203 protein-coding genes, 2 tRNA genes, 3 rRNA genes and 7 pseudogenes (1 of these 215 only partly in view) are annotated in these 230686 nt (G+C 64.5%); 126 read left to right on the top strand and 89 right to left on the bottom strand.

Annotation, left to right across the window (positions count from 1 at the left end; genetic code table 11):
• Positions 1–197 precede the first annotated feature (197 nt).
• From sigE to tatB, 4 genes are all read left to right on the top strand, one after another.
• Entirely contained in the window at positions 198–962 is a 765-nt protein-coding gene (sigE, locus tag G6N15_RS02420) for an RNA polymerase sigma factor SigE (RefSeq protein WP_083084885.1), read from the top strand.
• Between the two features lie 106 nt (positions 963–1068).
• Positions 1069–1488 carry an anti-sigma E factor RseA gene (gene rseA / locus G6N15_RS02415; protein ID WP_083084887.1) on the top strand — a complete coding sequence of 140 codons (420 nt, stop codon included), beginning with the start codon at positions 1069–1071 and terminating at the stop codon, positions 1486–1488.
• 74 nt (positions 1489–1562) lie between these two features.
• Positions 1563–3065 (top strand): serine protease HtrA, encoded by a 1503-nt coding sequence (gene htrA, locus G6N15_RS02410; protein WP_083084890.1) that lies wholly within the window; start codon positions 1563–1565, stop codon positions 3063–3065.
• Positions 3066–3488: a Sec-independent protein translocase protein TatB gene (tatB, locus tag G6N15_RS02405; RefSeq protein ID WP_083084892.1), complete on the top strand. Its 423-nt coding sequence runs from the start codon at positions 3066–3068 to the stop codon at positions 3486–3488.
• Positions 3489–3494: 6 nt separating this feature from the next.
• On the opposite strand, the gene G6N15_RS02400 is transcribed toward tatB, so the two are convergent.
• The 4 genes from G6N15_RS02400 to G6N15_RS02385 form a co-directional block, all read right to left on the bottom strand.
• A complete protein-coding gene (locus tag G6N15_RS02400) occupies positions 3495–4673 on the bottom strand; it encodes an Mrp/NBP35 family ATP-binding protein (RefSeq protein WP_139797686.1) in 1179 nt (392 codons plus the stop codon).
• A gap of 64 nt (positions 4674–4737) precedes the next feature.
• Positions 4738–6069 carry a lytic transglycosylase domain-containing protein gene (locus G6N15_RS02395; RefSeq protein ID WP_083085186.1) on the bottom strand — a complete coding sequence of 444 codons (1332 nt, stop codon included), beginning with the start codon at positions 6067–6069 and terminating at the stop codon, positions 4738–4740.
• Between the two features lie 412 nt (positions 6070–6481).
• Complete coding sequence (locus G6N15_RS02390; protein ID WP_083084897.1) at positions 6482–7015, bottom strand: DUF1003 domain-containing protein; 534 nt, start codon at positions 7013–7015, stop codon at positions 6482–6484.
• Entirely contained in the window at positions 7012–8307 is a 1296-nt protein-coding gene (locus G6N15_RS02385) for a magnesium transporter MgtE N-terminal domain-containing protein (protein ID WP_083084900.1), read from the bottom strand. Before G6N15_RS02385 ends, G6N15_RS02390 begins: the two co-directional genes overlap by 4 nt.
• A 23-nt stretch (positions 8308–8330) precedes the next feature.
• Between G6N15_RS02385 and G6N15_RS02380 the strand changes: the two genes are divergently transcribed.
• Entirely contained in the window at positions 8331–9302 is a 972-nt protein-coding gene (locus G6N15_RS02380; RefSeq protein WP_083084902.1) for an HpcH/HpaI aldolase/citrate lyase family protein, read from the top strand.
• 1 nt (position 9303) lies between these two features.
• Here G6N15_RS02380 and G6N15_RS02375 read toward each other — a convergent pair whose 3' ends face one another.
• The gene (locus G6N15_RS02375) at positions 9304–9783 is read right to left on the bottom strand and encodes a DUF4190 domain-containing protein (protein ID WP_083084904.1); all 480 of its coding nucleotides are present in this window, start codon (positions 9781–9783) and stop codon (positions 9304–9306) included.
• The gene (locus tag G6N15_RS02370) at positions 9780–10430 is read right to left on the bottom strand and encodes a DUF4190 domain-containing protein (RefSeq protein ID WP_083084907.1); all 651 of its coding nucleotides are present in this window, start codon (positions 10428–10430) and stop codon (positions 9780–9782) included. The genes G6N15_RS02375 and G6N15_RS02370 overlap by 4 nt, the downstream gene beginning before the upstream one ends.
• Before the next feature lie 133 nt (positions 10431–10563).
• Between G6N15_RS02370 and G6N15_RS02365 the strand changes: the two genes are divergently transcribed.
• The 5 genes from G6N15_RS02365 (at position 10564) to G6N15_RS02345 (ending at position 15581) form a co-directional block, all read left to right on the top strand.
• Entirely contained in the window at positions 10564–11091 is a 528-nt protein-coding gene (locus tag G6N15_RS02365) for a general stress protein (RefSeq protein WP_083084909.1), read from the top strand.
• 125 nt (positions 11092–11216) lie between these two features.
• Positions 11217–12629 carry an ABC transporter substrate-binding protein gene (locus G6N15_RS02360; protein WP_179961775.1) on the top strand — a complete coding sequence of 471 codons (1413 nt, stop codon included), beginning with the start codon at positions 11217–11219 and terminating at the stop codon, positions 12627–12629.
• On the top strand, positions 12626–13555 hold the full coding sequence (locus G6N15_RS02355; RefSeq protein ID WP_083084915.1) for a carbohydrate ABC transporter permease: 930 nt from the start codon (positions 12626–12628) through the stop codon (positions 13553–13555). Before G6N15_RS02360 ends, G6N15_RS02355 begins: the two co-directional genes overlap by 4 nt.
• 9 nt (positions 13556–13564) lie before the next feature.
• Positions 13565–14401: a carbohydrate ABC transporter permease gene (locus G6N15_RS02350; RefSeq protein WP_083084917.1), complete on the top strand. Its 837-nt coding sequence runs from the start codon at positions 13565–13567 to the stop codon at positions 14399–14401.
• A 4-nt stretch (positions 14402–14405) separates the two neighbouring features.
• Positions 14406–15581, top strand: coding sequence for an ABC transporter ATP-binding protein (locus G6N15_RS02345; RefSeq protein WP_083084919.1), 1176 nt, complete (start codon positions 14406–14408; stop codon positions 15579–15581).
• An 11-nt stretch (positions 15582–15592) separates the two neighbouring features.
• Here the strand turns inward: G6N15_RS02345 and corA are convergent, their stop codons facing one another.
• The gene (corA, locus tag G6N15_RS02340; protein WP_083084922.1) at positions 15593–16687 is read right to left on the bottom strand and encodes a magnesium/cobalt transporter CorA; all 1095 of its coding nucleotides are present in this window, start codon (positions 16685–16687) and stop codon (positions 15593–15595) included.
• A gap of 207 nt (positions 16688–16894) precedes the next feature.
• Between corA and G6N15_RS02335 the strand changes: the two genes are divergently transcribed.
• From G6N15_RS02335 to G6N15_RS02325, 3 genes are read left to right on the top strand one after another with little or no spacing between them, the layout of a single operon-like run.
• Positions 16895–17884, top strand: coding sequence for a malate dehydrogenase (locus G6N15_RS02335; protein ID WP_083084925.1), 990 nt, complete (start codon positions 16895–16897; stop codon positions 17882–17884).
• A gap of 29 nt (positions 17885–17913) precedes the next feature.
• Positions 17914–19107 carry an NAD(P)-dependent malic enzyme gene (locus G6N15_RS02330; protein WP_372506464.1) on the top strand — a complete coding sequence of 398 codons (1194 nt, stop codon included), beginning with the start codon at positions 17914–17916 and terminating at the stop codon, positions 19105–19107.
• Entirely contained in the window at positions 19104–19964 is an 861-nt protein-coding gene (locus G6N15_RS02325; RefSeq protein WP_083084930.1) for a glycine betaine ABC transporter substrate-binding protein, read from the top strand. Before G6N15_RS02330 ends, G6N15_RS02325 begins: the two co-directional genes overlap by 4 nt.
• 17 nt (positions 19965–19981) lie before the next feature.
• Here the strand turns inward: G6N15_RS02325 and G6N15_RS02320 are convergent, their stop codons facing one another.
• From G6N15_RS02320 to G6N15_RS02310, 3 genes are all read right to left on the bottom strand, one after another.
• Positions 19982–20806 carry an SDR family NAD(P)-dependent oxidoreductase gene (locus G6N15_RS02320; RefSeq protein WP_083084932.1) on the bottom strand — a complete coding sequence of 275 codons (825 nt, stop codon included), beginning with the start codon at positions 20804–20806 and terminating at the stop codon, positions 19982–19984.
• Between the two features lie 118 nt (positions 20807–20924).
• Complete coding sequence (locus G6N15_RS02315; RefSeq protein ID WP_083084935.1) at positions 20925–24635, bottom strand: multifunctional oxoglutarate decarboxylase/oxoglutarate dehydrogenase thiamine pyrophosphate-binding subunit/dihydrolipoyllysine-residue succinyltransferase subunit; 3711 nt, start codon at positions 24633–24635, stop codon at positions 20925–20927.
• 191 nt (positions 24636–24826) lie between these two features.
• The gene (locus tag G6N15_RS02310; protein WP_083084937.1) at positions 24827–25582 is read right to left on the bottom strand and encodes a hypothetical protein; all 756 of its coding nucleotides are present in this window, start codon (positions 25580–25582) and stop codon (positions 24827–24829) included.
• 292 nt (positions 25583–25874) lie between these two features.
• Between G6N15_RS02310 and G6N15_RS02305 the strand changes: the two genes are divergently transcribed.
• Both G6N15_RS02305 and G6N15_RS02300 read left to right on the top strand, forming a co-directional pair.
• Positions 25875–26477 (top strand): PadR family transcriptional regulator, encoded by a 603-nt coding sequence (locus tag G6N15_RS02305; RefSeq protein WP_083084939.1) that lies wholly within the window; start codon positions 25875–25877, stop codon positions 26475–26477.
• Complete coding sequence (locus G6N15_RS02300; RefSeq protein ID WP_083084941.1) at positions 26474–28693, top strand: MFS transporter; 2220 nt, start codon at positions 26474–26476, stop codon at positions 28691–28693. Before G6N15_RS02305 ends, G6N15_RS02300 begins: the two co-directional genes overlap by 4 nt.
• Here G6N15_RS02300 and G6N15_RS02295 read toward each other — a convergent pair.
• The gene (locus G6N15_RS02295) at positions 28690–32157 is read right to left on the bottom strand and encodes a TM0106 family RecB-like putative nuclease (RefSeq protein ID WP_083084943.1); all 3468 of its coding nucleotides are present in this window, start codon (positions 32155–32157) and stop codon (positions 28690–28692) included. The two genes, G6N15_RS02300 and G6N15_RS02295, sit on opposite strands and share 4 nt — an antisense overlap.
• Positions 32158–32285: 128 nt before the next feature.
• The gene (locus G6N15_RS02290; RefSeq protein ID WP_372506460.1) at positions 32286–32879 is read right to left on the bottom strand and encodes an LppP/LprE family lipoprotein; all 594 of its coding nucleotides are present in this window, start codon (positions 32877–32879) and stop codon (positions 32286–32288) included.
• 90 nt (positions 32880–32969) lie between these two features.
• Between G6N15_RS02290 and G6N15_RS02285 the strand changes: the two genes are divergently transcribed.
• From G6N15_RS02285 to G6N15_RS02275, 3 genes are all read left to right on the top strand, one after another.
• Positions 32970–34682 carry a DEAD/DEAH box helicase gene (locus tag G6N15_RS02285; RefSeq protein ID WP_083085189.1) on the top strand — a complete coding sequence of 571 codons (1713 nt, stop codon included), beginning with the start codon at positions 32970–32972 and terminating at the stop codon, positions 34680–34682.
• The gene (locus tag G6N15_RS02280; RefSeq protein WP_083084947.1) at positions 34679–35818 is read left to right on the top strand and encodes an acyltransferase family protein; all 1140 of its coding nucleotides are present in this window, start codon (positions 34679–34681) and stop codon (positions 35816–35818) included. The genes G6N15_RS02285 and G6N15_RS02280 overlap by 4 nt, the downstream gene beginning before the upstream one ends.
• A 64-nt stretch (positions 35819–35882) precedes the next feature.
• A complete protein-coding gene (locus tag G6N15_RS02275; RefSeq protein WP_083084949.1) occupies positions 35883–36614 on the top strand; it encodes a siderophore-interacting protein in 732 nt (243 codons plus the stop codon).
• Here G6N15_RS02275 and G6N15_RS02270 read toward each other — a convergent pair.
• From G6N15_RS02270 to G6N15_RS02245, 6 genes are all read right to left on the bottom strand, one after another.
• On the bottom strand, positions 36584–37195 hold the full coding sequence (locus tag G6N15_RS02270) for a TetR/AcrR family transcriptional regulator (RefSeq protein ID WP_083084951.1): 612 nt from the start codon (positions 37193–37195) through the stop codon (positions 36584–36586). The genes G6N15_RS02275 and G6N15_RS02270 overlap by 31 nt on opposite strands.
• Positions 37195–38412 (bottom strand): cytochrome P450, encoded by a 1218-nt coding sequence (locus G6N15_RS02265; RefSeq protein WP_083084954.1) that lies wholly within the window; start codon positions 38410–38412, stop codon positions 37195–37197. The genes G6N15_RS02270 and G6N15_RS02265 overlap by 1 nt, the downstream gene beginning before the upstream one ends.
• A 109-nt stretch (positions 38413–38521) precedes the next feature.
• On the bottom strand, positions 38522–38998 hold the full coding sequence (locus G6N15_RS02260; RefSeq protein WP_083084956.1) for an SRPBCC family protein: 477 nt from the start codon (positions 38996–38998) through the stop codon (positions 38522–38524).
• A 4-nt stretch (positions 38999–39002) separates the two neighbouring features.
• A complete protein-coding gene (locus tag G6N15_RS02255; protein WP_083084958.1) occupies positions 39003–39812 on the bottom strand; it encodes a lysophospholipid acyltransferase family protein in 810 nt (269 codons plus the stop codon).
• 49 nt (positions 39813–39861) lie between these two features.
• Entirely contained in the window at positions 39862–41229 is a 1368-nt protein-coding gene (locus G6N15_RS02250) for an FAD-binding oxidoreductase (RefSeq protein WP_083084961.1), read from the bottom strand.
• 9 nt (positions 41230–41238) lie between these two features.
• Entirely contained in the window at positions 41239–42480 is a 1242-nt protein-coding gene (locus tag G6N15_RS02245; RefSeq protein WP_083084964.1) for an MFS transporter, read from the bottom strand.
• 82 nt (positions 42481–42562) lie between these two features.
• Between G6N15_RS02245 and G6N15_RS02240 the strand changes: the two genes are divergently transcribed.
• Complete coding sequence (locus G6N15_RS02240; RefSeq protein ID WP_211282061.1) at positions 42563–43402, top strand: uracil-DNA glycosylase; 840 nt, start codon at positions 42563–42565, stop codon at positions 43400–43402.
• Positions 43403–43422: 20 nt separating this feature from the next.
• Positions 43423–44460 (top strand): LLM class flavin-dependent oxidoreductase, encoded by a 1038-nt coding sequence (locus tag G6N15_RS02235; RefSeq protein WP_083085192.1) that lies wholly within the window; start codon positions 43423–43425, stop codon positions 44458–44460.
• On the opposite strand, the gene G6N15_RS02230 is transcribed toward G6N15_RS02235, so the two are convergent.
• The 3 genes from G6N15_RS02230 to G6N15_RS02220 are packed head-to-tail and all read right to left on the bottom strand — an operon-like array spanning position 44457 to position 46533.
• Positions 44457–44912 (bottom strand): nitroreductase family deazaflavin-dependent oxidoreductase, encoded by a 456-nt coding sequence (locus G6N15_RS02230; RefSeq protein ID WP_083084968.1) that lies wholly within the window; start codon positions 44910–44912, stop codon positions 44457–44459. The genes G6N15_RS02235 and G6N15_RS02230 overlap by 4 nt on opposite strands.
• Before the next feature lie 9 nt (positions 44913–44921).
• On the bottom strand, positions 44922–45350 hold the full coding sequence (locus G6N15_RS02225; RefSeq protein WP_083085195.1) for an HIT family protein: 429 nt from the start codon (positions 45348–45350) through the stop codon (positions 44922–44924).
• A 4-nt stretch (positions 45351–45354) separates the two neighbouring features.
• Positions 45355–46533: a MalY/PatB family protein gene (locus G6N15_RS02220; RefSeq protein WP_083084971.1), complete on the bottom strand. Its 1179-nt coding sequence runs from the start codon at positions 46531–46533 to the stop codon at positions 45355–45357.
• Between the two features lie 38 nt (positions 46534–46571).
• Here G6N15_RS02220 and G6N15_RS02215 point away from each other — a divergent pair, with 38 nt between their 5' ends.
• On the top strand, positions 46572–47963 hold the full coding sequence (locus tag G6N15_RS02215; RefSeq protein ID WP_083084973.1) for an amidase: 1392 nt from the start codon (positions 46572–46574) through the stop codon (positions 47961–47963).
• On the opposite strand, the gene G6N15_RS02210 is transcribed toward G6N15_RS02215, so the two are convergent.
• Positions 47958–48452: a DNA-deoxyinosine glycosylase gene (locus tag G6N15_RS02210; protein ID WP_083084974.1), complete on the bottom strand. Its 495-nt coding sequence runs from the start codon at positions 48450–48452 to the stop codon at positions 47958–47960. The two genes, G6N15_RS02215 and G6N15_RS02210, sit on opposite strands and share 6 nt — an antisense overlap.
• 59 nt (positions 48453–48511) lie before the next feature.
• On the opposite strand from G6N15_RS02210, the gene G6N15_RS23045 reads away from it, so the two are divergent.
• The 4 genes from G6N15_RS23045 (at position 48512) to G6N15_RS02195 (ending at position 51685) form a co-directional block, all read left to right on the top strand.
• Positions 48512–49228: an RNA-guided endonuclease InsQ/TnpB family protein gene (locus G6N15_RS23045; protein WP_232070329.1), complete on the top strand. Its 717-nt coding sequence runs from the start codon at positions 48512–48514 to the stop codon at positions 49226–49228.
• Positions 49225–49599 carry a transposase gene (locus G6N15_RS23040; RefSeq protein ID WP_332107678.1) on the top strand — a complete coding sequence of 125 codons (375 nt, stop codon included), beginning with the start codon at positions 49225–49227 and terminating at the stop codon, positions 49597–49599. The genes G6N15_RS23045 and G6N15_RS23040 overlap by 4 nt, the downstream gene beginning before the upstream one ends.
• A gap of 92 nt (positions 49600–49691) precedes the next feature.
• Positions 49692–50831 (top strand): adenylate/guanylate cyclase domain-containing protein, encoded by a 1140-nt coding sequence (locus G6N15_RS02200; protein WP_083084975.1) that lies wholly within the window; start codon positions 49692–49694, stop codon positions 50829–50831.
• 293 nt (positions 50832–51124) lie between these two features.
• Complete coding sequence (locus G6N15_RS02195; protein ID WP_083084976.1) at positions 51125–51685, top strand: hypothetical protein; 561 nt, start codon at positions 51125–51127, stop codon at positions 51683–51685.
• Here G6N15_RS02195 and G6N15_RS02190 read toward each other — a convergent pair.
• Positions 51682–53592 (bottom strand): ABC transporter ATP-binding protein, encoded by a 1911-nt coding sequence (locus tag G6N15_RS02190; protein WP_083084977.1) that lies wholly within the window; start codon positions 53590–53592, stop codon positions 51682–51684. The genes G6N15_RS02195 and G6N15_RS02190 overlap by 4 nt on opposite strands.
• The gene (locus G6N15_RS02185; RefSeq protein ID WP_083084978.1) at positions 53589–55334 is read right to left on the bottom strand and encodes an ABC transporter ATP-binding protein; all 1746 of its coding nucleotides are present in this window, start codon (positions 55332–55334) and stop codon (positions 53589–53591) included. Before G6N15_RS02185 ends, G6N15_RS02190 begins: the two co-directional genes overlap by 4 nt.
• A 225-nt stretch (positions 55335–55559) precedes the next feature.
• Between G6N15_RS02185 and G6N15_RS02180 the strand changes: the two genes are divergently transcribed.
• Positions 55560–56054, top strand: a complete 495-nt coding sequence (locus G6N15_RS02180; protein ID WP_275998040.1) for a DUF3558 domain-containing protein — start codon at positions 55560–55562, stop codon at positions 56052–56054.
• Positions 56055–56062: 8 nt separating this feature from the next.
• Positions 56063–56608 carry a DUF3558 domain-containing protein gene (locus G6N15_RS02175; RefSeq protein WP_139797688.1) on the top strand — a complete coding sequence of 182 codons (546 nt, stop codon included), beginning with the start codon at positions 56063–56065 and terminating at the stop codon, positions 56606–56608.
• A 203-nt stretch (positions 56609–56811) separates the two neighbouring features.
• Here the strand turns inward: G6N15_RS02175 and G6N15_RS23035 are convergent, their stop codons facing one another.
• The 3 genes from G6N15_RS23035 to G6N15_RS02160 all read right to left on the bottom strand — a co-directional run bounded on the left by G6N15_RS23035 (position 56812) and on the right by G6N15_RS02160 (position 58247).
• Entirely contained in the window at positions 56812–56991 is a 180-nt protein-coding gene (locus G6N15_RS23035) for a hypothetical protein (RefSeq protein ID WP_232070327.1), read from the bottom strand.
• Complete coding sequence (locus tag G6N15_RS02165) at positions 56988–57623, bottom strand: nucleotidyltransferase domain-containing protein (RefSeq protein WP_083085012.1); 636 nt, start codon at positions 57621–57623, stop codon at positions 56988–56990. Before G6N15_RS02165 ends, G6N15_RS23035 begins: the two co-directional genes overlap by 4 nt.
• A 120-nt stretch (positions 57624–57743) precedes the next feature.
• A complete protein-coding gene (locus G6N15_RS02160) occupies positions 57744–58247 on the bottom strand; it encodes a SixA phosphatase family protein (RefSeq protein WP_169922490.1) in 504 nt (167 codons plus the stop codon).
• A 116-nt stretch (positions 58248–58363) separates the two neighbouring features.
• Between G6N15_RS02160 and G6N15_RS02155 the strand changes: the two genes are divergently transcribed.
• From G6N15_RS02155 to G6N15_RS02145, 3 genes are all read left to right on the top strand, one after another.
• On the top strand, positions 58364–59521 hold the full coding sequence (locus G6N15_RS02155; RefSeq protein WP_083085014.1) for a metallophosphoesterase family protein: 1158 nt from the start codon (positions 58364–58366) through the stop codon (positions 59519–59521).
• Positions 59518–62139 carry an AAA family ATPase gene (locus G6N15_RS02150; RefSeq protein WP_083085017.1) on the top strand — a complete coding sequence of 874 codons (2622 nt, stop codon included), beginning with the start codon at positions 59518–59520 and terminating at the stop codon, positions 62137–62139. The genes G6N15_RS02155 and G6N15_RS02150 overlap by 4 nt, the downstream gene beginning before the upstream one ends.
• A gap of 70 nt (positions 62140–62209) precedes the next feature.
• Positions 62210–63478, top strand: coding sequence for an alpha/beta fold hydrolase (locus G6N15_RS02145; RefSeq protein ID WP_083085020.1), 1269 nt, complete (start codon positions 62210–62212; stop codon positions 63476–63478).
• Between the two features lie 353 nt (positions 63479–63831).
• Here the strand turns inward: G6N15_RS02145 and G6N15_RS02140 are convergent, their stop codons facing one another.
• From G6N15_RS02140 to G6N15_RS02125, 4 genes are read right to left on the bottom strand one after another with little or no spacing between them, the layout of a single operon-like run.
• On the bottom strand, positions 63832–64416 hold the full coding sequence (locus G6N15_RS02140) for a carboxymuconolactone decarboxylase family protein (protein WP_083085023.1): 585 nt from the start codon (positions 64414–64416) through the stop codon (positions 63832–63834).
• Between the two features lies 1 nt (position 64417).
• Entirely contained in the window at positions 64418–65068 is a 651-nt protein-coding gene (leuD, locus tag G6N15_RS02135; protein ID WP_083085026.1) for a 3-isopropylmalate dehydratase small subunit, read from the bottom strand.
• On the bottom strand, positions 65065–66468 hold the full coding sequence (locus G6N15_RS02130; protein ID WP_083085028.1) for a 3-isopropylmalate dehydratase large subunit: 1404 nt from the start codon (positions 66466–66468) through the stop codon (positions 65065–65067). The genes leuD and G6N15_RS02130 overlap by 4 nt, the downstream gene beginning before the upstream one ends.
• Positions 66468–67373: an isocitrate lyase/PEP mutase family protein gene (locus G6N15_RS02125; protein WP_232070326.1), complete on the bottom strand. Its 906-nt coding sequence runs from the start codon at positions 67371–67373 to the stop codon at positions 66468–66470. Before G6N15_RS02125 ends, G6N15_RS02130 begins: the two co-directional genes overlap by 1 nt.
• A 98-nt stretch (positions 67374–67471) precedes the next feature.
• Between G6N15_RS02125 and G6N15_RS02120 the strand changes: the two genes are divergently transcribed.
• Complete coding sequence (locus G6N15_RS02120; RefSeq protein WP_083085034.1) at positions 67472–67942, top strand: MarR family winged helix-turn-helix transcriptional regulator; 471 nt, start codon at positions 67472–67474, stop codon at positions 67940–67942.
• A 306-nt stretch (positions 67943–68248) separates the two neighbouring features.
• On the opposite strand, the gene G6N15_RS02115 is transcribed toward G6N15_RS02120, so the two are convergent.
• The 5 genes from G6N15_RS02115 to G6N15_RS02095 form a co-directional block, all read right to left on the bottom strand.
• Complete coding sequence (locus G6N15_RS02115) at positions 68249–69256, bottom strand: zinc-dependent alcohol dehydrogenase family protein (protein ID WP_269473719.1); 1008 nt, start codon at positions 69254–69256, stop codon at positions 68249–68251.
• Positions 69257–69343: 87 nt separating this feature from the next.
• Positions 69344–70126, bottom strand: coding sequence for an alpha/beta fold hydrolase (locus tag G6N15_RS02110; RefSeq protein WP_083085039.1), 783 nt, complete (start codon positions 70124–70126; stop codon positions 69344–69346).
• The gene (locus G6N15_RS02105; protein WP_083085199.1) at positions 70123–71106 is read right to left on the bottom strand and encodes a hypothetical protein; all 984 of its coding nucleotides are present in this window, start codon (positions 71104–71106) and stop codon (positions 70123–70125) included. Before G6N15_RS02105 ends, G6N15_RS02110 begins: the two co-directional genes overlap by 4 nt.
• Before the next feature lie 39 nt (positions 71107–71145).
• Positions 71146–71736, bottom strand: a complete 591-nt coding sequence (locus G6N15_RS02100; protein WP_083085042.1) for a carboxymuconolactone decarboxylase family protein — start codon at positions 71734–71736, stop codon at positions 71146–71148.
• Positions 71733–72302: a carboxymuconolactone decarboxylase family protein gene (locus tag G6N15_RS02095; RefSeq protein WP_083085045.1), complete on the bottom strand. Its 570-nt coding sequence runs from the start codon at positions 72300–72302 to the stop codon at positions 71733–71735. The genes G6N15_RS02100 and G6N15_RS02095 overlap by 4 nt, the downstream gene beginning before the upstream one ends.
• 141 nt (positions 72303–72443) lie before the next feature.
• Here G6N15_RS02095 and G6N15_RS02090 point away from each other — a divergent pair, with 141 nt between their 5' ends.
• Positions 72444–73049, top strand: a complete 606-nt coding sequence (locus tag G6N15_RS02090; RefSeq protein ID WP_083085047.1) for a TetR/AcrR family transcriptional regulator — start codon at positions 72444–72446, stop codon at positions 73047–73049.
• Positions 73050–73490: 441 nt separating this feature from the next.
• On the opposite strand, the gene G6N15_RS02085 is transcribed toward G6N15_RS02090, so the two are convergent.
• From G6N15_RS02085 to G6N15_RS02070, 4 genes are read right to left on the bottom strand one after another with little or no spacing between them, the layout of a single operon-like run.
• Positions 73491–75149, bottom strand: coding sequence for an ABC transporter family substrate-binding protein (locus G6N15_RS02085; RefSeq protein ID WP_083085050.1), 1659 nt, complete (start codon positions 75147–75149; stop codon positions 73491–73493).
• A 25-nt stretch (positions 75150–75174) separates the two neighbouring features.
• Entirely contained in the window at positions 75175–77022 is a 1848-nt protein-coding gene (locus G6N15_RS02080) for a dipeptide ABC transporter ATP-binding protein (protein WP_083085052.1), read from the bottom strand.
• Positions 77019–77954 carry an ABC transporter permease gene (locus G6N15_RS02075; protein WP_083085055.1) on the bottom strand — a complete coding sequence of 312 codons (936 nt, stop codon included), beginning with the start codon at positions 77952–77954 and terminating at the stop codon, positions 77019–77021. Before G6N15_RS02075 ends, G6N15_RS02080 begins: the two co-directional genes overlap by 4 nt.
• On the bottom strand, positions 77951–78928 hold the full coding sequence (locus tag G6N15_RS02070) for an ABC transporter permease (protein WP_083085202.1): 978 nt from the start codon (positions 78926–78928) through the stop codon (positions 77951–77953). The genes G6N15_RS02075 and G6N15_RS02070 overlap by 4 nt, the downstream gene beginning before the upstream one ends.
• Positions 78929–79139: 211 nt before the next feature.
• On the opposite strand from G6N15_RS02070, the gene G6N15_RS02065 reads away from it, so the two are divergent.
• A complete protein-coding gene (locus tag G6N15_RS02065) occupies positions 79140–79631 on the top strand; it encodes a beta-class carbonic anhydrase (RefSeq protein WP_083085057.1) in 492 nt (163 codons plus the stop codon).
• A gap of 71 nt (positions 79632–79702) precedes the next feature.
• Here the strand turns inward: G6N15_RS02065 and G6N15_RS02060 are convergent, their stop codons facing one another.
• Positions 79703–80128, bottom strand: a complete 426-nt coding sequence (locus tag G6N15_RS02060; protein WP_083085060.1) for a PaaI family thioesterase — start codon at positions 80126–80128, stop codon at positions 79703–79705.
• 141 nt (positions 80129–80269) lie between these two features.
• On the opposite strand from G6N15_RS02060, the gene cysD reads away from it, so the two are divergent.
• Genes cysD through G6N15_RS02040 form a run of 4 tightly spaced genes read left to right on the top strand, consistent with a single transcriptional unit; the run spans position 80270 to position 84292 of the window.
• On the top strand, positions 80270–81199 hold the full coding sequence (gene cysD, locus G6N15_RS02055; protein WP_083085062.1) for a sulfate adenylyltransferase subunit CysD: 930 nt from the start codon (positions 80270–80272) through the stop codon (positions 81197–81199).
• On the top strand, positions 81199–83055 hold the full coding sequence (gene cysC / locus G6N15_RS02050; RefSeq protein WP_083085065.1) for an adenylyl-sulfate kinase: 1857 nt from the start codon (positions 81199–81201) through the stop codon (positions 83053–83055). Before cysD ends, cysC begins: the two co-directional genes overlap by 1 nt.
• Positions 83052–83780 carry a 3'(2'),5'-bisphosphate nucleotidase CysQ gene (locus G6N15_RS02045; RefSeq protein WP_083085068.1) on the top strand — a complete coding sequence of 243 codons (729 nt, stop codon included), beginning with the start codon at positions 83052–83054 and terminating at the stop codon, positions 83778–83780. The genes cysC and G6N15_RS02045 overlap by 4 nt, the downstream gene beginning before the upstream one ends.
• A gap of 29 nt (positions 83781–83809) precedes the next feature.
• Entirely contained in the window at positions 83810–84292 is a 483-nt protein-coding gene (locus G6N15_RS02040; protein ID WP_083085070.1) for an Rrf2 family transcriptional regulator, read from the top strand.
• Here G6N15_RS02040 and G6N15_RS02035 read toward each other — a convergent pair whose 3' ends face one another.
• On the bottom strand, positions 84293–84682 hold the full coding sequence (locus G6N15_RS02035) for a VOC family protein (RefSeq protein WP_083085072.1): 390 nt from the start codon (positions 84680–84682) through the stop codon (positions 84293–84295).
• 111 nt (positions 84683–84793) lie between these two features.
• Positions 84794–85207, bottom strand: a complete 414-nt coding sequence (locus G6N15_RS02030; RefSeq protein ID WP_139797689.1) for a VOC family protein — start codon at positions 85205–85207, stop codon at positions 84794–84796.
• Between the two features lie 62 nt (positions 85208–85269).
• Between G6N15_RS02030 and G6N15_RS02025 the strand changes: the two are divergent.
• Positions 85270–85511: pseudogene (locus G6N15_RS02025) on the top strand (LLM class flavin-dependent oxidoreductase); the annotation flags it as partial.
• Between the two features lie 490 nt (positions 85512–86001).
• Here the strand turns inward: G6N15_RS02025 and G6N15_RS02020 are convergent.
• Complete coding sequence (locus G6N15_RS02020) at positions 86002–86547, bottom strand: hypothetical protein (RefSeq protein WP_083085074.1); 546 nt, start codon at positions 86545–86547, stop codon at positions 86002–86004.
• A gap of 54 nt (positions 86548–86601) precedes the next feature.
• On the opposite strand from G6N15_RS02020, the gene G6N15_RS02015 reads away from it, so the two are divergent.
• A complete protein-coding gene (locus tag G6N15_RS02015; RefSeq protein ID WP_083085076.1) occupies positions 86602–86829 on the top strand; it encodes a hypothetical protein in 228 nt (75 codons plus the stop codon).
• Positions 86830–86861: 32 nt separating this feature from the next.
• Positions 86862–87890: an HNH endonuclease family protein gene (locus G6N15_RS02010; protein WP_083085078.1), complete on the top strand. Its 1029-nt coding sequence runs from the start codon at positions 86862–86864 to the stop codon at positions 87888–87890.
• A 54-nt stretch (positions 87891–87944) separates the two neighbouring features.
• On the opposite strand, the pseudogene G6N15_RS23720 reads toward G6N15_RS02010, so the two are convergent.
• Together G6N15_RS23720 and G6N15_RS02000 are read right to left on the bottom strand one after the other, a co-directional pair.
• Positions 87945–88022 (bottom strand): annotated as a pseudogene (locus G6N15_RS23720) (DUF1508 domain-containing protein); the annotation flags it as partial.
• Between the two features lie 16 nt (positions 88023–88038).
• A complete protein-coding gene (locus G6N15_RS02000; protein WP_083085081.1) occupies positions 88039–88692 on the bottom strand; it encodes an AAA family ATPase in 654 nt (217 codons plus the stop codon).
• Positions 88693–88829: 137 nt separating this feature from the next.
• On the opposite strand from G6N15_RS02000, the gene G6N15_RS01995 reads away from it, so the two are divergent.
• The 3 genes and pseudogenes from G6N15_RS01995 to G6N15_RS23715 all read left to right on the top strand — a co-directional run.
• Positions 88830–89939, top strand: a complete 1110-nt coding sequence (locus G6N15_RS01995; protein ID WP_083085084.1) for a sulfite oxidase — start codon at positions 88830–88832, stop codon at positions 89937–89939.
• Between the two features lie 95 nt (positions 89940–90034).
• Positions 90035–90244 (top strand): hypothetical protein, encoded by a 210-nt coding sequence (locus G6N15_RS01990; RefSeq protein ID WP_083085086.1) that lies wholly within the window; start codon positions 90035–90037, stop codon positions 90242–90244.
• A gap of 172 nt (positions 90245–90416) precedes the next feature.
• Positions 90417–90788: pseudogene (locus G6N15_RS23715) on the top strand (hypothetical protein); the annotation flags it as partial.
• 80 nt (positions 90789–90868) lie between these two features.
• On the opposite strand, the gene G6N15_RS01980 reads toward G6N15_RS23715, so the two are convergent.
• Positions 90869–90944: transfer RNA gene (locus G6N15_RS01980), tRNA-Arg, on the bottom strand.
• A 112-nt stretch (positions 90945–91056) separates the two neighbouring features.
• Between G6N15_RS01980 and argS the strand changes: the two genes are divergently transcribed.
• The 22 genes from argS (at position 91057) to G6N15_RS01870 (ending at position 114391) form a co-directional block, all read left to right on the top strand.
• Complete coding sequence (gene argS / locus G6N15_RS01975; protein WP_083085089.1) at positions 91057–92709, top strand: arginine--tRNA ligase; 1653 nt, start codon at positions 91057–91059, stop codon at positions 92707–92709.
• Between the two features lie 35 nt (positions 92710–92744).
• On the top strand, positions 92745–94124 hold the full coding sequence (gene lysA, locus G6N15_RS01970) for a diaminopimelate decarboxylase (protein ID WP_232070397.1): 1380 nt from the start codon (positions 92745–92747) through the stop codon (positions 94122–94124).
• Between the two features lie 3 nt (positions 94125–94127).
• A complete protein-coding gene (locus tag G6N15_RS01965) occupies positions 94128–95453 on the top strand; it encodes a homoserine dehydrogenase (RefSeq protein ID WP_083085094.1) in 1326 nt (441 codons plus the stop codon).
• On the top strand, positions 95450–96535 hold the full coding sequence (thrC, locus tag G6N15_RS01960) for a threonine synthase (RefSeq protein ID WP_083085096.1): 1086 nt from the start codon (positions 95450–95452) through the stop codon (positions 96533–96535). Before G6N15_RS01965 ends, thrC begins: the two co-directional genes overlap by 4 nt.
• Positions 96536–96608: 73 nt before the next feature.
• Positions 96609–97544 (top strand): homoserine kinase, encoded by a 936-nt coding sequence (gene thrB / locus G6N15_RS01955; RefSeq protein WP_083085098.1) that lies wholly within the window; start codon positions 96609–96611, stop codon positions 97542–97544.
• 332 nt (positions 97545–97876) lie between these two features.
• Positions 97877–99610 (top strand): transcription termination factor Rho, encoded by a 1734-nt coding sequence (gene rho / locus G6N15_RS01950; protein WP_372506465.1) that lies wholly within the window; start codon positions 97877–97879, stop codon positions 99608–99610.
• Positions 99611–99670: 60 nt separating this feature from the next.
• Positions 99671–101284, top strand: coding sequence for a fatty-acid--CoA ligase FadD1 (gene fadD1 / locus G6N15_RS01945; RefSeq protein WP_083085103.1), 1614 nt, complete (start codon positions 99671–99673; stop codon positions 101282–101284).
• 173 nt (positions 101285–101457) lie between these two features.
• Complete coding sequence (gene rpmE, locus G6N15_RS01940; protein ID WP_083085209.1) at positions 101458–101700, top strand: 50S ribosomal protein L31; 243 nt, start codon at positions 101458–101460, stop codon at positions 101698–101700.
• A gap of 96 nt (positions 101701–101796) precedes the next feature.
• Entirely contained in the window at positions 101797–102870 is a 1074-nt protein-coding gene (gene prfA, locus G6N15_RS01935; protein WP_083085105.1) for a peptide chain release factor 1, read from the top strand.
• A complete protein-coding gene (gene prmC / locus G6N15_RS01930; RefSeq protein WP_083085108.1) occupies positions 102867–103712 on the top strand; it encodes a peptide chain release factor N(5)-glutamine methyltransferase in 846 nt (281 codons plus the stop codon). The genes prfA and prmC overlap by 4 nt, the downstream gene beginning before the upstream one ends.
• Positions 103709–104362 carry an L-threonylcarbamoyladenylate synthase gene (locus G6N15_RS01925; RefSeq protein ID WP_083085110.1) on the top strand — a complete coding sequence of 218 codons (654 nt, stop codon included), beginning with the start codon at positions 103709–103711 and terminating at the stop codon, positions 104360–104362. The genes prmC and G6N15_RS01925 overlap by 4 nt, the downstream gene beginning before the upstream one ends.
• A 24-nt stretch (positions 104363–104386) precedes the next feature.
• Entirely contained in the window at positions 104387–105595 is a 1209-nt protein-coding gene (locus G6N15_RS01920; protein ID WP_139797690.1) for a glycosyltransferase family 4 protein, read from the top strand.
• A gap of 225 nt (positions 105596–105820) precedes the next feature.
• Complete coding sequence (locus G6N15_RS01915) at positions 105821–106288, top strand: ATP synthase subunit I (protein WP_083085113.1); 468 nt, start codon at positions 105821–105823, stop codon at positions 106286–106288.
• Complete coding sequence (gene atpB, locus G6N15_RS01910; RefSeq protein ID WP_083085116.1) at positions 106281–107033, top strand: F0F1 ATP synthase subunit A; 753 nt, start codon at positions 106281–106283, stop codon at positions 107031–107033. Before G6N15_RS01915 ends, atpB begins: the two co-directional genes overlap by 8 nt.
• An 80-nt stretch (positions 107034–107113) precedes the next feature.
• On the top strand, positions 107114–107368 hold the full coding sequence (locus G6N15_RS01905; RefSeq protein WP_083085118.1) for a F0F1 ATP synthase subunit C: 255 nt from the start codon (positions 107114–107116) through the stop codon (positions 107366–107368).
• A 9-nt stretch (positions 107369–107377) separates the two neighbouring features.
• Positions 107378–107896, top strand: a complete 519-nt coding sequence (locus tag G6N15_RS01900; protein WP_083085121.1) for a F0F1 ATP synthase subunit B — start codon at positions 107378–107380, stop codon at positions 107894–107896.
• Between the two features lie 6 nt (positions 107897–107902).
• On the top strand, positions 107903–109243 hold the full coding sequence (locus G6N15_RS01895; protein WP_083085123.1) for a F0F1 ATP synthase subunit B/delta: 1341 nt from the start codon (positions 107903–107905) through the stop codon (positions 109241–109243).
• Between the two features lie 35 nt (positions 109244–109278).
• The gene (gene atpA / locus G6N15_RS01890) at positions 109279–110934 is read left to right on the top strand and encodes a F0F1 ATP synthase subunit alpha (RefSeq protein ID WP_083085125.1); all 1656 of its coding nucleotides are present in this window, start codon (positions 109279–109281) and stop codon (positions 110932–110934) included.
• 6 nt (positions 110935–110940) lie between these two features.
• Positions 110941–111858: a F0F1 ATP synthase subunit gamma gene (locus tag G6N15_RS01885; protein WP_083085126.1), complete on the top strand. Its 918-nt coding sequence runs from the start codon at positions 110941–110943 to the stop codon at positions 111856–111858.
• 23 nt (positions 111859–111881) lie between these two features.
• Positions 111882–113507, top strand: a complete 1626-nt coding sequence (gene atpD / locus G6N15_RS01880) for a F0F1 ATP synthase subunit beta (RefSeq protein WP_083085127.1) — start codon at positions 111882–111884, stop codon at positions 113505–113507.
• 59 nt (positions 113508–113566) lie between these two features.
• Complete coding sequence (locus G6N15_RS01875; protein WP_083085128.1) at positions 113567–113935, top strand: F0F1 ATP synthase subunit epsilon; 369 nt, start codon at positions 113567–113569, stop codon at positions 113933–113935.
• 12 nt (positions 113936–113947) lie between these two features.
• The gene (locus tag G6N15_RS01870; RefSeq protein ID WP_083085129.1) at positions 113948–114391 is read left to right on the top strand and encodes a DUF2550 domain-containing protein; all 444 of its coding nucleotides are present in this window, start codon (positions 113948–113950) and stop codon (positions 114389–114391) included.
• Positions 114392–114416: 25 nt separating this feature from the next.
• On the opposite strand, the gene G6N15_RS01865 is transcribed toward G6N15_RS01870, so the two are convergent.
• Positions 114417–115007 (bottom strand): cob(I)yrinic acid a,c-diamide adenosyltransferase, encoded by a 591-nt coding sequence (locus tag G6N15_RS01865; RefSeq protein WP_083085130.1) that lies wholly within the window; start codon positions 115005–115007, stop codon positions 114417–114419.
• Between the two features lie 71 nt (positions 115008–115078).
• Between G6N15_RS01865 and murA the strand changes: the two genes are divergently transcribed.
• The 4 genes from murA (at position 115079) to rrf (ending at position 121693) form a co-directional block, all read left to right on the top strand.
• The gene (gene murA / locus G6N15_RS01860) at positions 115079–116332 is read left to right on the top strand and encodes a UDP-N-acetylglucosamine 1-carboxyvinyltransferase (protein ID WP_083085132.1); all 1254 of its coding nucleotides are present in this window, start codon (positions 115079–115081) and stop codon (positions 116330–116332) included.
• 224 nt (positions 116333–116556) lie between these two features.
• A 16S ribosomal RNA gene (locus tag G6N15_RS01855) occupies positions 116557–118097 on the top strand.
• A gap of 257 nt (positions 118098–118354) precedes the next feature.
• A 23S ribosomal RNA gene (locus G6N15_RS01850) occupies positions 118355–121467 on the top strand.
• Between the two features lie 111 nt (positions 121468–121578).
• Positions 121579–121693 (top strand): 5S ribosomal RNA (gene rrf, locus G6N15_RS01845).
• Together the 16S, 23S and 5S rRNA genes form the textbook arrangement of a ribosomal RNA operon.
• 41 nt (positions 121694–121734) lie before the next feature.
• Here rrf and G6N15_RS01840 read toward each other — a convergent pair.
• The 3 genes from G6N15_RS01840 to G6N15_RS01830 all read right to left on the bottom strand — a co-directional run bounded on the left by G6N15_RS01840 (position 121735) and on the right by G6N15_RS01830 (position 125410).
• Positions 121735–122232 (bottom strand): methylated-DNA--[protein]-cysteine S-methyltransferase, encoded by a 498-nt coding sequence (locus G6N15_RS01840; protein ID WP_083089392.1) that lies wholly within the window; start codon positions 122230–122232, stop codon positions 121735–121737.
• Positions 122229–123716 (bottom strand): DNA-3-methyladenine glycosylase 2 family protein, encoded by a 1488-nt coding sequence (locus G6N15_RS01835; RefSeq protein WP_083089390.1) that lies wholly within the window; start codon positions 123714–123716, stop codon positions 122229–122231. Before G6N15_RS01835 ends, G6N15_RS01840 begins: the two co-directional genes overlap by 4 nt.
• 89 nt (positions 123717–123805) lie before the next feature.
• On the bottom strand, positions 123806–125410 hold the full coding sequence (locus G6N15_RS01830) for an adenylate/guanylate cyclase domain-containing protein (RefSeq protein WP_083089388.1): 1605 nt from the start codon (positions 125408–125410) through the stop codon (positions 123806–123808).
• Between the two features lie 49 nt (positions 125411–125459).
• Here G6N15_RS01830 and nucS point away from each other — a divergent pair, with 49 nt between their 5' ends.
• Positions 125460–126131 (top strand): endonuclease NucS, encoded by a 672-nt coding sequence (gene nucS / locus G6N15_RS01825; protein ID WP_083089403.1) that lies wholly within the window; start codon positions 125460–125462, stop codon positions 126129–126131.
• 21 nt (positions 126132–126152) lie between these two features.
• A complete protein-coding gene (locus G6N15_RS01820; RefSeq protein WP_083089386.1) occupies positions 126153–126449 on the top strand; it encodes a hypothetical protein in 297 nt (98 codons plus the stop codon).
• Positions 126450–126502: 53 nt separating this feature from the next.
• Here the strand turns inward: G6N15_RS01820 and mce are convergent, their stop codons facing one another.
• Positions 126503–126979, bottom strand: a complete 477-nt coding sequence (mce, locus tag G6N15_RS01815; RefSeq protein ID WP_083089384.1) for a methylmalonyl-CoA epimerase — start codon at positions 126977–126979, stop codon at positions 126503–126505.
• A gap of 80 nt (positions 126980–127059) precedes the next feature.
• Here mce and G6N15_RS01810 point away from each other — a divergent pair, with 80 nt between their 5' ends.
• A complete protein-coding gene (locus tag G6N15_RS01810; protein WP_083089383.1) occupies positions 127060–128241 on the top strand; it encodes an acetyl-CoA C-acetyltransferase in 1182 nt (393 codons plus the stop codon).
• A gap of 189 nt (positions 128242–128430) precedes the next feature.
• Positions 128431–129336 (top strand): tetratricopeptide repeat protein, encoded by a 906-nt coding sequence (locus G6N15_RS01805; protein WP_083089400.1) that lies wholly within the window; start codon positions 128431–128433, stop codon positions 129334–129336.
• Positions 129337–129358: 22 nt separating this feature from the next.
• Here the strand turns inward: G6N15_RS01805 and glgB are convergent, their stop codons facing one another.
• Together glgB and G6N15_RS01795 are read right to left on the bottom strand one after the other, a co-directional pair.
• Complete coding sequence (gene glgB / locus G6N15_RS01800) at positions 129359–131566, bottom strand: 1,4-alpha-glucan branching protein GlgB (RefSeq protein WP_083089381.1); 2208 nt, start codon at positions 131564–131566, stop codon at positions 129359–129361.
• Positions 131567–131573: 7 nt separating this feature from the next.
• Entirely contained in the window at positions 131574–133676 is a 2103-nt protein-coding gene (locus tag G6N15_RS01795) for an alpha-1,4-glucan--maltose-1-phosphate maltosyltransferase (RefSeq protein WP_083089380.1), read from the bottom strand.
• A 1423-nt stretch (positions 133677–135099) separates the two neighbouring features.
• On the opposite strand from G6N15_RS01795, the gene glgP reads away from it, so the two are divergent.
• Entirely contained in the window at positions 135100–137721 is a 2622-nt protein-coding gene (gene glgP / locus G6N15_RS01790; RefSeq protein ID WP_083089379.1) for an alpha-glucan family phosphorylase, read from the top strand.
• A gap of 78 nt (positions 137722–137799) precedes the next feature.
• On the opposite strand, the gene G6N15_RS01785 is transcribed toward glgP, so the two are convergent.
• The 4 genes and pseudogenes from G6N15_RS01785 to G6N15_RS23705 form a co-directional block, all read right to left on the bottom strand.
• Positions 137800–138501 (bottom strand): DUF2510 domain-containing protein, encoded by a 702-nt coding sequence (locus G6N15_RS01785; protein WP_083089398.1) that lies wholly within the window; start codon positions 138499–138501, stop codon positions 137800–137802.
• 315 nt (positions 138502–138816) lie between these two features.
• Positions 138817–139221 (bottom strand): hypothetical protein, encoded by a 405-nt coding sequence (locus G6N15_RS23710; RefSeq protein ID WP_456299210.1) that lies wholly within the window; start codon positions 139219–139221, stop codon positions 138817–138819.
• Between the two features lie 24 nt (positions 139222–139245).
• A pseudogene (locus tag G6N15_RS23910) lies at positions 139246–139308 on the bottom strand (hypothetical protein); the annotation flags it as partial.
• Positions 139309–139395: 87 nt separating this feature from the next.
• Positions 139396–139617: pseudogene (locus tag G6N15_RS23705) on the bottom strand (serine/threonine protein kinase); the annotation flags it as partial.
• 858 nt (positions 139618–140475) lie between these two features.
• On the opposite strand from G6N15_RS23705, the gene G6N15_RS23700 reads away from it, so the two are divergent.
• Together G6N15_RS23700 and G6N15_RS01770 are read left to right on the top strand one after the other, a co-directional pair.
• Entirely contained in the window at positions 140476–141309 is an 834-nt protein-coding gene (locus tag G6N15_RS23700) for a DUF2510 domain-containing protein (RefSeq protein ID WP_083089375.1), read from the top strand.
• A 296-nt stretch (positions 141310–141605) separates the two neighbouring features.
• The gene (locus tag G6N15_RS01770; protein WP_372506461.1) at positions 141606–144704 is read left to right on the top strand and encodes an MFS transporter; all 3099 of its coding nucleotides are present in this window, start codon (positions 141606–141608) and stop codon (positions 144702–144704) included.
• 21 nt (positions 144705–144725) lie between these two features.
• Here G6N15_RS01770 and G6N15_RS01765 read toward each other — a convergent pair whose 3' ends face one another.
• The 3 genes from G6N15_RS01765 to G6N15_RS01755 all read right to left on the bottom strand — a co-directional run bounded on the left by G6N15_RS01765 (position 144726) and on the right by G6N15_RS01755 (position 146885).
• Complete coding sequence (locus tag G6N15_RS01765; RefSeq protein ID WP_232070324.1) at positions 144726–145814, bottom strand: adenylate/guanylate cyclase domain-containing protein; 1089 nt, start codon at positions 145812–145814, stop codon at positions 144726–144728.
• A 245-nt stretch (positions 145815–146059) separates the two neighbouring features.
• Positions 146060–146485, bottom strand: a complete 426-nt coding sequence (locus tag G6N15_RS01760; RefSeq protein WP_083089371.1) for a DUF2059 domain-containing protein — start codon at positions 146483–146485, stop codon at positions 146060–146062.
• Positions 146486–146543: 58 nt separating this feature from the next.
• Entirely contained in the window at positions 146544–146885 is a 342-nt protein-coding gene (locus tag G6N15_RS01755) for a hypothetical protein (RefSeq protein WP_083089368.1), read from the bottom strand.
• Between the two features lie 792 nt (positions 146886–147677).
• On the opposite strand from G6N15_RS01755, the gene G6N15_RS01750 reads away from it, so the two are divergent.
• From G6N15_RS01750 to G6N15_RS01705, 10 genes are all read left to right on the top strand, one after another.
• Positions 147678–148421, top strand: coding sequence for an LppX_LprAFG lipoprotein (locus G6N15_RS01750; protein WP_083089394.1), 744 nt, complete (start codon positions 147678–147680; stop codon positions 148419–148421).
• A 23-nt stretch (positions 148422–148444) separates the two neighbouring features.
• Positions 148445–148813, top strand: coding sequence for a DUF4189 domain-containing protein (locus G6N15_RS01745; RefSeq protein WP_083089367.1), 369 nt, complete (start codon positions 148445–148447; stop codon positions 148811–148813).
• Between the two features lie 165 nt (positions 148814–148978).
• Positions 148979–151342 (top strand): FHA domain-containing protein, encoded by a 2364-nt coding sequence (locus tag G6N15_RS01740; protein WP_083089364.1) that lies wholly within the window; start codon positions 148979–148981, stop codon positions 151340–151342.
• Between the two features lie 93 nt (positions 151343–151435).
• Positions 151436–152041, top strand: coding sequence for a DUF2510 domain-containing protein (locus G6N15_RS01735; protein WP_083089362.1), 606 nt, complete (start codon positions 151436–151438; stop codon positions 152039–152041).
• A 112-nt stretch (positions 152042–152153) separates the two neighbouring features.
• Positions 152154–153653 carry a serine/threonine-protein kinase gene (locus G6N15_RS01730; RefSeq protein WP_163747899.1) on the top strand — a complete coding sequence of 500 codons (1500 nt, stop codon included), beginning with the start codon at positions 152154–152156 and terminating at the stop codon, positions 153651–153653.
• Positions 153646–154758 carry a hypothetical protein gene (locus G6N15_RS01725; RefSeq protein ID WP_163747896.1) on the top strand — a complete coding sequence of 371 codons (1113 nt, stop codon included), beginning with the start codon at positions 153646–153648 and terminating at the stop codon, positions 154756–154758. Before G6N15_RS01730 ends, G6N15_RS01725 begins: the two co-directional genes overlap by 8 nt.
• 182 nt (positions 154759–154940) lie before the next feature.
• Positions 154941–155744: an Rv3717 family N-acetylmuramoyl-L-alanine amidase gene (locus tag G6N15_RS01720; protein WP_083090129.1), complete on the top strand. Its 804-nt coding sequence runs from the start codon at positions 154941–154943 to the stop codon at positions 155742–155744.
• A 523-nt stretch (positions 155745–156267) separates the two neighbouring features.
• The gene (locus G6N15_RS01715) at positions 156268–156957 is read left to right on the top strand and encodes a serine hydrolase (protein ID WP_139798077.1); all 690 of its coding nucleotides are present in this window, start codon (positions 156268–156270) and stop codon (positions 156955–156957) included.
• 270 nt (positions 156958–157227) lie between these two features.
• On the top strand, positions 157228–159876 hold the full coding sequence (locus tag G6N15_RS23025; protein WP_232070323.1) for a protein kinase domain-containing protein: 2649 nt from the start codon (positions 157228–157230) through the stop codon (positions 159874–159876).
• 285 nt (positions 159877–160161) lie between these two features.
• Positions 160162–161322: a glycoside hydrolase family 3 N-terminal domain-containing protein gene (locus G6N15_RS01705; protein ID WP_372506473.1), complete on the top strand. Its 1161-nt coding sequence runs from the start codon at positions 160162–160164 to the stop codon at positions 161320–161322.
• Positions 161323–161383: 61 nt separating this feature from the next.
• Here the strand turns inward: G6N15_RS01705 and G6N15_RS01700 are convergent, their stop codons facing one another.
• Positions 161384–162490: a protein phosphatase 2C domain-containing protein gene (locus G6N15_RS01700; RefSeq protein WP_083090043.1), complete on the bottom strand. Its 1107-nt coding sequence runs from the start codon at positions 162488–162490 to the stop codon at positions 161384–161386.
• Between the two features lie 21 nt (positions 162491–162511).
• A complete protein-coding gene (locus G6N15_RS01695) occupies positions 162512–163180 on the bottom strand; it encodes a vWA domain-containing protein (RefSeq protein ID WP_083090044.1) in 669 nt (222 codons plus the stop codon).
• 404 nt (positions 163181–163584) lie between these two features.
• Here G6N15_RS01695 and G6N15_RS23695 point away from each other — a divergent pair.
• A pseudogene (locus G6N15_RS23695) lies at positions 163585–163755 on the top strand (DUF2510 domain-containing protein); the annotation flags it as partial.
• Positions 163756–163992: 237 nt separating this feature from the next.
• Positions 163993–164454 carry a hypothetical protein gene (locus G6N15_RS23020; protein WP_232070322.1) on the top strand — a complete coding sequence of 154 codons (462 nt, stop codon included), beginning with the start codon at positions 163993–163995 and terminating at the stop codon, positions 164452–164454.
• 181 nt (positions 164455–164635) lie between these two features.
• Here the strand turns inward: G6N15_RS23020 and G6N15_RS01685 are convergent, their stop codons facing one another.
• Entirely contained in the window at positions 164636–165319 is a 684-nt protein-coding gene (locus tag G6N15_RS01685) for a chymotrypsin family serine protease (RefSeq protein WP_139798066.1), read from the bottom strand.
• Positions 165320–166143: 824 nt separating this feature from the next.
• On the opposite strand from G6N15_RS01685, the gene G6N15_RS01680 reads away from it, so the two are divergent.
• Both G6N15_RS01680 and G6N15_RS01675 read left to right on the top strand, forming a co-directional pair.
• A complete protein-coding gene (locus G6N15_RS01680) occupies positions 166144–166608 on the top strand; it encodes a DUF2510 domain-containing protein (RefSeq protein WP_083090046.1) in 465 nt (154 codons plus the stop codon).
• A gap of 299 nt (positions 166609–166907) precedes the next feature.
• Complete coding sequence (locus G6N15_RS01675) at positions 166908–168032, top strand: BTAD domain-containing putative transcriptional regulator (RefSeq protein ID WP_083090047.1); 1125 nt, start codon at positions 166908–166910, stop codon at positions 168030–168032.
• A 580-nt stretch (positions 168033–168612) separates the two neighbouring features.
• Here the strand turns inward: G6N15_RS01675 and G6N15_RS01670 are convergent.
• The 3 genes from G6N15_RS01670 to G6N15_RS01660 form a co-directional block, all read right to left on the bottom strand.
• On the bottom strand, positions 168613–170442 hold the full coding sequence (locus tag G6N15_RS01670; protein ID WP_083090049.1) for a S9 family peptidase: 1830 nt from the start codon (positions 170440–170442) through the stop codon (positions 168613–168615).
• A 153-nt stretch (positions 170443–170595) separates the two neighbouring features.
• Positions 170596–172566 carry an ATP-dependent DNA helicase gene (locus G6N15_RS01665; RefSeq protein WP_163747892.1) on the bottom strand — a complete coding sequence of 657 codons (1971 nt, stop codon included), beginning with the start codon at positions 172564–172566 and terminating at the stop codon, positions 170596–170598.
• Between the two features lie 31 nt (positions 172567–172597).
• Positions 172598–173911: a nicotinate phosphoribosyltransferase gene (locus G6N15_RS01660; RefSeq protein ID WP_083084009.1), complete on the bottom strand. Its 1314-nt coding sequence runs from the start codon at positions 173909–173911 to the stop codon at positions 172598–172600.
• Between the two features lie 47 nt (positions 173912–173958).
• Between G6N15_RS01660 and clpS the strand changes: the two genes are divergently transcribed.
• The 11 genes from clpS (at position 173959) to rdgB (ending at position 181344) form a co-directional block, all read left to right on the top strand.
• Entirely contained in the window at positions 173959–174261 is a 303-nt protein-coding gene (clpS, locus tag G6N15_RS01655) for an ATP-dependent Clp protease adapter ClpS (RefSeq protein WP_083084012.1), read from the top strand.
• 23 nt (positions 174262–174284) lie between these two features.
• Positions 174285–174857, top strand: coding sequence for an oxidative stress transcriptional regulator AosR (gene aosR / locus G6N15_RS01650; protein WP_083084015.1), 573 nt, complete (start codon positions 174285–174287; stop codon positions 174855–174857).
• A 16-nt stretch (positions 174858–174873) separates the two neighbouring features.
• Positions 174874–175905: a P1 family peptidase gene (locus G6N15_RS01645; RefSeq protein ID WP_083084018.1), complete on the top strand. Its 1032-nt coding sequence runs from the start codon at positions 174874–174876 to the stop codon at positions 175903–175905.
• Between the two features lie 18 nt (positions 175906–175923).
• Positions 175924–176379, top strand: coding sequence for a Mov34/MPN/PAD-1 family protein (locus G6N15_RS01640; RefSeq protein ID WP_179961773.1), 456 nt, complete (start codon positions 175924–175926; stop codon positions 176377–176379).
• 19 nt (positions 176380–176398) lie between these two features.
• Entirely contained in the window at positions 176399–176671 is a 273-nt protein-coding gene (locus tag G6N15_RS01635) for a MoaD/ThiS family protein (protein WP_083084024.1), read from the top strand.
• A 2-nt stretch (positions 176672–176673) separates the two neighbouring features.
• The gene (locus G6N15_RS01630; RefSeq protein WP_083084027.1) at positions 176674–177636 is read left to right on the top strand and encodes a cysteine synthase; all 963 of its coding nucleotides are present in this window, start codon (positions 176674–176676) and stop codon (positions 177634–177636) included.
• Positions 177633–178289: a rhomboid family intramembrane serine protease gene (locus G6N15_RS01625; RefSeq protein WP_083084546.1), complete on the top strand. Its 657-nt coding sequence runs from the start codon at positions 177633–177635 to the stop codon at positions 178287–178289. Before G6N15_RS01630 ends, G6N15_RS01625 begins: the two co-directional genes overlap by 4 nt.
• Positions 178286–179104, top strand: a complete 819-nt coding sequence (murI, locus tag G6N15_RS01620) for a glutamate racemase (protein WP_083084030.1) — start codon at positions 178286–178288, stop codon at positions 179102–179104. Before G6N15_RS01625 ends, murI begins: the two co-directional genes overlap by 4 nt.
• 73 nt (positions 179105–179177) lie before the next feature.
• Positions 179178–179951 (top strand): cyclic nucleotide-degrading phosphodiesterase, encoded by a 774-nt coding sequence (locus tag G6N15_RS01615; RefSeq protein ID WP_083084033.1) that lies wholly within the window; start codon positions 179178–179180, stop codon positions 179949–179951.
• Positions 179952–179968: 17 nt separating this feature from the next.
• On the top strand, positions 179969–180748 hold the full coding sequence (gene rph / locus G6N15_RS01610; protein WP_083084035.1) for a ribonuclease PH: 780 nt from the start codon (positions 179969–179971) through the stop codon (positions 180746–180748).
• Entirely contained in the window at positions 180745–181344 is a 600-nt protein-coding gene (rdgB, locus tag G6N15_RS01605; protein WP_083084037.1) for an RdgB/HAM1 family non-canonical purine NTP pyrophosphatase, read from the top strand. Before rph ends, rdgB begins: the two co-directional genes overlap by 4 nt.
• Before the next feature lie 67 nt (positions 181345–181411).
• Here the strand turns inward: rdgB and G6N15_RS01600 are convergent, their stop codons facing one another.
• A complete protein-coding gene (locus G6N15_RS01600) occupies positions 181412–181768 on the bottom strand; it encodes a DUF3817 domain-containing protein (RefSeq protein ID WP_083084039.1) in 357 nt (118 codons plus the stop codon).
• Entirely contained in the window at positions 181765–182145 is a 381-nt protein-coding gene (locus G6N15_RS01595) for a hypothetical protein (RefSeq protein ID WP_083084041.1), read from the bottom strand. Before G6N15_RS01595 ends, G6N15_RS01600 begins: the two co-directional genes overlap by 4 nt.
• Before the next feature lie 376 nt (positions 182146–182521).
• Between G6N15_RS01595 and G6N15_RS01590 the strand changes: the two genes are divergently transcribed.
• Together G6N15_RS01590 and G6N15_RS01585 are read left to right on the top strand one after the other, a co-directional pair.
• Positions 182522–182605 (top strand) — tRNA-Leu (locus G6N15_RS01590).
• A 588-nt stretch (positions 182606–183193) separates the two neighbouring features.
• Complete coding sequence (locus G6N15_RS01585; RefSeq protein WP_139797662.1) at positions 183194–184192, top strand: hypothetical protein; 999 nt, start codon at positions 183194–183196, stop codon at positions 184190–184192.
• Positions 184193–184385: 193 nt separating this feature from the next.
• On the opposite strand, the pseudogene G6N15_RS01580 reads toward G6N15_RS01585, so the two are convergent.
• Positions 184386–185230, bottom strand: a pseudogene (locus tag G6N15_RS01580) (alpha/beta fold hydrolase).
• Between the two features lie 111 nt (positions 185231–185341).
• Complete coding sequence (locus tag G6N15_RS23015; RefSeq protein WP_232070520.1) at positions 185342–185716, bottom strand: lipoprotein LpqH; 375 nt, start codon at positions 185714–185716, stop codon at positions 185342–185344.
• Positions 185717–185976: 260 nt separating this feature from the next.
• Between G6N15_RS23015 and G6N15_RS01570 the strand changes: the two genes are divergently transcribed.
• A complete protein-coding gene (locus tag G6N15_RS01570) occupies positions 185977–187053 on the top strand; it encodes a phosphotransferase family protein (RefSeq protein WP_083084050.1) in 1077 nt (358 codons plus the stop codon).
• A 9-nt stretch (positions 187054–187062) separates the two neighbouring features.
• On the opposite strand, the gene G6N15_RS01565 is transcribed toward G6N15_RS01570, so the two are convergent.
• The 3 genes from G6N15_RS01565 to G6N15_RS01555 are packed head-to-tail and all read right to left on the bottom strand — an operon-like array spanning position 187063 to position 189564.
• The gene (locus G6N15_RS01565; RefSeq protein ID WP_083084053.1) at positions 187063–187491 is read right to left on the bottom strand and encodes a TIGR03618 family F420-dependent PPOX class oxidoreductase; all 429 of its coding nucleotides are present in this window, start codon (positions 187489–187491) and stop codon (positions 187063–187065) included.
• 56 nt (positions 187492–187547) lie between these two features.
• The gene (locus G6N15_RS01560; protein WP_083084056.1) at positions 187548–188369 is read right to left on the bottom strand and encodes a mycofactocin-coupled SDR family oxidoreductase; all 822 of its coding nucleotides are present in this window, start codon (positions 188367–188369) and stop codon (positions 187548–187550) included.
• A gap of 31 nt (positions 188370–188400) precedes the next feature.
• The gene (locus G6N15_RS01555; RefSeq protein ID WP_083084058.1) at positions 188401–189564 is read right to left on the bottom strand and encodes an acyl-CoA dehydrogenase family protein; all 1164 of its coding nucleotides are present in this window, start codon (positions 189562–189564) and stop codon (positions 188401–188403) included.
• A gap of 133 nt (positions 189565–189697) precedes the next feature.
• On the opposite strand from G6N15_RS01555, the gene fabG reads away from it, so the two are divergent.
• From fabG to G6N15_RS01530, 5 genes are all read left to right on the top strand, one after another.
• Positions 189698–190438: a 3-oxoacyl-ACP reductase FabG gene (fabG, locus tag G6N15_RS01550; RefSeq protein ID WP_083084061.1), complete on the top strand. Its 741-nt coding sequence runs from the start codon at positions 189698–189700 to the stop codon at positions 190436–190438.
• Positions 190439–190515: 77 nt separating this feature from the next.
• Positions 190516–191721 (top strand): acetyl-CoA C-acetyltransferase, encoded by a 1206-nt coding sequence (locus G6N15_RS01545; RefSeq protein ID WP_083084064.1) that lies wholly within the window; start codon positions 190516–190518, stop codon positions 191719–191721.
• Complete coding sequence (locus tag G6N15_RS01540) at positions 191718–192911, top strand: CoA transferase (RefSeq protein ID WP_083084066.1); 1194 nt, start codon at positions 191718–191720, stop codon at positions 192909–192911. Before G6N15_RS01545 ends, G6N15_RS01540 begins: the two co-directional genes overlap by 4 nt.
• A gap of 25 nt (positions 192912–192936) precedes the next feature.
• Positions 192937–194130: an acyl-CoA dehydrogenase family protein gene (locus G6N15_RS01535; protein WP_083084068.1), complete on the top strand. Its 1194-nt coding sequence runs from the start codon at positions 192937–192939 to the stop codon at positions 194128–194130.
• Positions 194131–194133: 3 nt separating this feature from the next.
• Positions 194134–194847, top strand: a complete 714-nt coding sequence (locus G6N15_RS01530; RefSeq protein ID WP_083084071.1) for a GntR family transcriptional regulator — start codon at positions 194134–194136, stop codon at positions 194845–194847.
• Between the two features lie 15 nt (positions 194848–194862).
• Here the strand turns inward: G6N15_RS01530 and G6N15_RS01525 are convergent, their stop codons facing one another.
• Genes G6N15_RS01525 through G6N15_RS01500 form a run of 6 tightly spaced genes read right to left on the bottom strand, consistent with a single transcriptional unit; the run spans position 194863 to position 201939 of the window.
• A complete protein-coding gene (locus G6N15_RS01525; protein ID WP_083084074.1) occupies positions 194863–196431 on the bottom strand; it encodes a class I adenylate-forming enzyme family protein in 1569 nt (522 codons plus the stop codon).
• A complete protein-coding gene (locus tag G6N15_RS01520) occupies positions 196412–198031 on the bottom strand; it encodes a class I adenylate-forming enzyme family protein (RefSeq protein WP_083084076.1) in 1620 nt (539 codons plus the stop codon). Before G6N15_RS01520 ends, G6N15_RS01525 begins: the two co-directional genes overlap by 20 nt.
• Positions 198021–199505 carry a class I adenylate-forming enzyme family protein gene (locus G6N15_RS01515; protein WP_083084079.1) on the bottom strand — a complete coding sequence of 495 codons (1485 nt, stop codon included), beginning with the start codon at positions 199503–199505 and terminating at the stop codon, positions 198021–198023. The genes G6N15_RS01520 and G6N15_RS01515 overlap by 11 nt, the downstream gene beginning before the upstream one ends.
• Positions 199505–200293 (bottom strand): enoyl-CoA hydratase/isomerase family protein, encoded by a 789-nt coding sequence (locus tag G6N15_RS01510; protein ID WP_083084081.1) that lies wholly within the window; start codon positions 200291–200293, stop codon positions 199505–199507. Before G6N15_RS01510 ends, G6N15_RS01515 begins: the two co-directional genes overlap by 1 nt.
• The gene (locus G6N15_RS01505) at positions 200284–201087 is read right to left on the bottom strand and encodes an enoyl-CoA hydratase/isomerase family protein (protein WP_083084084.1); all 804 of its coding nucleotides are present in this window, start codon (positions 201085–201087) and stop codon (positions 200284–200286) included. The genes G6N15_RS01510 and G6N15_RS01505 overlap by 10 nt, the downstream gene beginning before the upstream one ends.
• A gap of 30 nt (positions 201088–201117) precedes the next feature.
• Positions 201118–201939 (bottom strand): enoyl-CoA hydratase/isomerase family protein, encoded by an 822-nt coding sequence (locus G6N15_RS01500; protein WP_083084086.1) that lies wholly within the window; start codon positions 201937–201939, stop codon positions 201118–201120.
• Positions 201940–202058: 119 nt separating this feature from the next.
• Here G6N15_RS01500 and G6N15_RS01495 point away from each other — a divergent pair, with 119 nt between their 5' ends.
• Genes G6N15_RS01495 through G6N15_RS01485 form a run of 3 tightly spaced genes read left to right on the top strand, consistent with a single transcriptional unit; the run spans position 202059 to position 204461 of the window.
• Positions 202059–202754, top strand: a complete 696-nt coding sequence (locus G6N15_RS01495; RefSeq protein ID WP_083084088.1) for a hotdog family protein — start codon at positions 202059–202061, stop codon at positions 202752–202754.
• A 1-nt stretch (position 202755) separates the two neighbouring features.
• A complete protein-coding gene (locus G6N15_RS01490) occupies positions 202756–203583 on the top strand; it encodes a FadR/GntR family transcriptional regulator (protein WP_083084090.1) in 828 nt (275 codons plus the stop codon).
• Entirely contained in the window at positions 203580–204461 is an 882-nt protein-coding gene (locus G6N15_RS01485) for an enoyl-CoA hydratase/isomerase family protein (RefSeq protein WP_083084093.1), read from the top strand. The genes G6N15_RS01490 and G6N15_RS01485 overlap by 4 nt, the downstream gene beginning before the upstream one ends.
• Positions 204462–204478: 17 nt before the next feature.
• Here the strand turns inward: G6N15_RS01485 and G6N15_RS01480 are convergent, their stop codons facing one another.
• On the bottom strand, positions 204479–205288 hold the full coding sequence (locus G6N15_RS01480) for a TetR/AcrR family transcriptional regulator C-terminal domain-containing protein (RefSeq protein ID WP_275998121.1): 810 nt from the start codon (positions 205286–205288) through the stop codon (positions 204479–204481).
• A gap of 173 nt (positions 205289–205461) precedes the next feature.
• Here G6N15_RS01480 and G6N15_RS01475 point away from each other — a divergent pair, with 173 nt between their 5' ends.
• From G6N15_RS01475 to G6N15_RS01440, 8 genes are all read left to right on the top strand, one after another.
• A complete protein-coding gene (locus tag G6N15_RS01475) occupies positions 205462–206259 on the top strand; it encodes an SDR family NAD(P)-dependent oxidoreductase (RefSeq protein WP_083084095.1) in 798 nt (265 codons plus the stop codon).
• 11 nt (positions 206260–206270) lie between these two features.
• Positions 206271–207278 carry a dihydrodipicolinate synthase family protein gene (locus tag G6N15_RS01470; RefSeq protein WP_083084097.1) on the top strand — a complete coding sequence of 336 codons (1008 nt, stop codon included), beginning with the start codon at positions 206271–206273 and terminating at the stop codon, positions 207276–207278.
• A 133-nt stretch (positions 207279–207411) separates the two neighbouring features.
• A complete protein-coding gene (locus tag G6N15_RS01465; protein WP_083084099.1) occupies positions 207412–208269 on the top strand; it encodes an enoyl-CoA hydratase in 858 nt (285 codons plus the stop codon).
• 35 nt (positions 208270–208304) lie between these two features.
• Positions 208305–209510, top strand: coding sequence for an amidohydrolase family protein (locus G6N15_RS01460; RefSeq protein WP_083084551.1), 1206 nt, complete (start codon positions 208305–208307; stop codon positions 209508–209510).
• Between the two features lie 4 nt (positions 209511–209514).
• On the top strand, positions 209515–211140 hold the full coding sequence (locus G6N15_RS01455) for an acyl-CoA synthetase (protein WP_083084101.1): 1626 nt from the start codon (positions 209515–209517) through the stop codon (positions 211138–211140).
• Positions 211137–211973, top strand: a complete 837-nt coding sequence (locus G6N15_RS01450) for an amidohydrolase family protein (protein WP_083084103.1) — start codon at positions 211137–211139, stop codon at positions 211971–211973. Before G6N15_RS01455 ends, G6N15_RS01450 begins: the two co-directional genes overlap by 4 nt.
• Positions 211974–211975: 2 nt before the next feature.
• Positions 211976–213016: an acyl-CoA dehydrogenase family protein gene (locus tag G6N15_RS01445; protein ID WP_083084106.1), complete on the top strand. Its 1041-nt coding sequence runs from the start codon at positions 211976–211978 to the stop codon at positions 213014–213016.
• A 2-nt stretch (positions 213017–213018) separates the two neighbouring features.
• Complete coding sequence (locus G6N15_RS01440; RefSeq protein WP_083084108.1) at positions 213019–214212, top strand: acyl-CoA dehydrogenase family protein; 1194 nt, start codon at positions 213019–213021, stop codon at positions 214210–214212.
• 66 nt (positions 214213–214278) lie between these two features.
• Here G6N15_RS01440 and G6N15_RS01435 read toward each other — a convergent pair whose 3' ends face one another.
• Genes G6N15_RS01435 through G6N15_RS01425 form a run of 3 tightly spaced genes read right to left on the bottom strand, consistent with a single transcriptional unit; the run spans position 214279 to position 217904 of the window.
• A complete protein-coding gene (locus tag G6N15_RS01435) occupies positions 214279–215424 on the bottom strand; it encodes a thiolase family protein (protein ID WP_083084110.1) in 1146 nt (381 codons plus the stop codon).
• Positions 215425–215452: 28 nt separating this feature from the next.
• Positions 215453–216667: a CaiB/BaiF CoA transferase family protein gene (locus G6N15_RS01430; protein ID WP_083084113.1), complete on the bottom strand. Its 1215-nt coding sequence runs from the start codon at positions 216665–216667 to the stop codon at positions 215453–215455.
• Positions 216668–216689: 22 nt separating this feature from the next.
• Positions 216690–217904, bottom strand: coding sequence for a cytochrome P450 (locus tag G6N15_RS01425; RefSeq protein ID WP_083084114.1), 1215 nt, complete (start codon positions 217902–217904; stop codon positions 216690–216692).
• 141 nt (positions 217905–218045) lie between these two features.
• Here G6N15_RS01425 and G6N15_RS01420 point away from each other — a divergent pair, with 141 nt between their 5' ends.
• Entirely contained in the window at positions 218046–219491 is a 1446-nt protein-coding gene (locus G6N15_RS01420) for an aldehyde dehydrogenase family protein (protein ID WP_232070518.1), read from the top strand.
• Here the strand turns inward: G6N15_RS01420 and G6N15_RS01415 are convergent.
• Positions 219478–221133 (bottom strand): acyl-CoA synthetase, encoded by a 1656-nt coding sequence (locus G6N15_RS01415; protein WP_083084118.1) that lies wholly within the window; start codon positions 221131–221133, stop codon positions 219478–219480. The two genes, G6N15_RS01420 and G6N15_RS01415, sit on opposite strands and share 14 nt — an antisense overlap.
• A 70-nt stretch (positions 221134–221203) precedes the next feature.
• Positions 221204–221818 carry a cysteine hydrolase gene (locus G6N15_RS01410; RefSeq protein ID WP_083084120.1) on the bottom strand — a complete coding sequence of 205 codons (615 nt, stop codon included), beginning with the start codon at positions 221816–221818 and terminating at the stop codon, positions 221204–221206.
• Between the two features lie 225 nt (positions 221819–222043).
• Between G6N15_RS01410 and G6N15_RS01405 the strand changes: the two genes are divergently transcribed.
• Positions 222044–223177, top strand: a complete 1134-nt coding sequence (locus G6N15_RS01405) for an alpha/beta fold hydrolase (protein ID WP_083084122.1) — start codon at positions 222044–222046, stop codon at positions 223175–223177.
• Positions 223174–224226: a TIGR03857 family LLM class F420-dependent oxidoreductase gene (locus G6N15_RS01400; RefSeq protein ID WP_083084124.1), complete on the top strand. Its 1053-nt coding sequence runs from the start codon at positions 223174–223176 to the stop codon at positions 224224–224226. Before G6N15_RS01405 ends, G6N15_RS01400 begins: the two co-directional genes overlap by 4 nt.
• Here G6N15_RS01400 and G6N15_RS01395 read toward each other — a convergent pair.
• The gene (locus G6N15_RS01395; RefSeq protein WP_083084126.1) at positions 224216–225712 is read right to left on the bottom strand and encodes an acyl-CoA carboxylase subunit beta; all 1497 of its coding nucleotides are present in this window, start codon (positions 225710–225712) and stop codon (positions 224216–224218) included. The two genes, G6N15_RS01400 and G6N15_RS01395, sit on opposite strands and share 11 nt — an antisense overlap.
• A 166-nt stretch (positions 225713–225878) precedes the next feature.
• Between G6N15_RS01395 and G6N15_RS01390 the strand changes: the two genes are divergently transcribed.
• From G6N15_RS01390 to G6N15_RS01380, 3 genes are read left to right on the top strand one after another with little or no spacing between them, the layout of a single operon-like run.
• Entirely contained in the window at positions 225879–226922 is a 1044-nt protein-coding gene (locus G6N15_RS01390) for an LLM class F420-dependent oxidoreductase (protein WP_083084129.1), read from the top strand.
• A gap of 25 nt (positions 226923–226947) precedes the next feature.
• On the top strand, positions 226948–228168 hold the full coding sequence (locus G6N15_RS01385) for a cytochrome P450 (protein ID WP_083084131.1): 1221 nt from the start codon (positions 226948–226950) through the stop codon (positions 228166–228168).
• Between the two features lie 14 nt (positions 228169–228182).
• Positions 228183–228935, top strand: coding sequence for an SDR family NAD(P)-dependent oxidoreductase (locus tag G6N15_RS01380; RefSeq protein WP_083084133.1), 753 nt, complete (start codon positions 228183–228185; stop codon positions 228933–228935).
• Here G6N15_RS01380 and G6N15_RS01375 read toward each other — a convergent pair.
• On the bottom strand, positions 228932–230089 hold the full coding sequence (locus tag G6N15_RS01375) for a Zn-dependent alcohol dehydrogenase (protein WP_083084135.1): 1158 nt from the start codon (positions 230087–230089) through the stop codon (positions 228932–228934). The genes G6N15_RS01380 and G6N15_RS01375 overlap by 4 nt on opposite strands.
• Positions 230086–230686: the final stretch of a cytochrome P450 gene (locus G6N15_RS01370; protein WP_083084138.1), read on the bottom strand. It continues 614 nt past the right edge of the window; the window shows 601 of its 1215 coding nt (coding positions 615–1215); its start codon lies off the right edge, out of view — the gene reads right to left on this strand; it ends in the stop codon at positions 230086–230088. The genes G6N15_RS01375 and G6N15_RS01370 overlap by 4 nt, the downstream gene beginning before the upstream one ends.

The following is a 230686-nucleotide window of genomic DNA, read 5'->3' as shown; positions in this document are numbered from 1 at the left end:
CCGCAGCGTAAATGCAATCGCGGCCGCTCTGGGGCAGGCGCGCCCAGCGCCCGCGCAGCGACACGCCCGGGGGCGGCGAGTGGTCAACGTCACACGGCCGCGAATAACCGCAGCACGGCAGGTGAGCGGCGCCGTTTCTCAGTGAAAGCTCAGTTTGCTCATATACCTGCCACACCCCCATAGGCGACGGTATCTGCATGGAACGCCGGGAACGCTGGTTGGGGAATAGGCCTGAGGTCCCGAGCGTTGGCGGCGATGACGAACTGCCGACGCTTGGTGGCAGTCTCAATCCGGAGGATTTCATCATCACCACGTTGATCAGCCCGGCGAGCATGTCGCATCCCGAGCGGTATCGCGACGCCGACTGGGTGGAAGTGTCCGACGAGCCCTACGGCACCGCGGTTTTCGACGCGACCGGGGACAAGTCGGCGATGCCGTCGTGGGAAGAGCTGGTGCGCCAGCATGCCGACCGGGTGTACCGGCTGGCCTACCGGTTGTCGGGTAACCAGCACGATGCGGAAGACCTCACCCAGGAGACCTTTATCCGCGTCTTCCGTTCGGTGCAGAACTATCAGCCCGGCACGTTCGAAGGCTGGCTGCACCGCATCACCACGAACCTGTTCTTGGACATGGTGCGTCGCCGCGGCCGCATCCGGATGGAAGCTCTTCCTGAGGATTACGACCGGGTGCCCGCCGACGAACCCAACCCCGAGCAGGTCTACCACGACGCCCGGCTGGCGCCTGACCTGCAGGCTGCGCTGGATTCGCTGCCGCCGGAGTTTCGCGCCGCGGTGGTGTTGTGTGACATCGAAGGTCTGTCCTACGAGGAGATCGGCGCCACTCTCGGCGTCAAACTCGGCACCGTGCGTAGCCGCATCCACCGGGGTCGCCAGGCGCTGCGTGATTACCTCGCGGCCCATCCGGAGCATGGAAGGCAGGACACCGCCCAACAGTCGGCGTAGTGCGCACCGGCGGTTCATCGGCTGTTCACGGATGTCCTGCAGAAGGTCGCGCGCTACATTCAAAGTAGTGCCGTGCAGGTCAATGCAGCGTCGAGAGGAGCCGGTGATGGCCGATCGGGGACAGGTGTTCCGCCGAGCGTTCTCCTGGCTGCCCTCGCAGTTCGCCTCCCAAAGCAACGCACCCGTCGGTGCGCCGCGCCAGTTCGGCTCCACCGAGCACCTGTCCACCGAGGCCATCGCGGCGTTTGTCGACGGCGAATTGCGGATGACTGCGCACCTGCGCGCCGCACATCACCTGTCGCTGTGTCCGCAGTGCGCCGCTGAAGTGGAGGATCAAAGCCGTGCACGCGCCGCGCTGCGCGACTCCCATCCGATCCAGATCCCCAGCACGCTGCTCGGAATGCTGTCGCAGATCCCATACTCGCGGCTGGACAATGCCGCCTGGCCTGACGACGACGCCGGAGCACCCGACATGTCCGGCCACCTGGCCGACGGCGGCGCGCATGACCGGCGCAAACGCCGGTAGGGTGGACAAGCCGGCGCGCAACGCCGTGCACGTGCCGACGCGCGCGTTCTCCCGAGCGCCAAGAAGAGGTTGACGTGAGCTCCGACCAGGACTACCACGGCGCCCATCGGCTGGCGCCCCGCCCCATTTCCCGGCCACCGGTCGATCCGGCCTCGCGCCAGGCGTTCGGCCGCCCCGATGGAGTGCAAGGTTCGTTCGTGGCAGAAGGGGTGCGCCCGCAGAAGTACCGGAACCAAACCGAGTTCGTCCCGCATGACCAGCCGGCCGACCCGGTGCTGGCCGAAGCCTTCGGCCGCCCGTTTCCCGGGGCCGAGCCGCTGCAGCGGCATCCGGCCGATGCCGGCGCCCTCGATGGCGATAAAGGCAAGGAATCAGCGGACCAAGCCGAAGATCCCTGGCGCGACCCGGCCGCGGCCGCCGCGTTGGGCACGCCGGCGCTGGCGCCACCGGCGCCCAAGGCGCGTTTTGCTTACGGCGACAAGCTCGGCGTCCGCGATGTGCTGTTCGGCGGAAAGGTGTCCTACCGGGCGCTGATCGTGCTGGGCGTGGTCGCGCTGCTGATCGGACTGGTCGGCGGATGGGTCGGCCGCAAGACGGCTGAAGTGGCCGAGGCGTTCACCACCTCCAAGGTGACGCTGTCCACCAACGGCAACGCCCAAGAGCCGGCCGGGCGGTTCGCCAAGGTGGCCGCCTCGACTGCCGACTCGGTCGTGACCGTGCAGTCGGTCAGTGACCAGGAGGGCACCCAAGGCTCCGGTGTCGTCATCGACGGCCGCGGCTACATCGTCACCAACAACCACGTCATCTCCGACGCGGCGAACAATCCGAGCCAGTACAAGACCACGGTGGTTTTCAACGACGGCAAGGAAGTGCCGGCCAATCTGGTGGGCCGTGACCCCAAGACCGACCTGGCCGTGCTCAAGGTGGACAACGTCAACAACCTGACCGTGGCCCGCCTGGGGGATTCGGATAAGGTCCGTGTCGGCGACGAGGTGCTGGCAGCGGGCGCGCCGCTGGGTCTGCGCAGCACCGTCACGCACGGGATCGTCAGCGCCGTACACCGCCCGGTTCCGTTGTCGGGCGAGGGCTCGGACACCGATACAGTGATCGACGCCGTGCAGACCGACGCCTCGATCAACCACGGCAACTCCGGTGGGCCGCTGATCGATATGGACTCCCAAGTCATCGGCATCAACACCGCGGGCAAGTCGCTGTCGGACAGCGCCAGCGGGCTGGGCTTCGCGATCCCGGTCAACGAGACCAAGCTGGTCGCGCAGGCCCTGATCCGAGACGGCAAGATCGTGCACCCGACGCTGGGGGTCAGTGCCCGCTCAGTGAGCAACGCGATCGCCAAGGGCGCCCAGGTGGCCAACGTGAAGGCCGGCAGCCCCGCCGAAAAGGGCGGCATCCTGGAAAACGATGTGGTGGTCAAGGTGGGCAACCGCACCGTCGCCGATGCCGACGAGTTCGTGGTCGCCGTGCGTCAGCTGACGATCGGGCAGGACGCGCCGATCGAGGTGGTCCGCGACGGCCGGCACGTCACCCTCACCGTTAAGCCCGGCCCGGACACCAGTTAGGTGTTCGCCAACGTCGGCTGGGGGGAAATGCTCGTCCTGGTGGTGGTCGGGCTGGTGATCCTTGGGCCCGAACGGCTTCCGGGTGCGATCCGCTGGACGGCCAACGCGCTGCGCCAGGCGCGTGACTACCTCACCGATATGAGCAACCAGCTGCGCCAGGACATTGGCCCGGAGTTCGACGATCTACGCGAGCCGCTGAGCGAATTGCAGAAACTTCGCGGTATGACGCCGCGCGCAGCGTTGACCAAACATCTGCTCGACGGCGACGACTCATTCCTCAGTGTGTTCGATCGGCCGCTGACTAATCGGGACAGTCAAGGCGGCGTGCCGTCGGAGCCGACACTGCCCACCCCGGCGCCGTCGCCCCGGCTATCGGATTCCGATGCCGGACGGCCTACCCCGTTCGACAGCGACGCGACCTGATCCCTGCTAGTGCCGAGTCGGGTCCAGTCCCAGTGACATACCGGCCAGGCCGCGGCGTCGGCTCGACAAAGCGTCGGCGACGCTGCGCAGCTCTTTGCCCACCGCTGAGTCAGGCGAGCTGAGCACGATCGGCACGCCCGAATCGCCGGCGGCGACCAGCGCAGGATCGAGCGGAACCTGTCCTAACAGCGGCACGTCGGCGCCGACCGCGCGGGAGAGTCGCTCGGCGACCTGCGGGCCGCCGCCCTCGCCGAACACCTGCAGTTTGGAGCCGTCGGGCAACACCAGCCATGACATGTTCTCCACCACACCGACGACGCGCTGGCGGGTCTGCAACGCAATGCTGCCGGCCCGCTCGGCCACTTCGGCGGCGGCCAGCTGCGGCGTGGTGACGACCAGAATCTCGGCGTTGGGAATCAACTGCGCGACCGAGATGGCGACGTCGCCGGTGCCTGGTGGCAGGTCGAGCAGCAGCACGTCCAGGTCGCCCCAGTACACGTCGGCCAGGAACTGCTGCAACGCTCGGTGCAGCATCGGGCCGCGCCACGCCACCGGGGCGTTGCCCTGGGTGAACATCGCGATGGAGATCACCCTGACGTCGTGGGCGATGGGCGGCAGAATCATCGACTCGACCTGAGTGGGCCGGTCGGTGGTGCCCATCATCCGCGGAATCGAGTGGCCGTGGATATCGGCGTCGAGCACCCCGACTGACAACCCGCGTGCAGCCATCGCGGCGGCCAAGTTGACCGTCACGGTGGATTTGCCCACCCCGCCCTTTCCGGACGCGACGGCGTACACCCTGGTCAGTGAGCCGGGCTGGGCGAAGGGGATCACCGGTTCTCGGGCGTCGCCGCGCAGTTGCTTGCGCAGCTCGGTGCGTTGCTCGTCACTCATCACATCGAGGCTGACCTTCACCGCGCCGGTGCCGGGAACATCGGCGACGGCGTGGGCGACGCGCTCGCTGATTTCGGTCTTCTTCGGGCAGGCCGCCGTCGTCAGGTAGATCTCGACGTGCACCGAACGATCCGGTTGGACCTCGACGCTTTTGACCATCCCGAGTTCGGTGATGGGGCGCCGCAATTCGGGGTCGATTACGTTGGCCAGCGCCGCACGGATAGCGGCGGTCAGGTCGGCGGTGTCGTCGTGGGTTGGGGACATCACCGCCGAGTGTAGTTCGGCGACGATGCGGGCCGATGCGGCCCGAGGAGGAGCCGAACCATCGGCGCAGGCGGCTCGCGATGTCGGCTGGTCAGTTGGCCGGAGCGGGTCCCGGCGGAGGGCTGGGCGCGCTCGGTGGCGGTCCTGCCGGCGCCGGGCCGGGCTGGGCCTGGGACGCGGACGCCGTCGACGACGCTGTGCCCTGGTGCTGGACGGCGGCGGGTGGTCCTGCTGGCGCCGGGCCTGGCTGCTGCGGCCCGGGGCCCGGTCTAGTGGGTTGCGGACCGGCAGCCGGAGCCACGGCCGGACCGGGTTGGGGGCCAGCCGCTGGAGCGGCCGGCGGCGCTGCTGGCGTCCCGGGCGACATCGCGTCAGCCGGCGGCGGAGCCATCCACGGCGGTATGCCCGCCGCCTGCTGCGGAGCGGTGTCTTGGCCGATGCAGATGACGGTGCAGGACGGCGCTCGGGTTGTCGGCGACTGCCACGGCCACATCGGTTGCTGCCCGGACATCGTGGGCTGGCCGCTCAGGTCGATCAACGGCATCTGAGCCAGCGGGTCCATCGACGGCAGGCCGTGGATGTTGACCGGCAAGCCGGGACCGAGCCCTTCCGGGTTGTTCTCCAGATGGATGTCGGCGATCGGCGGCGGAGCGCCGACAAGCGGCGGCAGGTCAACCGGCACCACGCCGGTGGCGTACGCCGCTGCCCAACCCAGCACGTTCTGGGCGTACGGCATCGAGTTGTTGTAGCGCAGGATCGCGCTCATCACCTGCGACGGATCCCGCAAGTTGAGCCCACCGCTGCACAGGTATCGGGCGGCCGCCAGCGTGGAGTCGTACAGGTTCTGCGGGTCGGCCACGCCGTCGCCGTCGCCGTCGGAGGCGTAGTGGGCCCAAGTCCCGGGCAGGAACTGCATCGGCCCCATCGCACGGGCGTAGGTCACCCGGCCCGCGACGCTGCTCTGGACGATGACCGCGTTGCCCGGCAGGGTGCCGTCGAGCGACGGGCCGTAGATGGGCCGAACCGCCGTCCCGTGGGCGTCGGTGGCGCCCCCACCGGCATGCATGGACTCGATGCGTCCGATGCCGGCCAACAGGTTCCAGCTGACACCGCAGCCGGGATCCGAGGCGGCCATGATCTGTTCGGCGTTGCGGTAGGCCGACAGCGCGATCTTCGGAATACCCAGCACGCCAGGCGTATTCACCACGAACGCCGGCGGCGGAGCCGAGAGGGTGGCCGCGGCGATGTGGAATCTGCTGGGGGGATGCGCGACGGCGATGACGGTCGGGCGGGATAGATCGCCCGGCGCGGGGGCGACTGCCGCCACGGGGGTGATGGCGGCGCCCCGCACCGCAGGTGCTGGCCCCGGGAAACGGGGGGCCGCGGCGCCGACTGCTCCGGCGAACATCAGCGGGGCGATCATCGCCACGCCGAACGCCGGCGTCCGCGTTATCCGGGCGAGTTGCTCCGGCAGCGACGTCACAGCACTGGCCGTGATCGCCGGTGTATCCGCGAGATGCTCGCGCAGGAAGGTGACGGCCGCTGCGCCCGCCGCCGGTGTCCGCGACAGCCGGTCACGCAGGGAAGCAATGGGGGCTCTGCCAAAAGCTGGTGTGCGCGCCAGACGCACTACTCGTTGCCGCATGGCCATGAAGGTCGGGCGTGCACCCGAACGTCCCCCTATGCGCACTCGACCGTCCTCAGTTGTGACTCAAACGTCCGTCAAAACCCAAAGGCATCGTGAACTAGGTCACCATACATAACTCTGGTGACTGCAGTGGCAACAATGGCGGACTTGCCTGACGAGGATGCGGCGCCCGGGAAACGAGCTGCTTTCAGCTGTGCCTCTTGGCGCGAACGTCGGCGCCGTCCGGCGCGTGGACCGGCTTTTCCGGCTGCCGCTCCTCCAGAAGCTCGCGCAGGTTCTCCAATTGGTGGCGCAGGTATTCGCGGGTCTTTTGGACCTCGCCGATGGACAGCCGCAGCGCCGCCAGCTCGCGCGCCAGGTATTCGGTGTCGGCTTTGGTCTGTGCGGCGCGGCGACGATCCTCTTCCAGCGCGATGCGGTCGCGGTTCTCTTGCCGATTCTGGGCCAGCAGGATCAGCGGCGCCGCATACGCCGCCTGCGTCGAGAAGGCCAGGTTGAGCAGGATGAACGGGTAGGGATCAAAGCGCACACTGGCCGCATACACGTTCACCACAATCCACGCGATCACCAAGAGGGTCTGCAACAGCAGGTAACGGCCGGTGCCGAAGAAGCGGGCGATCGATTCGGTGATCTGGCCGACTGCTTCGGGGTCGACCCGCGGGGCGAGCGCCCGCGAGGTGCGCGGAGTGTAGAGGCGCTGCCGTGGCGAGGACTTGCTCACAATGCTCTCCCGACGCCGTCGAGCTCCGGTTCTTCGAGGGCTTCGCGCCAGTCGGGGGGTAAGAGGTGGTCGAGCAGGTCGTCGACGGTCACCGCTCCCAGGAGATGATTCTGGTGGTCGACCACCGGCCCGCACAGCAGGTTGTAGGCGGCGAAATAGCGCGTCAAGGGGGCCAGCGGCAGCTCCGGGGTGACGGAAGGCAGGTCAGCATCGACGATGCCGCCGACGAGGGCGGCCGGTGGTTCACGCAGCAGCCGCTGCAGATGCACACAACCCAGGTAACGACCGGTCGGCGTGGCCGTTGGCGGGCGCGTGACGAAGACCAGGGAAGCCAACGCGGGAGTCAGGTCGGGGTCGCGCACCCGGGCCAGTGCTTCGGCCACGGGTGTATCGGGTGTCAGCACAATCGGATTGGATGTCATCAAACCGCCCGCGGTGTTGGGGGAGTGCTTCAGCAGCCGTCGCACCGGGTCGGATTCGCCCGGATCCATTTCGCCCAGCAGCATCTCGGCCTCAGCCGGGTTCATGGTGCCGAGCACGTCCGCCGCGTCGTCGGGGTCCATTGCCTCCAGCACGTCGGCCGCGCGTTCGGTGCCGAGGTGCTTCAACAGGTCCGCTTGGTCGTCCTCTGGCAGCTCTTGCAAAATGTCGGCCAGCCGGTCGTCGTCGAGGGCGTTGACCACCTCATAGCGCCGCTTGGGTGGCAGTTCGCGGATGGCGTCGGCCACCTCGACCGGCCGCAGTCCCTCGAACTGTTGTAGCAGCTGCGCCACCGCCTGTCCCGGCATCGCCAGCGCCGACGGTGTCAGACCGACCACGTTGTGCCAGTCGACGACGTGGACCGCGCCGCGCCGGCCCAGCCGCCGGGGGATCCGCACAGCGACCCGGCTGACCATCCAGTCGCGGGTTCGGATCTGCTCGATTCCGAGATCGGTGATAACGACGTCGACGTCGGCCAACTGGGGTAGGTCAGGATCGTTGACCCGTACCCGGGTGTCGAGCACCTGGCCCAGCACCAGCACCTCGCCGGGCCGCTGCTGGAAGCGGCGCAGCGACACGTTGGCGGTGTTGAGGGTGACCGCGTGTGGCTCGATCGCCGCGACCCGCAGGATCGGCACGAAAATCCGGCGCCGCGTCACCAGTTCGACCACCAGCCCGAGGACGCGGGGTTGCTGGCGGACGATGCTGATACTGATCACGACGTCGCGGACCCGCCCGAGAGATTCGCCGAGCGGGCCCAGGACCAGCATTCGCGCCAGCCGTGCCACGTAGACCCTGTTGACCGACGTCATGGTGGAAAGGGTAGGAGTGGAGCGTGAACATCGCCTATCGACCCCGCCGGACCTGCCTGTCGGTGCCGGGCAGCAGCCCGAAAATGATCGAGAAGGCCAAGGGTTTGCCCGCCGACGAGGTTTTCCTCGACCTCGAAGATGCCGTCGCACCGGACGCGAAGGCCTCCGCGCGCACACGGGTGGCCGCCGCGCTCGCCGAGCCGGGATGGGCCGAGCAGCTGCGCGGCGTCCGGGTCAACGACTGGACGACGCCATGGACCCACGCCGACCTCATCGAGGTGGTCTCGGCCGTCGGCGCCACACCCGGCGCCCGGCTGGACGTGGTGGTGTTGCCCAAGGTTTCCGACGCCTCGCATGTGCAGGCGCTCGATCTTCTGCTGACCCAGCTGGAAACGGTCCACGGACTGCCCGTCGGCGGCATCGGAATCGACGCGCAGATCGAGGACGCCCGGGGCCTGACGAACATCAATGCGATCGCGGCCGTGCCGCGGGTCCAGGCGCTGGTGCTCGGCCCGGCCGACTTGATGGCCAGCCTGAACATGCGCACCCGGGTTGTCGGCGAACAACCCGAGGGCTACGACGTCGGAGACGCCTACCACCATGCCCTGATGACGATTCTGGTCGCCGCTCGCGCCCACGGCATTGCCGCGATCGACGGGCCTTACCTCAAAGTGCGCGACATCGAAGCGTTCCGCCGGGTCGCGGGCCGCTCGGCGGCGCTCGGTTACGACGGGAAATGGGTGTTGCACCCGGACCAGATCGCTGCGGGCAACGAGATTTTCAGCCCCCGCCAGGACGAATACGACCACGCCGAGTTGGTGCTGGAGGCTTACGAATGGCACACCTCGGCCGCCGGGGGTGCGCGCGGCGCGGTGATGCTCGGCGACGAGATGATCGACGAAGCGAGCCGCAAGATGGCGCTGGTTGTCGCGGCGAAAGGCCGCGCGGCGGGAATGCGGCGCCAGTCCGGGCCTTTCGTGCGGCCGAGCGCCTGACCTAAGGCGAGGCTGTGGCGGCGATGAATGGGATGACTACGAAAATGGCGGCGAGCACCACCAGCGCGGTCATTGTTCCGCCGACGATGACTCCGGCCACGGCGAGACCATGCCCCTCCTGACCGGTTCGTTTGGTCTGCTGCATCGCGATGATTCCGAGGATCAGTCCCACGATCGACGGAATCCCGCAAAAGACCACCCCAACCAGCGACGTGACCAGTGATGCGATCGCCAAGCCATTGGTGCCCGGTGGCGGCGCGATCCGGTATGGGCCGTATGGGACTGCTTGTCCGGGATATACCGGGTATCCGGGCGCTTCGACTGGATGCGGGGGCGGGTAGCCGGGGGCCGGAAGGGAAGGTGGCAGCGGGTACTCGGAATAGTCGACGGGTCGCTGGGCGTCGGCCGAGGGCGGTGGGTTCTGTGGCCTTGGTTGCTCATCCCCCCAAGGGGTGCTCGGTGGTTGTTGAGGATCGGTCACGTCTTGTTACTGCCAAAGTCGTGGCAGAGCAAAGATAGTAAAATCAGACCGACCAGCAGGGTCGTGGTGCCAACCACGATGCCGGCGACGGCGAGGCCGTAACCTTGCTGGCCAGTTTGCTTGATTTGTTTGACTGCAATCGTGCCCAGGACGATACCGGCGATGGACAATAGGCCGCCGCAGTACGGAATGAGACCGATGACTGACGTCACGAGTGACGCGATCGCCAGGTTGTTCGTCCCCGACTGCGGTGGCGCTCCGTAGCCGCCGGGGTATTCCGGGCCCGGGTAACCACCCGGATACGGCTGGCCGTAGCCACCTGCCGAAGAGCCGTATTGCGGCGGTACCGGTGGGTACGACGGGCCGCCGTAGCCGGAGGCGTCCTGATACCCGGGAGGCGGACCGCCCGCAGAGGGATGACCGCCCGGCGGTGGATAACCGGCCTGCGGGTAGCCGGGCGGCGGATAAGCCGGCGGTGGATACCCCGACGGCGGCGAGGGCGGCTCGAACCCGGATGGTGGGGGCTCGTAACCCGAGTACGCTGGCTCGCCGGAAGCGCCCCGATCGGGCGGTGTCTGCTCGGCCGAGTGCGGCCTGTTGGCGTCGTCGTGCGCGTTCTCGCCGGAACCGCCGCCGGGAGTTGTCATGCGTCTCAACCTAGCCTATGAACTGGTGGCATGTGCGGTCATAACCCCGGGCACCAACAGCCGATTCGGCACGTTGGGGAAGATAACAACGCGCCGAAAATCACGGCCCGCGCGCAAAGGAGAATGAGGATCGATGACCAGCCCCTTCCAGCCCGGACAGGTTCCCGGCGCGACATCCGGCGGACCCGCTGCGAGCCGCCGTGGCGTGCCTGCTCTGCCGACTCCGCCGAAAGGCTGGCCGGTGGGCTCCTATCCCACGTATGCCGAGGCGCAGCGAGCCGTGGATTACCTGTCTGAGCAGGAATTCCCGGTCGAGCAGGTGACCATCGTTGGGGTCGACTTGATGCAAGTCGAACGGGTCACCGGCCGGCTGACCTGGCCCAAAGTGCTTGGCGGCGGCATGCTGACCGGCGCATGGCTGGGCTTGTTCATCGGCCTGGTGCTTGGGTTCTTCAGCCCCAACCCGTGGGCGGCGTTGGGCACCGGTCTGGTCGCCGGTGTCTTCTTCGGGTTGATCACCTCGGCTGTTCCCTACGCGATGGCCCGCGGGACAAGGGATTTCAGCTCGACGATGCAATTGGTGGCGGGCCGCTACGACGTGCTGTGCGATCCGCAGAACGCCGAGCGGGCGCGGGATTTGCTGGCCCGCCTGGCGATCTGACTCCTGACTGCGCCCTATTGCCGCAGCGCGCGACGGCACCGCAAGTGTTGCAAATGGCGCGTAGCTGGCACTACGGTTCTGGCGCGGGATAGCGGGACAGTCCCTGATGAAGAGAGGCCGGTGTGGTGGCGAGTCGTCGCGTGCGCGCACGGCGGCTGTGCGCAGTTGCGTCGGCGGCGCTGACCACGGCGTCACTGCTGTTGGCCTGTGGGCGGGTCGGCGGGGGACTGGTGATCAGCCTCTACACGCCAGCCGACGACAGCGGGACCTATACCGCGATCGCCAAGCGCTGCACCGAGCAGGTCCAGGGACGCTTCGCCATCCAGCAGATGAGTTTGCCCAGAACGGCCGACGACCAGCGGCTGCAATTGGCCCGCAGAATTACCGGCAAGGACCGCACGCTGGATGTGATGGGCCTCGACGTGGTGTGGACGGCGGAATTCGCCGAGGCGGGCTGGGCGCTGCCGCTCTCGGACGACCCGGCCAAACTAGCCGAATCCGACGCCACCGCCGACACGTTGCCCGGCCCGCTTGCCACGGCCCGATGGCAGCACAGGCTCTACGCCGCACCGATCGCCACGAACACGCAATTGCTTTGGTACCGAGCCGATTCGATGGACCAGCCACCGACGACGTGGGACGGCATGGTGGCCGAGGCGGTACGGCTGCACGCGACGGGAAAGCCCAGCTGGATCGCGGTGCAGGCCAAGCAGTACGAGGGACTTGTCGTGTGGTTCAACACCTTGCTGACCAGCGCCGGTGGTCAGGTGCTCTCCGACGACGGCAAGACCGTCACGCTGACCGACACGCCAGCGCACCGGGCCGCCACCGTCAAGGCGCTGCAGATCATGAAGGCGGTGGCGACCGCACCCGGTGCCGACCCGTCGATCACGCAGACCGACGAGGGCACCGCTCGGTTGGCGCTCGAAGCCGGCAGAGCCGCTTTGGAAGTCAACTGGCCGTTCGTGTTGCCGTCGATGCTGGAGAACGCCGTGAAGGGCGGGGTGTCGTTCCTGCCGCTCAACCACGACCCCGACCTGGCCGGAAGCATCAACGGCATCGGCATGTTCACGCCCACCGATCAGCAATTCCGTGCGGCGTATGAAGCCAGCAAAAAGGTGTTCGGGTTCGCGCCGTATCCCGGTGTGCAGCCGGGCCAGCCGGCCAAGGTAACGATCGGCGGGCTCAACCTGGCGGTGGCCAAGACGACCCGGCACAAGGCCGAGGCATTCGAAGCGGTTCGCTGCCTGCGCAGCCTGCAGAACCAGAAGTATCTGTCGATCCGGGGCGGTCTGCCGGCGGTGCGTACCTCGCTGTATGCCGATCCGCAGTTCCAGGCGAAATACCCGCAGTACGACATCATCCGGCAGCAACTCACCAGCGCGGCGGTTCGGCCCGCCACCCCGCTGTATCAGGCGGTTTCCACGCGGATCTCGTCGACGCTGGCTCCAATCACCGGTATCGACCCAGAGCGCACCGCCGATGCGCTCACCGCGCAGGTGCAGAAGGCCATCGACGGCAAGGGGCTCATCCCATGACTGCGGCTGTCGGCGAACGGTCGGCCGCCGCGCTCGGCAGAGCTCCGACCGAATCCCGCAAATCCGAACGGCGCCTGGCATTCCTGCTCATCACGCCCGCGGTGATCCTCATGCTGGCGGTGACGGCTTATCCGGTCGGCTACGCCGTGTGGTTGAGTTTGCAGCGCTACAACTTCGCTACTCCTGCGTCCACCCGGTTCATCGGCCTGGCCAACTACCAAACCGTGCTGACCGACCGGCTGTGGTGGACCGCATTTGTTGTGACGCTGGCGATCACGGTGATTTCGGTGGCAATCGAGTTCGTAGTGGGCCTGGCGTTGGCGCTGGCGATGCACCGCACCATCTTCGGCAAGGGCGTGGTACGCACCGCCGTTCTGGTTCCCTACGGCATCGTCACAGTAGCGGCGTCGTACAGCTGGTATTACGCCTGGACACCGGGCACCGGGTATCTGGCGAACCTGTTGCCGCAAGCCAGCGCGCCGCTGACCCAGCAGATTCCCTCGCTCGGCATCGTGATCCTGGCCGAGGTGTGGAAGACCACCCCGTTCATGGCGTTGCTGCTGCTGGCCGGACTGGCGTTGGTGCCTGAGGATCTGCTGAAGGCGGCTCAGGTCGACGGCGCCGGCGCGTGGCGGCGGCTCACCAAGGTCATCTTGCCGTTGATGAAACCGGCGATTCTGGTGGCGCTGCTGTTCCGTACGTTGGACGCGTTTCGGATCTTCGACAACATCTATGTGCTGACCGGCGGCTCCAACAACACCGAATCGGTGTCAATCCTGGGCTACGACAACCTGTTCAGGGGCTTCAACCTGGGTCTGGGCTCGGCGATATCGGTGCTGATTTTCTGCTGCGTGGCCATCATCGCATTCCTCTTCGTCAAGGTGTTCGGCGCTTCGGCGCCGGGAGCTGGCGGCGAGCGGGCATGAGAGCAAGCCATGGCTGAGCGGGTAGGTGCCCGACGTGCGATCAGCTGGGCGGTCATCGACACCCTGGTGGTGCTTTACGCGCTGTTGCCGGTGCTGTGGATCCTGTCGCTGTCGCTGAAGCCGTCGTCAACGGTCAAGGATGGCAAGCTGATTCCGTCGGCGGTGACCTTGGACAACTATCTCGGCATCTTCCGGGGCAATTTTTTCACCTCCGCGTTGATCAACTCGATCGGAATCGGTTTGATCACCACTGCGATCGCGGTCGTTATCGGCGCTATGGCGGCCTACGCGGTGGCACGGCTGGCATTCCCCGGCAAAGGGCTCCTTATCGGTGCCGCTCTCTTGATTGCCATGTTTCCCCAAATCTCGCTCGTCACACCGATTTTCAATATCGAGCGGAAATTAGGGCTGTTCAACACGTGGCCGGGGCTGATCATCCCGTACATCACGTTCGCATTGCCGCTGGCCATCTACACGCTGTCGGCGTTTTTCCGGGAGATCCCGTGGGATCTGGAGAAGGCGGCCAGGATGGACGGCGCCACACCCGCGCAGGCGTTCCGCAAGGTGATCGCCCCGCTGGCCGCGCCTGGAATCGTCACCGCGGCGATCCTCGTGTTCATCTTCGCCTGGAACGACCTACTGCTGGCGTTGTCGTTGACGGCCACCAAAGCATCGATCACCGCACCGGTAGCGATAGTCAACTTTCCCGGCAGTTCCCAATTCGAGGAGCCAACCGGTTCCATCGCAGCCGGCGCGATGGTGATCACGATCCCGATTATCGTTTTTGTTTTAATCTTCCAACGAAGGATTGTTGCCGGGTTGACCTCAGGTGCGGTGAAGGGATAGCTCGATGGCCGAGATTGTGTTGGACAGGGTGACCAAGAGTTACCCCGACGGCGCGACGGCCGTGAAGGAATTGAGCATTACCATCGCCGACGGCGAGTTTGTCATCTTGGTGGGGCCTTCGGGATGCGGTAAGACCACCACACTGAACATGATTGCCGGACTGGAGGATATCTCCTCGGGGGAATTGCGCATCGACGGTAAACGCGTTAACGAGAAGGCGCCCAAGGACCGCGACATCGCGATGGTGTTCCAGTCGTATGCGCTCTATCCGCATATGACGGTGCGTCAGAATATCGCCTTCCCGCTGACGTTGGCGAAGAAGAAAAAAGCGGAGATCGCCGAGAAGGTCGAGGAGACCGCGAAAATCCTTGACCTCACTGACTTTCTGGATCGCAAGCCTTCGCAATTGTCAGGTGGGCAGCGCCAGCGTGTCGCAATGGGGCGCGCGATTGTGCGGCATCCCAAGGCATTCCTGATGGACGAGCCGTTGTCGAACCTGGACGCCAAGCTGCGGGTGCAGATGCGCGGCGAGATCGCGCGGCTACAGCGGCGGCTTGGCACCACCACTGTCTACGTGACCCACGACCAAACCGAGGCGATGACGCTCGGCGACCGGGTAGTGGTGATGTGCGGGGGCGTTGCACAGCAGATCGGCACTCCCGACGAGCTTTACGAACGGCCGGTCAACCTGTTCGTCGCCGGGTTCATCGGCTCGCCGGCGATGAACTTCTTTCCCGCCACGCTCACACCTACCGGGCTGACACTGCCGTTCGGCGAGGTGACGCTGACGCAGCCGGTCCTCGACGTGATCGCCGAGCATCCCAAGCCGGACAACGTCATCGTCGGGATCCGGCCCGAGCATCTCGCCGATGCCGCACTGATCGACGCCTACCAACGCCTTCAGGCGCTGACCTTCGAGGTGAAGGTCGACATGGTCGAATCGCTGGGCGCCGACAAATACGTGTACTTCACCACCGCCGGGTGGGACGTGCACGCAGCTCAACTAGCCGAGCTGGCGGAAGAATCGGAAGGACAGGAAAACCAGTTCGTCGCCCGCGTCCCGCACGAGTCCAAGGCAGCCAAAGGACAGTCGCTCGAGTTAGCTTGCGACACGCTGAAACTCGCGGTGTTCGACGCCGACTCCGGCGTCAACCTGACCATTCCGCCACCGGCTGGGTGACCTTCGAGTGGTTACAGCCAGTCGCGGTGCCGGAAGTTGCGGTAGAGAATGACGCAGGCGCCGATCATCACGGTCATCACGACCGGGTAGCCCCAATACCAGTGCAGTATGGGCATGTACTTGAAGTTCATGCCGTAGATGCCGGCGATCATGGTGGGGACACCCAAGATTGCCGCCCAGGCCGAGATCTTGCGCATGTCGATGTTCTGCTGCATGCCGACCTGAGCCAGCGCGGCCTGTACCAGAGAGGTGAGCATTTCGTCGTAGCTGGCGATCTGCTCGGCGGCTTGCGCCTGGTGGTCGGCGACGTCGCGCAGATAGCGCCGCACTTCCTTGGAGATCACATCCTTGTGCTCGGACTGCATCCGCTGGAACGGGACCGACAGCGGGCTGACGCAGCGGCGTAGCTCGACGACTTCGCGTTTGAGCAGGTAGATCGGTTCGACGTCGATCTGGTGCCCGGGGGTGAACGCGACTTCTTCGAGGTTGTCGATATCGGTCTCGATGAGGTTGGCCACTTCCAGGTAGTGGTCCACCACGTAGTCGGCAATCGCGTGCATCACCGCATAGGGCCCCAGGCGCAGCTGCTCAGGGGCGGCCTCCATTTGCTTGCGCACCTGGGAAAGGCCGCCGTGTTCACCGTGCCGAACGGTGACCACGAAATCCTTGCCGACGAATATCATGATCTCGCCGGACTCGACGATTTCGCGGGCCAGGACTACAGAGTCGTGAGGGACGTAGTTGACGGTTTTCAGGACCAGGAACAGAGTTTCGTCATAGCGCTCCAGCTTGGGCCGCTGGTGTGCGACGACGGCGTCTTCGGCGGCCAGCGGGTGCAGTCCGAAAACCTCGGCCACGTCGCGCATCTGGCGTTCGTCCGGCTCGTGCAGGCCGATCCAGACAAACGCTTCCTGGCCGGTCTGCTCGATCTCACGCGCCTTGGCCAGAGCGTCGGCGTGGGTACACGGCCCGGGTAGGCGCTCGCCGTCGACGTACACGCCGCAGTCGACCATGGCTTGCGTAACCGGCGCCGAAATGGACCGGCTGTCCGGCTCGGCGAATGTGGAGCGGGCCACCGGCCGAAGTGATGCGCGAAACGATGGCATCGGGTCAATCTCCCGTCGCAGCGCAGGTCTGATCGGCGCCGGTCCATGGTACGCGCGCTGACACGTCAGCGCCCCATCAGCCGCGGGTTCGACTGACCATGTGCCGCCTGGACACCGTGGAGCGAAACGAGTCCGGACCCGAGAATTCAGGTCGGCGCCCGTGCGCTAGTTTCGACGCGACGCAACACTGCCCAAGGAGCATTTGACGTGAGCACAACTCCCCTCAAGGTCGCCGTCACCGGCGCGGCGGGCCAGATCGGTTACAGCCTGTTGTTCCGCCTGGCCAGCGGCGCGCTGCTCGGCCCTGACCGCCCGATCGAGCTGCGTCTGCTGGAGATCGAGCCTGCCTTGAAGGCGCTCGAGGGTGTGGTGATGGAGCTCGAGGACTGCGCGTTTCCGCTGCTGGCCGGCATGGAGATCGGTGCGGACGCGACGAAGATCTTCGACGGCGTGAACCTGGCCTTGCTCGTCGGAGCGCGGCCGCGCACCAAGGGCATGGAACGAGCCGACTTGCTGGAGGCCAACGGCGCCATCTTCACCGCGCAGGGCAAAGCCCTCAACGACGTCGCCGCCGACGACGTCCGCATCGGCGTGACCGGCAATCCCGCCAACACCAACGCGCTGATCGCGATGAACAATGCGCCCGATATTCCGCGGGAACGGTTCTCTGCGCTGACCCGGCTGGACCACAACCGCGCGATAGCGCAGCTGGCCAAGAAGACCGGCGCCGCGGTCACCGACATCAAGAAGATGACGATCTGGGGCAACCATTCGACCACTCAGTACCCCGACATCTTGCACGCCGAGATCGGCGGCAAGAACGCCGCCGAGGTGCTAAACGACCAGACCTGGATCGAGAACGACTTCATTCCAACCGTGGCCAAGCGCGGCGCGGCGATCATCGACGCCCGCGGCGCGTCCTCGGCCGCCTCGGCGGCGTCAGCGACCATCGACGCTGCCCGCGACTGGCTGCTCGGCACCCCCGACGGCGACTGGGTCTCGATGGCCGTCGTCTCCGACGGCTCCTACGACGTGCCGGAGGGCTTGGTCTCCTCGTTCCCGGTGACCACCAAGGACGGCAACTGGAGCATCGTGCAGGGCTTGGAGATCGACGAGTTCTCCCGCGGCCGGATCGACGCGTCGACCGCCGAGCTCTCTGACGAGCGCAGCGCCGTCACCGAACTCGGCCTGATCTGACGTCAGTAGCCTGGGAAACCGTGCCCGAGATCGTCCCGCACACGGTGCAAACCCCTATTGACGAGCGCCCGCAGATCCTCATCGGCGACGAGGAGATTTTCGAGGCCCACGTAGCGGGGAAGCTTTCCGTGGCGCTCAAGGCCCCGTTGGACACCCAACGTGCCCTGTCGATCGCCTATACCCCTGGTGTTGCTCAGGTGAGCCGCGCGATCGCCGCCGACCACACGCTGGCAGCCCGCTACACCTGGACGCACCGGCTGGTGGCGGTCGTCAGCGACGGCAGCGCCGTGCTCGGCCTGGGTGACATCGGCCCCGCGGCGGCGCTGCCGGTGATGGAGGGCAAGAGCGCGCTGTTCAAGGCATTCGGCGGCTTGGATTCGATCCCGATCGTGCTCGACACGAAAGACCCGGACGAGATCGTCGAAACCCTGGTGCGGCTGCGGCCGAGCTTCGGCGCAGTCAGCCTCGAGGACATCTCCGCGCCGCGCTGCTTCGAGATCGAACGCCGCGTCATCGAAGCGCTGGACTGCCCGGTCATGCACGACGACCAGCACGGCACCGCGATCGTCGTGTTGGCGGCGCTGATGGGGGCCAGCGAGCTGCTCGACCGCGACATGACCGCGCTTCGCGTGGTGATCTCGGGTGCCGGGGCGGCAGGCGTCGCATGCGCGAATCTCCTTCTCGCCAACGGGGTTTCCGATATCACCGTGCTGGACTCGAGCGGGATCCTGCATCCCAGCCGTGAGGACATGAACAGCGTCAAGACCGAACTGGCGCTGCGCACCAATCCGAAGGGCCGCACCGGCGGCATGGTGGAGGCTCTGGAAGGGGCCGACGTGTTCCTCGGGGTGTCGGCGGGGGTGGTGCCCGAGGATCTGATCGCCACGATGGCGCACGACGCGATCGTGTTCGCGCTGTCCAACCCGGACCCGGAGATCCACCCGCACGTGGCGGCCAAGTACGCGGCGGTGGTGGCCACCGGGCGCAGCGACTTTCCGAACCAGATCAACAACGTGCTGGCTTTCCCCGGAGTGTTTCGTGGCGCGCTGGACGCGGGGGCCAGCCGGATCACCCAGAAGATGATGGTCGCCGCCGCCGAGGCGATCTTCTCCGTCGTCGGCGACGACTTGGCGCCGGATCGAATCGTCCCGAGCCCGCTGGATCCGCGCGTCGCGGCGACGGTCGCCTCCGCGGTGGCGGCCGCTTCAGACATCCCCGGGTGACTGCCGCCCGGTTTTTCGCGGGGGCGCTAGTGGCCACCCTGGCGCTGGTTGGCTGTGGCCATGATTCCCACGCGCGCGACTCGGTGCGTGAGCTGGTGGTCGCATCGACTCCCGACTCCGAATCGGTGTTGCTGGCCGATATCTACGCCGGGGCGCTGCGCTCCTACGGCTTCCCGGCGCGCGTCGAGTCGTCAGCCGATCCGCTGAGCAAGCTGGACTCCGGCGCGGCCGACGTGGTGCCCGGTTTCACCGGCCGCTTGCTGCAGAGGTTTCAGCCTGGCGCCACGGTGCGCTCAGATGCGCAGGTTTACCGCGCGATGCTCGGGGCGCTGCCGGAGGGAATCGCGGCCGGCGACTACGCCACGGCCGCCGAGGACAAACCAGCGTTGGTGGTCAGCCAATCCACCGCCAAGGCTTGGGGCGGCAACGACCTGAGCGAACTGCCGCGGCACTGCGGAGGGCTCGTCGTCGGGGCGCTCGCCGGTGTCGCCACACCGGCGGCGATCAGCCGCTGCCGGCTACCTGCGCCGCGGGAATTCCGCGACAACACAAGCATGTTCGCTGCCTTGCGATCCGGGCAAGTTACGGTGGCGTGGAGCAGCACCGCCGCTCCCGATGTGCCCGCCGATCTGGTCATGCTGGCCGACGGCAAACCGCCGCTGGTGCAGGCGGAGAACGTGGTGCCGCTGTATCGCCGCAACGAGCTGACGGCTCGGCAAGTACTGGCCATCAACGAGGTGGCCGGAGTGCTCGACACCGCCGCGCTGGTCGACATGCGCCGGCAAGTCGCCAAGGACGCCAACCCCCAGACGCTGGCCGACGCGTGGCTGGCCGACCACCCGCTCGGGCGTTCTTAGCGGCCCACCAACCTAGGTCAGTGCGGCAGTATGCGGCTGAGAATCGGGGTGAACAGCCGCTGGTATCCCGAACCCGTCAACCGCACCAGCACGTCGAGCACCTTGGCGTCGGGGCCGACCAGCACGCGCGCCTTGTTCTTGCGCACCGCGTCCAGGATGACCCGCGCAGCACGCTGCGGGCTGGTGTTCGCTAGCTGCTTGTCGAACACCTCGGCCAGTTTCTCCCGGTCGAGTCCCTCGGCGGCGCCGGCGTTGCGGGCGATCGCTGTCTTGATACCGCCAGGGTGCACTGTGGTCACCTTCACCGGGTGACCGGCCAGCACCATCTCTTGGCGCAGCGCCTCGGTGAAGCCGCGCACCGCGAACTTGGCCGAGTTGTAGGCAGCCTGGCCGGGTACCGAGAACAAACCGAAAACACTGGAGATGTTGATGACGTGGCCGTCGCCGGAGGCGATCAGATACGGCAGAAATGCTTTGGTTCCGTGGACAACGCCCCAGAAGTCGACGTCCATCACCCGCTCGATGTCCTTGAACTGGGTGACTTCCACATCGCCGCTGAAGGCGATGCCGGCATTGTTGTAGATCTGGTTCACCTTGCCGAAGTGCTCGTTGACCGCATCGGCGTAGGCCAGAAAAGCCTCGCGCTCGGTGACGTCGAGCCGGTCCGCCTTGACCTCCGCACCGATGGCCTTCAGCCGTTCTTCGGTCCGAGCCAGTCCCTCGGTGTCGACGTCGCTGATCGCCACCTTGGCACCGGAGCGGGCCAGCTCGATGGCAAGCGCCTGGCCGATGCCCGATCCGGCGCCGGTGACCACGGCCACCTTCCCGGCAAACCCCTCCATGGACCCTCCCTCACTCCGCCCCTCACTCCGCGAGCGTGCATGTTTGTACCCCGACACGCCGGTTTCGCTGACACTCTACGCACGCTCGCGGCAGGGCCAGCGCGGGCGGCGACAACGCCTAGCTGAACGCCTCGTCGATGATCTCCTGTTGTTCGACGGCGTGCACCTTCGACGAGCCCGACGACGGCGCCGACATCGCCCGCCGCGAGATCCGCTTGAGCCCGGTCAGCTTGTCCGGCAACAACTCTGGCAGCTCGAGACCGAAACGTGGCCATGCACCCTGGTTGGCCGGCTCTTCCTGCACCCAGAAGTACTGTTCCACCGATGGGTAGCGGTCCAGCGTTTCCCGAAGCCGCCGCCTCGGCAGCGGGGCCAGCTGCTCGATCCGCACGATCGCGATGTCGTCGCGGTTGTCCTTGGCCTTGCGGGCGGCCAACTCGTAGTACAGCTTGCCGCTGGTCAACAGGACGCGACGGACCTTGCCTCGGTCGCCGATGCCGTCCTCGTAGGTGGGTTCCTCCAGCACCGAGCGGAACTTGATCTCGGTGAAGTCCTTGACCTCGCTCACCGCGGCCTTGTTGCGCAGCATCGACTTCGGCGTGAACACGATCAGCGGCCGCTGGATGCCGTCCAGAGCATGCCGGCGCAGCAGGTGGAAGTAGTTCGACGGGGTCGACGGCATCGCGATCGTCATCGACCCCTCCGCCCACAGCTGCAGGAACCGCTCGATGCGGCCCGAGGTGTGGTCGGGGCCTTGTCCTTCGTGGCCGTGCGGCAGCAACAGCACCACGTTGGACAACTGCCCCCACTTGGCCTCACCGGAGCTGATGAACTCGTCGATGATCGACTGTGCGCCGTTGACGAAGTCGCCGAACTGCGCCTCCCACATGACAAATGCGTCCGGGTTGCCCACCGTGTAGCCGTATTCGAAACCGACCGCGGCGAATTCGGACAGCGGCGAGTCGTACACCAGGAACTTGCCGCCGGTCGGGCTGCCGTCGGTGTTGGTGGTCAGCAGTTGCAGCGGAGTGAATTCGGTACCGGTGTCGCGGTCGATGACCACCGAATGGCGTTGGGAGAACGTGCCGCGGCGGGTGTCTTGCCCGGACAGCCGCACCAGCTTACCCTCGGCCACCATTGATCCCAGCGCCAGCAACTCGGCGAACGCCCAGTCGATCTTGCCCTCGTAGGCCATCTCTCGGCGCTTCTCCAACACGGGTTTGACCCGCGGGTGCACGTTGAACCCGTCGGGCAGCGCGAGGTGCGCGTCGCCGATCCGGGCGAGCAGCGACTTGTCGATGCCGGTGAACAGCCCGGCGGGAATCATCTGGTCGGACTCCACCGACTCGCTGGGTTGCACGGGATGCTTTTCTAGCTCGCGGACTTCGTTGAACACCCGCTCCAGTTGGCCCTGGTAGTCGCGCAGCGCGTCCTCGGCTTCCTTCATCGAGATGTCGCCGCGGCCGATCAGCGCTTCGGTGTAGCTCTTGCGCACACCGCGTTTGGTCTCGATGGCGTCGTACATCGCCGGGTTGGTCATCGACGGGTCGTCGCCCTCGTTGTGGCCGCGGCGGCGGTAGCACAGCATGTCGATGACGACGTCCTTCTTGAACTTCTGCCGGAAGTCCACCGCGAGCCGCGCCACCCACGCACACGCCTCCGGGTCGTCGCCGTTGACGTGAAAGATCGGCGCCCCAATCATTTTCGCGACGTCCGTGCAGTATTCGCTGGACTTGGAGTGCTCCGGCGAAGTGGTGAAGCCGATCTGGTTGTTGACGATGATGTGGATGGTGCCGCCGACGCGGTAACCGGGCAGCAGCGCCAAGTTGAGCGTCTCGGCAACCACACCCTGCCCGGCGAAGGCAGCGTCGCCGTGCAGCATCAGCGGCACCACCGAGTAGCCGTCTTCGGTGTCGCCCTTGTCCAGCAGGTCCTGCTTGGCTCGCACCTGCCCTTCCAGCACGGGGTCGACGGCCTCGAGGTGCGAGGGGTTGGCGGTGAGCGATACCTGAATGTCGTTGTCTCCGAACATCTGAATGTAGATGCCGGTGGCGCCCAAGTGGTACTTGACGTCGCCGGAACCGTGGGCCTGCGACGGGTTCAGGTTGCCTTCGAATTCGGTAAAGATCTGCCGGTACGGCTTGCCGATGATGTTGGCCAGCACGTTGAGCCGGCCGCGGTGCGGCATCCCGATGACGACTTCGTCGAGCGCATGCTCGGCGCACTGGTCGATGACGGCGTCCATCATCGGGATCACGCTTTCCGCGCCCTCCAGCGAAAACCGCTTTTGCCCAACATATTTCGTCTGCAGGAAGGTCTCGAACGCCTCGGCGGCGTTGAGTTTGGACAAGATGTATTTCTGCTGGGCGACCGTCGGCTTCTCGTGCTTGGTCTCAATGCGCTGCTGCAGCCACTGCTGCTGTTCTGGTTCGAGGATGTGGGTGTACTCCACGCCGACGTGGCGGCAATAGGCGTCGCGCAGCACCGACAGCACGTCGCGCAGCTTCTTGTACTGCGCGCCTGCGAAACCGTCGACCTTGAATACGCGATCGAGATCCCACAGCGTCAGCCCGTGCGTCAGCACATCGAGGTCGGGGTGACTGCGGAAGCGGGTGTTGTCCAACCGCAGCGGATCGATGTCGGCCATCAGGTGGCCGCGGTTGCGGTAGGCGGCGATCAGCTCGATGACCCGCGGGTTCTTGTCGACGACCGAGTCGGGGTTGTCTGCGCGCCAGCGCACCGGCTCGTACGGGATGCCCAACTCACGGAAGACGTCGTCCCAGAAGCCGTCGGAGAGCACCATTTCGTGAATGGTGCGTAGAAAGTCGCCGGATTCCGCGCCCTGGATGATGCGGTGGTCGTACGTCGAGGTGAGCGTGATCAGCTTGCCGATACCCAGTTCGGCGATCCGTTGGGGGCTGGCGCCCTGGAATTCGGCCGGATATTCCATCGCGCCGACGCCGATGATGGCACCTTGGCCGGCCATCAGCCGCGGCACGGAGTGCACGGTGCCGATGGTGCCGGGGTTGGTCAGCGAAATCGTTACGCCCGCAAAGTCTTCGGCGGTGAGCTTGCCGTCGCGCGCGCGGCGAACGATGTCCTCGTAAGCGGTGACGAACTGCGCGAAGCGCATGGTCTCGCAGCGTTTGATGCCGGCCACCACCAGTGAGCGCTTGCCGTCTTTGCCTTGCAAGTCGATGGCCAGACCCAGGTTGATGTGCGCGGGCGTGACGGCCACCGGCTTGCCGTCGGCCTCGGCGTAGTGCCGATTCATGTTGGGGTACTTTTTGACCGCTTGCACCAACGCGTAGCCCAGCAGATGGGTGAACGAAATCTTGCCGCCGCGAGTGCGATTGAGCTGGTTGTTGATCACGATGCGGTTGTCGATCAACAACTTCGCCGGAACAGCGCGGACGCTGGTGGCAGTCGGCACCTCCAGCGACGCCGACATGTTTTTCACCACTGCCGCCGCGGCGCCGCGGAGCACCTGCACTTCGTCGCCTTCGGCCGGTGCGACGGCGGCCGGTTTCGCCGGGGCCGCCGGTGTGGCCGCGCCGTTGCTATCGGTTGGCTTCGCCGGGGCTGCCGCCGGCTTGGCAGCTGGTGCCGGCCGTGGCTCCGGTGCGGTGCTCGGCGCTGGGGCGGCCGGCGCTGACGCAGCTGGCGCCCCGTCCGTCGCCGTCGACGACTCAGCGGTGGGCTCTGGGTTGTAGTCGACCAGAAACTCGTGCCAACTCGGGTCGACCGAGGAGGGGTCGTCACGGAATTTGCGGTACATCTCCTCGACCAACCATTCGTTTTGGCCGAACGGTGAACTTGTACTGCTCACTGCAGCTGCTCGCCTCGATTCCTCTGCTCGGCAAGCGCGCGCCGTGACGCTTGCCACCGTGGTGCGCCCGCGGCAGCGGCGCATCTGCGGACTGCGACGGTTTTGACTGTTCCCGCCCCATAAAGGCTAACCCTTCGCGGCCAATCCGCCAGGCACGGCAAAACGGTGCGCTCGCCGTATGGCCGCGGAGGCTAGCGAATGTCGTGCGCGTATGGCAGCAGGTGCAGGGTGACCGGCCAGCGGGCGGGTGGGGGACCGAACGCTTTGCGCGCATTGCGGACGATCTTCTTGCCCGCCATCCGGTTGCCGACGCCGCCGATTACGGCGCCCACGCCGACCGGCAGCATCTTGCCGAGCATCAGCGCGCTGCGCCGCAGTGTGTAGCGCCGGACCGCGTACTTGAGCAGCCGCGAATTGAGCTGCGACACCGCGGGCAGCGGCAACGACGCCACGCCCTCGGTCAGCCAGGCGCCGCTGGTACGGCCGGGGCCGATGAGGTCGGCAAGAGCGCGCTTGCTGTCGTCGCCAACCAACACCGCCAGCACCAGCGCGCGGCGGTGTTCGCGGTGGTCGGCGGGAACGCCGTACACGTCGGCGAGTGCCAGCACAAAGACGGCGGTGGCCTCGAGAAACACCACGGTTTCGCCTGCAGCAGCGGACAGCGCCGCCAACGTGCCGATGCCAGGGAAGGCTGCCGTCGAACCCACCGCGGCCCCGCTGCCGGTCACCGCCGCCAGGTAGCGCTTCTCCAGCTTGGCGACGATCTGTGCCGGTGTGGCGTCCGGGTTGGCGCGGCGCAGCCGTTCCACGTAAGTCTTGGCAGCAGGACCCTGCACCCGCGAGCTACGTTCGATGATCTGCGCGAGGGCTCGGGCGGAAGCCTTCGGTCGTTCAGTCGGGGTAGCCGACAACTGATGTGGCGTCGGCCCGGCGCGTCGTGCGCTCATTGTGCCTCCAAGTCTGGCCCGGTTCGGCCCGGGCGTGAATGGCGTCTTTCCAGGCTAGCGCCGGTTTGAAGAACTGCCCGGACGGCGGCACCGTCAGCTGTGCACGACGCCGATGCATTCAAGAGTTGTGTTGACGAAGGTCGGCCCCGTAGCCTCGCAGCGATTACTCCGCTCGGAATAATCCGCTCTCGTGCGGCGACGATGCCCGCCGCGGAGCGGCTAGCGGAGGAGCTGGACCATCCGACCACGCGGCGACGATATCCGCCGCGCAGCGGCGGGAGGAGGAGCCGCAATGCCATACCGATTGACACCACTTGGTGTCGCCGTATTGGCGCTGCTGCGTGATCGTCCGATGCACGGCTACGAGATGTTCCAGATACTTGTCGACCGCCGAGCGGACCGCATCGTGAAGGTCCGGCCAGGGTCGCTCTATCACGTCGTAGATCGGTTGGCCGAGGAGAAACTGATCCGGCGGGCGGCGACCAGCCGGCACGGAAATCGGCCGGAGCGGGCGATCTACGAAATCACCGACGCCGGTGTTGAGGCGCTCACCGAGCGGGTACGCGAATTGGTGGCTATCCCGACCGACGAATTCCCCCAGTTCGTCACCGCGCTGGCCGAAATGCACCATCTCGATACGGACACCGCCGCCGAAGCGGTGAGCAGCCGCGTGGCTGCTCTGGAGGCTGACGTTGCCGAAATGATGGCGCTGCGCGACGCCAACGCCGCATCGACGGCCGTCGTCGTGGCGTTGGATTACTTGCTGGCCACTACTCGAGCTCAGGTCACCTGGCTGCGAGAGTTCGCAGCGGCGCTGGACTCGGGTGACCTCCCGTGGCAGCACGCCCCTCGGCTCGATGCCATCGCGGATAGCGGAAGCGAGGTGGAGAAATGACTGCGCCGACAAGTCGGGTGCGCGCCGGCGGTGCTGGACGCGCGACCGCGGCGAAGCCCCAAAAGCGTCCGCATGTGACGAAGCCGTGGCACGCGTTGTGGGCGATGATCGTGGGCTTTTTCATGATCCTGGTCGACTCCACCATCGTCGCGGTCGCCAATCCCAGCATCATGGCCAAGCTGGGTACCGGCTACGACACGGTCATCTGGGTGACCAGCGCCTACCTGCTGGCCTACGCGGTGCCGTTGCTGGTGGCGGGTCGCCTCGGCGACCGGTTCGGCCCGAAGAACCTGTACATGATCGGACTGGCGGTGTTCACCGCCGCCTCGTTGTGGTGCGGACTGTCGGGCAGTATCGGGATGCTGATCGCCGCCCGAGTGGTTCAGGGCATCGGCGCCGCCCTGCTGACCCCGCAAACGCTGTCGATGATCACCCGGATCTTCCCGCCCGAGCGTCGCGGTATGGCGATGAGCCTGTGGGGCGCCACCGCCGGCGTCGCCACCCTGGTCGGGCCGCTGGCCGGCGGTGTGCTGGTCGACGGACTGGGTTGGGAGTGGATCTTTTTCGTCAACGTGCCGATCGGCATCATCGGGATGGCGTTGGCGGTCTGGTTGATCCCGGTGCTTCCCACCAACGATCACCGGTTCGACCTGGCCGGTGTGGGATTATCCGGCGCCGGCATGTTCCTCGTCGTCTTCGGCCTGCAGCAGGGTCAAGCCGGCGGCTGGGCGCCGTGGATCTGGGCGGTGATTGTCGCCGGGATCGGCTTCATGGTGATGTTCGTCTACTGGCAGGCGATCAACACGGGTGAACCGCTGATCCCGCTGCACATCTTCTCCGACCGCAACTTCAGTCTGGCCAACCTCGCGGTGGCGGTGATCGGGTTCGCAGCGACGGCGATGATCCTGCCGCTGATGTTCTACGCGCAGGCGGTGTGCGGGCTGTCGCCGACTCGCTCAGCGCTGTTGACCGCGCCGATGGCGATCGTCAGCGGCCTGCTGGCCCCGGTGGTCGGCAAGATCGTCGACAACTACCACCCCCGGCCTGTGGTTGGTTTCGGCTTCTCGGTGTTGGCGATCGGGCTGACGTGGCTGTCGATCGAGACGACGCCGACCACGCCGATTTGGCGGCTGGTGTTGCCGTTCGCCGCGATCGGGTTCGGGATGGCTTTCGTCTGGCAACCGCTGGCCGCGACCGCCACCCGCAACCTGCCGCCGGACGTGGCCGGCGCCGGCGCCGGCGTCTTCAACGCAACCCGGCTCGTCGGCGCCGTGCTCGGCAGCGCCGGGATCGCCGCCTTCATGTCCACGCGGATCACCGCCGAAATGCCACCGATGCCCGACGGTGCATCTCCGCCGGGACCCCAGGCAGCAGCGTTGCAACTGCCCGCGTTTCTGCGCGAACCGTTCGCCGCAGCGATGTCGCAGTCGATGCTGCTGCCCGCGTTCATCGCACTCTTCGGGGTGGGTGCCGCGCTGTTCATGGTCGGCTTCGGCTTGGAGGGTGGCGGCCAGACGGGCCGGGCGCGCGACGGGTTGCCCGCCGGCGTCGGCGATCGAACCGAACGCGTTCCCGTAATGGCGGATGACGACGTGGTAGGCGATGACTACGACGACGATGACTACGTCGAGTACACGATCGCTCGTGAACCAGCACTCTGGCAGGAACCCGCCGGCTACGACGAAGACGACACCGCGCCGTTGAAGCCTCGCGTCGAACGTCCCCGACCGACACCGCGCACTGTGCGGCACCCCGATCCGACGGCGCGCGTCGAACCAATCGGGTTTGCTCACAATGGGTCTCACGTGGACGACCGGCCGCTGTTCCGGCCGTTCGTCGAATCTGCAGCGTCAGTGACCGACCCGCGTTCGGCCGACGCGTTCGTCGATGAGATCAACGACACCTACGGCGCCGTCGGCTATGGTCCCCCTGCCGAAGTCGGCAGCCGGAACCGGCAATACCACGGCTCTGACGAGTCGACACGGCAGGAGTTGGCCGACGATCCGTTCCCGCCGTCGGAGAACCGCCGCAGCGATTCGGGTAGGGCGCACTCGCAATCCGACGACGACGATGTCTTGTGGTCGGAGCGCTTTTGGCGCGGCAGTTCGACTCGTCACCAGGGTGCGGGCGATGAGCCACCGCGCAACCGGCACTACCGCGCCGACTTCGACGATCCCCCGAGTTACGGGCGGCACTCGTCTCACGAACCTGACTAGCCGTACAGCGCAGCGGCGCGACGAGCGTCCTGTCCGTCGCGGCACGGCCATGGGCTCGGCATCCCACCGGAGGTCAGCCCGAGGAACGCGCCCAGCTCGATGAGGCCGGCGGGGGTGGCGGGCAGGTATTCGGTCAACATGACCGAGCGGACGATCACCGCAGCATACTGGGCGCGGCTGACCGCGACGTTCAAACGATTCCTGTTGAGCAGGAACGAAATTCCGCGAGGTACCTCATCGATGGACGATGCGGTCATGGAAATGAAGACCACCGGCGCTTGTGTGCCCTGGAACTTGTCCACCGTGCCGACCCGAACCGCGTCCAGTCCGGCAGCCGACAACCGCTGACGCAGCAGCACCACCTGGGCGTTGTAGGGCGCAAGGACGAGCACATCCGAGGCGGTTAATGGCCGGGTGCCGTGCTCGTCGGTCCACGTCGACCCGAGCAGGCGCTGTATCTCGACGACGATCGCGTCGGCTTCTTCCGGGCTGTCGATGGCGTTGCCGGCATGGTCGATGCACAGCACGTGTACTCCCGGCGGATACCCGTCGAGATGCCGCGCGGCGGTGCATTCGGTCTCGGAATGCAGTCGGCCTTCGTACGCGAGTGTCGAGACCGGATGACATACCGCCGGATGCATTCGGTAGGAGCGGTTCAGGAAGTAGCCGCGTTCGAGAGGCAAGGTGCGTTGCCCGTCCACCAGCCAGCCCAGAGCCGAGGTATCGACAGGTTCGGGATGGGTGCCCTGGCTGACTTGTGGCAGTTGTTGCGGATCGCCGAGCAGCAACAGGTTCGCCGCCGCGGGTGCTACGGCAATCGTATTGGCCAAACAGAACTGACCGGCCTCGTCGATCGCCAACAGATCAAGGCTTCCCTGTGGCACCCGGCTGGGGTTGGCGAAGTCCCATGCCGTGCCGCCGATCACGCATCCGGCCGTGTCGGAAATGAAAGCAGCGTAGTCGTTTTCGTCGATGTGTTGCCAGCGCGGATTGTCGCGGCCATGCGGCTTCTTGGCTACCCGCGCGGGATCGATGCCGACCGTGATCGCGCAGTCGAGCAGGTTCTCGACCACGGCATGCGACTGCCCGACAACCCCAATACGCCAACCGTATTCGGTGACCAGTCGCGTGATGACCCGCGCAGCCGTACGGGTCTTGCCGGTTCCGGGCGGTCCGTGCACCGCGACATACGACGAGTCGAGGTCGAGCAGCGCGGTGGTGATGTCGATGGCGGTATCGCTGCCGCGGGGGAGCGGGGTACCGCTGCGGGTGCGCGGTGGGCGGCGCAGCAGGATGTCGAAAAGCCCGGTACGGGGAAGTTGCGGCAATTCGGCCGCCACCGCGGCGGCCGTCGCCTCGATCGATCCCCGCAGCTTCGTCGTCGGCACGGGCGACCCCGGTGTCAGCGCCAACGGCGTTTGGTGAAAGGTGGTGGCGGCGTCGGTCGTTCGCTCGAGGATCGTCACTTCGGTGGGCACTGTCGGGTCGTCGCACTCGACGACTGTGGCGCGGCCCGCTGCTCGACGGTCTGGGTTGTCGGTCAAGGTTGCCGGTGCTGGTGGCTCGTAGAGCGCAAAGACCTCAGCCTTGAGCTCTCCGCGTGCGAGCTCCCCGGTCAGCCGCACTCGCCGTTGCGGTTTGCGCGCGCGGGCAGGCGTATGCCATTCCACCGTAACCGAAGCCTCGTCGACGACGAAAACGTCGGTGTTGTCGGCCCATTCATCGATCGGATAGTTCAACCGATCGAAGTGCGCCCACCAAAACGGTTTGGCCTCACGTCGGTGGTAGCCACGGGCAGCAGCGATCATTGCCACCGCCGTCTGTTCGGATGTGCGGTCGCTGACGGAGGGATCGCCGGCAAAGTCGGCCAGGGTGACTGCCAGCTGATCATGCTGTTCGATGCCGTCACCACCGGAAACCGACTGTGCTCCAATGGGAGTGACACCGCACTCGAAGGCCCGGATGAGCAGCCAGTCGCGCAGCGCGCGGGTCGACCGGCAGTCGTAGCGGTTATAGTCCTCGATTTCCTTGAGCACCGCCGCCGCCTCGTCGACCCGGCCGCTGTCGCGCAGCTCGCAGAATCGAGCGTATTGGGTGATCGAGTCGTCGGCGGTGGTCACGTCACCCGACCGCAGATCCGCGCCCATGTAGAGCGGCTCTAATGCCTTGAGGCTGAACGACTCGGCTCCTATCCGAATGCTCTTGCGGACCAACGGGTACAAATCGACCAGCACCCCGCTGCGCAGCAAGTCGTCGACCTCGTCTTCGCCGACGCCGTGGCGGCCGGCGAGCCTGAGCAGGGTGGTCTTCTCGTAGGGTGCGTAGTGGTAGATGTGCATGTTCGGGTAGCGCCTGCGGCGCTTGGCCACCATCGCCAGGAAGCCTTTCAGCGCCTTGCGCTCATCGGCCCGGTTATGCGCCCACAACGGACGAAAGCCGCCCGCGGCGTCCAAGACGCCGAACAGGTACTCCAGACCCCAATTGCTGCCGTCGACGGTCCACAGCGGATCGCCCTCGAAGTCGAAGAACAGATCGCCATCGTCGGGGTTCGGCAACAGGGCCAGTGGCTGCGGATCGGCGATCTCGAACTGAGCGGTGCCGCTTTCGCGTTCGGCGACTTGTAATTTCGCCTGCGCGGTGAGGTTCGCCAAGGTGCGAGACGCGAGATCGGGCACTGGCCCGGAGTGCTCGGCCAACTGGGCGACCGTGGTGATTCCCGCGTCGATCAGCTTGGCGCGCTGGCTTACCCGCATGCCGGCAACCAGCAACAGGTCGTCGGACGCACGCACCTGCTGGTCACACTCTGGGCAACGGAAACAGGCCCGGACCTGCTCGTCGTCCCAGCGCACCGGGAGTCCGGCGGCATAGTGCTCGTCGAGCAGCCGCTGTAGTGCGGCGCGCTGAGACCGGTAGACCGGGACAAGCTCGTCGACGCGGTAGCGGGCGATGGCGCCGTCGCCGAGTATCAACTCGGCCTCGGGCGCGACCGCCACGCCGGACGACGCCAGCGCGTCGGCGTAGGCCGCCAGCTGCAGCAGGGCCTTAACTTTGGCCGAGCGGGCCAGCTTGGTGTCGCTGACTCGGTAGTGGTCGCCGTGGCGGATCAGGAAGTCGGCGAACCCGACGAAGCGGCCGTCGAACATCGCGGCCTGGTACACCACCGGCGCACCTTCGGCAATGGCGCGGCGCGTCGCCTCGGCGGCTGCGGTAAACCCGGCAATCGTGGATGCCGGCCGGCCGATGACAGTGACCGCGCCGAATTGCTCACGAAGTTGCTCAAGCCGGCGTCGCTCATGGTCGTCACCGAGAGCGGCGGTGCGCGCCAACAGGTCATCGTCGTCGACGGTGACGGGCGGACCCCACCCCAGCTTGGCGTCGAAAGCTCGCAACAGCGCGTACTCGCACTGGCATGCAGCCGCGAGATCCGAGGCGCTGTAGATGACGCTCCCGTCGATGACCAACACAGCAGCAACTGTAGGTCGGGCCACCGACAAATCTGGTCAGCCTCCAGCCGCGAGGGTGCGCAAATGCGCGCCTTTTTCGGCGTGTCGGCGTGCAGACGCGCCCGCTCGCGGAACTTTCGGCGGCTCGCTCAGCCGCGGGTGTTACCGATTAGCTCTACCCCGTTGCCGTTCCATCGGAACTTCACCACGCTGACCAAGCCCTGGATGCCGCTGGAAAATGTGAGCGCCACCGTGTCACCGGTGCATTGCGAGGTGTCGATCCCGTTGAAGCCGAACGTGTCCGGCAGTCCCTGCGGTATGTACTTGCCGAGATGGAACATCACCGCACGGGTATCGGCATTCGTCGCGTTCGTGTTCGCCTTGACGATGACTGCCGACAGCTGCGCGCACTCGTTGTAGTTGCCGGCCAGCGGTTCGGGATTCCAGGGCTGCCGGCTCCGCGGGTCACGAGGCAACTCGGAGACCGCCCGGGCGATCGCAGGCGAGCCGAGATTGACTGCGCACGGGTCGGCCGGTGCCGCACCGGCGCTCGTCGGCGTCGGGGAGGTAGCAGGCGGGGCCGGCGGTTTGGACGTCGTGGCCGGGCGGGTGGTTGGTTGCGGTGTCTTGGCGACAGTGGAGTCGCCCGACCCGCAGCCGGCCACCACCACGGCCGCCACTGTGCCGGCGGCCAGGGGCATCAGTGTCCGCGCACGGCAAGGTAGCCACCACACAACGCGCACCGTACCGTCATCGGCGCCGCGGACGTGGCAGGCGTGGCCGTGCCGCTAACAACCGTGTCGCTCGCAACCGCCACTAAACTCGGTCTTCAAATGACCTCACCAGATACCGCGGCCGAGACGTCCCCGGCCACCTTCGACGACCTGCAGATCCATCCATCGGTTCTGCGGGCAATTGTCGACGTCGGGTATGAGACACCATCGGCCATCCAGGCGGCCACGATCCCGGCGTTGATGGCCGGTTCCGACGTTGTGGGCCTGGCACAGACAGGCACCGGCAAAACGGCGGCCTTCGCTCTTCCGATCCTGTCCAAGATCGACACCACCAGCAATGCGACGCAAGCATTGGTGCTGGCGCCGACGCGCGAACTGGCTCTGCAAGTGTCGGAGGCGTTCAGCCGCTACGCCGCGCACTTGCCGCGGCTTACCGTGCTGCCGATCTATGGCGGAGCTTCTTACGGCGTGCAGTTGGCCGGACTGAAACGCGGCGCCCACGTCGTGGTCGGAACACCCGGGCGGGTCATCGATCACCTCGACCGCGGGACGCTGGATCTGTCCCGGGTGGACTATCTGGTGCTCGACGAAGCCGACGAAATGCTGGCCATGGGTTTCGCCGACGACGTCGAACGCATCCTGTCGGACACCCCGGAATACAAACAGGTCGCGTTGTTCTCGGCGACCATGCCGCCGGCGATCCGCAAGCTCACTACCAAGTACCTGCATGACCCGCTCGAAGTCACTGTCGAAGCCAAAACAACGACAGCAGAGAATATTTCGCAGCGCTACATCCAAGTAGCCGGTCCGCGAAAGATGGACGCGCTGACCCGAATACTCGAAGTTGAGCCGTTCGACGCGATGATCGTCTTCGTCCGCACCAAGCAGGCCACCGAAGAGGTCGCCGAAAGATTGCGTGCCCGAGGCTTTTCCGCAGCGGCCATCAACGGCGATATCCCACAGGCCCATCGGGAGCGCACGATAGCGGCGCTGCGGGAAGGCGGGGCAGGCGGTATCGACATCCTGGTTGCCACCGACGTCGCGGCCCGCGGTCTGGATGTGGACCGAATCTCGCATGTGCTCAACTACGACATCCCGCACGACACCGAGTCTTACGTGCACCGCATCGGACGCACCGGCCGGGCCGGACGTTCGGGAACCGCACTGCTGTTCGTCGCACCGCGTGAGCGCCACCTGCTCAAGGCGATCGAAAAGGCAACGCGCCAAAAGCTCGTCGAGGCCGAACTGCCCACCGTCGAGGACGTCAACGCGCAACGGGTAGCCAAATTCGCCGACTCCATCACCGACGCGCTCAGCTCACCGGGCATCGAGCTGTTCCGCAGCCTGGTCGAGGACTACGAACGCGAACACGACGTTCCCATGGCCGACATCGCCGCGGCTCTGGCGTTGCAGTCCCGCGACGGCGAGGACTTCTTGATGTCGCCGGAACCTCCGGAGCCACGCCGCGCCGACCGCCGGACCGAGAAGCCGGCGCGCAAGCCGCGAGAGCGCACCAAAGACGGGTTTGCCACTTACCGTATCGCCGTGGGCAAGCGGCACCGGGTCGGCCCGGGAGCGATCGTCGGCGCTATCGCGAACGAGGGCGGTTTGCACCGCAGCGATTTCGGCCACATCACGATCGGACCCGACTACTCCTTGGTGGAGCTGCCGGCCCAGTTGCCGCGCGCCACGCTGAAGGCGCTCGAACGGACCCGCATCTCCGGTGTGCTGATCAACCTGCGGCCGGACCGGCCCTCACGCGATGGCCGCCGCCGCGACAGCGGTAAGCCGCGGCGGAAATCAGCCGGATGACCCTGTCGACGGACAGCACCGCCCAGGGCGGACTCGAACAAGTCGCCGGGGTAGATCGTGTTGCCTCGCTGACCGGAATCCGCGCCGTCGCCGCGTTACTCGTCGTCGGAACCCACTCGGCCTACACCACCGGCAAATACACCCACGGCTATTTCGGGCTGATCTGTTCCCGGATGGAAATGGGTGTCCCGATCTTCTTCGTGCTGTCGGGCTTCCTGCTGTTCGGCCCGTGGGTCAAGTCCCTGGCTACCGGGGGGCCGCCACCGTCGGTGAGCCGCTACGCGTGGCACCGGGTGCGGCGCATCATGCCCGCCTACATCGTCACCGTGCTGGCCGCCTACCTCGTCTACCACTTCCGCACGGCGCGCCCGAATCCCGGCCACACGTGGATGGGCCTGTTCCGCAACCTGACGTTGACCCAGATCTACACAAAGAACTACCTGGGCGCGTATCTGCACCAAGGTCTCACCCAAATGTGGAGCCTTGCCGTGGAAGTGGCGTTCTATGTGGTGCTACCGCTATTGGCTTACCTGATGTTGTCGGTGGTGTGCCAGCGCCGCTGGCAGCCGATCTTGCTGCTGGCCGCGTTGGGGGGACTGGCGTTGCTCACCCCGGCCTGGCTGGTGCTGGTGCACACCACGCACTGGTTGCCCAGCAGTTCGCGGCTGTGGCTGCCGACCTATCTGGCGTGGTTCGTCGCCGGCATGATGCTCTCGGTGCTGCAGGCGATGGGTGCGCGTTGCTACGCGTTCGCAGCCTTACCGCTGGCGACGGTCTGCTACTTCATTGCCTCGACGCCGATTGCCGGTGCGCCGACGACCACGCCCAGTGGATTGTCCGAGGCGCTGTTCAAGGCCGTGTTCTACGCGGTGGTCGCCGCCCTGGCGGTGGCGCCGCTGGGGTTGGGTGACCGCGGCTGGTATGCCCGGCTGCTGGCGTCTCGGCCGATGGTGTGGCTCGGCGAGATCTCGTACGAGATCTTTCTCATCCATCTGGTGACGATGGAGATCGCGATGGTCGAGGTATTGCGGTACCGGGTCTACACCGGGTCCATGCTGAACCTGTTCGTCGTGACCTTGGTCATCACCATTCCGCTGGCGTGGCTGCTGCACCGCTTCACCCGGGTTCGGGGCTGACACTCAGCAAGATAGGTTAGTCTGCCCTAAGTTGTCGTTCCCAACCGGAGGGTGCCCAGACGTCATGGTGGAACAGAGGGCTTCACGCGGCTGGCAGGGTGCAGTGCTGAAGTTGTGGCGTCCCGGCGAATACCAGCTCACCGTGACCGGTCGCCAAGAAATCAGTCCCCACTACGTTCGCCTCAACTTCGATGCGGGCGGTCTGCTTGCCGACAACTCAGTGCACCCGACGATGTGGGTGCGGTTGTGGTTCCGCGGGGGGAACAAGCTGCATCAGCGCGGCTACACGCTGGTCAACCCCGATCCGGCCGCCGACACCGTGGACATCGAATTCGCGCTGCACGACGGGATCGCGTCGCAATGGGCGCGCGAAGCGCAGCCGGGGGACACGATCGAGGCAACCGTGCTGGGCAGCAAGTTCGCTCTACCAGAGGCGCGCCCGGCTGGGTACGTGATCGTTGGTGACACCGCCTCACTGCCGGCGATCAACTCGCTACTGGACGCGATCGGCGACGCTCCCGCACGGGTGTTTCTGGAGGCCGGCTACGACGACGACAAAGACCTGCCGGTCGCTCGCGCCACCGATGTCACGTGGGTGGACCGCAAGAACGACGGGCTAGCGCTGGTGCAGACCGTCCAATCGGCGGCGTTCGACGCCAGCGACCACTTCGGCTGGGTCGCCTGCGACAACCACACCACGCGCTCGGTAGCCAAGGTGCTGTCGCACGACTACGGCATACCGCGGAAATCCATTGCAGCGCGCGCTTATTGGATGGTTGGGCGCCCCTCGGCCTGACCGGCCGCCGCCTTGGCGGGCGTCACGATCGGGACGATGAACTCTTCGATCATTGCCCGTTCGTCGGCCTCGTCCAAGCCCGGGAACAGCAGCAGCGACGTGATCATCCGGACCAGCCAGCGGGCGCGGCGTTCCACGATGGCCGGGTCGTCGGGACCCAGCGAGGTGAGGAAGGCCGCGGCTAACGCCTTGATCACCTCGGAATGCTCGGCCATCTCGCCGCCGATCGGTGGTTGCGTCGTCGCGAACCACGAAGCCAGAGCAGGGCTTTCGCGAACCAAGGCCAGTGTCGTCATGACACCGGCGATCAGTCGTTCTCGCGGGTCGTCGATACTGCTGATGCGCTCGTTGATCACCCGCATGAGCCGGTAGGTCTCGCGGTGTACGTAAGCGGTGCGCAATGCCTCCCGGTTTTCGAAGTAGCGGTACAGCGTTGCCCGGGAACACCCTGCGGCCACGGCGATCTCGTTCATGCCGACCGTGCTCGGGTCGTGTTCGGCGAACAGCTGCTCGGCGGCGTCGAGGATCCGGTCGGCGGCGACCTCGGTGCGCCGGGCGGCCAGCCAGTCGTTACCCGCCATCAGGCCTTCACCGTGAACGGAACCGACAGCGGACGTCGCACGTAACTGCCGCCGGCCCATACGATCCCGGATTCGTCGACCTCGAAGTCCGGGAAGCGGGCCAGGAGCTCGGTCAACGCGACCCGCGACTGCATCCGCGCCGCGGCCGCGCCCAAGCAATGGTGGGCGCCGTGGCTGAATGTCAGGATGTTGCGCGGACACCGGGTCACGTCCAGCTCGCCGGCGTCATGGCCGTATTGACGCTCATCTCGGTTTCCAGATCCATACAGCAGCAGGACTTTTCGTCCCGCCGGCACGGTGGTTTCCTCGATGGTCACGTCACGGGTGGTGGTGCGCGCCAGCCCCTGCACCGGCGACGTCAGCCGCAACAACTCCTCGACCGCGTCGGGGATCAGGTCCGGATTGTCGACGAGCAGCCGCCGCTGGTCCGGGCGCTCGTGCAGCAAAGGCATTGACCCGCCTAGCATTCCCGTGGTGGTGTCGTTGCCGCCGGTGACCATGGTGAAGGTGAACGCGAGTATCGACAACGTGCCGGCGGTATCGCCGTCGGCGCCGGCCGCCACCAGATGCGAGATCGTGTCATCTTCGGGTTCGCTGCGGCGACGCTCGATGAGCTCGGCGAAGTAGGCCATCATCGAGCCGACCGCGTCCCCGGCGGTGGCGACGCCGCCCTCGGCTGTGTTGGCCGCGACGATCGCCTGCGTCCAGCCGTCGAACTGCTTGCGGTCCTCTTCGGGGACGCCCAGGTAGTGCGCGACGACCATCGACGGCAGCGGCTTGAACAGTTCGGCGACAATGTCGCCGCCGCCGTTGGCGCGCAACCGTTCGATCCGTTCGACGACGAACTCGCGGACCTTGGGTTCCACTGCCTCGACCTGGCGCGGCGTGAAACCGCGTGCCACTAGCTTGCGAAACTCCGTGTGCACGGGCGGATCCTGCATGACCATCGGTGGATTGTTCTGCAGCCCAATCAGTTCCAGCTCGCCGTAGTTGACGGTCAAGCCGTACGCTGACGAGAACGTCTCGTGGTCACGGGCGGCCGCCCAGATATCGGCGTGCCGAGACAGCACGTAGTAGTCGTCGTCGGCGCGGTTTTCGGGAACGACGTGGTGCACCGGGTCGTGATCGCGCAGCGCTTGATACATCGGCCACGGATCGGCCCAGGTCTCGGCGGTGGCCAACTGAAAGCGCAGCCGATGAGACAAACGAGCCGTCATGTCTTATTGATACGACAATGGGCGCGTGCCTGTCAACCAGCCGGTCAACCTGACCGCGCGGGCACGTTCTAAGGGCAAGGCTGCTGGGAAGTCTTCGGGTGTCCCACGGCTATGAAGAGCGAGGACCTCCGCACTTGTCGATCGGAACGTTGCCGTTCTCGAATTCGAGTCGGTGGCGCAGCTCCTCGGCAGCGGCTTCCAGGTTGCGGGCCACGATGCCGCGCCCGATAAGTTCGTTGAACCGGGCGATCACCATGCCGGTCAGCGAATAGGTCAAGGCCAAGGTGATGCGGCATGCGTCGCCGTCGCGCTCGACGCGGCCCTCGAACCTGTGACGGGTTCCGCGCCGCGATCGCCAGCTCAGCCGGCCGTCTTCGGTGTGCGTCACGAGCACCCGGCCGCCAAGGTGCAGTGTTCCGCTCACCAGAAATACGTCCCACAGCTGCCCCTGGTCGCTGTCGCCGATGTATTGACAGCGGCCCACTGTGGCCAGTGCCGGGATGAACCGGTGCGGATCGGCCACGAAGGCGCTCACCTCTTCGAACGGCCGGCGGATGCGCTTGGCGACCGTGACAGTTTGCGCCATCGCCTTACCTGATCATCGGCACAACGGTTTTACTGGCCAACCGTGAGAGTCCGACTTGCATGACGCTGGTGAAGTAGTCGTACGCCTGATCCCAGTCGGGCTCATGGCCGAAGCGAGCGCGGAGGTCGATCGGCTCGAGGACCTGCACCCGGATCTTTGCCGGCAGCGGAACAAACGGCAGTGGAACAGGTGACAGCCCCCACGGGATGCTGAACGTCACGGGCAGAGTTTTGACGCGGGTCACTTTGTCCAATCGCAGCGCCTTGGCGGTGCGCTGGCCGTCGTTGAGAACGAAGAAGGTGTCGTGACCGCCGGTGGCCACAACCGGCACGATTTTGACGTTGCATCGGTGCGCGAGCTGCAGGAAGCCCTTTCGGCCCGAGAACACAATTCTGTTGCGGTCACGCCAAGGCCGCAGCGCCTCGACGTCGCCGCCAGGGTAGACCAGCGCCGAACCGCCGCTGTTGAAAACCTTTTCGGCGCAGGAATGGTCGGCGGGCACGACTCCGAGCTTGCGTATCAGCGGACCAAACCCCGGGGTCCTGGTGAGGATGTCATGCGCCAGGGCGTACAGCGGTCGGCCCTCTACGGTGAAGTATGTGTTGTAGGCAAGCAGGAAGATAGCGGTGTCGGGCGTCGCGCCGCCGCCGCTGTGATTGCCGACGAACAGCACCGGCTCGTCGGGAACATTGTCGAAGCCGTCGACCTCAGCGCGAAACCAGACGCTCGCCATAAGCCACAAAGTCGGCAGCATCGTACGAATGAACCGCGGGTCGCGGTCGCGCAACTCCACTGGCAGCGCTGAGTCAGTCACATCACCACGTTAATTCGTGCAGCGCAGTCAAAAGACCGTTTGCACGTGTTCAGATTCCCGAACCCGGGTTCAGGATGCCCAGCGGATCCAACGCTTCTTTGATCCGGCGGTTCAACGCCATCGCGTCCGGCCCCAGCTGGTCGGCAAGCCACGGCCGCTTCAACCGCCCGACGCCGTGCTCGCCGGTGATCGTGCCGCCCAGGCGCAACGCCAAGTCCATGATCTCGCCGTAAGCCAGCTGCGCTCGCTTGGTCATCGCCGCATCGGTCGGGTCGTGGACGATCAGCGGATGGGTGTTGCCGTCGCCGGCGTGCGCGATCACCGAGATCATCAGCTGACGCTCGGCGGCGATCCCGGCGATACCGCTCACCAGGTCGGCCAGCGCGGGCAGTGGCACGCCGACGTCTTCGAGCAGCAGCGGTCCCTTCGCCTCCACGGCGGGGATCGCGAAGCGGCGCGCCGCGACAAACGCCTCGCCCTCCTCGGGGTCGTCTGTCGAAAAGACTTCGGTCGCACCGCGTTCGCTGAACACCCCGGCCATGAAGTCCGCGTCCTCACGGCCCCCGTGGCCCCGTTCGTCGGAGCAGGCCAGCAGCATCGCGGCGGCGCCGCGGTCCAGGCCCATCCGCAGCTTGTCCTCCACCGCGTTGATCGCGACCGAATCCATGAATTCCAACATCGCGGGACGAAGCCGCGCGCTCACCGCCAGCACCGCCTCGGCGGCCGCCTCCACCGACGCGAAATTGGCAACCACGGTGCACGCCGGTTGCTGAGGCGGCACAAGACGCAGCGTCACCTCGGTGATGATGCCGAGCGTGCCCTCGCTGCCGACAAACAGCTTGGTCAGCGACAGCCCGGCCACGTCCTTCAGCCGGGGGCCGCCGAGCCGCACCGCGGTGCCGTCGGCCAACACCACCTGCACGCCGAGCACATAGTCAGTAGTGACGCCGTATTTAACGCAGCACAGACCGCCAGCGTTGGTGGCGATGTTGCCGCCGATGCTGCAGATCTCGTACGACGACGGGTCCGGCGGGTACCACAGCCCGTATTCGGCGACGGTCTTCTTCACCTCGGCGTTGAGCAGCCCCGGCTGGCACACCGCGGTGCGGGTGACCGGGTCGACGACGATGTCACGCATCTTCTCCGTCGACAGCACGATCCCGTCGTCCACGGCGGTGGCCCCACCCGAAAGACCGGTGCCCGCGCCGCGCGGCACCACCGGCACCCGGTGCTCAGTGGCCCAGCGCATGACGGTCTGCACCTCTGCGGTGCGACGGGGCCGCACCACCGCCATCGGCTTTCCCGCCGACGGGTCGAACGCGCGGTCTTGCCGGTAGCCCTCGGTGATCGCCGGGTCGGTGACAACCGTGCCCTCCGGCAGCTCGGCGATCAGGCTGGCCAACACATCAGCGCCCACGGACCGATCCTACGGTTTCGGGTCGACGGCCAGCTCCGGCGCGCGATCCAGGTCTTGCAGCGACGGCAACCCCGGCGACACCAGCCCGATCACGGTCATCGGAATGGCCAGCACCAAAAACGTCGTCCGCAACCCTGCGGCATCGGTCAGTGGACCGGCCAGCATGAAACCCAGCGGCCCTGCCGCATATGCCAGCGAAGTCATGACACCGACCACGCGGCCCCGCAACTGCGGCGGCGATCGGGTCTGCATCACGTAGTTGTAGATCGGCGCGATCGGCCCGTAGACCAGACCGATCAGCCCGCACAGCACCAAGATCACCGCCAGCGCGGGCAAGAACGAGATCAACGCGGTGCACAACCCAAGCGTCAACGTCGCCGCCAACAGCGTGGCCCGCCGACTCAGCCGCCGGACCACCAAGGGATAGGCCAACGCACCGGCCAACCCGCCGATGCTCAGCGCCATCAACACCCAACCAAGGTGCGCGGGCTCCTTGCGATCGGTGAAGTACTTTGGAAACAACACGCTTTCCATCGGCAAATACAACCCGGTCATCGCCAGATCGATCAGCGCCAGCGTGCGCAACACTTTGACGTCCCACACGAAGCGCACCCCGTCGGCCATCCCCGACCACGGGCGCTCCGGCCGCTCAGCGGGCGGTTCGGTCCCGGCCAGCCGCAGCACGCTGATCGCCGCAATGGAGACGCCGAAAGCCCCGGCCGTCACCCACATCGTGTTCACACCGCCGACGGTCGCGATCAGCGCGCCACCGAGCCCCGGGCCGACGATGTAGGCGACGTTGAAAATCGCCTCGTAGAGACCGTTGGTGCGGTCCAGCGTCCACCCGGCCCGCGCGGCGGCTTCGGGCAGCATCGACTCCCGCGCGGTGATCCCTGCCGGATCGAACAACGCGCCCAGCGCGGCCAACACCGCGAGGACCCCGACCGTGATGTTCCGCTGACCCACGGTGATCGCCAGCACCGGCACCGCGGCCACCGTGCTGCCCGACAGCACATCGGAGATAATCGAAACGCGGCGGCGCCCAAGGTAATCCACTGTCGTGCCGGCGATCAGCGTGGAAAACAGCAGCGGCAACGACGCGGCGCCGGCCACGATCGACGCGTCGACGGCGCTGCCGTTGCGCTGCAGCACCAGCCAGGGAAACGTGACCAGTGAGATGCCGTTGCCCGCCGCGGCGGCCAGGGCCGCGAACAAGATGAGATAAGCCGGTCGGCGCGACGGGGTGGGCATGAGACTGGGGAAATCTAGCAGCGCACCCCTGCTGGCAGCGAACGATTTTTGCCGAGCGAGCCCAGGCGTGCACAGTAGACCGGTGACGCTCGCCCATCCCCGCACCGCCGCGCTGTTCGAGTCCCCGGTGCCGCCCGGAACCGGGTGGCCCGGCGATCCCGCGACTTCCCAGACCGCGGTGGCGTCGACGCCGGTGCAGGTGGTCGCGCTCGCCGAGGCCGTCCAATCAGTGCCGGAGCTGGACGCAGTGGTGTCGGTGTGCCGCGCGTGCCCGCGGCTGGTGGAGTGGCGCGAGCAGGTTGCGATCACCAAGCGGCGGTCTTTTGCCGCCGAACCCTATTGGGGCAGGCCGATTCCGGGCTGGGGTGCCGAACGCCCGAGGGTGTTGGTGGTCGGGTTGGCGCCGGCGGCGCACGGCGGCAACCGCACCGGGCGGGTATTCACCGGCGATCGCTCCGGCGACGTGTTGTTCGCCGCGCTGCACCGGGCCGGGCTGGCCAACTCGCCGATCAGCGTCGACGCCGCTGACGGCCTGCAGCTCAATGCCACCCGGGTGGTGGCTGCGGTGCGGTGCGTGCCGCCGGACAACGCGCCGACGCCTGTCGAGCGGGCCAACTGCGCGCCATGGCTGGATGCCGAATGGCGGCTGGCCGGAGCCGACGTGCGGGTGATCGTGGCGCTGGGCGGTTTTGGATGGCGGGCGGCGCTGCGGATGGTGCGCACCGCTGGCGGACAAGTCAGCCGGCCGTCACCGCAATTCGGCCACGGCGCTGCGGCCACGCTGCGCGCGGATGAGCGCGAGGTGGTGCTGCTGGGCTGCTACCACCCCAGCCAGCAGAACACGTTCACCGGCAAGCTGACGCCGGCGATGCTCGACGACGTCTTCGGCCGCGCGGCGACGATCGCAGGACTATCCGAATGAGCGGCAGCGTTGACACCGTCGTGCGACTGTCCGTTCTTGATCTTGTCCCGGTTCGCGCCGACCAGTCGACATCGGATGCACTGGCCGCTACGGTGCGGCTGGCGCAGACCGCGGACCGGTTGGGCTACACCCGCTACTGGGTCGCCGAACACCACAACATGCCGTCGATCGCCGCGACCAGCCCACCGGTGTTGATCGCCTATCTGGCCGCGCAGACCAGGCAGCTGCGGCTCGGCTCCGGCGGGGTGATGCTGCCCAACCACGCCCCGCTCGCGGTGGCCGAACAGTTCGCGCTGCTGGAAGCCGCCGCGCCGGGCCGCATCGACTTGGGCATCGGCCGAGCCCCGGGCTCGGATCCCGTGACGTCGCTGGCGCTGCGCGGCCCAGCCGGCCGCGACGATCGCGACATCGAGAACTTCCCCGATTACCTCGACGACGTGGCGGCGCTGATGAGCGCCCGCGGCGTGCGGGTTCCGATCCGCAACCACGACTACATCCTCAAGGCCACACCGGCCGCGGTCAGCGAACCGCGGCTGTGGCTGCTCGGGTCGTCGATGTATTCGGCGCACCTGGCCGCAGCCAAGGGCCTGCCATACGTGTTCGCTCACCACTTCTCCGGCAAGGGAACCGAGGAAGCGCTCGCGGTCTACCGCTCGAAATTCAAGCCCAGCGTATTAGCGGCGGAACCGACGACATTTCTGACGGTGAACGCTGCGGTGGCCGAAACCCGCGATGAGGCAACGGCTTTGATGCTACCCAATCTGCACATGTTGGCCCGCATGCGCACGGGGCAGCCGCTCGGGCCGCTGCAACTAGTCGAAGACGCCCAAACCGACCAGCTCACACCCGAGCAGCAGCGCATCGTCGCCAGCGGGCTCAAGCGTGCCGTGGTGGGCACACCCGCTGAGGCCGCCGAGCAGCTGAGGGCGCTCGCCGAGCGGTTCGGTGTCGACGAGGTGATGGTCAACCCGGTCGCCTCGGCTCACCGCGGCACCGACCCGGCAACCGCGCCGGCCCGGGAAAAGACCCTGGAATTGCTTGCCAAAGAGCTGTTCTAGGTGGCTTTTTCGCGCGGCGTCAACACGAACACCGAGATTGGCCGCGACGTCTTGCGCTGATAGGCCGTGTAGCGGTTGGCGTTGTTCTTGTTGACGATCTGCCACAGCCGCAGATAGTCGGGGTCGTCGGGATTGGTTTGCTTCGCGCTGACGGCGAATCGCTTTGGCCCAACGTTGATTTCGCAGTCGGGATGTTTGCGCAGGTTGTGGTACCAGGCCGGGTAACGTCGGGCGCCGGCGTTGGACGCGACGATCAGGTAAGAATCGCCGTCGCGCGCATAGGTCAACGCGGTGGTGCGTGGCTGCCCGGTCTTGGCGCCGGTTGTGTGCAGCAGGAGCATCGGCGCCGCACCCGGTATCCGGTGGCCGATCCAGCCGTTGCTCTTCTGGTAGATGAAGTTGTGGATCCGCAGCAGCTGCGCCCCGGCCTGCTCGATCGGCGAAAGAGTCATGGCCCAGTCTTACTGGCCCGCGTCGATCCGCGCCAGCGCCTCGCGCAGGATCTGTGCGGTGGCTTCCCGGTCGGGGTCGCGGCGCAGCACCATCCCTTTGGCGAACGACAGCTTGTCTCCGTCGCGCCTTGGTACCACGTGCAAATGAATGTGGGGCACCGTCTGGAATGCGGCCGAACCGTCGTTGACCGCGAGATGGGTGGCGTCGGCCAGTTCGGTCGCCCGCGCGGCACGCGCTATGCGCTGGCCGATTGTCACCAGTCCGGCCAGGGTTTCCGGCGGGGTGTCGGTCACGTCGGTGGTGTGCCGCTTGGGCACCACCAGCGTGTGGCCGCGGGTGAACGGACGGACGTCAAGGATCGCGAGGTAGTCGTCGTCTTCGTAGATCTTGATCCCCGGAGCCTCCCCGGCGACGACCGCACAGAACACGCAGGACATGCGGCTACCGTACTGGGTTGCCATCAGGGGGCACCGCGGCGGCCATCGCCTCGATCGCGCGGTCGAGGATCGCACGAGTGGTGCCGAAGTTCAGCCGCGCGAACCCCGCGCTTACCGTCGCACCGAACGGGATGCCCGGGCTCAGCGCGACCTTGGCCTTGGACAGCAGGTAATCCGCCGGTTCGGCTGGCAGGTTCAGCGCCCGGAAGTCCACCCAGGACATGTAGGTGGCTTCCGGCGTGTTGATCTTCACCCCCGGAATGGCCTCGGGCAGACGGTGCGCGAGGTGGTCCCGATTGGTCTTCAGGTAGGGGAGCAGCTCGTCCAGCCACGCGGCACCGTGCTGGTAGGCGGCGATGTTCGCGCGGATACCGACGGTGGACGCGCCCATCTTGTGCAGCATGTTGATCCGGTCCCACTCGTCGATGTCGCGACGGTTGGACAAGATCACTTGGGCGCACATCAAGCCGGGCAGGTTCCAGCCTTTGGACGCCGACATCAGCGTGATCACCGTTTGCGCGGCCGTGTCGGAAACGGAGGCGGCCGCGACGTGGGGGCGGGGGTAGACCAGGGGCGCATGGATCTCATCGGCGATGACCCGCCCGCCGTGCCTTTCCGCGACGTCGACGATGGCACGCATCTCATCGGGGGTGAACGCCGTCCCGAGCGGATTGTTCGGGTTGCACAGAATCAGCGATCCGGCTCCGCCGGCGAAGGCGGCGTCGAGCGCGTCCAGATCCATGACGTACCGCCCCGAAACATCTTGCAGCATCGGGATTTCCACGCGTTGCCGACCGGTGACCCGCAGCACGTCGAAGAACGGCATGTACGCCGGGACGGGCAAGACGACCGGGCTCTCGGGGCGGGTGAGGAAGTTGATCACGACCTCCATGCCCTTGAGCACGTCGGGAACGACCCGGACCCAGTCGGGCTCGACGTGCCAGCCGTAGCGGCGCCGGCACCACTCGGCGGTCGCCGTCGCTAGGTCATCTTCGACCGGCGGGTAGCCGAATTCTTGGTTGTCGACGCACGCGTGCGCGGCGTCGACCACGGCCGGCGCGGTCGCGAAATCCATCTCGGCGATCCACAGCGGCAGCACGTCGGGCTCGAAGTAGGTCCATTTGATGGTCTTGCGTCGGCGGAGTTGCTCTTCGCTCATTGCATCGAACACCGTGTCGGTCATGTCCGTAGTCTGCCTCTCCAGCGCGATACAGTGCCGCGGTGGACCCTCGCGACCTGGCCTTCGCCGGCGCGGCTGAACAGGCGCGGATGTTGGCCGCCGGCACCGTCACCGCTCCTGAGCTGCTGGAGATTTACCTGGACCGCATCGCCCGGCTGGACCCGCAGCTACGGTCCTACCGCGTCGTGTTGGCCCACACCGCACGTCAGGAAGCCGCCGACGCGCAGCGCCGCTTGGTCGCCGGTGAACGACTGCCGCTGCTCGGGGTACCGATCGCGATCAAAGACGACGTCGAGATCGCCGGACAGACAACAACTTACGGCACCAGCGCCCACGGCCCGGCGGCAACCCAGGACGCCGAAGTCGTTCGCGCACTGCGGGCCGCCGGCGCGGTGATCCTTGGCAAGACCTCGGTGCCCGAGTTGATGATGCTGCCCTTCACCGAATCGGTGACCTTTGGCGCGACCCGCAATCCGTGGGACCTCTCACGCACGCCCGGCGGCAGCAGCGGCGGCAGCGGCGCGGCGGTGGCCGCTGGGCTCGCCTCGCTGGCGCTGGGCTCCGACGGCGGCGGCTCGATCCGTATCCCGTCGACGTGGTGCGGTCTGTTCGGGGTTAAAACCCAGCGCGGCCGGATCTCGCTCTCGCCACATGAGGACGCGTGGTGCGGACTGAGCGTCAACGGCCCGATCGCGCGTTCGGTGACCGATGCGGCGGTGTTTCTCGATGCGACGACGACACAGCCCGGCCCCGACGGTGGGTTCGTCGCCGCGGCAGCGCGATCACCCGGCCGACTGCGAATCGCGTTGAGCACCAAGGCTCCACCACCGCTGATCGTCAAATGCAGCAAGGAGCACAAGGCGGCTGTCCACCAGGCGGGGGATCTGCTTCGCGAACTCGGCCACCACGTCGTAGCGCGCGACCCCGACTACCCGCCGACGGCGATCTACGGCAGCTACCTACCGCGCTACTTCCGCGGCATCTATGACGATGCCCGCGCCCTGCCTCATCCGGAGCGGCTGGAGGCGCGCACCCGCAACATGGCACGCATCGGTCGCCTTATCTCTGACCGGCGGATCGCAGCGGTGCGCGCCGGCGAGGAGGCCCTGAGCTCAAGGATCCAGTCGATTTTCGACGACGTCGACGTGCTCGTCACACCGGCGAACGCCACCGGACCGCCCCGCGTCGGGGCCTTACAACGCCGCGGCGCGGTGTCGAGTTTGCTGCTGGTCGCGCGCCAGGTTCCGTTTTTCGAGATATGGAACCTGACCGGTCAGCCCGCGGCTGCGGTGCCATGGGGGTTGGACCCTGACGGGCTGCCGTTCGGCATTCAGCTGGTGGGCCGGCCGTACGACGAGGCGACGTTGCTTGCGCTCAGCGCCCAGATCGAAAGCGCCAGGCCTTGGGCGCACCGGCGCCCGCCGGTGTCATGACAGTGAAATCACTTGCCAAGCCGCTAGTTTCGCCTCGAGCGGGATGGCGTTGGCCGGGCTGGTCGACGGCAGTCGCTGATAGCTGACCGGCGCGTCTAGCCGGACCAGCTTGCCGAACACGGTGGCAGCCTTCTCGCCGTTGAAGTACACCTGCGTAATCGTTGGATAGTTCGCGAACAGGTCCGCAAAGTCGTTGACCACCATGCTTTTCGGCTCGATCTTGGCGTCCGAACTACCGGCGCGGCGGCATCTGCGCAGTACATCCCAGAGCGCCACCCCGTGTGACTGCAACGCCGCCAACCGGCTTTCGTAGGGCGCATTGGGATCGAACCCGAACAGCTCGGCGGTGATTCGCCAGAACGCATTTCGCGGATTGGCGTAGTACTGGCGCATCGTAAGCGATTGGGCGCTGGGAAACGAGCCCAAGATCAGCAGCCGGGCGCCATGAGCGGCAATCGGCGGTAATCCCTCGAGCAGCGGCGTGGCCATCAGCTGATTACGGCGTTTCCGTTCGGCGGTTTGTCGGTGGTAACGGTTAGGTTGCAGGGGTGTCGCGTTATCGATTGGTTCCGACTGCTAAGCAGGCGGTGTTGTTGGCGGAGCACTGTCGCCACGCCCGGTTTGTATGGAATTTGGCTGTAGAGCAGCAGCGGCACTGGCAGCCGGGGCGCCAAGCGCCCGGCTATAACGAGCAGTGCGCCCGTTTGACGGCCGCCCGTGCCGAATACAGCTGGCTGGCAGCGGGCTCGCAGACTGTGCAGCAGCAGGCGTTGCGGGATTTCGCGCAAGCGATGCGTAACTTTTTCAACGGCACCCACCGTCGACCGACCTGGCGCAAAGCCGGTGTGCATGAGGGCTTTCGGCAGGTCGCGGTCAAAGCCCATCACGTCGAGCGTCTGAACCGGCGGTTCGCTCGGGTGTGGGTACCCAAGGTCGGCCGGATCCGGTTTCGCCTGTCGCGGCCGGTCCCCGAGGGTGCGAAGTTCTACCGCATCACCCGTGATCGGGCCGGTCGCTGGCACATCGCGTTCGCCCACGCACCGCAAACCATTGCCGGGCCGGCCGATGGCTCCGTGGTGGGTATCGACCGCGGCGTTGCGGTGGCGGCCGCGCTGTCGACCGGGCAATTGCTGCATGCTCCTCGGCTGAGCCACGGTGAGGCCAAGCGCTTGAAGGCGCTGCAGCGGCGCCTTGCCCGCGCCAAGGGTGGCTCGCACACCGGTTCGAAACGATCCGCATTGAGGTCCTTGATGTGCGTGCGATGACTCGCTCTGCGCGGGGAACGCTGGAGCAGCCCAGTGTAGGTGTTGCCGAAAAACGGGGACTGAACCGAGGTATCAGCCGCAGCGGTTGGGGCATGTTCGCTGCGCGTTTGCAGCATAAAGCCTCTGGTCGGGTCGAGCAGGTTCCGGCCGCGTACACGTCGCAACGATGCGCCGTTTGCGGGCACGTCGCTGCCGGAAACCGTAAGAGCCAAGCGGTTTTCCAGTGCGAATCCTGCACCGCCGGGCCATGCAATGCCGACGTGAACGCTGCACGCAACATCGCCGCCGGACGGGCGGTGACTGCACGGGGAGACCTCGGCGCTCGCCGGTCTAGGAACCGTGAACCTCAACTGTGCTCTCCTGCCGTATAGGTAGCGGGATCAGGGTTGGAATCCTCTGGTTTCAGCCAGAGGAGGACGTCAACAGCTCACATCATGCGCCGCGGGCGTTATAGGTTGTCGGCGTGGACGACGGGGTCGGCCCGGACATCGACGATCTGCTCGATGGCCTGGAAGGCAATGTGCGTGCCGAGCGCGCGGAGTTGATCGAGTGGTTGCTCGACCAAGGCATCACGGTCGAGGAAATTCGAGGATCGTTCATGCCGATGCTGCTGGCGTCGCGGCGACTGATCGGCGATGACGGCACCTATGTGTCTGCGCGCGAGATCAGCGAGTCAGCCGGCGTGGACCTGGATTTGCTGCAACGGGTCCAGCGCGCCATCGGGCTGGCGAGGGTCGACGACCCCGACGCCGCCGTCCACATGCGCGCCGACGGCATCGCCGCTGCGCACGCACAACGCTTCCTCGAGGTCGGCCTCGACCCCGAGCACTTGGTCCAGGTGGTGCGCGTTCTCGCCGAAGGTCTCTCGCATGCCGCCGAGGTGATGCGCTACACCGCGCTGGCAGCCATCCTCGAACCGGGCCTAAGCGAGCTGGAGACCGCGAAGCGCTCCTACGCGTTGGTGAGCCGGATCGCCCCGCTGCTGGGTCCGTGGATCACCGACATGCTGTTCATGCACCTGCGCCACCAGATGGAGACCGAAGCCGTCAGCGCCAGCGAACGAGCCGCGGGCGCACCGTTACCCGGCGCACGCCACGTCGCCGTGGCGTTCGCCGATCTCGTCGGCTTCACCCGCCTTGGCGAGGCGGTGCCGCCCGAGGAGCTGGTGCAGTTGGCCGATCGCCTGGCCGGCCTTGCCCGGGACGTGGCCGCCCCACCGGTGCGGTTCATCAAGACGATCGGCGACGCGGTGATGTTCGTGAGCCCAGATCCCGTGCCGCTGCTCGATGCGGTGCTCAAGCTCGTCGAAGTCACCGACACCGAGAACGAATTTCCGCGGCTGCGGGCGGGCGTGGCCGCGGGGTCCGCGGTAAGCCGGGCCGGCGACTGGTTCGGCAGCCCGGTGAATGTGGCCAGCCGGGTGACCGGCGTCGCGCGGCCCGGCACGGTGCTCGCGGCCGAGTCGGTACGCGAGGCGGTAGGGGACGGCCCGGGGTTCAGCTGGTCGTTCGCCGGCGACCGTCATCTCAAAGGCGTCAAGGGCGAGGTGAAGCTGTTTCGCGCCCGCCGCGGCGAGAGCGGCGACAACGAGGCTTGGGGCTAGGTTCGCAGATAAAAGGGCAGACCCGGAGGACACTGGGGTTGCGTCTCATACATCCTGCGCGGCCGGCTCTGACACCCCTTACACCGGCTCTTCGGATCAGTCACTTCCGGGTCTGCTTCGCTCCTAAAGCTACGCCGTCGACTCCGATGTATCAATGGTTTTCACCGTCATCGGCCCGCTCGCGCCTTTCCGGGCGGGCCCAGTCGCGGTTCTGCGCAAGCGCTGAAATCGCGTCGTGTTCGCTTCCGGAGAACACGGTTCCATTAGCAGTGTAATGATGTAATCATGTAATCATGAAACGACACCATATGCATGGGCGGCGCTATGGACGCCCCGGCGGCTGGCAGCAGGCGGAGCAACCGGACGCCAGCGACGCCGCCGAATGGTTCGCTGGGCGTCTCCCGGACGACTGGTTCGACGGCGACCCGGTGGTCATCGTCGACCGCGAAGAGATCACCGTGATCGGCAAGCTGGCTGAACCCGAGGGGCAAGAAGAAAGCGAAGCGCGCACGTCCGGGCGGGTCTCGCGGTTCCGCGAGGAAACCCGGCCGGAGCGCATGAACATCGCCGACGAGGCACAGGCTCGGTACGGTCGCAAGGTCTCCTGGGGCGTCGAGGTCGGTGGCGAGCGAATCCTGTTCACACATATCGCGGTTCCGGTCATGACGCGGCTGAAGCAGCCCGAACGTCAGGTGCTCGACACGCTTGTCGATGCCGGCGTGGCCCGATCCCGCTCCGACGCGTTGGCCTGGGCGGTCAAACTGGTCGGCGAGCACACCGAGGAGTGGCTGGCCAAACTGCGCGAAGCGATGGCAAAGGTCGATGATCTGAGAGCGCAGGGCCCGGAACTCTAGGCCCGCGCCATCTCCCAGTAGATCCCGTGCCGTGCCAGCAATTCGGCGTGGCTGCCTTGTTCGATGATCTCGCCGGAATCCATCACCAGGATGTGGTCGGCGTCGCGGATCGTCGAAAGACGGTGGGCGATAACGAAGCTCGTTCGGCCGCGACGAAGTCCATGCATCGCATGCTGAACGAGCAACTCGGTGCGGCTGTCGACCGAACTGGTTGCCTCATCGAGGATCAATAGCTGTGGGCGGGCTAAAAAAGCCCGCGCGATGGTGATCAGTTGCTTCTCGCCGGCGCTGATGTTGCCGCCGTCGTTGGTGACCCGCGTCTGGTAGCCGTCCGCCAGCGTGCGCACGAACCGGTCGACGTATGCCGCCCTGGACGCTTCGACGATCTCGTCGTCGCTCGCGCCGGGTCGCCCATAGGCGATGTTCTCGGCGATCGTGCCATCGAACAACCAAGTGTCCTGCAGCACCATGCCGATTCTGGAACGCAGGGACTGTCGGCTCATCGACGCGATATCGACGCCGTCGATCAGGATCCGCCCCGAATCGACGTCGTAGAACCGCATCAACAGGTTCACCAGCGTGGTTTTGCCGGCGCCAGTGGGTCCCACGAGCGCGACGGTGCTCCCCGGCTCCGCAACGAAGGACACATCCCGGATAACCGGCGTGCCAGGGCGGTAGGCGAAATTCACATGCTCGAATTCGACTCGGCCACTTGGCTCCTCGCCGTTGTTGGGCGGCAGCGCAACGGCACCGTCTGCGGGTTCTTCGGCCTCGTCCAGGAATTCGAAAACCCGCTCGGCGCTGGCCACTCCGGATTGCAGCGTGTTGTACATGGCCGCCAGCTGGGTCAGCGGCTGGTTGAACTGGCGCACGTATTGGATGAAGGCCTGGACGCTGCCGAGGGTGATCTGCCCTGTTGCCACCTGCAGACCGCCGACCACCGCCACCGCCACGTAGCTGAGGTTGGCGATGAACATCGCCGCCGGTGACAGCAGACCCGATACGAACTGCGCACCGAAACTGGACCGGTACACGTCGTCGTTGAACTCGCGGAACTGCTCTTGCGCCCTAGCCCGATGGCCGAAGGTCTTCACCACCGTGAATCCGCTGTAGGTCTCTTCGATGTGGGCGTTGAGCCGTCCGGTCTGCCACCACTGGGCGGCGAACATCCGCTGCGAACGTCGCGTGATCACGCGGGTGACCACCACGGAAAGCGGCACCGTCAGCAGCGTGATTGCGGCCAGCAGCAACGAGATCGACATCATCATCGCCAGCACGGCCACCACCGTCAGCACCGCGCTGAACAGCTGGGTGATGGTCATCGAGATCGACGTTTGGATGTTGTCAATGTCATTGGTGACCCGGCTCAGCAGCTCGCCACGCTGCCGACTGTCGAAGTACGAGAGCGGCAATCGGTGGACCTTGTCCTCGACATCGGAGCGCAATGCGAGCATGGTGCGCCGCACCGTGACGTTGAGCAGCCTCGCCTGCACCCAAATCAGTGCCGCCGCAACCAGATAGATGGTCAGCGCCAACGCGAGTGTGCGCCCCACCGCGGCGAAGTCCACGCCGCGCCCGGGCACCAGGTTCATCCTGGACAGCAACTCGGCGAAGGTGTCATTGCCGCGGGCGCGAGCCGCGGCGACGGCTTGCTCCTTGGTCATCCCGGCCGGTAGTTGCCGGCTGATCACGCCGTTGAATAACAGATCGGTGGCGTGTCCCAGGACCCGCGGCCCGGTCACCGAAACGGCGATGCCGGCGATCGACAGCGCGACCACCGCACTGGCCATCCAGCGTTGCGGCGCAAGGCGTTTAGCCAGACGGACGACCGCGCCGGTAAAATCGCGGGACCGCTCCGCGGGAGCCTCGACCACTTCGCGGATCGGCCTGTTCATTGCCATAGTCATGGCGTGCCACCCACTCCGGCGCCCAGAGACTGCGAGTCGACGAACTCGGCGTAGGTGGGGCAGTCGGCCACCAATGCGTCATGCGCGCCGGCACCCACCACGCGCCCGTCGTCGACAACAATCACCTGGTCCGCCTGGACGATCGTCGAAATACGCTGCGCGACAACGATAACCGTCGAATCTACCGATACGTCGCGCAGCGCCGCACGGACCCGTGCGTCCGTGTGCACGTCCAGCGCGGAAAACGCATCGTCGAACAGGTAGATGGCCGGGCGGCGGATCACCGCGCGCGCGATCGCCAGGCGCTGGCGCTGTCCACCCGAGAAGTTGATGCCGCCTTGAGCGACGCGCATCTGCAGCCCGTCGTCGTGCGCGCGCACAAACCCGTCGGCGTCGGCTACCCGCAGCGCTTCCCACATCTCGTCTTCGCTGGCATCCGCCTTGCCGTAGCGCAAGTTGTCGGCGACGGTTCCCGAGAACAGGTAGCCGCGCTGTGGGACCAGCCCGACGGCCGACCACAGTCGCTCGATGTCGTAGTCGCGCACGTCGACGCCGTCGACCAGCACAGCCCCATCGGTCACGTCGTAGAGCCGGCAGATCAGCGATATCAGCGTGGACTTGCCGGAACCGGTGCTGCCGACAACGGCGGTGGTGGTGCCCGGCAGCGCAGTCAGCGAAACGCCCTGCAACACCGGCCGATCCGCCCCCGGGTAGCTGAAGGTGGCGCCGTCCAACCGCACTACGCCCGTCACCCCGGCATCCGGGAACACCGGCACCGCAGGGTTATCGACCGCGACGCGCGTAGAGAGCACCTCGGTGATCCGCTCTGCGCAGACCGAGGCCCGCGGCAGCATCATCAGCAGCATCGTGGCCATCAACACCGCCATCAGGATCTGCATGAAGTAAGACAGGAACGCGATGAGCGAGCCCACCTGCATCTGGCCATGATCGATCCGCAGGCCGCCGAACCAGATCAGCGCGACGCTCGAGCAGTTGATGGTCAGCGTGGTCACCGGCAACATCAGCGCCTGCCACTTGCCCGCCTCCAGCGCGGTATTCGACAGCGTCAAATTGGCGTGGGCGAACCGGTCCCGCTCCAATTGTTCGCGGGCGAAGGCTCTCACCACCCGGACGCCGGAAAGTTGGTCGCGCATCACCCGGTTGATGCCGTCGACTAGTTTTTGCATCCTGCGAAAGATCGGCAGCATCCGCGAGATGATCCAGTAATTGGCCAAGCCCAACAGAGGCACACTGACCAGCAACAGCCACGAAAGCCCGGCGTCTTGATGGATGGCCATGACGACGCCGCCGATGCACATGATCGGTGCGGTAACGAGCACGGTGCAGGTCATCTGCACCACCAGCTGGATCTGCCGCACATCGTTGGTCGTCCGTGTCAGCAACGTCGGCGTGCCGAACCGGGCGGTCTCGTGCTCGGAGAATTCGGTGACGTGATGGAACATGGCCGAGCGCAGGTCGCGGCCGAATCCCATCCCGGTGCGTGAGCCGAAGTAGACGGCGCCGACAGAGCACAGCATCTGCAGAGCTGTGACTGCCAGCATCACTCCGCCAAGCCGCACGATGATGGCAGTGTCGCCCTTGGCCACCCCGTCATCGATGACGGTGGCGTTGACCGTAGGCAGGTACAGCGAAGCCAGAGTGCTGACGGTTTGCAGTGCCATCACCGCTGCGACCAGCCAGCGGTACGGCCGGACGTACTGGCGCAGCAATGCCAGGAGCATCTGGTAACTGTCGCACACCGCGCGTTGTCGAGTCCTGACCACGCCGGATGACCCCGCTGCTGAAAGACGCCGGTCGGAGATGCTAAAGACCTGTTCAGCGCGTGTGCCGTGGTTGCCCTAAGGTGCTGCCGCTACAGTGCATCGTGTGACCAGCAGAAGGTACGCGTAGCAGTGCAGCGCAACGTGGTGGCGCTCGCCCTGGTGGCGGCGACCTTGATCCCGGCGATGGCCGCGTGCTCGCATTCCGGCGCCAGGCAACCCCAGCCCACCGAGTCGTCGTCACCGTCGTCCGCGGAGGGGCATCACGGGCCGTTCTTTCCGCAATGCGGCGGTATCAGCGACCAGACCGTGTCGGAGCTCACCAAGATTCCGGGACTGGTCAACACCGCCCAGAACTCGGTCGGCTGCCAGTGGCTGGCAGGCGGCGGCATCCTGGGCCCGCACTTCTCTTTCTCCTGGTATCGCGGCAGCCCGATCGGGCGGGAGCGCAAGACCGAGGAGCTGTCGCGGACCAGCGTCGAGGACATCAACATCAACGGCCACGGCGGCTTCATCGCCATCGGTTCCGAGCCGACGTTGGGTGACTCGCTGTGCGAGGTCGGCATCCAGTTCCAAGACGACTTCATCGAATGGTCGGTGAGCTTCAACCAGAAACCGTTCCCGGATCCATGCGACATAGCGAAGGAACTGGCGCGTCAATCGATTGCGAACTCGAAATGAGTCGCCCAATGCGTCAACGGGTGCTCGCGGCGGCGATGGCCGTCATCGCGGCGATGGCCATGGTGACCGGGTGTTCGCGGTCGGTGGCCGGCAAACCGGTCCGGGCGGGCGAAGGCGGCGGCCAGCGCAACAACAACTCCGAGCAGCAGTACCCGAACCTGCTCAAGGAATGCGAAGTGCTGACCACCGACATCCTGGCCAAGACGGTGGGCGCTGACCCGCTCGATATCCAGAGCACATTCGTCGGCGCCATCTGCCGATGGCAGGCGGCCAACCCGGCCGGTCTCATCGACATCACCCGGTTCTGGTTCGAACAGGGCAGCCTTGCCAACGAACGCAAGGTCGCCGAGGGGCTCAAGTACCAGATCGAGAACCGCTCCATTGCCGGCGTGCAGTCGATCGTGATGCGGCCGAACGACCCCAACGGCTCCTGCGGGGTGGCCAGCGACGCCGCCGGGGTGGTCGGCTGGTGGGTCAACCCGCAGGCCCCCGGCATCGACGCGTGCGCGCAGGCGATCAAGCTCATGGAGCTGACGCTCTCGACGAACTCCTAGCGTTGTGGAATAGACGTACGACGAGCGGTCTCAACAAGCGCCTCCGCCGCTCGTTTGGCTTTCTTGCGCTCGCCGGCAGTTGCTGATTGGTGGGTGTATGCGACCTTCGACTTCACATTCAGCAGAGCGCGCAGGTGCTTCTCCATGCTGTGCTCCGACTGCGCAAGCAGTGAAATTGCCTCATTGTGGTTCTCGCCTACTGCTTACTTTCCGAGGCGAGCAACATATAACGTCCGCCGCAGCGATGCCCGCGAGAACAAGAGGGTTCCCGACGCGTCTGGCGTCTCGTCTTCGATGTAGAGCGCGGCATCAAGGAACTGTATGGCCTTCTTCAGCCGCCCCAGCCGGATAACCTCCGAACACGTCTTTGTTCGCCCGGTCACCGATTCTTGCGCCCCTTCCCGATCGGTCGGGCCTGCTTGAGTAGCCAGGCCCTCGATCCCGCTACGGTCAGGCCCTGATCGAGAACTTCGCGCACCATGGGCTCGGTCCGAGCAGCGCGCAGTTCAGCGATTGTGTACTCGACGACGCGCGCATCGTTTCCAGTCCACCTACTTACCGCCGCGGCGAGCTCATGCACTTGCCGCGTCCACAGGGGTTGGGGCGTAGCGTCATCCTGGACCAAGAACAGGTCCACGTCGCTGTGCGCGGTCATCGTGCCGCGCACAACAGATCCGAATACTGCCGCATATTTCGGCGGGTGCTCCCATTCGCTGAGTCGCAGTTCGAGTCGCGCCAGGAAGGTTTTTGGCAGACTTGCCAGCGCCTGGATCGGCTCTGCGGCCAGGTGTTCGGTGTTGAGCCGATAAGCGAATGCGTTACCCACCCGCTCGGCGAGCACCACGCCTTGCAGAACCAGTCGTGCGAGAACCTTGCGGATACCCTCTTCTGAGAAGCCGTTCAGGATGCGATGGATCTGCCCGGTCGTAAACGTAGCGTCGTGCGTCGCCAGAACCGCGAGGACGTCGCCGTCCAACGTTGGTGTCACCGTCGCAAACGGCCGGTTCAGCTCCATTCGACACCTCTGAGGCAGCACCAACTATAGTTGGTTCACGTCAACTTTAGTTAGTAAGCGCCAACTATAGTTGGTACGCGAGCGCGCCGCTGGCTGGTGATGTGAAGGCGATACTCGGGATTAACGCGGCACGTGGAAGTCGACCAGCGCGGCACCGCCCGGCGTGAGATCCTTCCAGCGGCCGGCGACATGCAACACCGCGAGCGCCGACGTCGGGAACTTCGTCGAAATGCCTTGCACCGCAGCGCTGTTCGTGCCATCGGCACCGGCTAGGCCGGTCGCCACCTCAGACATCGTCGGTTCATGCCCGACGACGAGCAGGGTGGCGACGTCGTCGTCGACCCCATTGATTTCGTCGATCACCATTGCCGGAGTGGCGCCATATAAGCGCTCGACGTAGCGCACCGGCGCCTGCACACCGGTGCGCTCCAATGTCTGGCGGGCGCGCGTCGCGGTGGAACACAGCACCAAGTCGATGGCAGACACGTTGGCGCGCAGCCACTCACCGGCCAACGGAGCCTCGCGAAGTCCTCGTGGTGCAAGCGGCCGGTCGTGGTCAGCGACCCCGTCGGGGTACGCCGATTTCGCATGCCGCAGTAGCACCAACGTATGCCGGCTGCTCACCTGACCAACGGTAAGGCCCGACCCCGGGACGTGCCGAGCAAGGTCCCCGAACTTGTCGGTGCCCGGTCCTAGACTCGCGATGCCCGGCACGGCAAGGCAGAAAGGACGGGACCGCCATGCGCTTCGTGCACACCGCCGACTGGCAGTTGGGCATGACCCGTCACTTCCTGGCCGGGGAAGCCCAGCCGCGGTATTCAGCGGCCCGCCGCGACGCCGTGGCCGGGCTGGGTGCCCTGGCGGCCGAGGTGGGTGCGGAGTTCGTGGTGGTTGCCGGGGACGTCTTCGAACACAACCAGCTGTCTCCGCAGGTGGTCAGTCAGTCCCTGGAAGCCATGCGCGCCATCGGCATTCCGGTCTACCTACTGCCGGGTAACCACGACCCGCTGGATGCGTCGTCGGTGTACATCAGCGCACTGTTCACTGCAGAACGCCCGGACAACGTCGTCGTCCTCGACCGGGCCGGCGTGCACGAGGTGCGGCCGGGCGTGCAGATCGTCGCCGCGCCCTGGCGCTCGAAGTCGCCCACCACCGACCTGGTCGCCGAAGCGCTCGACGGCGTGCCGAACGACGGGATCAGCCGAATACTGGTCGCGCACGGCGGCGTCGACGTGCTCGACCCCGATCCCGGCAAACCCGCCGTCATCGGGCTCGCGGCGCTGGAAGATGCGCTGACCCGCGGTCTGGTCCACTATGTTGCGCTGGGCGACAAGCACTCCCTTACCACGGTCGGCAGCAGCGGTCGGGTGTGGTACTCCGGCTCACCGGAGGTCACCAACTTCGACGACGTCGAATCCGATCCCGGGCACGTCCTGATCGTCGACATCGACGAAGCCGACCCCAAGCGGGCGGTCAGCGTCGAGGCTCGCCATGTCGGTCGCTGGCGGTTCCTCACCCTGCGCCACCAAGTCGACAACAACCGCGACATCGCCGACCTGGACCTGAACCTCGACCAGATGACCGACAAGGACCGCACGGTGGTGCGGCTGGCCTTGACCGGGTCATTGACCGTCACCGACCGCGCCGCCCTGGACGCCTGCCTCGACAAATACTCGCGGCTGTTCGCGTGGCTGGGCCTGTGGGAGCGCCATAGCGACCTGGCCGTGACCCCGGCCGACGGTGAGTTCAGTGACCTCGGCATCGGCGGGTTCGCCGCCGCCGCCGTCGACGAACTCGTCGCAACCGCCCGTGCCGGCGAGGGTGATGCCGCCGACGATGCGCAGGCAGCGTTGGCGCTACTCCTGCGGCTTGCCGATCGCGACCGAGGTGCGGCGTGAAACTGCACCGGCTGGTTTTGACGAACTACCGCGGCATCGCGCACCGCGAGATCGAATTCCCCGACAGCGGCGTGGTGGTGGTGTGTGGGCCCAACGAAATCGGCAAGTCATCGATGATCGAGGCGCTGGATCTGCTGCTGCAGTCCAAAGACCGCTCAACGAAGAAAGACGTCAAGCAGGTCAAGCCCACCCACGCCGACGTCGGGTCGGAGGTCACTGCCGAGATCAGCACGGGCCCTTATCGATTCGTCTATCACAAGCGGTTCCACAAGAAGTGCGAGACCCAGCTGACTGTATTGGCCCCTCGCCGGGAACAGCTGACCGGCGACGAGGCACACGAGCGGGTGTGCGCCATGCTGGCCGAGACCATGGACACCGAGCTATGGCAGGCGCAACGGGTCTTGCAGGCGACGTCGACTGCCGCGGTGGATTTCTCCGGCTGTGACGCGCTGTCGCGTGCGCTGGACGTGGCAGCCGGTGACGCGGCCATGTTGTCGGGCACCGAGCCGCTGCTCATCGAGCGCATCGAGGCGGAGTACGCGCGCTACTTCACGCCGACTGGACGTCCGACCGGGGAGTGGTCCGCTGCGATCACACTTCTGCGCGAAGCCGAAGAGGATGTTGCCCGGTGCGCTGCGGCGGTCGCCGAAGTCGACGACCGGGTGCGCCGGCACGCTGCGTTGAGCGATGAACTCGCCGAGTTGTCCCGACGCCAGCAGGAGGCAGACGCGCGGCACCGCGCCGCGCAAGCCGCCGCCGCCGTCATCACGGGGCTCACCGAGCAACTCCGGGAAGCCCACCTGCTCGCCAGTGCCGCCGCCGCGACCAGTACCGCGTCTGCTTCCGCGCACAGCGAGCGGCTGCGGTTGCGCGCCGACATCGACACTCGCGCCACCACCATCGCGGCCGTGGAAATCGAGGCCCGCCAAGCCGCTGACGCACAGGCGGCAGCACGGGAGGCTGCCGCTGCCGCCGATGCGGCGCTCGAGCAGGCCAACACCGATCTGGCCGCTGCCCGACAACGGCTGAACACCGCTCGAGATGTGTTGGAGAAACTTTGCGAACGTGGTGAGGCCGACGGCCTGGCCACCCGGCTCGCCAAGATCGACGCCGCAAACCGCGACCAGGAGCGGATCTCGACGGAGTTATCCCGGATAGCCCTCACCGATGCCGTCATGCAGCGCATCGAAAATGCCGCGGCAGCGGCCGACCGGGCGAAAAGCAGAATCGAGTTAGTTTCGGCGACAGTCGAATTCACAGCTGCTGCAGACATCGAAATCGAGGCCGACGCCCAGCGCATCCCGTTATCCGCCGGGCAGACCTGGTCGACGACGGCGACCGGCCCTGCCGAGGTCGTGGTTTCCGGTGTGCTGACCGCCCGATTCATCCCCGGTGCCACGGCACGCGACATCGAAGCCGAATATGCAGCCGCCCAAAGGGAATTGGCGGCTGCGCTAGCGGCCGGTGAGGTGGCCGACCTGGCTACGGCGCGATGCGCCGATAAGCGGCGCCGCGAACTGCACAGCGACCGCGACAAGGTGACCGCCACGCTGACCACGCTCTGTGGTGACGACGATGTCGAGCAACTGCGTGCCCGGCTGGCGGAGTTGCGTGCCGGTCAGCCCGAAGAACCAGCCGATGCCACAGTGGATATCACGGTCGCCCGGGCTGAGCTCGACGCGGCCGAAACGGCTTACGGGCAAGCATTAGCGCACTCCGAGGAGTGTCGCCAAGTTTCGGCCGCCGCAGCCAGCCGGGTAGCCGAGGCGTCAACGCGCGCAGCGGTTTTGCAGGACAAGCTGGCAACCCAGCGGAGCGAGCTGGATGCGGCAACCGCCCGGCTGGCCGAGCAGCGGGCATCCCGCCCCGACGATGACTTGGCTGCCGCCGCGGATGCAGATCTGCGGTCCGCCCAAGCAGCTCACCAGCGACTGGCGGACCTGTCCGACCAGCTCGATGCGGCGGCGCCGGACATGGTTGCCGCCGAACTCGCGGACGCCACCGAGGCGGCCGACACGCTGCGTACCCACCGCGAGGAAACGGCCCGTGCGCTGCATGACATCGCGGTGGAACTGGCCGTGTTCGGTACCGAAGGGCGAAAAGGAAAGCTCGACGAAGCCGAAACTCGCCGTGAGCATGCCGCGGCCGAATACTCCCGGGTGCGCCGCCGCGCGCGTGCTGCGGAACTGTTGCGCTCGGTGATGGTCCGTCATCGCGACAACACCCGGTTGCGCTACGTCGAGCCGTTCCGCACCGAACTGCAGCGGCTCGGTCGCCCTGTGTTCGGGCCCAGTTTCGAAGTCGAGGTCGACAGTGACCTGAGTATTCGCAGCCGAACCCTTGACGGCCGCACTGTGCCCTACGAGTCGCTGTCGGGCGGCGCCAAGGAGCAACTGGGCATCCTCGTGCGGTTGGCGGGCGCGGCGTTGGTCGCAAAGGAAGACACGGTCCCTGTGCTTATCGACGACGCGCTGGGCTTCACCGATCCCGACCGCCTGGTCAAGATGGGGGAAGTGTTCGACATGGTCGGCGCCCACGGACAGCTGATCGTGTTGACATGTACTCCAACTCGCTATCACGGCGTTCAGGGCGCACACCATATCGAGTTGGGCGCTTGACGGCCATGCGGGTGCCAGCGGCGCCTGACGACAGATTTCGGCAGAATGTCCCAATGGCGGGTCGATGCCGATGACGATGAATGCCAAACGGCGGCGCGTGCACAACAAACTGGCGTCCCTGCCCGGAGTCCGACCCTTGCGGCGACCGGTCTCGCCAGGCAGCGCAGAGCAGTTCGACCTCTACTACGTGCGCACAGGACCGAGGACCAGCCATCCGCTGGTGATCATCCCCGGTGGGCCGGGACTCGCATCGATACTGGTGTACAAGGGGTTCCGACGGCGGGCCGCCGCCACCGGGCTGGATGTCATCATGATCGAACACCGTGGTGTGGGCATCTCGCGCCACGACGACTCCGGTGCCGACTTGCCGCCGCACGCACTCACCGTCAATCAGGTGGTCGACGACGTGGCAGCGGTGCTCGACGACGCCCAGGTCGACACGGCTGTCATCTACGGTGCGTCCTATGGCACTTACATCGCCGCCGGTGTCGGTGTCCGCCATCCCGGTCGGGTGCGGGGAATGGTCCTGGATTCGCCGGTGTTGTCCCGCCACGACATCGCCGCTGTGCGCGACGCTATCCGGCGGGTACTGTGGTACGGCGATCACCCCGAGACCGCCGCAATAGCCCCCAAGGTGCGTCGCCTCGCCGAGGCCGGCGTGATGACGCCGACAGCCGCTCAGCTCGCTGCGGCAGTGTACGGCTACGGCGGAGCTTCGCTGCTCAACCGCCAACTCGATCTGCTGTTGCAGGGCCGAACACTGCTGTGGCGGGCACTCGGCTGGGTGCTCACGATGACCACGCACAAGGCGCCCTACCGCTACGAAATCGACCTGGTGAGCCGTATTGCGTTGCGCGAGCTGGATTATGCCCCCGAGCCAGACGGACTGCCGCTCGACCCCGCGGTGGCGATGCGTGAATTAATCCCCGGCACAGCAACATTCGAAGCTGAGCCGTTCGATCTGGTGGCCGAGCTGCCGAAGTTCTCCTGGCCGACAGCGGTGGTCTCCGGTGGTCGCGATCTGACCACGCCGCCGGCGGTAGCCGAGCGTGTCGCCTCGCTGTTGCCGAACGCGGTGCTGTTGACGTTGCCGACGATGGGTCACAGTGCGCTGGAAACTCGCGAGCGAGCCGCGCTGACCATCGCCTCCGCCGTATGCCTTGACGAACTCGAGAAGCTAGTCGACCAGGCGCCGACATTGGATGCATTCCCTGTGCACCCGGCGCTACGGCTGGTGAAGGCGGCGCTCGGTGTGGCAGCCGCGGTGGAGGGCGGGCTGCCGGTGTCGCTTGCTGACCTCGGCCGCTGGGTGCCCCCCCTACGGCTAGCGGCGCGCTGAATCTCAAGCGGCTGTTAGTTTTACAGGGTCTTCGCGGCGGTTTCGTGCGCGGCGAAGAAGGGCACCACTGAAGCGTCCCGCGTTCGATGCACGCATCATTTCGTGTGACTGGTGTCCTTACCGATCTGGTCCTGAACGTAGTCCGTGATGGCAACGCTCAAATTCGGTTCATCTAGACATGGCGGGCCGCTCGGCACAGTCAATGGACAACGCACCTGGCGCCCCCCGCCCAAGAGGGGCCGTCCGAGAACCAAACCGGGTTAACGCACCCCACGATCGAGATCAAATAACATGGGTCGATGGTCGTAGGGCTGAGTGGGAACATGACTACAGGCCGCTGATGGGTGGATTCGTCAGGCGGGCATTGTTTGGTCGCCAACTTTGTCGATGATTTCTTGTTCGGATTCGGCGGGAACGCGTGTGCTGACGAGGAATCGGTTGAACATGTTGTACCAGCAGATGACGGCGATGTAGCGACGGCTGAGGTCGTCGCCGAAGCGTTCTTTGAGTGCGGCCAGCGCGGTGTCTTGCAGCCCTGTGTTGTTGGTGATCTGTTCGGTGGCGAGCATGACGAGGGTGGCGTCGTCGTCGAGTCCGGTGACCGGTCCGTCGTTTTGGATGCCCTGTTTCTCTGCATCGGTCGCACCCAGATTGTCGAGCATTCGGAGGTTGGGGCCCCAGGGGTTGACTCCGCCGAGCAGTTTGGCGATGCGCAGGCAGATGAATTCGCGAATTTTGGGATCGACGCCGTCGACGCGAAAGACGGCGCGGGCGAGTTCGATCATGGGCCGGCCGATGCCGCCGGTCCCGAGCATCATGCGCCCGTCTTTATAGTTGCGTCCGAAGTCGCATAGGTAGGCTACGGTCTCCGGCCCAAGTTCGTCGTCGGTGGGTAGTGGGATCGATTCGGTGAACGGGTAGGCGTCCAGATGTGGCATCTCACTGGTCCTTTCGGTTGTTGGTGGGTCGGTACAGCCAGGGGCGCAGGTGTTGATCGCGGGCGCGGTGGGTGTCGATGTCTCTGCGGTGGCGCAGATTGTCATCAATGTCGTCGAGTCCCTCGAGAAGCAGTTGGCGGGGCCGTTCGTCAATGGGGAAGGAGCGCCACGGCCCTCCAGTGGCGCGTAGGCGGCTGTGTTCGAGGTCGATCTCTGCTTGTGGTGGTTCGGGGGCGTCGATGTGTAGTTCGGCGACCAGGCGGGCGTGTTTGTCTGGTGGGAGGGCCAGCGGCAAGATGGTGTTGCGGTAGCAGTTGGCGGCGAAGATGGACCCGAAGCTGGGGGCGATGATGGCTTTGATGCCGAATCCGCGTAGTGCCCAGACGGCAGATTCTCGGGAGCTGCCGCAGCCGAAGTTTGCGCCAGTGAGAAGTATGGTCGCGGTCCGGTAATCCGCCTGGTTCAGGATGAAATCTGGTCGTTCGCCACCGTTCTCGTCGTAGCGCCAGTTGCCGAACAGGATGGATTCGTAGCCGGTTTTGCCTAGTCCGGCCACCTGCAGGCGGGAAGGGGCGATGACGTCGGTGTCGATATTGTCGCGCAGCAGTGGCGCGACCACGCCAGCGACGTGTCTTAGTGATCGATCGGTCATGGCAGGGTCCTGGGATCGGTGATGTGTCCGGTGAGCGCGGAGGCGGCGACAGTGGCGGGGCTGGCCAGATGTGTGCGTACGCCGGGGCCTTGGCGGCCTTCGAAGTTTCGGTTGGTGGAGCTGATCACACGCGCGCCCGTCGGGAAGCCTTCGCCGCCGCCGAAGAAGCAGAAACCGCAGCCTGATTCGCGCCACTGAAAGCCGGCATCGATGAAGGTACGGTCGATGCCCTGGGCTTCGGCAGCGCGCTTGACCGCGGTCGACCCGGGGATGCAGATGGCGGTGACCCCGTCGGCGACGTGGCGTCCGGCCAGCAGTGATGCCGCGGCTTGCAGATCGGAAAGTCGTGCGTTGGTGCAGGATCCGATGAAGGCGGCGTCGATCGGTATCGTAGTCATCGGCGCGCCCGGGGTCAGGCCGATGTAGGCGAGTGCTTTTGCGGCTCCGGCGGGATCGGGCAGTGTGTCGGGATGGGGTACCGGTGCATCGATGCCGATGCAGTGCTGGGGACTGGTGCCCCAGGTGATCTGAGGTGTCAAGGTGGTGACGTCGATGTCGACGGTGCCGTTGAAGCGTGCCCCGGCGTCGGTGCGCAGTGCCAACCATTGCCGGGCGGCGCGCTGCCAGTCGCTACCGCTAAGTGCTAGTGGTCGGGCCTTGAGGTAGTCCAGGGTGGCGGCGTCGGGGGAGACGATGCCGGTGAAACCCCCGGCTTCGACGGCCATGTTGCACAGCGTCATTCGGCCTTCAATGGGCATCGATTCGATGGTCGGCCCGGTGTACTCGATGGCGTAGCCGGTGGCGCCGGCGGCGCCGATGGTCGCGATGAGCGCCAGAATCAGGTCTTTGGCGTAGACGCCATCGCCGAGCGATCCGGTGAAGCGGGCCTGCAGGGTCTTGGGCCGTTTGACGGCCAGCGTCTGGGAGGCCAGGGCGGTCTCGCAAGTGCTCACGCCCACGCCCCAGGCCAGTGCGCCGAGCCCTCCGTTGGTGCCAGTGTGGCTGTCGGCGCATACCATCGTCATGCCGGGCAGCACTAGTCCCTGCTCGGGGAAGGTAACGTGACAAATTCCCTGGCGACCGTCATCGAGATCGAAGATCGGTATTCCTGCCTCTGCGGCGGCGGCTCGGAACCCCTCAATGAATTTCTGACTGTCGGGCAGGGGGCTGGCGTCGGTGCGTCCGGGCCGGGTGTCCACCGAATGGTCGACGGTGCCGAATACGGTGTGCGGGTCAAAGACCTGTCGCTGATCGTCGCGCAGGCTGGTCAAGGCGAACGCGCCGCTCTTCTCGTGCAGGAAGATCCGGTCGATATACAGCAGCGCGGTGTCGGCATCGAGCTGGGATACCACGTGGGCATCCCAGATCTTGTCGAAGACCGTACGCGGTTCCGGTGCCATCACCGCCTCCCACCGTTGGGCACGAGACCGGCGAGGTAGCGCTGCTCGAGCTCGGCGACCAGCGGCGTGCCGACGAGGCCATGTACGTCGGCGAAGCTGGCTGTGCGCAGGCCCAGATTCCAGGTTCCCTCGTCTTCACGAATCTGGTTGAGTGCGTCGGTGATACCCGTGATCGCGGCGGCAAACAGGGCGCCGGGCAGACTGACCCGGGCCACACCGAGCGTCTGCAGTTCGGTAAACGTCAGATGGGTCGGTGACTTGCCGCCCTCGACGATGTTGATCCCGACCGGCCCGTCGATACCCGCAACGGCGGCGACGATCTCCTCCCGCGCGTGCAATCCCTCCACGAACACCAGCGTCGCGCCGGCATCGAGATAGGCGTTGCCGCGCTTGATCACACCGTCAATGCCCTCCACGGCCAGTGAGTCGGTACGGGCGGTGATGACGAAGTTTGGGTTACACCGGGCGTCGGCGGCGGCACGAATCTTAGTCACGGCCTCGTCCAGGTCGATGACCTGTTTGCCGACGAGGTGGCCACACCGTTTTGGCATGACCTGGTCTTCTAAGTTGACCCCCGCGAGACCGTGGCGTTCGAAGGTCTGCACCGTGAAAAACGTGTTGACCGCGTTGCCGAATCCGGTATCGGCGTCACCCACCACCGGAATGTCGACCGATCGGGCGATCACGCCGCACGCGCCGGCCATCTCGGCCAAGGAGGCGATGGAGTAGTCCGGGACGCCGTAGTGCACCGCGGCGATCCCCAGGCCACTGCACTGCAACGCACTAAACCCGGCTTGCTGAGCCAGCTTGGCGCTGATCGGGTCGTACACGCCGGGCATCACGACCAGATCGGGTCCCAGGAACAGTTCTTTGAGTCGTGACGGCTTGTCTTCTATGGGAGTCATCTCCATCACCTCTATAACATATAGCTATAAAATATAGGTGTCAACACTTGCCGAGATACAGCCTTGATTAACTGCGGCTGGGGCTAGGGTTGTTCGAGATGGAACACGAGGAGGCGTCGCGGCTGCGCCGCCAGTTGATGACACTGCAGCGCCGGATTCGCCGGGAGATGAAAACTGGGCCGGTGGCGCTGTCGGATGCCCTGGTACTGGGCGCAATTGAGCGCAACGAGGGAACGGTGTCTCCCGGACAACTCGCCGAAGACCTGGTCATGACGACGTCCAACGTCGCCGCGGCGCTGCGATCGCTCGAGGCGGCGGGGCTGATCAGTCGTCAGCGTGACTCCAACGATGCCCGACGGGTGCGTATCGAGCTCACTGAACGCGGCCGCCGCCTGGTCGTCGACGATCGACGCCGGCGCGACGATTGGCTGTGCGACACCATCAACACCTTCCTGAGTCCGCGTGAACAGAAAGTGCTGCAGCAGGCCGGCGAGTTGATGAGCCGCCTAGCCTACGAGGGCCTCGACAATCGCGACGAGCTCGATCGCGGCGATGCGGCTGCAGGCTGAGTCGTGCCGCTATGTGGCACAGTCCGCGTGGTTGCGCAATGGGCTCTGTGATCGGCGCAACGAACATGTCGGCTGTTTTGCCCGAAGGCCAAAACAAGAACATTGGCTGTCCGAAATCTGTTGCGCGTCTTTGGAATCGACATAAACAGGCGTCGTCGGCCTCTTGGTAGTGGACGAGGACGCGACCCGCTCGGTCCGTCAGTCATAGTGCGCGACGCTCTCGACGCGCTTTTGGTTGACGGCGCTTCGCAAGTCAACCATGGTGATCGCGCTGGACCTGTGGTACAGCTGTCGGCTCATCTGGGTTCAGCCGACGCGAACTACCAGTTTGCCGATGTGGTTGCCTTCTCGGAGCCGATCGAACGCTGCTCGCGCGTCGGCAAATTCATAGACTTCGTCGATGACCGGCTCGAGCTTGGTGGCAACGACGGCCCGCACCAGATCCTGAAGGTGGGTCCGGTCGCCGACGGTGATGGATCGCGTCGTTGCACCCGTACCCTTGAGCAGGAAGTAGTCGACGCCGGGATTGTCTTCGCTGAGGAAGCCGATCAGTGACACCTCGCCGTCCGCGGCGACCGCCCGCAGTGACTGGTTGATGGTGGCCGGGCCGCCCACCTCGACCACTCTGTCTGCACCTCGATCGTTGGTCAGCTCACGCACCTGCTCACCCCAATTGGGGTTGGCACGGTAGTTGACGACGTCGTCGGCTCCCAAACTGGCCAAAATTTCGGCCTTTTCGTCGGTTGACGTTGTTGAAATCACCCGGGCACCGAGTATCTTCGCCAGCTGCAGCGCGAAGATCGAGACGCCGCCCGAGCCCAAGGTCAGCACTGTTTGGCCGGCCCGAATCGGCGACCTACCGCCCAGCGCATTCCAGGCCGTGACGCCAGCGCAAGGCAGTGTGGCGGCCTGCTCGTCGGTTAATGCTGTCGGGACTTTTACGACCGATTCCCGTGAGATCACTTTGTATTCGGCTAGCCATCCGTCCTGGCCGTTGCCGTAGCTTTCGGTGTTCGCGGTAGCCGGTAGCGGACCGCCGAACCAGCGCGGATGAAACGCCCCGATGACGCGGTCACCCGGACGGTAATCGTCCACACCTTCACCGACTTCGATCACCTCGGCGGCGGCGTCGCTGCATGGCACCAGGCCGGTTTTGCTGTCGCGCACGTAGCGGCCCAATGGGATGGCGATGTCGCGGTAGTTCAGAGACACCGTTCGCACTCTAAGCAGTAATTCACCACGTTGAGCCGACGGGACGGGTTCGTCGTGCAATTGCAGACCATCAAGCCCACCGAAATGATCAAAGCGGTACACACGCACGACTAAATCCCTTTCTGATGACGTTGTTCGCAGTTCAGACCGGCAATTCAACCCATCATGCGCGGGCGAAATTCCCGAGCGCTAGGGAAGAACTGAGGGCAGGTAAGCCACAATGGCTTCGGCGACTGCTCGGGGTTGTTCGGGGAATAGCGCATGGCTGGCACCCTCGATGATCGTCGCGCGAACGCGGTCGCCGTAGTTCGCCCGCAAGTCACCCCATTGCGCAGGGATGTGGAACGGATCAAGCGCTGCGATGATCTCGAGGATTGGCGCAGCACCGGCAGCCCAGTAGCGGTCGACTTCGGTGCGTTGGGCACAGTCGACCTGCATCGCCAGGGTGTCGGGATACCAGCCCGTCAACCACGGCGAGGCGTCGTGCTCTGGGGCGAAGAACGCCAGGCGCAGCGCATCCATCCGGACGGCGTCCGGCAAGGAGAGATCACCGGCACGCATTGGAGCCGAAGCAACTTCGGGTGCAACGGTTTTCCCAGACGCGGCCGCCAAGATGACGGCGGCTGCCTTGTCGGGATGGTGCACTGCGATTGCGCGCGCCACGAAGTTGCCGAATGCGTGACCCAGTATCACCGCGGACCCGTCGGCGAGTTCGTGGATCACGCAAGCGATATCACCAGCCATATCTTCAAAGGTGACCGCAGTCATCGGGCCGACCGAGCGGGCGATGCCACGCGGTTGGGGCCGCAGCACCCGGTAACCAGCGTCGACGAGCACGTCGGTCAGTGGGTCGAAGTCGGCGCCGCCGTCGCGGCCGTAGGACGGAACAATTACCACGGTCGGGCCGTGCCCGTCGACGTAAGTTTCGATCGAAGCCGTTGTCGAATCGACGATTGCGCTGTGCCGGATCATGATTGGTCGGGATGCAGTTCGACGCGCAGCAGCGCCGCGTTCCGGACGATGCCGTTTGGAGGGGCGGTGGTACCGCCGTCGGTGGTGACGTAGAAAACTCGGCCATGCTCTCTCGGAAGGCGTCCCCACGACGCGCTCGACGGTCCGATGAGTGCTTCGTCGAACGGGTCGCCGATGAGGTGACGGACTTGGCTGCCGCCGTCAGGTTGCAGCGGCACCCGGTCGATGGTGTTGGCGCGGTGGCGGGTGACGTAGGCAAACCCGGCCTCGTCGTCGAGGCAGAAATCATCCGTGTTGTCGATCGCGGCGACGAACTCTGGCTGGCCGTCCGGCTCCAGCGTGGAGGGGTTGACGGCAACGCGCATGAACACTTTCTGCGCTGTGGAGGTGTAGTACAGGTAGCCGGTGCGGGGGCTGTAGTGCACGCCGTTGACGCCGGGCTGCGGTGGTGGCGGGACGTCGCTGTCAGGGTCGAAAGCCATGGTGTCGTGGGTCAACCACACGTCGGCGGTGGCGCTGCGCGCGTCGTCGGCAAGGTGGACCCGCCAGATCAGGCCGGCGAAGCAGTCGGCGATCGCCAACACTCCCGGCCCGAGAACGCAGGTGCCGTTGAGTCCGCGAGCGCGCTCGTCGAATCGGAAGATGGTCTTCGCGGTGACGGGTTGGCCAGGACTCCAAGCGGTGAGATCGATTCGCACGAGCGAGGATTCGTGGGTCGTGTACGCCTCGGTGAGGCTGATGACGAACAAATCGGGAGTAATTTCGACGATCCCGGTCACGGGGTGGTCGAAACGGCACATCAGCACAGGGTCGACCACCGATCCACGCTGCGCGGGCGGGACGTACCAGAGTTCTTTCTGCAGCACCGCGGTGATTAGGGTGGAGCCGTCGGCGCGCATGGCGAGGTTCTCCAAGAAGTAGTTCTTCGGGAAGTGGGCCACAGGTGTCAGCGTGACCGCCGGCACAGGTGCGATCGGCATGTTCTTCACTCCTCTCGACATGGGCTCGGTGCGACGTCGTCAGGGTGCGGGAATGGCGAAGGCGGTCAGGGTGGCGCAGACGGTGTGGTAGATGCCGGTCAGCACAGCGATGTCGAAAACACCAGCGGCACCAAAGATCTGCTCGGCGTCGTGGTAGGTTGAGTCGTCGACGCCGTGGCTGGTCGACAGTTGGCGTGCCAGGCGGTGAGCCGCAGTCTGCGCGTCGGTGAGCTGGGCTGGCTCGTTACCACCGGCCAGTTCGGTGATCACGGCTTCCGAGAGACCGGCGTGGCGGGCGACCGAACTGTGGGCGTAAAGCTCGTAGGTCGCATGCCATACCGCGCCGACGGTGAGAATGACCACCTGGCGGACCTGTTCGTCGAGAGAGGTGTGCTGCTGTTCGGCCGTCTGCAAGTTCAGGAATGCTGCGGCAAGTTTTGGGTTGAGCAAGCTGGGGTTGAAGGGACCGATAAGCCGGCCGTCTGGGTCGGTAGCAGCGAAGCCGCTGCGGTGGGCCCATTGCAGAGCGGTGACCGAAATGTGGTCGAAGAGTTTGCGTTGCGCCACGCTCAACTCGTCGCGGTCGGCCAGTGCCAGTCGCCCGCCCAACCCGTCAGTCTTCGCGCTCACTGGTCCAAACCTGTTGCGTTGGCGGGCACGTCGAATGCCGCCAGGGTCATGCTGACCATGGTGAACCAGCCCAGCAGCACGGCGACGTCGACTATGCCGGCGTCGCCCAGTAACTCCTTGGCGCGGCGGTACAGGCCCGTCGGGACCACTCGCTGGCCCACGAGCGCCGAGGCGAGCTCGTAGACCACCTGCTGGCGCGGGTCGTCGAAGGATGTGGGCAACCCGGCGATCAAGGCTTCGACGGAACGCGCCTCGAGATGGCCGTCTCGCTCACCGATGATCTCGTGTTCATAGCTCGCATACGCACTGCGCCACCGCGCGCAGACCAGGTTGGTCGCGATCTCGATTTCTGCTTTGGTAAGCGTCGACTCGCGCTGGTAGTACGCGCCGGTCGGCACGATTGTTTTGGACAATTCGGGATTGGCCAGCCAAATCTTGTGCGGGCCCGGCACCAGGCCTCGCAGTTCGCGGGTGAAGTCGTAGGCCTCTTTCATGCCAGTCGGCATCGCGTCCACCGGTGTCTCGACGAACCGGCCGAAGGTGCCGAAGTCGGCGTTGTCACTCATCGATCATCTCCTTCTCGGCGTCGACCTTGCCCGTCGCTTAGGTGGTCCTTAAAGCGAACGAGCGTTCATGTTTTTATGATGACATCTAGCCGACCGGCTGTCAAACGCGAACGTTCATGCTCTTTGCGATATGGTGGGGGCATGCCGAAAGTGTCACCGGAGTACCGTGCCGAGCGGCGAGCGCACATCCTCGCCGCGGCACGCAGATGCTTCGTCCGAGACGGCTTTCACGGCACCTCGATGCAGGACCTTGTCGATGAGGCCGGCGTCTCCTCGGGCGCGGTTTATCGCTACTTTTCGAGTAAGGAGGCCGTCATCGAGGCGATCGCCGCAGAGAACCTCGACGAGGTTGTCGGCGTGATCGAGAAGTCCGTCGAGGAAGGGTTGACCGCCGAAGCGACCATCGCTGCCGTACTCGAATTCGTCACGGCCCGTCATTCCGAGGACGGATTCGCGGCGATCGCGCTACTCGTCTGGTCAGAAGCGATGCGCAACCCCACGCTGGCTCAGCGACTACGCGATTCGATCGGCGCCGCAACTCGGCTGTTGCGCTCGTCGAAACGCCCCGGCCACGACGAGGCGGTGGCGACCGACTTGCTCTTGTGCGTTCTGCCTGGCTACTTGATGCAGTTGGCCCTGCGTGGACCGCCAGCCGTCAAGCACCTACCGCGCACCGTCGAAAGCGTTTTCGCCCGCCATTCGTCCCATGCCAATAGTGGACATCAAAGTCATGATCGGCGCTCGTGACGAAGTGCCGCGGCACCCGCTGCTGCACTGACCGGAAGTGGATTGCCGCTATTGACACCGTCAAGACCGAGCACTCAAGTGGTGGCAGTAGGGCTATTTCGAACCGGCTTCGGCGAACCTCAAGCCGGTTGCCCTCGCGTTGGCAACCGTGCCGGTAGCCGAACCTCAAACGGCACATCAACACGCAGCGACCGCTGCCGATCGGAGCAGACTCCCGACGTCCCGTCAGGGTGGTTCGGTGATCTTTCCGGTTGACGGCGGGCTAACCGGAGCACCAGTTCCGCTGCGATGGGCTAAGCAGACCCTACTAACGCGTCCCCGCTGCGCCGCCTTGGCCGCCGCGCACCCACGGAAGCCGAAGCCAGCTACTACGGCGCCTCCATGACCAACCGGGCCGGTGCCCCCTCAAAAAAGTGTGGACGAAACCCGCGGTGTGGTTTATTAGTCCCTCGTGAATCCGATTGCGGTGTAGACCACGTCGGCCAGCCCTGGTGCGCCGTAGTTGGCCAGATCGCTGCGCACCGCTCTATCACCGGGTGACTGAAACAGCGGCAGGCTGAATCCCTCCTGCCAGATCATGGTGTCGACCTCGTTGGCGAGCGCGCGGGCCTTGTCCTGGTCGAGTTCGGACAGTGTTTGCTCGATCTTGGCGTCGATCGCGTGGGTGCCGATCTTGCCGAAGTTGGTGTCACCGTCCGAGGTGTATATCTGTGGCAGCGCAGACAGCGGGAAAGCGTTGCCCACCCAGCCGAATTGGACCATGTCGAAGTCGCCGACCCCGACATATTGGCTGAAGAACCCGGTGCCCGGTTTGGGTTCGAGCACCAGCTTGACACCGACCTGGGAAAGGCTCTGCTGAGCGACCAGGGCGATCTGACGGGCCGTGGGCGCATCGAAGAACACGTCACGGATGACTAGCTGCTTGCCGTCCTTTTCGCGGACGGCCCCCTTGAGTTGCCAGCCCAGTGAATCCAAATCTCGACGTGCCTGATCCGGGTTGAAAGCCCCTGGCGCGCTGTTGTTTTGGTAGCCCACCTGGCCGGCGACGTAAATATGATTGTTCAGCGGCACCGGATGGTCGGTCAGGCCGTGCTGGACGATGTTGACTATGGCTTGGCGGTCGATTCCCCTGCAGATCGCTACCCGCAGCTTCTCGTCGGCGAGGATGGACCCAGGCGCGCCGTTGAAGGTGAAGTGATACCACGTGGGCGCCGGCGCACGCCGGATGACGATTTCGGGAGTGCGCTCGGCGGTGACCATTTCGTCGAGGGTGCCGACCTCGGCGGCATCGATGGCGTTGTTCTGCAGGGCGGGAATGACCGCGGTGGCGTCCAGCACGAGAAACGTGATCGAGTCCAGCCGCGGCTTGGCACCCCACCAGTGAGGATTGCGGCGCAGCACTATCCGCTGCGCTGCTTTGTCGATCGTGGAAACGATGAACGGCCCGGCTGAGGGACCCGGGGCGTTGAGTTGACCCTTGTTGAAGACGTCGGGATTCGCCGTCATGCTGCGTGGTTGCATACCTCCGGCGAACATTCCGCGCCATTCCGCGTACGGTTCGGCGAAGCTGATGACCGCCTGGCGGTCGTCGACGCCTCGGGTCACCGACTTCACCCGTTCGAACCCCGCCCTGCTGGCGATCAAGTACCGCTTGTCCCGGCCGCTGCACGCGTCGACCTCGGATTTGAGATCTTGCCAGGTGATCGGGGTGCCGTCGGTCCATACCGCTTTGGGATTGATCGTGTATGTGACCACCTGGGGGTTGGTGCTGCTCAGCTCGACATCGACGAAGTAGTCGGTGTTGAGTTTCGGCGTGCCGTCGGGCTGGGTGATAAACGCACCGGGAAGCGTGGGCGTGACGATCGAACCGACGTCGGCGGTGTTGCCGTCGATGTTCAATTCGTTGAAGTTGGAGGGGAATTCGCTCAGCGCAAGTCGCAGGTTACCGCCGTCGCGCAGGGTCGCGGGGTCGCGGGGATTCATGTCGCTGGTCGTGCCGACCCGTGCGGCATGGCCCTGCTGAAGGTCCCGGTATCCGTCCGCGCAGCCGCCGACGACCACACTCACAACCAGGGCCAGCGCCGCAAGCTTGACAATCATCGGCGGGTTTCTCACCCGCGCGATGCTAACCGCTGGTGACATCGGAATGTGCGCGCGGCACCGCGGCCAGCAGTCGGCGCGTGTACTCGTGCTGCGGGTTGGTGAACACCTGGTCGCCGTCGCCTTGCTCGACGATCTTTCCCCGGTACATCACCGCGACCCGGTGGGCCAGGTGTTTGACCACCGAAAGGTCGTGCGACACAAACAGATAGGACAACCCGAATTGCTGCTGCAAGTCCAGCAGCAAGTTGATGATGCCCGCCTGAATTGAGACGTCGAGAGCCGACACGGGCTCGTCGAGCGCAAGGACCTTCGGCTGCAGCGCCAGCGCCCGCGCAATACCGATTCGCTGCTTTTGCCCGCCGGAGAACTCGGCGGGATAGCGGCTGGCGTCAGCATGATCGAGTCCGACGATCCCCAAGAGCTCGGCCACCCGTTCGTCACACCGACGCTTGTCGAATCCGTCGGCGACCAACGGCTCGGCAATGACGTCGAACACCGGCAGCCGTGGATCGAGCGACGCCACCGGGTCTTGGAACACCACTTGCAGTTCGGTCCGTAGGGTGCGACGTGCGGCCGCATCAATGGCTGCGACGTCGGCGCCCAGGATTTCGATGGAGCCCGCCTCTGGTTTGGTGAGCTCGAGAACCTGGGTCAGTGTCGTCGATTTGCCCGAGCCGGATTCACCGACGATGCCCAGGGTGCGGCCTTGCTCCAAGGTGAAGCTGACCCCGTCGACGGCACGAACCTCGCCCACCTGCCGACGAAAAACTACACCCTTGGTGAGCCGGTACGTCTTGGCAAGGTCGGTGACCTTCAGCACGACCGGAGGTTCTGCCGTGGTGTTGTCCGCCTGCGGCTGCGTCGACACTCCGAAGATCTCGGCCGCACTGCGCCCCGCGACGTGATCGGTGCGGATGCACGCAGCCTGGTGGCCGTCGCGGATGGTGACGAGATCGGGTTCGGCGGAAAGACATTCGTCCACCGACAGTGGGCAGCGGGGGGCGAACGTGCACACGCCGGGCGACCGCGACGTCACGGTCGGCGGCGCCCCCGGGATCGGGATCAGCCGGGTGCCCCGCGGGGCGTCCAGCCGTGGCACCGAACCCAGTAATCCGACCGTGTAGGGCATCCGGCGGTCGCGGTAAAGCTCATCGACCGTGGCCGTTTCGACCGGGCGACCGGCATACATGACCAGTGCCCGGTCGGCAAACTCCGACACCACGCCGAGGTCATGGGTAATGATCAGCACACCGGCGCCGGTGACGTCGCGCGCGGTCCGCAATACGTCGAGGATCTGTGCCTGCACGGTGACATCCAGCGCGGTGGTGGGTTCGTCGCAGATCAGCAGGTCGGGGTCGTTGGCGATGGCGATCGCGATCACCACGCGCTGGCGCTCGCCGCCCGACAGCTCGTGCGGGAAGGCTCTGGCGCGGCGTTCCGGTTGGGCAATGCCGACCAGTTCGAGCAGCTCGACTGCACGCTTTCGGGCATTCGCCCTGCCGATTTGACGGTTGTGGACCGCGATGGCTTCGGCGATCTGGTCGCCGACGGTGTAGACGGGCGTCAGCGCCGACATCGGGTCTTGGAACACAGTGCCGATCGTCTTGCCGCGGATCTGTGACATCTCGTTGTCGGATAGGCCGAGCAGCTCCTGATCGTGCAACCGCACCGATCCGGACACCTGAGCATATTCGGGCAGCAGCCCGACTACGGCCATCGCGGCAGTCGTTTTGCCACAACCGGATTCGCCGACTATGGCCACCACCTCACCCGGATCGATGCGGTAACTCGTACCCCGCACCGCGGGGACCAGCAGATCCTCGGTTACGAAGGTGACGTTGAGGTCCGTCACTTCCAGCAAGGCGCTCACTTGGGGCGCCGCTTCCGGCGGGGCGTCGACCGGCTGCGCGGATCAAACGCGTCCCGCAAGGCGTCGCCGGTGAGGTTGGCGCAGAAGACGATCAGCACCAACGCGCCCGCCGGAAACAAAAAGACCCACGGGAACGTGGTGGTCGAAGAAGTGCCCTCGGCGATCAGGTTGCCCAGTGACACGTCGGGCGGCTGGACACCGAATCCCAGGAAACTCAAACTGGTTTCGGCGAGGATGGCGAAGGCGACGTTGAGTGTCGCGTCGATGATGAGGATTGAGGCAACGTTCGGCACTATGTGATGGACGATAATGCGCCGGCTGGCCACCCCCATGTACTTCGCCGCGCGAATGAACTCGCGTTCTCGCAGACTCATCGTCATGCCGCGCACCATCCGGGAGCTGACCATCCAGTTGAACACCGCCAGCAGGACGATCAGCCACAGTATGTTGCTCGACTGCTTGATACGCGGCGTGACGATGGCGATCAGGATGAAGCTCGGCACCACCAGCAGAAGGTCCACCAGCCACATCAGCGCCCGGTCACGCCAGCCGCCGAAATACCCGGCCACCGATCCCACGGTCGCGGCGATACTGGTCGAGATCAGCGCCACACAAAAACCGATGAGCATCGACTTCTGCATGCCGCGCAGCGTCCGGGCCAGCAGATCCTGGCCAAGAGCATTGGTGCCGAACCAGTGTCGAAGCGACGGTGGTTGCAGCAGGGAGTTGTAGTCCAGATCGTTGTAACCGTAGGGCAGTATCGGCGGCAGCGCATAGCACCCGATGAACAACAGCGCCAGCAGGAACAGCGCCACCACGGCTGGCTTGTTTCGGAAAAACCGCCGCGCCAACAAGGTTCGCCGTGACGTGAAGGCGGCCGGGTGGATGCCGGAGCGGACGGGGGTGGTTTCCGCGGTGACCTCTTGTGTCATGACACCCGCACCCTGGGATCCAGCACCGCATAGAAGACGTCGGACAACAGCCCGGCCAGCAGCACGGCCGCCCCAGAAAACAGCGCGATCGCGAGCACGATGTTGGTGTCCTGCGTCGAGATGCCTTGTATCGCCCACTCGCCCATGCCGTGCCAGCCGAAGATCTTTTCGACGAACACCGCCCCGACGACCAGACCGCTGACTCCGTAGGCGAACAAAGTGGCCAGCGGAATCAGAGCGGTGCGCAGGCCGTGTTTGAACAGCGCGCGGCGGCGGGTCAGGCCCTTGGCGCGAGCGGTGCGGATGAAATCCTCGCTGAGCACGTCCAGCATCGCGTTGCGCTGATAGCGGCTGAACACAGCGACCGCCCCCAAGGCCAGTGTGAGACTTGGCAAGACGATGTGCTGCGCGCGGTCGACCAGCTGGTCCCACCATCCGCCGTGCGGAATCGGTGACGTCTCACCGGTGTACAGGAACATCTGCAGCCCGGTAAGCATGTTCACCCGCAGCCCGGCCAGGATCAGCAAGCCCGCGAGTACGAATGACGGGATGCTCAGGGTGATCAACGACAGCACGGTGATCACCCGGTCGCTCATGTGGTACTGACGGATCGCGCCCCACGCGCCCACGATGACGCCGACCGCCATGCCCACCACCGAACCGATCACCAGGAGCCGCAGGCTGATCCCCACTCGGCGCCACAGCTCTTCGGAAACGGGATGGCCCGCCACCGTCGTGCCGAAATCACCGTGGACCACGCCGGCAATCCATTTGCCGTACCGGATCGGTATCGGTTTGTCCAAACCGAGCTGAACGGCTTTGGCGTGGATGGCCTCCGCCGGAGGCTGCGGGTGGCGCTGGATGAAACTGTCCAGCGGATGAAACGCCAGGGATGTCAGGCAGAACGTCAAGAACGACGCAAGTGCCAGCAGGACGACGTAGTTCAGCAACCGACGCGCCAAGAAGCGGATCATGTCTGCCTGCTTCGCCAGTGTCGCATGGGCACAGGGTAGCGAGCGCAGGCCAGAGCGCTCGCAAATCAGCACCGCGCGCTGGGGTGCGTGGCTCGCGCCATTCCGATCGGATTGATCCGGACCGGTGAAATACCGGTGGCTGATTGTTAAAATCAGCCACCCGAATTGTCGGTGCAGCAAACGACATCATGCAATATCTGAGGAGATTGGCGTGACGGTTACCGACGAATACTTGGCCAACAATGCGGACTATGCGAATAGCTTCGAGGGGCCGTTGCCGCTGCCGCCGAGCAAACATGTTGCGGTGGTGGCGTGCATGGATGCCCGGCTCGACGTGTACCGCATTCTCGGGCTCAAGGAGGGCGAGGCACATGTCATCCGCAACGCCGGCGGCGTGGTCACCGACGACGCGATCCGCTCACTTGCCATCAGTCAGCGGTTGCTGGGAACTCGGGAGATCATCCTGATTCACCACACCGACTGCGGGATGCTCACCTTCACCGATGACGACTTCAAGCGCGCCATCCAGGACGAGACCGGTCTCAAACCGCCATGGGCCGCTGAGGCTTTCCCCGACCTGGAAGAAGACGTCCGGCAGTCGTTGCGCCGCATCGAGGCCAGCCCGTTCGTCACCAAACACGAGTCGGCGCGCGGCTTCGTCTTCGACGTGGCCACCGGCAAGCTCAACGAGGTCACCCTCTAGCGCGAGCAGACGCAAAAGCACCCTTTTCCGGCCCGGAAAGGGTGCTTTTGCGTCTGGTGGGCAGGCCGCGGTCAGCCGATCTTGTAGGTGGCCAGCGCCTTCGCGATGAGCCGGTCCTGCGGGTCGACGATCTCGGCCTCGCAGTTGACCAGTGACCGCCCGCGCCGCAACGCCCGGCCTACCCCGATCACGTCGGTCGCACGGGCCGGTGCCATGAAGTCGAGCGCCATCGACACCGTCACGCCGCGCAGCTCGGGCGGTGCCTCGGCGCCGCACCAAGCCGCCGCCATGACCGTGAGATCGGCCAGCGTCGCGATGGCCCCGCCGTGCACCATGTCGCCGATGGTGACGTTGGACGGATCCCAGGGCAGCCGCAGCCGCACCTGATCGTCGGCGAGCGCGTCGGCGACGATGCCGAGCTTGGCGACGAAGGGAGACGTGGGCAGGAATTGAGCGATGACATCGCGGCCATTGGGCGGTTTATCGGGCGTCGACATGCGTCCATGTTTTCGCAACGCACCGACACCGCTGTGAACCGGTGCCGGCGCGGCCGTTGACAGCGCCGCCGACGCCTGGTTACATACACGGTAATACTCACAAATATGGCCAGTCCTACCAACATTACCAGGTAAGGGTCGATGACCAGTCAAGTAACCACCGCGCCGGCAGTCGGGCAGTACGAGTTAAGCCATCTGCGCTCGCTGGAGGCCGAGGCCATCCACATCATTCGGGAGGTGGCCGCGGAGTTCGAGAGGCCGGTGCTGCTGTTCTCCGGCGGCAAAGACTCGATCGTGATGCTGCATTTGGCGCTCAAGGCGTTTCACCCGGGCCGTCTGCCGTTCCCGGTGATGCACGTCGACACTGGCCACAACTTCGACGAGGTCATCGCCACCCGCGACGAGCTGGTCAAGCAGACCGGGGTGCGGCTGATCGTGGCCAAGGTGCAAGACGACATCGACGCCGGGCGGGTCGTGGAGACCATCCCGTCACGAAACCCGCTGCAGACCGTGACGCTGCTGCGCGCCATCCGCGAGAACCAGTTCGACGCCGCGTTTGGCGGCGCCCGCCGCGACGAGGAACGGGCCCGCGCCAAGGAACGGGTGTTCAGTTTCCGCGACGAATTCGGGCAGTGGGACCCCAAGGCACAACGGCCAGAGGTGTGGAACCTCTACAACGGGCGGCACCACAAGGGCGAGCACATCCGGGTCTTCCCGCTGTCGAACTGGACCGAGTTCGACGTCTGGTCCTACATCGGCGCCGAGAAGATCACGTTGCCGTCGATCTATTTCGCGCACCGCCGACGGGTGTTCGAACGCGACGGCATGCTGCTGGCGGTGCACCGGTACATGCAGCCGCGCACAGGAGAGAAGGTGTTCGAGGCCTCCGTGCGCTTCCGCACCGTCGGAGACGTCACGTGTACCGGTTGTGTGGAATCGACAGCGGCCACGGTGGCGGAGGTCATCGCCGAGACCGCGGTGGCGCGGTTGACGGAACGGGGAGCGACGCGCGCCGACGACCGGATCTCCGAAGCCGGCATGGAAGACCGCAAACGGCAGGGGTACTTCTGATGGCTTCTCCTACGACGCTGCTTCGCATCGCCACCGCGGGTTCCGTCGACGACGGCAAGTCCACCCTGATCGGGCGACTGCTCTATGACTCCAAGGCCATGATGGAAGACCAGTGGGCCTCGGTGCAGCGCACGTCCAAGGAACGCGGCCACGACTACACCGACCTGGCCTTGGTGACCGACGGACTGCGGGCAGAACGCGAACAAGGCATCACCATCGATGTGGCCTACCGCTACTTCTCTACGCCTAAGCGGAAATTCATCATCGCCGACACCCCGGGCCACATCCAGTACACCCGCAACATGGTCACCGGAGCCTCCACCGCCCAGTTGGCGGTGGTGCTGGTCGACGCCCGCCACGGGTTGCGCGAGCAGTCGCGCCGCCACACGTTCCTGGCGTCGCTGCTGGGCATCCGCCACATTGTGCTGGCCGTCAACAAGATGGACCTGATCGACTGGAGCCAAGAGAAATTCGAGACGATCCGCGACGAGTTCCACGCTTTTGCCGCCCGGCTTGACGTGCACGACGTGGTCACCATTCCGATGTCGGCCCTGCACGGCGACAACGTGGTCACCAAGTCGGGGCACACGCCGTGGTACGACGGTCCGGCGCTGCTGCCGTATCTGGAAGAGGTGTATATCGCCGGTGACCGTAACCTGGTCGACGTCCGGTTCCCGGTCCAGTACGTCATCCGGCCGCAGACTCGCGAACACCAAGACCACCGCAGCTACGCGGGCAGCATGGCCAGCGGAGTGATGCGACCGGGCGACGAAGTCGTGGTACTGCCGAGCGGCAAGACCACCCGGATCAGCGCGATCGACGGGCCCAATGGCCCGGTGGCCGAGGCGTTTCCGCCGATGGCGATCTCGTTAAGGCTTGCCGACGATCTGGACATCTCTCGTGGCGACATGATCGCTCGGCCCACCAACCAGCCTCGGGCCGTGCGAGAGTTCGACGCGACCGTGTGCTGGATGGCCGACGACTCTGCGCTGGAGCCCGGCCGCGAGTACCTCATCAAGCACACCACCCGCACCACACGCGCGAAGGTGATCGAGCTGGCCTACCGGCTCGACGTCAACACCCTGCACCGCGACAAGACCGCAAAGGCGTTGACGCTCAACGAACTTGGTCGCATCACGCTGCGTACCCCGGTGCCGCTGCTGCTCGACGAGTACACCCGCAACACCAGCACAGGGTCGTTTATCCTTATCGACCCCGTCACCAACGGCACCGTGGCCGCCGGCATGGTGTTGCGCGACGTGTCGGCCCGCACGCCAAGCCCGAACACCCTGCGGCACAAGTCATTGGTGACCGCCGACGACCGGCTCACTGGACGGGGGCGCACGGTGTGGTTCACGGGCCTGTCCGGTGCGGGCAAGTCCTCGGTGGCCATGCTGGTGGAGCGAAAGCTTCTTGAACAGGGCGTTGCCGCTTACGTTCTCGACGGCGACACCCTGCGCCACGGCCTGAACGCCGACCTCGGATTTTCCATGGCCGACCGCGCGGAAAACCTGCGCCGGCTCGCCCATGTGGCGGTGCTGCTGGCCGACTGCGGCCAAACCGTTTTGGTGCCGGCGATCAGCCCGTTAGAAGAGCACCGCGAGCTGGCTCGCCGGGTGCATGCTGAGGCCGGCATCGGCTTTTTCGAGGTCTTCTGCGACACCCCGCTGGAGGACTGCGAAAGGCGCGATCCCAAAGGCCTCTACGCCAAAGCCCGCGCGGGCGAGATCACGCATTTCACCGGCATCGACAGCCCCTACCAGCGGCCCAAGAATCCAGACCTGCGGCTCACCCCGGACCGCAGCCTCGACGAACTAGCCCAGCAAGTCGTCGACCTGATCGAGTCGCGGCGGTGAGCGATCACCAGCTGGCCGCCCGGTTGGCCACCCAGGCGGGAGAGCTGCTGTTGACGGTGCGCCAGGAGCTGGCCGACGCAGCTCCAGCCGAACGAAAAGCAACGGGGGACAAGCGGTCCCACGACTTCTTGATGGAGGCACTGGCACGCGAGCGGCCGGGGGATGCGGTGCTGTCCGAAGAAGGCGACGACGACGCGGTGCGATTACGAGCTGAGCGGGTATGGATCGTCGACCCGTTGGACGGCACACGGGAGTTTTCGGAGCTGGGCCGTGTGGACTGGGCAGTGCATGTGGCGCTCTGGGAATCCGGGCAACTGATCGCCGGCGCGGTTGCGCTGCCGGCGCAGGGCACGACGCTCGCCACACCGACGGTCACGGCGCCGCCGGCACACAGTGGCCGGCCGCGCATCGTGGTGTCACGCACCCGCCCGCCGGCAATCGCGCTGCAGGTGCAAGAACAACTCAATGGCACCCTCGTGGAGCTGGGCTCGGCGGGCGCGAAAGTCGCCGCGATCATCCTGGGACTGGCCGACGTCTACGTCCACGCCGGCGGGCAATACGAATGGGACTCGGCCGCACCTGTCGCCGTGGCCCGCGCCGCCGGCCTGCACACCTCACGCATCGACGGCTCGCCGCTGGTCTACAACCAGGCCGATCCACTGCTTCCGGACCTTCTGGTGTGCCGCCCCGAGCACGCCGACGCGGTGTTGGCCGTCACCGGCTAGCGCCACCGTGCCGGTGGCAGAATCACAGGGTGCGCATGTCGGCCAAGGCGGAATACGCCGTTCGGGCGATGATCCAGCTCGCCGCCGTCGACAGCGGCAAGCTGGTCAAGACCGACGACCTGGCCCACGCCCAGAGCATCCCGCCACAGTTTCTTGTCGACATCCTGTCCGACCTGCGCACCGATCGCCTGGTCCGAAGCCACCGGGGCCGCGACGGCGGCTATGAACTGGCCCGGCCCGGGACCGAGATCAGCATCGCCGATGTGCTGCGCTGTATCGATGGCCCGTTGGCCAGCGTGCGCGACATCGGGTTGGGGGACCTGCCGTACTCCGGGCCGACGGCCGCGCTGACCGACGTGTGGCGTGCGCTGCGCGCGAGCATGCGGGCAGTGCTGGAGGAAACGACTTTGGCCGACGTGGCCGCAGGCGCGCTGCCCAAGCACGTCAAACAGCTCGCCGACGACTACCGCGCTCAGGAGAGCAAGCGGCACGGTCCGCGCAGCGCCGGCTGATCAGCCGCCCGAGCCGTAGGGCCGGGTGAGGATCTCCAGGTGATGGCCGGACGGATCGCGGAAGTACACGCCGCGCCCGCCGTGGTTGTGGTTGATTTCCCCGACCCGTTCACCGCGTGGGTCGGCCCAGTGCTCCATGCCGCGCGAGGAGATCTTGCCGTAGATGGCGTCGAAGTCGTCGTCGGAAACAAGGAATGCGTAGTGCTGAGGGCGGATCTCCGCGCCGTCGGGCACGTCGGCGTAGTCGAGGGTGGCGCCGTGCTCGAGGGTGACGGCCATGAACCGGCCCACCGGGACTGGGTCCGGTAGCCCGAACAGCTCGGTGAGAAACTGTGCGGATTTCTTCTTGTCGCGGGCCGCGACGATGGTGTGGTTGAAGCTGATAGCCATGGCCCTTGCCAGTCAACCACTCCCTTTCCCTTCGCGCGAGTGTGCGCGTCTGTGCAGCGACACGCCGCGTAGCGCGTACAACTGCGCACGTTCGCGCGCAGGTTCCGCGCATTACTTGGGCGCGGTGAGCTCTAACGCGATGTTGTCGGGGTCCCGGAACTCGAGGATGTAGGACGGCCCGATGTCCTTGACCGGCTCGTGGTGGATGCCGAGCTGTTCGAGATGCTTAGCGGCTTCGTCCAATTCGGCTTTACTGCCCGTGCGGAACGCGATGTGGTCCAGCCCGACGCGGTCTTCGTCGAAGGTGTCGGTGGCGACCGGCCGCAGCCCGATCAGCGCGCCGCCCAAGTCGTAGATTACACCGCCGAACAGGAAGCTCAGCCGCCTGCGGGTGGCCGCGTCGGCGTTGTCGGGCACTTCCAGCAAAATCGGCCAACCAAAAACGCTTTCGTAGAACTGTCGCGAGCGCTCGATATCAGTGACGGTCAGCCGGACATGCGCGATGGAAGTGGTGGTGATGGCCACGTGAACATGCTGCCACGTCGGCGACCGCAGAGCCGCAGACTTGCCCATGCCACAATCCCGTCGTGCACATCGCAATGACCATGCCGGTGATGGAGCCGGACTTGGATGCCGCCGTGCTTCGGGACTGGGCGCACGCGATCGACGAGGGCCCGTTTTCCTCGCTGTGCTGGGGCGAGCGCATCGCCTTCGACAATCCCGAGACGCTGACACTGCTGGGGGCCCTGGCGGCCTGGACCGATCGGGTACGGCTGGTGACGACGGTGATCGTGCCCAGTTGCACGACCCGGTCATGCTCGCCAAGGCGGGCGACGCGTTTGTGGTGACACCCGCTTGCCGTTAAAGCCCCGACGACGGCAGGCACCGCCGGGGGTTTTGGCCCAACTCAAGAGGAGTTGAACCAATGGAAAACGTTACGCCTCTTACGGTCAACGCCCGCAGGTTCTAAGGTCCTCCTGGGAAATTGGCGGAGGGGTTGATCCTGACGCCGACCGAGGCGCGCAATTTTGCCCGCTTGCCGGTGTCCCTTCATCGCCACGGGCAGTGGGACCGATGCTCCAGGGAGGGGTCAACCTTTTCCGGGTCACCCAGGTAGATGTTGTGTCCGCAGGCAAGGCACCTAGCGTACGAGTTTCCGGCGTGCACGAAGCCGTTCTCGAGGAGCTGTGCTTTATCCGCTTCCTTAAGGGCCATTGCGGTCCCGCCTTTCAGTTAATGCATTCGGGGCACGGTACACGCAGCGCACTACTTAAGGTGACTGGCAAAAACCCGCCGCTAACTGTCCTTAGTTTGGGCGGCTACGAGTGGGGCGGCCCCCACGGCGGCCAGCCGGTTCCGAACCTGCCGGGGCGCACGCTCTCAAGCTGAACCGTTATGTAGGTGGGTAGTAGGTACCGGCGTTCCCGCATGACGGCCACCGTCATCTGCTCATCAGGTCGGGTGGCGTTTGGCCAGTTGATGACATAGCCCTGGTCGTCATAAAGTGCGCTGCCGTCAGGCCACCGCGTCATCTTTATGCGGGGCCACAATTCCTCGTTGGACCATCGTGGACCGCCGACCACACCTCCGGTCATGCCGCCCGTCCCATCATGCACCTTCCCGAGGATTGTTGCCGCGTGGCAGTGGAACAGGCCGGGGACGTCGCCAAACGGTACCGGCTCACCCTCATACACGTGGCGAGCCTCGACGCGGTAGTACGTGTGTTCTGTCAGCGTATACCGCCAACATGCCACGGCTAACTCGTGCGAATCAGCAATGCAGAGCGGGTCGTAGCTGTCCGATTGCGGGAAGATGTTGTCGCCCGGTGCCAGGTCAGGGTTTTCGGACGCGATGTACCCAATCATCCTGTCTCCCATCGTCCGTCGTGGTTCAGCCACGGTGCAGCGGCCCCTCCAATTGTGGCTGACAGCACCGACGAACTCGGTGACTTGCGCGCCGCCACCCGACCGCTACGCTTCGCCACCATGCGCGACCGCGACACCATCGGCGCCGAATTTCGGCTGCTCGCTGCCATTCATCGGGCATGCCGCGAGGAGTACGGGGTGCAGCCATCCATGCGGCTGGTGGACGCGCTGCTGGACGAGCGCCGCGAGTTGACCGAACCTGACGGCGCGATTATGGGGTGACCTGTCCGACCAGGTGGCTACACTCCGCGGCTATGGGCGTTTGGAAGGCATTTAGCGACGGCCTTCGGGAAGGCTTACAAAACAGCTCACGGGACGACTCGGGAAATTCGGAAGATCTAGCCGCATCGGCCAAACCAGGGCCGTCGAAATTACCACTGGAAAGACAAACCTCAGCGTTCGCGCCGGAAGAACCAGCGCAGAAGTCGGCACTCAATCCCCGCCAGAAGAACAACACAATTGTGCTGAGCGTGTTCGCTGTAATTGCCGTCATTCTGCTCATAGCGTTCGTGGTTCACATCTACAACAAGGAGAAGGTCGGCAGGAGCGAAAATCCGACGGCGCAAAAAGCCGCACTCGCACTGCTTCAAACAATCCCCGTCAGGGGGCTGGACCCGACGACTGGCTACTCTCGGTACCAGTTCGGGCCGCCGTGGACGGACGACGTTGACGTCGAAGGTGGGCACAACGGCTGCGACACCCGCAACGACATTCTGCGGCGCGATCTGTCGGACGTCGTCACCGTGAACAATTGCAAGGTTCTGTCGGGTGTGTTGCATGACCCGTATACCGGAAAAGACGTCCCATTCAATCGGGAAGAAGGGACTGACGTCCTAGTACAGGTCGACCACGTGGTGCCGCTGCTGGATGCCTGGGAAACAGGCGCTCAGCAGTGGGACCCACCAAAGCGAGTTCGGTTCGCCAATGACCCTCTAAACCTTCTCGCCGTCAGCGGCAAGGCCAACAGGAAGAAAAAGTCCAGCGATGTGTCGACGTGGTTGCCTAGCAATAAAGATTTCCGATGCGATTACGTAACGAGGGTGGTCGACGTCAAAGCGAAGTACGGACTCTGGATGACGCAGAGCGAGCATGACGCTGCATCGCGCGTTCTGACGAAGTGCTCGTCACAAACTCTCCCTTCGTCAGGAGTTCTGCCGTCGTCGGGAGTTCTGCCATCGTCGGGAGTTCTGCCATCGTCGGGAGTTCTGCCATCGTCGGGAGTTCTGCCGTCGGAGGGAACGCTTTTCCCATCGCCGTCAGGAAGCCTCGGCTACCGCAACTAGGCGCGGATGCTGTGCTGGACGACGGAGTGAGCTGACCCCTCCGCTGAACGGGGTTTACACCGTCAGGTCCACCACGGTCGCGCCGGGCGCATTGGTCTGTACGGACTTGATGCCGTTCTTCGCGCTGGCCTTCGACTTATAGCGGAGCTCACAGCGTCCTGCTGCAGATGGTCGATGACAGCGCGCGGTTTAGGAAGGCCCGCGCCTGCTTGAGCACAGTGGCGGTTGACCTTGTCGTCGTGTCAATCAGGATGGCGGGAATGCCCGCGAAGGGTGCCAGTATCGGCAGGCCGGAATTGACGCATTGATAAAACCTCAAGGTCTCTCGGTATTGATCCCGGATGAAGTCGAGGGTCTCGAATTTGTCGGCATGCTCGTCGCCCGCGATTCGGCTGAAGGCCACGTGCGGCTCGGCGATCAGATAGATGACCGCCGAGGGGCATTCAAGCTCGTATGGCCGCAGCAGCGCATTGGTGTCGTTGTAGTCGACACCTTGCACGGCGCCAAAGATAAAGTTGTCCATCCAACCCCGTTGCGACAGCAGGACCGGATGGACTTGCCGCCATTGCCGAACGAGCGAATTGGTCAACCGCGCGTCCACGGCAAACAGCAAGCGATCCGTATGCACGTCACCGAAGGCCGACCCGCCGCCGGACAGGCTCAGCGAGTCCCGCACGAACTGGTGGTAGGGCAAGCGGAAATGAAAGCCGCCGAGCTCCTCGGACAACGCTTGCAACAACGTCGTCTTGCCGGAGCCGTCGAGCCCGGTAATCGTGATCCAAGGTGCCGGCGCGCCGGTCATCGCCGGACCACTCCGTCCAGCATGAGCCCCATCGTCCTATACGGACCACGAGCAAACCTGAGATAGTGCAAATTGGCGCGAACCAAAGCCGCGCCGGGGCCACTGCCGCCGTGCACTAGAGCGAGGAAGCCGGACTGATGTGGGGAAAAAGCCCGGCCATGATTGTTCACACGCGATCGCCATTCAACGCCGAACCGCGCGGCTCGGCGTTAGCCCGCAACGAGGTCACGCCAGTGGATATCTTTTATTGCCGCAATCACGGCCCGGTCCCCGAGATACCGGTCCACGCATGGCGACTTGAGGTCGACGGACTGGTCACTTCGCCGCTCAGCTTGAGCCTGCCGGCGCTGCAAAGCAGGTTTGATATCCACACCGTGATCGCGACACTGCAATGTGCGGGCAATCGGCGGTCCGGCTTCAACGAGATTCGGGCGATAGTCGACGAAGACCTGTGGGGCTCCGGCGCGATCTCGACCGCCGAGTGGTCTGGGGTGCGGTTAGCCGACGTGCTGGCTGTGGCAGGAGCGGGCCGTGATGACGACGTGCACGTCGCGTTTACTGGTCCGGATGTGTCGCCGCTGGCCGTGCCGGCCCAGCAATTTGGTGGCTCCATCCCGCTGGCGAAAGCTATGTCGGGGGAAGTCCTGCTTGCGTGGGAGATGAACGGCCAAGCGTTGCCGCGGATCCACGGCGGCCCTGTGCGGGTAGTGGTGCCCGGATACATCGGGGCTCGCAGCGTCAAGTGGGTCAACGCCGTCACTGTGCAAAAAGGGCCGTCGCAGAACTACTTTCAGTCCGTCGCCTACCGAGTTCTGCCCGCAGACAGCGACCTGCACACCGCCGGGCCGTTGGCAGGCCGCTCGCTGTCCTCGGTGGCGTTGAATTGCGACATCCTGGTTCCGGCCGATGGAACTGAAGTCGCTGCGGGTCCGCTGGAGATCCGCGGCTATGCGTTGGCCGGCGAGGGGGCTGGCGTTGCCCGCGTGGAGGTATCGCTCGATCAGGGCAACAGCTGGCGCCAGGCCGAACTGGCGGCTGCGCGAAGTCCGTGGGCCTGGCGGCACTGGTCGCTCACGGTCGAGCCTGAACCGGGACCGCTCACCGTGACGGCGCGCGCCTGGGACACCACCGGAGCTACCCAACCCGAATCGGCCGAAGTCCTCTGGAATCCAAGGGGATACGCCAACAACTCATGGGCCAGAGTGCACGTCGCGGTGACGCACCCCGGTACAGCAGCGCTCAAGTAGTGACGACCAGCGTTTCGCGAGGCGACTGCTAGCTCGACACGCCGAGAAATTTCTCCTCCGCGCGGTTGGCGGTGACGTCTGGCACCGTTCTTGTGATGGCCGTTGTGACCGCTGCGGCCCGGGCTTATCCAGGCGGAACCGATGGAAACGTTCAGCTGCGAGCGCTGTGGGACGAGGCGTTTAAACAGACCGCGACCTGTATCCGGCTGAAAGTGCTGTCCGATGGGGTCGAAGAAGACAGCGATTTTCGCTGCGACGCTTGTGCTGGCGGCGTGTGGGGCATCCGCCGGGATCGCCGGCGCTGATCCGCATAACCCGGGGCCGCCGCCCGGGCCGGCTCCCACGACCCACAACGCTGGGCCGCCGCCCGGGCCCGCCCCGGCGACCCATAACGCTGGATCGCCGCCTGGGCCAGGCCCGAAGACGGACAACCCTGCACCGCCGCCTGCGCCTACCCCCAAGGCCGATAACCCTGCACCGCCGCCTGCACCTGGGCCCAAGACGGCCATTGACCACGACGGCACGTTTGCGGTGGGAACCGAGATCGCACCGGGGACGTACAGCACTGCGGGACCTGTCGGCAAAGGCGCGTGCTACTGGAAACGACTGGGTGGGGCGAACGGCAAGGACATCGTTGACAACGCCATGACCAAGAAGCCGCAGGTGGTGCAGATCGACCCGAGCGACAAGGCATTCAAGACGGACGGCTGCCAACCGTGGCAGAAGACTGACACGCCTGCTCCCGCCAGTCCCTCGCCGTCGGATGCACAAAAGCAGCTCCAGACTCTGATCGGCGGCCTGAACGGCGCTGTCGGTCAGTCCGGTGCCGGCCAAGCACCTGGGCACTGACGGATTGGAGCCGCGTTCGCCTGGCATCGCGACCGATGAGCGCATGGCAAGCATCGGAGCAGGTAACGGGGCGTTTCAGCTGGTGCCCCCGGCAGGATTCGAACCTGCGGCCTTCTGCTCCGGAGGCAGACGCTCTATCCCCTGAGCTACGGGGGCGCATACTCGGAATGCTGCGCCATCGGGCTCCGCCAGAGTAGCGCATCCCGGCAGCGGCCGGGCGCCGGGCGGATTCGGGTCGTGACCACCGAAGACCATAGGATGGACCTTCGTGACCCCCGCCGACCTGGCCGAGCTGCTCAGCACCACCGCCGCCGCGGTGCTGACCGAGCGTGGCCTCGACGCGTCTGCATTGCCAGCAACGGTCACCGTCGAGCGGCCCCGCAACCCCGAGCACGGCGATTACGCCAGCAACTTGGCGCTGCAACTGGGCAAAAAAGTCGGTGTCAATCCACGTGAGCTGGCCGGGTGGCTCACCGAGGCGCTGGCCCGGGCCGACGGGATCGCCTCGGCCGAGGTCGCCGGACCCGGCTTCATCAACATGCGCCTGGACGCGTCGGCGCAGGGCGTCATCATCAACAACGTCATCGACGCCGGCGAGCACTACGGGCACTCCGATGCCCTGGCGGGGCACAAGATCAACCTCGAATTCGTCTCGGCCAATCCAACCGGGCCGATCCACATCGGCGGCACCCGGTGGGCCGCGGTGGGCGACGCACTCGGCCGGCTGCTGTCATCGCAGGGCGCAAAAGTGGTGCGCGAGTACTACTTCAACGACCACGGCGCCCAGATCGACCGGTTCACCAGCTCGCTGATCGCCGCCGCCAAGGGCGAACCCACACCGCCCGACGGCTACGCGGGCGCCTACATCGCCGATATCGCCGCACAGGTTCTTGGGCAGGCGCCCGACGCTCTCAACCTGCCCGACGCCGAAATGCGGGAAACGTTCCGACGCATCGGAGTCGAGTTGATGTTCACCCACATCAAGCAGTCGCTGCACGACTTTCGCACCGACTTCGACGTCTACACCCACGAAGAGTCGATGCACACCAGCGGCCGGGTGAACCAGGCGATCGAACAGCTGCGCCAAAACGGCAACGTCTACGAAAAGGATGGCGCAACGTGGTTGCGCTCCAGCGCTTTCGGTGACGACAAGGACCGCGTCGTCATCAAAAGCGACGGCCAGCCGGCCTACATCGCCGGTGACCTCGCGTATTACTTGGACAAGCGGCAGCGCGGCTTCGACTTGTGCATTTACATGCTTGGCGCCGACCATCATGGCTACATCGCGCGACTCAAAGCCGCGGCCGCCGCATTCGGCGACGACCCGGCCACCGTCGAGGTGCTTATCGGCCAAATGGTCAACCTGGTCCGCGACGGCCAGCCGGTCCGGATGAGCAAGCGCGCCGGCAACGTGCTGACGCTCGACGACCTGGTCGAAGCCATCGGCGTCGACGCCGCACGCTACAGCTTGATCCGCTCGTCGGTCGACACCCCGATCGACATCGACCTGGCGCTGTGGTCGTCCGCCTCAAACGAGAATCCCGTCTATTACGTGCAATACGCGCATGCTCGGCTCTCGGCGCTGGCGCGCAACGCAGCTGAGCTGGGACTGATTCCCGACACAGGGCACCTTGACGTACTCATACACGACAAGGAAGGCACGCTGATCCGCAACCTGGGTGAGTTTCCTCGGGTGCTGAAAGCGGCTGCCTCCCTTCGTGAACCACACCGAGTCTGCCGGTACCTGGAAGATCTCGCCGGTGACTATCACCGGTTCTACGACTCGTGCCGGGTGTTGCCGCAAGGCGACGAGCAACCCAACCAGCTGCACACGGCGCGACTCGCACTGTGCCAGGCCACCCGCCAGGTGATCGCCAACGGGTTGGGCATCCTCGGAGTAACCGCGCCGGAGCGGATGTGAACGCCCATCCGTCTGGCCACGGGTACGCGGAAGACATCTACCTCAGCGGTAGTCCGCCGCGGCCGCAGACCCCCGAAAAGCTTTTGCGCTTGGCGCCGAATGTCTGGCCCCGCAATGCTGTTCGCGGAAACGATGGCGTGGTGGCGATCGCCGGCGTTTCCGTGAGCGAGCTCGCTCACGAGTACGGCACGCCGCTGTTCGTCATCGACGAAGACGACTTCCGCTCGCGCTGCCGCGACATCGTGGCGGCCTTCGGCGGCGGTCACAACGTGCACTATGCGGCCAAAGCGTTTCTCTGCAGCGAGATCGCGCGGTGGATCAACGAGGAAGGGCTCTCTCTCGACGTGTGCACCGGCGGCGAGTTCGCCGTCGCGTTGCACGCGCAATTTCCCGCTGAGCGGATCACCTTTCACGGCAACAACAAATCGGTCGCCGAGTTGACCGCGGTTGTCAAAGCCGGAGTCGGTCATGTCGTGCTGGACTCGATGACAGAGATCGAACGGCTCGACGCGATCGCCGCCGAGGCCGGCGTCGTCCAAGCTGTCCTGGTCCGGCTCACCGTCGGCGTCGAAGCGCACACCCACGAATTCATCTCGACCGCACACGAAGACCAGAAATTCGGATTGTCGGTGTCCAGCGGCGCCGCCATGTCCGCGATCGGACGGGTGTTGGCTACCCAAAACCTCCGGCTGGTCGGCCTACACAGCCACATCGGCTCGCAAATCTTGGACGTCGCCGGGTTCGAGCTCGCGGCGCAGCGCGTCATCGGCCTGCTGCACGAGGTCGTCACCGAGTTCGGTGCTGACAAAACGGCGGACATCGTCACCGTCGACCTCGGCGGCGGTATGGGCATCTCGTATCTGGCAGAAGATGATCCGCTACCGATGCGGGATTTCGCGACCAAGCTCGACACCATTGTGCGCAACGAGTCGGCGGCAGTCGGTCTTCCTCCGCCGAGACTGGTGGTGGAGCCGGGCCGGGCGATCGCCGGGCCCGGAACCATCACGCTCTATGAAGTGGGCACCGTTAAGGACGTCGACGTGAGCGCCACGGCGCAGCGCCGCTACGTCAGCGTCGACGGCGGCATGAGCGACAATATCCGCACCGCGCTCTACGGTGCGCAGTATGACGTTCGGCTGGTCTCCAGACGCAGCGACGCCCCGGCGGTAGCCGCCCGGGTCGTGGGAAAGCATTGCGAGAGCGGGGACGTCGTCGTCCGGGACGCCTGGGTACCGGCAGACCTACAGCCGGGCGACCTGGTGGGATTGGCTGCCACCGGCGCCTACTGCTATGCGCTGTCGAGTCGCTACAACATGGTGGGTCGGCCGGCGGTGGTGGCGGTCCGCGACGGAAAAAGCCGGCTGATCCTGCGGCGGGAGACAATAGACGATCTACTGAGCTTGGAAGTGAGGTGAGCGGTGTTCGGTGAGGAAAAATCCGTCGGCGTAGCCGTGCTCGGCTTGGGCAACGTCGGCAGCGAAGTTGTCCGCATCATCGAAGACAGCGCCGAAGACCTCGCGGCCCGAATCGGCGCGCCGTTAGCGCTGCGCGGCGTCGGTGTCCGGCGGGTCGTCGCCGACCGCGGTGTGCCCGTCGAATTGCTCACCGATAACATCGAAGAACTGGTGTCCCGCGACGACGTCGACATCGTCATCGAAGTCATGGGCCCGGTAGAACCGGCCCGCAAGGCGATCCTGTCGGCACTGGAGAACGGCAAGTCCGTCGTCACCGCGAACAAAGCCTTGCTGTCGGTCTCCACCGGAGAATTGGCACAAGCCGCCGAAAGCGCCCATGTCGACCTGTATTTCGAAGCCGCGGTCGCCGGTGCTATTCCCGTTATCCGTCCACTGACCCAGTCGCTGGCCGGCGACACGGTGCTACGGGTGGCCGGCATCGTCAACGGCACAACGAACTACATCCTTTCCCAAATGGCCAGCACCGGCGTCGATTACGAGACAGCACTGGCCGATGCGAGCGCGCTTGGCTACGCCGAGGCCGATCCTACCGCCGACGTCGAGGGCTACGACGCCGCAGCCAAGGCGGCGATCCTGGCGTCAATTGCCTTTCACACCCGGGTGACCGCCGACGACGTCTACCGGGAAGGCATCACGAAGATCACCCCGGCGGACTTCGCGTCGGCAAAGGCTCTCGGCTGCACGATCAAACTGCTGTCGATCTGCGAGCGCGTCACCGACGACGAGGGACAGCAACGGGTTTCGGCCCGTGTCTATCCGGCGCTGGTGCCGTTGAAGCATCCACTTGCGGCAGTGAACGGCGCCTTCAACGCCGTGGTGGTGGAGGCGAAGGCGGCGGGGCGGCTGATGTTCTACGGCCAGGGTGCCGGCGGGGCGCCGACGGCGTCAGCGGTGACCGGTGATTTGGTGATGGCCGCCCGCAACCGGGTGATGCGTAGCCGCGGGCCGCGGGAGTCCCGGTACGCGAAGCTGCCGGTTCTGCCGATTGGGATGGTCTCGACCCGCTACTACGTCAACATGTATGTCGCCGACGAGCCGGGGGTCTTGTCCTTGCTCGCAGCGGAGTTCGCGAAGCGCGATGTGAGCATCGCTGAGATGCGCCAGGAAGGCGTGGCCGACGAGGGGGGCCAACGGGTGGCAGCTCGCATTGTCGTGATCACCCACCGGGCCACCGACGCCGCGCTCTCGGAAACAGTTGCCGCGCTTGAAGGCCTGGATGCGGTTCACCGTGTGGCGAGCGTGCTGCGACTGGAAGGAAACAGCGAATGACCGCAACGCGGGCGGCGACCCGCCAACCATGGCCGGGTGTTATCGCCGCCTACCGCGACCGGCTGCCGGTCGGCGATGATTGGACTCCGGTGACGCTGCTCGAGGGCGGCACCCCGCTCATCTACGCCGACAAACTCTCGGAGCAGACCGGTTGCACGGTGCATCTCAAGGTCGAAGGGCTCAATCCCACCGGCTCCTTCAAAGACCGCGGCATGACCATGGCCGTCACCGACGCAGTGGCTCGTGGCCAGCAGGCGGTGCTGTGCGCGTCGACGGGCAACACCTCGGCCTCAGCAGCGGCGTACGCCGCTCGTGCCCGCATTACCTGCGCTGTGCTGGTGCCGCAGGGCAAGATCGCGATGGGCAAGCTGGCCCAGGCTGTTATACACGGCGCCAAAATCATTCAGATCGACGGGAACTTCGACGACTGCCTGGAACTGGCACGCAAGATGGCAACCGACTTTCCGACGATCTCGTTGGTGAACTCCGTCAACCCGCTGCGTATCCACGGCCAGAAAACCGCGGCGTTCGAAATCGTCGATGCCCTCGGCGCCGCACCGGATGTGCATGCCCTGCCAGTGGGAAACGCCGGCAACATCACCGCCTATTGGAAGGGTTACACGGAATACCACGCCGACGGCGTCATCGACAGACTCCCGCGCATGCTGGGTACCCAAGCGGCGGGCGCGGCACCGCTGGTAACCGGCGCACCGGTGCGTAACCCCGAGACGATCGCCACCGCGATACGGATTGGCTCACCGGCGTCGTGGTCATCAGCCGTCGAGGCGCAGCAACAGTCCAACGGACGCTTCCTGGCCGCCACCGACGAGGAAATCCTCGCGGCGTATCACCTGGTGGCCGCCAGCGAAGGCGTCTTTGTCGAGCCCGCGTCCGCGGCCAGCATCGCCGGCCTGCTTAAGGCTATCCAGGACGGCTGGGTGGCGGCCGGATCGACCGTGGTGTGCACCGTGACCGGCAACGGCCTCAAGGACCCCGACACCGCGCTGAAAGACGTGCCCAACGTCTCTCCGGTGCCCGTCGACCCCGTTGTCGTCGTCGAAAAGCTGGGACTGGGCTCGTGACGATCGCGAGCATGGCGGAGCCGGGCGCAGCGCGTTGCCACTTAAGGTCCGGCAAGGGCTGGCAGTGACTCAAATGCTGCCCGCCGGGCTCATGGCCAGCGCCGTCGTCGCGGCATCGAGCGCCAACCTGGGTCCAGGTTTCGACAGTCTCGGGCTGGCCCTAGGACTGTATGACGAGATCGTCGTCGAGACAATCGGTTCCGGCTTGATCGTGGAAGTGGAAGGCGAAGGCGCTGGCCAGCTTCCGCTGGACCCTGGTCACTTGGTGGTTAGGGCCATCCAATGTGGGCTTCACGCTGCAGGCTTGAGCGTTTCGGGCTTAACGGTGCGCTGCCGCAACGCCATCCCGCACTCTCGCGGGCTTGGCTCGTCGGCCGCAGCGGCGGTCGGTGGCTTGGCTGTAGTCAACGGCCTTGCCGCGCAAGTAGATTCGCCGTTGCTCACCGAAACCCAGCTCATCCAACTGGCTTCGGAATTCGAGGGTCACTCCGACAATGCCGCGGCAGCGGTAATGGGGGGTGCGGTGGCCTCATGGATCGACCACAGCTGTGATCCGCCCTGCTACGCCGCCGTGCCGCTGCGCCTGCATCCCGATATCCACCTGTTTCCAGCGATCCCCGAAGAGCGCTCGTCGACTGCCGAGGCCCGGGTCATGCTGCCCAAGCAGGTCAGCCACTACGACGCCCGTTTCAACGTCAGCCGCGCCGCGTTACTGGTGGTGGCACTCACCGAACGGCCAGACCTGTTGATGCCAGCCACCGAAGATGTGCTGCATCAGCCGCAACGAGCAGCGGCGATGCCGGCCTCGGCGGAATACCTCAACCTGCTGCGGCGTTACGGAATCGCGGCTGTGCTTTCCGGTGCTGGGCCAGCCCTGATCGCATTGACCACAGAACCGGAGTTGCCCTTGGAGGCGCTGGAGTATGGCGCCGCAAACGGGTTTACCGTTAGCGAGATGGCTGCTGGTGACGGAGTTCGCTGGAGTTCTGGAGTCGCCGTCCCCGGTTGATCCACACCGTCGGAGGAGGGGTTTCTTGCTTCCGGCCCCGAACCGGGCTATCCTCGGAGCCGTCCAGCAATCGCAGCATCTGCATCTGCATCGATACTGTCTTGCCACTAGGACAACCACCAAATTCTTCTCGTGGACGATGGTTCGCCATCTACGCCGCCAATCCAGGCGATCACCGTTGCCGAGTTGATGGTTGGACGCACTCGGTATTTGGCTGAGTGCAACGAACCCCTCGCTTGACGCAATCGGCGGGGGAAGAAAGGAAATCCGTGACTGATACGGACCTCATCACGGCGGGCGACAGCACCAATGACGACAAGCTGTCAAATTCCGTGAGCTCAGGTACTTCTGCGCCCTCCGCTGCAGGCGCCGCGGCGGTAGACATCGACTTGCCAGACGGCTCGCTGTCCACGATGGTGCTGCCCGAGTTGCGCGCGCTGGCCAATCGAGCCGGCGTCAAGGGAACGTCGAGCATGCGCAAAAACGAATTGATCGCCGCGATTCGAGAAATTCACGGCCAGGCAAACGGCAGGCCATCCAACGGCGGCCAAGCCGCCGAGAGTGCCGATAACAGTACGACCGACGCGGGCAGCGAAGCGCCGCGTGAGTCGAACGCTGCCGAGACGTCGCGTCGAGAGCGACGCACCGCCGCGCGAGAGGCCGGATCACCTACTGCCACTGTGACCGACACGCAAAGCGGTAAGGCACAGGCGCAGGCCGACACCGGCCAACAGGACACGAAACCGGAGCAGACCGAGAAACCCGGCGAAGAAACCGATCAGCAGGGCCCGGACGGGCAACAAAGCCGCAGCGACGACGACGGGGAGGGTCGGCAAGGCCGCCGCGGACGCCGGTTCCGCGACCGCAGGCGTCGCGGCGAGCGCGCAGGTGACGGTGCCGAAGCCGAACTGCGCGAAGACGACGTCGTCCAACCCGTGGCCGGCATCCTTGACGTTCTCGACAATTACGCGTTCGTACGGACATCCGGTTACCTGGCCGGGCCTCACGACGTCTACGTGTCGATGAACATGGTGCGCAAAAACGGCTTGCGCCGTGGCGACGCCGTCACCGGTGCCGTCCGAGTGCCCCGCGAGGGCGAGCAGCCCAACCAGCGGCAGAAGTTCAATCCACTGGTACGCCTGGACAGCGTCAACGGCGGCCCGGTCGAGGACGCCAAGAAGCGCCCCGACTTCGGCAAACTGACGCCGCTGTACCCCAATCAGCGGCTGCGCCTGGAAACCAGCACAGAGAAGCTGACCACCCGGGTCATCGACCTGATCATGCCGATCGGTAAGGGCCAGCGTGCGCTGATCGTGTCGCCGCCTAAGGCCGGTAAGACGACCATCCTCAAGGACATCGCCAACGCGATCGCCAAGAACAATCCCGAGTGCCACCTGATGGTCGTTCTGGTCGACGAACGACCGGAAGAGGTCACCGATATGCAGCGTTCGGTCAAGGGCGAGGTGATTGCCTCGACCTTCGATCGCCCGCCGTCAGACCACACCACGGTCGCTGAACTGGCGATCGAGCGGGCGAAGCGGCTCGTCGAGCAAGGCCAGGACGTCGTGGTGTTGCTTGACTCGATCACCCGGCTCGGACGTGCCTACAACAATGCCTCCCCGGCGTCGGGCCGCATCCTGTCCGGCGGTGTCGACTCCACGGCGCTATACCCGCCGAAGCGGTTCCTCGGTGCCGCCCGGAACATCGAGGAAGGCGGCTCGCTGACGGTGATCGCGACCGCGATGGTCGAGACCGGGTCACAGGGCGACACCGTGATCTTCGAGGAGTTCAAGGGCACCGGCAACGCCGAGCTCAAGCTTGACCGCAAGATCGCTGAACGGCGAGTTTTCCCCGCCGTCGACGTGAATCCGTCCGGCACCCGCAAAGACGAGCTGTTGCTGTCGCCCGACGAGTTCGCCATCGTGCACAAGCTGCGCCGATTGCTCTCGGGTCTGGACTCGCATCAGGCTATCGACTTGCTGATGTCTCAGCTGCGCAAGACCAAGACCAACTACGAGTTCCTGGTGCAGGTCTCCAAGACAACGCCGGGCATGGACACCGACTAAGAGCCGCGACGCCCACCGGCGTGACTGCGCTCACACCGGCCACGCTTAAAGTGTTGAGCCGTGGCCGACACCATCCAGCAACTGCTTCGCCAGCGGCTCGAGGACGAGAACCCGGCGGTCAAATACGGCGACCGGGTGTGGAGCTGGCGTGAGCATCTGGCCGATGCCGCCACTGAAGCGGCCGCCCTGATCGGTCTCGCCGACCCCGAGCGGCCGCTGCACGTCGGCGCGTTATTGGGTAACACCCCCGAGATGCTCACCGCGATGGCGGCCGCGGCCCTGGGCGGATATGTGGTCTGTGGAATCAACGACACCCGCCGCGGAGCCGCGCTGGCAAAAGACATCCTGCGCGCCGACTGCCAGATCCTGCTCACCGACGCTGAGCACCGCGGTCTGCTCGACGGCCTGAAGTTGCCCGGCGTGCGGGTATTCGACACGGCCGGCAGCGAGTGGTCGGCCTTGCTGGCTTCGGCCGGCCCGCTGACCCCTTATCGTGAGGTCGCGCCGACCGACACGTTCATGATGATCTTCACCTCGGGCACCAGCGGTGAGCCCAAAGCGGTGCAGGTGACCCACATGACCGTGCTTTTTGCCGGTTCAGCGCTGATCGAGCGGTTCGAGATCACCGCATCCGACGTCTGCTACCTGTCGATGCCGCTGTTTCACTCCAACGCGCTGCTGGCCGGCTGGAGCGTGGCGGTGGGCTCCGGAGCGGCGATGGTGCCGGCCAAATTCTCCGCATCACGGTTGCTCGCTGACGTGCGCCGCTACGGGGTGACGTTCATGAACTACGTCGGCAAGCCGCTGGCATATGTGCTGGCCACACCCGAACAACCTGACGACCGCGACAACCCGCTGCGGGTAGCGTTCGGCAACGAGGCCAGCGACCGCGATATCGCCGAATTCAGCCGCCGCTTCGACTGCACGGTGTGGGACGGTTTCGGCTCTACCGAGGGCGCGATCATCATCACCCGCGAAGATGGTTGTCCGCCAGGGTCTTTGGGCCGCGGGTTTCCCGGTGTCGCCATTTACAACCCGGAGACCGGCGCGGAATGCCCGCCGGCCGTCTTCGACCACGAGGGCGCGCTGGCAAATCCCGACGAAGCGATCGGCGAACTGGTCAACACTACCGGCGCCGGCTTGTTCGCCGGCTACTACAACGATCCCGAGGCCACCGGCGCGCGGCTCCGAGACGGCATGTTCTGGTCCGGCGATCTGGCGTACCGAGACAAGGATGGCTGGATCTACTTCGCGGGACGCAGCGGGGAATGGTTGCGTGTCGACGGCGAGAACATGACCACTGCGCCCATCGAACGGATCCTGCAGCGGCTGCCCGCGATCAACCACGTCGCCGTCTATGCCGTGCCTGACAAGCAGGTGGGCGATCAGGTGATGGCGGCAATTGTGCTGCAAGACAACGCCGAGCTGACACCCGAGGAATTCGGCGAGTTTCTGGCGGCTCAGCCCGATTTGTCGCCCAAGGCGTGGCCGCGGCATGTGTGGGTCACCGACCGGTTACCGACCACGGCGACCAACAAGATCCTCAAGCGCCAGTTGACCGCGCTGGGCGCCAGACCCGAGGGCGGTTTGCTGTGGACCCGGGTGGGTCGCGGCAATATCTACGCTGTCGTGGATCGCCAGGCTGATCGACACTATGAGGTCAGCCACGGCTAGCTGTTGTCGTCTTGCAGGCGGGAATGCCTAGGCTCATCGCAGTGTTTTGAGATCATGGCGGTTGAGCTGGCATAATCGACCGCCGAAGATCCCAAGACACCTCAGGGTTCCGGTTCACGTCTGACTTCCGATCAGATACGGGCGACCCGGCGGCCACGATCGAAGAGGACATGATGAAATCCGGCATTCACCCGCAATACGTCGAGACCACTGTGGTCTGCGGCTGCGGCAACACCTTCCAGACCCGTAGCACCAAGGAAAGCGGTCGCATCGTGGTGGAGGTGTGCTCGCAGTGCCATCCCTTCTACACCGGCAAGCAGAAGATCCTGGACAGCGGTGGTCGTGTGGCTCGCTTTGAGAAGCGATACGGCAAGCGCAAGGCCGGCACCGACGAGAAAGCCAAGACCGACAAGTAGCTGGCTTATCGACGCCCGAACTGTCGCGGAACTCCGCGCAGGCCGGGCGTCGTTTCGTGTTCAGGGCAGTCGGCCGCGTTTCAGGAAGGACTCAGCATGACGCAGAGCGTGCAGGCGATCGACGCGCTGCTCGCCGAACACGCTGAGCTTGAGCGTCAGTTGGCCGATCCAGAACTGCACGGCAATCCCGGGGCAGCCCGCACAGTGGGGCGCCGGTTCGCGCAGCTGGCCCCGGTCGTCGCCGCCTACCGCAAATTGGAGTCGGCCCGCGGCGATCTGGAGACCGCTCGCGAGCTGGCCATCTCCGACGAGTCCTTCGCCGCCGAGGTCGCCGAGCTGGAAGCGCGGGTGGCCGAGCTGGACGCCCAAGTCACCGACATGTTGGCCCCTCGTGATCCGCACGATCCCGACGACATCGTGCTCGAAGTCAAGTCCGGCGAAGGCGGGGAGGAGTCGGCGTTGTTCGCCGCCGACCTGGCCCGGATGTACATCCGCTACGCCGAGCGGCACGGCTGGACGGTGACGGTCCTGGACGAAACCACCTCCGACCTGGGTGGCTACAAAGATGCGACGTTGTCGATCGCCAGCAAGGGCGACTCGCCCGACGGGGTGTGGTCGCGACTGAAGTTCGAGGGCGGTGTGCATCGGGTGCAGCGCGTCCCGGTGACCGAATCGCAGGGCAGAGTGCACACCTCGGCGGCTGGCGTGCTGGTCTATCCCGAACCCGAGGAAATCGGTGAGGTGCAGATCGACGAGTCGGATCTGCGCATCGACGTCTACCGGTCCTCTGGAAAGGGCGGACAGGGCGTCAACACCACGGACTCGGCGGTGCGGATCACTCATCTGCCCACCGGGATCGTCGTGACCTGCCAAAACGAGCGTTCCCAGTTGCAGAACAAGACCCGCGCCCTTCAAGTACTGGCAGCGCGGCTGCAGGCGATGATGGAGGAGCAGGCACTGGCAGACGCATCGGCAGACCGGGCCAGCCAGATTCGCACAGTCGACCGCAGCGAACGCATTCGCACGTACAACTTTCCGGAGAACCGGATCACCGACCATCGCATCGGCTTCAAGGCCTACAACCTCGACCAGGTGCTCGACGGTGATCTCGACGCGCTCTTTGATGCGTTGGCCGCCGCCGATCGACAGGCCCGGCTGCAGCAGGCATGAGCTCGTTGCGACACGCAATCGCTTGCGCCACGGCGGTGCTCACCCGGGCGGGCATCGAATCCGCGCGCTATGACGCCGAGGAGCTGGCCGCGCATCTGGCCGGAGTCCAGCGCGGCCGGTTGGCGCTTCTCGACTCGGCCGACGACCAGTTCTTCGAGCGATACCACGACATGATCGCCGCGCGTTCCCGGCGAGTGCCGCTGCAGCATCTCACCGGTACGGTGTCGTTCGGGCCGGTGACACTGCAGGTCGGCCCGGGTGTGTTCATCCCTCGTCCGGAAACCGAGGCCATGTTGGAGTGGGCGAGTACCCAGCGGCTGGGCCCGCGGCCGGTGATCGTCGACCTTTGCACCGGATCGGGGGCTCTGGCAGTCGCGCTGGCTCGTCGCTGGCCTGCGGCGCGGGTGATTGCCGTCGACGATTCCGATGCGGCCCTCGACTACGCGCGGCGCAACACCCACGGCAGCGCGGTCGAGCTGCTGTGCGCCGACGTCGCCACGCCGGGGCTGCTTTCCGAGCTCGACGGCACGGCCGACCTCGTCGTGGCCAACCCGCCCTACGTCCCGGATAGCGCTTCGTTGGAACCTGAAGTGGCCCAACATGATCCGTCTCATGCGGTGTTCGGGGGACCGGATGGGATGACGGTGATCGCCGCCGTCGTTGGGCTTGCCGGGCGCTTGGTGCGCCCGGGCGGCATGTTTGCCGTCGAGCATGACGACACAACCTCATCGCAGACCACCGAAATGATCCTTGCGACAACGCTTTTCGATGACGTGGTGGCTCGATCAGACTTCGTCGGCCGACCGCGATTTGTCACGGCTCGCAGGACAGGTGAGCTGTGAGCGAACTGTTCGACTGCCGTGACCCCGGTGAGCGATCACGAGGAATAACCGCGGCGGTCAATGCCGTCAAAAGCGGTCGGTTGGTGGTCATGCCGACCGACACCGTGTACGGCATCGGCGCCGACGCCTTCGACAGCGCCGCTGTGGCCGCATTGTTGGCGGCGAAGGGCCGCGGTCGCGACATGCCGGTAGGAGTGCTGGTCGGCTCTTGGCAGACCATCGACGGTCTGGCCATCACAGTGCCGGAGGCGGCCCGGCTGCTGATCCGCGCATTTTGGCCGGGCGCGCTGAGCATGGTGATTCAGCAGGCGCCGTCGCTGCAATGGGATCTCGGCGATGCTCGCGGAACCGTGATGTTGCGCATGCCGCTGCACCCGGTGGCCATCGAACTGCTGCGGGAGGTGGGGCCGATGGCAGTGTCGAGCGCCAACATCTCCGGCCAGCCGCCCGCAGTCGACGTCGAAGACGCTCGCCGGCAACTAGGCGACCTGGTCGAGGTTTACCTCGACGCAGGTCGATCCACCCAGCAGGCGGCCTCCACAATTGTCGACTTGACCGGACCCACTCCGCGCATCTTGCGGACGGGACCGGTCACCGCTGAGGCGATTGGCAAGGTGCTCAGCGTGGACCCCGCGACTTTGACGGCCTGATCCGGCGAACAGGTTGGCAGGGTTGTGCAGTACGGTCTCGGCGTGGTTAGCGATGCCGACAATCTTGCCGGCGGCCTGCTCGCCTTGTCTGATCGCGGCGCGGGAGTCCCGTTGCGCGAGCTTGCGCTTGTCGGGCTGACCGCTGCCATCATCACCTACTTCGCGACCGGGCCGGTGCGGGTGCTGGCCACCCGCTTCGGCGCTGTGGCCTACCCACGCGAACGCGACGTGCACGTCACGCCGACGCCGAGGATGGGCGGCCTGGCGATGTATCTCGGCGTTATCGCCGGAGTCTTTCTGGCATCGCAGCTTCCGGCGCTCACCCGAGGCTTCGTCTATTCCTCGGGCATGCCCGCGGTGGTGGTGGCCAGTGCGGTGATTATGGGCATCGGCCTGATCGACGACCGCTGGGGCCTGGACGCCCTGACCAAGTTCGCCGGGCAGATCACCGCGGCCAGCGTGCTGGTCACGATGGGCGTCGCCTGGAGTGTGCTGTACATCCCGCTCGGCGGCGTCGGCACCATCGTCTTGGACCAGGTCTCCTCGATCCTGCTCACCCTCGCGCTCACCGTGTCGATCGTCAACGCCATGAACTTCGTCGACGGGCTCGACGGGCTTGCCGCCGGCTTGGGTCTGATCACCGCGCTCGCGATCTGCATGTTTTCGGTCGGCCTGCTGCGCGACCACGGCGGCGACGTGTTGTTCTACCCGCCCGCGGTGATCTCAGTGGTCCTGGCGGGCGCCTGTCTGGGCTTTCTGCCGCACAACTTTCACCCGGCCAAGATCTTCATGGGCGACTCCGGTTCCATGCTGATCGGACTGATGCTGGCTGCCGCGTCGACCACCGCTGCCGGACCCATCTCGCAGAACGCCTACGGCGCGCGGGACGTGTTCGCTTTGCTGTCGCCCTTCCTGCTCGTGGTGGCGGTGATGTTCGTGCCGATGCTCGATCTACTGCTGGCGATCGTGCGCCGCACCCGGGCCGGGCGTAGCGCGTTCAGCCCGGACAAGATGCACCTGCATCACCGCTTGTTACAGATCGGTCATTCGCACCGGCGCGTGGTGCTACTGATCTATCTTTGGGTCGGCATCGTCGCGTTCGGCACAGCCAGCACGATTTTTTTCAACCCGCGCGACACCGGCGCGGTGATGCTGGCGGCCATCGCAATCGCGGTTGTCGCAACGCTGGTACCGCTGCTGCGCCGCCGCGACGATATCTACGACGAAGAGTAGTAGGACGGGCCGAAATGTGGTACGGTGCAGGCAGAACCCGAACAAACCTCGCGGGTTGCCGGCCCACCCGGCCATCGGATCTTGATCCGATTGCGCCGATGTACGACCGACATAGGGAGCTACCCCTTGGGTGATTCCAGCGCGATGACGGCCTTCCGATACGCTCGACGGGCCACGCAACGATCAACCAGGCAACTCCCTTATATCCGGGATTGAGGTGCAGCAGTGACAACACCAGCGCAAGACGCGCCGTTGGTGTTTCCCTCTGTTGCTTTTCGGCCAGTCCGTCTGCTTGTCATATCGCTTGTACTAACCGCGGCAGCTATCGCGGCCGCAGCTTGGCTCGGAGTCCCGATGGTGGGAGTGTTCTTCGGCATCGGTCTGCTGATGGGTTTGCTGAACGCCGTGCTGGTGCAGCGGTCGGTTTCGGTGATTACCGCCAAGACGCATCCGCTGAAGAGAAGCATGGCGATGAATTCGGTGACGCGGCTGGCGATCCTCACGGTGATCGGGCTGGCGATCGCATTTGCCTTCCGGCCGGTCGGGCTTGGCGTGGTGTTTGGACTGGCGCTCTTCCAGGTACTGCTGGTGGCAACGACCGCGCTGCCGGTGTGGAAGAAGCTACGCGCCGGAGCCGTGCAGTCCGGTTCGGACGCGGAGCGCACAGAAGGGACGGCACCCAGCGATGATTGAGACAATCCTGGCCGACGCCCAAATCCAAGTCGGCGAGCACACGACAACCAAGTGGCTCGGGCTGACGATCAACACCGACACGGTGCTATCGGCAGCGATCGCCGCCGTCATCGTGATCGCCCTCGCCTTCTACCTGCGCGCGAAGGTCACCGCCACCGGCGTGCCCAACGGAGTGCAGCTGTTCTTCGAGGCGATCACCATCCAGATGCGCAACCAGATCGAGAGCACGATCGGCATGCGGATCGCACCTTTCGTGCTGCCCCTGGCGGTCACCATTTTCGTGTTCATTCTGATTTCGAACTGGCTCGCGGTCCTGCCGCTGCAAGTCACCCAAAACGGACACCCCACCGAGCTGCTCAAGCCGGCGGCGGCTGACATCAACTACGTGCTGGCCCTGGCGCTTTTTGTGTTCGTCTGCTACCACGGGGCGGGGTTCCGGCGCCGCGGCATCTTCGGCCATCCGATCAAGGTGCTCAAGGGGCACGTCGCAGCGCTGGCGCCGATCAACATGGTCGAGGAAGTCGCCAAGCCGATCTCGCTGTCGCTCCGACTTTTTGGCAACATCTTCGCCGGCGGGATCATGGTGGCGCTGATCGCGCTGTTTCCGCCCTATATCTTGTGGGCGCCCAACGCCATCTGGAAGGCGTTCGACTTGTTCGTCGGCTTCATCCAGGCGTTCATCTTCGCGCTGTTGACCATCTTGTACTTCGCTCAGGCGATGGAGCTGGACGAGGAGCACGAATAAAAGCGGCCACGAACTTGCACGACCTGGGCACTACTACGTCAACCTGGTAGACCGCTACCAGAAATCAAGGAGGATATGGAATGGCAGGGTTAGCTCCACAAGTCGCGTCCGGCGCCCTCATCGGCGGTGGACTGATCTTGGGCGGCGGCGCGATTGGCGCCGCTATCGGTGACGGTATCGCCGGTAACGCGCTGATCTCCGGCATCGCCCGCCAGCCGGAAGCACAAGGCCGGTTGTTCACTCCGTTCTTCATCACCGTCGGTCTGGTGGAGGCCATGTACTTCATCAATCTGGCGTTCATGGCTCTGTTCGTTTTCGCCACCCCAGTCAAGTAATCCGCTGAGATGGGGGACATGAGCGCTATCGTCCTGGCCGCCGGCCAGGAAGGTGGAGGCGGCGGCGGTAACAACTTCCTCCTCCCCAACGGCACCTTCTTCGTCGTGCTGGTCATCTTCTTGATCGTGCTCGGCGTAATCGGCACTTTTGTCGTGCCGCCGATCATGAAAGTGCTGCGGGAGCGCGAGTACATGGTCGCCAAGACACTTGCCGACAACAGGCGGTCCAACGAGCAATTCGCCGCCGCGCAGGACGACTACGAGAAAGCGATGGCCGAGGCTCGGCTCGAGGCCGCGGCCATCCGCGACGGCGCCCGGGCAGAAGGTCGCAAGATTCTCGAGGACATGCGTGGCCGTGCCGAGGAAGAAGTGCGATCGACACTGCAAGACGCCCGCGAGCGATTGAAGCGAGAAGGCGACACGGTCGCAGAAGAGCTTCGCGCCAGGGTGGAGGCTATGTCGGCCACCCTCGCCAGCCGAATCCTCGCCGTCGACATTGCGCCGGCAACGACGAGCTCGAAGCGGTAACGGACGATGTCGACTTTCATCGGCCAGCTAGCCGGTTTCGCGGTCATCGTCTTCTTGGTATGGCGCTACGTCGTGCCGCCGGTGCGCAGGCTGATGACCGACCGGCAGAACGCTGTCCAGCAGGAATTGGACGAGGCTGCTGAAGCCGCTAACCGGCTGGAGGAAGCGAGCCAGGCTCACGCCAAAGCTCTCGAAGACGCCAAGTCCGAAGCGCAACGTATCACCGAAGAGGCCCGCACTGATGCCCAGCGCCTCGCTGAACAACTACGGGCACAGGCCGATGCCGAAGTGGAACGTATCAAGGTCCAGGGCGCTCGCCAGGTGGAGTTGCTACGGGCACAGCTGATCCGTCAGCTTCGCCAAGACCTCGGCTATGAATCGGTACGACGCGCAGGGGAATTGGTGCGCGACCACGTCGCCGACTCGGCACAGCAGTCTGCCACCGTCGACCGTTTCCTGGACGAACTCGATGCAATGGCCCCGTCCGAGGCGGAGGTCCAATATCCCGTGTTGGCCAAGATGCGCTCGGCCAGCCGGGACGCCCTGACCAACCTGGTGGAGCGGTTCGGCGAGATAGCCGACGACCTGGACGACAAGGGGCTGTCCACCCTTGCCGACGAGCTGGCCTCCGTTGCGACGATGTTGAACCGCGAAACTGTCGTGACCCGATACCTCACAGTGCCGGCCGAGGATGCGGGACCCAGAGTGCGCTTGATCGAGCGGTTGATATCGGGCCAAGTCGGAGATTCCACGCTGAACGTGCTCCGCGCAGCGGTGTCGGAGCGCTGGTCGGCCAGCTCCGATTTGGTCGACGCCATCGAACATGTGGCGCGGCAGGCATTACTGACGCAGGCAGAGCGAGCCGATCAGGTCGACGAGGTGGAAGACCAGCTGTTCCGATTCAGTCGCATCCTCGACACGCAGCCTCGCCTTGCCATCCTGCTGGGCGACGACACCGCCCCCGCCGAAGGTCGGGTTGAGTTACTGCGGAACGTACTCGACAGTGCGAGCGGCAGAGTCAATCCCATCGCGGTTGCGCTGCTATCTCAGACCATCCAGCTGTTGCGCGGTCAACCGGCCGATGAAGCGGTGCTGCACCTTGCCGACGTGGCGGTGGCGCGCCGCGGCGAAGTCGTGGCACGCGTCAGCGCGGCGGCCGAACTCAGCGACGATCAGCGCAGGCGTCTCACCGAGGTGCTTAGCCGCATCTACGGTCATCCGGTGGCGGTGCAGATGCAGATTGACCCCGACCTGCTGGGCGGGCTTCGAATCTCTGTCGGTGACGAGGTGATCGACGGTACGCTCTCGGCTCGTCTCGCCACTGCGGAGACCCAGCTACCCGACTGAGTCAGCACAACACGAACCAGGAAGACGGAAAAGCCATGGCCGAATTGACAATTTCCCCTGACGACATTCAAGGCGCGATCGAAGAGTACGTCAGCTCCTTCACCTCCGACACCGCCCGCGAGGAGATCGGCACTGTCGTGGATACTGGCGACGGCATCGCGCACATCGAGGGCTTGCCCTCGGTGATGGCCCAAGAGCTGCTCGAGTTCCCCGGCGGCGTTCTCGGCGTGGCGCTCAATCTCGACGAGCACAGTGTCGGCGCGGTGATCCTCGGTGACTACGAGAAAATCGGAGAGGGCCAGCAGGTTAAGCGCACCGGCGACGTGCTGTCGGTCCCCGTCGGAGACGGGTATCTGGGCCGGGTAGTCAACCCGCTTGGCCAACCAATCGACGGGCGTGGCGACATCGAAGCCAAAGAGCGCCGTGCATTGGAGCTCCAGGCTCCCTCGGTGATCAATCGCCAGTCCGTGAAGCAGCCGCTGCAAACGGGGATCAAGGCCATCGACTCGCAGACCCCCATCGGCCGAGGACAGCGTCAGCTGATCATCGGCGACCGCAAGACCGGCAAAACCGCAATCTGTGTGGACACCATCCTTAACCAGCGGAAGAACTGGGAGAGCGGTGACGAGGAGCTTCAGGTTCGCTGCGTCTACGTGGCCATCGGCCAGAAGGGCACCACGATCGCCGCGGTTCACCAGGACCTCGAAGAAGGTGGCGCGATGGACTACACCACGATCGTGGCGGCGCCGGCGGCGGAATCGGCCGGCTTCAAATGGCTTGCGCCCTATACCGGTTCGGCGATCGGCCAGCATTGGATGTATGAGGGCAAGGACGTGTTGATCGTGTTCGACGACCTCAGCAAGCATGCCGATGCATACCGTGCAATGTCGCTGCTGCTGCGGCGTCCACCTGGCCGCGAAGCCTATCCGGGTGACGTGTTCTACCTGCACTCGCGTCTGCTGGAACGCTGTGCCAAGCTGTCCGACGACCTTGGAGGCGGCTCGTTGACCGGTCTCCCGATCGTTGAGACAAAAGCGAACGACATCTCGGCTTACATCCCGACCAACGTTATCTCGATCACCGACGGGCAGTGCTTCCTGGAGACCGATTTGTTCAATCAGGGTGTGCGCCCTGCCATCAACGTCGGGATGTCGGTGTCCCGGGTGGGTGGCGCTGCGCAGATCAAAGCGATGAAGGACGTGGCCGGATCGCTGCGTCTTGATCTGTCGCAGTACCGCGAGCTGGAGTCCTTCGCCTCCTTCGCTTCCGACTTGGATGAAAACACGCAGAAGCAACTGAACCGTGGCGAGCGACTGGTCGAACTGCTCAAGCAGCCGCAAAACCAGCCGATGCCGGTCGAAGAACAGGTGATCTCAATCTTCCTGGGCACCGGTGGTCATCTGGACTCGGTACCGGTCGAAGACATCAACCGGTTCGAATCCGAATTCCTCGACCACGTTCGATCCTCCGAGGAGGGGATCTTGAAGGAGATCCGCGAATCGCGGGAGTTCAACGATGAGCTTGCCGACAAGGTCACCGAGGTGGTCAACCAGTTCAAGAAGGGCTTTGCGGCCACCGGCGGCGGATCGGTGGTGCCCGACGAGCACGTCGAGGCCCTAGATGAGGAACAGTTGGGCAAGGAATCGGTGCAGGTGCACAAGCCCGCGCCGAAGAAGGAAAAGAAGAAGTAGCCGAGGATGGGTGCCACACTTCGTCAGTTGCGCGGACGGATCCGCTCGGCCGGCTCGATCAAAAAAATCACCAAGGCCCAGGAAATGATCGCGACGTCGCGTATCGGCAAGGCGCAGTCCCGACTCCAGGCTGCCCGGCCCTATGCAACTGAGATCACCCGGATGCTTACTACCCTGGGCAACGAAGCCGCGCTTGACCATCCACTGCTCGTGGAGCGTCCCGAGCCGAAGCGCGCCGGCGTTCTCGTCGTGTCCTCAGATCGTGGCCTTTGCGGCGCCTACAACTCGAGCATATTTCGCCGCAGCGAGCAACTATTTTCGCTGCTGCGGGAAGAGGGCAAGACTCCCGTGCTGTACACCATCGGCCGTAAAGCAGAGAGCCACTTCTCATTTCGCAACTGGGACATCACCGATTCCTGGACCGGCTTCTCAGAACAACCCCAGTACGAAAACGCTTGCGAGGTCGCCGAGACGCTCGTGGATGCGTTTATGGCCGGGGTCGGCGATGACGATCGGCAGTCCGATGACAAGGTCGCCGTCGATGAGTTGCACATCGTCTATACGGAGTTCAAGACGATGATGTCGCAGTCAGCCGAGGCACGCCGGATGGCGCCAATGGAAATCGAGTACGTCGGCGAGGACACCCAGCTGCGCACCCTTTATTCGTTCGAGCCAGACGCGACGACGCTCTTCGAGTCGCTGTTGCCGCGATATCTGACCACCCGCGTTTATGTCGCGCTGCTCGAGTCCGCGGCGTCGGAACTGTCGGCACGCCAGCGGGCGATGAAGTCAGCCACCGACAATGCCGAGGACCTGATCAAGGATCTCACTTTGGAGGCAAACCGTCAGCGGCAGGCCGAAATTACTCAGGAGATCAGCGAAATCGTCGGTGGCGCAAATGCGCTCGCCGAAGCAAACACGTAAAGCCCCATCGGAAGCGAAAAGACATGGCTACTAGCACCAAAAAGACCGAAGACACCAAAAGCAAGGACACCAACGGCCGCAAGGGCAAAAGCAATGACACCAACGGGCGCGTGGTACGCGTCACCGGGCCTGTCGTCGACGTCGAGTTCCCCCGCGGTGCCATACCAGACCTCTTCAACGCGCTGCACACAAAGGTTACTTTCGAGGCGCTCAAGAAGACATTGACGTTGGAGGTCGCTCAGCACCTAGGTGACAACCTGGTGCGCGCGATATCGATGCAGCCCACCGATGGCTTGGTGCGCGGTGTCGAGGTGATCGACACTGGCGAGTCGATCTCCGTCCCGGTCGGTGAAGGTGTCAAGGGCCACGTGTTCAACGCGCTCGGCGACTGCCTCGACGAAGATGGCTACGGAAAAGATTTCGACCGCTGGCCCATCCACCGCAAGCCACCGACATTCGAGGAGCTGGAGCCTCGCACCGAAATGTTGGAGACCGGGCTAAAAGTGATCGATCTGCTGACGCCATATGTGCGCGGCGGCAAGATCGCGTTGTTCGGTGGCGCCGGCGTGGGCAAGACGGTGCTGATCCAGGAGATGATCAACCGCATCGCCCGCAACTTCGGTGGCACCTCGGTGTTTGCGGGTGTAGGGGAGCGCACTAGGGAGGGCAACGACCTGTGGGTCGAGCTCAAGGAAGCCGACGTGCTCAAGGACACCGCGCTGGTTTTTGGCCAGATGGATGAGCCGCCCGGCACCCGTATGCGGGTCGGGCTGTCGGCCCTGACGATGGCCGAGTGGTTCCGCGACGAACAGGAGCAGGACGTGCTTCTGTTCATCGACAACATCTTCCGATTCACCCAGGCGGGCTCGGAGGTGTCGACGCTGCTCGGCCGGATGCCATCGGCGGTGGGATACCAGCCCACGCTGGCGGACGAGATGGGCGAGCTGCAGGAGCGCATCACTTCGACGCGAGGCCGCTCGATCACCTCGATGCAGGCGGTCTACGTGCCTGCCGACGACTACACCGACCCGGCCCCGGCGACCACCTTCGCGCACCTGGACGCCACCACGGAGCTCAGCCGCGACGTGTTCTCCAAGGGCATCTTCCCCGCAGTGGACCCGCTGGCGTCCAGCTCCACCATCCTCGACGCCGATGTGGTGGGCGACGAGCACTACCGCGTAGCGCAAGAGGTCATCCGAATCCTGCAGCGCTACAAGGACCTTCAGGACATCATCGCGATTCTCGGTATCGACGAGTTGTCCGAGGAGGACAAGCAGCAGGTGAATCGGGCTCGGCGCATCGAGCGGTTCCTGTCGCAGAACATGATGGCCGCCGAGCAGTTCACCGGCCGGCCAGGTTCAACTGTGCCAGTGAAGGAGACCATCGAGGCCTTCGACAGGCTGACTAAGGGCGACTTCGACCACGTACCCGAACAAGCCTTCTTCTTGATCGGCGGTTTGGACGACTTGGCCAAGAAAGCACAGGACTACGGCGTCAAACTTGAAGGCAATGGCAAGAAGAACGGTAAGTCCAAGAAAGACGAGGACCAGAAGGAAGAGGACAAGGAGGAGAAGGCAGACGAGGGCGACAAGGACGCCGAAGCCAAGAAAGACAACGGTGGTGACGGGGAAGCGAAAGACGGCGAATAGCAGTCTGATTGACCCCATACAGATCGTTGCATTCTGTCAAGCGCGAGAGGTGATGTGACATGGCGGCCGAAATGGACGTCGACATCGTCGACGTCGACCGAAAGATGTGGTCGGGCAAGGGAACCTTCATCTTCACCCGCACCACTGTCGGCGAGATCGGCATCATGCCAAGGCATATCCCGCTCGTAGCGCAACTTGTCGAGGATGCCATGGTGCGCGTCGAACGCGAGGGCGAAGAGGATCTGCGCATCGCCACACACGGTGGATTTTTATCGGTGACCGAGGAAGGCGTCACGATCCTCGCCGAATCCGCTGAGTTCGCATCAGAGATCGACGAGGCGACCGCCAGGCATGATGCCCAATCCGGCGACCCGCGGATCGCCGCGCATGGGCGGGCCAGGCTGCGCGCCTTGGGCGTTCTCGACTAGCGGGGCGCGGCGATGAGCGCGCCCATGATCGTCATGGTCGCGCTGATTTGTGTGCTCTTTTTGGTCGTTGTCGCGCTCAGCTACCGGCTTTGGAATCTGCGCCAGGGCGGGACTGCGGCGATTCTGCGCGACACGCCGGCTGTCGGCGGTCACGGCTGGCGGCATGGCGTGGTCCGGTACCGCGGTGGTGAAGCCGTGTTCTACCGACTCTCCAGCGTGCGGTGGTGGCCGGATCGCCGCCTCAGCAGGCGAGGCATCGAAATCATTTCGCGCCGCTCACCGCGCGGTGACGAATTCGATATCATGACCGACGAGATCGCCGTGCTGGAATTACGTGACTCGACCCAGGATCGCAGGTGGGGTTACGAAATCGCCCTTGACCGAGGCGCTTTGACCGCATTCCTGTCATGGCTGGAATCGCGGCCGTCGCCGAGAGCCCGTCGGCGTACCGTGTGAGATGCACGGAAATCGTAGTAGGACTTTAGTTCTCGGGCTCTTCAGCATGCCCGCCACCTGGCTGCCAAAGCACGTCACCGTCGCGGTTGGCAAGTCGCGACAGAATGAACAGCAGATCCGAAAGTCGGTTCAGATACTTCGCCGGCAGCACGCTGACCCCCTCGGGATAGGCGTCTACCGCCGCCCAGGCTGATCGCTCGGCACGACGCACTACGGTACGCGCCACGTGCAGTAGCGCTGAAAGCGCTGAACCGCCCGGCAGCACAAACGAATTCAAGGGCTGCAAGGTTGCGTTGTACTTGTCGCACCACCCTTCCAGCCGGTCGACATACGGCTGGGTGATTCGCAGCGGCGGATGCTCCGGCTGTTCCACTATGGGGGTCGAGAGGTCCGCCCCGGCATCGAACAGGTCGTTTTGGATCTGCCGGAGCACAGCAGTTATTTCCTCGTCGGGCCGACCCAGCGCGATCGCGACGCCAATAGCGGCGTTGGCCTCGTCGCAGTCGGCGTAGGCCACCAGCCGGGCATCGTTTTTAGAGACCCGCGAGAAATCACTCAAGCCGGTTGTACCGTCGTCGCCGGTACGGGTATAGATGCGGGTCAGATGAACTGCCATAACCCAAACGGTACCGTTCTGAGCCGCTGGGCTGACTGACAGTCGGGTACCGCCTCACTAAACTAACCCGGGTGGGCGAGCGTTTCGTGGTGACCGGCGGGAACCGGTTGTCGGGCGAAGTTGCTGTTGGGGGCGCCAAGAATAGTGTGCTGAAGCTGATGGCGGCGGCACTTTTGGCCGAAGGCACCAGCACGATCACCAACTGTCCCGACATCCTTGATGTCCCTTTGATGGCCGAGGTATTGCGGGGCTTGGGCGCGACGGTAGAGCTCTCCGGCGCAACAGTGCGGATCACCTCCCCCGATGAGCTCAAGTACGACGCGGATTTTGCGGCGGTACGGCAATTTCGGGCGTCGGTGTGCGTGTTGGGGCCATTGGTGGGCCGGTGCAAGCGCGCCAAAGTTGCCCTTCCGGGCGGTGACGCGATCGGCTCTCGGCCGTTGGACATGCATCAGGCGGGTCTCCGGCAGCTGGGTGCCGTCTGCAACATCGAACACGGTTGTGTCGTAGCGCAAGCAGAAGCGTTGCGCGGGGCGGAAATTCAATTGGAGTTTCCGTCGGTGGGTGCCACCGAGAACATCCTGATGGCTGCGGTGTTGGCCGAGGGTGTCACCACCATTCACAATGCTGCACGCGAACCCGATGTGGTCGACCTGTGCACGATGTTGAACCAAATGGGCGCGCAGGTGGAGGGCGCCGGCTCGCCGACGATGACTATCACCGGTGTGCCGCGGCTGTATCCCACCGAGCATCGGGTGATCGGCGATCGCATCGTGGCCGCCACGTGGGGGATCGCGGCGGCGATGACTCGTGGCGATATCACGGTGACCGGCGTCGATCCCGCGCACCTGCAAGTGGTGCTGCACAAGCTCTATGACGCGGGCGCCACCGTCACCCAAACAGACAACAGTTTCCGGGTGGTGCAATACGAACGCCCGAAGGCGGTCAACGTCGCAACGTTGCCGTTCCCAGGGTTCCCGACCGATCTGCAGCCGATGGCGATCGCTTTGGCCTCCATCGCCGACGGAACGTCGATGATCACCGAGAACGTGTTCGAGGCGCGGTTTCGGTTCGTCGAGGAGATGATCCGGCTGGGCGCCGACGCTCGCACCGATGGCCACCATGCGGTTGTGCGGGGTCTCCCACAACTCTCCAGCGCGCCGGTGTGGTGCTCGGACATCCGTGCGGGGGCCGGCCTAGTGCTGGCGGGACTGGTCGCTGACGGCGACACCGAGGTGCACGACGTATTCCACATTGATCGCGGTTATCCGTTGTTCGTGGAAAACCTGGTCAGTCTCGGTGCAGAGATCGAACGCGTAGAATAGGGAGTTCGCAACCCGAGTCGGCTGAGGAAACAGAACGGCTTAACCGAGTTGACGGGCCCTCTGGTGCGGAGTATAGTGGCAGGGTTGCCTGCTGGTGGGTGTTGTTTGAGAACTCAATAGTGTGTTTGGTGGTTTTGTTTGTTGTTTTTTTGCCGCGCCTTTTGATGCCCCGTGTCATTGGGTGTGGTGTGTTTGTTTGTCAGGTTGTTTCTCTGAATGGTTTTTGTTTGGAGAGTTTGATCCTGGCTCAGGACGAACGCTGGCGGCGTGCTTAACACATGCAAGTCGAACGGAAAGGCCCCTTTCGGGGGGTGCTCGAGTGGCGAACGGGTGAGTAACACGTGGGTGATCTGCCCTGCACTTTGGGATAAGCCTGGGAAACTGGGTCTAATACCGGATAGGACCATTCCATGCATGTGGGGTGGTGGAAAGCGTTTTGTAGCGGTGTGGGATGGGCCCGCGGCCTATCAGCTTGTTGGTGGGGTGATGGCCTACCAAGGCGACGACGGGTAGCCGGCCTGAGAGGGTGTCCGGCCACACTGGGACTGAGATACGGCCCAGACTCCTACGGGAGGCAGCAGTGGGGAATATTGCACAATGGGCGCAAGCCTGATGCAGCGACGCCGCGTGGGGGATGACGGCCTTCGGGTTGTAAACCTCTTTCACCATCGACGAAGCCGCACGTTTTCGTGTTGGTGACGGTAGGTGGAGAAGAAGCACCGGCCAACTACGTGCCAGCAGCCGCGGTAATACGTAGGGTGCGAGCGTTGTCCGGAATTACTGGGCGTAAAGAGCTCGTAGGTGGTTTGTCGCGTTGTTCGTGGAAGTCCACAGCTTAACTGTGGGGGTGCGGGCGATACGGGCAGACTGGAGTACTGCAGGGGAGACTGGAATTCCTGGTGTAGCGGTGGAATGCGCAGATATCAGGAGGAACACCGGTGGCGAAGGCGGGTCTCTGGGCAGTAACTGACGCTGAGGAGCGAAAGCGTGGGGAGCGAACAGGATTAGATACCCTGGTAGTCCACGCCGTAAACGGTGGGTACTAGGTGTGGGTTTCCTTCCTTGGGATCCGTGCCGTAGCTAACGCATTAAGTACCCCGCCTGGGGAGTACGGCCGCAAGGCTAAAACTCAAAGGAATTGACGGGGGCCCGCACAAGCGGCGGAGCATGTGGATTAATTCGATGCAACGCGAAGAACCTTACCTGGGTTTGACATGCACAGGACGCGTCTAGAGATAGGCGTTCCCTTGTGGCCTGTGTGCAGGTGGTGCATGGCTGTCGTCAGCTCGTGTCGTGAGATGTTGGGTTAAGTCCCGCAACGAGCGCAACCCTTGTCCCATGTTGCCAGCACGTGATGGTGGGGACTCATGGGAGACTGCCGGGGTCAACTCGGAGGAAGGTGGGGATGACGTCAAGTCATCATGCCCCTTATGTCCAGGGCTTCACACATGCTACAATGGCCGGTACAAAGGGCTGCGATGCCGTGAGGTTAAGCGAATCCTCGCTAAAGCCGGTCTCAGTTCGGATCGGGGTCTGCAACTCGACCCCGTGAAGTCGGAGTCGCTAGTAATCGCAGATCAGCAATGCTGCGGTGAATACGTTCCCGGGCCTTGTACACACCGCCCGTCACGTCATGAAAGTCGGTAACACCCGAAGCCGCTGGCCTAACCCGTATGGGAGGGAGGCGTCGAAGGTGGGATCGGCGATTGGGACGAAGTCGTAACAAGGTAGCCGTACCGGAAGGTGCGGCTGGATCACCTCCTTTCTAAGGAGCACCACGAGAAGGCATCCCAACTGGTGGGGTGTCAGCCGATGTGGAGTTCGGCGCTGTAGTGGCGTCGGGCTGGGTGCATGGCAAGCAAGCCGCCAACACACTGTTGGGTCCTGAGACAACACCTGTGGTGTTGTTGCCTCGCTTGGTGGTGGGGTGTGGTGTTTGAGTTTTGGATAGTGGTTGCGAGCATCTAGCAAGCAAGAAGCTGGTTTTTTTGTTTTTCTTGTTTGCCGAGTGTTTTTTGGTGTTTGTAAGTGTGTTAGGGCGCATGGTGGATGCCTTGGCATCAGGGGCCGATGAAGGACGTGGGAGGCTGCGATATGCCTCGGGGAGTTGTCAACCGAGCGTGGATCCGAGGATGTCCGAATGGGGTAACCCGGCACGAGTGATGTCGTGTCACCCGCATCTGAATGTATAGGGTGCGGGGGGGAACGCGGGGAAGTGAAACATCTCAGTACCCGTAGGAGAAGAAAACAATTGTGATTCCGTTAGTAGTGGCGAGCGAACGCGGATCAGGCTAAACCGTACGCATGTGATACCCGGCGGGGGTTGTGTGTGTGGTGTTGTGGGGCGTTTTTGGTTCGGGTCCGCCGGCCTGGACGGGAGTGAGAAACCGTGGTGTTAGTCGAAGTGGCCTGGGATGGTCTGCCGTAGACGGTGAGAGCCCGGTAGGTGAAAACATCATGGCTCCCGAGAAAGCGTTCCCGAGTAGCAGCGGGCCCGTGGAATCTGCTGTGAATCGGCCGGGACCACCCGGTAAGCCTGAATACTTCCTGGTGACCGATAGCGGATCAGTACCGTGAGGGAATGGTGAAAAGTACCCCGGGAGGGAGTGAAAGAGTACCTGAAACCGTGTGCCTACAATCCGTCAAAGCCCCCGGTTGGTGGGGTGATGGCGTGCCTTTTGAAGAATGAGCCTGCGAGTCAGGGACATGTCGCGAGGTTAACCCGGGTGGGGTAGCCGCAGCGAAAGCGAGTCTGAATAGGGCGTATCCCCGGTATGGGGTGTAGTGGTGTGTTCTGGACCCGAAGCGGAGTGATCTACCCATGGCCAGGGTGAAGCGCGGGTAAGACCGCGTGGAGGCCCGAACCCACTTAGGTTGAAGACTGAGGGGATGAGTTGTGGGTAGGGGTGAAAGGCCAATCAAACTCCGTGATAGCTGGTTCTCCCCGAAATGCATTTAGGTGCAGCGTTGTGTGGTTCACCGCGGAGGTAGAGCTACTGGATGGCCGATGGGCCCGACTAGGTTACTGACGTCAGCCAAACTCCGAATGCCGCGGTGGGAAAGCATGGCAGTGAGACGGCGGGGGATAAGCTTCGCGCGTCGAAAGGGAAACAGCCCAGATCGCCGGCTAAGGCCCCTAAGGGTGTGCTAAGTGGGAAAGGATGTGCAGTCGCACAGACAACCAGGAGGTTGGCTTAGAAGCAGCCATCCTTGAAAGAGTGCGTAATAGCTCACTGGTCAAGTGATTGTGCGCCGATAATGTAGCGGGGCTCAAGCACACCGCCGAAGCCGCGGCAACAAAGCAATTTGTTGGGTAGGGGAGCGTCCCTCCACCGGGGAAGCATGAGAGTGATCTTGTGTGGAGGTGGGGGGAGTGAGAATGCAGGCATGAGTAGCGATAAGGCAAGTGAGAACCTTGCCCGCCGGAAGACCAAGGGTTCCTGGGCCAGGCCAGTCCGCCCAGGGTGAGTCGGGACCTAAGGCGAGGCCGACAGGCGTAGTCGATGGACAACGGGTTGATATTCCCGTACCCGTGTGTGCGCGCCCATACCGAATCGGATCTGCTAACCACCCAAAACCCCGCTGACCGTGCCCTTTTTGGGGTGTGGGGGTGGGGGGCTGCGTGGGACCCGGTCTGCTAGTAGGTAAGCGATGGGGTGACGCAGGAAGGTAGCCGTACCAGTCAGTGGTTGTACTGGGGCAAGCCGGTAGGGAGAGCGATAGGCAAATCCGTCGCTCATGAAATCCTGAGAGGTGATGCATAGCCGGTTGAGGTGAATTCGGTGATCCTGTGCTGCCGAGAAAGCCTCTAGCGAGCTCACACACGGCCCGTACCCCAAACCGACACAGGTGGTCAGGTAGAGAATACCGAGGCGTACGAGACAACTATGGTTAAGGAACTCGGCAAAATGCCCCCGTAACTTCGGGAGAAGGGGAACCCCCACACCGTCATGGCCTTCGCGGCCGGCAGCGGCAGGGGGTGGCACAAACCAGGGAGAAGCGACTGTTTACTAAAAACACAGGTCCGTGCGAAGTCGCAAGACGAGGTATACGGACTGACGCCTGCCCGGTGCTGGAAGGTTAAGAGGACCCGTCAACCCTTCGGGGTGAAGCGGAGAATTTAAGCCCCAGTAAACGGCGGTGGTAACTATAACCATCCTAAGGTAGCGAAATTCCTTGTCGGGTAAGTTCCGACCTGCACGAATGGCGTAACGACTTCTCCACTGTCTCAACCATAGACTCGGCGAAATTGCACTACGAGTAAAGATGCTCGTTACGCGCGGCAGGACGAAAAGACCCCGGGACCTTTACTACAACTTGGTATTGGAGTTCGATGCGGCTTGTGTAGGATAGGTGGGAGACTGTGAAACATGAACGCCAGTTTGTGTGGAGTCGTTGTTGAAATACCACTCTGGCCGTATTGGACCTCTAACCTCGAACCCTGAACCGGGTTCAGGGACAGTGCCTGGCGGGTAGTTTAACTGGGGCGGTTGCCTCCCAAAAGGTAACGGAGGCGCCCAAAGGTTCCCTCAACCTGGACGGCAATCAGGTGGCGAGTGCAAGTGCACAAGGGAGCTTGACTGCAAGACCCACACGTCAAGCAGGGACGAAAGTCGGGACTAGTGATCCGGCACCCCCGAGTGGAAGGGGTGTCGCTCAACGGATAAAAGGTACCCCGGGGATAACAGGCTGATCTTCCCCAAGAGTCCATATCGACGGGATGGTTTGGCACCTCGATGTCGGCTCGTCGCATCCTGGGGCTGGAGCAGGTCCCAAGGGTTGGGCTGTTCGCCCATTAAAGCGGCACGCGAGCTGGGTTTAGAACGTCGTGAGACAGTTCGGTCTCTATCCGCCGCGCGCGTCAGAAGCTTGAGGAAACCTGTCCCTAGTACGAGAGGACCGGGACGGACGAACCTCTGGTCCACCAGTTGTCCCACCAGGGGCACCGCTGGATAGCCACGTTCGGCCAGGATAACCGCTGAAAGCATCTAAGCGGGAAACCTTCTCCAAGACCAGGCTTCTCACCCATATCAGTGGGATAAGGCCCCCCGCAGAACACGGGATCAATAGACCAGACCTAGACACCCCGCAAGGGGCGAAGGCCACTGGCACTAACCGGCCGAAAACTTACAACACCGTCCGGCGACCGATGCAGGCCGCACCGGCCTGACAACGAGCCGGACAACTAAACCACCGCAACCACACCACCCACACCCCACCACCAAAAACACAAATTTAAATAGAGTTACGGCGGTCCATAGCGGCAGGGAAACGCCCGGACCCATCCCGAACCCGGAAGCTAAGCCTGCCAGCGCCGATGATACTACCCACCCCGGGTGGAAAAGTAGGACACCGCCGAACACACAAAAAGCACCCCCCACAAGGGGGTGCTTTTTCATTAATCAATCAAATAGCGTCATATTCGTCGACATACCCCGTCTTTCTAATTCCAGCAATGCCCGCTTACGGTCGAGTCCGCCGCCGTATCCGGTAAGCCCGCCGCTGCTGCCTATTACTCTGTGGCAGGGGACAATAATGGCGATAGGGTTTCGTCCATTGGCCAATCCCACGGCGCGGGCGGCGCCCGGCGCACCGATTTGTTCGGCGATTTCTCCGTATGACCTGGTTTCCCCATAAGGAATTGTCAGCAGCGCCTCCCATACTCGCCGCTGGAATTGCGAGCCCCGTAAATCGAGCTGCAAGTCAAAAGCGGTGCGCTGGCCCGCGAAGTACGCCTGTAGCTGCTCGACGGCGTTCGGAAATGCCCGATCATCAACCACCCAATCAGCGCGACTGGGCTCGTAGGTCTGATCGACCATCCGCAAATGAGTCAGCACCGATCCCTGGCCGGCCAATGTCAGCGGACCTGTCGGACTATCGATGGTGCGGTAACGGATCATGCGGTCTCCTGTGCCGGCCAGTGGTTCACTGGGTGGTCGAGCGCGGTCCACAGGTGCTGTGTGGCGTAGGAACGCCACGGTCGCCAACGTTGGCTTCGCGCGGTTAGTGCCCGTGGGTCCACAGGCAAGCCGAGCTGTTTGGCTGCCAGGCGTAGACCAAGGTCCCCGACAGGGAAGGCGTCCGGATCGCCCAGACCACGCATGGCAATCACTTCTGCGCTCCAAGGCCCAATCCCGGGCAGTGCCAGCAACTGCTGGCGCGCACGTTCCCAGTCGCAGCCGACATCCAGGACGACGCTGCCGTCGGCCAGCCCGCTGATAAGCGCGGCCAACGTCCGCCGCCGTGCCTTCGGGACCGCCACATGGACAGGGTCGACTTCGGCGAGCTGCTCGATGGACGGAAACGTATGCGTCAGCGCGCCGTGTGCGTCGTAGACCGGCAGCCCGTAGGCTGCGACCAACCTGCCCGCGTGGGTGCGTGCCGCCTTGGTCGATACCTGTTGGCCCAGCACCACACGCACCGCCAGCTCAGCCTCGTCCACAGTGCGCGCAATCCGCTGGCCGGGTGCCTTGGCCACCAGAGACCCCAAGCTGGAATCACCCTCCAGCGCTTCGATTACGGCTTCGGGGTCGGCATCGAGGTCCAAAAGCCGTCGGCAGCGGGCGATCGCGGTTGCCATGTCGCGGAAGTCGTCGAGAAGCAGCAGGCAACGGACATGGTCTGGCGCAGGCTTTAGGCTCGCGATGCCGTTGCCGTTCGGCAACCGCAGTGTGCGTCGGTATGCGCCGTCGCGGATCTCCTCGCAACCGGGCACCGCGCTGGCTGCCAGATGGCCGAACACACCCTCATAGGCGAACGGAGTCCGGACGGCCAGGCGCAGCGACAGGGTGCCGGGAAAGGCAACCTCGCAACCACGCCGGGTCCGTACCCGGGTACGCAACTGCGTCGGGGTGGTGCCACAGAGCGTGCGGATCGTGTCGTTGAACTGGCGGATGCTGGAAAACCCAGCGGCGAAGGCGACGTCACTCAGCGGCAGTGCTGTTGTCTCGATGAGCACCCGGGCGGTCTGTGTCCGTTGCGCCCGAGCTAGTGCGAGCGGGCCGGCACCGACTTCAGCCTGCAGCAGCCGCTCCAGTTGGCGACTGGTGTAGCCGACCCGGCGAGCGAGCCCGCCGACACCGTCGCGGTCCACGGTGCCGTCGGCGATCAGGCGCATGGTGCGGGCAACGACGTCGCCGCGCACGTTCCATTCCGGAGAACCGGGGGAGGCGTCAGGGCGGCACCTTTTGCAAGCCCGGAAACCGTCGCGTTGCGCGGCCGCCGCGGTGGGATAGAACCGCACGTTTGCGGCGAACGGTGTACGGGCGGGGCAGCTGGGCCGGCAATAGATCCCGGTGGTCAGTACCGCAGTGACAAACCAACCGTCAAACCGGGCGTCCCTGGATTGAACGGCGCGGTAGCAGCGGTCGAAGTCGTCATGCACGCTTGAAACAATTACACCTGGCCACCGACATCACTGGCGGAAATGCGACATCGTCGTCGGAGCGGACTTCAGGTCGCTTCCCGGCGCCTCTACCCGGGCACGGCCACCTGAATTGGTTCATCGTGGCCGCGCAGCGTCACCGTGTCACCCAAGCACCAATGGGCACGCTCGTTTTCGCTCGCCGCATCCACCGTCTCCGACGACGCCATCAACCGGCCGGGCTCAGACTTAGCCAGTTCGCACAGTCGGGCCGCTTCGTTGACGGGTTGGCCGATCACGGTGTACTCAAACCGTTCCTTCGCGCCGACATTGCCAGCGACGACCTCTCCCGCCGCGACCCCGATTCCGGCCTGGAACTCCGGCACCTCGCGCTCCAACCGGTCGGCGATGGCCCGTGCGGCCGCGAGCGCCTCGTCCTCCGGACGCTCTAGCCGGTTTGGCGCGCCGAAAACGGCCAGCACTGCGTCGCCCTCGAATTTGTTCACCAGACCACGGTGACGGTCCACTTCGTCGACGATGACCGCGAAGAAGCGGTTGAGCAGTTGGACGATCTCGGTGGCCGGGCGTTTGGTAACCAACTGCGTCGAGCCGGCGATATCGACGAAAACCACTGCGACGTGGCGCTCTTCGCCGCCGAGCTTCGGCCGTTCTTGCTCGGCAGCTGCCGCGACCTCGCGCCCGACGTGGCGTCCGAAAAGGTCACGCAGGCGTTCTCGTTCGCGCAAACCGTGGACCATCGCGTTGAAACCACTTTGCAGTTCACCGAGTTCCGTGCCGTCGAACACGATCAGGTTGCAATCCAAATCGCCCTGCTCGACACGCCTAAGCGCCGCGCGCACCACCCTGACCGGTGTCGCGATCAGCCACGACAGAATCCACATCAGGATGAATCCGAATATCAGGGTTGCGCCGGCCAGGATCACCACCGCCACCCCGAACTGGGTCTCGTTCAGGTTCCTCAGCGACAGCGCGAAGATCGCGGTCAGCGCGATGCCCACAACGGGCACACCCGAAGCCAACATCCACACCACCATGGTCCGGCCCATGATCCCCGGAGCGAGCCTTCGCGGCGGGCGTCCGGCCTCCAGCGCCTGGGCCGCCACCGGGCGCAGCGCGAACTCCGCGAGCATGTAGCAGCCGGTCGCGACCAAAACGCCGCAAAAGCTCGTTGAGAACAGGACCTGCGGGATGAACCAGCTGTTGACAAGGCCGTACAGGGTGGTGCACAACGCCGCCCCGAATCCCCACAGGATGAGGGTGACCAGCGCGAGCCGCCACGGCGCCAGGAAGGTGTTGCGTTGATCGTCGCGGTTGGGCCGGCGTTCCTCGATTGCCCACCGCAGCGCATTCACCGTTCGCCGGGTAATCCAGAAAATCCCGATCACCAGAGCGATCACGATGTAGGCCGGTGCGACCCCGAACGTGAGCCACGCCGGTGCATCGCTGAAGACGCTGGGTACCGGGAAAGCCACCACCAGCAGCAGGAGGTCGACACCGATACCGATTAGGTTCACCGCCAAAATCAAGACGGTGAGAATGATCTGGATCCGGACGCGCCGTCGGCGCTGACTCTCCGAAACCCGGCCCAGCAGCCACGAGCCGTACTCCGGGGTTTCCGGTAGCCGGCCGCTCTGCCGGGTCAGTCTCTCCAGCAGACGGCCCAGGCGTTGCGCCACCGTTTGCTTGGCCATCATGGTGGCGTCAGCCTAATTTGTCGGGCGTCATGACTCTAAGGTGACTCAGGTGCGCCTCGTGATCGCTCAATGCACCGTTGACTATCTGGGCCGGCTCACCGCGCATTTGCCGTCCGCGCGCAGGTTGCTGCTGTTCAAAGCCGATGGATCGGTCAGTGTGCACGCCGACGACCGGGCCTACAAGCCGCTCAACTGGATGAGCCCGCCGTGCTGGGTCACCGAGGAACTTGACGGGCCGTATCCGGTGTGGGTGGTGCAGAACAAGGCGGGCGAGCAGCTGCGCATCACCGTCGAAGACGTCGAACACGACTCCAGCCACGAGCTGGGCATCGACCCGGGGCTGGTCAAAGACGGCGTGGAAGCCCACCTGCAGGCATTGCTGGCGGAGCATGTCGAACTGCTGGGCCCCGGATACACGCTGATCCGCCGCGAGTACATGACCGCGATCGGGCCGGTGGACCTGTTGTGCCGAGACGAGCAAGGCCGCGCGGTCGCCGTCGAGATCAAACGCCGAGGCGAAATCGACGGTGTCGAACAGTTGACCCGCTATCTGGAACTACTCAACCGCGACAGTGTGCTGGCGCCGGTCAGTGGAGTGCTGGCTGCCCAACAGATCAAGCCGCAGGCGCGAACTTTAGCGATCGACCGCGGGATTCGTTGCGTCACTTTGGATTACGACAAGATGCGCGGGCTGAACAGTAACGAATACCGGCTCTTTTGAGCTCGCTCATACACTGGCCACATGGCTCGGCGTCGCACGCCGCCACGTCGGCAGCCGCTCGTGCAGTCGTTGCCGGTGCCGCGGCGGCTCGAAACCGGACCGGACGGCTACGAATACGAGGTGCGCCCGGTCACGGCAGCCCGGGCTGTCAAGACGTACCGGTGCCCTGGCTGCGATCATGAAATCCGTTCTGGCACAGCGCATGTAGTGGTATGGCCCGCTGATTCGCCGCAGGCTGGTGTCGACGATCGGCGCCACTGGCACACGTCATGCTGGACCAACCGCGCAACACGCGGCCCGACCCGTAAGTGGTCGTAGCGACCGATGCGGCCGGCGGCCCGAGGAGGAGCCGGGCAATCAGGCTAGGTGCGTTATGCCGCTGATTCGGCGGCCGGCTCGACCAACTCGATCAGCACGCCGCCGGCGTCTTTGGGGTGGATGAAGTTGATCCGAGAGTTTGCCGTGCCGCGCCGGGGAGCGTCGTATAGCAGCCGAACACCTTGATCGCGCAGCCGCTCGGTGAGCGTGTCAAGGTCACTGACCCGGTACGCGAGCTGCTGGATGCCGGGCCCGCGCTTGTCCAGGAACTTCGCGATCACCGACGACTCATCGATGGGGGCCATGAGCTGCACCTGCGCGCTACCCACAGGGGCGCCGCGCACCGACAACATGGCCTCGCGGATCCCCTGGTCGTCGTTGACCTCCTCGTGCAGCACGATCATGCCGAGGTGGTCGTGGTACCACGCGATCGCTTCGTCGAGGTCAGGCACAGCGATCCCGACGTGGTCAACCGCTGTCACCAGCGCAGTGGCCAAGGTTCGACGGACGTCAGCGTGATCGGTGGTCATAACGCCACGGTAACCTGATGAGAACGATTGCGCCTCTCCGATCGGCTAAATCGGCCGTCAACACCCCCCTGGAGGTACTCATGACGACGTCGGTCATCGTTGCTGGAGCCCGGACACCCATCGGGAAATTGATGGGCTCGCTGCGGGACTTTTCGGCTAGCCACCTCGGTGCCATCGCGATCGCGGGGGCCCTGGAGACGGCAAAGGTCCCGGCGTCGCTGGTGCAGTACGTGATCATGGGTCAGGTGCTGACCGCCGGCGCCGGTCAGCTGCCGGCCCGTCAAGCGGCGGTGGCGGCCGGCATCGGCTGGGACGTCCCGGCGATGACCATCAACAAGATGTGTTTGTCCGGACTGGACGCGATCGCCCTCGCTGACCAGCTGATTCGTGCTGGCGAGTTCGATGTGGTGGTAGCCGGCGGTCAGGAATCCATGACGCAGGCACCGCATCTGCTGGTGGGTAGCCGGGCCGGCTACAAGTACGGCGACGTGACGGTTTTGGACCACATGGCTTACGACGGCCTGCACGACGTGTTCACCGACCAGCCGATGGGAGCGCTGACCGAGCAGCGCAACCAGACGGACAAGTTCACCCGACGCGAGCAGGACGAGTTCGCTGCGCGGTCGCATCAGAAGGCGGCTGCGGCCTGGAAGGACGGCGTCTTCGCCGACGAAGTGGTGCCGGTCAGCATCCCGCAGCGCAAAGGTGATCCACTGCAGTTCAGCGAGGACGAGGGCATCCGCGCCAACACCACCGCCGATTCGCTGGCCGCCCTCAAGCCGGCATTCCGCCCGGATGGCACCATCACCGCCGGCTCGTCGTCGCAGATTTCTGATGGTGCGGCCGCAGTCGTCGTGATGAGCAAAGAGAAGGCGATCGAGCTTGGACTGACCTGGCTCGCCGAGATCGGTGCGCATGGTGTGGTGGCCGGGCCGGATTCCACACTGCAAACACAGCCCGCCAACGCGGTCAAGAAGGCCGTTGCCCGAGAAGGCATTTCCGTCGACGACCTCGATGTCGTGGAGATCAACGAAGCGTTCGCCGCGGTGGCCCTGGCCTCAACCAAAGAGCTCGGCATCGATCCAGACATCGTCAACGTCAACGGCGGTGCGATTGCTATCGGGCATCCGATCGGCATGTCGGGAGCCCGCATCACGCTGCATGTGGCGCTCGAGTTGGCGCGTCGCGGCTCCGGATACGGGGTTGCGGCGCTCTGCGGCGCGGGCGGCCAAGGAGACGCGCTGATCCTGCGGGCGGGCTAGCCGACGCCGTCATCGTCGCGGAGGGTTGCTGGATCGATGCTGGCCCGCACTATGGCCGCGTGATGTGATTTTCGTCATATCTGCTGATGAGAGTGCCCGTCGGCGCACCTATGGGCCGTGCTGCGCGGCGAAGAGCGCGGTCGCAACCGGGTGGACTGGCACCCGAAGCGGCGTGACAAACTTGGTGACGTGACGCGTTCCCGTCCTCCGATTGGGCCCGCCATGGCCGGTGCAGTCGATTTGTCCGGCCTCAAGCAGCGAGCCCAGCAAGATTCCCCGGCCGGTGGCGATGCAGCGCCGGCGCAGCAGGTGGGCACTGAGATCACCGAGGCCAACTTCGAAGAGCAAGTGCTGATCCGGTCCAATCAGGTGCCGGTCGTCGTGCTGCTGTGGTCGCCGCGCAGCGACGTCTGCCTTCAGTTGGCCGACACCTTCGCGGACTTGGCCGCCGCTGACAACGGCAAGTGGTCGTTGGCGACAGTCAACGTCGACGCCGTGCCCAGAGTGGCCCAGATCTTTGGCGTGCAGGTGGTTCCGACTGTGGTGGCGTTGGCTGCCGGACAACCACTGTCGAGTTTCCAGGGGATGCAGCCGGCCGATCAGCTGCGCCGCTGGCTGGACTCGCTGCTATCGGCGACCGTCGGCAAGCTCAGCGGCGCAACGGCTTCCGGTGAACCCGAGCAGGTCGACCCCGCATTAGCGCAGGCGCGCGAGCAGCTGGAGGCCGGCGACTTCGCCGCCGCGCGCAACTCGTATCAGGCCCTCCTGGGTGCCAACCCGAACCACGCCGAAGCCAAAGGCGCGATACGCCAGATCGACTTCCTGCTGCGCGCTACCGAACGGCGCCCCGATGCCGTGGCCGTCGCCGACGCCGCCCCAGACGACATCGAGGCTGCGTTTGCAGCCGCAGACGTGCAGATCCTCAACCAAGACGTCAACGCCGCGTTCGACCGGCTGATCGCGCTGGTCAAGCGAACCTCCGGTGACGAGCGCACCAAAGTACGCACCCGGCTGATCGAGCTGTTCGAGCTGTTCGACCCCGCCGACCCCGACGTCATCGCGGCCCGGCGCAACCTCGCCAACGCGCTGTACTGAGCACTGCGCTACATCGCCTCCGCTAAGCAGGCTCCAGCCACAGCGCCGACGTCGGTGGCAGCACCAACACCGCCGACGCCGGGCGGCCATGCCAGGGGTCGTCGGTAGCGTCAACGCCGCCCATGTTGCCGATCCCGCTGCCGTTGTAATCGGTCGCGTCGGTGTTGAGCACCTCGCGCCACCGGCCGGCGGACGGCAGCCCGAGCCGGTAGCCGCTGTGCTCAGTTCCGGCGAAGTTGAATACGCAGGCCATCACCGAGCCGTCGCTTCCGTACCGCAGGAAACTCAATACGTTGTTGGCCGAATCGTTGGCGTCGATCCAGGAATACCCCTCCGGCGTGGTGTCCTGACTCCACAGCGCTGGGTGGCTGCGATAGATCTCGTTGATGTCGTGCACGAAACGCAGGATGCCGTTGGAAAAGCTGTTCTCTTCCAGCTGGAACCAGTCCACGCCGCGTTGCTCGGACCATTCGGCGCGCTGGCCGAACTCCTGACCCATGAACAGCAGCTGCTTCCCCGGATGCGCCCACTGGTAGGCCAACAGACAGCGCACGCCGGCGGCCTTCACGTGATCATTGCCCGGCATCCGGCCCCACAGGGTGCCCTTTCCGTGCACCACCTCGTCGTGGCTGATCGGCAGCACGAAGTTCTCGCTGAACGCGTAAAGCATCGAGAACGTCATCTCGTGGTGGTGGTAGCTCCGATAAATCGGGTCACGGCTCATGTAGTGCAGGGTGTCGTGCATCCAGCCCATGTTCCACTTCATCGAAAAGCCCAGTCCGCCAACGCTGGTCGGCCGCGAAACCCCTGGCCATGAGGTCGACTCCTCGGCGACCGTCACGATGCCCGGCGCGACCTTGTGAGCGGTGGCGTTCATCTCCTGCAGAAACTGCACCGCTTCCAGGTTCTCGCGCCCGCCGTAGAGGTTCGGTGTCCAGCCGCCCTGCGGGCGTGAGTAGTCGAGGTAGAGCATGGAGGCGACGGCATCCACACGTAAACCGTCGACGTGGAACTCCTGGAGCCAGTACAGCGCATTGGCTACCAGGAAATTGCGCACCTCGGGCCGGCCGAAGTCGAAAACGTAGGTGCCCCAGTCCAGCTGCTCTCCGCGTTTGGGATCGGAATGCTCGTACAACGGTGTGCCGTCGAAGCGGCCCAGTGCCCACGCGTCTTTCGGGAAGTGGGCCGGCACCCAGTCGACGATGACCCCGATGCCGGCCTGGTGCAGCGTGTCGACAAGAGCACGGAAATCGTCGGGTGTGCCGAACCGCGACGTCGGCGCGTAGTAGGAGGTGACCTGGTATCCCCAGGACCCGGCGAACGGGTGTTCGGCGACGGGCAGCATCTCGACATGGGTAAAGCCATGCGCGACAACGTAATCCGTTAACTCCCGGGCAAGGTCGCGATAGCTGAGGCCCGGCCGCCACGAGCCCAGGTGCACTTCGTACGTGCTCATAGGCTCGAACACTGGATTGCGCTGTGCCCGCCGAGTCATCCAGTCGGCGTCACGCCACGTGTAGTTGCTCGTCGTCACCCGCGAGGCGGTCTGCGGCGGCACCTCGGTGGCGAACGCGAACGGGTCGGCCCGATCGGTGACCACACCATCGGCGCCGTGCACCCGGAACTTGTACAGCCCGTCGGTCGGGAAGTCGGGCCAAAACAGTTCCCACACGCCCGAGGAGCCGAGCACGCGCATCGGGGCGTCGTTGCCGTTCCAGTGATTGAATTCGCCGATCAGGCTGACGCCCTTGGCGTTGGGCGCCCACACAGCGAATGACACACCCTCGACGACGCCGTCCGCGGTGGTGAAAGAACGCGGATGCGCGCCCAGCACCTCCCAAAGTCGTTCGTGGCGGCCTTCGGCGAACAGGTGCAGGTCGACTTCGCCCAGAGTGGGCAAGAAACGGTAACCGTCGGCCACGGTATGGACGTCGGGCGCCTCACCGCCACCCTGATAGCTCACCTCGAGGCGGTAGTCGATGAGGTTGACGAACGGCAGCGCAACCGCGAACAAGCCATAGTCGATGTGCTGCAGCGGGTATCGCCGACCGCCGACCAGCGCGACAACCTCGACCGCGTGCGGCCGAAACGCCCGGATAACGGTGTGATCGCCGTACTCGTGGGCACCCAGGATGCTATGGGGATTATGGTGTTCGCCTGCCGCCAGCCGAGACAGGTCGCTCGACTCGGGAGCCAAATGCAGTGCGGCGATTTGGTCGCTTCGTGTCATTAGAGCCTCACCTCCGGCGCAGCAGCGTCATTCGTGATGCCTCGGGAATGAGCGGCATGTTGATGATGTGAGCCACCGACCTGGCAGGGTCGATCCGGACGTAGTTGGCTGCTCCCCATTGGTATTCCTCGCCGGTGATCTCGTCTCGCACCCAAAACCGTTCATAGGGCTCCATACCCAGCGCGGGCATGTCTAACCACAACGTCGCCTCCTCAGGCCCAAACGCATTCAGCGTCACCACCACCAACACGCAGTCACCGGTGGTCGGGTCGAACTTGCTGTAGGCCAGCAACGCGTCGTTGTCGACGCTATGGAAGTGAATAGTGCGCAGTTCGCGCAGCGCCGGATGCAGTCGACGAATCTCATTGAGCCGCTTGATGAACGGCTCCAGCGATCGGCCCTCGGCCAGCGCGCCCGCGAAATCGCGGGGTCGTAACTCGTATTTCTCCGAGTCCAGGTATTCCTCGCTGCCTTCACGCACCGCGCGATGCTCGAAAAGCTCGTAGCCGGAGTACACGCCCCAGGACGGACCCATGGTCGCCGCAAGCACCGCGCGGATGGCGAACATGCCAGGCCCGTTGTGCTGCAGGACGGCATGCAGGATGTCGGGGGTGTTGACGAACAGGTTAGGCCGGCGGAAGTCGGCGAATTCGGCGATCTCATTGCCGAACTCGGTGAGCTCCCACTTGGACGTGCGCCACGTGAAATAGGTGTAGGACTGGGTGAAGCCGAGCTTCGCGAGTCCGTATTGGCGGGCCGGCGGAGTGAAGGCCTCCGATAAAAACAGCACGTCGGGATCGAGTGCCTTGACCTGACCGATCAACCACGCCCAGAAGTCCGGGGGCTTGGTGTGCGGGTTGTCGACCCGGAACACCTTGACGCCGTGGTCCATCCAGTGGCGCACGACACGCAGGACTTCGTCGTAGAGGCCGGCGGGGTCGTTGTCGAAGTTGATCGGATAGATGTCTTGGTATTTCTTCGGCGGGTTCTCCGCGTAGGCGATGCTGCCGTCCGGCAGAACCGTGAACCATTCCGGGTGTTCTTTGGCCCAGGGATGATCTGGTGCACACTGCAGCGCCAGATCCAGCGCGACCTCAAGCCCCAACTCGCGGGCCGCCGCCACAAAGTCGTCGAAGTCGTCGATGGTGCCCAGCAGCGGATGCACCGCATCGTGGCCGCCCTCGTCGCTGCCGATCGCCCACGGCGATCCGACATCACCGGGCGCGGCGGTGGCGGTGTTGTTGCGACCCTTGCGGTGGACCTTGCCGATGGGGTGGATCGGCGGCAGGTACACCACGTCGAACCCCATGTTCGCGATGCGCGGCAGTGCTGCGGCCGCGGTGGCAAAGGTTCCGTGCACCGGCTTCCCGTCGGCGTCCCACCCGCCCGTCGAGCGCGGAAACATCTCGTACCACGCGCTGAAGCGGGCCAGCGGGCGGTCGACCCAGATCCCGTACTGCTCGCCGCGGGTGACCAGCTCACGCAGCGGGTAGCGTCGCAGCAGCTCTTCGATCTGCGGGCTTAGCGCCAGCGCGGCACGCGTCAGCGGATCGCCGGGCGCGCGCAGGGCCTTCGCCGCCGTTAGCAACGGTTCACGTTCGCTGCGCGGCACGCCGGTGGCGGCGCGGTCAAACAGCCGCGCGCCCACCAACAGATCGTTGGACAGTTCTGTCTCACCCTGACCGGCGTCGAGTTTGGCTACGACGTTGTGTCGCCAGGTATGGAGCGGGTCGCCCCAACCGTCCACGCGAAACGTCCACAACCCGACGCGGTCAGGGGTGAACTGGCCGTGGAAAACGAATGGCTCTTCGCCCATCGTCATCGGAACCAGCAGCGGCTTGACCCGCGCATGCGCCGACGCTCCGGATGCTACGGCGGCCCCGGTCGTTACCGCCTCGGTGACCTGAACCGCCTTGAGCCGCCGCATTTCGGTCACTTGCGGGTAGCGCGGGCCGAGATATCGCACCACCAGGGTTGCCGCGACCGCTTCGTGTCCCTCTCGCCAGACCGCCGCCCGGACTGGGATCACCTCACCGACGACAGCTTTTGCGGGATACCTCCCGCACGAAACGACGGGCTGGACGTCATCGATCTCGACCCGACCGGGCACGCCACTCCATCCTGTTTGTATCCGTAGCCGCTTATTTCTTTGGCGCGGTCAAGCCGCGGTGTTGGGGAGGCTCTGTGCGCCCAATACCCACCGTAATGTCCGGCCACACGCGGGGCGCGCTAGCGGTCGCTCTGGCGAGCTCCGCCCACGCCGGCCCTCGGTGCCGGTATCGATTCCGCCGCTGCTGGTCAGCGGCCTAAACCGGCTCTCGAATGCGCAATGGCGTCACGGCCGCTCAGTAGGACTAACTATTACCGCGAGCTTGTTGCCCCCGCGCCGTGGAAGCAGCCGGACGACGCAGCACACCCAGCGCCGCCGCCCTCGCGCGTCGGGCAGGCGATGCGCAGGATCGAAACCGGGCCTATTAAGTGCTGACCGGACAGGCTATTGGGGCGGGGGAGGCGCGACCGGTTGGCATGCGTTGGCTCCGGGGTTCCACCAGTTGCCGGGTCCGCAGTCGGGCGGTGGTGGTGGTGCGACGGGTTGGCATGCGTTGGCTCCGGGGTTCCACCAGTTGCCGGGTCCGCAGTCGGGCGGTGGTGGTGCTCCGAGGGGTTGGCATGCGTTGGCTCCAGGATTCCACCAGTTGCCCGGTCCGCAGTCAGGCGGCTGGGCCGAGCTCGCGCCGGTTGACACCGCGGCGACGTACAACATCGGCGCCAACGCCACCCCGACGATGCTCGCCACACGGCCAATCAAGTTATTCATCAAAGCCCTCCCGTCGGAAGCGTTCAAGCACTCAGTTTGACCCGACCCCGCGCACCTGCGGGGCGTATCGGACCAAAGTCGATCAGATTGGTCCCCATAGCTGACTTCCTCGGTGTAAAAATCGCTGTTGCCGCCGGCGCTGCATCGCCGATTGCGAGACGCATCGGTCTGTCGGTTCGGTTGCGACGCCGCAACTGCATTTAGGTAGTTTGGACTCAGCCGATACCGTCCGCGCAGTCGCGCGCCGGTTCAGAACGTGGGGCCTGCACGCTCCGATGGGAGGGCTTCGATGAGCAGCTTTATCGGTCGCGTGGTGAGCGTCGTCGCGCTGGCATTAGCGCCCATGACGTACGTGACGGCGGTATCGGTTGGGATCAGCCCGGCGGATCCCCCCGCTTGCGGTGCCGGCTCCTGGTGGGACCCGGGTACCAATGCGTGCCAGCCTCTAGGACCGCCACCGCCACCCCCGGAGTGCGGGCGCGGCGAGTGGTTCAACCACGTAACCAATGAGTGCCAGCCCGTGAGCCCGTCGTTCCGCGGCTACGGTTTCCACACGTCAACGGCGGCAATCGGATCACCCTCGCGGGCGTCGTAGTTGCCGGCGGTTCTGCGGTCACGGCCAGCCTGATCGTACGTTTGTTTGCTTCCGAAACTGCTTCTGCCAGCGCCTATGTCAACGCGCGCGGCTGATCACTGGTCAGTAAGGTACTAACGCGTGAAAGCCCTTCGCCGGTTTACCGTCCGCGCTCACCTTCCAGAGCGCCTCGCCGCGTTGGAACAACTGTCGACGAACCTGCGCTGGTCGTGGGAAAAGCCGACGCAGGATCTGTTCTGGGCGATCGACCCCGGGTTATGGGTGCAGTGCGGCCGTGACCCGGTGGCCTTGCTGGGGGCGGTCAGCCCGGCACGGCTCGACGAGCTGGCGGCCGATGACGGCTTTGTCGCGCGGCTCGACGAGCTGGCAGCGGATCTGAACGACTATCTGACCCGCCCGCTGTGGTACCAGCAGCAACAGAGCGAGGGCATCGCCATGCCCACCGGTATCGCGTACTTCTCGATGGAGTTCGGTGTCGCCGAGGTGCTGCCGAATTACTCCGGCGGCCTTGGCATCCTCGCCGGCGACCATCTCAAGTCCGCCTCGGACCTCGGGGTGCCGCTGATCGCGGTGGGCCTGTACTACCGCTCCGGGTATTTCCGTCAGTCTCTGACAGCGGACGGCTGGCAGCAGGAGACGTACCCGTCGCTGGACCCGCAGGGCTTGCCGTTGCGGCTGCTTACCGACGACGGCGGCAACCCAGCCCTGATCGAACTCGCCCTGCCCGACGCCGCCCAGCTGCGAGCCCGGATCTGGGTCGCGCAGGTCGGCCGGGTTCCGTTGTTGCTGCTGGACGCCGACGTCCCGGAAAACGAGCACCAGCTGCGGGGCGTCACCGACCGTCTGTACGGCGGCGATCAGGAACACCGCATCAGACAAGAGATCCTCGCCGGTATTGGCGGGGTGCGGGCGATTCGCGCGTACACCGCCATCGAAGGGCTGTCCGCGCCCGAGGTGTTTCACATGAACGAGGGCCACGCCGGCTTCCTCGGAGTGGAACGCATCCGCGAACTGATGACCGATTCGGGCCTGGATTTCGATACCGCGCTCACTGTCGTGCGCTCCAGCACGGTGTTCACCACGCATACCCCGGTGTCCGCCGGCATCGACCGATTTCCGCTGGACATGGTACGTCGCTACTTCGGTGACGAGCCCGATGACCCCGATGGCAAACCCAGTCGCAAACGCGGCGACGTCCTGCTGCCAGGTGTGCCGATCGACCGCGTCATCGAGCTGGGCGCCGAGGACGACCCGGCTACTTTCAACATGGCCCACATGGGCCTGCGGTTGGCGCAACGAGCCAACGGCGTCTCGCAGTTGCACGGCCGGGTGAGTCGGGTCATGTTCAACGAACTATGGCGCGGGTTCGACCCCGACGAAGTGCCGATCGGATCGATCACCAACGGGGTGCATGCGCCCACCTGGGCAGCACCGCAGTGGGTGGAGCTGGCCCGCGAGCTGGCTGGCTCCGACTCGTTGACCGAGCCCGCGACGTGGCGACGACTGCAACACATCGATCCGGCGCAGCTGTGGTCGATCCGCTGCCAACTGCGAGCGCTGCTCGTCGAGGACGTCCGGGCGCGGCTGCGCCGCTCGTGTTTGGAACGCGGCGCGTCGGATGCCCAACTCGGCTGGATTTCGACCGCATTCGATCCCGAGGTGCTCACCATCGGATTCGCCCGCCGTGTCCCGACCTACAAGCGGCTGACCCTGATGCTCCGCGACCCTGATCGCCTGCAACAGCTGCTCCTCGACGAGGAAAAGCCGATCCAGCTCATCGTCGCCGGCAAGTCACATCCTGCCGACGACGGCGGCAAGGCGCTGATCCAGCAGGTGGTGCGGTTCGCCGACCGGCCGGAGCTGCGGCACCGCATAGCTTTTCTGCCCGACTACGACATGTCGATGGCTCGGCGGTTGTATTGGGGTTGCGACGTTTGGCTGAACAATCCGCTGCGCCCGCTGGAGGCGTGTGGCACGTCGGGGATGAAGAGCGCACTTAACGGCGGATTGAACGTCTCGATCCGCGATGGCTGGTGGGACGAGTGGTACGACGGCGAAAACGGTTGGGAGATCCCGTCTTCCGATGGTGTGGCTGAGGCCAGCCATCGCGACGACTTGGAGGCCAGCGCGCTTTACGACCTGCTGCAACAGTCGGTGGTGCCGAAGTTCTACGAGCGTGATGAGCGCGGGGTGCCACCGCGTTGGATTGAGATGGTGCGGCACACGTTGCAAACACTCGGTCCGAAGGTCCTTGCCTCGCGCATGGTGCGCGACTATGTCGAGCAGTACTACCTCCCGGCGGCGCAGTCCCTGCGACGGACGGTCGGCACCGAGGGCGATGGTGCTCCGTTCGATGCGGCCCGTGATCTGGCCGGCTACCGCAGGCGGGCATTCCAGGCGTGGCCGAAAATCCGCGTCAGCGACGTCGACAGCACCGGGCTGCCCGATACGCCGGTCCTGGGCTCCAAGCTGACGCTGACCGCGACCGTGCAGTTGGCCGGGCTGCGTCCCGACGAGGTGACGGTGCAAGCGCTGCTGGGCAGGGTCGACGCCGACGACACCCTGCGAGACCCCGTCACGATTGAGATGTCGCACACCGGAACCGTCGGCGCCGGGAACGAGATTTTCTCGACGACGACGCCGTTGCCGGTGGCCGGGGCCGTCGGATATACCGTGCGGGTGTTGCCCAACCACCCGCTGCTGGCAGCCGCCAACGAGCTTGGATTGGTCACGCTGGCTTAGCAGGGGGCGACGCGAATACTGCAGGCACGCTTAGGCATTGGCGGGCTGCTTCATGCTGATTCCTGCGACTGGATGATGTCAGAACGAGTCAAAGTTCTGGGCGGCGACCGCCATGCCGTGACCGGTCCCGTCGTTGATGAATCGGGCCCAGCCCCCACTGACCACTATCGTCCAGCCGTTGAGGTGATAAGTCTGGCCAGTGGAGAGCTGCTGTGCGCCCGGAAATGAGCCGATATCAGCGGGATTTCGATTCACTATGCCCGCGGTGTTGACTGCAACGGCGGGGGCGGGGTCGGTACAGGAATAAGCGTTGGTAATTACCTGTCCGGGAACGCACGTCTGGCAAGTGACCTGTTCCGCGGTGACTTGACAACTCGTCCCCCAGGAAGTCTTGAGGTACGAAGACCCGGCCGTCGACGCCGAAGGCGGTGCCAGTGACGGGTTTTGACCGGACGGCGGTGCGGGTCGCATGGTTGGGGCCGACGGAGCCGGTTTGGGTTGCGCTACTGCGTGCTGGGATCGCTGCGCCTGCTTCAGGAGGACATAGCCGGTGACGGCGACCAGGCCGACCAACGCCGCGATGGCCACCCAAGTTGCGGTTATCCGGGCAGCGTGGCTGCGGGGCTGCGGTGTCGCTGAGATCGGCTCAGCCGGTCGCTGATGAGCCGGTGCCGGTGTCTCCGGAATGTTTTTGTGCCATTGTTGGCCATCCCAATACATCAGGCCGGGCTTGCCGCTGGGATCCGGGTACCAGTCGGGAGCCGGCGGTTGGGTCGTCATCTTCTTCCTCGCAAGATGTGCAGGGTCGGGAGTGCCGCGATGGCGCGGGTTGGTCACTGGCGCCGGTTTGTCGAAGTCATCGCAACGTTGACCGAAACGGCTTGGAGAATCCTTGGCGAGCCACTTGAGGAGGCCGGAATAGCGAACAGGCGGTAAGGAAGTTCGAGATCCACCGGCGGACCTCCTCCCTCACCCACCCTGGCGGAAATCCTACCGACCGCACACGCCGCCCACCGCCGATTCACCAACCAGGTGGCCAGCTGGCCCACCACGTTGTCGTTTGCGGTCAGGGGCAATCGCCCTTCAGCGTTAGAGTCACTGTGCAACAAAGGCTTTCGCCAGCCTCAGAACGCGGTTGTTGCCGGCATCGACGACGTAGAGATTGCCCCGAGCGTCGACCGCAACACCGCGCGGATTGTTGAGACCGGTGAACGGAAGAACGGACATGGTGGTGACTTTGGTGGCGGGATCTGTTTTCAGTTTGAGCACTCGGTTGTTGCCGCTGTCGGTGACGTAGACGCCACCGGGATCCACCGCCACCCCTTGCGGATTGTTGAGGCCGGTAAACGACAGCACGCTCTCGGTGGCGTTCGAGCTTGACGGCAGTTGCATTACCCGGTTGTTGCCGGTATCGGCGATCCAGACGTTGCGATTGCCGTCCACCGCAATGCCGTCGGGTTGGTTGAGTCCGCTGAAGGCGAGTACCTCCGGCCCGTTCATGCCGCTCTTCCAGTGCAGCACCCTGTTGTTGCCACTGTCGACGACATAGAAGTCCTGGCCCCCGTTCATGACCACACCGCGGGGCATCTTGAGGCCGCTGAAGGGTCCCATCCACTCGGTGCCGGAGGTGGCCTGCCAGGGCGGAGAAGGGGCGGCGCGGGGGGTGTGTGCCCACATCACCCGATTGTTGTTGGCGTCGGTGACGTAGACGTCGCCGGCGGCGTCGACCGCCACCCCGGCGGGATCGTCGAGGCGAGTGAGTGGCAGCACGCTCTGGGCGCCCGAATTGGTGGCCAGCTTCACCACCCGATTGTTAGCGCTGTCGGTGACGTAAACAGCGCCGGCGGGGTCAACTGCCACAGCGTCGGGCCCGTTCAGACCGGCGAAGGGTAAAACCGCTATCGGCTCTGCAGGCGGTGCTGATTGCGAAGGTTGTCCCGAAGTCGGCTGTCCGGCCTTTGTCGTAGCCGCAGTGGTTTTGGTTGCGGTGTCCGGATTAGTGGTGTGGTGGGACCCGCAGGCAGCCGTCGTCGCACCCATCACGATGAGCGCGACGACGCCGCTGACACCTTTCAAATGACGCGCGCAACGAAAGCTCATCGCTGCACCTTATGCTGTCCCGCGATTAAGCACACGGCGTCAACACCACGCTGGTTGCCCAGGAAATCTGGCAGCGAAGCGCGTGGGTAGAGCGCCGGGTACGCGGCTGCCTTTGTCCTGACCCCAGCGACAATCAAGGCCGGTGCGAAAGATGTTGCGCGCGTAGAATGCTGGGCAGCGAGCAGCACGGACGGTGTCCCTCTGCAACTTTGGCATGACCCGTAACAACAACCGACCATCGTCATCACGAGCACCCCAATTGTCCATTACTCGAGTTCTTTGGACGAGCTGGTGCGATGATTACCCTCATCATCGATCGCCGGAAATGGTGAGGGGATGTGATGGTCAAGCATGTCGCTGTGTTCAACCGCTAAATAGCCGTGAATGGCTGCGACGCAGTGGTATTCCCCACGGAAAGCATCACCGACGCAGGCGCCTAGGCGCTGACGCTGCCTATGGGTGGCCGCGCTGTCGGGCCGGTCGAAGTATCGGCGCACACCAGCAGCACCTACTCGAACAGCCCTTCCCGGGGAATGAAGGCTCTGCCCCCATGCCGTGCCGTGCACGAATCCGCCAAGAATTTTCCAAGCCGGTAGCCGGAGGATTTGGGTGACCGGTGTCAACCACCCGTGACGGCGACCAATCAACGCCGACATGGCATCTTCTGACCCCGGTTTTGTCCGGAGAAAGACACAAAACATGACCACATCCACCCAGCCCGGCTGGTACGACGACCCACAGAACTCGAGCGCACAGCGCTACTGGGACGGCCAGAACTGGACACCGCACCGTCAGCGAAAGAACACGACTCCGCCGGAACGCTATTCCGGTGGCGCGGCGGAGCCGCCCCCGCCGCAGATGCCAACCCCGCGGATGCCACCCCCGCAGATGCCGCCTCCAGCGTCCCCGCCGCAGATGCCGCCTCCGCTTCCTCCGCCGGCGTTCCCTCAGATGCCACCCCCGCCGCCCGGGCCTGCCGGGGGGCCGAGCCCCTGGGATCAGGTGCGGCCGTATCTGAACAAGGCGCGAGATGATGGTCGGCGGTTTTGGTCTCGCCAGCCTCGGCAACGAAAGATCATCTTCGCCGTAGCGGGCGCGGTCGTCGCTGTCGCCGCCATAGCCCTTTCAGTTACTGGCGGGCCGCCCGGTACCTCCGGGGGCGGAGGCTCCCGAGTTGACACGTCCTCGCAGTCCTATCAGATGGGCCTGAAAAGCGGGACGGACGGCCCAGCCGAGATGGCAGCCTTCGGATACGACGCAATCAGCGGCGGCCAACCGGGTTCAGGTCAGCTTCTGGAGAAGCGCGGGCCCGTGTCCCACCAGGAGGCCTGCGAAGAGGCGTACGACACGGACAACAGCCCGTACTCCCGGCCCGAAAATGGGCTAAACAAGACGGACTACATCGCGGGCTGCCTCTATGGCCTCGACCACAACGCCAACTCACAGCCGACGGCCCCTCGGACAGTCACTCCTCCGACACACAAATAAGGCTCACCGAACCGGATGCCCGGTTGCCACATCAGCAATTCCCCAGACTCATCGATGCCGGTCAGCGACAATGAGCCATCGGCCGGGGCGCAACAACCCGCACCGAGTGGAGATGCCCCATGACGAACAAACTTGCCGTCCATCTCGGGACTCGCGGGAACAGCTCGGTCGAGCGTGCAGGGCACCGGGGTGCCCATGCCGCCGCGGTCGATACCAATACGCTTCGGCCAGCCAGACGACGCCTGCGGCCGGCACGGCCTCCCGTCCCGCTCACTCGACGCCGCCAGCCCTCCCCAATGGCGGTGCTGCTGGTGGCGGCTTTCGGCGCCTTCCTCGCCTTCCTCGATTCCACGATTGTCAACATCGCCTTCCCGGCCATCCAGCGCTATTTCCACAACAGCGACATCAGCAGCCTCTCGTGGGTGCTCAATGCCTACAACATCGCCTTCGCCGCCTTCCTCGTGGCCGGGGGCCGGATCGCCGACCTCCTCGGACGCAAACGCATGTTCATCTACGGGGTGGTCCTATTCACCGCCGCGTCCGGCCTGTGCGCTGCCGCCAACACCGTCGGGCAGCTGGTGGCATTCCGGGTGCTGCAGGGCGTCGGCGCGGCGATCCTGGTACCGGCGTCGCTGGCGCTGGTTGTCGAAAGTTTCGACGCCGCCCGCCGCGCACACGGAGTCGGGCTGTGGGGTGCCGCGGCGGCCATCGCCTCGGGCCTCGGTCCACCCATCGGCGGCGCTCTCGTGGACGCGTCGAGTTGGCGCTGGGTGTTCCTGGTGAATCTGCCGTTGGGTGTCGTGGCTGTGGTGGTGGCCCGTCGCGGGCTGGTCGAAAGCCGGGCCTCCGGACGGCGGCGCATGCCCGATTTACGGGGGGCGGTGTTGCTGGCTGCCGCGCTCGGATGCCTGACGCTCGGTTTGGTCAAGGGGCCGGACTGGGGCTGGATCGGACCGGCAACGATCGGGTCGTTGTTAGCCGCGGCGGTCGCAATGCTCGGATTTGTTCTGAGTTCGCGGTACCACCCGACACCGCTGATCGAGCCGGCGTTTCTGCGCATCCGGTCGTTCACGGCGGGCAACACGCTGACGCTGATCGCCAGTGCCGGGTTCTACGCCTACCTGCTAACCCACGTGTTGTTCCTGAACTACGTGTGGGGCTACAACTTGTTGCGCGCGGGCCTAGCGGTCGCGCCCGCCGCCTTCGTCGCGGCGGTTGTCGCGGCGGTTCTCGGGCGCGTGGCCGACCGACACGGGTACCGCCTCATCATTGTCATCGGTGCGCTGATCTGGGCCGGCAGCTTGCTGTGGTACATCGAACGTGTTGGCAGCACACCGCATTTCCTCACGGAATGGCTGCCTGGCCAGATGCTGCAGGGCATCGGCGTCGGCGCGACGCTGCCGGTGCTCGGAAGCGCCGCCCTAGCCGGGCTGGCCGCCGGCGGCAGTTACGCCACCGCTTCGGCGGTAGTCAGCAGTACCCGCCAGCTCGGCGCCGTGATCGGCATTGCGCTGCTCGTGGTTGTAGTGGGCACGCCAGCCCGCGGCGCAGCCGAAGAGGCGCTGCGAAGAGGCTGGGTATTAGCCGCAATTTGTTTTGCGCTTGTTGCAATCGCCGGGTTCTCGCTCGGCCGCACCCGCCACACCACCGCGGAGGCGGACGAGGTCGAGCCTCCGCTGCAAACCGATCTGCCCCAATCGCAGCGCGCCCCCGCGGTGACGACCTCGCCCGCCGAGCTTCGGCCCGCCGCAGCCGAGGTGGATCCGCTCGGCGCTTTAACGATCTTTGCCGGGCTGGACCCGGTCACCCTGGCAGAGCTGCGAGACCACGCCGAGCAGGTCGAGCTGGAGGCCGGCTCGTACCTCTTCCACGCGGGCGAGCCGTCCGATTCCCTCTATGTAGTTCGCAGCGGCCGCTTGCAAGTGCTCCAGAACGATGTCGTGCTAAGGGAATTGGGCCGCGGCGAGGTCGTCGGCGAGCTGGGGTTCCTGATCGACGCGCCCCGCTCCGCATCGGTGCGCGCGGTGCGCGACTCCACGCTCGTGCGACTCACCAAGGCCGAATTCGACAAGATCGCCGACGTCGGCGTCATGGCTGCCCTCGTTCGAGTGCTGGCTACCCGGCTGCATCAGAACCCGCCGCCCGCGGGCCCGCGTACGCCGGCGCCAGAGGTGGTCATCGCGGTCGTCGGCGTCGACGCCCATGCGCCCGTGGCAATGGTCGCCAGGGGACTGGTCAACGCGCTATCGGTTCGGATGCATGTGGTGAACCCGGGGCTCGTGGACCGCGAGGGGCTGGAACGCGCTGAGCGCCTGGCCGACAAGGTGGTGCTGCACGCGGGGCTGGACGACGCGCAGTGGCGGGACTTCTGCACGCGGTCGGCCGATCGTGTCGTCCTGGTGGCGGCCGATCCGGCGCCACCGTCTGCGCCGCTGCCGGCACGCGCGATGGGGGCCGACCTCGTGTTAGCCGGACCGCCCGCCAGCCGTGAACACCGGCGCGCGTGGGAGGAATTGATAACGCCGCGGTCGGTGCACGCCGTTCGCCCCGCACACGCGCCTGTTGACTTGCGTCCGCTCGCCGCTCGCATCGCCGGCCGGTCGATCGGGCTGGTTCTCAGCGGCGGCGCGGCACGAGCGTTCGCCCACCTCGGCGTGCTCGAGGAACTGGAGGCGGCCGGCGTGGTGGTCGACCGGTTCGCCGGCACGAGTATGGGGGCTATCATCGCGGGATTCGCGGCCACCGGTATGGACGCGGCAGCGGTAGACGCGAACATCTATGAATACTTCATCCGCAGCAACCCGACCAGCGACTACACCCTGCCGAGCAAGGGTCTGATCCGCGGGCGGCGCACCTTGGCAGCTCTCCAGAGCGCTCATGGAGAGCGCCTGGTTGAGGAGCTGCCAAAGGAATTCCGCTGCGTGAGTGTCGATCTGCTGGCCCGGCGCCCGGTTGTTCATCGTCGAGGCCGACTGGCCGACGTCATCGGCTGTTCGCTGCGGGTGCCGGGACTGTACGCGCCGGTCGTCTACGACGGCACGCTGCACGTCGACGGCGGCGTGCTCGACAACCTGCCCATAGCCGCTCTGGCACGCGATGAGGGCCCGTTGATTGCGGTGAGCATCGGCACCGGTAACCGTGCACGCGTCGCCTCGGCGGCGGACGAGCCCCGTGCCCCGCGGATTCCGAGCATCGTCGACACGCTCATGCGCACCATGACGATCGGCAGCGCCATGGCAACGTCGGCGGTACTGGATCACGCCGATCTCGCTATCCATCCCGACACGAGCAGCATCGGTTTCTTGGAGTGGCACCAAATTGACCGTGCCCGTGAGGCAGGACGGATGGCAACACGTGAAGCCTTGCCTCAGATCATGGAGCTAGTGCAGCGCTAGCCTTTTGGACGATAAAAATTCTCAACCGCCGTCGGCGACAAGCCTTTTCGTGGTTTTGCGCGCGATAACCGGGAATACGGTCTCCATCCCGCTGCGCCCTTTGATTTCGACGGATTCGCCTGCTCCCCAGGTGAATTGCTCCGCAACGGAGCGGTGCACGCCGCTGGTCACCAGCACTGCTGCGCGTCCCTGGCGGCCGGCCAGCCCGGACAACCGAAAAGCCAGATTGGTTGCATCGCCGATCACCGCGTCGGCCGATCTGGTCATTGCGGCTAGTGCAGCCATGCCCCGCACCACACCCCAGCCCATGTGGATGGGCGAGCCGTCCGGTCCGCGCAATGGCAGCTCTGGCCCGAGCTCCTCGACGCGCTGATTTGCGGCGAGCGCGAAGTCGATTGCCAGCTCGGCAGCGTTCGGGAACCGGCCAAGCTCCCAGACTGCGAACAACGCATCGCCGGCGTAGTGGGCAAGTGTTCCCTGATGGGCTTGCAGTACACCGCGGAGCTGACGCCACAAGGTGTGCAGGCTCTGCGCTATGACTGCCTCGTCCGTCACCTGGGAGATTGTCGAGTAATTAACGATGTCGCCGACCACCATCACCATCGCGGCATGACTAAACCGGGCTCGCGTTGCGCGCACGGCGGTCGCCGGGACGGCGGTGAACCGCTGCGAGTGAAACGTCAGCGCCACATCGCCGAGCCGGATTTGGTCGCCGGACTTGATCGGCACCAAAGCGGCGCGTTCCAGCCGAACGCCGTTGAGCAATGTGCCGTTGGTGCTGGTGTCGATCACGTAAGCCCGGTTGGTTGCGGCATCCAGCCGAAGTTCGAGATGAGTGCGTGAGATCTCCGGGTCATCGATCACCAGCCGCCGTTGCTCGCTGATCCCCGTGCATTCCCGGCCGACAAAGAGCTGATCAAACACCGGTATGCGGCGTTCAGAGTCGCCCTCATGGACGACGAGGTAGGCCGGGGGCTCAGCGGGCTGTCCGCCCGGCCCGTTGACAGAGGCCGCCATCATCGCCTCGCTGCTAGCCGTCGCCGCGCGCACGTCGGTTGCGTGGACGCCGTGTGAATTAGTTTGGTTCTCGAGCTCGACCGGGCTGATCATACCGAGTGCGGGGTGGCGACGACGCCGGTTCTAGGCGCGCGTTCGGTCCGCTAGCTGAGGCTCAATTTTCGTTCAAGAATCTGTACAGGGCTACCTCAGGGCCTTTCTTCGACACCCAAAGACACCGCCCGCAACACGCGCACGGCTCTCGCCTGTCTGGCAGGCTGTAGTGGCCGACGATGATGCTCTACAACAGATTTCAACCCCGCCCACGATGCAGCCGCTGTGGTCTTTGTTGCTACGAGTCAGAACGCATTGACGGTGGTATCGGTGCGGACAAGCATGCCGTGGCCAGTTCCGTCGTTGGTGAAGCGAATGCCGTCGTTGCTCGCCACGACTGTCCAGTCCTGAACGTGGTAGATCTGGCCGGGGACCAAAGTCTGAAAAGGGGCATGGTTGTAGCCGACGCCGATGTTCGCACTTCGGTAGGTGAACTGGCCCGACGCGGTGACGACGGCTTGATCGTCGCCCGCTGGGGCGTGAACGAAATTGCCCTGGCAGACCACATTAGGGCCGACACCCGGATTTGTATCGTCTGAGCCGATCTCACAGAGCATCGGCGGTATCTGAATGTTCACCTTCGTGTCGTGCCCTGGCGTGGGATCGGCGCTTGCGAGCGGCGCGACCGACAGTGCGGCGATGCTAACTCCCGCTAGTGCAATTTTCTTCATCTCAGTCCACTCTCAAAAACGAGTCTAGACGTCCCTGCCGTGTATCACTCAAAACTAGTCACAGTCGGTGCATTTCGCGTTCCATTCGCGAGTCTTCAAGGAAGTCGAGTCGGGGCGGATAAGTCCGTTGCTTGGGTGGGGAACCCTCCGATGATGCGGTGAAAATGCGGTCCTTGGCCACCGCGAGCGCATGAGCCGCTCGCGTCCACCAACGAGTCGGTGGCGCCAGGACGGCGGCCGCGGTGCTGAAGAGTACCTCTTGTTCTGTGATGAGGATTGGGGCTGGATCTGCTTGAACGTCGTCGAGTGGTGACGCCGTCTCCCGGTCCATTTCCGCGCCGGATATGGACTCGTTGTCGGCGGCGAGCGGCAGCGGTGTAGCCGTCAGTGGTTCGGACACGTCGGGTTTCCTCCTTCTAGTGATGCCGAGCTTTCCGGCGTGGCCAGAGTCCATCGTGGGCCTTGGCGGATTCTTGGAGGTGTGGGATGCACGCTACGGACTTGAATTGAATCGCAACCAGAGAACCCTTGGTGAAAGTCGAAACATGCACGGCGACAGGGTGTTTCGCCCGGGAAGTCCGACTCCGCGCGGCGCGGGTGCTAGGTATGCTTACGTCGCGCAGAACACCGTGGAATGCGTCAAGCCGTAGAAGCTCGGGTAGAGGAGGTACGCGATTCAGAAAGTCTATGTCAAGACGAAAAGTGCTGAAGGCCTTGGAACGTCGGCAGTTAGCCACTCGCACGTGGTCACTTGATCTACGCCGGCGCAGCGGCCATCACACCAATTCGCAACCTATTTTCCAAGAATCTTCCAAGTTGTCGGCTTCAAGCTTGCAACGGCCTGAACAACTGAAACGACAATTACCAAGCGCCATCGCCCTACCCGAGAGAGGAGAGACCGTGGCCGTACCACATCGGGCACAAACGTTGGGTGTCCTCAGTGCTAATCACCCCGCAATACGACGGCACCTCTCAAACCACCGACTTACTGGTACGGCGATCCCTGCAACCGGGTGGAAACCGGGAGGCCGGGTAGGACCAACCGAAATTACCAAGTGGGAATTCGTCGGTCAGCAATGGAAGCAGGCCCAGCCGCGTGTTTTCTATTGCATTAGTTCGCAACTATTGCATGAATACTGGCCCGCTATCGCGATGCGGTAACTAAGCTGTGGGCACGCAGAAGGAGATGGGGATGAAGCTTTCGCCTCGTACGATAATTGTCACTGCTGCCGCCGCATTTGCCTTAGTCGTCGCTATCAGTGGCTGCGGCTCACACGGTTCACATCCGGGCGGCTCTTCAGGCGCCTCAGCATCTGCCGCGAACAAAGATGTGGCAACCATACTCAGCTCGGCGGCAGACGCCATGCGCAAGGTCACTGGCATGCATGTGAGCCTTGCGGTGCAGGGCAGCGTGCCCAACATGCTGGTGACCAAGCTCGATGGCGACATCTCCAACACGCCGAAAACGGTCGCTACCGGCACCGCGACCCTCCTCGTCGGGCAATCTCCCCAAGACGCGAAATTCGTCTATGTCGACGACCATCTCTATTCCGATATCGGAAAACCCGGTTCTTACACCGATTTTGGCAACGGCAAATCGATTTATAACGTGTCTGTGCTGCTGGATCCGAACAAAGGGTTAGCGAACGTGATCTCGAAGCTGCAGGGTGCATCCGTGGCGGGCACAGAGCAGGTGAACGGGGTCGCAACCACCAAGATCACCGGCAATTCATCCGCAGACGACATCGCGACATTGGCCGGTTCCAAATTGACCGCCCAAAACGTCAAGACGGTGCCGACTACCCTGTGGATCGCTTCGGATGGGTCTTCGCATCTGGTCAAGATTCAGATCAATCCCACCGGCAACACTTCGGTGTCCCTGACGATGTCCGATTGGGGCAAGCAGGTCACGGCCACCAAGCCACCAACAACATAGGTGGGCTCGGAAAGGAATCACCAATGACGATCAGGACCCATCGGCGGCGCCTCGCAGTGGCCGTCGCGGCGATGACCACGGCCATTTCGACAACCGTCGCTCTTGCCCCCGCAGCGGGCGCGAACGATCCATACGGCGCAATCGCCTACACCGTGACCGGATGGTGGGGGCGTTCGCAAAACTACCCAACCGCGGCCTCGGCGCAGGCCGCCGCGCTCAACTCGTGCGCGTTCTCCGATTGCCAGGTGTTGGTTACCTTCACGGCCTGTGGCGCCGTCGCCGCCAATGGTTGGGTACGTTCGGGCGGGTACGGCAACAACCTCAGTGCCGCGATGCAGGATGCCCTGATGAAGGTCGGCGGCGGCTGGATCGACAACTGGGCCTGCAACTGATGTCCTGTGCCGGAAAGTGTTTGAATAACTGTGGATTTGGTGGATAGCCGAATGGGGTAGACCTGTAGCCGGGCCGGCCCGACCTGATTTAGCTATACCGGTGGACTTTTTAGTGTTGAGTCCTATTCTTGAGGCCTGGTTCGGCAAACGCGGTGGAGGCTACGCGTGGACGATAAGACCGACATCATCACCAGGAATCCGCCGCGTCTGGAACTGCGCGCCGGTGCCCGCACCTGGCAGGCCAGCGTCGGTCGTAGTTGGACCATCGGACGCGCCAATGAGGCCGACATTCGCCTGGAGGATCCGAGGGTTTCCCGACAGCATGCGGTCTTGCAGGCGACGCCCACAGGCTGGGTCTTGGTCAACCACAGCCGCAATGGGATGTTTGTGTACGGGCAGCGCGTCGACAGTGTGACGATAATGAGCCGGCCCGTCACAGTGTTTCTGGGTTCGGCATCCTCGGGCGAGGCGCTGCAGATACGCCCGATACACCCGGTGGCCGCGTCGGCGGCACCGACACAGCGAGCACCGCGCCAGGGCCCCACGACGATCGCCCGTGCGCCGACCGCGGTACATGCGATCGAGCAAGTGGTCGTCACGATCGGGCGGGCACCCCAGAACAACGTGGTCCTCAACGACTTGTTGGTCTCGCGCCGCCATGCCATCCTGCGCCGCTCGGGCAACCGGTGGGAGCTCGTCGATAACAACAGCGCCAACGGAACCTACGTCAACGGCAACCGGATTCGCCGCGCCGTCATCGGCCCCGACGACGTGGTCGGTATCGGGCACCACCTGCTCCACCTGTTCGGCGACACACTGGTCGAACACGTTGACGTCGGCGACGTCTCCTACGAGGCGACGAACCTGCGGGTGGCCACCAAAGACGGCAAGGTGTTGTTGGCCGACGTCAGCTTCGCGTTACCGGAACGCTGCTTTATGGCGGTGGTGGGACCTAGTGGTGCGGGGAAATCCACGCTGCTGGGGGCGCTGACCGGGTTTCGCCCAGCCGGCGCGGGCGCGGTAGAGTACGACGGGCGCGATCTCTACGAAAACTACGCCGAGTTGCGGCACCGAATCGGCTTTGTGCCGCAGGACAACATCTTGCACACTCCGCTGACGGTGCGCCGGGCGCTGAATTACGCTGCGCGGCTAAGGTTTCCACAGGACGTTTCCGCCGAGGAGCGTAATCAGCGCATTGAGGAGGTCTTGGGCGAGCTGGGGCTGGCGGCGCAGGCCGAACAACGGATTGACAGTCTTTCCGGGGGTCAGCGCAAACGCACCAGCGTCGCGCTGGAATTGCTCACCAAACCGTCGTTGCTGTTTTTGGACGAGCCGACCTCGGGCCTAGACCCCGGGTACGAGAAGTCAGTGATGCAGACTCTGCGCGGCCTCGCCGATGACGGTCGATCCGTGGTAGTGGTCACCCACAGCACCGCTCAGCTGAACTTGTGCGACCGTCTCCTCATCTTGGCGCCGGGCGGTCGGCTGGCCTATTTCGGTCCGCCGCAACAGGCCCTGACCTATTTCGGCTCCAGCGACTTCGCCGACCTGTTCAACCTTCTCGAGCACGACACCACGACCGACTGGACCGGCCGTTTCGTCGCCTCGCCCCTTCACGACGCCCTCACGGGCCCGCGCCGGACTCAGCAACTGACGGCGCCCCCGGCCCCGGCGCAGCCTGTCCGCCAACAGAGTCCGTTCGCACAGTTTGCCACTCTGAGCAGGCGATACCTGGCGGTCATCGCCGCCGACCGCCAGTATGCGGCGACCATAGTGCTTCTGCCGCTGCTGCTGAGCCTGTTCGCCCACGCGGTCCCAGGCAAGGCGGGGTTGTCGATCACCAAGGCCATTTTGCAGACGTCTGCGCAACCCTCTCAACTGCTGGTCCTGCTAGTTATTGGCGGCGCGCTGATGGGCTGCGCGTCGTCGATCCGCGAGATCGTCAAGGAACGGGCGATATATCAACGCGAACACGGGATCGGCCTGTCGCGTGCGGCCTACCTGTGCTCCAAGCTGCTGGTCCTGACAGTGATCACCAGTCTGCAAGGGCTGATCCTCGGGTTGCTTGGCGGCGTATTGCTACCTCCGCCGGACCAGTCGGTGGTGATCCCTTGGCCGCGCCTTGAAGTGGCTCTGGCGGTCGTCGCCGTGACGGTGGTCTCGATGATCATCGGCCTGCTGATTTCGGTGACGATCGGCAACGCCGACCGTGGAATGCCGCTGCTGGTACTCGTCGTCATGGCCGAACTTGTGCTCTGCGGTGGGATGTTCGGTGTGAAGGGCCGGGTGCCCCTGGAGTATCTCGCGTGGCTGTCGCCGTCGCGGTGGGCGTATGCCATGGGCGCTTCCACCGTCGACCTAAACGACCTGCGCCGCCACTTCTCCGGTGAAACGGACCCGATGTGGGATTACAAATTCAGCAGCTGGGCGATTGCCGCGAGTGCGTGCGCCATACAGGCACTCGTACTGGTGATCTTGCTCGCGATCCAGCTCAAACGGCTGGATCCGCACCGCAAAGTAATTAAGTAAAAGCCTCGAAGGAGGCTTGAGTGCAGGGCACACAGTTTGGTCCCTACTGGCGGCGATCATGACGGCCACCAATGTCCTTGAGGCAGAACCCATATGACGACTGAACCACGGGCTCCTGACTGGTATCCGGACCCTAGCGGCAAGCCCGGCCTGATGTATTGGGATGGTCAGCAATGGCACACGAGCATTCCGGCCATGCCCACTCCCATCACCGAGGCAGCGCCTGAGGCGCAACGCCGCAGCCGTACCAAGATCGCACTCATCCTCGGCGCCGTCGTCGTGCTCGCAGTCGCGATGCTGGTAGCCGTTCCCGTCATCGTCCAGAAGGTTTGGAATACTGCTCCGCCTTCACCGGGGTTGAGTGCTGACGTGCTGGCGCCGTTCGCCCGGGAGTGGAAGGGCATGCGAGAAAGTGTTGTGATCGACCGCACCGGCCACGGTCATTTCCACTACATGAACATGAAAGCCTGTGCGAGCTGTTCAATGGCTGAGATGCCCTACAGCACATTCGAATTCACGCTGACATCGGTCTCCAGTGGCACGGCCAGTGGGCATATCACCGCCAGCTCAGATCCACACTTTCCGGTAGGCGAGCCGGTGGCGGCCACACTGGCATCGCAGGACACGATTGAGTGGGCTATCGGTGGCAAAAAGGTGGGGCTTTTCTGCGGCTCAAATCCGGCGTGGTGTGGCGGTTGAAAGTGGTGCTCTGGGGTGTGTGGGTTGGGGTGTTGGCTGGGTTGGTGATTTGGCTGTGGGTGGGGGTGTGGTTGGTTAGCATGTTGCTCCAGGTGGGTGATGGAGGCCGCCGGTGGATGAGGTGGTGTTTGGGCGCTACCGGCTGATCGCGTTGATCGGCGAGGGCGGCATGGGCAAGGTGTTTAAGGCCCATGACAGTGTGATCGGCCGTGATGTGGCGATCAAGGTGTTGCCGACTGAGTTGAGCGCGGAGCCGGGTTATCGGGAGCGGTTTCGTCGGGAGGCGTATACCGCGGCGCGGTTGATTGAGCCGCATATCATTCCGATTTTTGATACTGGGGAAGTTGATGGCCAGCTGTATTTGGTGATGCCGGTTATTGACGGGGTCGATTTGCATGGGTTGTTGGCGCGTGATGGGCCGATGGACCCGGAGCGGGCGGTGCATGTGATTGCGCAGTTGGCTGCTGCGTTGAACGCCGCGCATGCGGTGGGGTTGGTGCATCGCGACGTCAAGCCGTCGAACGCGTTGGTGACTGGTGATGACGATTTTGTGTATCTGATCGATTTCGGTATCGCGCATGATGCTGCGGCCACCAAGTTGACCAGTACCGGGATGATGGTGGGGACGTGGGCGTATATGGCTCCGGAGCGTTTCACCACTGGTACTGCTGATGGGCGCGGCGATGTGTATGCGTTGGCGTGTGTGCTGTATGAGTGTTTGACCGGTGTGCCGCCTTTTCCGGGTGACAGTATGGAGCAGCAGATCGCCGGGCATCTGACGTTGGATCCGCCCAAGCCTAGCGCTGTTAATTCGGCGGTGCCGGCGGGTTTTGATGAGGTGATCGCGAAGGGGATGGCCAAAAGCCTCGACGAGCGTTTTCAGAGTGCTCGGGAGTTGGCCCGCGCGGCCCGGCAGGCGTTGACCGCGACCGCCGCGCCGCGGGGTGAGCCTGCTCCTACGTTGCTTGCCGATTCAGCCCGCCCCGCCGCCGGACCCACTCTCGGTGGCGAACCAGCGCCGCCGCCCACTGCGGCAGCCGACTCGGTCCACTCACTGCCGGCTGAGTCGACTCCGGGCACGGCCTCCTCTGCTGGGCGGGGTGGGAAGGCGGTGAAGGCCCGCCAGGTGATTGGGCGCGACAGGTTGGGGGTGTTGACCAAGATCGGTCAGGGTGGGCAGGGGGTGGTGTATCGGGCGCCGAACGTGAAGACGAAGTTCGCGGCGTCGATGGTTTATAAGGAGTATCGGGCGCAGGCTCGGGCGGGGATTGATTTCACTGCGTTGGCTGAGATGCCGGCTTTGGTGGAGGAGTCGCTGACTTACGCGCAGGCGGAGCGGCTGGTGTCGATTGCTGCGTGGCCGTGTGCTTTGGTCGAGGATGCCGGTAGCCCAATGGGTTTCGTGATGCCGGCTATTCCTGATGAGTTTTTCATCGATTTGACGACGGTCAGGGGGGTGTCGCGGGCCAGCGCGGAGTTTCAGCATTTGTTGAATCATTCCTCGGTTTTGGCGGCGCGGGGCATCGTGGTCGATGAGGTGCAGCGCTATACGTTGTTGCGGGAGGTGGCTTCGGGGTTGGCGTTTTTGCACAAGCACGGTGTGTGTGGGTGATATCTCCCCGAAGAATCTGTTGTTTTCCCTTGTCCCGCATGAGGGTGTCTATTTCATTGACTGCGACGCGATGCGCATCAACGGTGTGTCGGCGCTGGCGCAGATGGAGACTCCGGGCTGGGAACGGCCTGCCGGTGAGGATTTGGCCACCATCTATTCGGATGCCTACAAGTTGGGCTTGTTGGCGCTGCGGTTGTTGGCCGGTGACCATGACACCAAAAACCTTCAGCACCTTCCGGCGAGTACACCGGGGTTGTTGCGCCAGGTCATCACCGACACGCTGAGCAACCCGTCCCAGCAGCGCCCGCTGCCTGAGGCCTGGAGCTATGTGCTGGGTCATGCCATCGAACACGCCCAGCACCAAAAAAAGACCGCGACCCCGACTGCCACGCCGGTGAGTGTCGCACCGGCGCCGCCGCCGACCCCGGTGGTGCATTCTCGACCGCCGGTGGGCTCTTCGGCCCCACCAGCGCCCGCCCCGCCACCGCCGTATTCCACGCCGCCGCCACCCCCCGCCTGGGCGCCACCACCACCACAACGCCAACCCGCCTCACCGGCCAAAATTTGGGCCGGCGTCGGTGTCGCGGCAGCCATTATCGTCATCGTGGCCGTGATCGCGATAACCCTGGCCACCCACAACACCAGCACACCAACAAGCGCACCAACAACCTCATCCGAACCATCGGCATACCCGTCCGATTCGTACTCCACCCCCACAAGTTCACCGAACACGCCGACCGCGTCGGTGCCTCCGCCCGATTTGGTGCAGACGCCCGACTCGTACGGTGTGAACTGTTCGGATGGGTACCACGTGGGGATGAACCACTCAGCATGGGCGACCAACGCTGGGCGCGGTACCGATCAAACATCTTGCCAATTCGCCAACAATGTCCTGCAGGCCTATTGGAACACCTATCACTCACCTAGCCGTGACTCGCGTCAGGTCATCGTCGGAGGCGCGGTCCCTTGCCCTCAGGTCAGTGCGAACGCCGTTACGCCCGTCCCATGCTCCGGCAACGACTTCGTCATGACCTGCGTCGCGAATGGCGACGACCCGTGGATAACGTGCACCGGCGGAAACAACGCCAAAGTCTACATCTATTAGCCGCTGTAATCCCAGCCACTGCAACGGTATTCGGCAGCACAGTCGCAGCTGACACCGCAGCTTCTGCGCTGAGCGCCTTGCTTCGATACCTTGACCAGCGCCATAGGCCCACTCAGCACATAGCGGCCAATCCCTCACTGCGTGATGCGAAACGCGTCTGCGTTGATTGCTACTATCCTGTGATGCTCGATCCGCCCGCACCGCCTGCGCGCGGCAGACTGCGACAAGTTGCACGGCGGAAAGCTCTGCGGCATGTTGGTGTCGCAGTGCTAATGGTGACGTTTGCCTCCCCGGCAGCGTTCGACGCACCGAAGGCCTCCGCTGTCAGCCTCGCCGGAATGGCTGTCTTCCTTGACCCGGGCCACAACGGCGTGTACGACTCGTCGATCACCCGGCAGGTCCCCAACGGCCGGGGCGGTACGAAACAGTGCAACACGAGCGGCGCCGCGACCAACGATAGCTACCCCGAACATGCCTTTAATTGGGATGTCACTCTGCGTATCCGTGATGCCCTCAACCAGATGGGTGCACGTACCCAGATGTCTCGGGATGACGACAATTCCGTTGGGCCCTGCGTCGATCAGCGCGCCGCGCTGGCCAATGCGATGCATCCGGACGCGATCGTGAGCATCCACGCCGACGGCGGCCCGGCGACCGGTCGTGGGTTCCACGTGAACTACTCCAGTCCGCCGCTGAACGACGTGCAGGGCGGCCCAGCGGTGCAGCTAGCGCACACAATGCGCGATTCACTGCTCGCATCAGGTCTTCAACCATCGACCTATATCGGCTCTGAGGGTCTGTACGGCCGCGCCGATCTGGCCGGGCTGAATCTGGCCCAGTATCCGGCGGTTCTGGTCGAGCTCGGCAATATGAAAAACGGCGACGACGCCGCACAGATGCAGAGTGCCGATGGGCGAGCGAAATATGCCGCGGCAGTTACTGACGGGATAGTGGCCTATCTCAGCGGAAAAGCCGCTCATACCTGAGGTGGAGTGCTACGCGGCCGATCCCTTCCGGTGACTGCCGTGCGGGTTGAGAACCCGCGGCTGCTTCGCGCGTGCGGCCGTCACCGCTGCGGCAACCTCGTCATGGCATGTGGGAATCGTTGACAGCAAATGGTTCTGTGGAGGATCGTCAACACGATGTCGCGGCAGTCTTCCGGCGTTCTCTGCGGCCTGAGCACCTACGGGCATGCGCGGTAGTCGCAGTAGTAACCCCCGTCGGACCAGGCCGGTCCGGCCCAGGAGACTGCTCGCTCGACGACGCCGCTTGAGTTCGTGTCGCACCCTGTCGGCGCTCGCCGATGTCATAAGCCTGGCATTGGCCCTCTGTATGATCCTGACAAGTTGTGTATTTGCGGGGCACCATTCAGCTCCTGCGTCCCCGCTGCCGGCGCCGAACCCGTCCATGCGCCACACCGCCGTTCCCGCACCGCCGCCGGGGACGACGACTGCACCGGGATCGCCTGCAGGCGGCGCAGCGACACCAATGGCCGCAGAGTTCACAAAATTGGAGGACAAGCTCCACGCGACAATGGGTATCGTCATCAGCGCCGTGGGCGCCAACCCAAAGCAACTCGTCTTAGGCGACTGGGAAAGTGGACCGGCGTGGTCGACGATGAAAGTCCCGCTGACCATCACCGCCTTAGACGAAGAGAACCCGCCAACGGTCACCGACTCGATGCGGGCCGCCATCACTGAGTCGGACAACGCGGCCGCCGAGTCAATCTGGGAAAACCTAGGTGATCCTGTGACGGCAGCGCACAAAGTCGAAGCCCTCCTGAAAAAATACGGCGATCCGACGACCGTGGAGTGGCGGAAACTGCGGCCCCAGTTCACCGCCTTCGGTCAGACCATCTGGTCGCTTACCAACCAGGCCCGGTTCACTGCGGCCGCGGTATGCGACAGCAGCAGCGCACCAATCTTCACGCTGATGGGTCAAGTGGAAGACGACCAGCGTTGGGGGCTTGGGTCCATCGCGGACACTCGGCTCAAAGGCGGGTGGGGACCCTCAACCACCGGTAGATATCTCGTGCGGCAGTTGGGGGTGCTACCGACGCCGACGGGACTGACCGCCGTTGCGGTGGCGACTGAACCGGCATCGGGGTCGTTCAACGACGGCACTCAAGAACTCACTGAAGTGAGCAAGTGGTTGACCTCCCACATGGCCGAATTACCCTCGGGACACTGCGATCACTAGTCTTTTGCTCGTTTTCCTTGCCGCTCAACGTATTACGGCCGCCCAACCGAAGTAATCTGGCCTGTTACCGGCAGTTCGCAACGACAATATCTGGTAGCCGAGCGTTGGACTGGCGTCGCGGCGTCACGATTCAGTAGGCCATCGGCGGCAAGAAGGTGGCCGGTTATTGGTGGTGTTGTGGGGGTGGGGTGTTGGTTGGTTGGTGATTTGGCTGTGGGTTTGGGGGTGGTTGGTTAGCATGGGGCACCAGGTTGGTGATGGAGGCCGCCGGTGGATGAGGTGGTGTTTGGGCGCTACCGGCTGATCGCGTTGATCGGCGAGGGCGGCATGGGCAAGGTGTTTAAGGCCCATGACAGTGTGATCGGCCGTGATGTGGCGATCAAGGTGTTGCCGACTGAGTTGAGCGCGGAGCCGGGTTATCGGGAGCGGTTTCGTCGGGAGGCGTATACCGCGGCGCGGTTGATTGAGCCGCATATCATTCCGATTTTTGATACCGGGGAAGTTGATGGCCAGCTGTATTTGGTGATGCCGGTTGTTGACGGGGTCGATTTGCATGGGTTGTTGGCGCGTGATGGGCCGATGGACCCGGAGCGGGCGGTGCATGTGATTGCGCAGTTGGCTGCTGCGTTGAACGCCGCGCATGCGGTGGGGTTGGTGCATCGTGATGTCAAGCCGTCGAATGCGTTGGTGACTGGTGATGACGATTTTGTGTATCTGATTGATTTTGGTATTGCGCATGATGCTGCGGCCACCAAGTTGACCAGTACCGGGATGATGGTGGGGACGTGGGCGTATATGGCTCCGGAGCGTTTCACCACTGGTACTGCTGATGGGCGCGGCGATGTGTATGCGTTGGCGTGTGTGCTGTATGAGTGTTTGACCGGTGTGCCGCCTTTTCCGGGCGACAGTATGGAGCAGCAGATTGCTGGGCATCTGACGTTGGATCCGCCGAAGCCTAGCGCTGTTAATTCGGCGGTGCCGGCGGGTTTTGATGAGGTGATCGCGAAGGGGATGGCCAAAAGCCTCGACGAGCGTTTTCAGAGTGCTCGGGAGTTGGCCCGTGCGGCCCGGCAGGCGTTGACCGCGACCGCCGCGCCGCGGGGTGAGCCTGCTCCCACGTTGCTTGCTGACTCAGCCCGCCCCGCCGCCGGACCCACTCTCGGTGGCGAACCAGCGCTGCCGTCTACCGCGGCAGCCGACTCGGTCCAGTCACTGCCGGCTGAGTCGACTCCGGGCACGGCCCCCGCTGCTGGGCGGGGTGGGAAGTCGGTGAAGGCCCGCCAGGTGATTGGGCGTGAGAGGTTGGGGGTGTTGACCAAGATCGGTCAGGGTGGGCAGGGGGTGGTGTATCGGGCGCCGAATGTGAAGACGAAGTTTGCGGCGTCGATGGTTTATAAGGAGTATCGGGCGCAGGCTCGGGCGGGGATTGATTTCACTGCGTTGGCTGCGATGCCGGCTTTGGTGGAGGAGTCGCTGACTTATGCGCAGGCGGAGCGGCTGGTGTCGATTGCTGCGTGGCCGTGTGCTTTGGTCGAGGATGCCGGTAGCCCAATGGGTTTCGTGATGCCGGCTATTCCTGATGAGTTTTTCATCGATTTGACGACGGTCAGGGGGGTGTCGCGGGCCAGCGCGGAGTTTCAGCATTTGTTGAATCATTCCTCGGTTTTGGCGGCGCGGGGCATCGTGGTCGATGAGGTGCAGCGCTATACGTTGTTGCGGGAGGTGGCTTCGGGGTTGGCGTTTTTGCACAAGCACGGTGTGTGTGTGGGTGATATCTCCCCGAAGAATCTGTTGTTTTCCCTTGTCCCGCATGAGGGTGTCTATTTCATTGACTGCGACGCGATGCGCATCAACGGTGTGTCGGCGCTGGCGCAGATGGAGACTCCGGGCTGGGAACGGCCTGCCGGTGAGGATTTGGCCACCATCTATTCGGATGCCTACAAGTTGGGCTTGTTGGCGCTGCGGTTGTTGGCCGGTGACCATGACACCAAAAACCTTCAGCACCTTCCGGCGAGTACACCGGGGTTGTTGCGCCAGGTCATCACCGACACGCTGAGCAACCCGTCCCAGCAGCGCCCGCTGCCTGAGGCCTGGAGCTATGTGCTGGGTCATGCCATCGAACACGCCCAGCACCAAAAAAAGACCGCGACCCCGACTGCCACGCCGGTGAGTGTCGCACCGGCGCCGCCGCCGACCCCGGTGGTGCATTCTCGACCACCGGTGAGCGTCCCACCGGCCCCACCCGCGTCTGCCCCGCCACCGCCGTATTCCACACCACCGCCACCCCCCACCTGGGCGCCGCCACCACCACAACGCCAACCCGCCTCACCGGCCAAAATTTGGGCCGGCGTCGGTGTCGCGGCAGCCATCGTCGTCCTCGTCACCGTCATCGCGGTAACCCTGGCCACCCACAACACCAGCACACCAACAAGCGCACCAACAACCTCACCCGAACCATCGGCGGCATACCCGTCCGACTCCTACTCCACCCCAACCAATTCACCCAACACGCCCCCGGCCGATCCTGAGGCGGCCGCCCTTCAGCAGCTGCAGCAACTCGCCGCTGGCGATCGGCCCTTCGTCGGCGCCCAACTCGCCGATCACTGGGTCCCGCAACTCAGTTCCAAACATTCCACGCAACCGTGGACCTTCGACACCGAAGACGGTGTGGAGTACCACAACCAACAGATACTCCAGGAACATCAGAGGCTCCGTCAGCAGTACGGCGCCAAACTTCTTTGGTCGGGCGACTGGACAACATACGACCACCCTGACTATTGGGTCACCGTTGTGCCGCAAACCTTCGGCGACGCCGACAGTGTGCTGAGTTGGTGCACGAGCCAAAATAGGGATCTAGATCATTGCAGCGCTGAAATGGTCAGCACGACGCTTGGCCCAAATGGAACCCACAAACCCTGATGGGCGATCTGTATGACAAATAATGGGCAGCAGCGACCCAACCGCTCCAGGCGCCCCCGCAGATCGAAGAATCCCGGCGAAAGATCCGACAACTCGGCCGATTTCCCTGAGGCGCTCCCCGCGGACGCACACACCCAACGCCGCAACGTAACTTCAGCCACACCGCCAGCTCGAGCCGCCCAGGGCGAGTCGTCGCCGCATACGCAGCGCCACCGGTTACCAACCCCGGCTCGTCCGGACCGATCGCGCCGGCGCGCCGCAACAGTCGGCGGCGCTATTGTGGCCGTGGCTTTGGTGGTCGGTGGCGTATTCGCCGGCGTTCAGCTGACCCGCACGCACCACTCCGTCCCGTCGCCGAAAGCGGCCCAACCGACGGGATTGCCAAGTCACGGGACGACGCCGACGGTCAATCCTGCGCCGCCGGGTTGCGGTGTCGCATCATCGTATCTGGCTTCGATGTCGGCTCGGGACAAGCTCGCGCAGTTGCTGATGGTCGGGGTGACTGACGCAGCCGACGCGCGTGCCGTTGTAGCGACCCAGCACGTAGGGGGAATCTTCATCACCAGCTGGACCGACCTGTCGATGTTGACCGACGGCACGCTGAACGCCATCGGCCGCTCAGCGGGCCCCCTGGCGCTCGCGGTCAGTGTCGATGAGGAGGGTGGCCGGGTTGAACGGTTGTCATCGCTGATCGGCGAGGCGCGGTCGGCACGCGTGCTTGCGCAGACCATGTCGCCCACGGAGGTGTACGAGCTGGCTTTGGAGCGCGGCCGAAAGATGCGCAGCTACGGCATCACAATCGATTTCGCGCCGGTCGTCGACGTCACCGACGCGCCCGATGACACGGTGATCGGGGACCGGTCGTTCAGCGCGAACCCCGCGCTGGTGACGCAGTACGCCGGCGCGTACGCGAACGGACTGCGTGACGCAGGCTTGCTGCCGGTGCTCAAACACTTTCCCGGACACGGCCGTGCGTCCGGGGACTCGCACACAGCTGGGGTAGTCACCCCCCCGATAGACGACCTGAAAACTTTTGACCTCGTGCCCTACCAAACGCTGGTGGCTAAGGCGCCGGTCGGTGTGATGATCGGCCACATGCAGGTGCCAGGTTTGACTGGCAGCGACCCCGCCAGCCTAAGCCCGTCCGCAGTTGCCCTGTTGCGCAACGGAACCGGCTATGGCGGGCCGCCGTTTAATGGCCCCGTGTTCACCGACGACCTATCGACCATGAAGGCGATCACCGACCGCTACGGCGTTGCTGAGGCGGCGTTGAAGGCCCTGCAGGCCGGTGCCGACACCGCACTGTGGGTGAGCACCACCGAGGTTCCGGCGGTGCTCGACCGATTGGTTGCCGCGCTGGCCGATGGTGAGTTGAGCGCGCCCAAGATCGACGCTTCGGTACGGCGGATGGCAGAGGCCAAGGCACTCAACCACTGTCGCCATTGACCGCCCCAGGCTTCCTTGACGGCGCAGCCCGAAGCCGTGTCGCGCTCGATCACCTGCCGCGTCATTGCAGACCCTTCACGGCACTACCTCGCCGCGGCTGTACCACGGTGTCCTGGGCTATCTGTCTTTTTGGCCATACCGCGACAAGGGTCCGGTCGTCGTCAAAGGTTTCACGGCTGAAGTCCACTGCGTGAGCGAACTCGATCAGCGAAGGCGGCGATGGTTTCGTCAACACTTCGCGAAACAGGTCGCCCACCCCGCCCTGTCCGGCGCCCAGAGGATCTCCGATTCCGTCGGTGCCGATCAATAGCACGTCGTCATATGCCACGTCGACCACTGCGGGCGTCACTTCCGTTGGCACGCGGGGCAATCCAATCACCGCCGATGACGCGATCCCGGAGGCTGTCACGGTCTTGCCGGCGAGCACCTCGACGAACCGTCCGGCTGACAGCAGCCAGGCGGCGGAGTCACCGGCACTCACCAGGCAGGCCCGCAGGCTATGCGGACCGGTCGGCTCGATGACTGCGCACGCCAAAGTGGTGGCGAGTTCCTGCTCAGCGCGAACGGGGTCGGGCGCGTCAAGTCCCAGAAGGGTTTGCGCTCGCTCGCTCAGGGCCCACGCGGTGGTCTTGAGCATGGTCAACCAGTCCGTGTCGGCAGTGTCATCGCCGAGGTGAGAGTACAGCCATTCAGCGGCTTGCCTGGTGGCGGTGCTGGCGCCGATATGCGATTGTCGAGCAGCTGAAACACCGTCGGCGACAACGACAACCACACGCCCGTCGGGTAGATGGTGCAGCGCGAAATCATCCTGACGTGGCGCGCCGTTATAGCGGTGCAGGTGTCCCCGTTGCGACACCCCACGCACGGTCATGGCATCGGTAGACCAACCATCGATCACTACATCGGGCCGAAAAGGCCACGAGCAATAGCTCGTAGCGATTGCTGATGGTTCCACACTCGGCGAGGGTGATCCCACTGTGATCTGCGGGATGACGGTGGTGCCCACGACCTCGGCAACTCCCGACACCCTGGAGGCCGATGTGCTCGTCTTAACTGCGATCGGCTCGACCGCGGTAGGTGTCTGCTGGATGGTCGGTTGCTCCAGCGGCGCGGTGGGATCCTCGTCGCAAGGTGCTTCGTCTTTTCGTCTGCGTTTGAAGGCGACCATGACGCACCGGCTGAGACCGGCCTACACGACGTCCACGGCCAAGGTGAACCCTTCTGGTTTTTCAAATTGCAACTCGGCCGAGCCGGACGCGAGAGCCTGCCCGGAGCTGATAACCGACTGTGTCAGCGAGGTAAGGAACTCTGAGATCGCCGCACCGGTGTCCACCCCGCGTGCGGCAACGAAGGCGAAGTGCGGCTTGGTCGCAATTTCGCATATGACCGCGGCGTCGGCATCCCCGATCCCGAATGCAAGGATGTTGGGCGCCGCTGGCTGGGCCAGCAAATTCGCTCGAACTGAGCGCCAATCCTCATGTTCGTTCGGCAGCCCATCGGTTAAGAAAAACACTGCCGGCCGATGCACCGTGTATCCCTGAGCTTTCAGACCGGGGATGTCAACGCTGATCCGGTAGGCGAGTTGGTCGAAGGCTGCGGCATAAGAGGTCAAGCTCTGGGCCGTCAGCACCGGCATTCCCTGAAGGACACGCAAATCAGCGGGTTCGAGGTAGGTAAACGCGGTGTCGGAAAAGCCGATCACCGACAATCGCACCTTCGCCGCAGCGAACGACTCCCGTTGCAAAGCGTCGTGCAGGGCGGCCAGACCATCGTTGAGTTCGCCGATACTGCGGCCCATCGAGCCGGACTCATCGGCAACAAAATAGACCGGAAGGATTGATCCCTTAGGCTCGGTCACGGGACACCTACTCTCGCCGTCGGGTGGGTCGACGACCGCGACCTCGTCAACCCGGCCGTCAAAGTTTACTGCTCTGTTCGCCTACCGGTACCTTTTCGCGTGCATTAGCCGTGACGTGAAGCCTTTTGACGGCCGAGTGCCCGTCCCGCCGGATACACCGGGCATCAGTACTTCGGATGGAACGACCATAGCCAGAGTTCTATGCCTCTGGATTCCCTGCGCGCTAACCAGTTTGGGTGAGAGAGCTTGCTAACAGGGTCCTGCCCGTGGCCATGTGATCCTGCCGATGTTGACAATGAAACGGCCGGCGAAATCAGCTGGCCGCGCCGGAGTTCCAATCGATTTAGACGGACCCTGCATGCTTCCGGAGCGTCCGGAAAGAATAGTGACGGTAAACGTCACTGATGGCCGATGTCAGGGCTATTCTCCTTGTCACAAGGTGCAGTTCAGCCAACCGGGAGGATCTGCCCATGACGACGCCCAACCAGCCCGGCTGGTACGACGACCCTAAGGATCCCAACGCACAGCGTTACTGGGATGGCCAAGACTGGACCCCGCACCGTCAGCGAAAGTCGACATTGCCGCCCGCGCGTCCGGCCGCCATGCCCCCGCCGCCGCAGGGCCCTCCGCCCTCGCCTGATCTGCCGCCCCCACAAGTTGTCGCGCCAACTTCTTCAGCAGCTGGGTCCACGCTTCCGCCTCCGCCGGGCTATCTCAGCGCAGCAGCGGACCAGGGGACTGGTATTCCTCCACAACCACCTCCCCCAGCGTGGCCTCCTCCTAGCGCACCACCTGAAGGCTCCGACGCTCGAATGCCGTCCGACGGTGTTGCCACGGTCAAGGGCATCGTCGAAAGGTTTTCCCTCACGACTTGGCTTCTATTCGGGGGCCTTGTTCTCGCCGTCATTGCGACTTTCTTCCCATATGCCACAGTCACTGCCGTGGGGTTGCTATCGATTGACGTTTCAACCAATGGTGCGGCGAAGCTTTACGTTTTCTTGTTGGTTGGCATTGCCGCCGCGCTGGCATGGCCTGCCCTGTCGGGATCTCAGGTGGCGGTCTGGCGTCTCATCGGCCTCAGCATCGTGGTCTGCGTGCTCGGTGCCCTGATGCTGATTTGGTTCCACGATGCTTCTTCCAGCAGCGACGACGACGGCGTGAACGTCTCGCCGGCAGTTGGGCTGCTGTTGTACGGGGTAGCGGTCATTATCATCGTTGTAGGCGTCGTCCGGCTCTGGATGCTTCGATCACAGACCCAGAAACAGACCTACTAAGGCCTGGGCCCGGCACCCACTCTGAGCCGACTGCTTGCCGTGGTCGGCCTGACCATTTGGTTTGTCGAGGCCGTGCCGAGGCTCTACCGGCAACGACTGGTAGCCGGTAGACGGAACCCATCGAAAGCCCTTGTGGCATAGCAGGATTGCAGAGCGGCTTTCGGTGCTGTGGTGAAGGCGCTTAGCCTTCCGTGTAAACGGAGAAACCCTGACCGTAGCGCGCAACAGCATTGATTTCGTGCTCAAGCGAGCCGAGGGGCTGGGCCTGAGCGCCTCGAGAACCCCCACCATTCTCTTCGTCAGCGCTGGATGCGATACCGACCAACGTAGGCCCCAGGGAGAACCAAGGGCCGCCCGAATCACCCGGTAGTTGCACAATATCGGCAGTGAGCAGGTCCAAATCTGGACGATCTGCGGTATAGGACACATTCGTGATCGTGCCGTTCGTGCCGGTGGTTCGCTCCCCGTAAAGCCGGACACGATCCCCAACCTTCACAGTTCCGACGCCCGTAAAAAATGCTTCAATGCGGAAGGTTTTGTAGGTGTAGATGATAGTGAATCCGCGTGAGCCAGTAAGCTTTCCGTCACTGTCCTCGACATCTGGCTGCCATGCGACGACTTCCCCTATCTGGTCTCCGAAGGTGTTGTAAACCCGTTGGTGAAGCCCGCTTGAGCAGTGCCCGGCTGTGACGGCGAGCTGATCTCCGGTGGAGTCGGTGGCGAAGAAGCCCAGCGAGCAGCCGCGGCTGTTGAAGGTCAGTTTCATCCCGACGGTCAGCAGACCTCCAGCAGCGTGAGCAGTTGCGGGGGCGCTGGTTGCCATGGCAACAGTGGTAACCAGCGCGGTGAGCAGTTTGGTGATCATGGGCGGCGGTTTGGCGGTCACCGGAGCGGAGGCAGCGGCGGCGGACACGGTCCTACTGATGCTTTTCCCATTTCTCCTTCCCCTGCTGTCAGACATTCGAGTGGGTAAGCAGCGCTCTCGTTAAGCGACCGGTAGGCAAATTCGCATAGTTAGGGTGCGGGGGAGTCCTTGAAGGATTCTGGACCTCTTTTTAGCGAACATGCGCGTTGGGAAAGCCGAACTCACTCGTGCGCCTGGGTGCGCGGCCGCTCTGATGATCACCTGGCGGGTGATTTACTCCACGATCAGGTGGCTACATTCAATAGATTTACTACTCAACAACTTTGGCCCTAGAAGCACCGCAACGGCGAGAATGCAAGCTCCTACGGGCTGGCGGTAGGCTGACAATCACATCAGTTCGCGAACCGACCGGTTGGGGCACGCCGTTGGCTGATCTCCCCGACGGGTGTATTCGGTGCTGCCCGTCTTTGGAAAATCGGGTAGTGCGCTACGCGAGATTTTTGCGCCGGCCGGTGCGATGATTGCCGCATTCTCGACGCCCGAGATTATGTGAGGAGACGTGATGCTCAAGCATGTCGCTGATAACACCTGCTAAGTAGACCCAGTGCTCCACCGCCGCGTGGGCCTCAACCCAGAGGGCACCCCACAGGGGCCATCGGCATCCTTACCCGCTTCTGTGCCGGGCCGCACCGCAGGAATACGCCAAGAATCTTTCAAGCCGTTTGCCGGAACCTTTGTGTACCGGCCGCACCGACCGGTTACAGCGACCAACCGACGCCATCACGGCACTTGACCCCAATTTCGCCCGAAGAAAGACAAAGACCATGACGACACAACAACCGCCAGCTGGCTGGTACAAGGACCCCACCGGCAAGAGTGGCCAAATGTACTGGGACGGCCAAAAATGGCACCAAGACATGACCGCGACACCACCGAGCGTCGCCGCACCTTCCACCAGAGGACCGGCTGCCCAGGCAAAGCTGGCGCCGTTGCCCCGAAGCCAAGGCGTCACCGCTAACGCGGCTCAGCAGCCCCCGGGCAACTCCTACGTGTACAAGATGCCAATCCTCTACGCAATTGGCGGCCTCCTGCTGCCACCCCTCGTACTGTTCCTGATGGGGGGCGACAGGAAGACGTGCCTCATCATGCTTTGTATGTGGCCAGTCATTTTGATCTTGATGTTCGCGTTATTCATCGGAGTGATCCCCATGCTCGGCCTCTACATCTGGTCAGCAGTGGCATGCCACCAGGAGGCTGTCAAGCAGAACCAAGCCCACGGTTACGCGTAGAGCCGACATCGTCCGCACGGTGTTGACTGCGCCGTGTTCTAGAAGCTTCTGCCGATTGCCCCACTGCCCGCGACGGTCTAGCTGGATTGCAGCAAGCGGCATACCTCCTGCGCGCCAAGGCGCCGCTTGCCCGATGGATGAAACAGCGTTGGTTGCCGCGAGCGCCGTCGGCCCGGCCGACCGACGACTACGCGGGCGGGCGGCCGAACTCCCAAGTCGGCGATCGTGGTCACCGATTGGCGCGGCGGCGTCACAATAAGAGCCTGACATCGTAGATGACCTGGAGGACTGGAAGCGCCATGGCCGATAGTCGTCTCGAGTTCGGTCTCCTGGGACCGTTGTTGATGACCGTGGCCGGCAACCCGGTCGGGTTGGGTACGCCCAAGCAGCGGGCGGTGTTGGCCATACTGCTGATCAACCGCAATCGGGCGGTGGGGAGGGACTCACTGGTCAACGCCGCCTGGGATCAATCCCCTGCGCCGGCGGCGCGCGCAAGCATCCACTCCTACATCTCCAACCTGCGTCGGATTCTGGCCAGCGCGCACGTGGACCCCCACGCGGTATTGGCCAGCGCACCGCCGGGGTATCGGCTCAGTGTGGCTGACGGCGACTGCGATCTGGACCGTTTCATCGCCAAGAAGACCGCGGGAATCCGCGCCGCCGCGGCGGGACACTTCGAACAGGCCAGCAGCCACCTGACAGGTGCACTGGCCGAATGGCGGGGGCCGGTACTTGATGACTTACGCGACTTCCCATTCGTCGATGCGTTCGCAACCGCGCTGACCGAAGAAAATGTGTGGGCCCATACCGCCCGCGCAGAAGCCGAAATCGCCTGCGGGCGCGCCGATGCCGTTATTGGCGAACTCGAAGAACTTGCTGCCGAGCATCCCTACCGAGAACCGTTGTGGGCGCAGCTGATGACTGCCTATTACGTTGCTGAACGTCAATCCGACGCGCTAGATGCCTATCGGCGACTGAAAACGGTGCTGGCCGAGGAACTTGGCATCGACCCGGGCCCTACGGTCGAGGCTCTGCACGTGCGCATCCTGCGCCAAGAGCGTTTAGATGCCATGCAGGCAGCCAAGACCACCGCGGTACGCACGCTCAGCACCACGCACACTGGCGTCAACCGCCAGTCTGCCGTCGGAGGATTACGGGATACAGCTGGGCGACGCCATCCGCTACAGGCGCCGGCCACCCGGATCGGGCGCCTGACGGACAATGACATCGTTCTCGACGACGTCGACGTCAGTCGGCATCACGCAGTAATCATCGATACCGGAACCAATTTCATGATCATTGATTTGAGATCAGCGAACGGCGTGCTGGTGGAAGGCCGCCGCCTGCATCCCAGTGCCATCCTGGCCGATGGTGACCACATCCGCATCTGCAGCCACGAGTTCACCTTCGAGCTCAAACCATAGCCAGAAGGCCGTTTTGCCGATCCTGATTCCGATTGGTGCGGGCCCCACCCTGGACTGAATCTACTCACTACTCCGCAGCCACGGCGCCAACACGTCCCTTGCCACCGCCGTCTAGCGGGCGCAAGTACGGCGCGTTAGAGGTGCGTTGCATTGCTCGAACGAGAATGCTTATGGCTGACTTGCACCGTCTACAAATGCTGGCAGTGCAGACACCTCACCTTCGTGGACTTTTCGTGCGCTTCAGTCTACGGGGCCACCTGACGTAGTCGGCGGCTTCTCCTGCACTTTTGTCCCTGGAGGGTTGTACCAGAGAATCAAATACAACGCGGCAAAGGGAGCGAACCCGGGGCCGCCATAAATGAGGAAAATGAGCCACCCGCCGAGGAGGAAGCCGAGCCTACCGCCTATGAAGAGGGGCGCATGAAATATGACCATGCTGACGAAGCCGCCGACGATGGCAGCGACCGCGGTTAGCCCTAAGGCCAACTTGTACCCCAGCCCTGCCTGTTGACGCCGCATCGCCCTCTCTTGCTTACGGCTCTGGGGTGGCATTTGTGAGTCCTTTCTGGCGAATGTGCGCCTAACAGCTCTCCGCCCGACCGCCGAGGTGCTTGGCGAGGAACCGGTCCGCCCGGTGATAGAAATCCAGTCGATTCTCTGGCTTCGCCAGGCCGTGACCCTCGTTCTGGTACATCACGTATTCGTGGTCGATCCCACGCTCTTTCATGGCAGCGACGATCTGTTCTGACTCCGCCCTTTTCACGCGTGGATCGTTCTCTCCCTGGGCGATCAGGATGGGAATCCTGATGTCCTCGACCCTCGACAACGGGGAACGTGACCACAGAAAGTCCTTGTCCTCGCCAACTCGCTTGTGCCACATCGCAAGCATCGGCTTCCAATACTCAGGAAACGAGTCGATGAGCGTGTTCAAATTCGATGGGCCGACCATCGAGATCGCACATTTGAAGACGTCAGGGGTGAACGTCGCACCGATCAGTGCGGCATACCCGCCATAGGACCCGCCATAGATGGCGACGCGCTCGCGATCGATGACGCCCTGCGCTACAAGATGATCGACGGTATCGAGCAGATCGTCGTGCATCTTCGCTCCCCACTCGTGATTGCCCGCGTTGAGGAAGTCCTTGCCGTAACCGCTGGATCCGCGGAAGTTGACCTGCACGCACACGTAACCGCGGTTAGCGAGCCACTGCGCCTCGGGATCCAGTCCCCAGCCGTTGCGGGCCCATGGCCCGCCGTGCACTGTCAAGACCGCGGGCAGGTTGGTGCGCTCGACCTCCGCCGGGAAGGACAGGTAGCCGTGAATCGTCAGCCCGTCCCGCGCGGTGAAGCTGAAGGGTTCCATCGGCACCAATGAATATCCGTTGAGTTGCGGCCTGTGGTCGAACAGGAACGTCGCCGCCTTCGCATCACGGTCCCAGGTGTAGAACTTCACCGGTCCGGCATCGTCATCGAACGCGACAAGCCACGTCTTGTCGTCGTCGCTTCGGTCGCTGATCACCAGTTCGCCCGCGCTGAGCCGTTGCAGCGCTTCGATATCCCCGCGGATCGCATTGTCGAAGATCTGGTATTCCAGCCGATCACGGTAGACCGTCACCGCCTCGACCTCATAGGTGTCAGGGTTCAACATCACGCCCGCGATGTCGTAGACGGGATCCTCGGCGATTACCTCTGTTGCACCCGTCGCGATATCCATCTTCACCAGGTGTCCGGTGTTGGAGTTGACGGACGTCTGCATGTACATGCTCGTGCCGTCTTTCGTGAAAGCGATCGGGCCTGTCGACTCCGCGTCCTCCGGCGGTACCTCCAGCAGCGGCCGCCATTCGGACGATTCGCCATCGCGCACCATGATCACCGTGCCGGCGTCCGGTAGCGGTGTCACCGCGCCGCGGACCGTCAAGTCGGTGTCGACGACCCAGCCGACGAAGCCGGGGTTCTCGACGATCTTCTCCAGACTTCCCGTCGTCAGGTCCAAGTGGTAGACGTCGTGCAGCTGTGGGTTGTCCTCGTTCAAGCCGATGAGTACATCGTTCGGAAAGTCCTTGCGGTGGGCGATGAGCCGGCATTGCACATCATTGAGAGGAGTGAGGTCACGCTCGACGCCAGTCTCCAGATGGACGTCGTAGAGCCGGAAGTTCTCGCTTCCGTCTTTGTCTCGCAAATACATGATGTGACGGTTGTCGTGAGCCCAGAGGTAACCCTGGATGCCGCGGTTGGTGTCGTGGGTGACCGGCCGATCTTCTCCCGTTCCAGCACCTCCGACAAACACGTTCATCACGCCGTCGAGCGGCGCCATATACGACAAGCGCTTGCCATCCGGCGAGAGCTGCGCCGCGGCGCGCTCCGGATTGCCTAGTAGTACCTCCAGCGGGATGAGTTTCACATCGGCCATGGCGGGGCCCTCACTGTCGCGTTGTGCCCAGAGTCTAAGTTCGCGCCAGCTTGACGGCAGACAATCCACGAAGCTGGGCGAACACTCGAAAAACCCCGAAGCGGTAAAGCGTTCACCGCTGTTGCCACAGGCCCTGGGAAGCCGGTAAATAAGTCAGGCACTCCGCTTGTCGACCGCAACCCGTAGCCGCTTAAGCGCTTGGCGCACCTGCGTGGCGTCGGTCGTCGCCCAGAACGGCGGCAGCGAGGCGCGAAGATAGCTGCCGTAGCGGGCGGTGGCCATCCGCGAGTCGAGCACCGCGACCACACCGCGGTCCTCGAGACCGCGCAGCAGTCGCCCCGCGCCCTGCGCCAGTAGCAGCGCGGCGTGGCTGGCGGCGACTGCCATGAAGCCGTTGCCGCCGTGCGCGGCTACCGCGCGCTGACGGGCACTCAATAACGGGTCGTCCGGCCGCGGGAACGGGATGCGGTCGATGATCACCAACGACAGCGACGGGCCCGGGACGTCGACACCCTGCCACAGCGACAACGTGCCGAACAGCGACGTTGCGGCATCGGCGGCGAACTGCTCGATCAGCGCGGCGGTGCCGTCGTCACCTTGACAGAGGACCGGGGTGGACAGCCGGTCCCGCATGGCTTCGGCGGCCGCCCGTGCCGCGCGCATCGACGAGAATAGCCCCAGGGTGCGTCCGCCAGCGGCTTCGACGAGCTCCGCGATCTCGTTTAGCTGTTCAGCCGAGCCTGCGCCATCGCGGCCGGGTGGCGGCAAATGCGCTGCCACGTAAAGGATTCCGGCTTTCGCGTGGTGGAACGGCGACCCGACGTCCAGGCCGCGCCAGCGCGGCTCGTCATTTCCTCCGGTCAGACCCCATGCGGTGGCCATGGCTTCGAACGATCCACCGAGCGCGAGCGTCGCCGACGTCAACACCACCGTCGACCGTGCGAACAACCTTGACCGCAACAGCCCGGCCACCGACAGCGGCGCCACCCGCAGCGCGGAGCGGACGGAGCCTCGACTGTCGTCGTGTTCGAGCCACACCACGTCGGCGCGATCGGGGATCGCCGGGACGAACGACGCCAGGATCCGCGACGCGGTGTCAGCGATCTCGGTCAAGGCGGCGATGGCCTCCAAGCGCGCCGAAGCTGCTTTCGGATCACTGGGCGACGTGTCGATCGCCGACCGCGCACCATTGGCGGCGTCGCGCAGCGCCGTCAGATGAGTTGCCAGCTGGTCGTCGAGGTAGTCGATGCGGCCTGGCGTCGCGCTCTGGATCGCCGCGGTAAGCATGTCGGCTGCGGTCTCGAAGCGTTGGATCAATTCCGGTTCAATCAACCTGCCGATGCGCCGTGCGGCCGCGCCAAGTGCGGCTGGTGTCAGTTCGCCCGTGGCCACCGCCGTCACCCGGTCCACCAACTCGTGTGCCTCGTCGACCACCAGCAGCTCATGATCGGGTAGCACCGCCGATTCCGAAATGGCGTCGATGGCCAGCAGCGCGTGGTTGGTCACGACGATTTCGGCGCGCCCGGCAGCGGCCCGGGCTCGTTCGGCGAAACATTGGCTGCCGAATGGGCAGCGCGCCACACCGAGGCATTCCCGCGCGGACACGCTGACGTGAGCCCACGACCGATCCGGCACGCCGGGCTTGAGCTCGTCACGGTCACCGGAATCGGTTTCCGATGCCCAGGCCGTAATCCGTTGCACGTCGCGACCGAGCGCGGTGACGGCCTGCGGCTCGAACAGTTCGTCCTGCGGTGCATCGGCTTCGGCGCCGTTGTGAACCTTGTTCAGGCACAGGTAGTTATGGCGGCCCTTCAGCAGCGCGAATCGAGGCCGACGGGGTAGCGCATCGGCGAGGGAGTCAACCAACTGCGGCAGATCGCGATCAACGAGTTGGCGCTGCAAGGCGATTGTCGCGGTCGACACCACGACCGGCGACTCGTCGCAGACTGCGCGAACGATGGCGGGCACCAGATACGCCAGCGACTTGCCGGTGCCGGTGCCGGCTTGTACGGCAAGGTGCTCTCCGGTTTCAAACGCATGCTCTACAGCGGTGGCCATCTGAAGTTGGCCGCTGCGTTCGCTGCCCCCGATCGCGGCCACCGCGGCGGCCAGAAGATCAGGCACGGAAAGGTCGGGCGTGGGCTTACTCCTGCCTTCAGTGTTGCCGGTGGCGGGCCGGGATCTGCCGTGTCGGGATCGCCGGATCGCCGTGCGACAACATCAGACCCTCCCACGGCAGGCTGCGCAATCCCGATGCCACCAATTTTCGCGCGGCGGGCAGATCCGTGTCCGCCACCAGCCCGCCGCCGCGGACCAGCGGGACTGTCAACACGCGGCACGGCTCGGCCATATCGGGCGGGTGGCCTGCAGGGTGCACGACCTCTTCGGTGATTGTGCCTGTCGGGCGACACACTCGCATCGCTTCTTTGCGGCCACCTTGAGATTCCTTGTGGCTGCTGCGTTTCTGCACCGGTATGCCGTCCACTTCCACCAGCTTGTAGATCATGTTCGCCGTCGGCGCGCCCGATCCCGTGACCAGCGAGGTGCCGACGCCGTAGCTGTCGACCGGATCGGCGCCCAGCGCGGCGATGGCGAACTCGTCGAGGTCGCCGGACACCACGATCCTGGTCTGGGTCGCACCAAGGTGGTCGAGCTGCTCTCGAACTTGGCGGGCCAGCACTCCCAGCTCGCCAGAGTCGATGCGCACCCCGCCAAGCCCGGTGCCTGCCGCCGCCACCGCGTTGGCCACGCCGGTCGTCACGTCATAGGTGTCCACCAGCAGTGTGGTTCCGGTGCCGAGCGCGTCGACCTGGGCGCGGAAGGCGGCCAGCTCGTCGGGCCCGTCGGGGTGGGTGTGCAGCAAAGTGAACGAGTGCGCAGCGGTGCCTTCTGCCGGCATCCCGTATCGACGCTGGGCCTCCAGATTGGATGTGGCGGCGAACCCGGCGATGTAGGCCGCGCGCGCCGCCGCGACCGCGGCTTGCTCGTGGGTTCGTCGCGAGCCCATCTCGATCAACGGACGCTCGCGGGCGGCGCTGACCATGCGGGCGGCAGCGGACGCGATTGCACTGTCGTGATTGAAGATTGACAATGCCAGCGTTTCGAGCACTATGCACTCGGCGAAGCTGCCATGCACGGAAAGTACTGGAGAACCAGGGAAATACAGCTCACCCTCGGCGTAGCCGTCGATATCGCCGCGGAATTCGTAGCGTCGCAGGTATTCCAATGTGCCGGGGTCCAGAAATTCCGCAAGCACTGCCAGTGCATCGTCGTCGAACCTGAAGCTCGGCAACGCTTCCAGAAACCGCCCGGTGCCGGCGACCACCCCGTACCGGCGGCCGTCTGGCAGCCGGCGGGCGAACAGCTCGAAGGTGGCTCGGCGACCTGCGGTACCGTCGCGCAGCGCAGCGGCCAGCATGGTCAATTCGTACTTGTCGGTCAGCAGCCCAGCCCAGGCCGAGTCGTTCACACGGCAACGGTATCGGGTGCGCCGCCGCGGCTCGGTATCCTAGGGCCATGGTTGCGTCTGCGCCGACCAAGCCGGGAACCACCGGACAACGCCATGTCGAACCGGTTGACGTCACCGCCAGTCCGTGGGTGACCATCGTGTGGGACGATCCGGTCAACCTGATGACCTATGTGACCTATGTCTTCCAGAAGCTGTTCGGCTACAGCGAGCCGCATGCCACCAAGCTGATGCTGCAAGTCCACAACGAAGGTAAGGCTGTGGTGTCGTCGGGCAGCCGTGAACAAATGGAAATCGACGTGTCCAAGCTGCATGCCGCCGGGCTGTGGGCGACCATGCAGCAGGACCGCTGACGGTCTAGGACGTCTAGGACGCTGTGCGCAAGTGGAAGCGGGTGGAGACCGCGGATGGTCCCCGGTTTCGGTCCGCGTTGGCCCCTCATGAGGCGGCGCTGCTGAAGAGCCTGGTCGGCTCGCTGATCGCCATGCTCGACGAACGCGAATCTTCGACGCCGCCAGACGAACTCGAGCAGATCACCGGGATGAAGACTGGCAATTCCGAGCCGCCGGGGGACGCGACGCTGCGGCGGCTGCTGCCCGATTTCTCCCGGCCGGACGAGGAAGATCCCGACGCGGCCGAAAGTCTCAACGCCGCTTTGCGCAGCTTGCACGAACCGGAGATCATCGACGCCAAACGCGTTGCTGCGCAACAGCTGTTGGACACCGTTCCGGACGACGGCGGTCGGCTCGAGCTGACCGAGGACGCCGCCAACGCCTGGATCGCTGCGGTCAACGACATCCGGCTGGCGCTGGGCACCATGCTCGATATCAGCCCGGCCGGGCCGGAACGCCTGCCAGACGACCATCCGCTGGCTCCGCATCTCGACGTCTACCAGTGGCTGACCGTCTTGCAGGAATACCTGGTGCTGGCGTTGATGGGGCGCCGATGACGCGGATGGCGACGCGATGAACTCGATCACCGACGTCGGAGGCATCCTCGTCGGCCATTACCACCGGCTCGATCCCGACGCGGCCAGGGGCAGCGGCTGGGCGCGTGGCGTCACCGTCGTCGTGACACCGCCGGGCACGGTCGGTGCCGTCGACGCTCGCGGCGGGGCACCCGGCAGCCGCGAGACCGATCTGCTCGACCCAGCCAACAGCGTGCGCTACGTCGACGCGGTGCTCATCGCCGGGGGCAGCGCCTACGGCTTGGCGGCCGCCGACGGCGTCATGCTCTGGTTAGAGGAACACGGCCGCGGCGTCGCACTGGCCGGTGGGGTGGTGCCCATCGTGCCCGGAGCGGTGATCTTCGATCTGGACGTCGGCGACTGGGCCTGCCGGCCCACCGCCGAGTTCGGGTACGCCGCCTGTGAGGCTGCCGGCGTCGAGGTCGACGTCGGCACGGTCGGCGCCGGCGTGGGAGCCTGTGCAGGCGTGCTCAAGGGCGGTGTCGGTACGGCGTCGACGACGCTGCCGTCCGGGGTGACGGTCGGAGCGCTGGTCGCCGTGAACTCTGCGGGCAATGTCATCGACCAGGCCACCGGGCTTCCGTGGATGGCGCAGCTGGCCGAGGAGTTCGGGCTGAGGCCGCCGCCGACCGACGAGCTCGCCACCCTGGCGCAGCTCGAAAGCCCGTTGAGCTCGCTGAACACGGCGGTTGCGGTGGTCGCCACCGATGCCGCGCTCAGTCCGGCCGCTTGCCGGCAGGTCGCCAGCACCGCCCACGACGGACTGGCCCGCAGCATCCGGCCCGCGCACACCCCGGTGGACGGCGATATGGTGTTCGCGCTGGCCACCGGGGCGGTCGAGGTGCCGCCACCCGTGGATACGCCGGCTGCCTTTTCTCCGGAGACGGCGCTGGTAACCGCAGTGGGGTCGGCGGCAGCCGACTGCCTGGCCCGCGCCGTGCTGGTCGGCGTGGTTGCCGCCGAGTCGGTGGCCGGAATACCGACCTACCGGGACACGTTGCCCGGAGCATTCGAGCGACCGCGCCGGTGACGATGCAGAGCGAAAGCGATGAGGAGGAACGGCGCACATGACCGAGAGGAAATCGGTGACGTGCTGGTGATCCGCGCCGATCTGGTGGACGCGATGGTCGCGCACGCGCGCGCCGATCACCCCGACGAAGCGTGCGGGGTACTAGCCGGCCCGGAAGGCTCGCACCGTCCCGAGCGGCATATCGCGATGGTCAACGCGGAACGCTCGCCGACGTTCTACCGCTTCGACGCGCAAGAGCAACTCAAGGTCTGGCGCGCCTTAGAAGATTCGGGCGATGCTCCGATCGTCATCTATCACTCGCACACGGCGACCGAGGCCTACCCGAGCCGGACCGATATAAGCCTGGCCGCTGAGCCCGACGCCCATTACGTACTCGTGTCTACCCGCGACCCGGACCAGCACGAGTTGCGCAGCTACCGCATCATCGACGGCGTCGTCACCGAAGAGCCCGTCAAGGTCGTCGAGCAATACTGAGAGCTTTAAAGGAAGGCCCATGAGCGTCACCGTGTCCATCCCGACCATCCTGCGGCCCCACACCAAGGGGCAGAAACGCGTCGAAGCCACCGGCGACACACTGCGTGCGGTCATCGACGATCTGGACGCCAACTATTCGGGAATCTCCGACCGACTGGTCGACAATGGCAAGCTGCACCGGTTCGTCAACATCTATGTCAACGACGAAGACGTCCGGTTCTCCGGCGGCTTGGACACCGCAATCTCTGACGGCGACTCGATCACCATCTTGCCGGCCGTCGCCGGTGGTTAAGCGTGTCCCGATACGACTCGCTGCTGCAGGCGCTGGGTAACACGCCGCTGGTCGGGCTGCCGCGCCTGTCGCCGCGATGGGACGACGAGCCGCACGTGCGCTTGTGGGCCAAACTCGAAGACCGCAACCCGACCGGGTCGATCAAAGACCGGCCGGCACTGCGGATGATCGAGCAGGCTGAGGCCGACGGGCTGCTGTCCCCGGGTGCGACGATCCTGGAGCCCACCAGCGGCAACACCGGAATCTCGTTGGCGATGGCGGCCCGTTTGAAGGGGTACGGACTGATCTGCGTGATGCCGGAGAACACCTCGATCGAGCGGCGTCAGCTGCTCGAGCTCTACGGCGCAAAGATCATCTTCTCGCCCGCCGAAGGCGGATCCAATACCGCGGTCGCCAAAGCCAAGGAGCTCGCCGCGGCCAACCCGTCGTGGGTGATGCTCTACCAATACGGAAATCCGGCCAACACCGACTCGCACTACTACGGCACCGGCCCGGAACTGCTGGCGGACCTGCCCGAGATCACGCACTTCGTCGCCGGCCTGGGCACCACGGGCACGCTGATGGGCACCGGCCGGTATCTGCGCGAGCACGTGCCAGGGGTACGCATCGTCGCCGCCGAGCCCCGCTACGGCGAGGATGTCTACGCGCTGCGCAATATCGACGAAGGCTTCGTGCCCGAGCTCTACGACCCCGACGTGCTGGCCACCCGCTACTCGGTCGGCTCCGCTGACGCGGTACGGCGCACCCGGGAGCTGATCGACGCCGAAGGCATCTTCGCGGGCATCTCCACCGGCGCGGTGCTGCACGCCGCGCTCGGCGTCGCGGCGAAGGCACAAGCCGCCGGCGAGCGTGCCGACGTCGCGTTCGTGGTCGCCGACGCGGGATGGAAGTACCTGTCGACCGGCGCCTACACCGGTACCCTCGACGAGGCCGAGGACGCGTTGGAAGGGCAACTATGGGCATGAGCCGTCAGCCGGCGGCCCGCCGACCACAACCCGCGAAACGGCCCCGGTGGCAGGTCGGGGCGGCCACCATCATCAGTTTTGTCGCGCTGCTCTACCTCGCCGAGTTGATCGACCAACTCAGCGGCCACAATCTGGATCGCAACGGCATCCGCCCGATGGAGACCGACGGCCTGTCGGGCATCATCTTCGCGCCGCTGCTGCACGCGAACTGGGCACATCTGATGGCCAACACCGGACCGGCGCTGGTTCTCGGTTTTCTGGTGACACTGGCCGGGCTGTCGCGATTTGTCTGGGCCACCGCCATCGTGTGGATCGTCGGCGGCTTCGGCACCTGGCTGATCGGCAACGTCGGCTCGGCATGCGGGGAGACCGACCACATCGGGGCCTCCGGCCTGATCTTCGGCTGGCTCACCTTTTTACTGGTGTTCGGATTTTTCATCCGCAGCGGCTGGCAGATCGTCCTCGGGCTTTTGGTGCTGTTCTTCTACGGCGGCATCCTGTGGGGGGCCGTGCCGGTGCTGAACATGTGCGGCGGCGTGTCCTGGCAGGCGCATCTGTGCGGCGGCATCGCGGGCGTGCTGGCCGCTTATGCACTGTCCGGCCCGGAACGCAAGGCGCGCGCTCAGCGCAGAGCTGGTCTGGTGCACCGGTGAGCTCGGCACTGGCGCCCGTCGGGGTGTTCGACTCCGGCGTCGGCGGGCTCACCGTCGCGCGGGCGATCATCGACCAACTGCCCGACGAAGACATCATCTACGTCGGCGATACCGCCAACGGGCCCTACGGTCCGCTGACCATCCCCCAAATCCGCGCGCACGCACTGGCCATCGGCGACGACCTCGTCGACCGCGGCGTCAAGGCATTGGTGATCGCCTGCAACTCGGCGTCGTCGGCGTGCCTGCGCGACGCCCGAGAACGCTACGACGTGCCCGTCATCGAGGTGATCTTGCCGGCGGTGCGACGGGCCGTGGCCGCCACACGCAACGGTCGCATCGGGGTCATCGGGACACGGGCGACCATCGCCTCGCACGCCTATCAGGACGCGTTTGCCGCGGCCCGCGACACCGAGATCACCGCCGTGGCGTGCCCGCGGTTCGTCGACTTCGTTGAGCGCGGCATCACCAGCGGCCGCCAGGTGCTCGGGCTGGCCGAGGGCTATCTCGAGCCGCTGCAGCGGGCCGGGGTCGACACCTTGGTCCTGGGGTGTACGCACTACCCGTTGCTGTCGGGGCTGATTCAGTTGGCGATGGGCCAGCACGTCACGCTGGTGTCCAGCGCCGAAGAGACCGCTAAAGAATTAGTGCGGGTGCTCACCGAGCAGAATCTGCTGCGCCCGCATGAGGCGCCACCCGCGACGCGCGTATTCGAGGCCACCGGCGACCCGGAGGCGTTCACCAGGTTGGCGGCGCGATTTCTGGGGCCGGCGATTACCACCGTGCAGCCTGTTCACCGCCGCTCGCCGGCCCGCTAGATGGAGCGGTGATGCCCGTCCCATACCAAAGCGGCAATGTTTTCGCCAACAGGCTATCGGGCATGGCACAGTAGTGACCGTGCGAATGACCGTGCTCGGCTGCTCGGGCAGTGTGGTGGGTCCGGATTCGCCGGCATCGGGTTACTTGTTACGGGCGCCAGATACTCCACCTCTGGTCATCGACTTTGGTGGGGGAGTGTTGGGTGCGCTGCAGCATCAAACCGATCCAGCGTCGGTTCATGTCCTGCTGTCGCATTTGCATGCCGACCATTGTCTGGACTTGCCCGGGCTGTTCGTGTGGCGTCGCTACCACCCGACGCCCCCCGAGGGCAAAGCGTTGATGTACGGCCCGAGCGACACCTGGGCGCGGCTGGGCGCGGCATCGTCGCCATACGGCGGCGAGATCGACGACTTTTCGGACATCTTCGATATCCGTCACTGGGTCGACGGTGAGCCGGTGACTTTGGGCGCGTTGACGGTGCTGCCGCGAGTTGTTGCCCACCCGACCGAGTCGTACGGCATGCGGTTCACCGATCCGGACGGGGCGACGTTCGTCTACAGCGGCGACACAGGTTGCTGCGACGCGCTGGTGCAGCTCGCGCGCGATGCCGATGTCTTCCTGTGCGAAGCGTCGTGGACACACTCGCCGCAGCGGCCGTGCAACCTGCATATGTCGGGCACTGAAGCCGGGCGGGTGGCCGCCGAAGCCGGTGTGCGAGAACTGCTGCTTACGCACATCCCGCCATGGACGTCACGTGAGGACGTGATCAGCGAGGCCAAGGCAGAATTCCACGGTCCCGTGCACGCGGTGGTGTGTGGAGAGACCTTCGAGATCCAGCATTCTTGACCCGTTAGGGTTGACGGGTGTCCACACGAGAAGACGGTCGCCTCGACCACGAGCTGCGCCCAGTGGTCATCACCCGCGGGTTCACCTCACACCCGGCCGGTTCGGTGTTAGTCGAATTCGGCCACACCAAGGTCATGTGCACGGCGAGCGTCATCGAGGGCGTGCCGCGCTGGCGCAAGGGATCCGGATTGGGTTGGCTCACAGCCGAATACGCGATGCTGCCGGCGGCCACCCACACTCGCGGCGACCGGGAATCGGTGAAGGGCCGGCTGTCCGGGCGGACCCAGGAAATCAGCCGGCTGGTCGGGCGTTCTCTGCGGGCGTGCATCGACTTGGCGGCGTTAGGGGAGAACACGATCGCGGTCGACTGCGATGTGCTGCAAGCCGACGGCGGCACCCGCACCGCGGCAATCACCGGTGCCTATGTGGCCCTGGCCGATGCGGTGACGTATTTGTCGGCGGCGGGCCTGCTTTCCGACCCGCGGCCGCTGTCATGTGCGATCGCCGCGGTCAGCGTCGGGGTAGTCGACGGCCGAATCCGGGTGGACCTGCCCTACGAAGAAGACGCTCGCGCCGAGGTTGACATGAACGTCGTGGCCACCGACACCGGAACACTGGTCGAGGTGCAGGGCACCGGCGAGGGCGCGACGTTCCCGCGCTCGACGCTGGACAAGATGCTTGACGCCGCATTAGCCGCCTGCGACAAGCTGTTTGCTGCGCAACAGGAAGCTTTGGCGCTGCCGTATCCGGGTGTGCTACCCGAAGGGCCGGCTCCGCAGAAGGCGTTCGGCACCTGACCCGACTGCTGGTCGTCAGCCGCAACCGCAAGAAGTTGGCTGAACTGCGCCGGGTGCTGGACTCGGCCGCGGTGTCGTTGACGTTGGTCTCGCTCGACGATGTGCCGCCGTTCGACGAGACGCCGGAAACCGGTGCGACATTCGAATACAACGCGTTGGCCAAGGCCCGTGACGGTTTCGCCGCTAGTGGGTTGTCATGTGTCGCAGACGATTCCGGGTTGGAGGTCGACGCTTTGAACGGCATGCCTGGGGTGTTGTCGGCGCGCTGGGCGGGCGTGCATGGCGACGACGCCGCCAACACCGCGCTGTTGTTGGCGCAACTGCGCGACGTGCCTGACGAGCGGCGTGGCGCGAGGTTCGTGTCGGCCTGCGCGCTGGTGTCGGGCTCGGGTGAAGTTGTGGTGCGTGGTGAGTGGCCGGGCACGATCGCGCACGAGCCGCGCGGCGACGGCGGCTTCGGTTACGACCCGGTGTTCATTCCGGAGGGATCTGACCGTACAGCCGCGGAGCTCAGCCCGTCTGAGAAAGACGCGGTATCGCACCGGGGCCGCGCGCTCGCGTTGCTGGTACCCGCCTTGCGTGAGCTTGCAGGTTGAGGGGCGCGACTCTGCGGTTTCATACGCGACACGCCGGCGATCCGTACCAAACGGCAGAGTCGGCGAGCTACAGGTTGAACCGCGCCTTGACGCTTCGGGTTTGGAAGTGCTCGACGATGATTCCCAGAAGCGGGATGGTGCCGGACAGCAGCACGCCGATGGTCTTGGCGATCGGCCAACGGACCTTCACCGCCAGATTGAATGCAGCCAAGACGTAGGTGAAGTACACCCAACCGTGCACCACTTCGATCCATCGGATTTCGTGGTGGAAGACGAGGTGCGAGACGATTTCGTAGCACAGCGCGATCAGCCAGATACCCGTCGTCCAGGCCATGACGCGGTAGGCCAGCAGCGCGGTGCGGATCTTTTCGACGGGCACGGCTGGCGGGGCGTGTTGAGCTTCGGGCGTCTCGGGCGCGGTCATGCGGTCGTCCTCTTCTGTCTTTGCTGGTCTGATTTCGCCAGTTCGGCAAGGTAGGCGTTGTACTCCTGCAATGCGGGATCGTCCGTTGGCGGCGGAGCGGCTCGCGGACGCTCCGGCAGCAGCCCGGGAGGTATCTCCGTCATCGCGGCATTCTTGCGTGGCTCCGGCGGCGCTTCCTCATAGCGAACGAACTTGCGGTACGCGTACACACAGAACCAGGCGAAGAGCGGCCACTGCAATGCGTAGCCGAGATTCTGGAAGGTGCCCGACGCCGACTGAAATCTCGTCCACTGCCACCAACCGAGAGCCAGGCAGCCACTGGCGGCGATGATCACCAGCAGGATCAGTGCTGGCCTGCGACGACGCGTAGTGGACACCTTTTGACGGTACCGCGCTGCTCCGTAAGCGCTCGCGCCTTGGGCCCGACGAACTCATGAAGGCGGGCAACCGCTGCCTCGCGGTAGACGGCGACCTGATACTTGCTCGGCGTCGTCCACGAAATTCCTAGCTCGTCGAGAGCGGCGCAGAAGAGCCCGCGGATATCGTCCGATCGGTTCGAGAAGTGATAGCTAACGCTGCGTACACCGCGGTCATTAGCAACGCGCGGTCGTTCATCCCGGTTGCAATGAGTCGTTGCACTGCCTGGAACTCTTCCGCAGACCGCACAATTGCACCTCGCTCGCCGTGATGGCCCCACCCTAGGAGGCACCACCGACAGATTCGTCGACAAGCGAGCGGTACGATCGGCAAGCTGCGGGCGTGATGGAATTGGCTTACATGCCGGCTTTAGGTGCCGGTGCTCGAAAGAGCATGAGGGTTCGAATCCCTCCGCCCGCACTGATGCGATTGCAGCAATTTCTGCTGCAGCACAACAGTTTCACGTTGGCGATCATCAAACAGGTTGCAGGTTCCAACGTCACATTGTTGTTCCCATACCCGTTGCAGCGCAAGCACATTGAACCGTCCGTAGGCCATGCGGCATGATCATGCGCACCAGTGCGTGTTGACCGCCGCGCGGAGTCATCCGGTGCACGACTTCTGCCATCGTAGACAGCCGCAATCACGGCGGAGGACACTGAGAGGCTTGCCCTGGCACTGCAGCGTCCATCGAGCACAAAAGCCCGCACGAATTGAGCGGACTTTTCAGCGTGCCTCTGGCCAGGGATTGTCCCACTTTGTACGATCCGTCTTACGGCGATGTCGCTGCTGACAAAAGAACGGTTACCCTGCCGCCTTACGGCTGTGGCAATACGCTTATATGCCGGGTATCTCCGCAAAGGAGAGGGATCATGCGGCGGTTGTGGTCTCCGCGAATGGTTGCAGCGTGTTAGCCCGGCATCCACGGGCCGCGACGACATCCGCCGTGTCGACGCCGATACTTGGGCGCCCATTCGTACCGCAGTACGGCTTTAGGACGTGGTCCTGGTGAACTGGTCAGACAATGTGACGACGGCATTCGCAGTGCTGCTGACGATCGGGTTGGCCGGCTTGGCATTGGTCGTGATGGATTTCTTCGGCGGCCCGACCAGAGAGGTTCGGCAACCGGCGTCCGTCGCGGCCGGGCCGCAGAAGCGTCCCCGCCGATCGCGCGTCGACCATGCGAGGGCACCAGCCGAACCGAAGCCGTCGCGCATGCAGTTGAAAGCCGAGTCACGGGCACGCGCACAAGCCCGAGAAGCGGAAACTGTGGCCGCTGAGGCGCGAGTGCGGGCAGGAGCCGCGGAAGCCGAAGCCCTGGCCGCCGAAGCCGGAATTCTGGCTGCCCAAGCCGAAGCTCTGGCCGCCGAGGCGCGGGCGCGGGCCGAAGCCGGTAAAGCCGAGGCTCTGGCCGCCGAGTTGCAGAAGCGGGCGAGGGCTCGGGCCGAAGCCGCCGAAGCCGAAGCTGCGGCCGCTGAGGCGCGGGCGCGGGCCGAAGCCGGTAAAGCCGAGGCTCTGGCTGCCGAGTTGCGGAAGCGGGCGCGGGTACGGGCCGAAGCCGCCGAAGCGGAAGCTGTGGCCGCCGAGGCGCGGGCGCGGGCGGAAGCCGCCGAAGCGGAAGCTGTGGCCGCGGAGGCGCGGGCGCGGGCCAAGGCCGGCGAAGCGCAGGCCCTGGCCGCTGAGGCGCGGGCGTGGGCGGAAGCCGCCGAAGCGGAAGCTGTGGCCGCTGAGGCGCGGGCGCGGTTAGAAGGTGGCGAAGCCGAAGCCGTGGCCGCTGAGGTGCGCGAGCGGGCGCGGGTGCGGGCGGAAGCCGCCGAAGCCGAAGCCGTGGCCGCTGAGGCGCGGGCGCGGGCGGAAGCTGGCGAAGCGGAAGCTGTGGCCGCGGAGGCGCGGGCGCGCGCGGAAGCCGCGGAAGCCGAAGCCGCGGCCGCCGAGGCGCGGTCCCGAGCGATCAAGCTGCGGCTTGAGGCAAAAAGCAGCGCCAGGCCGCTTCGTCGCCCCGAATAGGCGCGTACCTAAGCCCGACTGCACCCGGATCACCGCTAGTGCGGAATGTCCGTTGCCATTAATTCAGCGATTGCGACCGCCCCGCTGCGTGAACCAGATGCTTAACGCGACGGAGGCGATCACGATGATGCTGAGCAGGATGGCGGTTGTCATCGCAATAACCTATCGATGAGCAACGAGCCACAGGAGACCGCTAGATCGGATGGGCGGCGAACCACTCAAGCAACAAGTCGGCGATCGCATCGGGCTGTTCGTCAGGTATCCAGTGGGACACGCCACGCAGAATCTCGAAGCGGTATTCGCCGGTGACGTAACGACCGCAGTTGCGAACCGCCTCGCTGAGCACAGCTGTATCCCCGTCGCTCCACACGTACAGCGTCGGGACGCTGATCTTGCCCACGGCGCTTCGCATGTCCGACAGCGGCATCGCCCGATACCAGTTGAGCGCGGCGGTCAACGCACCGGACTCAACCATCGCACGCGCGTCGCGCTCGGCGGCCTCGGCCGACTGCCCGCTCGATCGCAAGCCCTAGCCAACCGCTCCGTATCTCCTTGCCTACCAAGGAGAAACAGTTCGGGAAGCCGCGGCAGCTGGAAGGCGTACATGTACCACGACGCGAGACCCTGACGACTGGTAACCAGGGCTCTCAGGAACGCGGCGGGGTGCGGCACAGACAACGGCGACGCGGTCGCAACGCGGTCCGGCATTTGCGCGGCGACGCCCCACGCCACACCCGCGCCCCAGTCATGACCAACCAGATGCACGCGGCTCGCGCCGCTGGCGTCGAGCAATGCACGGACGTCCTCGACGAGCTCCGGCATGAGATAGTCACGCCGGCGCGTAGGGCGGGCCCCGGGAGAGTAGCCACGCTGATTGGGGGCCAAGCAGCGATATCCTGCTTCGCTGAGCCGGTCGATGACCTTACTCCAGCTGGTATTGAACTGCGGAAAACCGTGCAGTAGAACTACGGTCGGCGCGTCACTCGGGCCTTCATCGATCACGTCGAAGACGAGGTTTCCGCGGCGGTATTGGTCCATGGCTTCAGCGTGAATCTCGACTAGTACGCGAATAGCCTTCGGCTCCCGCCACATCCGGCAACGTGCCGACCGTTTCGCCCCCGATCACATAGCCGCGCCTCGAGCGCGGTTTCAGCATTGGGTCTCGATCTTGAAGTCAGCCGTTTTCGGCGTCGTCGGATTCTCCGTATTCGTCCCTTGCGCCGTGCCGGTAATCCGGTACGTGCCGTTGGTGAAAGTCGCCTTGGCCGTGCCGACGCCGGCGTCGGCGATCCCGGTGAAGCCGTTGACGTTGTTGATGTTGACGCTCTCAGCTTTCGGATTATCAGACTGCAGTCGCAGCATGGCCTGCACACTGCCGGGGGCTGCACCGATGTCGACCGACACCAACCACTCAACTTGAGTGCACGACACAGCATGCGAGGTGCGAGTGTGGCCGTCGACGGTGATCCGAGCGGTCTTCTGCGGCACCGTTTCGGAGTGTGAACACGCCAGACTGCCTGTCATCACTGCCAAAGCCATAACCACCGCCGCGACGATCCGGTTTCTCACCGGGCACCTCCGTTCCAGCAGCGATGCGCTGCTGCCTGCCGCACCAATTTCTACCAGTTCAGTGGGCGCATCGAGGCGTAATCCGACGAACCACGCGCTGCGCCGATCGACTGCTATGGCAGTTGCCGTATGGCTTACAGTTGACAAATCAGTCCGTAGACCGCCGGCTAGCTGGGAGGCACGTTGCCGAACAGAATGACCAACCCGTCGCTGCGATGAGTGCTGCATTGTCTATACCCCGATACCCAAACGACGTGACCCGTGAGTGGCTGTCGGCCGCCCTCAGTGATCGTGGCACGCCGGTCGAGGTCTCCGAAGTCGGTGTTGTGCCTATCGGCACCGGACAGACGGGTGCGACGTTTCGGATCGCGGCCAGCTATGCGACAGCGCCGTCGGGCTTACCGGATACCTTCGTCATCAAATTGCCTGCCCAGGACGACACTGTGCGCGACCGCGTGGTCATCGGTTACCGCAGTGAGTGCGCGTTCTACTCGGCCATTGCCGAGCGGGTGCAGGTCCCCACACCGCAATGCTTCTACTGCGCGATCACCGAAGACGCGGCGGAATATGCGCTTTTGCTCGCCGACCAGGCACCAGCCGTGCAGGGCGATCAAATCGCGGGCTGCGGTGAGCAGGAGGCCCATCTGGCGGTGATGGCGCTGGCCGGTCTACATGGGCCGAGCTGGTGCGATCCGTTGTGGCTTGATTTCCCCGGCATCGCCTTCACGCGGCCAGATGAGGCCTCAGCCCAAGGCCTCGGGGAGGTCGCCCGAATGAGCGCCGACATCACGCTGAGCAAGCTCGGCGATCGGATGAGCACCGGCGATCGGGAAACTTTCACCAGCGCAATGGATTTGGTCACACCATGGCTGCTGGCAGAACGCGACCGGTTCGCGTTGCTGCACAGCGACTATCGCCTCGACAACATGCTGTTCAACCGAAACAGCAACAGCATCACCGTGGTCGACTGGCAGACCCTCGGCATGGGGTTGCCCGCACGCGACCTTGCATATTTCACTGCCACCAGTCTCAGGTCGGATCTGCGTTCCGCCATCGAAAAAGACCTTGTCGAGGACTATCACCGGACGCTGTCAGGCTACGGCGTCACCGACTATGACCGTGAAACCTGTTGGCGCGACTACCGACTCGGCATGCCACAGGCGCTGCTGATCTCGGCTTTGGGATTCGCCTTCGCCACGGCCACAGACCGCGGCGACGACATGGTGCTGACCATGTTGCAGCGCGGCTGTCATGCGATCCGCGATTTGGCGACGCTCGAACTGATCGGCTGATGATGCGGGCTAGAGGTCGCCAGTGAAGTCGGCCGTGAGCCAGCGGTCGGGTCGGATGGTGAACAACACCTCCTCGTGGCCTTCCATACTGCGAACGAATGCCCGGCCACCTTCCTCGCCGAGGTAACGGATGGCGATGGCTTCCTGGACGTCTGCTGGAGCGGGCCGAGTGGTTTCGGTGACGGTGCCCTCCACCGCCACGTATTGATAGGGCGGCTCCTCGCGCTGGACCACAAGCGTCACCGCGCCGGCCCGCTCGATGAGCCGCGCCTTGCGAGTTGAGGGCCCGGTCATAATCCGGATGTTCCTACCAGGGGAGTAGTCGTACCAGATCGGAACACTGGCCGGCGGCCGACCGTCAGCGGCTGCGACGGACAGTACGGCGACATGCTTGGCGGCGAGGAAGTCCTGACGTTCGGTCTCGGTGAGAGCTTTCATGTGGCGTGAAAACGCTAATCCCAAAGTTCTATTCCCGGTGCAGGCCGGAAGGCCGATCAGTATTGGGTCGAACCCTGGTCGACTGGGATGCGAGCTGCGGTGACATGGCGCGATTCATCGCTGGCCAGCCAGCACACCGCATCGGCGATGTCTTCGGGCTGTGACACCCAGTCGGGCAGAAATGGTGTGAGCACGTTGGCCAATTGCGGATTGGTTTCGCTGGCTTTGCCGATCGCCGCGACCATGTCGCCGCTACCCATGGGTGTATTAACCGGACCTGGATGCACGCTGTTGACCCGAATCGAATGCTTGCCCAGCTCAGCGGCGAACGCGCGGGCCATCCCGGTTACGGCGTGCTTGCTGGCGGTGTAGTGGACCATGAACGGTTGCATTTTCATCCCGGCGGCGGAGCTGATCAAGATGATCGAGCCGCCTCGGCCGCCGTCGATGATCTTCTGCGCGCCGGCCATCACGGTGTTCCAGGTGCCGGTCACGTTGACGTCCATGACATCGCGGAATGACTCCGGCGTGATCTCGTTCCAGGCTTGCGGAGCGGCGATGCCGGCGTTGGCGACGATGACGTCGAGCCGTCCCAGCGCAGCCACACCGTCGTCGACGGTCTCGCGCAGTGCGTCGAAGTCGCGGGTGTCGACGGCCGAGGCGAGGATTTTGCGGCCGGTGCCTTCCACTAGACGAACCGTCTCGTCGAGATCGTCGGGGGTTGCCGAGTCATAGGGCACGCACGACGGCAGCTTGCCGGCGACGTCCACCGCGATGATGTCGGCGCCTTCGCCGGCCATCCGAACGGCGTGCGCGCGGCCTTGGCCACGCGCGGCTCCGGTAATGAATGCCACCTTGCCCGCGAGTCGGCCGGTCATGCGCTCTCCTCAAGATTGTGGTCGAAAGTCGTCACTGCTGACGTTGGGCCGCTCTGACGAGATTCGACCCGATGATAAGCCGCTGAATTTCGCTGGTGCCTTCGTAGAGACGCAGCAGGCGGACATCGCGGTAGATGCGCTCGACGGGAACCTCGCGCATGTAGCCGCTGCCGCCGTGGATCTGCACGGCGAGATCGGCTACCTTTCCGGCCATTTCGGTGCAAAACAGTTTCGCTGCAGACGGCGCGATGCGGCGATCCCGATTACTCTCCCATTGCCGAGCGGTGTCACGGACGAGAGCCCGCCCGGCCAGCACCCCGGTCTGCTGGTCGGCGATCATCGCCTGCACCAATTGGAAGTTTCCGATCGGCGTGCCACCCTGAGTGGCCGTCGCCGCGTACGCCACGGATTCGTCGAGTGCGCGCTGCGCTGTTCCCACGGCAAGGGCGGCGATGTGTACGCGGCCACGGGCCAGCGAGGTCATCGCCGCCCGGTAGCCGATGTCTTCACTGCCCCCGATCAGGGCGCTGGCGGCAACGCGGACATCGGTAAAGCTGACGTCGGCCGTCCACGCTCCTTCCTGACCCATCTTGGCGTCCTTGGCGCCGACCTCGACACCTGCCGTCTCGGCGGGAACCAGGAACACCGCGATACCGGGGCCGGCGTCATCGGCGGGCCGCGTTCGCGCGAAGACAACGAACAGATCGGCGACCGGCGCATTGGTGATGAAGCGCTTCTGGCCGGAGATAATCCAATCGTCTGCATCCCGAACGGCTTTCGTGCGCAGCCCGGACGGATTCGAGCCAGCACCCGGCTCGGTGAGCGCGAACGACGCGACAACATCGCCGGATGCCATCGGCTCCAGCCAGCGGCTCTTCTGCTCCTCGGTGCCAAACCCGACGAGCACCTGACCGGCGATGCCGTTGTTGGTGCCAAACATCGACCGCAGGGCCAGCGACGTGTAGCCCAACTCCATCGCCAGCTCGACGTCTTGCATCAGGTTCAGGCCCAGGCCGCCCCACTGCTGCGGGATCGCGTAGCCGAACAGGCCCATCTTCTTGGCTTGGTCGCGCAGGTCGTCGGGCACTTGGTCGTTGGCCAGTATCTCCTGCTCGCGTGGTACGACGGCGGTGCGCACGAAGCGGCGGGTCTCCGCCAGGATCTGCTGAAAATCCTCGTCGCTGACTTCGGCCATAGACGAATGCTCCTCTTCGGCGGCTCGGATGCCTACCCGGTGGTCGCAAGCGATCCTATATGAAATATGATGTAGCAGCGACGGCCGCCCACGCTGGAGTGGGCGGTCACGGGACAAAGAGATAGGTGGTTAGGTGTCGTTGCTGACCGGGCGCACCGCCGTCGTCACCGGCGGTGCACAAGGATTGGGATTCGCAATCGCGGAGCGATTCGTCGCCGAAGGAGCCCGAGTTGTGCTGGGCGATATCAATCTTGAGGCCACCGAGACCGCTGCCAAGCGCTTGGGCGGCGACGACGTCGCGCGGGCAGTGCGATGCGACGTCACTGTTGCTGTCGACGTCGACAGCCTGGTCGGAGCCGCCGTCGAGCACTTCGGTGACCTGGACATCATGGTCAACAATGCCGGCATTACCCGCGACGCGACGATGCGCAAAATGACCGAAGAGCAGTTCGACCAGGTCATCGCGGTGCACCTGAAGGGAACCTGGAACGGCATCCGCAAGGCTGCGGCGATCATGCGCGAGAACAAACGCGGCGCGATCGTGAACATGTCGTCGTTGTCGGGAAAGGTCGGTCTGGTCGGGCAGACCAACTACTCGGCCGCCAAGGCCGGCATCGTGGGTATGACGAAGGCCGCCGCCAAGGAGCTCGCTCACCTCGGCGTGCGCGTGAACGCGATTGCGCCGGGTTTGATCCGCTCGGCGATGACGGAGGCCATGCCGCAACGTATTTGGGACGAGAAGGTCGCCGAGGTCCCGATGGGACGCGCTGGTGAGCCCAACGAGGTAGCCAACGTCGCATTGTTTTTGGCCTCCGACCTCTCCTCGTACATGACCGGCACGGTAATCGAGGTCACCGGCGGGAGGTTCATGTGACCGTGCCGAGCAGACGCAAAAGCACCCAATCCGACACAAATTCGGGGACTTTTGCGTCTGCTCAGCCACGAGAAGCGGTGATCTGCGAACCGGTGCGCACGCCGATTGGCCGTTACGGCGGGATGTTCAAGTCGCTGACGGCCGTTGATCTCGGCGTCGCCGCATTGAAGGGGCTTCTCGACCGCACGGGAATCCCATCGGAGTCGGTGCACGACGTCATTCTCGGGCACTGCTATCCGAGCAGTGAGGCGCCGGCGATCGGGCGAGTAGTGGCGCTTGACGCTGGCTTGCCCGTGACCGTTCCGGGCATGCAGATCGACCGTCGCTGCGGATCGGGCTTGCAGGCGGTGATTCAAGCCTGCCTTCAGGTGAGCAACGGCGACAACGATCTCGTCGTCGCCGGCGGCGCCGAGAGCATGAGCAACGTTGTCTTCTATTCCACCGACATGCGCTGGGGCGGCGCCCGAACCGGCATCCGGGTGCACGACGGACTGGTTCGCGGACGCACCACCGCGGGCGGGCGAAACTACCCGGTTCCGGGCGGGATGTTGGAGACCGCGGAAAACCTGCGCCGGCAGTACAACATTTCCCGCACCGAACAAGACGAGCTCGCGGTGAGCTCACACCAGCGGGCGGTCGCCGCACAAAAGGACGGCATCTTCGCAGAGGAGATCATCCCGGTCGCAGTGCCGACCCGCCAGGGCGAGGAACTGATCGACACCGATGAACATCCCCGGGCCGACACCACCGTAGAGTCGCTGGCCAAGCTCAAACCCGTGCTGCTGAAAGACGATTCGGAAGCGACGGTGACCGCCGGCAACGCCAGCGGGCAAAACGACGCGGCATCGATGTGCGTGGTCACCACCCGGGAGAAGGCCGACGAACTGGGGCTGACGCCGCTGGTCCGGTTAGTGTCGTGGGCCGTCGCGGGTGTAGCGCCCAACGTCATGGGTATCGGTCCGGTGCCTGCGACAGAGGTGGCGCTCGCCAAGGCAGGTCTGCGGCTGGCGGACATCGACCTTATCGAACTGAACGAAGCCTTTGCCGCCCAAGCGCTTGCGGTGATGCGCGAATGGAACTTCAGCACCGCCGACCGTGAACGCACTAACGTCCACGGCTCCGGCATTTCGCTGGGCCACCCGGTCGGTGCGACTGGCGCGAGGATGCTGGCCACGCTGGCGCGCGAGCTCAACCGGCGTCAGGCGCGCTATGGCTTGGAAACCATGTGTATCGGCGGGGGCCAGGGACTTGCCGCTGTCTTCGAGCGGGTCGGCTACCGATGAACATGCCGCTCACCGGTGTCACTATCGTCGAGGTGTCCAGCTTCGTCGCCGCACCATTGTGCGGTATGACGCTCAGCCAACTTGGCGCAGACGTGATTCGGGTCGACCCGATCGGCGGTGCGTCCGACGTCCACCGCTGGCCGCTGGCCAAAAGCGGCGCCTCGATCTACTGGACCGGGCTGAACAAGGGGAAGCGTTCGGCGACTATCGACCTGCGTTCACCGGACGGGCAACGGCTGGTCCAGCGGCTTGTGGTGGAAGGTGACGGCATCGTGGTAACCAATACCGCGGGCTTGTCGTGGCTGTCGTATGAGCAGCTGGCCAGCCTCAGATCGGACGTCATCCACGTCCAGTTGCTCGGCCGCGGCGACGGATCCACCGCGGTCGACTACACGGTCAACGCGGCGACAGGATTCCCACTGGTGACCGGTCCGACCAACCATGTCGGGCCGATCAACCACGTGCTGCCGGCCTGGGACGTGTGCTGCGGTCTGTATGCGGCGTTGGCGGTGACTGCCGCGCTGCGTCGCCGCGACAATTCCGGAGTTGGGGCGCAAGTCAGTGTGGCGCTGGAGGATGTGGCGCTGGCAACTGCGGCCAATTTGGGTTGGTTGACCGAGCCTCAGATAAACGGCACGCAGCGCCCACGGCTGGGCAATGCGATCTACGGACAGTACGGTCAGGACTTCACCAGTCGCGACGGGGTCGCGTTCATGGTTGTGACGTTGACCGGCCGCCACTTTCGCGATCTGGTCGGGGTCACGGGCACCGCTGCGGCTGTGTCGGCCCTCGCCGAGGCACTCGGCGCCGACTTCACGACCGAAGGTGACCGCTACCGCTACCGCGATGCGCTGACGGCTCTGTTCGGCGTCTGGTTCGCCGATCACACCGCCGAGCAGATCAGCGAGGCGCTGTCTGGAACCACTGTGTTGTTCGAACGCTACCGGACGTTCGCCGAGGCCGCCGCTGACCCACGGGTGACGGCGAATCCGTTGTTCTCTGCGCTGCACCAAGACGGGATCGGGGATTATCTGGCTCCAGGGTTGCCGACCGCCTTCGACGGCGTGCACCAGCCGAGCACGCCCGCGCCGAACCTGGGCCAAGACACGAACGATGTGCTTGCCCAAAGCCTGGGGTTGAGTCCCGACGACATTGCCCGCTTGATCAGCGCGAAGACGATCGCTTGCTGAGCCGGGTAGAGGAGAAAGCAACAGCATGACCAGACTTGCGCAGACGCTCGAACTGACCGAGTTCCAGACCGAAATCCTTGCCACTGTGCGGCAATTCGTCGACAAGGAAGTCATTCCGAGCGCGCAGGAACTCGAACACAATGACACCTACCCGCAGGCCATCGTCGACCAGATGCGCGACATGGGCCTGTTCGGGCTGATGATTCCCACCGAGTATGGGGGACTGGGCGAGTCCTTACTGACCTACGCACTGTGTGTCGAGGAACTCGCACGCGGCTGGATGAGCATTTCGGGGGTGGTCAACACCCATTTCATCGTCGCGTACATGTTGCGCCAGCACGGAACGGACGCGCAGAAACAGCACTTACTGCCTCGTATGGCCACTGGCGAAGTGCGCGGGGCTTTTTCGATGTCCGAGCCGGAGCTGGGCTCCGACGTCGCGGCGATACGGACCCGGGCCGCACGCAATGCCGACGGCACCTACACCATCGACGGGCAGAAGATGTGGTTGACCAACGGTGCCAGCTCGTCACTGGTTGCCGCGTTGGTGCGCACCGATGAGGGAGCCGAGACGCCGCACCGCAATCTGACGGCCTTCCTCATCGAAAAGCCCACCGGGTTCGGCGAAGTGGCACCAGGTTTGGTGATCCCCGGCAAGATCGACAAACTTGGCTACAAGGGCATCGACACGACTGAACTGATCTTCGACGGGTATGCGGCAAGCGCCGATGACGTTCTCGGCGGTACACCCGGACAAGGCTTCTACCAGATGATGGACGGCATCGAAGTCGGCCGGGTCAATGTCGCGGCCCGGGCTTGTGGTGTGGGTATCCGGGCCTTCGAACTCGCGGTGCGATACGCACAACAACGCCAGACCTTCGGCAAACCGATCGCCGAACACCAGGCCATTGCTTTCCAATTGGCCGAAATGGCAACCAAAGTGGAAGCCGCGCATTTGATGATGGTCAATGCTGCCCGCTTGAAAGACTCCGGCGAGCGCAACGACCTCGCTGCCGGTATGGCCAAATACCTGGCCAGCGAACTGTGCAGCGAGATCACCCAGCAGAGCTTCCGGATCCACGGCGGCTACGGCTATTCCAAGGAGTATGAGATCGAGCGGCTGATGCGCGACGCGCCGTTCCTGCTCATCGGCGAGGGAACCAGCGAGATACAAAAGTTCATCATCAGCAAGCGACTGCTTGCCGAATATCGGATCTGACCCGTGACCGCTCCGGATTTCGCCGCGCGTCCACAACTGTCGGAAGACGTCGCACGCTTCGTGCGTAACAGGATTTTCGACGGCACCTATGCCGCCGGCGAGTATGTTCGCCTTGACCAGCTGGCTGCAGAGTTGGGAATCAGTGTGACGCCCGTGCGCGAGGCCTTGTTTCAGCTGCGCGCGGAAGGTCTGCTGGCTCAGAAGCCGCGCCGCGGGTTCGTGGTATTGCCGGTGACTAGTCGAGATCTCACCGATGTGGCGAACGTCCAGGCGCACGTCGGCGGAGAACTGGCCGCACGGGCCGCTATCAATATCAAAGACGACGGGCTGCGCGAGCTCAAGCAAATCCAAGCGCAGCTGGAAGCTGCTTATGCCAGCAACGACAACGAACGAGCGGTCCGTCTCAATCACGAATTCCACCGGGCCATCAATGTTGCCGCGGATTCACCCAAGCTTGCCCAGTTGATGTCCCAGATCACCCGCTATGCCACGGAATCGGTGTTTCCGACGATCACCGGCTGGCCGGACCAGTCGATCAAAGACCATCGCCGGGTGCTGGCCGCGCTAGAGAAACGCGACGACAAACTTGCCCGTAAAGCGATGTCTGAACACCTTGCGGCAGGAGCAGTTCCGTTGATCGAGCACCTTATCGAGCACGGAGTGGTCGACGAAGCCGACCGTCCGAACTCGCTTCGGCGGGTGCGCTTCCCAAGTTGACCGTGGGCTCTGTTGTCACCTTTGGACGCCGGCCAACATCTCGCGCAGCCGGCGAACGTCGACCTTTCCAGTCGGCCCGCGCGGGACATCATCGTCGGAGGCCATCAGGAGCCATAGCGTTGGCACCTTGAAGGAGCTGAGCAGTCGGCGGGCAGCTTCCCGCAGCTGCTCGACGGTTGTGGTCGCGGTGTTGCACACGACCACAGCACCCACCTGATCGCCCTGTGCCCCAGCAACGTTGGTGACGAACGCGTTGCCGACGCCCTCGATCGTCTTCAGCGCCTGTTCGACTTCGCTGGGGTAGACGGTGGCGCCGCTGACTTTGAACATGTCGTCGGATCTGCCGTGATAGAAGAGGAAGCCGTCCGGGTCGAGGTGTCCGAGGTCGCCGGTGGAGTAGAAACCATCCGCGGTGAAGACTTCCTCGCGGCTGCGCCGGCATATCCCGCGCAGAGTATGAGGCCCCCGAATCTGAATCATTCCAACAGTTCCCGCAGCAACCGAACAGCCAGTATCGGGATCCGTGATGCGTACCTCCATGCCCGGGAACGGCTTGCCGCAGCTACCCCAGGCAGGTCGCGGCATGTCGGTGTCGGCAGGGTAGCCGCAGTAGGGCCCGAAAGACTCGGTCATGCCGAACAAGTTGGCTCGTGCTCCCGGCGCAGGGCGTTGTTCCGCCGGAAGTAGCGCGTCGAGGCTGCCCGCCCGCAGCGCGGACAGATCGATCTCGACCGCGCTGTGGTGCCGAGCTAACGCCTCGGCCTGGTCGGGCCAGCCGCGAAACAGTGTGACCCGCTCCCGCTCCAACAACCGCAAAGTGGTCTGCGCTCGAGGGATTTCCTCGGTCACCAACGTGGCACCGGCCAGCAGCGCCGAGAGGACCCCGCCGCCGAAGCCCCCCACCCAAAAAAACGGCATGGGCAGATACAGGCGGGTTTCCGAATCGATGCAGCGGCTACGCAGACCTGACTGCACCGCACCCAGCGCGCTGCAGTGCGAGTGCAGGACGCCCTTTGGCGGTCCACTGCTGCCGGACGTGAAGACGATGGCGAAAGGGTCGCTGGCCGTGACAGTTTGGGTTAATGGATCGATTATGCTGGTAGCCACTTCGCTGGCAGCTGCTCCCGCCAGCCGGTCGGCTGTCCAAATAAAGCGCAGCGCAGGAACATCGGGATGCTGCAGCAGTTCGTCGGTCCCCAGCTGTGCCGATCCCAAGGCCGACCGAAAGTCATCGAGATAGCGATGGCCGCGGAATTTCTCGACCGTTACCAAAAACTGCACCGACGCAACCCGCAACTGGGCGAGCAATTCGCGGGGCTGGAGCAGCGTACTCAGCGGAACCAACACCGCGCCGATGCGGGTGAGCGCCACCGCAGTTTGCACCCAGCGAACGCCGTTGGGCATGATCAGCCCGACCCGGGTTCCCTTTCCGACGCCGGCCTCGACGAATATGGCAGCCAAAACTCTTGTGCTGGCTTCAAGGTCGCTATACGTGAGCCGACCGGACTGGTCGACGGCCATCGGCTTGGCGCCGTACTGCGCCGCGCGCGACCGCACCACTTGGTCAATCGTGGTATCGGGCATCGAAAACCTGCTTCAGCCGCCGCAAGTCGACTTTGCCGCTGGATAGCAGCGCAATATCGGCAGCCGAGATGGCGGCGAACCGCCGCGGAATCTTGTAGGCCGACAGTTCCGTCTTCAACTTCTCGCGGATCGCCTCTTCGTCGAACGCAGCACCTTCCTCCTCCAAGGCGATGACGGCTGCCACCACTTGCCCGCGTTCGGCATCGGGCAGGCCGATCACATGCGCCACGGCTCCAGCGGTTACCCGGGCGATTGCCTTTTCCACCTCGGCAGGGGAGACGTTGGCGCCCGCGGTCTTGATCATCGAATCGCGGCGTCCGACGAAATAGAAGAATCCGTCGCGGTCGGTGCGCACCAGATCACCGGTGTGGAACCAGCCATCGCGATCGAAACACTCTTCGCGACTGTGCTTGTAGTAGCGCTGCATCACGTACAGGCCCCGAATGCATAGCTCCCCGACTTCGCCGACCTCGACCATAACCCCCGTCTCTGGGTCCACGATCTTGGTGTCAAATCCGGGTGCCGGCTTCCCGAACGAACCCCGGCGGCGCTCGGGCTGGTCGGATTCGTCGGCACTGATCAGCACGACGCTGCCGGCCTCGGTCAATCCGAGCATGTTGTGCCGCAACTCCGGATCGGCCGGCCGGACGTCAGCGGCCATGATCGGATACAGGTTACCCCGCCGTATCGATGACAGATCGCGTGTACCGAAAGTCGGGTGACGCGCCAAGTGCGCGATCCCGGCCGTGAATCCGTTGGCGATGGTGGGTTTTTCGGCTTCCAGCAAGTCGAGCGTCTCGCCCGGATCCACGGCGTTGGAGCACAGCAGCGTCGAGCCGGCGACCACGGAGGCGAGTAAGGCGAACCCGAATCCGCCGATCCAGAAAAACGGCGAATTGCAGAACAGCTTGTCCTCGGCCCGTAGTCCGCGGATCTCGTTGAGGTTTCGCTGGTGGCCCAGCAATGCGGCGTGCGTGTGTACCACTCCCTTTGGGGTGCTGGTGGTGCCCGATGTGTAAATGACGGTCATCGGATCAGAACCGTCGACGTCGTGTTCCATGGCGGCCAGGAGTGCTTCGCCGACCGTGTCGGCGAGTCGGTCGAGCCGCTGTATGTCGGAGACACGCGGGCCGACGCCCGGACCGTAGCTGATTGCTAGCTGGCGCAATTGAGGTGCGGACCTGCTATAGAACTGCTCCGCGCTTTGGAGGTCGCAATCGGACAGCACCTCGCCGAGCCGGCGCACGTAGTCGTGGCCGCGGTATGACGACGCGGCCAGCAGAATCTCGACGTCGCTGTCGGCAAGTTGCTCACGCAGCTCGCGCGTGGTGGCGAACGTGGTGAACGGGACCACGACCGCACCGATGCGCGCCGCTGCGAGCATGCCGACGACGAAGGCCGGCCCGTTGGGGTAGAGCAGGCCGACATGGGTGCCCTTGCCGGCGCCCAGGGCGATCAGCCCGCGGGCAAGTTGCGCCGACCGGTGGTCTGCTTCACCGTAACTAATACGCTCGCTATCACAGACCAGCAGCGGGCGGTCCGCTCGTGTGCGGGCTTGCTGTCGCAGCAGCTGCGGGAGCGTCAGCGACTCACTGGGCATGTTCGCTGCAGGCGGCCGGAATGCTTTCATCGAAGAACCGCCGAACCGCGCTCAAGTCGGGCTTACCGGAAGGCGTCCGCGGAATCGCGTCGACGAGCGCGATGTCGGTAGGAACTTCATAGCGTGCCAATAGGTTTCGCAAATAGTCGATCAACTCGGCAGCATCGACGGATTCGGCTTCTCGCAGTTCGACCATCGCGACGGGCGTCTCGCCGAGCAGCTCGTCACGGCGACCGACCACCGCGGCGCCGGCTACCGCCGGGTGGCGCTCCAGTGCCGTGCGCACATCGTCGGGCATCACCTTGAAGCCGCCGCGGATGATCGCCTGATCTGCGCGCCCGAGGATCCACAGGAACCCGTCTTCGTCGATGCGAGCCATGTCGGTGGTGCGCATCCACTCCGCAGACGAGCCGAGTTGTCCGGGCTTGACCTCGAGTAGGCCAACTTGGTTCGGGGGCAGCACAGTGCCGTCATCGTCGACCACCCGCAGCTGGGCTCCGAGGCTCGCGCGGCCCACGCTGCCCCGCTTGGCGCTCCAGTACTTCTGGTAGTCGCCCAGGGTCCAGCCCGCCACACCACCACCGAATTCGGTTGCGGCATAGGAAGTCAGCACAGGAATGCCGTATTTCTCGGTGAAGGCGTCGGCATCCTCAGCAGACAGCGGCGCGGTGCCCGACGTCACAGTGCGGATGCTCTCCAGGTCCTTGCGGCGCAAGTCGGAGTGCAAGACCATGCGCAGTGCGGCCGGCACCAACGACACAGTGCGGGGGCGATACTTGCGCACCGCATCCGCCCAGGCGGCAAGCTCGAATCGCTCCAGCAGCACAAACGGTCGCGCGTCGACGACACACTGCAGCACCCGGAACACGCCGCCGATATGAACCAGCGGAGAGTTGACGATCGCGACGCCGCGCCGGATTTCTGTGGGTGCCGGTGACCGCTCAGGTTCGCGGCCCATCACGCTGCATGCCAGCATGTCGTAGGTGAGCTCGACGCGTTTCGGTGGGCCGGTGGTTCCGCTGGTCAACATCCATACCGCGACACCGGCCCGACTGGCATCAGCCCGGGAGTCAACGGCTCTCATCTCCGGCTCGCTGTCGAGTCCCGAAATCGAGACGGTCGTTGTGCCCGCTGGCACCAGCGTCGCCACATCGTCGGGCTCACCGATCACCATAGGCAGCTGCAGCGAGCCGATGTCGGCTCGGGTGCGATCGTCGCCGCGGGAGGGGTTGAGCACGACGACGCACCCGCCGCTTTGCAACACACCCAAGAAGGCGGCAACGTGCGCGGGCCGGTTGCGCAGGAGTATTCCGACTCGGGGGGTACCGGCATGCGTCGCAACCAATGGACCGATCTTGGAAGCCATGTCGCCCACGTGCCCCCACGAAAACCAGTGGCCGCCGTATTCGATGGCGTGGGCGTCGGGCTGCAGATTCAGCACATCGGTGATGCGACGGCTGAGCGGATGTGGCATCAGCGGACCTTCGGCGGGACCCTGGCGCCCCCAGCTTTGGCAGCCAGCTCAGCTGTCCCGATGGGATTCCCCAGCCGTGTGTAGATCAAGCCTTGCTCCATCGCCGCCCTATAGGGCTTGTCCAGTGACTCCCAAATCGCCCTTACCGTGCCCTGGGCTGCCGACGGCGGCTTTCTGGCGATGGTTGCAGCGATCTCATACGCTCGCTCCCACAGCCGTTCGGCCGGTAACACTTCCGACACCAACCCGATTCTCAGCGCAGTGTCCGCGCCGACGCGTTCGTCGTTGCCCATCAGCGCTATCCGCAGCGTCTCACCCAGCCCAATGCGGCGCATCAGCCCGATCGGCTCCAACGCGCACACCAGGCCCGCCGAGACATGTGAGTCGAAAAACGTTGCGTCGCTCGAGCAGATGACGATGTCGGACTCGTTGAGAAAGTAGAATGCGCCGGCAGTGCACATTCCTTGAACCGCGCACACCACCGGTTTCCACATCTTCTGCCACTTAGGGCTCAGCGCCTCACCCGGATCTTCATGATTCCAAACATTTTCCGGCTGGCCGTACGGCGTCGTGATGTCGAGGCCGGCGCTGAACGCCCGAGTACCCGCTGCGCGCAAAACGACAGCGTTGACGGACTCGTCGAGCTTGACGGCGTGCCAGGCCTCGCGCATCTCCTCGCACATGGTGCGGTTGAACGCATTGAGTTGCTCCGGGCGGTTCAACGTGATCGTCGCGACACGGTCGTCGGCGTTCACCTCGAGCACAATGGTGTGGAAGCTCATCGGCATTGCCAATTCGGTGCCCGCTTTTCCATGAAAGCCTTGGGGCCTTCGAGGGAATCCTCGGTGTGCAAGTTGCGTTCCCGAAACGCTTCGGCGAGCATCTCGGCTTCGTGCAATGGCAGGTCCAGGCCCTTGAGAATAGCCAGCCGGGTGCCGCGCACAGCTAGCGGCGCATTGGAGTTGACGATGTCGGCGATCTCGTGAGCTCGTTCGAGAAGCCGGTCGTGCTGGACGATTTCGCTGATCAGGCCCAGCTCGTAGGCCCGCTGCACACTCATCCGTTCATGCTTGCCCATCAACGCCATCCGCAATGCGATCGAGCGGGGCAGCACCCGGGCTAAGCGCACCACCTCACGCCCGGCCACCAGTCCGATGCTGACATGCGGATCGAAAAACGTCGCCTTCTCCGAAGCGATGACGATGTCTCCGGTGGTGACCCAGTCCAAGCCCGCACCACAACACAAACCGTTGATGGCCGCCAACACCGGTTTGGCCATCCGCCGAAACGGCGGGGTTCCTTCCTGCGGCGCCTCCCACTGCTCGTACGTGGACAGAAACGGGCGTTCGTAAATCACCTTGCCGTCGGCTGGGATCGCCTTGACGTCGGCACCGGTGCAAAACGCGCGACCGGTGCCGGTGACGATAAGCAGCCATACGCGCTCGTCGTTTTCGGCCTCGTCGTAGGCGGCCCGCAACTCCGCAATCATGTGCGGGCTGAGCGCGTTGAGGGCATCCGAGCGGTTCAGCGTGATCGTGGCAGTGTGCCCGTCGACGTCGTATTTGATCGTGTCGAACGACATGGAGTGCTTCCCTTCATCGGCTGGCACAGGTCACCGGCCACGAAACTTCGGCGTACGTCTTTCCTGGAATGCCGCCAGTCCTTCCTTGAAATCAACTGTCCGGCAAGATAGTTCCAAACTGAACAGTTCCTGTGTCATGGCCTCCGTCAACGTCGCCTGGGCGGCGTAGTGGATGGCCTGCTTGGCCAGGCCGATCGCCACCGTAGGACCGCCGGCTAGTCGGGTCAGCAAGTGCTCGCTGGCGGAGTCGAGTTCGCGGCGGTCCACGGCGCGGTGGATCAACCCCCACTCCGCGGCTTCGGTGCTGCTCACTTTCTCTCCTAGCAGCAGCATTTCCTTGGCCCGTGTCAAGCCGATTAGTCGCGGAAGCAGCCAGCTGGCGCCCGAGTCGGGAGTGAAACCACGCGTTACAAACGGTTCCCAGAACGTGGCGTCGGCACTGGCCACGGTGAAATCTGCGGCGAGTGCCAGATTGCACCCCAGTCCGACCGCCCAGCCCTGCACGCTGCACACCACCGGCAGCTGGATCGTGTGGACCAATTCGATCAGGCGATGCGCCAGGTACGGAGTTCGACGCACCAGCGCCCCGGCGCGTGGACGCTCCCCAGTACCGCTGTTGGCGGCCACCCAGTCAGCACCCGCGCAAAAATCGCTTCCCGCACCGGCGATGTGGACGGCGCGAAGCGAGTCGTCTACCACAGCATCGGTCAACGCGTCGATGAACGACTCGATCATGGCATGGCTCAACGCATTACGCTGGTCGGGCCGGTTGAGCGTGAGCCGTAGGACTTCGCCGTCCCGGCGTGCTGTCACCGAACCCTCAGTCGCGGCGGAGTCCAGGTTTTGGCTCACCGTTGATTCCGCCCTTCTCCGCCTCTACCGTTACCCATACAGTAGCGGCTACGATTGCTACGCTGTATAAGTTAGCAAGGAAAGGCCGATGAGGGAACAGCCGGCCACGAAAGAGGACCATGCCCGAGGAGATACCCGCGACGAGCACTGACGGGGGACCGGATTCGGGAGCCGCGCGATTCGGCGAACAGCCGCTGGCCCAGACGGTCGCCGCTGCCCGCGCCATCCGGCGCATCAGCTCACTGCTGCTCTCGTTGGAACATCCCCACCCCACCGTCGACGTCATGCTCACCAAATTCGCCGAATGGGAACGCGAACTCGCCGCGGCGGCTCCACCGGACAACGCACCGCGTATCGGTCCCGATGACAATGGCGTGCGCCGGGTTTATCTGGATCACGCGGCCGACATCGGCGCCTTCAATCCGTGCTTTCCGGAATACCTTTTCGATCACCTCGACGCCGAGAGGGCACGCGGGCGGGTGACCTTTCCGCTGGTCTACGAGGGGCCGCCGGGGCTGGTCCACGGCGGGTTTCTGGGAGTCTTCTTCGACTGTGTCATCCAACAACACAACTGTGCCGCAATGCTGTCGGGCAAGACCCGTTCACTGCAGCTGACATTTCGCAGGCCGACCCCGATCCTCACTGAGTTGCAGTTCGACATCGCGCGCACCGAGGTCGACGGGGGGATCGAATCGACGGCGCGGCTACTGCACGACGGCGAACTGCTGTCCATCGGGAAGAGCAACACGTTGGCGATGTCCCCCGACAAGCTGGCCGGATCCCGATTCGGCAAGCGGCGACCCGAGAAGAGCTGACGTGGTCGGTCAGCGCATTCGTCAGCCGCGGGTGGCCGAAATCGTGGCGTCGCGGCTGCGGGACGAAATCTTGTCCGGTCGGCTCAAGGAAGGTGACATCCTGCCGTCGCAGGAAACCCTGTTCGCAGAATTCGGCGTAAGTCCTCCCGCGGTGCGAGAGGCGATCCACATTCTCGAGACGGACGGGCTGATTTCGGTTCGTCGCGGAAACGTGGGCGGAGCGGTCGTCCACCTGCCAACCGCCGAACGCACCGCCCAAATGATCAGCATGGTGCTGCAGGCGCGCGCGGCGACGCCGGCCGACGTCAGCGAGGCCCTGATGCGCTTAGAGCCCATTTGCGCGGGGATGTGCGCCGCACGCGAAGACCGGATGACGGAAGTGGTGCCGTACCTGCAGGCTGAAATCGACGGTCAGTTAAAGCAATTCGACGATGTGTCACAGTACGTGCCCAATGCCCGGCGCTTCCACGAAACGCTGGTGTCGAGGTGCGGCAACGAACCAATGATCCTGCTGATCGGTTCGCTGGAGCTGATCTGGTCGGCCCATGAGTCGTCCGTGTGGAACGGTGAGGGTGATCCGGCACCGATGGGCCGCAAGACCAGGCAAGCCGCACTGCGTGATCATCAGCGACTGCTCGACGCTATCTGTGACGGCAACACCGCACGAGCAGTGAAGGTAGCGCAGGATCACCTTGCCGCGGCGCGTCACAATACGCTCGCGTTCGGCGCCGACAAGACCATCGAGGCCAAGCTGATGTCGAACGCAGCCGTGGACTTCGGCCTGCATCACAACGGGCGACCACTGAGCAGGAAGGAGTCCGATACATGACAGCATCGGACGATCGCGTGCTTTTCGACGTCGACACCGACAAACGAATCGCCACAATCACATTGAACAACCTGAAGCACCGCAACTCTTACGACGCTTCAATGCGTGACGCCATCGCGCGCTACCTGGATCGCGTGGCCGAAGACGACGACATCACCGTAGTGCTGCTGCGCGGAGCGGGCGGAGTTTTCAGCACCGGCGCCGACATGAACAACGCCTACGGCTGGTACGGCTCGGACGGCGGCGACAAGTCCACCAAAAGCCGGTCCAGCCAACGACGTCGGCTCACCGTAGATCGCAAGTCGTTCGGTTTCTACCACAACTTCATGGGTTTCCCGAAAGTCACCGTGGGCGAGATCAATGGTTATGCCTTAGGCGGCGGGTTCGAGCTGGCGCTGATGACCGACATTTCCGTAATCGCCCGCGACACCAAGATCGGCATGCCCGCAACGCGTTTCCTCGGTCCCGCGCTGGGCAGCTTGCACATGTTTTTCCACCGACTGGGACCGGTTCTGGCGCGGCGCCTGCTGTTGACCGGCGACATCATCGACGCCGGCACGGTCGAGCATCTGGGAATCTTCACCGACACATGTGATCCCGGCATGGTGTCGGCGCGCGCATGGTACTGGGCGGAGAAGGCGGCGAAAATGCCGGCCGACGGCGTCGTGATCGCCAAGGAGGCGTTCCGACTGGTCGAACAGACCCAGGCCTACCAGGCAGAGGAAGTGGCAAGCTACCTGTTCCACGCGTTCGGGACGAATCTGCAATTCGCGCCCGGAGAATTCAACTTTGTGAAGACACGAGCACAACACGGTACGAAGGAGGCGTTCCGCCTGCGCGACGAACACTTCCACGTGCCAGAACCCGAAGCGCCGTGAGCGGTTGTGGCACGTTGTTACCGCGACGCTCTGGTCCGCCCTCGCGGAGTCGCGGGCTTGCGCTGCCGGTCAACCGATTTCGTCGTCTTCCGTGAACGGGCTGACGACTTCGCGCCCTGCTCGATTGTCCTGGCCGCGTGGTCGAGGATGCACTCAAGGCCGTATTCGAAGTTGTTCTCGTCGGCGGCGCCGATGTGGTGGCCTTTCGCAGTCATCTGAGCGAGCAGCGGTGTGGTTTCGGGATCCATGACCATGGCATCCTCGATGGTGCGTGCCCCGTTCTCGCTCTCCCGGTTCTTTTGGTGCAACCGATGCAGAACCACTGATCCGCGCACATGCACCGACACCGCGGAGTAGGTGTCGAAGGCCTCTTCGGGCGACAAGCCCGCCTCAACCAGACCGGCGATAGCCTTCTCGATCTCTTGAACCCCCAGGCGGGCTGCCCTGGGGCTGAGCGCGGACCGGATCAAAATCAGGTCGCACAATATCGGGTTGCCGATGAACGTCTTCCGCATCGAGCGAGCGTGGTTCCGCAATGTCTCGCGCCAGTCGCTTGCTTCCACATAGGGGGTGTCGAACACGTACTTCCGCAAGGCGCGGTCGGTCATCGCGTTGAGCAGGTCGTCCTTCTTGCGGAAATACCAGTAGATGCTTGTGACGCCGACCCCCAGATGCTTTCCGAGCAGCGGCATGCTGAGGTTGTCGATCGATACCTGCTCTGCGAGTTCGAAAGCGCCGTTGATGATGTCGTCGGGATTGATGGATCCGCGTTCGCGTCGTTGACGCTTGTCGGCGGTAGCTTGCTTTGCCACTGCGGGCACCTCCATCAAGTTCATACGCTTGTGCAGTCCGCGCTGCGAGCCGGCGTAACCCGAATCTACCGGTAGTTGTGCCTGAACTGCGGCTACGCGGGTATGTCGGCGCTTCCCTCTGCTACTGTAATGCCTATCGTAGGCTTTTTGGTAGCTGCGGCAGCAGTGAACGGCGAGCAGGCATACCGATGGATTTAGGGCTGAAAGACGCGACCGCGGTGGTGGTCGGCGGGGCTCGCGGGATGGGGGTGGCCACTGCGCGGTGCCTGGCATCCGATGGTGCCCGGGTGGCGGTCGTCGCTCGATCGCGGGCCGACCTGGATCGGGCGGCCGAAGAGCTACGTCAGCAGGGCAGCCCGGATGCGCTCGGCATGGTCGCCGACGTCCGTGACACCGCACAGGTCGACAAGGTGTTCGCCGAACTCGGCGAGCGGTGGAGCGGCGAACTAAACGTGCTCGTCAACGCGGTCGGTCCGGGTACGGTCGGCAGCTTCGAGGACCTGACCGACGAGCAGTGGCGCCAGGCTTTCGACGACGGCGTGATGGGGATGGTGCACTGCGTTCGTTCGGCACTTCCGCTGCTGCGCAAGGCCGAGTGGGCGCGGATCGTCAACTTCTCGGCACACTCAACCCAGCGGCAAAGTGTCGTGCTGCCCGCCTACACCGCCGCCAAAGCAGCGTTGACAAGCATCTCCAAGAACTTGTCGTTGCTCCTGGCAAAGGACGAGATCCTGGTCAACGTCGTCTCTCCTGGCAGCATCGCATCCGAATCGCTGGTCGGTTGGGCGAAGTCGGTCGGAGTCGACGGCGACGACCCATACCAGTTGATGGACGCCATCGCCAAGCACTTCGGGCATCCAGCCCACCTGCCACGCGCCGGCCTACCGGACGAAATCGGGCCTGTGGTGGCGTTTTTGGCGTCGCGGCGGAATTCCTACATGACCGGAGCCAACGTGAACGTCGACGGTGGTTCCGACTTCACCTAACAGGAGGCGTGATGGCAACGGCTGGCGAGGCGCGAGCCTGGGCCCGCAGCGCTCTACGGGGAATCGGCGACTCCCTGTACACCCCGTTTTGTGGCATCGACGGCGACGACATCGACTGGGCGGCCTACCGGACGCTGGTGCGCTACTGCGTCGGTGACCTGGGGCACCCGATGTTGTGGTGCACCAGCGGCATCGCCGAGTTCTGGTCGTTGACACTCGCAGAGCGAAAGCAGTTGCTGGAAGTGGCAATCGAAGAAGCCCGCAGCATCAACCCCGACGTCGTCGTGCAGGCCTGCACCGCAGCGATGTCGGCTAAAGACTGTCTGGATCTGACACTGCACGCACAGCAGTTGGGCGCCGATATCGCCTACATCCAGACCCCGATGATGGAAGTGCATGGCGGCGAAGGCGTGCTGCGGTTCTTCCGCTACATCGCCGACCGTACGGACATCGCGCTGGGCATGTTCAATTCACCGTCGTCGGGCTACGTGTTGACGCCCGCCGAGAGCGCGCAGATCTACCACGAGGTGCCGGCGGTCTGCGCCACCAAGGAGGGCGCCTTCCGGCCCGCCGCCAGCCGGCTGCTGCATGAGATGGCACCTGGCCTGGTGATCTGGGAATGCGACAAAACGGTGTATCGCGCGGGATGGCTCCGCGCCGGAATCGTCTGCCCCGCACAGTTAGGCACCGCTGGCTACTTGTTCGAAACTCCCGACCGGCGGTTGCTTACCGAGTACTGGGACCTGATCGTCAACGACAAGCTCGTCGAGGCGATGGATTACGGCCGGGATTCAGGTCTGGACCAGTTCGACATAGACCTCGGCTCGTGGTTCACCTGCTATCCCGGACGATCCGATTACTTCACCCATTGGGGCGGTGCCTTCAAGTACGCGGCGTCGCTTCTTGGCCTGCCGGTGGGGGACTATCCGCATTCCCGGCCGCCGCAAGCGGAATTGCCTGCGGCGGCTAAAGAACAGATCCAGAATGCCTATCGTCGCCGCGGTCTCATCGCGCCGTAGACGACAGGCCAACAGCCGCGGGTTTTACCCTGGTCGTACGGGTTCCGGCAGTTGCGGAATGCTGTACCGATAGGTATACAGTATGGGTACAAAGACGCTGGAGCCAGCGGCCCGGGATTGAGGAGACGCTCTGATGAGCACCGCCGACGACGTCGCTGCTGCGGCCGACGCCTCCGCCGGTCAGGACGACGCGGTGCGCTACGAACCAACGGACAGCGGTGTTGCGGTGCTCACGCTGAACCGGCCGGAGCGGCTCAACACGTGGGGCGGCGACATTGCCGGTGCCTTCTACTCGAGCCTCGAGCGTGCCGATGACGATCCGGCTGTCCGGGTGATCGTCGTGACTGGGAGCGGCAAGGCGTTCTGCGCGGGTGCCCAGCTGGGCTCGATGGAATCGGTAGGCAAGTCGCTGGAGAACACTGACGAGCGGGCCTTGAGCGAGTTGGTCGGCGAACGGCAACCGCATTTCCTGACTACTTTGCGCAAACCGGTTATCGCCGCCGTCAATGGTTCCTGTGTGGGAATCGGCCTCACGCTGGCGCTGATGTGTGATGTGCGGTTCGCCGCTGCCGGTGCAAAATTCGCCGCATCATTCGCGCGCCGAGGCCTGATTGCGGAGTACGGCATCTCGTGGATCCTGCCGCGCTTAACCGGCTGGGGAGTTGCACTCGATTTGCTACTGAGCGGCCGCACCTTCCTCGCAGACGAGGCGGTCGAGCTCGGTTTGGTCAAGGAGGTTGTCGCCCCCGACCAATTGATGACGCGTGTTCTGGACTACGCCGAGGACATCGCCCGCAATTGCTCGCCGGCTTCGATGGCCGTCATCAAGCGGCAAGCCTATGGCGATGCCAGTCGAGACGTCGACGACGCGACCGCACGTGCCGAGGCCTTGCTCCATGCGTCGCTGTTGCGGCCCGACGTCATCGAGGGCATTACGAGCTTCTTCGAAAAACGAGCGCCCAATTTCCCGGGACTGGCCTCATCCGAGTAATGAGGCCGATAGCGTGCGCTACCGAGAGGATGACCATGACTAGCTTGGGCTACAAGCCGATTGACGTGGACAACCATTACTACGAGCCGCTGGACGCCTTTACCCGCCACTTGGACAAGAAGTTCAAGCGCCGCGGCGTTCAGATGCTCACCGACGGCAAGCACACCTATGCCGTCATCGGAGAGCGGGTCAACCGCTTCATCGCCAACCCGACGTTCGACCCGATCATCGCCCCGGGCTGCCTGGATCTGCTGTTCCGTGGCGAGGTACCAGAGGGCGTCGACCCGGCCTCGCTGATGAAGGTCGAGCGGCTGGCGGATCACCCCGAGTACCAAAACCGCGAAGCCCGCATCACGGTGATGGACACCCAGGGCATCGAGACCGTGTTCATGCTGCCGACATTCGCCTGCGGCGTCGAAGAAGCGCTCAAGAACGACATCGAGGCGACCATGGCGTCGGTCCACGCGTTCAACGTGTGGCTCGACGAGGACTGGGGCTTCGACCGGCCCGACCACCGGATCGTCGCGGCGCCGATCATCTCGCTGGCCGACCCGGACAAGGCCCGTGAAGAGGTCGAGTTTGTGTTGGCGCGGGGCGCGAAGCTGGTACTGGTGCGGCCGGCACCGGTACCCGGTGTGGTCAAGCCGCGGTCGCTCGGGGATCCCATCCATGACGCGGTTTGGGCGAGGCTGGCAGAGGCAGGGGTTCCGGTCGGTTTCCACTTGAGCGACAGCGGCTATCTACAGGTGGCCGCGATGTGGGGTGGGAAATCCACGTTCGAGCCGTTCGCTTCGAAGCCTGATCCGTTGGACCAGATACTCGTCGACGACCGAGCAATTCACGACACGATGGCCTCGATGATTGCGCACGGTGTGTTCACCCGCCATCCACGACTGAAGGTGGTGAGCATCGAGAACGGCTCGTATTTCGTGTACCGGCTGATCAAGCGGCTGAAGAAGGCCGCAAACAATCATCCGCGCCTGTTCCCCGAAGATCCGGTGGAGCAGCTGCGCAACCACGTCTGGATCGCTCCATATTACGAGGATGACTTGGCAGCCTTGGCCGATGTTATCGGTGTGGACAAAATACTGTTCGGCTCGGACTGGCCGCACGGCGAAGGCCTCGCAGACCCCGTGTCGTTTACAGAAGAACTAGTCGGGTTCAGCGAGGATGACATTCAAAAAGTTATGCGAGACAACGCGTTAGATCTTCTTGGCGTCAAGGTGGCGTCGGCGGCGTAGCGTCATGCCCGAGTGGACGATCGGCGCGGTGCTGGATGCCATCGCAGATGTCATTCCAGACCGCCTGATGACGGTGTGCGCTAATCGGCGAAGTAGTTTCGGCGAGTCGGCGCTGCGCACTACGCGATTCGCAAACTTCTTAACGAGCAACGGCTTTGGTGTGCATCGCCCGCGAGAGATGCTCAACCGTTGGGAGTGCGGCCAGGATCGGGTAGCGCTGATCATGTACAACGATCTGTACCCCGACATGGTGATCGGCTGTCTCAAAGCACGCGCCGTTCCCGTCAATGTCAACCACTACTACTCACCGCGTGAGATCCGCGAGCTGCTCGAATACGTGCGACCGCGAGGCATCGTCTACCATCGCTCGCTCGGCGCACGGTTCGCCGAAGTGTTGCCTGCCGGCGCCGATCTACTGGTGTCGATCGAGGACGGGAGCACCGTTTCGCAACTGCCAGAGGCTATTTCGCTGGATAAGGCCTTGGCAACCGCGAGCGCTGACCCGACCATCGGCTCGCCTGACGATCTGATCATGATGTGTACCGGCGGCACGACCGGACGCCCGAAAGGAGTGTTGTGGCGCCAAAGCGACATGTACGTCGCGTCGATGACCGGAGCCGATCACGCGAGCGTGGAGGAGATCCACGCGAAGGTGCGCACCGGCGGGCAGCCGTGGTTCGCCGTGTCACCGCTGATGCATGCGGCAGGAATGTGGACCGCGTTCTCGGCGATCTTCAACGGACTGGGCGTCATTCTGTACGACAACCGCACCAAGCTGGATCCCCGCGTGGTGTGGCAAACCGCGGAACGCGAAAAAGTGGGCATGATCACGATGGTCGGCGACGCCTACGCCGGCCCGCTCGTCGCCGAACTCAAGCGTGGCTCGCATGACTTGTCGTCGCTTTACGCCATCGGCACCGGAGGGGCGGCAACCAACTCGAAGTACAAGCAAGCGCTGATGGAGCACCTGCCGCACGTCACAGTCATCGACGGCTACGGATCGTCGGAAACCGGAAACTTGGGGTTCGGGCACAGTAAGGGCGGAAGCGAGAGCAGCACTTTCGAACTCAGGACTGGGGGAGCGGTGGTATCCGCGGATCTCAGCCGGTTCCTGCTGCCCGGTGACCCAGAGGTCGGGTGGGCAGCGAGGACCGGGCGGATCCCACTTGGCTACTTCGACGATGCCGAAGCAACCGAGCGCACATTCCCGGAGGTCGAAGGCCAGCGTGTCGTGATATCGGGGGACCGGGCAACCATCGAGAAAGACGGCACCATCCGATTATTCGGTCGTGATTCGTTGGTCGTGAACACAGGAGGCGAAAAGGTTTTCGTCGAAGAGGTCGAGGAAGTGCTGCGGGCACACCCGGGCATCGCCGATGCATTGGTGGTCGGGCGCCCGAGCGAGCGGTGGGGCGAAGAAGTCGTCGCGCTGATCGCGACACGCCCTGGCTCAGACGGTGACCTCAGTCAGCAGGCACTGTCTAGCTTCTGCACCGCGCAATTGGCGAATTTCAAAGCGCCCAAGGCGTTCATCGTCGTTGACGAGATCCAGCGCCTCGGCAACGGCAAGCCCAACTACCGATGGGCCAAGCAAGTGGCGAAACAGACCATTCTGCAAGGTGCACCATGACGCACAAGGCGATCGACTGTCTGGTCAACGTGCATTTCGGGGAATCCGAAAAGCAGCCGAGCTGGATGCTCAAGGTCCGAGACGACTACTTCAAGGGTCCGAAGTCGATGTTCGAGCCGGTCGAGCTGGCCGAACTGCTCGACGAAATGGACGAGCAGGGCGTACAGAAGGCGATCCTGATGGACTCACTCGCCAATCCGTCGACAACCGCACGCAAATTCGTTGCGGCCGAACCGGAACGGTTCGCACTGGCGATGGGCGGAGTCAACCTGCTGCGACCGGTACAGCCGCTGCGAGAACTGACCGCGGTCGTCAAAGGTCTCCCGGTCGCCTACGCCGTGGTCGGGCCGAGCTTCTGGGGCGACGGGCAGTACCCGCCCAGCGACGCCGTCTACTACCCGCTCTACGCCAAGTGCGCCGAACTCGACCTGCCGTTGTGCATTAACACCGGTATCCCCGGCCCGCCCATCCCCGGCGACGTGCAGCATCCCATGCATCTGGACCGAGTGTGCGTCCGCTTTCCCGAACTGCGGTTGTGCATGATCCACGGAGCCGACCCATGGTGGGACGTTGCGATCCGGCTACTGATCAAGTACCGGAACCTTCGCCTGATGACGTCGGCCTGGTCGCCCAAGCGCCTACCGGAAAGCCTGCTGCACTACATGCGAACACGCGGACCCGACAAAGTGATCTACGCGTCGGACTGGCCGGTATTGCGCATGCGCCGGGTCGTGCCCGAAGCGCTCGCGCTCGACGTCCCGCCCGAGGTGCTCGACAACTATCTGTACAACAACGCGCAGGCATTCTTCTTCGGGGAACGACAGGAGCGATGACGATGGACCGATTCGAGCTGCGCAGGCTGGATTACAGCCTGACCGAAGACCACGTCGCGTTGCAGACTGCATACAAGGACTTCTTCAAGACGCACTGCTCTATCGAGTCAGTGCGTGCCGCAGAGCCGTCGGGCTTCGACAAGAACCTCTGGGAGCGGTTGTGCGCCATGGGAGCAACGACGATGGCGCTACCGGAATCCTTTGGCGGTGACGGCGCGACCCTGGTCGACCTGACCCTGGTCGCCGAGGAGATCGGCCGCTCGCTGGCACCGGTGCCGTGGATCGACCACGTCTGCACGGCAAGGCTCCTGTCGCGGTTGGCCGAGGTGGAGGCCGACGTTGTCAACGGAACACAACTGTCAGCGCTCGATCCGCAGGTCGAAAATGCCGTAGGCCCGAGGCTCATTCCAGCCGGGTCGATCGCCGACCATGTCATCATCCGCGACAGCGACTCTGTCGTGCGACTGACATTCGCCAGCCGACCGGCGAAGGTCGACAACATCGGCCGGTTACCGATGGCGTGGGTCGACCCGGCCGCAGCCGACACCCGCACCGTCGTGGCCAGCGGCGCAGAGGCGTTGGCTAGTTACCAACGGGCGCTTGACGAATGGCGGCTGCTCACCGCGGCGGCCTTAGTTGGTCTGGTTGAGGAGACGATGACCATCGCCGCGGAGTTCGCCAAGGCGCGTTACACGCTCGGCGTGCCGATCTCGACGCTGCAGGGCATCTCGCATCCGCTGGCCAACATGGCGATCACCGTCCAGAGCGGACGCAACCTCGCGCATCGAGCCGCCTGGTTCCTCGACAACGAACCCGACGAGCGTCCCGAGTTGGCGGCGTCGGTGTTCGTGTTCATGGCCGAGGAAGCCGCGAAGGCAGCGACGATGGCGGTGCACATCCAAGGCGGTCTCGGCGTTTCGGCCGAAGCCGCCGCGACGGCGTACCTGGTGCGTGCGCGCGGATGGCCGTTGGCGGGCGGTGATCCTGGTGCGAGCGCACAGCAGATCGCGCAAATCGTCGCAGCGCGGGAAGCAGAGGTTTAGCAATGGACTTCTCGAAAGTCGAACTGCCCGAGGACGACAAGGCCTTCCTCGATGAAGCACGAAAGTTTCTGGCCACCCATGTGACCGAAGAAGTCAGACGCCGCGACCGGGAAACCGGCGACAACTTCGACGAAGGCGTGCACCTCGCGATGGGCGCCGCGGGGTATCTGGAAGCGGAATGGAAGCCGGAATCCGAAGGCGGGTTCAGCCGGCTACGGCGCCGTATCTGGGAACTGGAGAAGCGCCGGTTCCATGTGCCGTGGGTGACGTGGGGTACCACGGCCATGATCGCGCGATCGGTGGTGAAATTCGGTTCGCCGGAACTACAAGACGAGGTGCTGCCAGGGGTCTTCAGCGGCCACATCCGCATGTGCCTAGGCTATACCGAACCGGAAGGCGGCTCCGATGTCGCCACCTGCAAAACTCGCGCCGTGCGCGACGGCGATGACTGGATTATCAACGGCTCCAAGATGTTCACCACCGGCGCGCACAACTGCCAATACGTCTTCCTGATCACCAACACCGACCCGCAGGCGCCGAAACACAAGAGCCTGACCATGTTTCTGGTGCCGCTGAACTCGCCTGGCATCGAGATCCAGGGCATCCGCACCATCGACGGCGACCGCACCAACATCGTCTACTACAGCGACGTCCGCGTCCCTGACAAGTACCGGCTGGGCGAAGTCAATGGCGGGTGGACGGTGGTGCGCGAGCCGCTCAACGTCGAACATGGAGCGGTAGCGCCTGCCCGGGACGGCCTCCAAGACACGTCGATCATGATGCACCAGGCCGGGTTCATGGCGGAGGCGGTGGACAAGGCGGCAGGACGGGTCGCGCAACAGAATACGAATGGCCGCCATCTCATCGACGATAGGTCGGTGGCGTATCGATTGGGGCGCAGTGTGGCGCGGATGGAGGCGGCGCTGTCCACGCCGAGTATTTTCGGACGTGTCGCCATCGCGCAAACCATGCGCGACATCTCGCCGGATCTGATGGACATCCTCGGTGCCGCGTCAGCTTTGCCGTACGGGACCGACGGCGCCGCCGATGATGGCAGCGCTGAATACTGCTACCGCTTCGCGCCTTTGGTCGGCATTTACGGCGGCACACTCGAAGTGTTCCGCAACATGATCGCCCAGCATGTGCTCGGGCTGGGAAAGCCCGCCTACGCACCGCCCGCGAAGAAAGCTCAGTAGCGCGAGCAGACGCAAAAGCTCCGAAAAACCCGGCCTGTCGGGTACTTTTGCGACTGCTCGGCAGGGCTACGTGGTCAAGATTGTCGCCGCGGATGTTCCCGGTGCGCCGTAAGCCTGCGCGAACCCAACCCGCGGCGTGCCGGGTACTTGCCGGTCGCCCGCTTCGCCGCGCAGTTGGCGCACCAGCTCATGCACCTGCCGCAGGCCCGACGCTCCGATCGGCTCACCGTTGGCGATCAGCCCGCCATCGGTGTTGATCGGCATCGACCCGGTGATTTCCGTGGCACCGTCGGCCAACAGCTTTTCCTGCTCACCATCGGCGCAAAATCCGCATTCGGCCATATGGATGACCTCTGCGCCGGCGTCGGTGTCCTGCAACTGAATAACGTCGACATCGCCGGGCGCCACCCCAGCCTTCTCGAATGCGGCGCGGGCCGCGTACACGGTTGGCGGCACATCTTCTTCCACCGGAGCGTAGGTGGTGTTGACCTCGTAGGCGCCGTATCGGCGAGTGCGGACCTCGACCGACCGCACATACACCGGCTTGGAGGTGAACCGGTGCGCGATGTCGGCGCGGCACATGATCGCCACGGCCGCGCCTTCGTCGGGCGCGCAGAACATATATTGCGTCAGCGGGTAGTTCAGGATCGGCGAGCCGAGGATCTGCTCCTCAGTGAGCGGCTTGCGCCGGTACGCGTTGGGATTGAGCGATCCGTTTCGGTAGTTCTTCGCGGCTACTTTGGCCAAGGTTTCGACGGAGACACCGTGGTCGTGAAGGTAGCGATTGGCCTTCATGCCGAAGAACTTGGTGGTGAGGTATTGGCCGTTCTCGGCATACCAACTCGGCATCCCCACGAGAGCAGGATCTTCGGTAAACGCGCCGCGAGGATGCTTATCCATGCCGACAGCGATCCCAATATCGCACTCACCCAACCGAATCGTGTCCGCACACAGCTTTGTGGCGCTGGCCGCGGTGGCGCACGCGTTGAACACATCGGTGAACGGAATACCGGTCAACCCCACCATCCCGACGATCGCATCAGGGTTGGCCACCGTCCAGCTGCCGCCCACGGCGAACTGGATGTCTTTCCACTCCAGTGCGGCATCGATGAGCGCGAGCTGAATCGCGTCTGCGGCCATTTCCATCGCAGACTTGCCCTCGAACCGGCCGAACGGATGCAGACCCACCCCGATGATCGCAACGTCATTCACGAGCGGTACTCCTCATCGAATCCGCGGTTCACGCGATGGCTCCCGATTCCTTCAGTTCGGCGATGCGGTCCCAGTCCATGCCGAGTTCGGTAAGGACGATTTCTGTGTGTTCGGATGCCTGCGGGGCCCGGTTCGTCACCAGCGGCTCGTGGTTGAACTGCACCGGCCCCCGCACGATGTTGAACGGTGCGCCGTCGCTGGCCAGCTCGACTTCGGTGATCATGTCATTGGCAATGGCCTGCTCGTCCTCGGCCAGGTCAATAAGGCTCTGGAACGGCGCCCACTGTCCTTTCATGGTTTTCAGATGTTGACGCCAATACTCGAATGGCTTGCTGGCAAAGGCCTTTGCAATCAGCTCGACGGCCGCATCGGCGTTTTGTATCAGTGGTAGTACATCGGCGAAGCGGAGATCGTCAGCCGCCTCGGGGATGCCGAGATGCTCGAAGGTGTCGCGGATCAGGCCGGTGGGGCTGATGATGCACAAGTTGATCGTGCCGCCGTCGGAGGTTTGGTAGTTGCCCATGAACGGATTCACCGACGGACTCGCCGATCCCGGCATGGCGACCCGCATGACCTCGCCGGTTTCCATTCCCTGCGTCACGCTCGCGCCTGCCGCCCACCACGCGGTGCTCAGCAACGACACGTCAAGCTCGAGGGCTTCGCCAGTCCTTTCGCGGTGCAGCAGTGCGGCCGAGATGCCCCCGGCGATGAACATGCCCCCGATGGAGTCGCCGAAGGCTGGGATGCCTTGGGGCAACGCACCGCCCAGCTCCTCTGGCGTCAGCGCATAACCGATGCCGCTGCGCGTCCAGAATGCTGTGCCGTCGTAGCCACCGACGTCGCGTTCAACCCCCTTGTCGCCGTAGGCGCTGCCGCGGGCATAGACGATATTAGGGTTCACGGCGCGGATGTGCTTGAGGTCGAATCTATTCTTCTGCCGCTGTGCGGGTAGGTAGTTGGTCAGAAACACGTCCGAGGTCTTGGCGAGCTCATAGAGCACTTCCTGGCCTCCCGGAGTGGAGACGTCGATCCCAACGCTGCGCTTGCCCCGGTTTGGATGCTCCATCAGCGGATGCCTGTCGGGGTTGATCTCGACGCCACCCATGTTGAGGAAACCGCGCTGGGTATCGCCGCGCACCGGGTGTTCGACCTTGATGACGTCTGCGCCCCAGTCGGCGAGGATGGCACCAGCCGCCGGGACGAACGTGAACTGCGCAACTTCGAGGACTCGAAAGCCCGCCATTACCTGGACCATTTTCGAGACCCTACTTGGCGACGTCGAACGTCACCGGTAGCGCCGTCGGGGAGCGGAACGGCTGGCCGTGGATGTGCGGGTCGTCGTCGGTGACGAGCGTGATATTGGCCAGGCGAGTCAGCAGGCATTCGACGGCAACCCGGGTTTCCATGCGCGCCAGATGCAAACCGAGGCACGTGTGTTCGCCAGCGGCAAAGGAAATGTGGGGCATATGCGGCCGGAAGATGTCGAACTCCTCTGAGTTCTGCCACCGGTGTTCGTCGCGGTTGGCCGAGCCGATGCACACGTCGACCACCGAGCGCGCCGGTATCTCGACGCCTTCGAGCTCGGTGTCTTCGGTGGTGAACCGCTGCACGGTGGTCAGTGGTGTCTCGAAGCGAAGCCCTTCTTCGATGGCCTGTGGGATCAGCTCGGGGTTCGCCTGCACCGCTTGGAATTGCTTCGGGTGGGTGAGCAACAGGAACAGCAGATTGCCCGAGGAGCGATAGGTGGTCTCCAGCCCCGCCGGCAGCAGCAGTCGCAGGAAGGAATAAATCGCTTCGTCGCTGAGCTTTTCGCCGTCGATCTCGGCCGTCACCAGATCACCGATGATGTCTTCGGTCGGTTGGGATCTGCGTTGTTCGATCTGGTCAAGAAAGTAGTCTTTGAGAGCCGCCGACGCTTCGAAGGCGCGTTCGTACTTCACCGTGTAGCTGATCAACTCCACTGCGCGACGGTGGAACATTGGCAGGTCTTTTTCGGGCAAGCCCAGCAGGGTGGCGATCGCGCGGGTGGGAAACTCGAACGTGAACTGTCGGACAAGATCGGCTCGGCCGTCGTCGATGAATTCGTCGATCAACGCATTGCAGATTGGCCGCACGATGGTCGGTTCCCAGCGGGCCAGCGCCTTGGACTTGAACGCCGCGGACACCAGGTTGCGGTGCTCCCGGTGCTGTTTGCCTTCCATGGCGAGAATGGTCGGGCCCATGAACAGCCCGATAGTGGTGTCGTACATTTTCGAGCTGAACACCTGCCCGTTGCGGAATGCCTTGTTCACAGCGTCGAACGACATCGCGGCGAAGGACCTCTTCGGCCGTAACGACTCGGGGGTCCTGGAGTAGTCCATCACTGTGCCGCGGAACACGCCGGCATCGCCGCGCTTCTGAGTGAAGTACGGGTACGGGTCGCGAACGTAGTCGTCCGGCAAGGCGGCGGTAACAGCGACGTCCTGAAGTTGACTATCCACGGATTCTCCCGGCCTCGACTGCACGATCCTACTGTAAAGATTACAGTAGACTATATCGACACAGTCGCAGTTGCCGTAAGCTGTGAAGCCATGAGTTCGGTGGACGAACGGCTTGACGGCTCCGTCCAGCAGTGCGCAGCGATGCGCGCCAGCCTGGAACAACAGCGACGATCGTTCATGGCCGAGGGACCGCCGAGCGTCGCGGTCCGGCACAATCGCATCGACCGATTGCTCGCTCTGGTTTTGGACAACACCGATGGGTTTGTCGATGCGATGGCGGCCGATTACGGCACCCGCTCCAGGGCGGCATCGTTGTTCACCGAAGTCGTCGGCATGATCTCGGTGATCGAACACACGAGATCGCATGTGGCCAAATGGATGCGGCCGACCAAGCTGATACGCGCGACACAGTTGTGTGGCCTGCGGGCCGAGGTCCAGCCATGCCCGCTCGGAGTTGTCGGGATCATCGGGCCATGGAACTTTCCGTTGAACCTGGTGGTGTTGCCGGCTTCAGCGGCGTTCGCTGCGGGTAATCGGGTGATGATCAAGATGTCGGAGATCACGTCCCACACCGCTGAGCTCATGAAGTCCACCGCGCCGAACTATTTCGACCCGACCGAGCTCGATGTCGTCACCGGCGGCCCCGACATAGCCGCCGCGTTCGCGTCGCTGCCGTTCGACCACTTGTTCTTCACCGGGTCGCCTTCGGTGGGCGCGCTCGTGCAACAGGCCGCCGCCCAAAATCTCGTTCCGGTGACGCTGGAGCTGGGTGGGAAGAACCCGGTGGTCGTCGCCCCCAACGCAAACATAGGCCGGTCTGCGGCCCGTATCGCCCGAGCGCGCATGGTCAACGGAGGGCAGGTGTGTGTCTGTCCCGACTACGTTTTCGTGCCCGACGACAAGATGGAGGAGTTCGTCGCCGTCGCCCGCCAGACGCTGCGCGGCATGTTCCCGAACATCGTGACCAATGACGACTACTGCTCCAGTGTCAACCAAACCAACTTCGAAAGGGTGGTGGGACTGATCGAGGACGCGCGCGTGAAGGGTGCCACTGTCGAAACGGTTGCGCCCGAGGCAGAGTCACTTCCGGACCGAGCCAGCCGCAAGGTCGCGCCGACCATCGTCCGCGACATCGACGACCGCATGAAGATCGCCGACGAGGAGATCTTCGGTCCCGTCTTGGCAGTCAAAGGGTATTCGCAGCTGGCCGACGCCGTCGACTACATCAACCAGCGCCCGGCTCCGCTGGTGGCCTACTGGTACGGACCCGATGACGACGACTTCCGGGCCTTTGTCCGCAATACCCGCAGTGGTGGTGTGGCACGTAATGACTTTGCCGCGCAGATGATCCCGTCGGCTGCCCCATTCGGCGGCGTGGGCCGCAGCGGGATGGGGGCTTACCACGGCAAGGCCGGCTTCGACACGTTCAGCCACTACCGAACCGTGGTCGGCAACGACCTGCCGTTCAGCATCACCGGAACCGCGGCCCCGCCGTTCAGAAAGCCGTTGCGGCTCGGAGCAAATGCTGCGCTGCGGGTTGCGCGGATGCGCGTACACCACAGGCTCAAGGCAGCTAGCCGTCGCTGATTGCCTGCTCGCGGGCCCACCGGTAGTCGGCCTTACCGGACGGGCTGCGCTCGACGGCCGGCCGGAAAACCACCGCTTTGGGAAGTTTGTAGCGCGCCAGCGACTTTGCCGCGTGCTCGATCAATTCCTGCTCGCTGGCCTGCGCGCCAGCGGCCATTGCCACGATGGCGACCACCTCCTGGCCCCAGCGCTCGCTGGGCCGCCCGGCCACCACCACGTCGGCCACAGCGGGATGAGACGCGATCGCGGTCTCGACTTCTTCGACGAAAATCTTTTCGCCACCAGAGTTGATGCACACCGAGTCGCGGCCAAGCAACTCGATCGTGCCGTCGGCGAAATAGCGGGCCCGGTCGCCGGGTATCGCATAGCGCACACCGTCGATGACGGGGAAGGTCGCGGCGGTCTTGGTGGCATCGCCCTTGTAGCCAAGCGGCACATAGCCGCGCTGCGCCAGCCAGCCGATGCCGTCGTGGCCTGGTTCGAGCACGCGGCTGAGGTCGTCGGCGATCACGCAGGTATCGGGTCCAGGGTTGAACCTGCCGGTCGATACCGTCCCGGTCATCGACAGGTGACTCATTTGCGCACCAGACTCCGATGAGCCAACGCCGTCGACCACCATGAGACCGGGTCGCGCCTGGATCAGTCGCTCTTTGACATACGGAGTCAACAACGCGCCGCCATTGGCTACCACCGCCAATGACGACATGTCGGCATTTCCGCGCTCTATAGCGGCAAGCAACGGCCGCGCCATGGCGTCGCCGACCACGGTTACCGCCGCCACCTTTTCCCGCTCGATGGTGTGGACAACTTCTTCGGCGTCCAGGTGGTCGACAACCGTTGGAAAGACGACCGACTGCCCGGTCGTCATCGCGGTCATGACACTCCATTGGGCGGCGCCGTGGATCAGCGGCGGCAGAATCATCAGCTTGGTGCCCGGCCCGGCGGATGCTCGCGCAACGAGTTCTTCGTAGGTGCTCACCGGTTGGCCGCTGACCAGGTCTCGTCCGCCGAACGAGGTCATGAAGATGTCATGCTGGCGCCAGAGCACGCCTTTGGGCATTCCGGTTGTTCCACCGGTGTAGAGCACGTACAGGTCATCCGGCGACGGCTGAACCGGCGGCGGTGCTGATGAACTTGATTTCATGATCGTGTCGTAGTCCACCGCGCCATAGATGAGGTCGTTGCCCGAGTCGTCGGCGATCTGGATGAGGACGCGCAAGTGAGGCAGCTCCGGCAAGACTTCGGCCACGCGTGGCGCGAAGGCGGCGTGGTAGATCACTGCGCTGGCGCCGGCGTCAGCAAGCAGATATTGCAGTTCGCTTTTGACGTACCGGAAGTTGACGTTGAACGGCGCCACCCGCGCCCGGAAGGCGCCGAGCAACGCCTCGACGAATTCGGTTCCGTTGTAGGCGTAAAGGCCGATCAGGTCCTGTCCTACCTCGTGCCCGGCTAGTGATGACCGCTCGGTGTGACACCCCAGCCCACGGGAGTGCAGATACGACGCCAGCACATTGGACCGCTCGACGACTTGCGCATACGTGTATCGCCGTTTGCCCTGGATGACTAGTTCCCGATCCGGGAACGCAGCAGTGACGGCGTCGGCGACGGCGGGAACCGTGAACTGCGTTGTCGTCTCAGACATCGGGCCTCTCATGGCTGGTGCGCAAGCAATCGAATCATGAGGTGGTGGGCCTCGCTCGGCAGGGGTACCGTCAACTCTTCCATACGTTGAGCAACTCGTCGGTCGTCGTGACGGTCGCCAGCAACGAGAGCGTGTTCTCGATGACCGCATCGCCATAGTCGACCGGAACGCCGGCGACGGCGTCGCGCGGCACGATCACGTGGTAGGCGGCGTTGACGGCGTCCATGACGAGGTTGGGAATTGCGACATTGAGCGACACACCGACGGCGACGATGGTGGAGACCCCGAGGTTGCGCAGGATCGCGTCGAGGTCGGTGCCGCCCATCGGTCCGACACCGTGCCGGCGGTAGAGCACCAAATCTGTTGGCTCAGGGCCTAATTCGGCCAGCAGCGCCGTACCGGGCGTGCCGGGAGCGAGGTCGACCTGGCCGCGGCCGATGCCGAAGATCCTGGCGTTGTGGTTTGCGCCCAGGCCGTCAGGTCGTCGCTGCACCAGGCAGTGCACGACCCGCACGCCGGCGGCCCGCGCCGCCGGCAACAACCGCACGATGTTGGGCAGCGCGACGCGACGGGCTTCCTTCGCCAGCATGGCTAACCCGGCATTCGGGCCGATGACGGCACCCTGGCACTCCTGGGTGACGATCGCGGTGTGCCCGGGACGGGCGATTTCCTGCAGCGCTGTCATGCGGGATTCCTGAACACGTCCACTGATACTAAGGACGTTACAGTATAGATTTCGGCTCGACGAAGAGGTTACCGGGTTCGAATGCTGCCGCGGTCGGGGCAAGGACGCGGTGACCACCGTGACAGAAGTGGCAGCTGCAACCGCACAGAACAGACGCCGGGTTGAGTACTGTAACGATTACAGTACCAGGTCGGTGGATTTCTATGGGCGAGAGGAACGGCGTGGATGGCACATACCGCGATGCCCCGGGCGCTCGACGTCACCCGCGAGCTGGCCCGCGTGCTGCCGCGAGCGGTATCCGGGATCAGCGAGTCGACCGAATGGTCTGCGCTGTCTCCGCGCGGCGTACGCCAGTTCGGCGAGGTCGTCCTGGACGAGCTTGTGCTGACGGCCTTTTCGCTATTGGCAGGTGATGTAACTGAGGCGGTGCGGCCGCTGAGCGACTGCGCTGCGGCTGCCGAGGAGCTGTCGGCACTGGGCATCGATCGAGCGCACCGAGACCCAGAACCATTGCGGGAACGCTCCGTTCGTCGGCGGCGCATCGGCACCCTGGCCTACGAGCGGCTGACGTTCGAGCACGACCCGGTGCTGCCCGCCACGCTGCAGGCCGCTGGCCTGGGCGGCCCGGCCAGAGCCGTGGTGCACCTGTGTCGGCACCGCGACGGACCGCGGCCGTGGTTGGTGTGGGTACATGGTGCCGGGCAAGGACGACCGGACGACCTACTGATGTCCCGAGCCGGCCGAATACAGCGCAAGCTGGGTATCAATGTCGCGGTACCGGTGCAGCCCGGCCATGGTAGCCGGCGCCGCCAATGGCCGCCCTATCCCGACATCGATCCGCTGACCAATGTCGCGGGCATGATGCGCTCGGTGTCGGAGGTCCGCGCCGTCGTGCGATGGCTGCAGCCACAGTCGACCGCCGTTGTGGTATCGGGGGTTTCCATGGGCAGCCCGGTGGCCGCACTGGTTTCGCATCTGGAGAAGCGGGTCGACGGCGTGGCCCTCTACACGCCGATCCTCGGACTCAATGCGATGATCGCGCGGCACGTGGCGCGCTGGGGCCCGTCGCGGCACGCTGTCCAGGAACTGTTGCAGGCGCCGGTGGTGTCGGAGTTGACCTCGGTAATAGATCCGCTGAGGGTCGAACCGGTGCCACCGCCACAGCGGCGGCTCATCGTCGGCGCATGGCACGACCGGATGGCGATGCGCGAGCCTGCCCTTGCGTTGCAGGAGCGGTGGGGCGGTCAGTTCTACTGGTACGACGGGAGTCATGTCGGACATACATTCTCCCAGCGCGTTCAAGCGATTTCGGAGCGGTTCCTGCGCGGGGTGATTGAGGAAGTGGGGAAGGCGAGTTGAGCGAACAGGTTCTTGACGAGCTGGGCTACTACCTGTTGGCCGGGTCCGGCGGGGATGGACCGGCAACCCTGATGGACGAGGCCCGCCGCGGTGAGGAGTTGGGCTTTGGCACCGCGTTCATCTCCGAACGCTGGAATGTCAAGGAAGCGTCGTCGCTCGTCGGCGCCGCTTGCGCGGTGACCAACCGGATGCAAATTGCCACCGCCGCAACCAATCACAACACGCGCCACCCCCTGATCACCGCATCATGGGCCACCACCATGCACCGGCTTTCCGGCGGCCGCTTCACCCTGGGCATCGGACGCGGCGTCGCCGCGATGTATAGCGCATTCGGCATACCGGCGGTCACCACCGCCCAGATGGAGGACTGGGCCCAGGTCATGCGCCGCTTGTGGCACGGCGAGGTGATCTTCAATCACGATGGCCCACTCGGCAAATACCCGGTGTTGGTGCTCGATCCCGACTTCGACGAAGACATCCGACTCGGGCTCGTCGCGTTTGGCCCGAAATCGCTCGCGCTGGGCGGCAAGGTGTTTGACGATGTCGTCCTGCACACCTATTTCACGCCGGAAACCGTTAAGCGCTGCGTCAAGACGGTGAAGGACGCAGCTGAACAAGCGGGGCGCGACCCGGCCGGCGTGCGGGTGTGGTCGTGCTTCGCAACGGTGGGAGACCACCTTCCCGAGGAGGTCCGATTGAAGAAGACGGTGGCCCGACTGGCCACCTACCTACAGGGCTACGGCGATCTGCTGGTCCGCACCAACGGATGGGATCCCGCTGTGCTGCAAGGCTTCCGGGAAGACTCGGTAGTGATGTCGATCCCCGGCGGTATCGACCACAAGGCCACAGCCGAGCAGATCGAGCACATCGCGACGTTGATCCCCGACGAGTGGCTGGAACCATCGGCCACCGGATCGCCCGAACAATGCGTAGAGCGCATCCGCAAGGAGTTCGACTACGGGGCCGACGCGGTGATCATGCACGGCGCCACGCCCGACGAACTCGAGCCGATTGTCGCGGCGTACCGGGGCAGCCCGCTTACGGCATGATCGCCTTGCGCGCCACCGGCTCTGGCGCAGCTTGCCGGCAGTAAATCCCGCGTTGCAGCGCGACCAGCAACGCGTCGCGTGTCTCGCGCGGATCGATCAGCTCGTCGAATCCCATGTGCTCGGCCGAGCGATACGACGCTTGCAGCTCGGCGTTGCGTAACGCAGCGGAGAGGTCTTCACCGGCGTGCGATGCGCGGCTCAAAGCCGCTGCACTCATCGCGCCCATGGTCGCACCCGGGTAGGCGAAGGTGGCCACTTGCTCGTCGAAGCCGATCAACGACATGACCATGGAGCCGAACCCGTACGCTTTGCGCAGTGTCACATGCAATTTCAGGGTCGTCGCGACCGTCTGCGCGGCGAACATCCGCGCGCCGCTGCGCAACACCCCGGCACGCTCCGACCGGCTGCCCGGAAGCATGCCGGGGTTGTCGGCGAGGAAGACGATCGGCAGGTGAAACGAGTCGGCCACCATGATGAAATGCGCTGCCTTGTCAGCGGCGTCGGCATCGATGGAGCCGGCCAACACCTTGGGCTGGTTCGCCACCACCGCTACCGGGTGGCCGCCCAGATGCGCCAGCGCGCAGATGATCGCCGGGCCGAACTTCGGCTGAACCTCGAACCAGTCCGGGCGGTCGAACACGACGTCGAGCACGTCCCGCATGTCGTAGACGCGGCGGTTATCGCGCGAGACGATGTCGAGCAGCTCCGGCGTCGGCCGCGGTTGGGCGGCGTCGTCGGCGGGCAGCGACGGTGGGTAGGACCATGCGCTGGGCGGAAAATACGAAAGGTAGCGGCGGATCGCGTCGAGTACCGCTTCGTCGTCATCGGCGACGTTGTGAATTACCCCGCTCGGTAGCGCAACGTCGGGGCCGCCCAGGTCCTCCTTCGAAATGTCTTCGCCCGTCGACTCTTTGACGACGGGCGGCCCGGCGGTGAAGATCGCGCCCTGGCGGCTCATGATCCGGAAGTCACATACCGGAGCGACGAGCGCCCCGTGCCCCGCCGAAGGCCCGAGCACCGCCGCGATGGTGGGCACCCGTCCCGAGCAGCGAGCCTGGGCCAGCAGGTCGGTCGGTGTGCGCCCATAGTGCCCGCCGGCGGGCCGGAAGCCGGCGCCCTCCAGCAGCATTACCAGCGGGATCTTGTCGCGCAGCGCCAGCTCGGCGATCCGGTAACGCTTGGAGTTGCTGCCGGGTGCGATGGTGCCGGCCATTGTGGTGAAGTCTTCTGCGCCCACCATTACCGGGGATCCGTTGATGCAGCCCGAGCCCACGACGATCGCGTCGGCCGCGACGTCGCCGCCGACAAGCGTGCCGATTTCGCGAAATGTGCCTGGGTCGAGGAGTCGTTCGACGCGGGTGCGGGCGTCGAGCTTGCCTTTGCCGTGGTGTTTGGCGAGCCGCTCGGGTCCGCCCATGGCCCACGCGTGCTGACGGCGACGGCTCAGGTCGTCGAGCGTGTCCTCCCAGTCTTCGGGTTTGGTCATGCTCCAGTCCTAACTCGTCGCGAAGGCCATCGTCTGAATCGAGCTTAGGGACGCGGGATAACTCGCGCATCGCAAACCGGAAGAAACGTTGACCCTACCGAACGGCTTACTGTAGCTTACCTGGCATGAGTCGTGGGTATCTCGCGCGACCAGGACACGCACGCCGATGAGCGCCACGGCTCAGTCGAGCCTCAAGGTCGATGGGGGCGTTTCCAGTCAGCTCGCTCGGGTGCCGCAGGCAGCGGCCGCGCTGGAGCGGCGGGGCTATGACGGTTGCTGGACAGCCGAAGTCAACCACGATCCGTTCCTGCCGCTGGTTCTGGCCGCCGAGCACACCTCGAAAATCGAGCTAGGGACGAGCATCGCGGTGGCATTCGCCCGCAACCCGATGACTGTCGCCAATATCGGCTGGGACTTACAGGCATACACCCGCGGCCGCTTCATTCTCGGCCTGGGCTCGCAGATACAGGCGCACATAGAGAAGCGGTTCAGCATGCCGTGGAGTCATCCTGTGCGCCGCATGCGCGAGTTCATCGCGGCTCTACGGGCAATCTGGTCGGCGTGGTGCGACGGCACGCCGTTGCGTTTCGAGGGCGAGTTCTACACCCACAAGCTGATGACTCCGATGTTCACTCCGGAGCCGCAACCCTACGGGTCCCCCAAGGTGTTCGTCGCGGCGGTCGGTGAAGCGATGACCGAAATGTGCGGTGAAGTCACCGACGGCATGTTCGCCCATGCGTTCACTACGAAGCGCTATCTCGACGAGGTGACGATGCCGGCGCTGCAGCGCGGTTTGCAGTGCTCTGGCCGCGACCGCAGCGACTTTCAGCTCAGCTGCCCACTGTTCGTGGTGACCGGCGCCAACGAAGCCGAGTTCCAGGCCGCCGCCGCCAGCACGCGCAAACAGATCGCCTTCTACGGATCGACGCCCGCGTACCGCAAAGTTCTGGAGCTACACGGGTGGGGCGATCTGCACGCCGAGTTGCATCAGCTGTCGCTGCGCGGCGAGTGGGACGCCATGGGATCGCTGATCGACGACGAAATCCTGAATGCTTTCGCGGTGGTGGCCGAGCTTGACAAGCTCGCCGAGCAAATCAGAGATCGCTGTGACGGGCTTGTCGACCGTGCCCTACCGAGCTTGCCGCCCCACCTGCCCGAGACGGCTATTCGCGCCGTTCTGGAAGAGCTGCGGGCTCAACCGATTCAATGAGGAGTAGCCCATGAGCACACGGACAATGGACGAGGCCGCCAAATTGCTGGCTGACCCGCTGGCGTACACCGATGAGCCGACATTGCATGCGGCGCTTGCGCATTTGCGCGCGAACGCGCCCGTGTCGTGGGTGGACGTGCCGAACTACCGACCATTCTGGGCGATCACCAAACACGTCGACATCATGGATATCGAGCGTGACAACATGCTGTTCACCAACTGGCCGCGGCCGGTGCTGACCACTGCGGAAGGTGATGAGCTGCAGGCCGCCTCGGGTGTGCGCACGTTGATTCACATGGACGACCCGCAGCATCGCGTGGTGCGCGCGATCGGCGCAGACTGGTTTCGGCCCAAAGCCATGCGAGCGTTGAAGGTCCGCGTCGACGAATTGGCCAGGATCTACGTGGACAAGATGATGGAGGCCGGCCCGGAGTGCGACTTTGTCCAAGAGGTAGCGGTCAACTACCCGCTGTATGTGATCATGTCGCTGCTCGGCATCCCGGAAGCTGATTTTCCGCGGATGCTCAAGCTGACACAGGAACTGTTCGGCAGCGACGACACCGAGTTCAAGCGCGGGACTTCCAACGAAGATCAGCTGCCCGCGCTGCTAGACATGTTTCAGTACTTCAACGGTGTCACCGCGTCGCGGCGCGAAAACCCGACCGAGGATCTGGCGTCGGCGATCGCCAACGCTCGGATCGACGGAGAACCGCTGTCCGACATCGACACTGTGTCGTATTACCTCATCGTCGCCACCGCGGGTCACGACACCACGAGCGCGACGATCTCTGGCGGGCTGCAGGCTCTGATCGAAAATCCCGACCAACTCGACAGATTGCGGGACGATCTTTCGCTCATGCCGCTGGCCACCGAGGAGATGATCCGCTGGGTCACCCCGGTCAAGGAATTCATGCGCACAGCCGCCGAGGACACCTCAGTGCGCGGCGTGCCTATCGCCGCCGGAGAGTCGGTGCTGCTGTCCTACGTGTCGGCCAACCGCGACGAGGATGTCTTCGACGACCCGTTCCACTTCGACGTGGGTCGCGATCCGAACAAGCATTTGGCATTCGGCTACGGGGTGCACTTCTGCCTGGGTGCCGCGCTGGCCCGGATGGAGGTCCACAGCTTTTTCACCGAGCTGCTTTCGCGGCTGAAATCGATTGAGCTGACCGGGGATCCGCAATTCATCGCCACCACCTTCGTCGGCGGGCTGAAGCACTTGCCGGTTCGCTACTCGTTTAAGTGAACTGGTGACGACGTATGAGCACCCCGAGTGCCATAGTGACGGGCGGCGGCTCCGGAATCGGGCGCGAGGTCGCCGCGTTGTTGCGCGACGCGGGCCATGACGTCGTGGTATGGGACCAGGCCGGCGGCGATATCGACTGCGACATCAGCAATCCAGAGGCAGTCTCAGCGGCGATGCGCGCCACCCTGCGCCAGCACGGAACACCCACCCGCATGGTGGCGTGCGCCGGAATAGGAGCATCGGGAATGCTATTGGCGGTGTCACCCGACGAGTGGCAGCGGGTACTGGCGGTGAACCTTACCGGTACGTGGCTGACCATGCGGGCCGCAGCGCAGGCCATGGTCGACGCCGGGACCGGCGGATCCATCGTCGCAGTCTCCAGCATCAGCGGCACGGTCGCCGACCGCGACATGGGTGCGTACTGCGTGTCCAAGGCCGGGATCGACATGCTGGTCAAGGTGGCAGCGGTGGAGTGGGGGCAGTACGGCATCCGGGTCAACGCAGTGGGACCCGGCGTCACCCGAACACCGATGCTGGCGGAAGCAGAACGACTGCCCGGCTGGGTGCAGGCTCTGGAGGAGCGGACTGCCCTGGGGCGCCTCGGCGAAGCAGCGGACGTGGCCGGCGCTATCGTCGGCGTCCTCGAATTGCCTTGGGTGACAGGCCAAGTGGTGCACGCTGACGGCGGCTTGGCGCTACACAGCCCGATCGACGCGTATGGCCAGTTGCAGCGACTGACAGCGAAGCAGACCAGCCGGCCGGCTTAACTGATTCCGAAGTCGATGACGCCTCTGATGAGTTCACCGTTGAGCAGGTCGGCGTAGGCATCGTTGATGTCGTCGAGCCGATACCGCCGGGTGATCATCTCATCGAGGAGCAGCTGACCGGTTCCATACAGCTTGGCCAGCCGGGAGATGTCGGCCTTGGGATTGCATGAGCCGAATACGGTGCCCGCCAGCGTCTTGTTCATCAGGATGAAGTCCTGCAGATCGATTTTGACCGACCGCGTGGTCTGCGAGCTCATACCGGTGAGCACACACGTCCCGCCCTTGCGGGTAAGCCTCAGTGCGTTGCGAACGTCTTCGGCGCTGATCAACGACGGCGAAACGATGACCGCGTCTGCCATCACACCGTAGGTCAGTCCACTCACCAGGTCGAGCGCCTCGTCGACGGTTGCGGTGCTATGGGTGGCGCCGAACTTGCACGCCGACTTCTGTTTGAATTCCACGGGATCGACCGCGACAATCTGCGCTGCCCCGTTGATCCGCGCGCCCTGGATCGCGCCGGTTCCAATGCCGCCTGCGCCGATCACAACGACGGTATCGCCGCCGCGCACGCCGGCACGGTGAGCGGCCGAGCCGTAACCGGTCGGGATCGCGCACGACAACAGCGCCGATGACAGCAGCGGCAAATCCGGCTCGATCTTGACCAGCGAATCCGCCGCCACCACAGTGTGTTCGGCGAAGGCACCGATCTTGGAAAGGTGGCCCAACGGCTTGCCGTCCGCGGTGTGATGGCGAAAGGTACCGTCAGTGGGCATGCCGGGAGTTAGGGTGCCGATCCCGGCATCGCAGAGATACTCCATGCCGATGGCGCACCAGCGGCACTGCCCGCAGACGGCGACGAAAGACGTCACCACGTGGTCGCCCGGCGCGAAATCGATTACGCCATCGCCGATTTCGCGCACGACGGCTGACCCCTCGTGGCCACCGATCGTCGGAAACATGGTCGGCAGGCCCAGCGATCGAAGAACCTCGTTGGGTGCCGACAAGTCGCCTTTGAGGATGTGGTCGTCGGAGTGGCACAACCCGGCGGCGGCCATCTCGATCAACACCTCTCCGGCGCGGGGTGGGTCGAGCTCGAATTCCTCGACCGACCACGGCCCGCCGACATCGTGCAGGATCGCAGCCCGGCTTTTCATGCCGCCGGTGTAAACGTGACCGGAAGCCTGTTGGGCGACCGGAAGGTAAGCCCGACGATCCTGGCGTCCTCGTCGGGCACCAATGCAAGGTCGGATACCCGGTCGAGCAAGCTGTTGAGCATTACCCGGGTTTCCAGCCGGGCAAGGTGCATACCGAGGCACATGTGGATTCCGCCGGCGAAGGCGATGTGGGCCTGGCGCGGCCGGCGGATGTCGAACTTGTTGGGTTCATACCAGCGGCTTTCGTCGCGGTTGGCCGATCCCATGCACAAGTCGACTTGTGCGCCGGAAGGGATTGTCTTGCCGCGCATTTCGACCTCTTGAGTGGTGGTGCGCACGACCGTGGTGAGCGGTGTTTCGTAACGCAGACCCTCCTCGACCGCGTTGGGGATCAATGACCGGTCTTGGTAGACCATCGCCAACTGCTCGGGATGAGTCAGCAGCAGGTAGAGCAGATTGCCTGACGAGCGGTAGGTGGTTTCCAGCCCGGCGGGTAACAGCAGCCGCAAAAACGCGATGATGGCCTCGTCGGTTAGCTTCTCACCTTCGATTTCGGCGCTGACCAGGTCACCGATGATGTCGTCGGTGCTCTTGCGG

The organism is Mycobacterium noviomagense, assembly GCF_010731635.1.
In the GTDB taxonomy this organism is placed as follows: domain Bacteria; phylum Actinomycetota; class Actinomycetes; order Mycobacteriales; family Mycobacteriaceae; genus Mycobacterium; species Mycobacterium noviomagense.
The sequence above is the reverse complement of the archived record's forward strand: the minus strand, read 5'-3'. Positions and strand labels throughout refer to the sequence as shown.

Excerpts from the sequence above, each read along its gene's own strand:
- G6N15_RS02155 (WP_083085014.1), top strand. The coding sequence starts at position 58,364 with ATGCGCTTCGTGCACACCGCCGACTGGCAGTTGGGCATGACCCGTCAC.
- G6N15_RS01600 (WP_083084039.1), bottom strand. The coding sequence starts at position 181,768 with ATGACCGCGCCCGAGACGCCCGAAGCTCAACACGCCCCGCCAGCCGTG.
- G6N15_RS02105 (WP_083085199.1), bottom strand. The coding sequence starts at position 71,106 with ATGCCGATCGCACCTGTGCCGGCGGTCACGCTGACACCTGTGGCCCAC.
- G6N15_RS02010 (WP_083085078.1), top strand. The coding sequence starts at position 86,862 with ATGGGCGTTTGGAAGGCATTTAGCGACGGCCTTCGGGAAGGCTTACAA.
- sigE (WP_083084885.1), top strand. The coding sequence starts at position 198 with ATGGAACGCCGGGAACGCTGGTTGGGGAATAGGCCTGAGGTCCCGAGC.
- G6N15_RS02285 (WP_083085189.1), top strand. The coding sequence starts at position 32,970 with ATGACCTCACCAGATACCGCGGCCGAGACGTCCCCGGCCACCTTCGAC.
- G6N15_RS01735 (WP_083089362.1), top strand. The coding sequence starts at position 151,436 with ATGACGACTGAACCACGGGCTCCTGACTGGTATCCGGACCCTAGCGGC.
- G6N15_RS01995 (WP_083085084.1), top strand. The coding sequence starts at position 88,830 with ATGTGGGGAAAAAGCCCGGCCATGATTGTTCACACGCGATCGCCATTC.
- G6N15_RS01670 (WP_083090049.1), bottom strand. The coding sequence starts at position 170,442 with ATGGCCGATGTGAAACTCATCCCGCTGGAGGTACTACTAGGCAATCCG.
- G6N15_RS02220 (WP_083084971.1), bottom strand. The coding sequence starts at position 46,533 with ATGACCGACACGGTGTTCGATGCAATGAGCGAAGAGCAACTCCGCCGA.
- G6N15_RS02350 (WP_083084917.1), top strand. The coding sequence starts at position 13,565 with ATGGCTGAGCGGGTAGGTGCCCGACGTGCGATCAGCTGGGCGGTCATC.
- atpA (WP_083085125.1), top strand. The coding sequence starts at position 109,279 with ATGGCCGAATTGACAATTTCCCCTGACGACATTCAAGGCGCGATCGAA.
- G6N15_RS02225 (WP_083085195.1), bottom strand. The coding sequence starts at position 45,350 with ATGTCCTGCGTGTTCTGTGCGGTCGTCGCCGGGGAGGCTCCGGGGATC.
- G6N15_RS01460 (WP_083084551.1), top strand. The coding sequence starts at position 208,305 with ATGACTAGCTTGGGCTACAAGCCGATTGACGTGGACAACCATTACTAC.
- G6N15_RS01430 (WP_083084113.1), bottom strand. The coding sequence starts at position 216,667 with ATGGCGGGCTTTCGAGTCCTCGAAGTTGCGCAGTTCACGTTCGTCCCG.
- G6N15_RS01480 (WP_275998121.1), bottom strand. The coding sequence starts at position 205,288 with ATGGAGGTGCCCGCAGTGGCAAAGCAAGCTACCGCCGACAAGCGTCAA.
- G6N15_RS01840 (WP_083089392.1), bottom strand. The coding sequence starts at position 122,232 with ATGATCCGTTACCGCACCATCGATAGTCCGACAGGTCCGCTGACATTG.
- G6N15_RS02190 (WP_083084977.1), bottom strand. The coding sequence starts at position 53,592 with ATGACTATGGCAATGAACAGGCCGATCCGCGAAGTGGTCGAGGCTCCC.
- G6N15_RS01375 (WP_083084135.1), bottom strand. The coding sequence starts at position 230,089 with ATGAAAAGCCGGGCTGCGATCCTGCACGATGTCGGCGGGCCGTGGTCG.
- G6N15_RS01410 (WP_083084120.1), bottom strand. The coding sequence starts at position 221,818 with ATGACAGCGCTGCAGGAAATCGCCCGTCCCGGGCACACCGCGATCGTC.
- G6N15_RS01415 (WP_083084118.1), bottom strand. The coding sequence starts at position 221,133 with ATGTCTGAGACGACAACGCAGTTCACGGTTCCCGCCGTCGCCGACGCC.
- G6N15_RS01745 (WP_083089367.1), top strand. The coding sequence starts at position 148,445 with ATGACGATCAGGACCCATCGGCGGCGCCTCGCAGTGGCCGTCGCGGCG.
- G6N15_RS01885 (WP_083085126.1), top strand. The coding sequence starts at position 110,941 with ATGGGTGCCACACTTCGTCAGTTGCGCGGACGGATCCGCTCGGCCGGC.
- G6N15_RS01565 (WP_083084053.1), bottom strand. The coding sequence starts at position 187,491 with ATGAAAGCTCTCACCGAGACCGAACGTCAGGACTTCCTCGCCGCCAAG.
- cysD (WP_083085062.1), top strand. The coding sequence starts at position 80,270 with ATGACCAGTCAAGTAACCACCGCGCCGGCAGTCGGGCAGTACGAGTTA.
- G6N15_RS02355 (WP_083084915.1), top strand. The coding sequence starts at position 12,626 with ATGACTGCGGCTGTCGGCGAACGGTCGGCCGCCGCGCTCGGCAGAGCT.
- G6N15_RS01625 (WP_083084546.1), top strand. The coding sequence starts at position 177,633 with ATGAGCCGTCAGCCGGCGGCCCGCCGACCACAACCCGCGAAACGGCCC.
- G6N15_RS01445 (WP_083084106.1), top strand. The coding sequence starts at position 211,976 with ATGGACCGATTCGAGCTGCGCAGGCTGGATTACAGCCTGACCGAAGAC.
- G6N15_RS01395 (WP_083084126.1), bottom strand. The coding sequence starts at position 225,712 with ATGACCAAACCCGAAGACTGGGAGGACACGCTCGACGACCTGAGCCGT.
- G6N15_RS02145 (WP_083085020.1), top strand. The coding sequence starts at position 62,210 with ATGACGATGAATGCCAAACGGCGGCGCGTGCACAACAAACTGGCGTCC.
- G6N15_RS01750 (WP_083089394.1), top strand. The coding sequence starts at position 147,678 with ATGAAGCTTTCGCCTCGTACGATAATTGTCACTGCTGCCGCCGCATTT.
- G6N15_RS01990 (WP_083085086.1), top strand. The coding sequence starts at position 90,035 with ATGGCCGTTGTGACCGCTGCGGCCCGGGCTTATCCAGGCGGAACCGAT.
- G6N15_RS01390 (WP_083084129.1), top strand. The coding sequence starts at position 225,879 with ATGAGCGCCACGGCTCAGTCGAGCCTCAAGGTCGATGGGGGCGTTTCC.
- G6N15_RS01385 (WP_083084131.1), top strand. The coding sequence starts at position 226,948 with ATGGACGAGGCCGCCAAATTGCTGGCTGACCCGCTGGCGTACACCGAT.
- G6N15_RS01685 (WP_139798066.1), bottom strand. The coding sequence starts at position 165,319 with ATGATCACCAAACTGCTCACCGCGCTGGTTACCACTGTTGCCATGGCA.
- G6N15_RS02395 (WP_083085186.1), bottom strand. The coding sequence starts at position 6,069 with ATGATCGCCCCGCTGATGTTCGCCGGAGCAGTCGGCGCCGCGGCCCCC.
- G6N15_RS02245 (WP_083084964.1), bottom strand. The coding sequence starts at position 42,480 with ATGCCCACCCCGTCGCGCCGACCGGCTTATCTCATCTTGTTCGCGGCC.
- glgB (WP_083089381.1), bottom strand. The coding sequence starts at position 131,566 with ATGACACGAAGCGACCAAATCGCCGCACTGCATTTGGCTCCCGAGTCG.
- G6N15_RS01450 (WP_083084103.1), top strand. The coding sequence starts at position 211,137 with ATGACGCACAAGGCGATCGACTGTCTGGTCAACGTGCATTTCGGGGAA.
- G6N15_RS01865 (WP_083085130.1), bottom strand. The coding sequence starts at position 115,007 with ATGGCAGTTCATCTGACCCGCATCTATACCCGTACCGGCGACGACGGT.
- G6N15_RS01645 (WP_083084018.1), top strand. The coding sequence starts at position 174,874 with ATGAACTCGATCACCGACGTCGGAGGCATCCTCGTCGGCCATTACCAC.
- G6N15_RS02385 (WP_083084900.1), bottom strand. The coding sequence starts at position 8,307 with ATGACGTCGGTCAACAGGGTCTACGTGGCACGGCTGGCGCGAATGCTG.
- G6N15_RS02020 (WP_083085074.1), bottom strand. The coding sequence starts at position 86,547 with ATGATTGGGTACATCGCGTCCGAAAACCCTGACCTGGCACCGGGCGAC.
- G6N15_RS01515 (WP_083084079.1), bottom strand. The coding sequence starts at position 199,505 with ATGCCACATCCGCTCAGCCGTCGCATCACCGATGTGCTGAATCTGCAG.
- G6N15_RS01700 (WP_083090043.1), bottom strand. The coding sequence starts at position 162,490 with ATGGTCGCCTTCAAACGCAGACGAAAAGACGAAGCACCTTGCGACGAG.
- rseA (WP_083084887.1), top strand. The coding sequence starts at position 1,069 with ATGGCCGATCGGGGACAGGTGTTCCGCCGAGCGTTCTCCTGGCTGCCC.
- G6N15_RS01405 (WP_083084122.1), top strand. The coding sequence starts at position 222,044 with ATGGCACATACCGCGATGCCCCGGGCGCTCGACGTCACCCGCGAGCTG.
- G6N15_RS02140 (WP_083085023.1), bottom strand. The coding sequence starts at position 64,416 with ATGCCACATCTGGACGCCTACCCGTTCACCGAATCGATCCCACTACCC.
- G6N15_RS02165 (WP_083085012.1), bottom strand. The coding sequence starts at position 57,623 with ATGGAGCTGAACCGGCCGTTTGCGACGGTGACACCAACGTTGGACGGC.
- G6N15_RS01470 (WP_083084097.1), top strand. The coding sequence starts at position 206,271 with ATGGCAACGGCTGGCGAGGCGCGAGCCTGGGCCCGCAGCGCTCTACGG.
- G6N15_RS01720 (WP_083090129.1), top strand. The coding sequence starts at position 154,941 with ATGCTCGATCCGCCCGCACCGCCTGCGCGCGGCAGACTGCGACAAGTT.
- G6N15_RS01520 (WP_083084076.1), bottom strand. The coding sequence starts at position 198,031 with ATGCCCAGTGAGTCGCTGACGCTCCCGCAGCTGCTGCGACAGCAAGCC.
- G6N15_RS23710 (WP_456299210.1), bottom strand. The coding sequence starts at position 139,221 with ATGAACGGGCCGGAGGTACTCGCCTTCAGCGGACTCAACCAACCCGAC.
- G6N15_RS01895 (WP_083085123.1), top strand. The coding sequence starts at position 107,903 with ATGTCGACTTTCATCGGCCAGCTAGCCGGTTTCGCGGTCATCGTCTTC.
- corA (WP_083084922.1), bottom strand. The coding sequence starts at position 16,687 with ATGCCATCGTTTCGCGCATCACTTCGGCCGGTGGCCCGCTCCACATTC.
- G6N15_RS01380 (WP_083084133.1), top strand. The coding sequence starts at position 228,183 with ATGAGCACCCCGAGTGCCATAGTGACGGGCGGCGGCTCCGGAATCGGG.
- rpmE (WP_083085209.1), top strand. The coding sequence starts at position 101,458 with ATGAAATCCGGCATTCACCCGCAATACGTCGAGACCACTGTGGTCTGC.
- G6N15_RS02275 (WP_083084949.1), top strand. The coding sequence starts at position 35,883 with ATGGTGGAACAGAGGGCTTCACGCGGCTGGCAGGGTGCAGTGCTGAAG.
- G6N15_RS02365 (WP_083084909.1), top strand. The coding sequence starts at position 10,564 with ATGACCAGCCCCTTCCAGCCCGGACAGGTTCCCGGCGCGACATCCGGC.
- G6N15_RS02210 (WP_083084974.1), bottom strand. The coding sequence starts at position 48,452 with ATGGCCACGCCGCTGCTCGAGGGATTACCGCCGATTGCCGCTCATGGC.
- G6N15_RS01485 (WP_083084093.1), top strand. The coding sequence starts at position 203,580 with ATGACAGCATCGGACGATCGCGTGCTTTTCGACGTCGACACCGACAAA.
- G6N15_RS01765 (WP_232070324.1), bottom strand. The coding sequence starts at position 145,814 with ATGATCAGCCCGGTCGAGCTCGAGAACCAAACTAATTCACACGGCGTC.
- G6N15_RS01635 (WP_083084024.1), top strand. The coding sequence starts at position 176,399 with ATGAGCGTCACCGTGTCCATCCCGACCATCCTGCGGCCCCACACCAAG.
- G6N15_RS02130 (WP_083085028.1), bottom strand. The coding sequence starts at position 66,468 with ATGGCACCGGAACCGCGTACGGTCTTCGACAAGATCTGGGATGCCCAC.
- atpD (WP_083085127.1), top strand. The coding sequence starts at position 111,882 with ATGGCTACTAGCACCAAAAAGACCGAAGACACCAAAAGCAAGGACACC.
- G6N15_RS02300 (WP_083084941.1), top strand. The coding sequence starts at position 26,474 with ATGACTGCGCCGACAAGTCGGGTGCGCGCCGGCGGTGCTGGACGCGCG.
- G6N15_RS23700 (WP_083089375.1), top strand. The coding sequence starts at position 140,476 with ATGGCATCTTCTGACCCCGGTTTTGTCCGGAGAAAGACACAAAACATG.
- G6N15_RS01770 (WP_372506461.1), top strand. The coding sequence starts at position 141,606 with ATGGCGGTGCTGCTGGTGGCGGCTTTCGGCGCCTTCCTCGCCTTCCTC.
- prmC (WP_083085108.1), top strand. The coding sequence starts at position 102,867 with ATGAGCTCGTTGCGACACGCAATCGCTTGCGCCACGGCGGTGCTCACC.
- G6N15_RS02305 (WP_083084939.1), top strand. The coding sequence starts at position 25,875 with ATGCCATACCGATTGACACCACTTGGTGTCGCCGTATTGGCGCTGCTG.
- G6N15_RS02345 (WP_083084919.1), top strand. The coding sequence starts at position 14,406 with ATGGCCGAGATTGTGTTGGACAGGGTGACCAAGAGTTACCCCGACGGC.
- G6N15_RS01830 (WP_083089388.1), bottom strand. The coding sequence starts at position 125,410 with ATGATGGCCAAGCAAACGGTGGCGCAACGCCTGGGCCGTCTGCTGGAG.
- G6N15_RS01525 (WP_083084074.1), bottom strand. The coding sequence starts at position 196,431 with ATGCCCGATACCACGATTGACCAAGTGGTGCGGTCGCGCGCGGCGCAG.
- mce (WP_083089384.1), bottom strand. The coding sequence starts at position 126,979 with ATGACCACCGATCACGCTGACGTCCGTCGAACCTTGGCCACTGCGCTG.
- leuD (WP_083085026.1), bottom strand. The coding sequence starts at position 65,068 with ATGACCGATCGATCACTAAGACACGTCGCTGGCGTGGTCGCGCCACTG.
- G6N15_RS01570 (WP_083084050.1), top strand. The coding sequence starts at position 185,977 with ATGAGTGCTGCATTGTCTATACCCCGATACCCAAACGACGTGACCCGT.
- G6N15_RS02035 (WP_083085072.1), bottom strand. The coding sequence starts at position 84,682 with ATGGCTATCAGCTTCAACCACACCATCGTCGCGGCCCGCGACAAGAAG.
- G6N15_RS02120 (WP_083085034.1), top strand. The coding sequence starts at position 67,472 with ATGGAACACGAGGAGGCGTCGCGGCTGCGCCGCCAGTTGATGACACTG.
- G6N15_RS01560 (WP_083084056.1), bottom strand. The coding sequence starts at position 188,369 with ATGACCGGCCGACTCGCGGGCAAGGTGGCATTCATTACCGGAGCCGCG.
- G6N15_RS01820 (WP_083089386.1), top strand. The coding sequence starts at position 126,153 with ATGGCTCGGCGTCGCACGCCGCCACGTCGGCAGCCGCTCGTGCAGTCG.
- G6N15_RS01540 (WP_083084066.1), top strand. The coding sequence starts at position 191,718 with ATGAACATGCCGCTCACCGGTGTCACTATCGTCGAGGTGTCCAGCTTC.
- G6N15_RS02370 (WP_083084907.1), bottom strand. The coding sequence starts at position 10,430 with ATGACAACTCCCGGCGGCGGTTCCGGCGAGAACGCGCACGACGACGCC.
- G6N15_RS02060 (WP_083085060.1), bottom strand. The coding sequence starts at position 80,128 with ATGTCGACGCCCGATAAACCGCCCAATGGCCGCGATGTCATCGCTCAA.
- atpB (WP_083085116.1), top strand. The coding sequence starts at position 106,281 with ATGATTGAGACAATCCTGGCCGACGCCCAAATCCAAGTCGGCGAGCAC.
- prfA (WP_083085105.1), top strand. The coding sequence starts at position 101,797 with ATGACGCAGAGCGTGCAGGCGATCGACGCGCTGCTCGCCGAACACGCT.
- G6N15_RS01505 (WP_083084084.1), bottom strand. The coding sequence starts at position 201,087 with ATGTCGTTCGACACGATCAAATACGACGTCGACGGGCACACTGCCACG.
- G6N15_RS02180 (WP_275998040.1), top strand. The coding sequence starts at position 55,560 with ATGGCCGCGTGCTCGCATTCCGGCGCCAGGCAACCCCAGCCCACCGAG.
- G6N15_RS01680 (WP_083090046.1), top strand. The coding sequence starts at position 166,144 with ATGACGACACAACAACCGCCAGCTGGCTGGTACAAGGACCCCACCGGC.
- G6N15_RS23020 (WP_232070322.1), top strand. The coding sequence starts at position 163,993 with ATGCCGTCCGACGGTGTTGCCACGGTCAAGGGCATCGTCGAAAGGTTT.
- G6N15_RS01905 (WP_083085118.1), top strand. The coding sequence starts at position 107,114 with ATGGCAGGGTTAGCTCCACAAGTCGCGTCCGGCGCCCTCATCGGCGGT.
- G6N15_RS02230 (WP_083084968.1), bottom strand. The coding sequence starts at position 44,912 with ATGACTCTTTCGCCGATCGAGCAGGCCGGGGCGCAGCTGCTGCGGATC.
- G6N15_RS01760 (WP_083089371.1), bottom strand. The coding sequence starts at position 146,485 with ATGAAGAAAATTGCACTAGCGGGAGTTAGCATCGCCGCACTGTCGGTC.
- G6N15_RS01420 (WP_232070518.1), top strand. The coding sequence starts at position 218,046 with ATGCGCGCCAGCCTGGAACAACAGCGACGATCGTTCATGGCCGAGGGA.
- cysC (WP_083085065.1), top strand. The coding sequence starts at position 81,199 with ATGGCTTCTCCTACGACGCTGCTTCGCATCGCCACCGCGGGTTCCGTC.
- G6N15_RS02070 (WP_083085202.1), bottom strand. The coding sequence starts at position 78,928 with ATGATCCGCTTCTTGGCGCGTCGGTTGCTGAACTACGTCGTCCTGCTG.
- G6N15_RS01475 (WP_083084095.1), top strand. The coding sequence starts at position 205,462 with ATGGATTTAGGGCTGAAAGACGCGACCGCGGTGGTGGTCGGCGGGGCT.
- G6N15_RS02000 (WP_083085081.1), bottom strand. The coding sequence starts at position 88,692 with ATGACCGGCGCGCCGGCACCTTGGATCACGATTACCGGGCTCGACGGC.
- G6N15_RS01785 (WP_083089398.1), bottom strand. The coding sequence starts at position 138,501 with ATGACGACCCAACCGCCGGCTCCCGACTGGTACCCGGATCCCAGCGGC.
- G6N15_RS01495 (WP_083084088.1), top strand. The coding sequence starts at position 202,059 with ATGCCCGAGGAGATACCCGCGACGAGCACTGACGGGGGACCGGATTCG.
- G6N15_RS02125 (WP_232070326.1), bottom strand. The coding sequence starts at position 67,373 with ATGACTCCCATAGAAGACAAGCCGTCACGACTCAAAGAACTGTTCCTG.
- G6N15_RS23040 (WP_332107678.1), top strand. The coding sequence starts at position 49,225 with ATGACTCGCTCTGCGCGGGGAACGCTGGAGCAGCCCAGTGTAGGTGTT.
- G6N15_RS01510 (WP_083084081.1), bottom strand. The coding sequence starts at position 200,293 with ATGCCGATGAGCTTCCACACCATTGTGCTCGAGGTGAACGCCGACGAC.
- G6N15_RS02265 (WP_083084954.1), bottom strand. The coding sequence starts at position 38,412 with ATGACGGCTCGTTTGTCTCATCGGCTGCGCTTTCAGTTGGCCACCGCC.
- G6N15_RS01810 (WP_083089383.1), top strand. The coding sequence starts at position 127,060 with ATGACGACGTCGGTCATCGTTGCTGGAGCCCGGACACCCATCGGGAAA.
- G6N15_RS02185 (WP_083084978.1), bottom strand. The coding sequence starts at position 55,334 with ATGCTCCTGGCATTGCTGCGCCAGTACGTCCGGCCGTACCGCTGGCTG.
- G6N15_RS02270 (WP_083084951.1), bottom strand. The coding sequence starts at position 37,195 with ATGGCGGGTAACGACTGGCTGGCCGCCCGGCGCACCGAGGTCGCCGCC.
- G6N15_RS01640 (WP_179961773.1), top strand. The coding sequence starts at position 175,924 with ATGAGGAGGAACGGCGCACATGACCGAGAGGAAATCGGTGACGTGCTG.
- G6N15_RS02280 (WP_083084947.1), top strand. The coding sequence starts at position 34,679 with ATGACCCTGTCGACGGACAGCACCGCCCAGGGCGGACTCGAACAAGTC.
- G6N15_RS02260 (WP_083084956.1), bottom strand. The coding sequence starts at position 38,998 with ATGGCGCAAACTGTCACGGTCGCCAAGCGCATCCGCCGGCCGTTCGAA.
- G6N15_RS02075 (WP_083085055.1), bottom strand. The coding sequence starts at position 77,954 with ATGACACAAGAGGTCACCGCGGAAACCACCCCCGTCCGCTCCGGCATC.
- G6N15_RS02175 (WP_139797688.1), top strand. The coding sequence starts at position 56,063 with ATGCGTCAACGGGTGCTCGCGGCGGCGATGGCCGTCATCGCGGCGATG.
- G6N15_RS01465 (WP_083084099.1), top strand. The coding sequence starts at position 207,412 with ATGAGCACCGCCGACGACGTCGCTGCTGCGGCCGACGCCTCCGCCGGT.
- G6N15_RS02195 (WP_083084976.1), top strand. The coding sequence starts at position 51,125 with ATGAAACGACACCATATGCATGGGCGGCGCTATGGACGCCCCGGCGGC.
- G6N15_RS01455 (WP_083084101.1), top strand. The coding sequence starts at position 209,515 with ATGCCCGAGTGGACGATCGGCGCGGTGCTGGATGCCATCGCAGATGTC.
- G6N15_RS23015 (WP_232070520.1), bottom strand. The coding sequence starts at position 185,716 with ATGACAGGCAGTCTGGCGTGTTCACACTCCGAAACGGTGCCGCAGAAG.
- G6N15_RS02110 (WP_083085039.1), bottom strand. The coding sequence starts at position 70,126 with ATGATCCGGCACAGCGCAATCGTCGATTCGACAACGGCTTCGATCGAA.
- G6N15_RS01440 (WP_083084108.1), top strand. The coding sequence starts at position 213,019 with ATGGACTTCTCGAAAGTCGAACTGCCCGAGGACGACAAGGCCTTCCTC.
- G6N15_RS02085 (WP_083085050.1), bottom strand. The coding sequence starts at position 75,149 with ATGATTGTCAAGCTTGCGGCGCTGGCCCTGGTTGTGAGTGTGGTCGTC.
- clpS (WP_083084012.1), top strand. The coding sequence starts at position 173,959 with ATGGTTGCGTCTGCGCCGACCAAGCCGGGAACCACCGGACAACGCCAT.
- G6N15_RS01555 (WP_083084058.1), bottom strand. The coding sequence starts at position 189,564 with ATGGCCGAAGTCAGCGACGAGGATTTTCAGCAGATCCTGGCGGAGACC.
- thrC (WP_083085096.1), top strand. The coding sequence starts at position 95,450 with ATGACCGCAACGCGGGCGGCGACCCGCCAACCATGGCCGGGTGTTATC.
- G6N15_RS01870 (WP_083085129.1), top strand. The coding sequence starts at position 113,948 with ATGAGCGCGCCCATGATCGTCATGGTCGCGCTGATTTGTGTGCTCTTT.
- G6N15_RS01900 (WP_083085121.1), top strand. The coding sequence starts at position 107,378 with ATGGGGGACATGAGCGCTATCGTCCTGGCCGCCGGCCAGGAAGGTGGA.
- G6N15_RS01875 (WP_083085128.1), top strand. The coding sequence starts at position 113,567 with ATGGCGGCCGAAATGGACGTCGACATCGTCGACGTCGACCGAAAGATG.
- G6N15_RS01675 (WP_083090047.1), top strand. The coding sequence starts at position 166,908 with ATGGCCGATAGTCGTCTCGAGTTCGGTCTCCTGGGACCGTTGTTGATG.
- G6N15_RS02090 (WP_083085047.1), top strand. The coding sequence starts at position 72,444 with ATGCCGAAAGTGTCACCGGAGTACCGTGCCGAGCGGCGAGCGCACATC.
- G6N15_RS02310 (WP_083084937.1), bottom strand. The coding sequence starts at position 25,582 with ATGAGCGCACGACGCGCCGGGCCGACGCCACATCAGTTGTCGGCTACC.
- thrB (WP_083085098.1), top strand. The coding sequence starts at position 96,609 with ATGCTGCCCGCCGGGCTCATGGCCAGCGCCGTCGTCGCGGCATCGAGC.
- G6N15_RS02095 (WP_083085045.1), bottom strand. The coding sequence starts at position 72,302 with ATGAGTGACAACGCCGACTTCGGCACCTTCGGCCGGTTCGTCGAGACA.
- G6N15_RS01535 (WP_083084068.1), top strand. The coding sequence starts at position 192,937 with ATGACCAGACTTGCGCAGACGCTCGAACTGACCGAGTTCCAGACCGAA.
- G6N15_RS02320 (WP_083084932.1), bottom strand. The coding sequence starts at position 20,806 with ATGGAGGGGTTTGCCGGGAAGGTGGCCGTGGTCACCGGCGCCGGATCG.